This window comes from Oleiharenicola lentus (assembly GCF_004118375.1).
GTDB lineage: Bacteria > Verrucomicrobiota > Verrucomicrobiia > Opitutales > Opitutaceae > Lacunisphaera > Lacunisphaera lenta.
The window spans coordinates 1,662,743-1,893,428 of sequence record NZ_SDHX01000001.1 but is presented as its reverse complement, the minus strand read 5'-3'; the positions used below and the strand labels follow the sequence as shown (position 1 = coordinate 1,893,428).

Here is a 230,686-nt window from a genome sequence, read left to right as displayed (position 1 = left end):
CAACACGACCAGCACCGAAGACTGCCGCGCTGGCAGCGCCAGGTTGAGATTGGTCTGGAGCACCCGGTAAGGCTCGCCCTCCGGGGCCGTGGCATCATGCAACGCCGGCGGTTCCGGCAGATGCGGAATGACTCCGAGCACCGGCAGCCCGAGTTTGCCTTCGACATCGGCCACGTTGCGGAAGCTGGTGTCAAAATACTCGAGCAGCACCGCCGCGCCCACTCCGAGGATGGAGCCGAACACAAAGGCGAAGAGAATGTTAAGCGGCCAGTTGGGCTTGCTGGCGTAGCTGGCGGGCTCGGCCGTGTTGAGGATCTCGATGGTTTTTTTCGGCACCTGAAAATCGATTTCCCGCTGGCGCAAAGTCAGCTTGAGCGTGGTGAGCAAGCGCTGCTCATCTTCCAGCTTCGTGGTGGCTTCCTCAAACGGTCGCATGCGCTCACGCGCCGAGAGGATCTGGTCCACCTTGGCTTGGGCCAGCTGGCGTTCGAGCTCGGTCACCCGCGCCTCGGCCTCCTTGTAGGCCATCTCCAGCGAGCTTTCATACCCGCGGAGCTGGCTGTCGAGCTGCTGCTGGATCTTGGCGCCATTCTCGACCGCGGCAATGAGGTCGGGATGGGCGGAACCGAGGCGCCCCATCAGCCGCGTGACGTTCTGCTCGGCGACGAGGTAGGCCTGCAGCAGGCTTTGGATGTTGGTGTCCTGGATCAGCTCGGAATTGACGAGGTTGCGACGGTCAGCGGTGGGAATCCCCCGGAATCTCTCCCAGCGGGTCTTGCGGCCGATGGCATCCACGCGCAGGGCGATGAGCGAGTTCTGCATCTGGCGCAGCGTCTCGATGTCCATGTCAGTGTAACGCTGGCTGAGATCGACGCCGGCGATATCGAGTTCCTTGCGAAGCTTCTCCACATGATCGCGCTGGTCGGTCACGGCCTGCTCCTGCTTCACCAGTTCCTTGCGGAGCTGGGCGAGACCCTCGCGCTGGTCGGCGGTGGCAAGCGCGATGCGGTCCTCGGCATAAACCCGGGCAATGGCGTTGGCGATCTCGGCGGCCAGACGGTTGTCGCGAGCGAAGACGTTGATCTCGATGATGGACGAAGCGCGAGGCGCATCGGGCCGCACCATCTTGTCGAGCATGTATTTGTAGGTGATGGCCGAGGGCAGCGGCGCGCCGTTGTTCAGCTGTTTTCCCAGGATCGCGTTGAGCCCCAGGGCGTCGATCACCGGGTAGATGATTTTCTCCGACTGGATGATCTTGAACTGATCCTGGATGAAATACGGATCGTAGTAGCTGTTGTTCTGGGCCTGGAAGAGCTTCACCTCGCTCTCAGGTTTCTGGACGCTGATCTTGGTCGTGGAGAGATACCACTTGGGCAGCAAGGCGGTGACACCGAGCGTGGTCAGGACCACGAGCGCGAGCACGAGAAAGACGAGACCCTTGCGCAGGCGCAGCAGGCCGACGAAATCACCGAGCGTCGCGCTGTCCTTGCTGACCGGGGAAAAAGCCATGAGTGCCTGTGGTCAGGCCGGATCAGAAGGTGAAGCGGGCGGAAACCCCGAGACGGTCGCGATTCTGGCCGCGGTTCACATCGTCGGAGTTCACGTCGTCGTAATCGTAGCTGCCAATGACGGTCCAGTTCTTGGTGGGGCGCCAGGACAGGGCGAGACCGAGGCGGGTGGTTTTTTCTTCCACGTCCACGTTGACACCGGGGCGTCCCTGGAGCTCGGAGGGCTCATACGTGATCGAACCGGAAAAGGTGAAGGCGCCGCTCAGCTGATGCTGGAGGTTGACGAAGAGTCGATTGACCTGCGTGTCAGTGAAGCGATCCACATCGGAGGGCTCCTCGATGGTGTGCACGTAGCCGGCGGCGAAGAAAGAGCCTTCGGCGTAGGCGTAACGTGAGCTCAGCTCGATATACGGGGCGGTCGTGTCGGAACCGTTGTCGCGGTCACGTTTTTCGAAACCGGCGCGGCCCGAGAACATGATGTCCTTGCCCGGGTTGTAGTCGCCGCCGACCATGAAATAATTCGAGGTCTTGTCCTTCAGCGCATTGGCCGTGTCGTAACCGATGGTCTGGTGCCGGTATTCTGCCACCAGCTTGGTCTCGGGCAAGTAGGCGTAGCTGAGCTCAAGGCCGGCGAGATTTTCATCACGGTCGAGGTCGGTGGCCAGGGCCGCGTTGTCGTAGGAGAAATTGATGTAACGGTATTTCACCACGACCCCGGTCTTGGCGCCGGCGGCCGTCGTGTAGCGGCCGTCGAATTGACCGCGTTTGAATGACTGATCGGTGTTCAGCGGCACGCCGGCCAGCAGTGACTGCGGATTCTTTGCGATGTTGTAGGCCGCGCTCAGATCAATGTTCGTATCTTGGGCAAAGGAGTGCGCGATGCGGCCGCTCAGGCTGTGGCTGGTGAGATTCTGTTTCCCGGGTCGGTCGGCGACGTGGTCGTTGCTGATTTCGTAAGAACCAGAAGCGAAGGTCTGGTCACTCACGGAACCGTTGTAGGAGATCGCCGCGTTGACGTTGTAAACCATGCTGTCGATCTCGTTGGTCGCGCCGCCAAAAATATTGCTGTCGTGGTAGGTGGAGGCACCAAGTCGGTAGCTGAGGGCTTTGCCTTGTTCCTGTTCGGGGATGGGAGCGTAAACTGCCAGTGCGATCGAGGGGAGCGCGGCGGCGGCCAAGAACGTGCGTAGAGTCGTTTTCATAGGTTGGGCCAAGGCGTTAGGCGTTGCAGACTTAAGGCCGATATTTTCGGCCCATGCAATTCAATTTGCCTAGCGAACCACCGTGTGGGAATTGACCAACAGGACCATGTTCTCGGTGAGCTTCTGCGGGGGCATGTTCAGCGGGAAACTGGCGGGCATGCGCCGTGTGACCAAACCGGCATAGACCCCACCCCACCCGCCCGAGTCCGTGAGGCTGATCGTGTCGTCCTTGCGCGCGGCCAGCTCGGTGAAAAACGGCCGGTCCAGCGTGACAGGTGTGAGCAGCATGGCGCCGATGTTCTGCTCGACGATGATCTGCGAAAAATCCCTCAGCCGTTCCGGCTTGGCCCAGACCCTGAGCTGTCCATACCAAGCCGTGCCAGCGGGGACATCGGTCGCAACCCCGGTCCCAGGCAGAAACCGCCGCTGCATGTCGCTGCGCAATTCCATGAAGAGGTTCGGGAAATAAGGCGGGTAATGGAAATGGATCCGCCGCGGTTCCAGGCAATCCCGGCTCAGCGGCAGGCCTTGCAGGAGCAGCAGCCCCGCAGCCACCCATTTCCAGTGCTGGCTGAGTCCGGCCTGACTGTCGACGAGCACGAGGAAAAAACCGACCCCGAAAACAATGACCAGCGGCGCCAGATAATGCGCCGGCAACCGCGGACTTTCGCCGGAATTGAAAAAGGCCTGTCCCGCCAGCAGCACGAGCAGCACGGTCGCAAAGCACCAACGCACGCGGTTGACCGGCCCGTGGCGGAAGCGGTAGGCGAGTCCAGCGACGAAAAAAGCCGTGAGCACGAGTCCGCCCCCCGACCAGAGGCGTTCCGTGAGGTTGAGTTCCAACCCGGTGAGCCCCTTGTTGCCGAGTTTGTTCAAGTCGAGGCCGGGCGCCTCGGTTGAGGCCAGGTTGCGCTGCGCCGACGGCTCGGCCGTGGGATCGTCGGCCTTGAGCGCGAGATTCTGCCAGGCCAACCCCAGGGGGTGGCCCGCAACCAGCGTGTTGCGCACGAGCCAGGGAACGACCAGCAGCAGGAACGTTGCGGCCAGAATCCCGCCAGCCGGCAACCGGGTGGATCCGGGCAATCGCACCAGCAGATAGCCCAAAATCACGAGGGAAACGAGACCCGCGGAGTATTCGGTCAGAAACAACAAACCGCCCAGCGCTCCCAGGACCGCCGCCCGCCACCCGACCGACCAAGACCATGCCGGATTCTCGGCCAGTTTTTCCTCCAACCCGGCCAACACATTGAACAATGCGACGATGAGTACCAGAAACACGGGCAGCCCCGTGACCGTGACGGTCTGCTCCCAGAGCGGCACGGAAAGCGCAGTAGCCAATGTCGCCAACCACGCCGCCCGCGTGTCGAAAAGCCGGCGCGCGAGGCGCCACACCAACCAGACGGCCAACCAGAACAACAAGACGTTCACTCCCAGCACGACGTAGTCCGGCCCCCACCCGTCCGGTGGCAGTGGTTGTTTCTGCCAGAACGTTTCCGGCAGGACGGCAAAAGCACCGGCCAACACCAAAGCGTAAAGCGGCGCATGGTGCAGTTCGGGGTAGGCCTTGCGCTCGTCAAAAGCCACGCCCCGGGCGTCAAGGACCGCGTAGGTCTGCGGATAATTGGCCAGCGTGGTGAATCCCTCGCCCCGCGCCAGCTGACGGGCCAGCACGGCCTGTTGCATAGAAAATTCCGTCGGGATACCATGAAATTGCTTCCAGGAATAGATGGTCGAGAGCAACAGGGCTCCCACGAGTACCACCGCCAGCAGCATCCAGCGCGCTCCGCGCCCATGCTCCATCCAGTGGATGAGTTGTTGCGGTGAACTCATCGCGCGCTCAGCCGCGATCCACCACGTCCAGTTCCGGCCACTGCGCGATCTTGCGGTGCAGGGTGCGCCGGCTGATGCCGAGCAGCGTCGCGGCGCGCGTGCGGTTGCCGCGCGCCTTCATCAGGGCCTCACGGAGCAGGCGCTTTTCGTTTTCCTCCACCGAGAGCGGATTGGCCGGCGTGGGCGTGACCATCGAGGGCGGCGGCGCGGCCTCGCCCCGGAACTTCGGCTCGAGATCAAACTCCGTCATCTTGCCTCCGCGCCGCAGCACTACGGCGTTCTCGGCAAAATTGCGCAGCTCGCGGATGTTGCCCGGCCAGGGATAGGCCTGTAGGTGGCGCATGGCACCGGTCTCGACCTGCACGGGCTCATACGCGTTTTCCTTGGCGTAAACCTTGATGAAGTGCTCCAGCAGCACCGGGATGTCCTCCGCTCGTTCCCGCAGCGCCGGTGTGGTGATGCGCACAACGTTCAGGCGGAAATAGAGATCTTCGCGAAATTTCCCTTCCTTGACCATCTGCTCAAGGTTGCGGTTGGTCGCGGCTACGAGGCGCACGTCCACGTTGAGCGTCTTGGTCCCGCCAACCCTTTCAAAGCTCTTGGTCTCGAGGAAGCGCAGGAGTTTCACCTGAATCTCGGGACCGATCTCGCCGATCTCATCCAGAAACACCGTGCCGCCATCGGCGAGTTCGAAGCGCCCCTCCCGACGCTCGGTCGCACCGGTAAAGGCGCCGCGCTCATGGCCGAACAGCTCGCTCTCCAGCAGCGTGGCCGGCAACGCCGCGCAGTGCACCGGCACGAAGGCCGCACGGGCGCGCGGGCTGGCCTGGTGAATCGCCTGGGCGATCAGCTCCTTGCCGGTGCCGGTTTCGCCCTCGATCAGGATGGTGGCCTTGGACGGCGCCACGAGCTTCACCCGCTCGATAACCTCGGCGAGTCGGGGCGAGTGTCCCACAATGGCGCCGACGTTGAACTTCTCGTCGAGCCGTTCGTGCAGTTGCTTGACCTCGACCTCGAGGGTCTTGGTCTTGAGCGCCCGCTGGATGAGGATCTCCAGCCGCTCGATTTGCACGGGTTTGGTGAGAAAGTCCACGGCACCGCGCTTCATCGCCTCGACGGCAGAATCGATGCTGCCGTAGGCCGTCATCATGATCACCGCCGGCCGGTTGGGCAGCGCCAGAGCCTTATCGATCACCTTGAGGCCGCTTTTGCCCGGCATGCGCAAGTCGGTCAAAATCACCTCGAATTCCTGCGCATCCATCAGGTTGAAGGCCTCATCGGCATTCGCGGCCACCGTCACATCGTAGTTCTCCTGCAACGCCTGTTGCAGGCCCTCCCGGGTGTGCTTTTCGTCATCAACGATCAGAACGCTGGGCACCATGTCGCGATGAAGCCCGCGCTTTTACGATCGGTCAACGGGTAAATGAGACGAGATGACGCAGGACCAACTTCACTATTGAAGCCGGCCGGGAAGGAGACTCCCCTCACGCACAAAAATACCTATACCCCGACCATGAAGCGTTTTCTGCTCACCTTGCTTGCCCTCGCCATCCTTGCCCCGCTCAGCCGCGCCGCCGACAAGCTCAAGGATGTGGTCGTGAAACCCGGGGAGACGGTTTATATCCGGTTTGACGTCCAGCCCAAGAAACTGCGCCTTGCCGCCATCAGCCGGGAAGCCGATCCCGCCGCCCAGGTCATCTTCACCCTGGTCAAGGACGAGTCGAAACCGCTGCTAAAATTGAGGATAGAAAACAAGCTGTCGGCCGATCTGAAATTCAGAGCCGAAATCCGCTCCAAGACCCTTCGTCTGCGCACGCCGCTACAAATTGTTCCCGTGGTAGCGGGCAAGGTCGGCTACGAAACCATGCCTGCCGCCGTGGAAGAGCTGGCGGCCTTCGACTTTGCCTACGCCCGCTATACCCCAGCGCCCGAGACACCGAAAGGTTGAGACCGCTAAACCTGACTGACTGCACAGCGATGAAAACCATCCGATTGGTCCTAATTAGCCTCGGCTTGGCGGGCACGCTCGTGGGCGCAGATGCAGAGCCAATCACCGCGGTCCCAACGCCCACAAACGTCGTGGTGCAGACCACGGTCAGCGAGCTCGCCTCCGGTTATGCAGCCGCGGTATCGCAGATGTCGCTCAAGAGTCTCGTCATCTACTTTCAGGGCGACGGCAAAATCGTGTCCGTCAGGGGCATCCGTTCGACCAAAGCCTTGGGCGGCGTGCTGCTCGTGACCTTTTCCTCGGGCGACATGCTCGCGATCAACGCGGAGCGCATCGTGCTCATCACGGACGGAACGCGCTCGCCTCAGGGGTAAAAAAAGACCGCTTCCCCGGGCAGGAGAAGCGGTTGAAAGTGGTGGCAAGTCTCGGAATCGAACCGAGGACACAAGGATTTTCAGTCCTCTGCTCTACCAACTGAGCTAACTTGCCCCAAACGAAAGAGCGCGAGATAAAAGGACGGCTTTCGGACGCGTCAACGGGTAATTTGAGAATTTCCCGAAACGTGCCGCAGGGCCGGCTCAGACCTTGCGGAAGACCAGCGCCGCGTTCTGCCCACCGAACCCAAGGTTGTTGGTCAGCACCGTATTCACCTTGGCCGTGCGCTTGACGTTGGGCACGTAATCCAGGTCGCAGTCCGGATCAGGCGTCTCGTAGTTGATCGTCGGCGGCACTTCGCCGCTTTGGATGGTCTTCACACTGATGACCGCTTCGATGCCGCCGGCGGCACCGAGGAGGTGACCGGTCATCGACTTGGTGGAACTGACCATGACTTTCTTCGCCGCCTCACCAAAGACCTTCTTGATCGCGAGCGTTTCGAACTTGTCGTTGTAAGGCGTGGAGGTTCCGTGCGCGTTGATGTAGTCGATCTGCTCCGGCAGCACCTTCGCATCCTTGAGCGCGCGGGACATCGCCTGGGAGAGCCCCTTGCCCTCGGGATCCGGCTGCGTGATGTGAAAGGCGTCGCAGGTCGCGGCATACCCCGCGAGTTCGCAATAGATATGGGCGCCGCGCGCCTGCGCGTGCTCCAGGCTCTCGATGACGAGCACCCCCGAGCCTTCACCCATGATGAAACCGTCGCGGTTGAGATCGAACGGGCGGCTCGCCTTCTGCGGGTTGTCGTTGTTGGTGCTCATGGCTTTCATCGAGCAGAAACCCGCGTAGGCCAGAGTCGTGATCGAGGCCTCGGCCCCGCCGCACACCATGACATCCGCATCGCCGCTGCGCACCATGCGGAACGACTCTCCGATGGCGTGCGTGGCGGTGGCGCAGGCGCTCACCACCGAGAAATTCGGTCCACGTGCGCCCAGCTCGATGGCCACCAGGCCGGAGCACATGTTGCTGATCAGCGCGGGGATCATGAAGGGCGAGACCTTGCGCGGACCCTTTTCGAGGAGAACCTTATGCTGGGTCTCAATCGTCCACATGCCGCCGATACCGGAACCGATGATCACGCCGACGCGATCAAGGTCCTCCTTCGCCATGTCGAGCTTGGCGTCGGCCACGGCCTGCTTGGCGGCGCAGAAACCAAAATGGGTGTAGCGGTCGTTGCGCCGAACCTCCTTGGGATCCATCATGGTGGCGGGATCGAAACCGCGCACTTCGGCGCCGATCTGGCAGCTGAAGTCCTTCGCATCAAAGAGCGAAATCCGGTCCACGCCGCACTTGCCGGCCAGAATGTTGTTCCAGAAGTCAGGAACGTTGTGGCCGAGCGACGTGATGACGCCCATGCCGGTAACTACGACGCGACGAGAGGTGGGTGCAGCGGATTCCATCGAGAGATACAGGTGGAAAAATAAAATCGCCCTACCGGGCCAGCGAGGGGCCAGACGGTAGAGCGATCAGTTCAAAAGCCAATGGATATTACTTGCCGGCCTTCTGCTGGATGTAGCCGATTACATCGCCGACAGTCTGGAGTTTCTCGGCATCGGACTCGGGAATCTCACCCTTGATCTCGTCCTTGAACTCTTCTTCGAACGCCATGATCAGCTCGACGGTGTCGAGCGAATCGGCGCCAAGATCATCCAGGAACGAAGCCTGCGGAGTGATCTGCTCCTCGTTAACGTTCAATTGGTTAACGATGATTTCCTTGACGCGCTGTTCTATGGTTTTCTGGTCAGCCATGTGAGTAAAATTTAATGAAATTGGACTTGGGAAGAGGCATCACATCACCATGCCGCCGTCAACGGTAAAAACTTGCCCGGTGATATAGCCGGCCTCTTCGGCGCATAGGAACGCCGTCATGTGGGCGATATCCGCCGCTTCACCGAGCCGCTTCAGCGGAATGACCGAGGTGATTTTCTCGGCGGCCTCGGGCGGAAGCGCCGCGGTCATGTCGGTTTTGATAAACCCCGGGGCCACGGCGTTGGAGGTGACACCGCGTGCGGCAAATTCCTTGGCAATGGACTTGGTGAAGCCGATCAGGCCGGCTTTGGCGGCGCAGTAATTGGCCTGGCCCGCGTTCCCCATGATGCCCACCACGGAGGTGATGTTCACGATGCGACCCCAGCGCTTCGTCGTCATCGAGCGCCCGACATGCTTCGTCCAGTGGTAGCAGCTCGTGAGATTGGTGGTGATGACGCTGTTCCAGTCGGCCTCCGACATGCGGAACAGCAGGCCGTCCTTGGTGATGCCGGCATTGTTGATGAGAATGTCGATCTGGCCAAATTCGGCGAGGAGGTCGGCGCTGGCCTTGGCGACGGCAGCGCCGTCAGCCACGTCCACGGCGAGCGCCTTGGCCTTGCCGCCCGCGGCGGTGATGGCGGCGGCAACCGCGCCGCAGCTGTCGGCGGATTTGCTCACGCAGATGACGTTGACGCCGTTCTTGGCGAGCAACTCGGCGATGGCTTTGCCGATGCCCCGGCCGGCGCCGGTGACAAGGGCCACACGATTGTTATAGGTGAGGCTCATGAGGAGGGGTGAGGAGCGCCATGGCAGGCGCTCCCCTTCCCTGTCGCAAGCGCGAAGTTTCGCGCCGGCTCAGTAAACATCGCGCTGGTAGCGCTTGTCCTTCTTCATCTGCTTCACGTAGTCGGCCGAGGCCGCGGCATCCATGCCGCTGTGGCGCGAGATCACTTCATGCAGTGCGACATCGACATCCTTGGCCATGCGCTTGGCGTCGCCGCATACATAGAAATGCGCCCCCTTCTGCAGCCACGCCCAGAGCTCGGCTCCGTTTTCACGCATGCGGTCCTGCACATAGACCTTGAGGATCTGGTCGCGCGAGAACGCCAGGTCGAGACGCGCCAGCCGGCCCTCGCCCTGCCATTTGAGCCATTCCTCCTCGTAAAGAAAATCCGTGGCGCGGTGCTGGTCGCCGAAGAACACCCAGTTGCGGCCGGTCGCACCCGTGGCGACCCGCTCTTGCATGAAGGCCCGGAACGGCGCGATGCCCGTGCCCGGCCCCACCATGATGATGTCCTTCGTGAGGTCTTCCGGGGGGCCGAAATGTGAATCCGACACGAACACGGGCACGGGCGTGGTGTTCAGCGCAGCGCGGTCCGCGAGGAAGGTGCTGCACACGCCGACGCGCGAGCGGTGGTTCGTCTCGTACCGCACGATCGCCACGGTGAGATGAACCTCGGTGGGATAAGGTTTGGCCGACGACGCGATCGAATAGAGGCGCGGCATAAGCTTGCGCAACTGGTCCACCAACTCCTGCGGCGCGAGCCGTGCGCTGGGAAACTCCGTGAGCAGGTCGATGTATTCCCGATCCTCGAGATAGCCGGCCAGCTGGTCCTTGCCCTCGGGCGCGAGCAGCACGGCGAGCTTGGCCTTGTCGCCCTCGTCGGTCGCCTTGGCCGCGAGCAGCTCGACAAACTTGCGCGTGGGCTTCGCCAACGCGAGCCGGCCGAGCAACGCCTCGCGCAGCGGAATCGGGGCGGCCAGCTTGAGCATGAGCGGCGACACCATCTCGTTGCCGCTCACGCCGAGCCGGTGCAGGATCTCTTCCACTTCCGACGGACGGTTGGTCGCAAAAACGCCCAGCGAATCACCGACCTTGTAGGTCAGGCCGCTGCCCGCGATGTCCACCACGAGGTGCCGCGTCTCCTTGTGCGAGCCCGGCTTGTTGAGCAGGCGGTTCTCGGTCAGGCGGGCCGGGAAGGGATTGTCCTTGTGGAAGGCGGAGGTCGGAGCGGGCGTGGAACTCATGGAGGGGGCCGGATTTGCCTTCCGGCGCCGAGGCGTGGCAAGCACGATTCTTGCCATACGCCGGCGCCCAAGACGGGCTTTCCTTGTTGCTCCGGCCCGGCGGGCCTGCCATCGCCCTGACATGGAGCCCGTTCGTATCCAGAAATTCATCGCCGACAGCGGGCTTTGCTCGCGTCGCGCCGCCGAGATGCTCATCGCCGGGGGCGAAGTTTACGTCAACGGCCAGCCCGCCACCGTCGGCCAAAAAGTCGAGCCGGGCATCGACAAGGTCACCGTGCGTGGCAAACCCGTGCGCACCACCGCCCAGCCGCGCATCACCCTCGTCATGCACAAGCCCCGAGGCGTGGTCTGCAGCAACAGCGATCCGCACGCCGATCAGACCGTGTTCGACCTGCTGCCCCGGGAGTGGGCCAAGCTCCGCCTGTTCTGCGCCGGTCGCCTCGACAAGGACAGCGAGGGCCTCGTCATCCTGACCTCCGACGGCGATCTCGCCAACCGCCTGATGCACCCGTCGAACGTCGTGGTGAAGCGCTACTACGTCTCTCTTGAGGAACCGTTCCCCGTGAAACGCATCCGCTCGCTCCTGCACGGCATCCTGCACGAGGGCGAACGTCACAAGGTGGAGCGCGCGTTTCTCGTCAACCCGTCGCGCGACCAGACCTCCACCGAGCTCGACGTGCACATGCACCACGGCAAGAAACGCGAGATCCGCCTGCTCTTCACCGCCCTCGGCTTCGAGGTCCGCCGCCTGCGCCGCTACCAGATCGGCGCGCTGCGCCTGAAAGGAATTCCTTTGCGCGGCGTGAAACAACTTTCTACCAAGGAAATCGAATCCCTCTTCGCCGTGCCGCCCTCGCCCCGCCGCGACGGCCCGGCCGCTGACTCCGATGAAAATTAATATCGCCTGCCTCCTGCTCCTCTCGTTGGCCGTCCGCCTCGGCGCCGCCGACATCCTGCCCGCCGATGCCGCCGTCTTCGTGCAGCCCGACCCTAAGTCACCCGTCCTCGTCCGCCTCAAGGCCGGCAACACCATCGTCTACACCGGCGACGCGCCGGCCGGTTGGCGCCGCGTTGAGATCTCCGGCACTTTCGAGGGCTACGCCCACAACCGCGACATCACCAAGGATCTCTCGGTCCGGACCGGTGGCGGCATCCTCGCTGCGCCGAAAAAGGACGCTCCTGCGCTCACGGTCGCCCAGGAGGGTGACAAGACCGAGGTCGTCGGCCTGGCCGGCGGCGACTGGGTGCAGGTCAAATTCGCCAAGAAACTCCAGGGCTTCGTCGCCACCGCCGCCGCGGCCAACCTCGCACCCGATCCGGTGGCTTCGCTCACCCCGCTGGCCCCCACGGTCAATCCCGCCCCGGCCGCCCCCAGTTCCAACTTGGGCCGGGCCGTCCCGCTCACCGGTAACACCGCCGATCTGCCTCGCCTCTTCGCCGGCCGGTTTGTCCTGGCACGCCGCGCCATCATCAATCCCAACCCGCCCTACGATTACCAGCTCACCGACAGCAACGGCCGCCGCTTCGCCTACATCGACACGAAGCGCCTGCTGCTCACCGATCAAATCCAATCCTACCTTGAGCGCGAGGTTTCCATCACGGGGACCATCCGCAACACCGTTGACGGCAAGGATCTCGTGATTGCCGCCGAGTCGATGCTGTTGAAGAAGTAGTTCTCCCCTCCTTCCCGGCCGGCCGCTCCGCGTGCCGGCCTTTTCATTCCCGCCACCATGGAACTCATCGACGGCAACCAAATCGCCGCCACCATCATCGCCGAACTCAAAACCGAGGTCGCCGCCCTCACCGGCCGCAAACCCTGCATCGCACTTGTGCGCGTGGGCGACGACCCGGCGTCCGTCTCCTACGTCAAGAAGAAGGAAAAGACCTCCGCCGAGATCGGTATCGAGAGCCGCCTGATTTTCCCGCCGGTCACCATCACGCAGGACGAGCTCTTCGCGCTCATAGATCGGCTGAACGCCGACCCATCCGTGGACGGGATTCTCGTCCAGTCCCCGCTGCCCAAGGGCATCAACGAGGTCGCCGTGTTCCGCCGCATCGCCGCGCACAAGGATGTGGACGGTTTCCACACCATGAATCTCGGCAAACTCGCGCAGGAGGACGAAACTGGCTTCGTCGCCTGCACACCCGCGGGCATCATGGAACTGCTCCGTCGCGCAAATGTTTCCCTCTCCGGCAAACACGTTGTCGTTCTCGGCCGCAGTCTCATCGTCGGCAAACCCGCGGCCCTGCTCGCCGTCCAGCGCAAGGCCTGGGCCAACGCCACCGTCACGATCTGCCATTCGCAAACGGCCAACCTGCCCGCCCTCACGCGCCAGGCCGACATCCTGATCGCCGCCATCGGCAAGGCCGAATTCGTGACCGCCGACATGGTCAAACCCGGCGCAGTGGTCATCGACGTCGGCGTGAACCGTGTGCCCGACTCCACCAAGAAAACCGGTTACCGACTCACGGGTGACGTCCATTTCCCGAGCGTTTCACCCCTTTGCGCCAAGATCACGCCGGTCCCGGGTGGCGTGGGCCCCATGACCGTGGCCATGCTCATGGCCAACACCGTCAAGGCCCACCGCCAGAACACCGCCCACGCGTCATAACCGTCGGTCGCAACGGCTCTTGCCAGCGAGCGCCAAAACCGCTTGCCTGTCCCGAACTCCCCTATGGCGACGCCCAAGATTCTCGTGGTTGATGACCAACCCATCAACGTCCAGCTGCTGAAACGTAAACTGGAACGCGAAGGGATGACGGTGGTGGCCGCCTATTCGGGCCAGGAGGCCCTGAACCTCATCAGCGCCGACAAACCCGACCTCATCCTCCTCGATGTGATGATGCCGGACATGGACGGTCTTGAGGTCTGCCAGCGTCTGCAGGCCGAGCCGGAGACCAAGTCCATACCGATCATTTTCATCACCGCCCGCACCACCAAGGAGGGCAAGATCGAGGGCCTCGGTGTCGGGGCCGTGGATTACATTACCAAACCGATCGACCTCGACGAGACCCTGGCCCGCGTGCAGACGCAGCTACGTTTCGTGCAGATCAACCGCGAGCTTGTGGACCTGCAGCGCCGCCTCGGCGATTCCCGCCGTGCCGCCACCATTGGCGCCGTCACCCAGGGCATCGCGCACAACCTCAACAATCTCCTCGGCGTCGTCATTGGCTACGTTGATCTCATCAAGGCCTACCACGACAAGCCCGAGCTGGTTAAGAAAAACTCCCAGCACCTCGAGGACGCCGTCAACCGCATCGTCGGCATCATCAAGCAGCTCACCACCCTCGTCGTGCGCAATCGCCCGCCGCTCATCCGCGCCAGCCTGGCCCGCATGATCGACAGCGGCATCCGCCGCTACCAGATCGAATACAAGATCGACCAGCCCGTGTCGGTGCAGCACGGCGCCGGTGAAGTCCTCATCGAGACCAACGTCGAGCTGCTCGAGGAAGTCATCGCGAAGCTCGTGATGAACGCCTGGGAAAGTTACGGTGAAGGCGCACCTCCCGACCAGCGCTCCGTCTCCATTCGCACGGAGGTGGTGGAGAAACCGCAGGAAGGCCGCTTCGCCCTCATCCACATTGAGGACCGCGGCCGCGGAATCGATCCCGAGATCCGTGACCACGCGTTTGAACCTTTCACCAGCACCAAGCACACCGTCGGAGTCGGCATGGGTCTCACCATTGCCCGCCACTCGATGCGCAACTTGGGCGGAGAAGTGACCCTCTCCGACCGTCAGGGCGGCGGTGCGATCTGCACCATCCGCCACCCGTTGGAGCGTCGTAACCGCCAGCCGGCCTGACCTGCCCATGGCGAAGCTGGCATTTCTCGGCGCCGGCAATCTTGCCTCCGCCATCATCCGCGGCCTGCTCGCCCACCAGGTCTGCGTGCCCGAGGATATCGCCTGCACCAGCAAGGGCGGCGAAACCGCTGCCCGCCTTGCCGCCTCCACCGGCATCGCCCACCAGCCCGACCTGGCCCAACTGCTCGGGCCGGCCGATGTCGTCATCGTTGCCTTCAAGCCGCAGTCGCTCGCAGCCGCCGATCCGCGCCTCGCCGAACTCACGCGCGGCAAACTCGTGCTTTCCGTGCTCGCCGGCAAAAAACTGTCTACCCTCTCCCGCACCTTCCCCCTCGCCCGCAACCTGGTGCGCACGATGCCCAACACCCCAGCCGCCATCGGCGCCGGCATCACGCCTTTCTGTTCGCTGCATCCGCTCAGCCCTGACGACAGCGCCCTGGTCATCCGGATTCTCGAAGCCCTCGGCGTTTGCCTCCCGCTTGACGAACAGTATTTCGACGCGCTCACCGCCGTCGGGGGCAGCGGTCCGGCCTTCCTCTTTGAATTTGTCGCCGGCCTCCGCGACGCCGCCCTCGCCGCCGGGCTCCCGTCCGACGTTGCCCCGCGGATGGCGCTCGAAACCGTCCTCGGTGCCGCCCGCCTGCTGGCCCGCACCGGCGAGACGCCCGAGGCCTTGCGCGACAAGGTCACCTCGCCCAATGGCACCACTTACGCCGGCCTGCAGGTTCTGGCCCGGCGGGAGTTTCGCGAAACTTTGAAGGAAACCGTCGCTGCCGCCACCCGCCGGGCTGGCGAACTCTCCCAAGACTGATCCCGCCCGGCGTCCGCGTGTTCGCACAAAAATGAAAAAGCCGGGCGCGGGGCCCGGCTCGTTGGATCGGAAAGAGGGAATGGCGATTATTTGACCACCATCACGCCCTTCATGCCCGCGAGAAAATGTGCAGGGAAGGAGCAAATGAACGGATACTCGCCAGCCTCGGCGGGCGCGGTGAAGTCGATTTCCTCACTCTGCTTCGGCCCGAGCAGCTTGGTGTGGGCGATGGCCAGATCGGCCTTGGCGGCGGGGAAATAATCCGTCGCAGCGGCCATTACGGCGGCATCGGCGAAGGCCTTCACGTCAGCATCCTTCTTCAGGATGACGAGATTGTGCCCCATCGCCGCCTTCGGCATGGTGCCGATGTTGCGCAGGGTGAGCTTCACCTGCTGGCCGGGACTGACCTCAAAGCGGGTGACACTGAATTTCATGGCATCATTGGCCGTGATCTCGATGACGGCGGCGGCCGGAGCGGCCGGAGCCGCGGCCGCGGCAGGAGCAGCCGCCGGCGTGGATGCGGCCGGCGTAGCCGACGTGGAGGGCGCAGCCTCCTCTTTTTTGCCGCAACCGGTTAACACGAGCCCGCAAGCGAGCAGAGAAAGGGCGATGGAGGGTTTCATGGGGCGCGCAACCTGCCACACTCGCGCGGCCCGCGCAACCGCGGAACGCAAAAATCCCCGCCGCACTAATGCCCGGTGCAGTCGGATTAATATCCTCGCGCAAAATCATTCGTGAGTCGTTGGCTACGCAAAAATTGCTCTTTTTTTGCGGTTGAAATGCCCGATAAATTCCGAAGCCTCCCCCGATACTCTCGGCCCGGCGCACACCGCTGATGCCGCCTTCGTTACACATGACCCGCACACAGTCCGTCACCCGCCTCATTTCGCGTCTGGCCACCGCCGTGGCCGCCGGCCTCGCCCTCCTGACCCTCTCCGGCTGCAAGCTGGCCGAGGTCTTCAACATGAGCGGCCCGCAGTCCACCATGGTCACCGCCGGTCCGGTCGCCAAATCTCAGTGGGATCTCTTCATGGTCACCGTTTACGTGACCACTTTCATTTTTGTGGTGACCGGCGCCGTTCTGGCCTACGCCCAGATCAAGTTCCGCGCCAAGAGCGAGGCCGACGAGCATGCCGAACCGCCCGCCGAGGCCGGCCATGGCAATCCGCTGGTGGAGATCGGCCTCATCGCCGGCTCCGTCGCACTCCTGGTCATCATCGCCATCCCGACGCTGCAGGGTATCTGGTATACCTACGACGTGCCCGAGGCCGAGAAGGGCAACGCGATCGAAATCAATGCCACCGGTTACCAGTGGTGGTTCAAATTCGAGTATCCGAACGAAATGGTGCCGCAACCGCTCGGCGGTGAAGCCCCGCTGGTCACCGGCAACGAACTCGTCGTGCCCGCGGGCGTTGCCGTGCGGGTGAATCTCCGCACCATCGACGTCATCCACAGCTTTTGGATTCCCAAGCTGGCCGGCAAGGTGGACATGATGCCCAACCGCGCCAACCACCTCTGGTTCAAGGCCGACAAGCCCGGTTATTTCTACGGCCAGTGTGCCGAGTATTGCGGCGAATCCCATGCGATCATGAAGTTCCGCGTCATCGCGCTTGGTCAGGAGGACTACGCGAAATGGCTCGCCAACCAGAAGCTGCCGGCCCGCACGGTCACGGCCCAGTCGCTGCAGGCCGAGGCCGCCGCTCCCCGCGTGCAATTCGCCAGCCTGAAGGAAACCGCCCCGGGCAGCACGCTCGGCAGCTCGCCGGATTTTGATGCCAACCCCTTCGCCGGCTGGCAGGCCAAGCAAAAGCACGAGGCTGGCGAGAATGCCTCGCTGATCGACACGGGCCGCAAGCTCTTTGCCGAGAAAACCTGCATCACCTGCCATACCGTCCGCGGCCACGAAGGCATCGGCATCACCGGGCCGGACCTCACCCACCTCGGCGCCCGCACCTCGATCGCGGCCGGGGTTCTCGACAACTCCGCCGAGCGCCTGCACCAGTGGATCAAGGACCCCAACTATTTCAAACCTGGCAACAAAATGTATCACGGCGGCTACATCGACGTGAACACCAAGCAAGCGAAGTTCACCCTCACCGACGCCGAGATCGACGCCCTGGTCGCCTACCTGCACAGCCTGAAGTAAGCGCCCTCGACCCTAGAACCCAGACCCTGGACCCTTTACTATGGCCCAAGCCATCGCCAAATCCGACTACACCGGCTCCGCCCCCGCGCACGCCGACACCCAGACATTCCAATTGTTTGCCCGCCCGACGGCCAAGACTGGTCTGGTCAGCTGGCTGACCACCGTGGACCACAAGAAGATCGGCCTCATGTATGCCGGCTTCGCGATCCTCTTCTTCCTGATCGGCGGCCTAGAGGCGCTGCTGATCCGCACGCAGCTCATGCTGCCGAACAACCGTTTCATCAGTGCCCAGCTCTACAACGAGCTGTTCACGATGCACGGCACCACCATGATCTTCCTCGCGGTGATGCCCCTCAACGCGGCGTTCTTCAACCTGCTCATCCCGCTCCAGATCGGTGCCCGCGACGTTGCTTTCCCGCGTCTCAACACGTTCTCCCTCTGGACCTGGGTGGTCGGCGCCATTCTGCTGAACCTCGGCTGGCTCTCCCACGTGCATGACGCCTTCAAGGGCTTCGGCGGCGCCCCGGACATCGGCTGGTTCGGCTACGCCCCGCTCACCTCCAAGGTGTTCACGCCGGACATCTCCACCGACATGTGGGTCCTCGGCCTGCAAATCCTCGGCCTCTCCTCGATCGTGGCCTCCCTCAACTTCATCGTCACGATCATCAACATGCGCGCGCCCGGCCTCACCATGATGCGCCTGCCGGTGTTCGTGTGGATGGCCCTCGTGACGAGCTTCCTCCTCATTCTCGCCCTGCCCGCCATCGCCATCGCGCTGGTCGAGGTCATGATGGACCGCAACTTCGGCACCAGTTTCTTCGAGGTTTCCGGCGGCGGCCAGCCCATCCTCTGGCAACACCTGTTCTGGGTGTTCGGCCACCCGGAAGTTTACATCCTGATTCTGCCCCCGATGGGTTACGTTTCGGAGATTCTCCCGACCTTCTCGCGCAAGCCGCTCTTCGGCTACCCGATCGTGGTTTTCTCCGGCGCGGCCATCGGCTTCATCGGCTTCGGCGTGTGGAGCCACCACATGTTCACCACCGGCATGGGCACGATCGCCACGGCGGCCTTCTCGCTCGCCACCATGGCCATCGCGGTGCCGACCGGCGTCAAGATCTTCAACTGGATCGGCACCCTCTGGGGCGGCCGCATCGTGACCCGCACCCCCATGATGTTCGCGCTCGGCTTCATCTGGATGTTCATGCTCGGCGGTTTCTCGGGCATCATGCACTCCGCCGCCCCGGCCGACGCCCAGCAGCAGGACAGCTACTTCGTCATTGCCCACTTCCACTACGTGCTCATCGGCGGCGCCACCTTTGCCTTGCTGGCCGCGATACATTTCTGGTTCCCGAAATTTTTCGGCCGCCTCGTGCCGGAGTTCTGGGGCAAGCTCTCCTTCTGGATCATCTTCGTGGGCTTCAATGCCACGTTCTTCCCGATGCACTTCCTCGGCCTGAACGGCATGCCCCGCCGCACCTGGACTTACGACGGCAACATGGGGTGGAACGAGGGCAACTTCTTCGCCACCATGGGAGCCTACCTGCTGGGCGTCGGCATCTTCACCTACTTCGCGGTGCTCGTCTGGACCTTCTTCAAGGGCGAAAAGTGCGGCAACGATCCTTGGGACGCCCGCACGCTTGAGTGGTCCATCCCCTCCCCCCCGCCGGAGCACAATTTCGACGCCATCCCCAAGGTCCACGCTCGCGACGGCTGGTGGTATGAGAAGACCCACCGGGAGGAGATCGCCAAGGAGCGCGCCGAAAACATCAAGGCGGAGGAGGCCCACGGCGGCATCCACATGCCCGACCAGTCCTGGTATCCGCTGGTGGCCGCCATCGGCCTCCTCATCGGAGCCTACAACTTCGGCCAGCTTTGGCACCCGGTCACCTTCTTTGGCAACCAGGTTCTGGCCAATCACCTCCCCCTCGCCATCTTCGGCGGCGTCATCATGGTCCTCGGGCTTTACCTCTGGTCCCTCGAGGGTCCCGGCGGCTACCACCTTCATCTGGGCAAGGATGGCAAGATGACCGAATCGCGCGGCGGCCACCATTGATCCGCCGCTCCGATCACCGATTCTCAGATCACCTGACCCTATTCCTTTCATGAGCAGTCACGCGGCCACTGGCGCCATCGACCATCACCACGACCACACGACGTCGACCGGCATTCCGAACAAGAAGCTCCTTTGGTGGGCCTTCCTTGCCTCGGACTGCATGTTCTTCGGCGCCCTCATCTCGACGCATCTCGTCTACCGCCTCAACCCGCCCCCGGGCAACGCGGAGCCGACCAAGGTCTTCAACATCGAGCTGACCTCGTTCTCGACGTTCATCCTCCTGATGTCGTCCCTGCTCATGGCCCTCGCCGTGAATGCGATCCAGCGTGGCAACGTGAAGAGCACCCGCTCGATGCTGCTCGGCACGATGTTCTTTGGCTGCATCTTCCTCGGCGGCCAGGTCTATGAGTTCGAGCACTTCGTGAAGTCCTTCGACATGAAGCTCACGAACAGCATCTTCGGCTCGACCTTCTACACCCTGACCGGCACCCACGGCACCCACGTGGCCATCGGTGTGCTCCTGCTGGGCATGATGTATGTGCGCACTTTCAAGCCGCTCCATGGCAACGGACTCCTGAAGAACTTCCTTCACCTCGGTGCGATCTGCACGGTGATGGCAGTTTCCTTCATCTGGTTCGTCCCCGGACTGATCGAGATGGTCTATGGCCTGAGCTTCGGCGATTTCCTCAAGCACGCGGGCGTGCCGCTGGCCGTCGGTGCCGCGGCCCTCGCCCTGAGCTTCTGGCTCGGCCGCGACCACGGTCAGGTTGAGTTCGGCGAGAAAAACGCCGGCGACGTCGAGGCCATCGGTCTCTACTGGCACTTCGTCGATATCGTCTGGATCATCATTTTCACCGCCGTCTATCTCCTGGAGTATCTCTAACATGTCCGCTCCCGCCACCGCTCACGCCGACGCCGGCCACCACGAGCCGAGCAAGTTTCACGTTTATATCCAGATCGCCATGATCCTGTCGGTGATCACCGGCATCGAGGTCGTGCTGATCTACATGCCGCTGGCCACGTGGCTGATCGTCACCTCGCTGTGCGTGCTTTCCGCCGTGAAGTTCCTCTTCGTTATTTTCTACTTCATGCACCTGCGCTGGGACAAGGCGTTCTGCACCGTGCTCTTCTTCATCGGGCTGATCCTTGCCGGCGGCACGATGTGGGCCCTGCTCCACCTCTTCGGGGCCGAGGCCAGCGTGCCGCTCTCGGCCACGCCGGCGCTGCTGCTCTTCTGAGTTTAGTCCCCCCGTTTTCACCGCCGCGGCTTCGGCCGCGGCTTTTTTGTGCCCGCACACTTCCTTGCGTTCAGGGCAAATCGTGCAATTCGTGTCTGTTCCCATGATCGACTGGACCCACTGGCACAATGAACCCGTCCTGATCGGCGGACTCATTTTCCTGGGCTGGCTCTACGCCATCCTGACGGGGCCGTTGCGCGAGAAACTTGCCCCGGGCACGCCCTACCCGCGGGGCCACGCCTGCCGGTTCTATGCGGCGCTGCTGATCTTCTATCTCGCGGTCGGATCGCCCTTGGACCAACTCGGCGAACGCTTCCTGCTCAGCGCCCACATGCTGCAGCACCAGCTGATCATCTATCCTGCCGCGGTGCTCTTTTTGCTCGGCCTTCCGGCCTGGCTCGTCAGCCCCATCACCGGCCGCCCCGGTCTCCGGCCGCTCCTGCGCTTCCTCACCAATCCGGTGGTCTGCGGGGTGGTTTACACGGTGGTGTTGTCCGGCTGGCACATGCCGCTGCTCTACGATCTGGCCCTGCAAAACCGTCCTATCCACATCCTGGAGCACTTCACCATGTTCGGCGCGGCGCTGTTTTATTGGTGGCCGATCATCAGCCCGTCGAAGGAATTTCCCCCGCTCGCCTATGGCTGGCACCTGCTTTACCTGCCCGCCGTCGTCATCGGCATGACGCCGGTCTTCGCCTACATCACTTTCTCGCCGGACGTGCTTTACCCGACGTACGAGTACGCCCCGCGGATCACCAGCCTGGATGCCGCCGGCGATCAATTGCTGGCCGGATCAATGATGAAACTCATCGGCATGGGCGTCTCCGGCCTGACCTTTGCCGTGAGCTTCTACCGCTGGTATCAGCAGTCGGAAAACCGCCGCTAACGGGCCAGCAGTTCCCGGGTGATGCTTTCCCACTCCGCCTGGAGGCTGCCACCGGCCGCGGGGCGACCGGCCCGGGCATACCAGTAACCGGCGTTCATCTCGTCCCCTTCCTTGCGATGCAGGTAGGCATGCACCCAGGCCCCGTCCCGACCGGCCGCTTCCTGCGCCCGCGCATGGGCGGTGGCCCAATCTCCGCGGGCATCATGCCACAAGGCCTCCAAGGCTGCGCCGAGCCTGGCCGGCGGGTTCGCCTGCGCCCGAAAGTCGTCAAATGACATTTGCCCGGCCATGGTTAATCGCTTTGTTGCTACTTTCCTCACTGCGTCGCGACGCAATTTTTCATGGCTCCCACCGAAGTATCCATCCTGCGCGAACTGCTGGTCAGCGACACCGGCTACGTCTCGGGCAACAAGCTTGCCAAACAGCTCGGTCTGTCCCGCGTGGCCGTCTGGATGCAGCTCCAGAAGCTCACCAAGCAGGGCTTCGAATTCGAGGCCGCCCGGAGCCGCGGCTACCGGCTTCTTAAATCCCCCCCGCAGCTGCACCACGCCCTCATCCAGGCGCATCTCGCCAGCCGGGCCAAGCCGCCCACGATCATCACGCTCGAGCAGGTGGACAGCACCAACAGCGAAGCCAGCCGCCAGCTCGCCTCCGGCAGCCGCACCCCGCTCGTCATCCTGGCCCGCGAGCAGACCCAGGGCCGCGGCCGCCGTGGCCGCGTCTGGCACAGCCCGCCGGCCGGCAATCTTTACAGCACCTTCGTCTTCCGCCCCAAGCTCGAGCCCGCCCGTCTCCAGGATTTCACGCTCTGGATGGGCCTGAACGTCTGCGAGCTCATCGCTAACTTCTGCGCCGTCGAGCCCGGCATGAAGTGGCCCAACGACGTTTACTTCAACGGCCGCAAGGCCGGGGGCATGCTCACCGAGGCGCGCATCGACGCCGACGAGGTGCACGACCTTGTGTTTGGCCTCGGCCTGAACCTCAACGCTCGCTCCACCGACCTCCCGAAGGATCTCCAGAAATCCGCCATCTCGCTGTCCGAGGCCGCCGGCTCCCCGCTGGATGTCAACCGCTTCGCCGCCGCCCTCATCGGCCGCGTGCTCACCGCCTGCAACCGCTTTTTCGAGGGTGATTATCGCGACAAGTTTGCCGAACTCTGGCAGCGCTTCGATGTTCTGCGCGGCCAGCCGGTCAGCGTGACCCAGGGCGACCGGTCCGTGGCCGGCACCGCCACCGGCATCGACGACGAGGGTTCGCTCATCGTGCGCACCACTGCCGGTCGCACGGAGCGTTTCCGCGCCGGTGAGGTCACACTTAGCCGGGACGCCGTTCCCGCCGCCTGATACGAGGCTTGCGGGGCGCACGGATTCCCCGTCTAACTCCCTTCGCATCCGCGGCATGGCCGACATCCCCGACATCACCATTGAGGTTTCGAATCTCGTCAAAACCTACGGTTCGCTGACCGCCGTCAACCATCTGAGCTTCACCGTGAAGCGCGGCGAAATCGTCGGTCTGCTCGGACCCAACGGCGCCGGCAAGAGCACGACGATGCGCATTCTCACCGGTTTTCTGCCGGCCACCTCCGGCTCGGTGCGCATCTGTGGACTGCCCGTCGCCAGCCACCCGGAGGCCACCAAACGCCACGTCGGCTACATGCCGGAGAACAATCCCCTGCCCGACGACATGCGGGTCTCCGAATATCTCTGGTTCCGCGGGCGTCTCAAGGAGATGCCCCGCGCCAAACTCCGCTCCCGTATCGACGAAGTGCTTGAGCTCTGCGACCTGAAACGCAACCGCCACCGCATCCTCGGCCGGCTGTCCAAGGGCAACAAGCAGCGCGTCGGCATCGCCGAGGCCATCCTCGCCGAACCCGCCGTCATCATCATGGACGAGCCGACCATCGGCCTCGATCCGCACCAGATCATTATTGTCCGCAACCTCATCGCCAGTCTCCGCGGCCGCATGAGCGTGATCATCTCCAGCCATATCCTGCCCGAGATCGAGGAGACCTGCGACCGGGTGCTCATCATCAACGGCGGCCGCATCGTCGCGCAGGGCTCCCCCGCCGATCTGCGGCAGGAGATTTTTGGCCATACGACCTACCGCATCGAGCTCGCCGGCGACACCTCCGGCTTGGGCGCCGACCTCACGGCCATCGATCCGACCCTCCGGGTTTCCAACCTGGCCGAACCGGGTCCCGACGGCTTCATCGCCGCCACCCTCATGACCGAGGCCACCTCCGACCTCGGCGAAAAGCTCCTGCACGGGCTGCCGGCCCGCGGTTACCGCCTCCGATCCCTCGGCCACATCCAGCCCTCGCTTGAGGATGTGTTCCTCGCGGCCACCCGCCGCAGCTGGGACGCGCGCCTGCCCGACAAGAAACCCGTGGTCCAGGGCGACAGCCGCGCCCCGCTGCCGAAAGTCTGAGTCCTCCGCATGCACCGCGAACCGTCACCCTCGCGCCCGGCGCCCCGCGCGCCGCACTCCGCGCCCCGCCTTTCCTGATGCGCCACTACTTCACCATCCTCGCGCACGAGGTCCGCACGCTGCTTTACCACCCCGGCACCTACATCGCCGCGGTGCTGTTCCTGCTGGTCATGGGTTTTGTCTTCACGGGCATCCTCGATGACTACAGCCGCGCGCCGCAGGAAACCGCCCCCGCCGTGCGCTTCTTCCAGGTCTTCTGGATTCCCGTGCTCTTCATGGTCCCGCTGCTGACCATGAAATCGTTTGCCGAGGAGCGTCGCTTGGGGACGCTGGAAACCCTGCTCACAACCCCGGTGAGCACCGCCGAGGTCGTGCTGGGCAAATTCTCCGCCGCCTACCTTTTCTACCTCACCCTGTGGGGCTCCACGCTCGGGTTCCACTACATCCTCCAGCTCTACGCCCGCGACACCCGCTACCTCGACTCGGGGCCCCTGATCGGCGGCTACCTGTTCATCGCGGTGAGCGGGCTGCTGTTTGTCGCGGTTGGCATCCTGGCCAGCGCGCTTACGCGCAGTCAGGCGGTGGCCGGCATCCTCTGCTTCACCTTCCTGCTCGGGCTCATCGGCGGTCTCAGCTACGTGAGCGAGCTCGGCACCCTGCGCCAGGAATTCTTTTCCCCGGTGCGCACGGCACTCGAGGGTCTCCGTATCCCGGGGCATGTGGATGATTTCACCCGTGGGATCGTCGATACGCGCCAGCTCTTCTTCTATCTCACCGGCTGCATTCTTGCCCTGATCTTCAGCATCCTCGGCGTTGAGGCGAAGATCCTCAACAGCTGATCCCCCATGGCCAGCTACGACAGCTTCCGCGCCGCCCGCCTGATCCGGTTCGTCAACCTGATCCTCCAGGCCGTGCTGTTCCTCGCGCTCTTCATCGGGCTCAACTACATCGCCCTCAACCATACGTGGCGGTTCGACCTGAGCGAAAGCCGCCGCTATTCGCTGTCGGCGGAGACCCGCGCCTATCTGGCCAACCTGGAGCGTGACGTGCGCATTTACGTGACCATCCCGGCCGATGGGGCCGACGCGGAGTTGGAACAGGCGCGGCGCGACATCATGGCCCTGCTCCGTGAATACACCTATCACGCCGGCAAGGTCACCCAGCACCGCATCGACGTGCGCAGCCTCGACATTTACCAGAGCCGGCGCGACGCCGAGGAACTCGGCCTGGATCAACCCAATCAAGTCGTCCTGGTGACCGACCGGCACCGCCATGTGCTCGCCCTCGGCGATTTCTACACCACGCGTGACCTGCAGATTGAGGGATTCCACGGCGAGGCCGCCCTCACCGCCGCCATCCTCGACGTCACCAAGGCCGAAAAACAGAAGATTTATTTCCTGACCGGACACGACGAGATGCGCCCGGACGACGTGGACCGCCGCCGCGGACTATCCGGGCTGCGGGAGGAGCTCCGCCAGCGCAATTACGATGTCGCCAGTCTCGACCTCACGCTCAGCCGGCAGATCCCCGAAGACGCCGCCATGGTCGTCGTTGCCTCGCCCCAAAAACCCGTGCGCCCTTTCGAGGAAATGCTGCTCCGCGACTACCTCACCACCCGGGCGGGCCGGCTGGTGCTGATGATTGATCCCGGCGTGGCCCACGGACTGGAAAACCTCGCCTTGGACTGGGGCGTGCGAATTTACGACAATGTCATCTACGATCTCGATCCGCGCAGCCTGACCGAGACCAACGACACGCGCCTCTGGCGCTTCCTGCCGGATCCGGAGAGCGGGATCACCGACAATTTCGTCAACGGCAGCGGCTTGTCGCTCATCGTCGGCCCGGCGCGCGTCGTCAGCGACGACCTCGCCCGCTCAGTGGACGAGGGCCTGCGCGTCAAGAAGCTGATCGCGACCAGCAAGGAAGCCTGGGGTGAGTCCAGTTACCGGCTGCGCAACGTGCTACCCTCCTACACTCCCGAGCAGGATCTGAAGGGCGAGCTCGGCGTGATGGTCATCTCGGAACGGCTCAAGCCCGCCAACCTTCCTCTCAGTGTCCGCGGCGGACGCCTCGCTGTCCTCGGCACCGCGGATCTCGTGACCAACGACCGCATCAACACGGTCGGCAATTTGAACCTGTTCCTCGCCACCGTCCGCTGGGCGATCGATCAGGACAACCGCCTGAATATTCCGGTCCGGCCGATCGAGCGGTTCCAACTCGCCCTGAGCGCCGACGAACTGATGCGCCTGCGCGTCGGTCTCCTCCTGGGCGTCCCCGGCCTCGTCGCCGCGATGGGGCTCTTCGTTTACTGGACCCGCCGGAACTAAACACGACCCCATGACCACAAGAACACAGACAACCGACCGTAAACAAACCCGCCGCCCTGGCCGTCGGTCCGCGGTCAGTGGTCCGTAGTCGGTGGTCCCTCGTCCTCCCCGCCATGCGCTCCAAAGTCACCGTTGTCCTGCTTTTTCTGAACGTCGTCGTTTTCGGCTACATTTACTATTTCATGGCGGTCCGGGATCCCACGCTGGAGTCCCGCCGCCGCGTGCTGCCACCGGAAATCGCCAGTCTCAAGGCCTTCACCCGCACGACCCGCTCCGGCGAGACGGTGCGCTTGGAAAAGCGGGACAACACCTCCTGGTGGCTGACCGCGCCCTTCGAGTGGCCCGCGAATCCCAACGCGGTCAACCGCATCCACAACGAGCTTCAGTTCCTGGAGCACGAAACCAGCTTCACGGTCGCGGAGCTCGAGAAGGGCGGCCAATCCCTCGCGGACTACGGGCTCAACAATCCCATGCTCACGCTCGACCTCGGCACGGTCGGCAAGGAATTCCGCCTGTTGGTCGGCGATGACACCCGCACCGGCAACCGCCTCTACCTCTACGCCCCCGCCACCCAGCGCGTCCATGTGGTCAGTCGCAGCTTGGCGGAGAGCGTGGGGCTCCCGCTCAGCGACCTGCGCACGGATACCATCTTCACCATCCCGGTCTTCGAGGTCCGCTCGCTGAACATTCAGACGGGTGCGCCGGCCGAGGGGCAGACCACCACCCCGGCCAACCTGAAGGTCCGGCTTCGTCGTGACCAGTCCGGCCGCTGGGGGTTCGAGACTCCCATCATCGCCCGGGCCGACAAGGCCGGCGTCGAGACCACGATCAATGCGCTCAACAGTCTCACCGCTCTCTCGTTTCCCGACCAGGTCGAGGCCGACCGCACGGGACTCGATGCCCCCATCTTGCGCGTGACCTTCGAGGGCACTGCGCGCCGCGAAACGCTGCTGCTCGGTTCGGCCGCGGCCGATGGGGCCTATTACGCGCGCTTTGAGGACAAAAACGTGATCTTTACCGCCCAAGTGCCCGAGCCCCTGCTCAAGGTGCTGCGCTCCTCACAGGAGGAACTGCGCGACCGCCATGTGCTCGACCTCGATCCCGGCAGCGTGACCGCCCTCACCATCACCGCCCCCGGACTTCCGGAACTGTCCCTTCAGCGCCTGGAAGCGACCGGCAACGGCCAGGCCCAGTGGCAGGCGGTGACCCGCAGCGACGGCCAGGCCCCGGTGACCACGGCGGCCGACGCCGATGTGATCGGCGATCTGCTGGAAAAGCTGAAGCGTCTCAGCGCATCGAAGTTCCTTAGCGACGCCCCCTCCGATGCCGACAAGGAGAACTGGGGCTTCAACCGCCCCGAGCGCGAAATCAGCCTCAGCCTGAGCACGGGCGGCGGACTCACCGGCAACGACCCCACGACCGCCCTGCTGCAGATCGGCGTCTCGCCCGACCGCCCGGGCCTCGCCTTCGCCCGGCTCAACAACCCGCCGTTCGTTTACGAGATCGTCCCCGACATCCTCAACGACACGCCCGTCACCGCCCTGCACTACCGGCAACGGCTCCTGCGGAAGCTGCCCGAGGGAGCCGTCCTGACCAGCCTGAGCCTCGTTGATCTCGGCACCGGCACCTCGATCTACAGCCAGAAACTCGCCGCCGGGGACAAGTCCTGGGACGCGGCGCTTGCCGTTGAATCGGAGTCCGCCCGCAAGGCCCTTCGGGCAGTGATCGATGAACTCGCAACCCTGCGCGCCGCCCGGTTCACCGCGGAAAGCTTTTCGTCCGATCATGCCATCACGCCGGAGGGCAGCCATCCCTGGCGCTACCGCCTCGATTACACGGTCTCGTTTGCCAACGCGCCCGACACGCCTGCCAGCCTGTTTGTCACCGAAAGACTGGGCGGCAGCACACTGCTGGCCGGGACGGCGGAATTTGGCGGCGTAACTTTTGCCGTGAACCAGCCGCTGCTCGACGCTCTCTTCACGCTTACCTACCGCGAAAAAAATGATCCGGGCCCCGCACCCGCTCCGCCCGCCGACCCTGCACCCGCCCCGGCCGAAAACAAACCCGCCGGCACCCAGCCCTGAGTTAAGGCGGTCGCCGCGTCATGTCCCTCGCGCCCAAGCACAGCTGGTTCAAGTCGGGCCTGCGTTTCTGCGGCTCCTGCTTCGTCACCGTTTTGTGCTGGGCCCTTTGGATCATGCTCGGCGGGCTGCTGGCGATGATGCTCTACGTCGCAGTGGCGCGCGAGCTGCCGGTGCCCGGCTATGTGTTGCGCCGGATCGAATCGGAGCTGGCCCGCTCCGGCCTGATCCTGCACTTCGGCAAGGCGCGGCTCGACCCGACGGGCAAAATCCAGCTGGAAAACGTCAGCGTGCGGGCCGCCCGTTTCGAAGAACCCCTGCTCACCTGCCGCTTGCTCTACGTGCGTCACGATCTGTGGGCTTTTCTGTCCGGCTGGACCTTCCCCGAGGAAATCCAGATTGAAGGCGCGGCCCTGCAGTTGCCCGCCATGCTCTCCCCCAGCGGCACCGGCGAACCCGTGGTCAGTGACCTCGCGGCCACGCTGCGGCACCAGGATCACCTCTGGCGGGTGGAACAATTTTCCGGCCGGCTGGGCCGGCTCGCACTCTCCGTCCAAGGTGAGTTCACCCCGGTCCGCGGGCGCCATGTGCAGCCCGACCTCCAGCTGATCACCTCGCGCTACCTGCAGTTCGCCCGTCAGCTGGCCTCGGTCAAGGAACGCCTTGAGGCCTTCGCGGATCCCTCCCTCAACGTCCTGCTGACCGGCGAAGGCGGCGGCCCCAACCGCGCGACCCTGTTGCTCACCGCCTCCGGTGCGCGCCAGCCCTGGGGCCAACCGGTCACGCTCGGGCCTTTTGCCGCGGCCACCTCCCTTTCCCTCGACAACCGCCAGCCGCAAGCCCTGCAGTTTCAGCTCGCCCTCCGCCGGTTGGAGGGACCCGCGGGTCTTGTCGCCGAGTCCGTGCGGGCGCAACTCGGGGCGGAGGTTTCCCCGGCCGGTCTGAGCGGACGCTTTGGCACTTTGCGGGTGGCGGCCGCCGAACTCCGCAACGCCGATGACCGGCTCGACGCCCCGCTGCTGCGTGCCGAGCTCAGCCGCTGGCCGGTGGTGCAGGCGGAACTCGCCACCCGCCTCGCAGGCGAAACCTTGTCCGCCGAGGTCGAATCCTCGCTCGCGGAAAAGTCAGCCCGGATCCGCGCCACCGGGCGCGTCAACCACGACCTGATCACCCGGGTGCTCTCCCGCCACACTCCGCGCGCCGAACCCTATTTCCGCTTTGGCGACCCGGTGACCTTCGACGCCGCGGCCGAGTTGGCCGCCGGCTGGCGTTTTGAGCGTTTGGCCGCCTGGGTGTCCGCCGGCCGGCTGGACTCCCGCGGCGTACCCATCACCTCCGCCCGCGGACGCATCACGCTCGAGGGCCGCAGCTTTCATGCCTTTGATGCCCGCGTAACCCTCGGTGAACTGAATGTCGCGCGCGGATCCTACTGGATGGATTTCGGCACCACCGATTACCGCATGCTCCTGGAAGGCCGGCTGCATCCGGTCGCGATCAAGGGCTGGTTCCGTGGCGACTGGTGGTCGGATTTCTGGAACCGATGGTTCGCTTTTTCCGCCAGCGCGCCCCCCGCCGGCGAGGTCGATCTTCGGGGCCGTTGGAAAAATCCCGCCCTCGGTGACAACTTCGTGCGCGCCGAGGTGAAGAACGCCACCATCTGGGGCGGCGACTTCGACCAGGTGGCGGCCCGGGTTTTCATCCGTCCCTCCTTCGTGCACGGGCTCGAGCTGAGCGGCGTGCGGGCCGGGGGCCGGGAGCAACTCGGCGGCAGCTTCAAGCGGATCGGTGTGCCCGGCACCCGCGACACCGCCCGCTTTGAATTCGACTTCCAGACCAACGCCACGCCGGCGGTGCTCGGACGCATGCTGGAGGGCCGGGCCGACGAGGTGCTCGCCTCGCTGCGCTTCACCGCCCCGCCGCAGATCCACGCCTGGGGCGCCATGGTCGGAAACGGCCCGCGACTCGTCCCGGACTACCGTTTCACCGCCCGCGTGGATCATCCGCTGGAATATTATGGTTTCCCGCTTGAAAATGCCCGGGTGCAGGGCGCCGTGCAGGGTGACGAGGTTCGCCTCGAACAGATTGACTACGGCGTCGCGGGCGGAACGGGCGCGGGCAAGGCCACGCTCACGGGCGCCACCGGCCAGCGGCAGCTGGGATTTGATCTCTACCTCAACAAGGCCCGGCTCGGTGACACGGTCCACGCCGTCCAACAATACGACGCCGCCCGCCGGGGCGCGCCGCTGGAGCCCACGGCCGACAGCAAGTTTGTGCGCACGGCCGCCAGCAGCCTGCTCAATGTTTCGCTCACCGCCCAGGGCAACCCCGCCGACTTGGCGAGCTTCCACGGCTCCGGTCGCGCCTCCCTCACCGGCGGTCAACTGGGCGAGGTCCACCTCTTTGGCCTGCTGTCCCAGGTGCTCAGCGGTCTGACCCTGAGCTTCTCCTCCCTCAAGCTCGACACCGCCTACACCAGCGTCGAACTGGACAAGGGCGAGCTGAACTTTCCCGACCTGAAGGTCACCGGACCCAGCGCAGTCATAGATGCGCGCGGCCGCTACACCTTCGCCAGCAGCGCGCTTGATTTCACGGCCAAGTTCAAACCCTACGAACAGCCGGGCAGCCTGCTGGCGGCGGCCGTGAGCATCGTCATGAATCCGCTGACCAGCATGCTCGAATTGAAGCTCAGCGGCCCCTTGGCCGACCCCCGGTGGTCGTTTGCCGTCGGCTCCGGCACCAAGCCCACGATCCCGACCGCGCCGGAACCGCCGGCCGCCCCGAGCACCCCCTGACGCTGCGTCACCGGCCGGCGGGAACCGCTAATGCGTTGCCATGGAGACAACGCTCTCCTAGCAGTGGAGAGAGCCCCATGTCGTCCCTCGAGAATCGCAGTCCGCCGCTTTTTTTCCGGCTGCTAGGTCTCCTGCCCTTCTTCCTGCTGGCCGGCGGCGGTCTGCTGGTCCTGACCGGTTGGTGGACGGGCCGCGTGAGTTGGGTGCAACCGCGTTCCTACGACGCGCCATTGCCGGCCAATGCCGCCGCCTGCCTGACGCTCATCGGCACGGCCGCTCTTTGTCTTGCGCTGCACTGGCGTCGCACCGGGCTCACGCTGGCCTTCGGCGCCAGCCTGCTTTCGCTTGCGACCTTGCTGCAACATCCGCTGGGCATCGACTTTGGGTTGGACGACGCCCTGGCCGACCATGCCCGCCTGATCGCCGGCCCGGATGTTGATCGCATGCCGGCCGGTTTGGCCCTGTTTCTCACCCTCGCCGCGTTGACCTTGTCCTGGCTCACCGCCCGCCCGAGGGAACCCCGGCTCTCCATGCTCGCCGGTCTCGTGGGCTCGCTCGTGCTGGCCTACGCGCTGACGGGACTGCTCGCCTACCGCAACGGCCTTAACTTCCTGCCGGCGTGGCAAACCTACGCGCGCCTCGGTCCACACACCTCCGTCCTGCTGGGCCTGCTCGGCGTGGGTCTGATCTGGCACGGAGCCCGCCTGCAACCCGGCGAATCCGGCACGGGACCCCGCTGGCTCTGGCTGCCGGTCGCCATCAGCGGCCTCACCCTCACGCTGAGTTTCTGGGTGAGCCTGCGCGCCCGCGAGACCGCCTACTTGCACGAGGCCACCCAGCTGACCACGGACTCGGTGGCTGCGCTTTTTTCCGGAGAAACCGATAGTCAGATCGAAACGGTCCGGCGTTTTGCCCGTCGCACCACCACGGATCGCTCCGGCTGGGAAGTCGACGCCTCCAGCCTGGTTCACGATTTCCCTGTTTATCGCACGCTCCTGCTGACCGACAGCTTGCTGCGCACGGTGTGGTTCTGGCCCCGCGAGGGCAACGAGGACGCACCTTCCTTCGACCACGGCACTGATCCAGCGCGACGCGCTGCGATCATGACAGCGCATCGCCAGGGCACCTACGGCATCGCCGGCCTGCTCGGCAACGCCAGCCTGCGCCCGACTTTTGCCATCTATGTTCCGTCCGGACCCGTCGGTGCGACCGAGGGCTTCGTGGCCGCGGAATTTTTCTACGACCGGTTTTTTGATTCCATCGACCGCCGCCTGAATCTGGCTGATCGCTACCAGGTCACCGTGGAGATCGACAGCCCAAGCGGGGGACCGGGCACCCGGGTTTATCAGACCTCAACCGAACACGAACGCGTGGACCTCCGCCTGCGCCGGACCTCACGTTACCGTCTGCTGGACCAGTCCCTGTCCATCAGTCTCACGCCCCGCCCGACCCTGGTGGCGGCCACCCGCCGGTTCCTGCCGGAAATAACGCTGGGCTCCGGCCTCGGCGTCAGTCTTTTGCTGGGACTCGTCACCCATCTCGCCCAGACCGCCTGGCGCCGCCAGCGCGCCGCCGAACTCACCAGCAGCCAGTTGCGCGTGGAAAACGAGGAGCGTCGGCGCGTGGAGTCCCGCCTCAAAACCGCCGACGAGCGTCTCACTCTCGCCTTCGAGTCCACCCAAACCGGCGTCTTTGAATGGGACGTGGAGAACGACACGGTTTACTGCACACCCAGCGTTTGGAAACTGACCGGTAGCGACCCGGCCGGCATGCCCACCACCGGGGCCGGTTGGTTTGGGCTGTTGCATGCCGACGACCGGCCCGTGGTGCGTGCCGTGATCGACGCCCACTTCCGCGGGGAGACGCCGCTCATTGAGATCGAGCACTGCGTCCACCTCGCTTCCGGCGAGTGGATCTGGCTCGCGTTCCGTGCCAAGTGCACGTCGTTCAGCGCGGCCCGCAAGCCCCGGCGCGTGCTCGGCACCATCCAGAACATCAACGCCCGCAAGCGCGCCGACGAGGCTCTCCGCGCCAGCCAGGCCGAGGCGCGCAAGCTCTCGCTTGTCGCCAGCCGCACCGACAATGCGGTCATCATTGCCGACGCTCAGGGCCTCATCGAGTGGACCAACGAAAGCTTTGCCCGCCTGACCGGCCGTCCCGCGGCCGCGGTGCTGCGGCAACCCTTCCTCGACCAGGTGGTGTCGGCCGCGGATGATCCTGCCGGTCACGCCCGCATCGCCGCTGCGCTGGAGGCAGGCGAACCTGTGGCCATTGACACCGTGCAAGTCGCCACCGACGGCCGCCGGCTCCATGTGCGCGTCGAGATCCAACCGGCCCTGGCGGAGGACGGCTTTGTCGAAAACCACATCGCCATCGTCTCCGACATCTCCGCCCGCGTGGAAACCGAGCAGCAGCTCCGCCGGGCCAAGGAAGACGCCGATGCCGCCTCGCGCGCCAAGTCCGACTTCCTCGCCTCGATGTCGCACGAAATCCGCACGCCGATGAACGGCGTGATCGGCATGACCAGTCTGCTCCTCGAGACCGAGCTGAGCCCCGAACAGCGCGACTACGTCAGCACCATCCGCACCAGCAGCGACTCGCTGCTGACGATCATCAGCGACATCCTCGACTTCTCCCGCATCGAGTCAGGCCGACTGGAGCTCGAGCAACAGCCCTTCGAACTCGCCCAGTGCATCGAGGAGGCCGTGGACATTTTCGCCGGCGCGGCCGCCGGCAAGGGCATCGAGCTCGCCGCCTACATCGACCCCGCGGTGCCGGCCTGCATCCTCGGCGACATCACGCGCCTGCGTCAGGTCCTCGTCAACCTGCTCAACAATGGCGTGAAATTCACCTCCCGCGGCCACGTGACCGTGGAAGTTTCCTCCACCCCGGCTGCGGCCGGCGAGCAATCCGATCAGGTTCGCATCGAATTCCGCATCACCGATACCGGCATCGGCATCGCCCCCGATCGCCAGCACCTGTTGTTCCGCCCTTTCAGTCAGGTGGACGCCTCCACCACCCGAAAATATGGCGGCACCGGCCTGGGCCTCGCCATCTGCCGCCGCCTGGTCGAGCTCATGGGTGGAGAGATCGGCCTGACCAGCAACCCTGGCCAGGGCTCTTGCTTCCGTTTCTCAATCAAGAGCACCGCAGTGGCGATCACCGACAGCCACACGCCCCCGCTGTTCTCCACCCTGCCCAATCCCGGTCCGGTCCTCGTGGTGGACGACCTTAAGGTGAACCGCCTGATGCTGGATCGCGCCCTCCGCGAGTGGTTGCTGGAGCCCGTGGTCGCGGGCTCCGCCGAGGAAGCGCTGGCCCTGGCCGAAGTCCGCCCCATCGGGGCCGCGATCGTGGATCAGGACCTCGGCGGAAGCGCCGGAGCCGACCTGGTCATCCGGCTGCGCGAAATCCACCCCGGCTTGCCCGTGGTGCTGCTCGCGCCCCCCGGCTCCAACCTCAAGCGCGCCGACGGCGCGGATCCCTTGCTCCAGCGTTTGGCGAAGCCCCTCAAACCCTACGCAATCCACGACGCGCTTCGCCGGGTTCTGGCCGTGCCCGCCGCTCGGCCCGATTCGCGCAATCCCCTCGCCAGCAGCCCCCGCCTGGCCGAAGCCGTGCCGCTCGACATCCTGCTCGCCGAGGACAACCCCGTGAACCGCAAGGTCGCCCTCGGCTACCTCGAACGCCTCGGCTACAAGGCCGCCACCGCCAACAATGGCCGCGAGGCTGTCTCCGCCGTGAAGGAGCGCCGTTTCAACCTCGTGCTGATGGACCTCCAGATGCCGGAAATGGACGGCCTTGAAGCCACGCGCACCATTCGCGCCGAGTGCCTGCCCGACAACCAGCCGGTCATCATCGCCCTCACCGCCAACGCCATGACCGGCGACCGCGAGCGCTGCCTCGAATCCGGCATGAACGACTACCTGACCAAGCCGGTCAAACTCGACGACATCCAGACCGTCATTCACCGCCACTTCGGCAACAAGGCGGGTTGATTCATCAACGGCCCTACATCAGGCGAATCAGCTCTTTGATCTCATCCTGTCGGCCGGGATCTTCGGCCAGGTTTCGCATCTCCAGCGGATCGCGTTCGAGATCGTAATAGAGCCACGGGGTTGCCGCCTGCCCTGAGCCGGCCGATGGGTCGGCGTTGAGCACGAGCTTGTGCTTCGGCGAACGGAAGCCGCGCCAGGCCACGGGACATTGCAGCGGGATTTCCGTGGCCGCGGGCATGGAGATGAGCGCGTTGTCGCGTCGGCTGTGCCACTCGCGACCCTCGGCCCACGCGACGGCCATGTGCGGTAGATCGACCAGACTGACCGGACTCAGATCGGTTCGTCCTCTGTTCCCGGGCTTCAGTCCTCTGATCAGGAGCGGCACCCGCACTGATTCCTCGTGCGGCCAGGCCTTGCGAAACAATCCGTGGCTGCCGTGCATGTCGCCGTGCACCGAAGTGAACACCACGACGGTTCCGCTGAGATCCGCCTCCGCGATGAGTTTGCCGACGGCGCGATCCGTCGCCTCGATGTGCGCGTAGTAACCCGCGAGTTCCTCGCGGGCCTGTTTCTCGACCGGTCCTCCGGTCGGCACGTTCGCCCGCAGCCGCAGCGACGCCGGCTTCACTTCCGCCACCTGTGGGGCCGGGGCGTGATACGGCGGATGCGGCGCCTCAAGACTCACCATACAGAAGACCGGCTGGGAATGGGGCGCCTTCAGCCACTCCGCCGCCCGCTGGATTAGCACATCGGCCTGATAGCCCTTGAAATGCTTCGGCTGCGGCAGGCGCGTGCCATGCAGCCAGGGGTCGTTGAGCAGGAAGCCGCTCTCGAACCCCTCCCATAATCCGAACCCGCCGCGCCGCTCGGGCGGCACGATTATCTTCGCATGCGCCTCGCCGACGAACGGCGCCGACCGGTCGCGCGGCGCGAGATGCCATTTGCCGAAAAATGCCGTCGCGTAGCCCCGGTCCGCCAGCGCGTGCGCCACCGTGCGGCCTGGCTGGTGCGGCGGTCTATGACCGCCGGGCTTTTCCTGCTGATAAACCGGCAAAGCATCCCAGTAGCCGCTCACCCCGTTGTCCGGACACAGCCGCCCCGTCAGCAACGCCGCGCGCGCCTGCGGCCCCAGCGGATGCGGGGTGACCGCCTGCGTGAAATTAACCGCCTCGCTGGCCAGTCCGTCGAGCCATGGCGTGCGGGCGTTGGCGTCGCCTGCGTAGCCCGTGGCCTGCGCCCGCCACTGGGTGGTCACGATCCAAAGAATATTGGGCTGCGCAGCCATGGGAAGTTTCAGCCACAAAGAGGCACAAAGGGGCATAAAAATCGACCCTGCGGTTGGCTTGGCCGAAACAGATCTCTCGTCATGAACACGATTCTGTCACCTAGTCGTTCATATCTTCGCCCCATGTCTCGTCTGAGCGCCCTGCCCCTCGTCTGTTTTTTGGTGCTATTCGCCTACGGCTGCTATGGCACCGTGGTGGTCGGCCACTGGCCATACTACGCGCACCCGGACCCTAAGGAACTTCCCCTCCGACCACTGTCCTATGCGGTCGCATTGACCAGCTTGGCTGGCATCCTTGCAGTGTTGGCGCTGCCAATTGCTTATACCGTAGCCCGAGGGATCGCGGCGTGGCGCAAACAACCCCTGACTCTGCGCCATGGAACTCTCCCGCTCTATTTCATGGGAAGCGCCCTCTGGGTTGCTGATTTTGTGGTGATGAAGTCCGGCGGTCCATGGCATTCATTGCTCAGTTGGATCATGGACTGAGCGGATGCTACAGCAGTTTCACTAAAGGTGGAGCCGCGCTTGAGCCGCAGGCGAAAGCGTGGTCAGTGGACGACCACTTTGTCGCTGCGCTCCAAAGCGGCTACACTTCAAATTAAACTGCTCTGGGCGCGAAGCAGGGCAAACACTCCGCCGACCCGATCATTCGTAGCGCAGGGCCTCGATCGGGTCCAGCGAGGCGGCTTTCCATGCGGGATAGAAGCCGAACACGATGCCGATGCCGGAGCACACGGTCATGCCGCCAAAGGCCCAGCCCCAAGGGAAGACCGCCGTGGCATTGAGCATGCCGGCGACGATATTGCCGCCAATGACGCCCACGGCGATGCCGCCGAGTCCGCCGACCATCGACAGCACCACGGCCTCGATCAGAAACTGCGAGAGAATGCTGCGCTTTTTCGCGCCGATGGATTTGCGGATACCGATCTCCTTGGTGCGCTCGGTCACGCTCACGAGCATGATGTTCATCACGCCCACGCCGGAGGCCAGCAGGGCGATGGCGCTGATCACAAAGGCGCCGACCGCCACGGTGTTGGCGATGCTGTTAAAAGCCTCGATCAGCGAGTCGTTGGAAAACACCTCGAAGTCGTTGGGGTCCTCGGGGTCGAGACCGCGCACCAGGCGCATCGTGCCAACCGCGACTTCCTCGATCGCCTTAAGCTCCGCCTGGTTTTTGGCCTGGATATTTACGGCGATGGACCGGCCCGTGCGGCCGTAGGCCTCCAGGAACTGGCTGATGGGGGTGACGGCAAAGTTATCCTGACTCTGGCCGAAGGAAGAGCCCTTCTTGCTGAGCAGGCCGACCACGGTGTAATTCTGACCGTCGATCCGCACCATGCGGCCGAGGGGATTTTCGTTGGGGAAAAGCTTGTTGCTGAGTTCGTCGCCCAGCAGCACGACCGCCCGGCCGTATTCCACATCATCGGCTCCGAGGTTGCGGCCGGCCGCGATCTCGTAGTTACGGCTGCTGATGAAGTTCTCGTCGCCGCCGCCCAGCATGACGTTGGGGTTGGTACGCCGGTCCATGTAGGTGGCCACGCGGCCGCCCCGCCGGAGCATGAGGCTGATCTGGGCCTGGTCGCCCATCAGCTCCTTGAAGCGCTGGGCCTGATGGTAGTCGATGTCGCGGCGGTTGGCGAAGCGCTGGCGCGGATCGCTGAAGTTCAGCGCCGGATACTTCATGAACTGAAAGCTGTTCGCCCCGAGCACGTTCAGGCCGGATTCAATCGATCCCTTCAGACCCGAGATGACCGTCATCACGCCGATGACCGAAAAGACGCCGACCGCGATACCGAGCATCGTGAGGCTGGAGCGCAGCTTGTTGGCCTTCAGCGAATCGAGGGCGAGCTTGAGGATTTCGGTGAAAAGCATCAGATTTTCGATTTTGGATTCTCAATTCTGGATTTCTGACTCCGCTTCGCCAGCGTGCGTCGGGACGCGACCATGATAGCCGTCAATTCCCCTGCTTCTTGATGGAGCGCGGCAACTTTCTGCGGATCCAACAGCCGATGGTCGCCGATTAACTCGAGCCAAAACGCCGACTCATCCGCCTCCTCTTCAACGATCGATAGCTTGGAAATCATCTCCGCGGTGGAACGCGACCGACAGGCCGACCGGTAATTCGCACCTACCGAAGTGCCTGAGCGGCCCAGCTGGCCCGCCAACACCCGACCCGAACGGGTGTCCGGCAGCGAATCGATCAGCTTCAGCACTCTCAGCGCGAAAGCCTTGGTTCGTGTTTTGAGCTCAGTTTCGGTCATGGTTGAAATCGAAAATCGAGAATCCAAAATCAAAAATCAGCTCAGCTCTATTCGTAGCGCAGGGCCACCACGGGATCGAGTTTGCTGGCCGCCCACGCCGGGGCGAAGCCGCTGAAGATGCCGGTCAGCACCGAGACGGTCAGACCGGTGACCACGAGGCCGGTGGAGAACACGAGCGGGAAAGAAGGCGCCACCACGCTGACCACGCTGGTCAGGGCGGCGGCCAAGGACAGCCCGGCGACACCGCCGACAAAACAGATGGACACCGCTTCGATGAGAAACTGGAGCAGGATGGTGCGCCGGCGGGCTCCGAGGGCCTTGCGCGTGCCGATCTCCTTGGTGCGCTCCTTCACACTCACATAGGTGATGTTCATGATGCCGATCGCGCCGACGAAGAGCGCCAGACCGGTGATAAAGAGGCCGGCCATGGCGATACCATTCTTGATCGGGTCGAGCTGCTGGCGGATGGTGCCCTGCTCGTTGATGCTGAAATCGTCCCGTTGCTCGGGCCCAAGGCCGCGAATACGGCGCATCAGGCCTTGCAGCTCCTCCTTGGCCTCGGCCATGCGGGTGTTGTCCACCTGCACGCGGATCTCGCCGCCCTCGCCCACCCGGTAGTAGCGGCGGAAGGTCGTGAGGGGCATCGCCACCATGGAATCCCAGCTGAACAGGCCGAGAAAACTGCCCTGTCGGGCGACCACGCCAATCACCCGGAAATTCTGCTCGCGAATGCGGATGGTCTTGTCGAGCGGGGATTCGTTGGGGAAGAGCGCGTCGGCCACATCGAAACCGATCACGCAGACGTTGGACCCGGCTTGCCCCTCGAAGTCGGTGAAAAAGCGTCCTTCCTTCATGTCCGAGCGCGTGATGCGGGCGTAGTCGGACGTCGTGCCGAGCGTGTAGATACCATTCACCCGGTATTCGCCGCGAATGATGGAGGTGAAGCGCTCGCCGTTGGGCACGGCCAGTTTCAGCGGGCTGTTCGGGTTGGCGGCGATCCAGGCATTGATCTGCGGTGCATAGTCGTGCCGGATCGGCTTCCGGTTGCGGTAATTCCACCAGTCCTCGACGCCCGACCACGGCCACTTGGAAACATAGAGAATATCATCACCGAAGCCGGCCATGCTGCGGTCCACGCCGGCATCAATGCCCTTGATCGCCGTGCCCATGAGCGTGACCGCGACGATGCCGATGATCACCCCGAGCGCTGTGAGGGCCGAGCGCAGCTTGTTGGCCCGGATCTGGGCTGCCGCGATGCGGATAGACTCACTGAGTTCGTAGAACAGCCTTCTCATTTTTGGCTTTGGATTTTTGCCTTTTGATTTCTCCGGCCGAGCGTCTTGCGCGAACTCACCATCATGGCGGTGATAGCATTGGCCTCGTCCCAAAGCGGCTGAACCTTCTTCCCGGGCAACATCTCCTCCTCGATGATCAGCTCCATCCAGAACGCGCTCTCGTCTGCTTCCTCCTCAACGATGCCTAGCTTGGAAATGAAGTCAGCCGTCGAGCGGGCGCGGCACGCCGAACGATAATTGGCGCCGACCGACGTGCCGGAACGGCCCAGCTGATTCGCCACCACTGCAGCCGAACGGCTGCGCGGCAAGGCCTCGACCAGGTGCAACACCCGGCGGGCAAAAAGCTTCGTTCGGGCTTTGAGCTCGGTTTCGGTCATAGAATCAAAAACCAAAATTCAAAAATTAAAAAACTCAGGACGCCGGCGCGTCGGATTCGATCAAGCCGTCGCGCAGTCGCACGATACGGCGGGCGTGGCGGGCGATGTCCTCTTCGTGGGTGACGACGATGATCGTGTTGCCCTGCTCGTAGAGCTGCTCGAAGAGCGCCATGATTTCGACGCCGGTGCGGGAGTCGAGGTTGCCGGTGGGCTCGTCGGCGAGGATGATGGACGGGCGGGTGACGAGGGCGCGGGCGATGGCCACACGCTGGCGCTGGCCGCCGGAAAGTTCGTTGGGCCGGTGATGCATGCGGTCGCCCAGGCCGACGTGCTGCAGCGCCTGCTTCGCTCGCTCGATGCGCTCGTGACGGGAAACACCGGCGTAAATGAGGGGCAGCTCAACGTTGTGCAGGGCGTTGGAGCGCGGCAGCAGGTTGAAGGTCTGGAAGACGAACCCGATCTCGCGGTTGCGGATGTCGGCCAGCTCGTCGTCGGACATGTGCGCCACGTTCTTGCCGTTGAAGTCGTAGTGGCCGGCGGTGGGCGTATCGAGGCAGCCCAGCATGTTCATCAGGGTGGACTTGCCGGAGCCCGAGGGCCCCATGATGGCGAGATACTCGTTGCGCCGGATCTCGAGCGCGACGCCGCGCAGGGCGCGGATGGTCTCGTCGCCCATCTGGTAGAGCTTCGTCACGCCATCAATCTTGATGACGAGTTTGCCCGGAGGGCGCGTGACGCGCTCAAAGGCGGGTGCGGGGGAAGGTGTCATGGTGGGCGTAAGCGGCGGGGTTCGGCGATCCCGCCCTTCAGCATTTATTTTTTCTCAGCGGGCTTCTTGGGTGCCTCGAGGCGGACCTTGTCGCCGTCTTTGAGCGTGCGGGTGACGACGCTGAAGGGGCCCGTGACGATTTCGTCGTCCTTCTTCAGGCCCGACTTAATCTCCATGTGGGTGGTGTCGGCGATGCCGGTCTCGACGTTGACCATCTTGACCTTGTCACCGTCGCGCAGGAACACGACGCGCTGCAGGGCCTCGCGGTCGGCGCGCTCGGCATCTCTCTGCTGCTTCTGGTTGACCGCGGCCTGCGCACCTTCGCCCTGAGTCTCCTTGGCCTTCTTGTCACGCTCCTTGGCGAGGTCGTCGATGGTCTTGGCGCCCTCCTTGGAACGAACGGTAACCGACTGGATGGGCACGGCCACGACATCGGTCACGGACTTGGTCTCGATGTCAGCATTGGCGCTCATGCCGGGGCGGAGGGTGGCGTCGTTGTCGAGGATGCGGATCCGCACGATAAAGTTGGTCACCTCTTCCTGGGTGTTCTGGCCGAGGGTGCGGGCGGAGGAGGCGATTTCCCAAACCTGGCCGTTGAAGCGGCGGTTCGGGTAGGCGTCCACCGCGATGCGGGCCTTGTCGCCGATCTTGACGTTGATGACGTCGTTTTCGTTCACGTTCACGCGGACCTCCATGTTGGCGAGATTCGCGATGCGCATGATCTCGGCGCCGCCGTATTGGCCGGTGCCGGCGACACGCTCGCCGACCTCGCTGGTGCGGGCGGTGACGGTGCCGTCGATCGGCGAGTAGATGATCGCCTTGGCGAGCTGGTCGCGCATCTGGTTGAGGAGGCCCTCGGTGCGGGCGATGTTGGCCAGCGCGCTATCGTAGTTCGCCTTGGCGCTCTCGAAGGCGGTCTTGCTGGCGGTAAGGGCGGAGTCGGAAATAAGCTGCTTCTGGTAAAGGTCCTGGTCGCGCTTGAAGTCCTCCTCGGCCTTCAGGAGGTTGACCTTGGTGGAGAGGCTCGAGGCCTTGGCGGCGACAAGCCCGGCCTCCTGCTGTTCGACCTGGAAGCGGTAGTTGTCGGCGCGGATGCTGACGAGCAGGTCGCCCTTGCTGATCTTGGCGCCCTCGCGGAAGGGCATCTCGATGATCTCACCGGCGACCTCGGGGGCGATTTTCACCTCGGTCTCGGGCTGGACCTTGCCGGTGGCGTTGACCGTCTGGGTGATGCTCTTGACGACAGCCTTGTCCGTCGTGACGACGATGGACTTGTCCTTGCGCTTGTTCGCAACGGCGGCGGCGCCGGCCACGACTGCCACCACCACGATGGCGATGATCAGCCAGAGGGTGCGGCGTGATTTCTTCTTGGGCGCGGCGGAGGCCGGGGCGGTGAATTGGTTCGCAGGGGCGGACATGGGAATCAGTTGGGTCGGATAGATTGGGTGAAAAGGGACGGACTTGGCCAGCGATTACTCCCGGGCCGAAACACACAGGGGAGCCCCGAGGGGCTCCCCTGTCACACAACAGATAACTACGAACAGGCGCGAGAATGACCGGGCCGAAACGGCTGGGAACCGCTGAGCGGTGAAAGAGCTGTTTTTCGCGGTCGGCCGCAGCACCGGGTGGACAGGGCGCGCGGGACGGCGGTTGGTGTCGTGCATGGGCGTATCACACGCGAATCCCGGGAAAGTTGCACCCGGTTTTGATGAGCGGAGCCCCGGCCGGATGGATGGCGGCCAGCCGGCAATCGCCTTAGGGGCGCGCCCAGGCGAGCGCGGCCCCGACGATGCCGGCGTCGTTGTGCAGGCGGGCCGGCACCACCTTGGCCTGCGCCTTGATGTAGGGCAGGAACTTGTCCGCCTTCTTGCTCACGCCGCCACCGAGGATGAGCAGCTTGGGGGCGAACAGGCGCTCAACCACGGCCAGATAGACGTTCACGCGGGCGGCCCATTCGGGCCAATCGAGGCGGGCGCGCTTGCGCACCGAGGCGGCGGCGTAGCGTTCGAAGGGTTTGCCCCGCCACGGAATGTGGCCGAGCTCCGCATTGGGCAGCAGGCGACTGTCGCGGAAAAGCGCCGAGCCGATGCCGGTGCCAAACGTGAGCAGAATGACCGTGCCAGTCTTGCCCCGGCCCCGGCCGAATTGCATCTCGGCCAGACCGGCGGCATCGGCGTCGTTGAGCAGGCGCACGGGGCAACCGGTTGCCCGGCGAAAAAGCGCGGCGCCGTTCTGGCCGACCCATACGTCACCGAGGTTGCCGACCTCGCCGATGCGACCGGCTTCGATAATGCCGGGAAAACCAATGCCGACCGGTCCCTTCCATTTGAAATGCCGCGCGATCTCGCGCGCCGCGGCCACGCCCTCTTTGATCGAACACGGCGATTTTATTTCCACGCGATGACGCTCGGCCAACAGGCGGCCGGTCTTGAGGTCCACAGGCGCGCCTTTGAAGGCCGAGCCACCGATGTCGATGCCGAGAACTTTCATGGGTTAGGGGCCGGGAAACTACGCCGGCAGACCGACGGCTTGCAACTCCGCAGGCGTCGCCGCGCGCCGGGCGACCAACTCCACCTCAAAATGCAAATCCTGGCCGGCCAGCGGGTGATTCGCGTCGAGCAGCACCTGGTCGCCCTCGACGGCCACAATGGTTACCACCGGGTCTTGCCGGTCGGGCCCGGTCTGGAACTGGTCCCCCACTCTCACGTCGTCCACCGGCAGTCGCGCCCGCGGAACCTTCTGGATCATGGCCTCTTCGCGCAGGCCGTAACCCCGCTCCGGCGGCACAATCACGCTGCGTTTCTCGCCCGCCTGCATGGTCACCAGTTCAGCCTCCAGGCCCTCGATAATCTGTCCGGCCCCCTGCACGCAATTGAGCGGCTCGCCCCCGCGCGAGGTGTCCAGCACGCGCCCCTCGCGGTTGCGCAAAGTGTAGTGGAAGGTCAGGTGGAGAGCGGACATGGGCAGGCCAAGTGACGGCGGCCTCCGGCCAAGTATCAAGTAACAAGTTTCCAAGTAACAAGAGACCAACCCACGGGGTTCTGCAGATTCTTTCCTGATACTTGAGATCCTGATCCTTGTTACTTCCCGGCCGCCGGCCGGGTTACGTTTCCTCCCGCAGCACCGCCAGCGGCGGGTGGTCGCAGATGCCGCGGTTGGAGATCCAGCCGGTCAAGACGGTCAGCGCACTCACGACCGCCCAGCCACCGAGCAGCACCCCCGCCGACGGCGCGGTCCATTTGACTTGGAAAACCTGCCAGGCCAGCGCCCAGTTGGCGCCGACGGCCAGCACCGCGCCGACGGCGGCGGCGAGCGTGCCCAACGCGAGATACTCCGCGAACATGATGCGGTTCACCTGCGCCTTGGTGGCGCCCAGCGTGCGCAACAGCACGCTCTCGCGCACGCGTTGTGAGCGGCCGATGAGCACGGCCCCCGCCAGCACGATGCCGCCGGTGATCACCGTGAACAGGGCGAGGAACTCCACCACAAACGAGGCCTTCGTATAAACCCCGTCGATCGTCCGGATGATGAGCGCGAGATCGATGGCCGAGACGTTGGGATGATCGCGCACCACCGCCTGCTGCACGCGGGCGGACTGCGTCGCATCGGCCACGCGCAGCGCCATGATGTGAAACTTCGGTGCGGCCTCCAGCGCGCCCTCGGGGAACACGAGGAAAAAGTTCGCCTGCATCCGGCGCCAGTCCACCTGCCGCAGGCTGTCCACCTTTGCCTTCACCGGCACGCCCTGCACGTCGAACACGATTTCATCACCGAGCGCGACCTGCAGGTCGCGCGCGAGGTTCTCGTCCATCGAGACGGGCACGACTTCCGGCTCGTCTGTCACCCGGCCGGTGAAGGTGCCCGCCGTAACCTTTTCGCTGTCGGTGAGCGCACGGCGATAGGTCGAGCGATACTCGCGGCGCAGCGTCCACGCCGGCACGCGGGAATCCTTCTCCTTCAGAATATCGCCGGTGGCGCGGCCTTTGACCGAAGCAATGCGCATCGTGATGATCGGGGCATGCTGGCGCACGGGCGCGCCGTTGTCGGCGAGGAGCTTCTTCAACGGCTCGACCTGATCGTCCTGGATGTCGAACAGCATCAGGTTGGGCCGGTCGCCCCCGCCCACCACGCGCAGTTGACCAATCAGCGTGTCGCGCGACAGGTAGAGCGTCATCATGAGGAACGTCCCGAGGCCGAGTGACACCAGCAGGAGCAGCGTGCGGTTGTTGGGCCGGTGGAGATTGGCCACGCCCTGGCGCCACGCGTAGGGCAGGCCGCGGGGGGTGAACCGGCGGGCCAGCCACGACACGACCCGGGCCAGCCCGGCGAGGACGCCGAAACTCACGAGCAGCGCGCCCGAAAACCCCAGACCCCATTGCAGGCGTCCCGTCTGCCACCAGGCGAAACCGAACACCAGGCAGCCGATCACCACCAGCAGGCCCAGTTGCCACAGATCCCGGCCCGGTGCGGCCACATAGGCCGAACGGAGCGTCAGCAACGGGGACACGCGCCGCACTTCCAGCAAGGGCAGCAAGGCAAAGAGCACGCTCACGACCACACCGGCACCGAGCCCGCGGAACAGGGCGCCCCACGATACCGCCAGCTCAAAGGTGAACGGGAGAAACTCATTGACCAGCATCGGCAGCGCCATCTGCACGCCGAGTCCGAGCAGTGCGCCCAGGGTGGCGCCAATGAGGCCGAGGCTCAGGCCCTGCACAAGGTAGATGGCCAGGGCGGTGCGCGCCGTGGCCCCCAGGCAGCGCAGCATGGCCACGGTGGGAATCTTTTGCCGGATGTGGGCGTGGATCGCACTGGCCACGCCAATGGCGCCAAGGAACAGCGAGGCAAAGCCGACCAGGCTCAGGAAGGCGTTCACGTTCTGGATGGACTGCCCCAGTTCGCGCTTCCGCTCCTCGACGGTGTCGTAGCCGAAGCGGTGCTCCCGGAAGCGTTCACGCAGGTCCCGCTCCAGGGCCTGCACATCGAATTTCTCCGGAAATTTGAAATACAGGCGGTGCCGCGAAAGGCTGCCCTGCTTGAGCAGTCCGGTGCCCCCAACCGTGGCCAAGGGCACAAAAACCCGCGGGGCCATCTGCGTGACCGCCGCCGCCTCGCCCGGGATCGCCCGCAGGCCGCCGGCCACCGTGAAGATTGCGGTACCCAGACGCACGGAGTCGCCGGCCTTCAGGCCAAACTGGACCATCAGGCTTTCCTCAAGCACGGCGTTCATGCCGTCGCGCAGCGACGCACGGGCGCCGGCCGGTTCGGTGTCAAAGTCACCGTAGAAGGGAAACTCCCCCTCAATAGCGCGCACCTGCACGAGGCGCGTCGGCCCGCCCTCGCGCGGCACGATCAGCATGGAATTGAAGGAAATTTCCCGCGCCCGGTCCTCCCCCAGCGTGGCAAAATGCTTCGCCGCGTCCTCCGGAAACTCCGTGCGGGAATTGACGGTGAGGTCGGCGCCGAGCAGCGACTTGGTCTGCTGCTCAATCGCGAGCCGGAGATTGTCGCGCACCGAGCCGACCGCGACGAGCGCCGCCACCCCGAGCACGATCGCCAGCGAAAACAGCAGCAACCGCCGCCGCGAAGCGCGCGTGTCGCGCCAGGCCATCTTGAGGATGAAGTTCATGAGAGGGGATGGCCCACGGAACACACGGAATACACGGAAAAGTTAGAGCACATAGCGTTCATGTTCCACTTTGGGGTAGTGCCCGAAATTCACCAGCAACCCGACTCCGAGACCTGTGGCATGCAGATAATTTTGGAGCTGCGCACGGTGCTCGTCGGTCAGCTTTGAGACCGCCTTGATCTCCAGCAAGACCCGGTCGAAACAGATGAAATCTGCTTCGTAAGTCTTCTTTAATTTTCGCCCTTTGTAGGTCAGCGGCAGAGTCACCTGGCTCTTGGCCGGCAGTTGCTGAAGATCAAATTCATGTTCGAGGCATTCCTGATATACCGCCTCCAGGAAGCCGCATCCCTTCTCCTTATAGACTTCAAAGCAGGCTCCTAGAATCCTGTAGGTCTCCTTTTCGTTGATCAGCTTTTTCATGGTCAGGTCTTTCCGTGTATTCCGTGTGTTCCGTGGGCCCGCTGTGTCTTGTTGGTTTGGATAGTGACCTAAATTCCGGTGGCTTCGTCCGAGATCACCGCCCCGGAGCGGAGGCGGATCACGCGCTGGGTGCGGCGGGCGAGTTCGAGATCGTGGGTCACCAGCACCAGCGTCGTCCCGCGCTCGCGATTGAGGCCGAAGATCAGGTCGGCCATGGCGTGCGCCGTGTCGCCGTCGAGGTTGCCGGTCGGTTCGTCGCAAAAGAGTATACGCGGGCGATTGATGAAGGCCCGGGCCAGCGCCACGCGCTGCTGTTCGCCGCCGGACAGTTGCATGGGATAATGGTCGAGCCGGCCGCCGAGCCCGACGCGGGCGAGCAACTCGGCGGCATCCGATTCCTTCACGCCGTTGCCGCGCAGCTCGAGCGGCACGAGCACGTTCTCCAAGGCAGTAAGCGTGGGGATGAGCTGGAAGTTCTGGAACACGAACCCGACGCTCTCGTTGCGTACAAGGGCACGCTCGTCCTCGGTCAAGCCGCCGATCTCGCGACCGGCCAGCTCCACCGTCCCGGTCGAAGGCTGGTCCAGGCCCGCGCATAGCCCCAAGAGGGTCGTCTTGCCGCTGCCCGAGGGTCCCACGATGGCGCAGGTGCCGCCGGCCGGGATCTCGAACGCCACCTCCTGAAGCACGGTGAGCGGCCCGGCGGCGGTGGCATAGGTCTTGGTCAGGCGCTGGACTTTCAGGATGGATTGGACACTCATTGCGGGAATCAAATATGGCCCCGAACAAGAGTGAACTTCCCCCAAAGCGCAAAAGCCAATCGTGGCGAACGGCCTTTATGCTGCTCTGGCTGGCCGTCAACGCGGTCGCGGCGGAATTCAAAACCGTGATTTTTTTCGGCGACAGCCTGACCGCCGGCTATGGCGTGGACCCTGACGAGGCCTACCCGGCCCTCATCCAGAAAAAAATCGACGAGGCGGGCAAAACTTGGCGCGTGGTCAACGCCGGTCTCAGCGGCGAGACCAGCTCCGGCGGGTTGCGGCGTCTCGATTGGATCCTGAAACAAAAGGTGGACATCTTTGTGATCGAGCTCGGCGGCAACGACGGCTTGCGCGGCATCCCACCCGCCACCACGCGGGCCAATCTCGAGGCGATGATCCAACGCATCCGGCAGCGCCAACCAGACGTAAAAGTGGTGATCGCCGGCATGCAGATGCCGACCAACATGGGCCCCGAACACACTCGCGAATTCGCCGCCATTTTCCCGGAAGTTGCCCGGAAGACGGAAGCCGTGCTCATTCCCTTCCTCCTTGAAGGCGTGGGCGGCGTGGCTAGCCTCAACTTGCCCGACGGTATCCACCCAACCCCTCAAGGCCACCAAATCGTGGCCGAGACCGTCTGGACCGTCCTTCACCCCCTGCTTTGAAGTCCTGCCTCAGTCTTTTTTCCGCGTTCCTGCTGGCTCTGTCGTCCGGCTTCGCCCAACGCGAAACCGCCACCCCCTCCTGGCTGGAAAACCTGCACCTCAGCGCCAGCGGCACGTTCGGCCAGACGGGCAACATCAGCCGCACTTCAAATGAAGCCACGCGCAAAGATGCCGAGACCTACGAACTATCCCTGAACAGCACGCACAGCCGGCAGCTCTCCCGGAACCTCCTCCTTATTGCCTCGGCCGAGCTGTCGACCCTCGCCGTGCCCGACTACGAGCTGACCAACCACAACCGCCTCGGCGGCCGGCTGACCCTGCAACGCAAGTTCGGCCTCGGCCCGCAGGCCACCGTGCTGCAGCTCACCGCCTCGGCCGGCTACAAGGACGCTCGTCTCGCCGCTGACCGCGGCTGGACCACGGAGGCCGGGCTGCAGCTCTCCAAGCGCGTGCTCCCCAACCTCCGGCTCGTCGCCAATGCCAGCTGGCTCGAGCACTCGGCCCGGCGCGACACCTTCGACCTCGGCCAGGAGTCCTACTCGGCCGAGGTCCACTGGGACATCAGCGACCGCTGGAGCCTCTCCGGGAGCGCCGGCCGGCTTTCCGGCGACATCGTGGCCAACGCCTCCTGGCCGGTCTGGAGCACGATGCTCGCCGGGGGCTTCGGCCCGACCATCCTCAACTACTACACTTCTCGCCCTTGGACGACCACCCACCTCTACGGCGAAGGCTGGGTGTCCTACAACGTCGAGGCTGACGTGGACCTCTGGTCGGTTTCGCTCGGTTTCTCCGTCTCCGACCGCACGTCGCTCGAGTTGCGCCGCTCGGCCGCCTATGTCGTCAACCGCGTGGGCGTCACCTATCCGACCGATTCCTGGAGTGTGGGCCTGAGCCATCGCTTCTGAGCGCGATTCTTCGCTTCGCAGGGACCGACAAACCTGTATGCTCCGGCCGTTCCTCCCCCCGCCCGACCATGTTCGTCCTTCGCGCCATCCTGTTCCTGACCTTGGCGGTGTCCCTGCGGGCCGCTGAATTCAGCTGCACCGTCACCAACGCCAAGGGCGGAGAGCCCCTCGCCGAGGCCGCCGTCTCGCTCATCCCGCTCGACCAGCCCGCCCCGCCGGTCCCGGCCGACGCCAAAGTGGAGATTGTGCAGCAGGACCAGGAATTCTCCGTCTTTCTCACGGTCGTGCAAACCGGCACCCACGTGATGCTGCCCAATCGCGACAACGTGCAGCACCACGTCTATTCCCTCTCCCGTCCGCGTCGCTTCGAACTCCCGCTCTACAACCCCGGCCAGACCGAATCCATCGTCTTTGAGGTGGAAGGCCAGGTTACCATCGGCTGCAACATCCACGACTGGATGATCTCGCACGTCGTGGTGGTGCCGACACCCTGGTTCGCCAAGACCGACGACCAGGGCGCGGCCCGCATCAGCGCCCCGGCCGGCCGCTACCGCCTCGAAATCTGGCACCCGCGTCTGGGCAAGCCTGACACACGCGAGGTCACGCTCAGCGACGGTTCAGCCGCGCAGGCTTCCGCCCCCCTCACCCTCAAACCCGACCGGCGCGTGCGCCGCGCCACCGGCGGCAAGACCGGCGGCTACCGCTGACCCGTGGCCCGGCGGCTCTTCCGTTTCCGACGCTTCAGCACGCAGCTGCTCCTGCTGCTGGCCGGGTTGTTCGCCATCGTGCAGGCCTCGGTCTATCTGCTGGTGACCCGCGCCAACGAGGCGAACGCCCGCGAGCACATCGCCCAGAATCTGCGCGGAGGCGCGGAAAACTTCCGGCTGAACCTCACCAACCGGATCGAATACCTCACCGGCTTCGCCATGGTGCTCAGCAACGATTACGCCATGCGCTCGGTGATCATCAAGGAGCCGATCGACCGCGAAACGCTCCGCTCCACTCTTGTGAGTTACACGGAACGCATGCAGTTCAACGAAGACTCGGTGCTTCCGATCATCGCGCTGTTCGATCTCGACGGAGAAATCCTGGCCGACACTTCCGCCAATCGTGAACTGGCGGGGGCCAATGTCGCGCCCTTCCGTCATCTGATCGCGAAATCCACCGGGCAGGATCTGGAGCAGAGCAGCGGCTACTGTTACCTGGGCGGCAAACTGCATGTGGTCGTGCTGGCCCCGCTTTATGCCCCGCGGCCGAACATCGCCGGCTGGTTTGGCCTCGCCTACCCCATCGACTCCTTTGCGCAGGCGATCAAGCAGACCTCCAAGCTGGATGTCACCTTCCTTACGAATCCTGCGACCGGTGGCCTGCGCGTGCTTTCCACCACCCTCGATACCGGCATGGCGGAGGATTTGGTGCGCCACCTGAACGCGCACCCCGACCGGACCGAGGAGCTCTCTCTGGCCGGTGAACCGTATGTTACACTGCTTGAACCGCTGGAATTGATTGAGGAAGCCCCCGCCAGCATCGCCCTCCAGCGTTCCCTCGCCGCCGAACTGGCGCCCGCCCGGGAGCTGGAGCGGGTAGTCCTCTACATCTCCCTCGCCGCCCTGCTGGCCGCGACGGGTGTGGCCTTCGCCATCGCACGCGGGGTGAGCCGCCCGATGCAGCAGCTGGCCCGGCATACCAAGCTCGTGGCCGAGGGTGACTACACCCAACACATCGACTTGCCGCGGGCGGACGAACTCGGGCAGCTGGCCACCGCCTTCAACCAGATGACCGACGGCCTGGCCGAGCGCGACAAGGTGCGCAATCTTCTCGGCAAGGTCGTGTCGCCCGAGATCGCCACGCAGCTCCTTCAGTCCGACCTCAAGCTCGGCGGCGAGGAGCGCGAGGTCACCATCCTGTTCTGCGACCTGCGCAACTTCACCGGCATGAGCGAACGGATGCCGCCCACCGAGATGCTGGCCCTGCTCAACCGCTACCTCGACCGCATGAGCTCGATCATCGAGCGCCACGGCGGCGTGATCGACAAATACATCGGCGACGCGATCATGGCCCTCTTCGGCGCGCCCATCGCCATCCCCGAGGCCGCCAACCGCGCGGTCAGCGCCGCGCGCGAGATGGCCCGGGCGCTGGATCTCCTGAACCGCGAGCTCGTTGCCGAGGGCAAGCCCGCGCTCGCCTTCGGCATCGGCATCAACACCGCGCGGGTCGTGGCAGGCAACATGGGCTCCAAAAACCGCCTCAACTACACCGTGATCGGCGACGGTGTGAACCTCGCCTCCCGGTTGGAAGGCCTGACCAAGGACCCCGCCTACGCCTCGCCGGTCATCGTCAGCGAGGCGACGCTCAACGCCATGCAGCCGCCGCCGGCCGCGCGCGAGCTCGGCGAGGTGCTGGTCAAGGGCAAGGCCACCCCGGTGAAAATCTTCGCGCTCTCCGCCAAGGGAGAAACCCGGGCGCCCTACACGGTGTAGGCCGACGCCGGGGCCGGCTCCAATTTCGCGCGCACTGCGGCCGGGATCGGCTGGGCCACCATCTTGCCGGACGCGTCGGCCGTCACGCAGACCGCGGCGATTTCACCCTGTGCGACCACGGGCGGCAGCACCGTGCCGGCTGCGTCGAGCTTCCGAAACTGGAAGACGTAGATGACCGCCCGGGTGCGGAGCTCCTTGATGAGCAGGCGGACCTCGGCGGTTTCATTGAAGCGGAGCGGCTCCTTGTAGGTGCAGCTCGCGGTCACGCGCGGCCAGCCCACGACGTTGCCCGGCACGAAGGAAATGAGCGGCAGATCCAGGGAGCGGTAAAAGCCGGCCTCACAGGCCTCCATCCAGCGGAAGAAATTCGAGAAGTGCATGATCCCGGCCATGTCGGTCTCGCAGAACTCAACCGTGCGCTGCAGGCGGAACTCGGAGGGCATGCCCGAAGCCTGCGGCCGCGTGGCCCCTTGGCAACGCCCTTAATCCGCGGCTTGTGTCGCAACCGGGCGGGCGTAGGCTGCGCGCATGAATCCCTTACTTCGTCTGCTTGCGGTGGGCACGCTCTTCACCGCCACGCTCGCCCACGCGGCCTCGGCCTTCGAGGGCAAGCTCTCGCTCAACATCACCGCCGGCAAAGGCAAACCGCAGGTGATGGATTACTCCATCAAGGAAAATGCCATCCGGATCGACATGCAGGCCGACGGCCAGTCCTTCGCCAGCATCATGGACCTGAAGAAAATGGAGATGATGATGCTGATGCCCTCCGAAAAGATGTATATGGTCATGCAGCTCAAGGGCACCGTCGAAAAGGCCGCCAAGAAGATGGAAGGCAAGGAGCCTGACATCGAGAAGACCGGCCGCACGGAGACCATCCTCGGCTACAAGTGCGACGAATACGTCACCAAGGACAAAAACAGCACCACCGAGCTCTGGATCGCCGAGGGGTTGGGCGTGTTCATGGGCCTGGGTGAAAACGGCGGCGGTGGCGGCCCCATGGGCGGCATGTTCGGCGGCAAGAAAAAGGCCGGCGCCAGCTGGGAGGAAAAATTCAAGGGCAAGCCCGGCTTTCCTCTCCGCGTCGTGAGCCGTGACGGCAAAAGCAAGGAAACCTTCCGCATGGAGGCCACCAAGGTTGAACCCGGCAGCCTGCCCGCCTCGCTGTTCCAGCCCCCCGCCGGCTGGCAGAAGTTCCAAATGCCCAACATGGGGGACATGCTGAAGGGCATGGGCGGCGGCTGAATCATTTCCCTGAAGCCGGCCCGCCTTCGGGCCGGTTGATCGTAACCACCGGGGCGAGGAAGCCCCGGCTCCACGATCACCCCAGCAAAAAGGCCGGGCGAAATGCCCGGCCTTCGTATTGAAAAAATCCCTTCGTGCTCAGTTGCCGATCTTGAGCAGCTCTTCCGCGGTCCAGTAACCGGAGTGCGAGGCGGTTTCGGCCCGAATCCTCGCAACCGTCGCGGGCTCCACATCGGGGGCGTTGTTGCCCCAGGTCTGGCGAACATAGGAGAGCACGTTGGCAATCTGCTCGTCCTTCAGGACGGCGCCCAGTGGCGCCATGACGTTGTTATAGTCGTTGCCCGCGACCTTGATGGGGCCCTGCAGGCCGTGCAGCACGATGCGCACGAGACGCTCCTCGCTCCCCGCCACCCACTCGGATCCAGCGAGCGGAGGGAAGGCACCCGGCACGCCGCCACCGGTGGCCTGGTGGCAGGCAATGCAGTTGGCCGTGTAAATGGATTTGCCCAGCTGAGCGCGGGTGAGCGTAACGGCGGCTTTTTCACCCGGCTTGGCGCGGTTCGCGTGCGCGTTGACCACGAGCGGGTCGAAGCGAATCGAGTAATGCACCATGTAGATGGAGCCGAAGAAACCGACGCAGCACATGATGCCAAGCATCACGAGCGGGAGCGCCGGATAACCGTGGGGTTTGTCGGGCTTGTTGCTCTGCAGCTTGGCGTGGACCTCGCGGATGCTGTCATCACTCGCGGCGGAGGCCTCGAAGTTGAACTTGTTGTCGTGATTGGCGCTCATCTTAGTGGCCGCCCTCCTTCGCGGGGGCGGGCGCATTCAGGCCCTGTTCGTCGGGATAGTTGTAGGTGTCCTTGAGGCTCATCAGGTAGGCGACAAGGGCCTCGGCCCGGTAGGTCGGCACCACTTCGGAGCCTTCGGCGGGGGCGTGTGTGCCGGAGAGCTTGAGCGCCTTGTAGGAGGACTGGCTGCCATTCAGCGAACGCACCTCGTAAAGGAACTTGTGCGCCGGCATGTTGGTGCCGGGGGCGACCGACTCCGGGGCATAAAGCAGGCCGTGGAAAAACTCGGCGCTGGCGTAGGGCCGGGCGGCGACATTGCGCAGGTCCGGACCGAGGCGGCTGGAACCGATCAGCACGGACTGCTCGCGGATGTAGTCGCGGGCAAAGCTGCCGCGCTCACCCCACTTGCGCTCGATGTCGGCGCCGAAGCCGGCGTACCGCACCTGCTGCGTGTGGCAGGTGGCGCAGCCCAGATCCTGGTAAACGAGGCGGCCCTGGTCGGCGATGCCGCTGAGCGGCGCCGGGTTCAGGGTCTGTTCGATCGGGTCCTTGAACTGCGGGAGCGAGCCGATCTGTTTGTGTGCGCCGAGCAGCAATCCGGCCCAGGAGACCGCCAGCGTGGCGAAGACGCCAAGGAAAATGATGAGACCGTTTTTCATGCGTGGCCCTCCTTCCCCGCCAAGGCGAGCGCGGGCGGCACCGGGATGGAGACATTGGCGGTGCCCTGCGAGTTGATGGGGCAGGCAATCCAGACAAAGTTGATGAGGAAAGCGAGATGGCCGACGAGCAGAACGCCCAGGCCGACGGTGTTCAGCATGTGCCAGCCGGAGAGCGCGGCGGTGATGTCAGCGAAGCCGACCGAGGCACTGTTGAGCAAGCCGCCCTGCTGCCACCCGCCGGCACCGTAGCCGATGACCAGCAGGATGAGCCCCACGACCGTGGCGCCGAAGTGCGCCTTGATGAGGGCGGAAGAACGCCACTCCTTGCCGGTCAGGCGTGGCAGGAAAAAGTAAGCGGCACCGAAGATCGCCACGGTGAAGGTCGCGTAGAGCGCCGACCAGTCCCGCAGGGTGCCCAGCAGGGTAAACTGTGCGATCTCGGCAGACCGCGGCAGGGACAGCAAGAGGGTCAGGATCACGTTGACCAGAAAGCCACCCATCGCGAGCAGCACGAAGCGGAGTGAAAGACTGCCGCCGACATGGCCAAACCGGCCGGAAACGGTGCCCATGAAGTTCAGACCAAAGATGATCAGCGGCAGGAGCAGCGAGAAACTGGCCACCGTGCCGAGCGTCGGAATCCAGACCGGCACCGGCGCGCCGACGAGACGGGCGCCGCCGGCGAAGGCCGAACAGATCACGAACCACCAGAACGCGAGCGGCGCCAGATAGTATTGGCTGATGGGTTTGCCGAGCAGCTTGGGCAGAAGGTAGTAAATGGCGGCGAGGGCCATCGGCAGGAACCACAGGGCGTAGAGATTGTGGACATACCAGGCGTTGACGACCGGCTGGAGGACACCGCGCACCGGGGTGCGGATGAGCATCACCTGCGCGATGCTGTAAATCCACGGGAACCAGAAGGCGGCGCCGAATAGATACCACTGCGAGGCATAGATGTTCTCCGTGTTGCGGATGCTGAAGGTCGTGACGGCCCAGACACCGATCAAGGCGTAGGCGCCGAGCAAGAGCAGCGCGACGTGCTTGGGCATTTCCAGCAGCTCAAAGGAGGTGGAATACCCGCCCAGAATGCCGGCGAGGCCGAGGGTGACACCGACGTTCCAGAACTTTGCGGCGACAAAGAGCCAGCCACCGTGGCGCAACGTGGTGGCCGACAGGCGAGCCATCAGCCAGAGCCCAAAGGCGAAGGCGGCATTGAAGCCCCAGCCATAGACGAGCGCGTTCTGCGCGGCGGGGGCGAGGCGACCATGGGTGAACCAGGCGCAATCCGCTAGGAAGGACGGGGTGTGCAGCTGGATGTTGGCCGCGAGCTGGAGCGCTCCGCCGGCGATGAGCCAGAGCAGACCCGAGACGAGGAAGACGGTGACCGGCCACCGGGCGGAAGCATCGATCTCCGCCTGCTCGGCGCGGCTGTGGGAAACGTTGGGATTCATCAGCAAGGGTTACTTCTTGGCGAGGTCGCGGACCGTGAGCTCGATGGCCCGGTCAATGGGCAGGCGGACCACGCCCTTGGACTGGTCCACCCAGCCATAGCTGGTGGCGGCGGCCTGGTCCTTGGCGTGGTGTTCATCAAGCCGCGCCTTGCGCTCAGCCGGCGTAAGGACGCCCTCAACCGGCTGGACAGTGGCGGCGTGCGGCACATAAATGCGGCGCGCCAGCCAGCCAAACGCGGCAAAGCACAAGATTACGATGACCGCGGTGAAGACCGGGGTGCGGTGCGGGAAGGAAAAGTTGGAGGAGGAATCGCTCATATCCAGTGGGGACGGGCGGGCGCCGGCTCCGGAGCCGTGGCGTCATGATGGGTGAGAGACTCGACGATGCGGGGATCGCGAATCGGAATCAGCTTGGCCTGACCGCTGCCGTAGCTCTTCAGGTAGGACCAGACGCAGATGCCACCGACGCCGACCACGGAGCTCAGGACCCACAGCAGGTTGAGCGAGAGGAACGGCAGGGGCTGTTCATGCGAGTCGCGGAGCGCGGGCAGCACGTTGTAGCAGATGTCCACGAGGATCACGACGGCGATCCAGAGGCTGATCTTCAGTGCAGGCCCGAGGGTGGACTTGCGGCGATAAGAGAGCCAGAGCAGGAACGGCACGAAGAAATGGCCGAAGAGCAGCCCGAGTCCCACCCACTGCCAGTCGCCATGCTCACGGAGGTTATACCAGAAGGTTTCCTCCGGCACGTTGGCATTCCAGATCAGGAAATACTGCGAGAAGGTGACGTAGGCCCAGAACACCACGAAGGCGTAGGCGAGCGCCACGAGGCAGTGCAGCTGGTTGGTGTTGAAGATGCCCTTGTAGTCTCCGCGGGTGTAGAGCCACCAGGTGATGACCACACCCATGGCCAGGGCGGCACGCATGCAGTTGGCGAAGAACCACACGCCATACATCGTGGAGAACCAGTGATACTCGAGGCTCTTCATCCAGTAGATGGCGGCAAAAGTCAGGGCGAGGGCGTTGAACGGGATGCCCCAGGCCGCGGTCTGGCGGTTCTTGTAGGTCCAGTTCACGTCACCGTCCTTGTCCTGATTGAAGGAGTTGCGGCGCAGGAGCGCGGAGAGGCCCATCCAGCCGAGGAAGAACACCACCGTCATGCCGGTGAACATCTCCTTGCTGAGGAACGCGGCCTTCTTCAGGTAGAGCGGATCGTCACCGATGGTGCCGTGTCCGCCATGCAGGGGGTGGCTGAGATCCATCCAGTGCCAGATGAAGCCGGGCTTGGCCCAGGCCGAGATGACCAGCGGGATGAAGAGGATGAACAGCCACTTGAAGGCCGAGAGTCCGTGCTCGAACTGGCGGCGGATCACGGTGGACCAACCGGCATCGAAGATATGGTGGATCATCACCAGCATGAGCATGCCGATGGCAACGGCGGTCCAGTAGCTGATGCCGACCACGTAGGACAACGCCGCCCCGTGGGCGTCCACGAAGAGACCGATGGCGGTGAGCACGAGCCCGGCGATGCCGGCCAGGAGAAACTTGTTGGCCAGGGCGGCCGTCGAGGCGTGAGTGGAGGGAGCGGCGCTCATGTTACTTCAGGCCTCCGCGTTGTTCGAGAGGGACATCGTCAATCGTGGCGTGGGCGGCGCGTTGCAGGGCTCGCACATAGGCGATCACGGCCCAGCGGTCGTCGGGGCTGAGTTTGTCAGCATAACCGAGCATGGTGTTCTTGCCGTTGGTGATCGTGTTGAAGAACTCGCCTTCCGCCATCGAGCGGAAACGGTCCTCGTGATAATTCGGGGTGGCCACCATGCCGTAGGACTTGGTGATGCCGTTGCCGTCGCCGAGTGCGCCGTGGCAGGGAGCGCAGTAGATCTGGTAACGGTTCTGGCCGCGGCGCACGAAGTTCTCGTTGAGCTCCAGGCCGGCGGGGAAGCCGCGGACGAACGAGCCGTCGGCGTGCTTGCCGGCGTAACGGGCGTCGTCGGCGCGCAGGTAGGCGTCGTCGGACTCCTGGCTGTTGCGGCCGAAGGGCACGGTGCCGGCGGGGATCGGACGGTCGGCGCGGCCGTCGGCGAAGAACTTGGATTCCGCCTGCGGCTTGTATTTGGCCTGGTGGTCCATGTCGGGCCAGATTTCGACCGGGGGACGGGTGGAGAGCGAGCCACGGTAGCCCATGACCGAGAGGGTCAGGATGACGAGGAACGCGAGGGTGTAGTAGGCGTAACGCATCTTATTCCTCGATTTCGACGATGTCCTTGCCGCCGGCGCGCTGCAGCAGGGCGCGCGTCTCGGTGGCGTTGAATTTCGGGTCGGCGGACTCGATCACAATGTAGAAGCGGTCATCCAGCGCGCGGACGAACTGCGGGGCCTTCAGCACGGGGTGGTAGTGCATGGGCAGTTTGTTCAGGAAGAACATGCCGAAGATAGTGGCGAAGGCGGTGAACAGGATGGTGAGCTCGTAGGACACCGGGAAGGCGAACATCGGGCTGAAGTAGGGCTTGCCGCCCACGATCAGCGGATATTCGTAGGCGCCGGCCCACCAGATGAACGACATGCCGGTGCAGAAACCGGTGATGCCGCCCGCGAGCGAGAACCGCGGCACCCGGGAGCGGCGCATGCCCATGGCGGCATCGAGGCCGTGGATGGGGAACGAGGTGATCGTGTCCCACTGCGAGTAGCCGGCATCCCGCACCTGTTCACAGGCGTGGAAGACATCCGGCACGGTGTCAAAAGCGGCGATGATTCCGTAATTTTTGCTCATGGCAGGGTCCTCAGTGCTTGTGCTCGCCGTGCGGGTCGGCCTGCGGGATGACCGCCTTCACCTCGGACATCGGCATGATGGGCACGAAGCGGATGAAGAGCAGGAAGAGGACGGAGAAGACACCGAAGGTGCCGAAGAACGTGAAGATTTCCACGATCGAGGGCGAGTAGTAGCCCCAGCTCGACGGCAGGAAGTCGCGGGCGAGCGAGGTCACGATGATCACGAAGCGCTCGAACCACATGCCGACGTTGACGAAGATCGAGAGGATCCAGACCAGCGCGGTGTTCTCGCGGACGGCCTTGAACCAGAAGAACTGCGGCGTGATGACGTTGCAGCCGATCATGATCCAGTAGGCCCAGGCGTAGTGGCCGAACGCACGGTTGATGAACGCGAAGCCTTCATACGGATTCGCGCCATACCACGCGATGAAGAACTCCATCGAGTAGGCGTAGCCCACCATGGTGCCGGTCGCGAGGGTGATCTTGCACATGCAGTCGATGTGATACTGCGTGATCAGGTCCTCCAGGCGGTAAACGGCGCGCAGCGGGAGCATGAGCGTCATGACCATGCCGAAGCCGGAGAAGATGGCGCCCGCCACGAAGTAAGGCGGGAAGATCGTCGTGTGCCAGCCGGGGATCAGCGAGACGGCGAAGTCGAACGACACGATCGTGTGCACGGAGAGCACGAGCGGGGTCGAGATGCCGGCCAGGATCAGGTAGGCCATCTCGTAGTTGCTCCACGCGCGGTTGGAGCCGCGCCAGCCCATGGCGAAGAAGCCGTAGATGCGAGCCCGCATCATCTTGCCGGCGGCCGTGAAACGGTCGCGCATCGTGCCGAGGTCGGGGATCAGGCCGATATACCAAAAGAGGCAGGACACCGTGCCGTAGGTCGAGACCGCGAACACGTCCCACTCCAGCGGCGAGCGGAAGTTCTGCCAGATGCCGTTCGAGTTGGGGAACGGAAACAGGTAGCCGGGCATCACCGCGAACCAGATGCGGCCGACGTGGAACACCGGGAAGATCGCGGCGCAGACCACGGCGAAGATCGTCATCGCCTCGGCCGCACGGTTGATCGAGGTGCGCCACTTCTGGCGGAGGAGGCAGAGAATGGCCGAGATCAGGGTGCCGGCGTGGCCGATACCGATCCAGAACACGAAGTTGACGATGTCCCAGGCCCAGTTGACCGGATTCGCATGACCCCACACGCCGACGCCCGTGGCGACGAGGTGGATGAGGCCGGCGATCGTGAAGCAGGCCACGAAGCTGGCGACCACGAAGCACACCCACCACCAGGTCGGCGTGGTGCCTTCGACGATGCCGCAGATCTTGTCGGTGATCCACTTGAAGTCCCGGTGATGATGCACCAGCACCGGGCGCGCGAGCACCGCGGGTTTGACCTCGGAGAGGATGGCGGGAGCCGGATGATCAGAAGCGTGTGAGGCCATTAATGGGTCCCTCCGTTCTGCTGACCATGGTCGGCATGACCATGGCCGGCGCCGTGCTCGGCGTGACCGTTCTTGCGGTTATACTCCACGCGGCTGAGCGGGAGCTGGGAATAATCCGGCATGTGCGGGTTCGGGTTGCGGAGCTTGCCGAGGTAGGTGGTGCGCGGGCGGACGTTCAGGTAGCCGAGGACCGCGTAGTCGCGCTCCTGGGCCTTCAGCTTGGAGACCGCGCTGTTCACGTCCTTGACGTTGCCGAACTCGATGGCCTCGACCGGGCAAACCTGCTGGCAGGCCACCTTGATCGTGCCGTCGGGAATCTCGGGCACGCCGTTGAGGCCGGTCTTCCGCTTCTGCGCGATCTTGGCCTGCTGGATGCGCTGGACGCAGTAGGTGCACTTTTCCATGACGCCGCGCATGCGCACGGTGACGTCCGGATTTTTCACCATCTTGACCAGTTCCGGCATCTCCTTCTGGTGACCGAGCGGGCCCATGTAGAGCGAGTCGGTGGCGCGCTTGTTGAAGTCGAAGAAATTGAAGCGACGAACCTTGTAGGGACAGTTGTTCGCGCAATAGCGGGTGCCGATGCAGCGGTTGTAGGCCATCGTGTTGAGGCCCTCCTCGTCGTGCACCGTCGCATTGACCGGGCACACGGTCTCGCAGGGCGCGAGCTCGCAATGCTGGCAGGTCATGGGCTGCATCGAAACCTGCGGGTCTTCGGGCAGCACGGAGTTGCCCCCCTCGACGCCAAACGCCGTCGGATCGGCCTGGCCGTCGGAGTAGTAGCGGTCGAGACGGATCCAGTGCATCTCACGGCCGCGCTGTACCTGGTCGCGGCCGACGATCGGGATGTTGTTCTCCGCCTGGCAGGCGATCACGCAGGCGTTGCAGCCGATGCAGGTGTTGAGGTCGATGGACATGCCCCACTGGTGGAGGCCGTCGAACTTGGCGTTCTCGCCGGCGAAGTCGGGCGTCTCGTAAAGCGACTGACCGCGGGGCGTGGTGCCGGCGCGCTCGGCCGTGATCTTGGCGCGCTCCTCACGGGACAGCTTGGCGAAAGCCTCGGGCGTGAGGTCGCCGTAGATCGCGGGCGAATGCGACTCCATGCCGATGCCGGTCACGAAAGCGGGGTTCTCCTTGAACTCGTCGAGGTTGGCCTCGCGCACGATATCGCGGCCTTCCATGGACCAGTGCTCCTGCGTGTTGGCGAGGAGCTTGCGCTCGCCGGTCACGCGGATCGTGGCACCGGTGACAAAACCCATGCTGTCGCCGGTGCGGATCGCATAGGCATCGAAGCCGGCGCCGGTGCCGACATGACCGGTCTTGGTGCGGCCGTAGCCGAGCGGGAGGACGATGGTGTAATTCGAGAGACCGGGCTGGATGTGCAGCGGACCGGTGATCTTGCGGCCGTTGACGGTGACTTCGCCGAGGAAGGCGTTCTCCTTGCCGACCGTGAACTCCGCCTCTTCCTTGCGGGCAACCTGCAGGAGACTGCCACCGGGCACGATGCCAAGGTCCTTGGCCAGGCGCGGGCTGATGAGGATCGCGTTGTCCCAGGCGATCTTGGTCATCGGGTCCGGGCACTCCTGGAGCCAGCCGTTGTTGGCGAAGCGGCCGTCATCCATCTTGTGATCGGTCACGAAGCGGACTTCGAGGCTGTCCTTGGAGAGCGCGGCAAAGGCCGGAACCTTGGAGAGTACGGCACCGGCACGCTGCGGATCGAAGGCGACATCCACGGACTTGTAGGCCGAACCTTCGGCCAGACCGTCATGGAGGAATTTCTCGAAGGCCTTCCGGTCGCCGCCGCGGGTCGTGAAGACCTGCTCGTAGGCGTCGGGTTTGGCTTCGCCGGCGAGGCGGGCCAGCAGCTCGACCTCGTTCAGGCCGTTGAAGAGCGGCATGATCATCGGCTGCACCGGCACGATGGTGCCGTCCACGGTGCGGGCGTCGCCCCACGACTCGAGGTAATGGGTGGCCGCCAGGTGCGTGCCGGCCAGCGCGGAGGTCTCGTCCTGATAGTAACCGTAGCGGATGACCTGCGGCACGGACTTCAGCTTCGCCCCGAAATCGAGATCGGCAGGCGCGTTATAGGCCGGGTTGCCGTTGAGGATGAAGAGGGTCTTGACCGACTTGGCGTCGATGGCGGTCGTCAGGGCCTGGATCGTGGAGGCGGACGATGGCTCGACGGCGACGAAGTCCACGGACTTGCCCGGGGCGCCGAGGAACGCGTTCATCGCATAAGCGAGCACATGGACGGCGGCGGGCTGATGGGCGCCGGCGACCACGAGGCTCTCGCCCTTGTGTGCCAGCAGGTCCTTGGCGCACTGCTCGACCCACTCGGCCTTGATGTCGAGCCCCTTGGTGAGCGACTCGAAAACGGAGGTACCCAGCACCTTGCCCGCGAGGGCGGCGGCGAAGGCCAGCATGTGGTTGCTGGCGAGACGCAGGCGGTGGTCGGCCATGCTGCCGGTGAGCGAGAAACCGCTCTCCGCCACATAAAGGCGGTTCATCTTGTCGGCGTCTTCCTTGGAGGAGACGCGACGGCCCTTGGCGAAATCGCGGGCGTAATAGAGCGAACCGGCCTCGGCGTGGAAGAAATCGGCGTCGATGCTGACGATGCGCTTGGCCTTGGCGAAGCGATAGACCGGCTTGACGTTCTTGCCGAAGGCAGCTTGCGCGGCGGCAATCGGAGCCTCGTCCTGCACGGGCTCGTATTCGGCCCATATGGCGCGGGGAAATTCCTTCTTCAGCTTGGCCACCAAGCGGGCACGGGTCGGCGAGGCGGATTCGTCGGCCAGGAAGGCGAGCCCTTCACCGTTGCCGGCGTAGGTCGAGCGGATCTTCGCGAGGAGGTCGTTGACATCGGCCACGTTGAGCGTGCGGGTGCCGGCCGTGTGGGCGGAGGCGCGCTCCGGGTCGTAGAGATCGAGGACGGAAGCCTGGGCGAGGAGCGAGCTGGCGCCGCCGTGCGGCAGGTAGCTGGGATTGCCTTCCAGCTTGGTCGGGCGGCCCTGATGGGTCTCGGCGACGAGCGGGATGGCCGTCTTGCGCAGGGGCATCGCGGTCGCGAAATAAAGCGGGAGGCCGGGGACGGTGTATTCGACCGACTTGCCGTAAGGCAGGATGTGCTTTTCGGGACGGCGGCAGCCGGCGAGACCAAGACCGCCCAGGGCGAACGAGGCCGCCATGAGGCGCATGAACTGGCGGCGATCGACGCCGTTCAGCTCGGACGCGCCCTCGGGAAACTCGCGGGCCATGTGCTCGCGGAAGCCGGGCGTGTCGGCCAGTTCGTCGAGGCTGCGCCAGTATTTCGGGCCGGTGGGGGCGCCGTTCGACAGGCTCGCGGCAGGGGAATGGTCAAATTTGCGTTTCATCAGCGATGGCAGCCGGAGCAGCTCTGCGGGGGCATGATCTTGGCGTGTTCGACAAATTGCTGGGCCTTCTTGAGCCCCTCGGGGCCTTGGTCAATGAGGCGGGCGGAGTTCAGGTTGAAAACATCCTGCGGGTCGCGGATGCGGGCGGCCGGATCGCGGTGGCAGTCGAGGCACCAGCTCATGCTGTGCGGCTGGTCCTGCTTCACGACTTTCATCTCGTTCACCTTGCCGTGGCACTCGACGCAGCTGACGCCGCGGGCGACGTGGACGGAGTGGTTGAAATAAACGTAGTCCGGCACGGCGTGGATCTTCACCCATGGCACCGGATCACCGCTCTGGTAGCTCTGGCGCACGGGCTCGAGCAGCGGGCTCTGGGCCTTGATCGTGCCGTGGCAGTTCATGCAGGTCTGCGCCGCGGGAACGCTCGAGGTCGCGGACTTCTCCACCGAGGTGTGGCAGTAACGGCAGTCGAGACCAAGCTGGCCGGCGTGCAGGCTGTGGTCGAAGGGCACCGGCTGGACCGGAGCATAACCAACGCGGAGGTAAGCCGGGGTGGCGTAGTAAGTGATGCCTGCCGCCGCGACACCACCCAGGATACCGAGGAAAATCAGGATCTGCAGGGGCAGGGCGTTGGCGGATTTCGGGAAGATCTTTGACATGTGCGTCAGACTGGAACCCGGCGAAAAAAACGAAGGATCGGCAACCGTTCCCCCTGATTAAGCGCAGAATTCAGGCTAGCGATTGTGTGTGCGGTAAAAAGAGAGCCAGAGCAAAGAGAGAGGCCATGGGGGATGTAAAACAAAATTTCCGGCCAAATCACCCTCCCCCTGAATATTAGCAAAGTCCGGGGACCCGGATGCGCTGCTAATTGTGAAAACAAATAACGCGCCGTGCCCTCACCGCACAAACTCACCGTCGCGCATCGGCTTGATCTCGTCGCAACGGTTCGCGATGTCGGGGTTGTGGGTCACCAGCACGACCGCCTGGCCGTTTTCCTTGGCGAGGCGGGTGAGCAAATCGAAAATCAGGCCGGAGTTCTTGACGTCCAGGTTGCCGGTCGGCTCGTCGGCCAGGATGATGGCGGGCTGGTTCGCCAAGGCGCGGGCGATGGCCACGCGCTGCTGCTCGCCGCCGGAGAGCTGGGTCGCGAGGCGGTGGGTTTTCTCGCCGAGGCCGACATCGGTGAGCAGACTGCGGGCGCGGGCGGCCATCTCCGGCTCGGACAGGCGTCCGAGCTTGCGCATGGGCATCATGACATTGTCCAGCGCCGAGAACTCCTGCATCAGGAAGTGAAACTGGAACACGAACCCGATATGTTCGCCGCGGGCGGCCGTGCGGTCGAGATCGCTGCTGTTCGACATCAGCTGGTCCCGGATCCAGATCGACCCGCCGTCCGGCTGGTCGAGCAGCCCGAGCAGGTACAGCAGCGTGCTCTTGCCACAGCCCGAAGGCCCGACGATCGCGGTGACATTCCCGGCCCGCGCCTCGAAGGAGACCCCGCGCAGGACATGCACCCGCCCCTCCCCTTGCCCGAGGTAGCGGTGCAGGCCTTCGCAACGGAGGGCGATGCGCCCCGATGGATTGCCGGAGAGAGGAGGCCGGAGGCCGGAAGAATCTGGATGGGATGCCGACATCAGAAGTCCTTTTGACGAACCTGCACATATTTGTGCAGCATGGCCGATACTTTGCGGCTCTTTTCCAACAGCTGACCCGCCACCGGTTGCTTCAGCTGACCGAGCTTGGCTGCCAAATAAATCTGGGTGCGCAATTCGCCGCTCGATCCCTTCGAATAATTGAGAAACTGCACAAATTCACGGTTGGAACTGCGTTCGTAACCTTCCGCCACATTGGAGGGAACAGACACTGCCGCCCGCTGCATCTGATCTTTCAGGCCAAAATCCCGCGAATGCTCCATGGCTTTATAGACTTGCACCGCGAGTTGCATGCTTTCCTTCCATACTTCCAGGTCTTCAAAACGTTTGATGGGCTGCTTCATGACACGATCTCCTTGGGTTTGTTTGTTATAGCCCGTTGAAATTCCCGATTCCGGTCTCCGGTCTCCAGCCTCCAGCCTACAGTCTCCAGCCTCCAGTCTCCGGCCTCCGGTCGCAAAAAAGCTCCCTCCTCCCTTCTCCCTGCTCCTGACATGACGGCGGGAGCCGTCATGTGGACGTCCCCCGGATGATGTCGCCCGGCTCGAGGCGCGCGGCGCGGCGGGCGGGGATGAGCGAGGCGACCATGACCATGGCCACGGCGGTGAGCACCGCCGCCACATAATGCCACGCGGACCAGCTCACGATGAAGGTGTTGGTCCGGAAAATGCCGGTGATGTTGAGCGGAATCCGCGACACCGCAAACGTGCCGCCCGCCCCCAGGATGCAGCCGACCATGGAGCCGATCGCCAGGACGATGGTGGCCTGCCAGAGGAAAATCTGCGAGATATCCTCCCGCGTGTAACCCATCGAGCGGAGGATCGCGATTTCCTTGGTCTTCTCCATGACAATCATCGCGAGCGTATTGAACATGGCCAGACCCGCGATGAGCGAAAACATGGAGACGGTGATGGCCGACGACAGACGCAAGGCGCGGAAGGTCTCCAGCCAGGTTTTTTCGCGGCGCTGCCATTCCCGCACCCCGTGTTTCAGCACCTCTTCCATCTGGAGGGCGTCCTCGTCCGCCCGGTCGCGATCATAGACGCTGACCTGGATGAAGGTAGCCCCGGTCGGTTTCTTCAGCTGCGAGCGCGCCTCGGGCAGGTGCAGATAGATCCGCGTCTTGTCGATGTCGCTGACGCCGGTCTGGAAAACCGCCGAGACGCTGTAGCGGCGGAGCTGGCCGGCGGATTCGAGGAGAAAGGAGTCCCCCACCCCGAGTTGCAGCCGGTCGGCGACTTCCTTGCCGATGAGGGCCCCCGCGGCCTTGGTGCGAAAATTGTTCAACTCGCCCTGCACGATCTGTTTTCCGAGTTCCGAGACCGTGATGTGGTTGTCGATGTCGATGCCGAAGAGCTTCACCGTTTCGCTCTTGAACGAGCTCGCCAGCACGGCCGAGCCGGTGATCACCTCGGAAACGCCCCGGACATTCTGGAATTCCCGCAGCGCCTTGATGATCTGCTTCGGCTCCTCAATGCCCTCGATGTATTTCCGCCCCTCTTTCTGCTGGATCTGGAAGGTGCTGCCGCCGTCGGGGCCCCCTGCCTCGCGGGAGCGGATGGTGTCCTGCATGCGGTCCTCCACCCGGATGGCACCGTCGTTGCCCAGGATCGTCTTGATGAAAAACTCCTCGAAGCCGCTCGTGGTCGCCTGCGTGACAACGAACAGGCCGACGCCCAGCACGATGCACGAAAGACTCATCAGCATGGCCCGTTTCTTGGCCGTGAGGAATCGGAAGGCGATGCGCAGGGTCGGGGACAAGGGATGAGGCGGGAGAAAGGAGGAGAGAGAAGGTGAAGGAAGCGGGGAGAAGGGACGGACTGCGAGGAAGGTCTTGGAGCTGGGTGGCGGGGAGCTGCGACTGGCTGGCCGGGGCAGCTGGGGTCAGTGGTTATGGCCCGAGGATTTCCTTGCTCCCTCCTCCTTTCACCCTACGCCCTGCACCGGGGCTAGCCCGCATGATTCACACCCAGAGGTGAGAAATAGGCACCCGGCCGGGCCGACCTTGTCGGGGCTAACCGCGACGAAGTCGCTTTTGCCGAAGGCAAAACGGATACTTCTGATTCAACGTCTTTCATGGGGGTGAAATATCCGGGCTAGTTTGCGGTGCGCGTGCGCACGCGTTGCCCGGGACGGAAAGTGTCCAGCTCCTCGACGATCACGAGGTCACCCGCGGAGACGCCCTTCAGGATTTCGACTTCGTTGAGGGCGGTGTAGCCGACCTCCACCGAGCGAACGACCACCTGGCCGGACTCGACCAGCATCACCTGCTTGCTGCGGAGGGCGCGGCGAGGGATGATCATCTGGTTGTCTCGCTGGCCGATCACGATGACCACCTCGCCCGTCAGGCCGGGCACGAGCTTGTCCTCGGGGATCTCGACGTTGAGATGGATGGTGTAGCGCTGGGTCTCGGCGTTGGCCGTGGGCAGCTTCTTGGTGAGCGTGGCACGATACTGCTGCGGACCGTAGCTGAGGAAGCTCACCCCGGCGGCCTGCCCCACGATGAGTCCGGCGTAGTTTTCCTCGCTGATCTTGGCCTCCACCACGCGGCTCTTGGAAATGAGCGTCGCCAGGGTGAAGTCGCGCCCGATGAGCTCGCCCGGCTTGCCGGCGATGTTGAGTTCGGCAATCACCCCGTCAAACGGCGCCACGATGGTCATCTTGGCCTTCTCGCGCTGCTTGGCCCGCAGGGCGTTCTCCAGGTTTTCCACGCCCAGCTTCAGATTGACCTCCTCCAGATCGACGCGTTGCACGAGCTGCTGGTAAAGGCGTTTCTCCCGTTCGAACTCCGCCACGGAAAAGGCGCCGGCCTTTACGCGGCGCTCGAGTTCGTTCAGGGAATCGAGCTTGTTGTCCCGCTCGGCGCGCAGGGTGGAACCGACCTGGGCGCGGCGCCGCGCGGCCTCGAGGTCGTTGGCGATGCGCTCGATCTCGATGTCCACGTCACCGGTGTCCAGTTGCAGCAGCACTTCGTCCTTGGTGACCACGCGCCCCGGATTGAGCGAGGAGGTGACGATGCGGCCGCCGGCCTCGCTTTTGACGGGGAGCACGGATTCGGCCTTCACTTCGACGCTGCCGGGCACGGAATTGACGGCCCGGCCGCGCACCACCGGCACCACCACGGCCACCGGCCGCAGAGCGATGAAGTAAACATAGGCGGCAACCGCCAGAATTCCGCCGGCCACGAGCCAGCGCCAGGGAAAGGAGGAGGTGGAAACCGCAGGCTTGGTCATTTGCCGGCCGGGAGGTTGGCGAGCACGGGGTCCTCACGCACGGTGCCGAGCAGTTCGCTGACGTGCGTGAAATACTCGATGCGGGAAAGATAGGCGGTGAGCTGCATGTCGTAGAGATTCAGTTGCGCAAGGTTGACCTGCTCCTGAGCGACCGCACCGCGGGAGAATTGTTCGGTCTTTTCCGACAAGTTGCCTTCGGCGGAATCGAGCAGCTTGTTGTTGATGGCGGCCGAACGCGCGGCAAAACCCGCCAGTCGGGCCTGGCTCTGCACGTGTTGGGCGAGCCGGTCGGTCAACACCCGGTAGTCACTTTCCATGCTGCGGAGGCGGGCCAGGGAGGAACGCACCGCCGAACGGGCGCTGAAGCCGTCGAAAATGGTCCAGCCGACGCTCACGCCGGCATAGTAGGAATCCACCTTGTATTTCGAACCCAGCGCGGTGTAGCGCTGTTCGTCCTGATTGGCGCCGGCGACGAGGGAGAACTTGGGTTTGAGCCGGGTTTTGTGATTGGCCAGATTGAGCCGCTCCAGATCGAGCGTGTTGCGCAGGCTGACGGCCTCATGGCTCGGGAGCTCGGACTGGGCCAGATAGCCCTGCACCAGCGAATTGAGCGCGGTGCCCTGGTCTTTCACCGGCGGAATTACGTCCGGCACCGCCTCGGCGCGGAGCGGCGCACCGGTCAGGCGGGCAAAGGAGGCGAGGCCGCTTTCAAATTCAAAGGCCGCCCGCTCGGCCGTGACTTGGGCGCGCTCGGCGTCGATGCGGATGACAAACATCTGACCTTCGGAAATGACCTTCTGGGCCAGCCGTTCCTCGCCCTGCTTCAGCTGGTTGTTGGCGTAGTCGAGGGCATAAGCCGAGCGCTTGGCGCGGAGCTTGTCCACGATGAGCTTCAGATAGGCGTTGCGCACCTCCTGCGCGAAGAGCCGGTAGCCCTCGCGGTAGTTGCCTTGGGCAATGAACTCACGGATTTCGCCCATGCGGGCCGTGTTGGTGCGTTCGCCCCAGTGGTAGAGGGGCTGGGAGATGCTGAAATCGTAATAAGTCTTCGGCACGCTCATGCGCACACCGAGATCGGCGCGACGCTCGCGGGCTTCATAGTAGCGGAAGGCGCCACCGACCGTCGGCAGGAGGCCGGCCCGGGCTGCGATGCGGTCGTTCTCCGCAATTTCCAGATCAATGGCCCGGCTGAGCATGCGCGGGGACTGCGCGACGGCCTGCTTGAGGATGTTATCGAGCTCGGGATAGAGCTTTTCCACCGTCACAACGTCCTGCGCGAAAGCCTGGACGAACAAACCACCGGTCAACACCACACCCGCCACCAACAATCGAGAGAATTTCATGGGATAATTGACAGACAAGGCGCCGCAAAGCCGGTGCCTTGGCAACAGTAAACGCACCGCGCTGGGCGCGCCGCGCCCAGCGCGGCGCGAGTTGAAGTCTGAAGTTTAAGTTGAAGCCCCACTAGCTCCTAGCAGCTACTCCCTAGTCGTTGGTCCCTTCTGCCTCCACCCTTCAACCTAAAGTATTTTTAAAAAGTGTGGCCGCGCTTAAGCCGCAGGCGAAAGCGTGGTCAGTGGACCACCACGCGGCGCCGACGCCGCGCGAGTTGAAGTCTGAAGTTTAAGTTGAAGCCCCACTAGCTCTTAGCAGCTAGTCCCTAGCCACTAGTCCCAAGTCCTTGGTCCCTTCTCCCTCCTCCCTTCTGCTTTCTCCCGGCGCACCGCGCCCACCGTCTACCGGCCCCCAGTACCCGATCAACTTAAACTTCAGACTTCAACTGGCGCATCGCACCCACCGTCCACCGTCCCACCGTCTACCGTCCCACCGTCTACCGTCCCACCGACTCCTGCCTCCCGTCTCCATCCCTTCCCCCCTCCACCTTTGCCTACGTTTTGGACGAATGTCCAAGAACGTCGGACAAACACCGGGCGGTGAACACACCGCAACGGTGTCACTGCCTACGTTTTGAGCTGCGCTCAAGAACGTCGGACAAACACATGTGCCCACTGCAGTGGGCAACAGTGTTTCTCCCGGCGCACCGCGCACCGCGCCCACCGTCTACCGGCCACCAGTACCCGATCAACTTAAACTTAAACTTCAGACTTCAACTGGCGCTGCGTGCCCACCGCCCACCGTCCCACCGCCCACCGACTCCTGCCTCCCGTCTCCATCCCTGCTCCCTCCTCCCGCACTGGCGCGCAGCGCGCCACGAAAGCCCTTGCCCTGCAAATCGCCCGACGGATACAACGCCCCATGCCTCCCCGCCCCAACGCGATCCTCGTCACCCTCTGGCGCAATCGCAGTCTCGTGGGTCAGTTCACCAAGCGGCAGGTCGAGCTGAGGCACAAGGGCAGTCATCTCGGGCTGGTGTGGTCGCTGCTGAATCCGCTCTTGATGTTGGCGCTCTACGTCGTGGTCTTCGGCTACATTTTCGGCGGACGCTTCAAGCCGGAGGAACTGCCCGAAACCCGCGTCGAATATGCCCTCGTCGTTTTCCTCGGTCTGGCCATCCACCATTTTCTGGCGGAGGTCATGGCCACCTCCCCCTCACTGGTCACGAGTAACCCGAACTTCGTCAAGAAAGTCGTCTTCCCCTTGGAAATCCTGCCCGCCGCCAACCTCGGTGCCGCGAGCGTGCATTTCCTGATCACCCTCGGACTGGTGCTGGGCGGGGCCTTGGTGTGCGGCGTGCCGTTGCAAGCCGGGGTGTTGTGGCTCCCCGTGCTGATCCTGCCGCTGGCCCTGATGGCCCTTGGCCTTTCGCTGGGGCTTTCCGCGCTCGGCGTATTCTGGCGGGACGTGGCCCAGATCACCCAGTTTCTTTCCCTGGCCCTGCTCTTCGCCAGCGCGGTCTTTTACCCCGTCGCCAAGATACCGCCCGAGATCTACACGATCCTCCGCTTCAATCCCCTGCTCCTGACCATCCAGGAAGCCCGCAGCGTGGTCTTCTGGGATCACCCGCTCAACTTCACCCACCTCGCCTACCTCGGCGGCTGCGGCCTGATCAGCTATCTGCTCGGCGCCTGGATCTACCAGCGCCTGCGCCCGAGCTTTGCGGATGTGTTGTGATTCGCGCCGACCCGGCGCGAGTTGAAGTCGAAAGTTTAAGTTGAAGCCCCACTAGCTCCTAGCAGCTAGTCCCTAGTCCTTGGTCCTTGGTCCCTTGCCCCTGCTCCCGCTCAGCGCACCTCCCTCCTCCTTTGCCTACGTTTTGAGCATAGCTCAAGAACGTCGGACAAACACATGTGCCCACAGCAGTGGGCAACAGTGCTCCTCCCGCGCTTCGCGCACACCGTCCGACCGTCTACCGGTCTCCGGTCTCTCGCCTCCGTCCACTGTCCGACCGTCCTCCGGTCACCGGCGCGCAGCGCGTCCCGCGCCTCGCCCTGCCTTGACCTTGTAGCCAGAATAACTAGCTTGCAGCCATGAAATCCCATTCGACCACTGTCGGAGTTTTCGAGGCCAAGAACAGCTTGTCCGAATTGATCGAACGGGTGGGACGCGGCGGCGAGGTCACGATCACCAAGCACGACACTCCGGTGGCCAAGCTCGTCCCCGCCATCGATTCGCTCGCCGCGGCGCGCCTCAAAGCCACCAAGGAACTCCGCGTGATGAGCCGGAAATACCGGCTCAAGGGCCTTTCGGCTCGTGAACTCATCGCGAAGGGACGACGGTGAGCGATGTGGTCGTCGATTGTTCGGCAACCCTTCCGTGGGTGTTTGCCGACGAATCCACCGCCGCCACGACCGCCCTGCAGGACGAAATCGCCCGCGGCCGGAAGGTGTGGGTGCCATCCCTCTGGCATCTGGAGATCGCGAATGTCCTGCTCGGAACCAAAAAGCGCGGTCGCATTGACGAAGCCGGCATCAGGAAGTTTTTCTCCACGCTTCAGCTTTACGATATCGAGGTGGACATGGAGACCCCTTCGGTCGCGTGGAGCCAAACCCTGGCCTTGGCCGAACAATACGGGTTGACCGCCTACGATGCCGCCTACCTTGAGCTGGCCCTGAGAAAGGGACTGCCCCTGGCCTCGCTCGACGGCGATTTGCGCGGTGCCGCGCTAAAAGCGGGGATCGATCTGGCGCTCAACTAGCGCCGCGCGAATTGAAGTCTGAAGTTTAAGTTGAAGCCCCACTAGCTCCTAGCAGCTAGTCCCTAGTCCTTGGTCCTTGGTCCCTTGCCCCTGCTCCCGCTCAGCGCACCTCCCTCCTCCCGCGCTTCGCGCACACCGTCCGACCGTCTACCGGTCTCCGGTCTCCCGCCGCCGTCCACTGTCCGACCGTCCGACCGTCCTCCGGTCACCGGCGCACCCCGCACCCCGCCTTCTCCTTAAACTTAAACTTCCCACTTAAACTGGATTGAGCGCGCGTACGCGCTCAATCCAGATACGGCGTATATTCCGGAATGATGCCCTTGATCTGTTCCTTGATGGGATTGGGACTGACCGTGTAGAGGATCGGTTCAAGTTGGTCGATGGCCTGCGCGCTGGCCGCTGAGGCGTCGCCTGAGGGCACAAAGCGCATCACCCGGGGGTGCTCCGTCGGCAGATGCTGTTCATCGTGGTGTTGCAGCTCCTCGTAGAGTTTTTCGCCAGGCTTGAGGCCGGTGAACTTGATTTCGATGTCTTCCCCCACCTTCAGGCCGCTGAGTTCGATCATCTGGCGGGCGAGATCCGCGATCTTGACCGGCTGCCCCATGTCCAAGACGAAAATCTCGCCGCCTTTGCCCATCACGGCCGCCTGCATGACCAGGCCGACCGCCTCGGGAATCGTCATGAAGTAACGCGTGACATCGGGATGGGTGACCGTGACCGGGCCGCCTGCAGCGATTTGCTTTTTGAAAATCGGCACCACACTGCCCGAGGAGCCCAGCACATTGCCAAAGCGCACGGCGATGAATTTGGTAGCCGGCTGCGCGGCTACGGGAGAATGGAGAATGGAGGAGGGAGAAGGGATGCCTGTGCCGACAACCCGATCCCCGATTTTCGTTGGAGGCTCGCCAGCCTCCTGTCTCCGGCCTCCGTTCTCTGCCAACCCGGCCTCCGCTCCAAGGACCGTCTGCACCACTACCATGCGCTCAGGCATGCTCCCGGCCATCCGTGCTCCCTGCTCCTTTCTCCTTTCTCCCGCCTGCAGGCGAGCCTGCAGGGCCTGCAGATGAATCTCCGCGAGTCGCTTGCTCGCACCCATGACGTTAGTGGGGTTGATGGCCTTGTCGGTCGATATCAGCACGAAGGACTCGACCTTGAACGCCGCCGCCATTTCGCCCAAGAGCCGAGTCCCGATGCTGTTGTTGCGAATGGCCTCGGAAGGCTGGCGCTCCATCATGAAGACGTGCTTGTGCGCCGCGGCATGGAAAACGACCTGCGGGTGGTGCTTGGAAAAGACATCCTGCATGCGAACCTGGTCAGTGATGTTCGCGACCAACGGCACGGCGATGGCTCCCATGCCCAGTTCGTTCATTTCCTGCTCAATCTGGAACAGACTCACTTCCGATTGCTCCACCATGAGTAGGCGCTGCGGGTTCAACCGGGCGATCTGGCGGCAAAGTTCGTTGCCGATGCTCCCACCCGCTCCGGTCACCATCACGACCTTGGATTCGACAAATTTCCGGATCGCCGAGGTATCGAGCGCCACCTGCTCGCGCCCGAGCAGATCCTCGACCTCAACCGCCCGCAGATGACTGGCCTTGGCGCGGCCCGAGGCGAGATCCTCAATCGCGGGGACGATCTCCACCTTGTATCCCTGTTGTGCCAGCAAAAGCACGATTTCGCGCACCCGCCGCTGCGGGGCCGATGGCATGGCCACAACCACCGTGCGCACGTCAGGCAACTTGCCCTGGGAAATAGCATCAGGGCCGCCGAGCACCGGTACGCCGTGCAGCAGGCGTCCCCGTTTCTTCGGGTCGTCATCAAAAAAAGCCACCGGCTTCAACCCGCGAGCCGGCTTGGCCAGCAATTCCCTGGCCAGAGAAGCGCCGGTGTCCCCCGCCCCGACGATTACAATATCCTCAGACTTGGTCCCGCGATCCGACAGATTACGCTCTTGGTAAACGCGCAAGGCGATGCGGAAAGCACAAAGACCGACGATGCTCAGCAGGAGATCGATTAGCAGCACACCACGTGGGAAAATATAGCTGGCTTGGCCGAGCAAACGGGGCGTGATCAACAACGCACTGCTCGCCGCCATCGCCACCGCCACCCGGATCAGATCAGGAATGCTGAAGTAGCGTAACATGCTCCCCATCTGCCGCAATAGGACCAGGCCCAGAAACTTGACCACGAGCGCATATTTCAGGAGGCGCAAGCGCTCTTCTTGCATCTCGGGCGGCGGCGCGAAATCGAACCGCAGTTCGTAAGCCAAATAGAACGAGGTCGCCAGAATGGCCAGATAGCATCCGACGGTAAGCAGGAAGCGCAGGCCAAACTGATGCTGAAAAGATTTCATGAAGGAAAACCAGGGATTCAACCACATGGCCCGGCTCTGGCCCAAGCCGGACTCATGTCTTAATCCCTGAGGCAAACAGTGACATCCGGTCCCACTCGAGCAGGCAAGAGCAAAGCGCGCTCCTCGCCGGGCGCAGAACGCGCCGTTTAACCCGCATATTTCACACCCAGAGGTGAGAAATAGGCGCCCTGTCGGGCCGACTTTGTCGGGGCTAACCGGAGCAACGGATGACAGTGAGAAAACCGCCAACAGTGCGACCTCGTTGCAACCGGACACCGTCTACCGTGCGGCTTCGCCGCAACCGCCCACCGCTCACCGCGCCTAAGCCAGGCGAAGACGGTTCTACCCCGCCTGAGGCGCTGCCTCGGGACGAGTCTCGCCGAAGCTCGGCGTAGGCGGGCCCTCTGTCCCTCCTTCTGCCCTCACGACCGAACAAGCTTGCCTTTCTTCGCAAAGTGTAACTTTGAGTTACACCTTAAATGAAGACCATCACCCTCAAGCAGCTCCATGCCAAAACGGGCTCCTTGGTGCGACGGGCGGCGCGTGCGCCGGTGCAGGTGACCGACCGCGGGCAACCCATCGCCATTATCACCAGTCCTGACTCGCCTGGCGTGGATGTCTTTGGCCAGATCCGCCGGCTCCGCGCGCGACTGAGCCTTGACCGCGGCGAAACAGCCCGGGATCTGGTCAATGCGGGACGCCGCTTGTGAAGTTTCTCGTCATCGACGCCTCGACCGCCCTCGGTTTCCTGATGCAGGATGAGCAGGCGCCGCATGCCCTGAAGGCCATGAGTGCGATGGAGGATGGGACGCCGGTGCTCGTGCCGGCCCACTGGTGGGTGGAAGTGGCCAACGGCCTGATCATGGCTGAGCGGCGCAAGCGGGCCACACAGGCCGACATCACGGAAGCACTGCACCTCGTCCAGGCTCTGCCCGTGACCACCGACGACGAAACGGGCCGGCGCTCGGGCAGCGATACCGCCGCGCTCGCCCGACAGTATGGGCTCACCATCTACGATGCCGCTTATTTGGAATTGGCCATGCGCCGCGGCGCCACTTTGGCGACGGATGATCGCACGCTCAGGCAGGCCGCCACCGCCGCCGGCGTGCCCTTGCTCTCCACCACCTGAAAGTTGCCCATTTAAAGTTGAGGGTTGAGCTCTGCGCGCGGGCACTTGACTGAAGTTGAAGCGAGAAGACGTTGCGCCTCCCTGTCCTTCGCCTTCAACATAAACTTCAAACTTAAACGTGACCACCGCAGGTGCGAACCATGTCGAGCGACTCCGCCAGCCAACCAGCCTCCTCGCCTGCAACACAAGGGCAGGACGAGCCGCGCCACAGCCCTCAAGGCGGCGGCGGGCCTCCTTCCTCCCTTCTCCCGCCTCCCTCCTCCTCCGGAAGTAGGCTGGGAGCGTTGCTCCCGTCCTATTTCCGGTCCGGCTGGGCCTTCCTTATCCCCTACCTTGTCGCGTATTTGCTCTATGCGTGGCTGAAATGGCCGGTTAATGCTGGTGCGGGAGAAAGAGGCATTGAGAATGAAACAGGAACGTGGGTGCCCTGCTTGCTGCATGTTTACTGGACCCTCCACGCCATCCACCTGATTCTTGGCGGAATCGCCCTCCGTTTTTGGTGGAAGCGCACAGCGCAGGAGAAAGGTGAAGGTTACAGGGGAAAAGGTGGTCCCCTTGTCTCCGGTATCCAGCCTTCAGTCTCCGGCCTCCGGCCTCCGCCAACCGTCTACCGACTACTGTCCACCGGTTACCGCCTCCTGCCTTGGGCCTGCCTCGCCCTCCTCTTCTGGATCCCTGGCCTCTACCTCGAGTGGCCCTCCGACCCGTGGGAACACCTCCGGCGGATCAATGAATGGCACATCCTTGAGCAGGTCACCGCCCACTCCTCTTGGACCAAATCCAGCTACTTCCTGCCCTATAGCCTGACCGGACACACGACCGGTCTCGCGCAGCTCAGCCTCCTGAATTTCTATTATACGAGTGTCTGTCTGCTGCTCAGCTGGCAGTATTACCGTTTAGCTCGCGCCGTTGGCTTAAGCGAGCGCGCTTCATTTGTCTTCTTGCTCCTGAACGCCCTCACCTTCGGCAACAACATCTTCTCGTTCTACCGCTACTACGGCCTTTCGAGCAGCATCCTCGCCCAGATCGGCGCCATCGCACTTACGCGCATTACGATTGAGGCACTCGGAGCTCAAGGGAAGCAGGTGACTCCACCGTCTACAGGCTACCGTTCACTGGTTAGATCACTACTCCCTACTCCCGCTTCCCTTCTCAAATTGTGTGCGTGTACCTGCGCGCTAAGCGCCCTGACCGCACTCAACCACATCCAAGGCCTCGGCATCGCGGGACTGGGCATTCTAGCAGTCGTCTTCTGGAGCCTGATCAAATGGAAGCGCGCCGCCTTTGGCTGGTTAGCAGTTGTCATTCTGCTGCTCAGCGTTGCCACAGTATTATTTATCCCTAGGCAATATCTCCCTAATTCCGAATTACTCAACCTTGGCTGGCTCACACCTTGGTATGGGTTCAACCACTGCACCCCCGGATCGGTTGCATTTGTCAATATGCTCGGAACTGTTGGCCTCTACGGGGTCTTGGGCCTGACTGTAAGTCTGTTCCTGATCAGCCATAACAATGTAGCTGGCTGGATGACGATCACCCCATTTCTAGTTCTTCTTTGTCCATTTTTTTCTATTCCGTTTGCCAACTCCATTGCCGGAGGGATTACGGTCTATAGCCGCATGTTTTTGGCCATGCCAGCCGGTTTAGCCCTTGTTATTACTTGGCATGCTGCGCTCCAGAGTTTTCGTCCAACGGCTGGCAGAACGGTCAATTCCATGGCCCCATCCAGCCTTTCTCCACAGTACATAACAGTGTGCGGAGCATTAGCTGCAATGGTCACAATACCCTCCTCATCAGCTTGGGGTCCAACCAGAGCCCAGCATTTACTCGCCATCACACCTGACGATCTTCAGCTGAAGGCGATTCATTCTATCGCATCCGCTGTGTTGGAACGCTCCACAGAAGAAACCTGTAGATTTATTTCACCGGCCCCCACTGCTAGTATCATTCACACCCTCCACCCCAATCTGCTCGGTTTGAGTGAGCGCCGAAACTGTATAGCTCGCCCAATTTCGAATTCAATTTTCTCGGTCGTGGCCATCACCGCATCCAACCGCCCAATGTATTCCGAAGAGGTCGCCTCAATAAATCGCGATCCCTCAGTTAGGCACCGAGATCAATGGGTTTCTTTGGATCCAGATGTGGCTGAATTTGTAGCAATAGAGGGGTTTCCGCCCAGTGGAACTGGTCTACAAAATCCAGCTGGACGGAGATGCACAGTATTCACTGCAGAGTTAATTCCAATCAACCCGCGAAGCGCCTATTTTGCAGAACTCAGCATTCGGCAACTAACGGATACGAAAGCAACCGCCTACCTCTGCATCGCATGGTATGATGCTAACGGAAGATTTCTTGAAAGTAGTTTGCCCAGCCCTCGCGGTGCCGGGTCCCCGGCAGGCTGGGGTAATGGCACTTTCAGCTACTTTGGGCTCATTCAGGATGTCGCGCCCGCCTCATGGACCACCTATCGAATTTCGATGGGACCAAGTGAACCAGTCTCGATACCTGAATCCGCTTCATTTCTCAGGATCGGAGCGATACTGAATGATGCGTCGACCCCTGGAGCTCGGATCCAGTTTACAGGAGCGCATATCTGGCAGAAACATCGTGATATACCCATCATCGCCAGCGGCACTTTCTTGAGTGACGAGCAAATATATGTGCTTCTAGCCTCGCCTATGTTGCTCAGTAGCACGCAATCCTATACTGCATTTCTTTCCCGCCATTGGCCCGTAAATCAGGTGGCTAGTGATCTAGCCGGTGGCGCCGAATTGTCCGCCTTGGCTCATGCTTTAGCGCGAGGGCCCACACCAATCATAATACGCATCGAGAACACTCATAAAGTTACTGACCTGCGTTCTGCCAAGCCACCAATAGCTAAAGCCACTACCAAGGGCGACTAGACCTTTAGATCACGAACCAATTCTCGGTTAGATAGATGCCACTCAACTGTCCGCCGCAAACCTTCGGCTAAAGGCACCTCGGGACGCCAATTCAACAGTCTCTGGGCTTTCGAAATATCAGCCCAAGTTTCCTTCACGTCAGCAATATGGAAAGGCTTGCTGGATATCAGTGCCTTTTTACCGAGTGCCCGTTCTATCGAGGCAATAAGCACCTGCAAAGTGATCGGGGTTGCCCCACCACCTAAATTGATGATCTCAAATCCACCACAATCCAGCGCCAAGATTGTGCCACGAGCGATATCGTCGACGTAGGTAAAATCACGTGCTTGAGTTCCATCACCGTAAAGCTCCAAGCGGGTCCCTTCATCTATCCACTTGATAAATCTGAGAGGACTCATGTCAGGCCTACCCGCAGGTCCATATACGGTAAAATAGCGAACGACAGAGGTTTTGATTCCATACAGCTTGTAATAACTAAACGACATTAATTCGGCTGCCTTTTTTGAAACGGCGTATGGTGAAAGTGGCGCATTTACTGGCAGCTCCTCTGTGAACGGCATGGGGCAGCCCGCGTACAGCGATGAAGTTGATGCAAGTACATGATTTTGGACGCCATACTTTCGCATACATTCCAAAATATTGAGCGCCCCCACCGTGTTAGTGGACAAGTATAGATGTGGATGCTCCATCGAATACCTAACACCCGCTCTGGCGGCCAAATTAAAGACACCGTCAAATTTATATTCGACGAATAGAGCATCGAGTCCCGCCAGATTCTCAACATCGAGAGCCCTGAAGTGGAAGTTCCCATGGCTGACGCATACACCGTCAAAACACGAGGCCTTGGGATTGCCGAGGACATGCGCATATGACCGCTCAAGCAATCGGGAAAGCCGCCAATCCTTCAGCCGAAGATCGTAATAATCATTGAGGTTGTCGATGCCGACGACCAAATGCCCGTCGCGAAGCAGAAATTCCACTACTTTGGAGGCGATGAAACCGGCAGCTCCAGTCACAAGATAACTAGCCATTGATATCGTTGGTTACAAGGGGAAGCTATGCGGACTTATTCTTTCGCGTCGTAAGCGGTGAAAATCCGGTCGACGACGGAGCTGATCGTGAAACGACTTTGCGCCTCCTCCAGAGCTCGGCGACCCATCCTTTGGCGCAAGGCTTCATCGCTGAGTAGGGTGGCAAGCTTCTCGGCAAGCGCATCAACATCTCCAATCGGAACGACGATGCCGGCTTCCCCGTTGGCGGTCAGTTCCTTCAATCCGGCGATGTCACTACCGATCCAAGGAACGCCGAGGGCCATGGCCTCTACAATCGAATTGGGGAAAATCTCACCCTCGATTGAAGGAAGACTGTAGATGTCGAAACAGGCAAAGAAGTCCGGCGTGTCAAAGCGCCGGCCGGCGAGGGTGACATGGGCTTGAAGCCCCGATTGTTTCACCGCCTCTTCAACATCCGCCCGGCCTTCGCCGTCACCAACCAGCAGGAGGTGCACATCGGGGAACCGCGCAACAAGTTGTTTGATGGCGTGCACCAGAAGATGCTGCCCCTTTGACGGCGGACGTCGCACCATGGCTCCCACACATCCGATGACACGTTTGCCTTGGAGGCCGAACTCCTGGCGAACCCGGTCGGGATTCGTCGCCGCTCGATCGAAGCGCAACGGATCATAACCATTGTAAGTCACCTTGATCTTCTGGGCGGGGACACCAATCTGCACCAGTTCGCGCTGGGTGATGGTGGCGACCGTAAGAATCTGTCCCGGCAGGATACGATAAATGTAATTTCGCCACAGGTAATTGGGCCTCTGCTCAAGGCCCCGCACACTGTTCACCGCTCGCACCCGTCGACCGCGCAGCCTCGCACCCCAATAGGCCAGAAAAGTCGCCGCCGCATTGTGACCGTGAACGATATCGATTTTTTCATCCAGGGCTATCTGCCCGACTCTCCTCAAGGTCCGCCATGTGCTCAGCGGATCACGGCGGTCATAGGCCATTGTAGGCACGATGTGGACCTTGAACCCGGCCTTGACAACCTCTTGCGCATAGGCGCCTCCACTGGTAGCAAATGAGACTTCGTGCCCGCGCCGGCGCAGCTCCTTGGCAATCGACAACGGCTGTGTGCCTGGACCCATGTCGCTGAGTACAGAACGAACTTGAAGAATTCTCATGATGTTAAACGGAATGATGACGGGATTCGAATGGATCCAAAAAGAAAATTTAACGAAGGAGACTGTCGATAAGTGAAACTACGTTTTCACAGGCATGCCCCGGCGGATCGAGTTTGATCGGTAAATGTCGCCCATGCTCCACCACCTCGGCAATGGCCATTTCCAACCCATCAATAGAGTTAACCGCGCGCGCCAAGCCCATCTCCGCGAATGGACCTGCTGAGGTGATGATCGATTCCGTCAGTTGTATGACAGGCCTCCCGAGCAAGGCTGCCTGCATGCCCACGGTGGACGCAAGAACGAGCACACAGTCAACCGCGCTCAAGAGCGATTCCAAATCCTCGTCTTTGTTGCTTATCACTACATTCGCTGGCCAATCCCGCGGCGACACGGTTTCGGATGGATGGGGGCGGATCACCACCAGCCACTCCGGGTGCCCGGCCGCCGCCGCGATAAGCGCTTGGTCCACGCGACGCGGCAATGACGCGTCGCCGAGGGTTCCATTGGTGGGATGAATCGTCGGCTCCGGGGATGAGGCCCAAAGGATGACCTTTTTGCCAGTCCAACCCTTGGCTAGCCTGAAGGTATCCCGCGCTTCGCCCTTGAGGTGCCTCTCCAGGCGGTCGAAGGCCGGGTTGCCAGTTACCACCACCTCAGCGGGTGACTTTCCGGATCGAATGTAGAATTGCCGAACACTCTCTGTCAGGACTGCTATGCGAGTTGCATAGTGAGCTTCCCCGATCCAAGCGTATTCATCAATCCCGAACAAATCCACGATGCAAAGCGATCGGACGCCTCTTTCCCGCGCCACCAAAAACGCCGCCTGCTCGGCCCTCGGTGAATTGGTTGAGACGAGGAGATCAGGATTACAGCGATCAAACAGCCTGCGCAAGGGACCCTGGGGTAAAAAACACATGCGGCCTTTCTCTTGGTATAGCTTCGCGGCCTTCGCCTCTCCCTCCCGCTGCACCAAGTCGGTATAGCACAAACCTAGGTAAGCGGCGGTCTCATCGCTGTCGATCATGGCCCCGCCTAATCCCGCCGCCAGTTTGCGACCCGCGACGAGAGCCTCGGCGTCCCCGGGTCCCGTCAGGTCCTTGAACCGCAGATGTGGGATCTGGTGCCGGGTGAGCACGGCTGAAGCGGTGGTCAATCCCAACACTTCAACGTCCACCATGTCCGCTTTCCGGAGCGCCTGGATCACGGGCAGCACGACGTTAACGTGGCCGCCGCCATACGTCACAAACAAAACTTTAGGTCTTTTTGCAGTCATTCTCAGTAACTGCGCTTGATGATCAGATTGCGCGCGGTGCGGGCAAGGATCGCGATGTCGGTTACGAGTGAAGCCGACCGGACATATTCAAGATCCAAGGCCACCCGTTCCTCGTGAGTGGCCGTATTTCTTGCGACCACCTGGGCCAGTCCGGTGACACCAGGGCGCACACAATGGCGTAGCCGCCACTCCTCCGCATTGTATAGCAGCTTTTGCGCGGGCACATCCGGTCTCGGTCCGACCAGGCTCATGTCACCGCGTAGCACATTGAACAATTGGGGCAATTCATCGAGACTAGTCGCCCGGAGCAACTTTCCCAAGGGCGTGATGCGGGCGTCGTTGACGCTCGTGTGATAGGGGCCGGACCGGTCCGCGCCCTTCACCATGCTGCGAAACTTGTACATCGGGAACGGGCGCCCGCCCCGGCCAATCCGCTCCTGAACGAAAAGCGCGCCGCCCGGGGAACCCACCGCCACGAGCAACGCGATCAACAGCAACAACGGGAGCAGGATCGCCAGCAGGAGCGCGGATACGACAAGGTCTAAGGCTCGTTTGAGGGCCTGGCTGGCTTGGGGAGCGGGCGATGGATCGGACGTCATATGGCAGCGCCCAGCCAATCTCCTTGCCTAGTTGATTGGCAAGTCGAGTTTGGTCCGGGCGCCTGCCGCCTGGTAGGCCGCCTGGAGCCAGCCGCTTGAGCCGGCTTCCGGCGGCACGCCGCGCAACACCAAGGATCGGGGGGCGATCAGCGCCGCGATTTGCAGCACATCCCCGTGCTGCAGGATAAAGGGCATGGGCGGCAGGTTTCGGAGCTGGAAACAGGCCCCCCTCAGATCGAGATCGGCTTTGGCCACCCTCTGGTCCATGGCTGCGGCCAGCAGGCCGACGAGGGCGGCTTCACCCGATTTTCTTGCCACGATGGAAACCTGACCGCGCATTATGCCACGGTTCTCCAGGAGGTGATCGATGACTGAACTGATATCGGTCGCCGCCATAGCGGCAATCGGCCGGCCCCAAACAATGCCGTTACGTTCCCACATTTTCCCCTGATAATCGGAACGACCCAGCCATGTTTGCTCCAACTCGCCCTTCCCCCTGAAGTCGGGAATCAGCACCAAGGTGTCCCCCGCCAGCAGTTCCTCGATTTCCTGGGTGATGACCGGTGAAACGAGTTCGTTCTTATCGTCGGGTGAAAGATACAGCACAGCCCGGCGGGGGGCACCGGTGGTCCGGCGCTTTAATTCCAGGGCCGGGATCACCAATCCCCCCTCTCCTGGGATCAGGACCCGGTTCACCAAGCACCCGCCGGCCTCAGCCGGGGGGAATTCTACCGGTCTCGCTCCAGGCGCCACAGGCAGGACGGCATCATTTCCCGCCAAGCGCATTAGCACCTTAGCCAGGCGATTTTGAAAGTCGGCCAGCTGCTTGGAATTGCCGATCGTGGCGGGCAGGTATCGCCATCGGGCCTCGAAGTGCCGCGAGACGCCCCCGAAGCCCATGCCCGTTTCCACTTCCGCTCGAAGCGCTAGAAGTCGCTCGAGGGAGAATGTGGATGTTTCCGGTTCGACCACCGACGCCGTTCCTCCCGGTGGTTGCAGCCACCGGGCCAGCCATTGATAGACCGCCTCTCTTTTGGGTCGTTCGAAGGCATGACTGCTCGGGAAATACTCGACCGCGACCCTGTCGCCCGTTCCCGCGGATTCGTATAGCGCCTTTATACTCGGAAAGTTTTTTGTGCGGAAATCGACCGTCCAGTCATTCATCGTCACGAACTGCATGGGGATCGGGAACCGCAATGCGCTGATCTGGGGATGATCGGTATCACGCAGGACTCCGGGGAAGTGGTTGCAGTCGCAATGTGGCGGGTCCGGATACAGAAGCGTGCGAAACTCACAAGTGAACCCGACGATCGAGGCGGCCCGCGGCCTGGAATCGAGCGCCACAAGCATCTCCGTCTGAAGTCCGCCTCCAGATGCTCCGGCAATGCCAATCCTCTCCCGATCTACATTTGGCATAGCATCCAACAAATCCAACGCTCGCATATTCGTCCAAACCATGACGGTCTGGTGCGAAATTCCCATGGACAGATCCTCGTAGTGATTCTGCGCTGTTGAGAGCACCAGATAGCCCTGCCTTGCCAGGTTCAGGCAGAATTCCTGAACCTCGACATAGGCGTTGTCGAACTGACCATAATGTCCCGTCGGGGTCAGGATCGCTGGCAAACGTCCCGAGAAATTCTTCGGCTCGTAGAGTAGTGCCGTCGAGTACACCCCAGGCCACAATTGATAGGCCACCTGCCGTATTTTTGCCCAGGGATGATCCAGCACCGCGGAGAACCTTGCATCCAGGACCACGCGTTCCGGAAGTGGATCCAAAGCGATGGATCGGAGCAGCCTTTCCCGGATTTCCTCGCGTCGACCTGAGAAGTCCTTCGCCCATGCTGGACGCGCCGGCCTTGGCGCGGACAACTTCTCGAAATAGGCTGTTGCTCCCTGGATGACGCCACCACCCGGGTCATCCGACGCCGCTATTCCAGCCGCGGTGCAGAAAATCAAGCCGGCCACGCGCCATCCGGGGGCCGTATGCCGAAGAAATCCAAATATGAAGAAAACAGAACCCATACGGCTGCAGGATTACATGCTGTGGAATATGGGACCTACAGGCGGAATATTGTGATCTCGGTCTCGAAGTGCTACCGGACAATCTTCTGGCTCAGGATAAAGTTGGCGTAATTCTCAGCCAATCGGTCGATGCCGGCGCTCGAGTAGTGCACCATATCTATAAAATATTTTCGGTCCCCTCCGAATTCTGAGTTATTGTCCAGAAACCACCCCCCCGTCTCACGGGCAACTTTTTCGATCGTGCGGTTGTAGGACAGGTGATGTTTGAGAAACTCTTCGTGCAGTGGATACAATGTGATATTCGCATACGGCTTGTACGCCATCTGCTGATCAAAAAAATCCCGTCCCGGCTCGAGCGGCTGACTGGCCAGAACCACCCCGATGCCGTTCGTCCGCGCCAAAGCTACGAATGATCGCAGGTTTCTTTCGAAGACCTGCTGAGCCTCGGGCAAGGGTTGGTCGCCAAGTGAAGCGCGCCGGATATCAATCCTGGATGGTGGAAACAGGCGACTCTCAACAAACGCTCGAGTGATCCAGTATAGTTGAACGTCCTGAAAGAGGACATTCGCGCGCGTAAATCGGGACCGATAGTCAGGCACACTGTAGAACGGATGCCGGTACTTGTTGGAGTAATCTGGTGTGAAGTTCTCGAAGTATGAGGCCGTAAGATCGTTGATGTTTTCGCTGAGGATCAGCAGATCGGGTTCCCACGACAGCACGTCCAATTCCAACTGGATGAGGAAATGAGGAGTCGCGTAGGCCGAAAAACCAAGGTTGATCACCTCGATATTGTCCCGTCCAAGCCGTTCACGAAGCAGCTGCTGCAACCTGAGCGGATATTGTACTCCTTCGTCCGACCGCTGTTCCGTGGTTGATCCGCCGAAGCAAACAATCCGGAAGACGCCGGGCGGTTTCTTAAATGAATATAGCTCACCTCGCCGCCCAGATATGTATCGCTGGCCTCCGACCTCCTGGTATTGGTCGAACCCGAAGGTCCGGAACGGCAGGAGCGGCGTCGCTTCAAGCAAGAGGTTGCGATGGCTGGAGAAAAAACCCCGCCCGGCCTTGGCGTCCACCACCCGAATGCCAATCTCAAGCGACAGGCAGGTCAAGGCGATCGCCCCACCGGACAGCAGTAGTCGTGGCAACAATTTTAGGCGGGGAGATTCAGGCATTTTCGAGAGGTGAATGGGGTGGAGGAAAAATCGGCCCGTGCGGATCGCGCGCGGGATTGCCGAATCAGGCTCTTTCTAGGCGCAGTTTAAACACATAGCCAAGAACCAAGGAAAAACACAATCCCACCCCCGTGACGATGGCTGCCCGCACGAATCCCGGCCATGGGGCCATGCTCGCCGCAGCCGCCACCAAGGAGGTTCCGACCACAAAGATTGCGAGCTTGGCAAGCGCCATGGGCCGGAAAAATGCTAACCCCAACCCGGCGGTGACCAGCACGCGGCCGTAACCGACAGCTTGGATGAACATCAGGATCGCATAAGCTAGCCCGATTCCGGGAAGTCCAAGCCAAGCGGCGCAAACCAGATTGACCGGAATCGCCGCAGCCAAAACGGCCACATTCGGCAGCAATATCTTATTTGTATAACCGGAAATGATGATGACCCGAGAAAAGGCATGGGAGACCGCCAGAGCCAGCATGCCAATGGCACAATGAGCGGCGATGCGGGCAACCAGAATCAGTCCGCTTCCTTCCTCCCCCTTCATCCCGCTGTAGACCACTCCGGCGACATCCTTTCCTGCATATATGACAACCCAGACAAAGGGAAGGACGGCCAGCAGCATCAGCAAGGTGTCATTCTCAATCCGCCTCAGTGCCTCGCGCCGGTCCATGACGGCCAGCACGCGGGCCCAAGCTGGCTCGATCACGACGAAAATTCCGCCGACAATGACGCTGTATATGATCATGGACAACCTGTCGGCGTAACCGTAGGCAGCAATCCCCCCCGCCCCCATCCGCGACGCCATGGATGAAGTGATCAGCGCGGTGAGACTCTGAAGCACCGTCACGACGATCAGAGGGCTGGCCACCGCCGTGGATCGAATCGAGCGGATCGTCGAGGCGGCAACATGCCGCAGGGTTCCCGTCGCCTTGGACCAGAACCCCGCCGCATTCAACCGGATCTGAACCGGCAAAAGGGCGAAGTTGATTCCCGCCATCAGCAGCGTTGCGGCCGTGATGGCCAGAAGGTAGCCCACGACCAGCTGCTCCTGGCTGCTGCCCTGGTGCTTGCCGATCCATAGGGCGATGAGCGCCGAAAGATTGATCACTATCGGATTGACCGCATATAGCACATACCGGCCCAGCGACCGTTGCATCGTCGCGAATAGGTTCATCGCGGTGATCGCGAGCGGATAAAGCGAGAAAACGAGCACGCTGGTGCCGAACAAATTCCGGGTTTCCCCATCAAAGCCCGGGGCGATCATCCTGCCCGCCCCCAGGCAGGCAAGGACGATCACCAGGGCAAAGGCGACGGAGAGGATTTCGGTCGCAATGACAAATCGCGAGGACACGATCGAGAACTTCAGCATGCTCCCCGCTGCATTGCGCCGGACAAGTTCCGGCAACAGGACCGTGGCAATGCCACCGCTGACAAAGGCCACGTCCCAGACGCTGAACAGCTGTAGGCAGAGCAGGAGCGCGTCCGCCGCGCCCGTCGCGCCCATGACCACGGCAATCTGCTGCACCCTCAGGAAACCGAGGAACTTCCCAAAGATGTTGACCAGCAAAACCAGCAGGATGCTCAGCGACCTGCCCGACAGGAGGGTGCGCAAGCTGTCCGTGATTCGCATGGTTATCTCGCTGGGGTTCAAGGCTTCAGCACGGGATAAGTCCGATCCCTCCATCTCAGGATGGGTTGTTCCAATAACTTGGCGCCCAACCAGCCGAGAAGAATCGACAGCCCGATGAATAACAAGAAGTCACTCCACGTGCCGATATCGGCCATGCGGTAGAACCATCCTCGAAATTCACTCATATTTGGCAACTTGAAGACGATGGCATGCGCCAGATAGATGGTGTAGGAATAGACTCCCACCCATGCAAACACCCGAGTCAGCCGGTGAAACCAAGTCCATTGGGGGCCTTCCGACCGATCATGCGGCAGCGCGGCCACGGCCACCATCCCGAAAAAACAAATGCTAAGAAGGGTGAATCCCGCCGCCCAGAACATCGAGGAGGTCTCGATCGGATTGAGGTAGACCACCGCCACCAGGGGCACCACCGAAAAGCCTGCCGCCCCCTTGAGCTTGGCCAGCTGCGCAACGCACCATGCGGTGCGGTAGTGAACAAAATAACCCAGAAGTACGCCCCACGCCAAGGCGTCAATTCTCAGGTGCGTTGGATAGTAGATCGCCTCCCAATCCCCGCCACTTGAAATAACGACCGCTCGCGCCACGGGCGCCAGAAAGCAAAGCGTCAACAAACCAGGCAAGAAAAGATTGCTCGCCTCCCCCAAGCGCCTTGCCCGTGACATCAGGCACAGCATCAGAAGCAGTGGCAGTATGATGTAGAACTGTTCCTCCACCGCAAGGCTCCAACTATGCCGCCACCGCATGTCATCCGGAAAGTAGTTCTGAATAAATAGGAGATTGGGCCAGTATTTGCCTTGGGAATGAACCGGAGCGCTAGGGTCGCCCAAGACAACTGAGGCCATGCCGATGCTATAAAAGACAAAATACGACGGCCATATTTTGCATCCCCGCCGGAACCAAAACCGGCCGGGATTGATCCGGCCAGTTTGGTCAATTTCACGGAAAAGTATGCGCGAGATAAGAAAGCCCGACACCACAAAGAACAGATCGACCCCAATCCACCCCACCGCCGAGACAAACCTTACCGTATCAGCCAACCATCCAACCTCTTCCGGCCGAGGGACGTGACGAAACAGTATTAGCAAAGCGGCAACTCCCCTCAAAACATCGATCCCGTAATAACGCACGGCCGGGGCACTCATAATTTCAGGTAGGGTGATCCCGACTTGGGCGGGAGGTCAGTCTCAATTGCTTCAGTGGCACGAGACGCCATGCCGCCTGAACCAAGATTCTAGCGCAAAGGCCGCCCATAGAAAGTAGCTTTCATCCCTGGTTTCACCAAGGTGTGCATCCAATATTTCCGTGAGGTGGTTTACCGGCAGGAGTTGCACCGGGAAATGGCGGCCATCGCGCAGCCGGCCCTCCAATTCCGATCGGAGCTCATGGCGAAACCACCCGGCCAGCGGGACCCTGAACCCGTGCTTCTCTCGCATGGCTAGGCGCGCCGGCAGGTGCCGGCTTAGAATGTCGCGCAATGGCATCTTGCCGCGGGTTAGGGTTGCCATCCCGGCCGGAGGCAGCCGCCGCGCATAATCGATCATCCGGTCGTCCAGGAATGGCACCCGGACCTCCAGTCCCGTCCACATGGTTATCCGATCCGTCTTAGGGAGCAACTGCCCAGCCAGCTGTCCTTCGATCTCTTCCTCGATGGTCGAACGCGCAACATCCGCCACGTGCTTCGAGCGAAACCCGGCGGGCAGAGGTTGCTCCAGGTAGCGCACATGCTTCGGGTCGATCGGACCCGAGAAAAAACGCGGATCACTCAGATGGCCCAGCAAGGACCGCATCCGCCCGCAAACGGCCGAGCGTCCCATCATCCCGAGGCCCATCACCCGGCGCATGGCCAGCAACGGGGCCCCGGCATGCAAGGCCTGCACCCACTGCCGGGCGCGCAGGGTTCGGAAGCGAAGATAGCCGCCGAACAATTCGTCCCCACCATCCCCCGAAAGGCACACCTTGACCTTGGCCCGCGCAAAGGTGGACATCCGCAAGAGCGGCAGAATCGCGGGATCCGCGATGGGTTCGTCCATGGCATCCAGCCCGGCATCGAGCAGCTGGAGGAGATCCTGCGCCGCCATGTACTCGGTGTGATGCTGGGTGCCGAAGTGCGCGGCCACATCCCGGGCATAATCCGCTTCGTTGCTCCGCCGCACCTCGGCCGTGTTCCCGGCGAAGCCGATGGTGAAAGTCGAAAGCTCCTTCCGGCGCGCCGCCGGCGTCAACGCGAGCAACAGGCTGGAATCGATGCCTCCGCTCAGGAAGAGACCTACCGGCACGTCGGCCACTAGTTGGTCTTCGATCACCGCGGTCAGTTGGGCCTCCAGGCTGGAAACCGCCGCCGCATTTCCTAGGACCGCGACCGGAGTCTTCGCCCGGTGAACGCCTGATTCGACCCGGCCATCGCGCACGCGGAGGAATCCGCCGGGCGGCAGCTTTCGCACCCCCTTGAGCAGGGAATACGGCGGCGGAATCCAGCCGTTTAGCAGGTAAGAGCGCGCCGCTTCCAGATCGGCCTCACATTCCATGCGCCCCGCCCGCAACGCCTCGACGATGGCCCGAATCTCGGAGGCGAACAGCAGGATCCCGTTCCTGACCGCGTAATAGAGGGGCTTGATTCCCGCCCCATCATTCGCCGCATAGAACTCGCCGGATTGCCGGTTGTAGAGGGCGAACGCATACATGCCATTTAACCGCTCGTGCATCCGGAAACCCAGATCCTCGTACAGATGCAACAGCACTTCGGAGTCACTTTGTGTCCGGAGGACATGGGTTTTCGCCAGTTCGGCTTGCAGCTGCTTGTACCCGTAGATCTCGCCATTGAAGACAAGGGCCAGGTTTCCCTCCTCGTTGAAAAGCGGCTGCGCCCCGCCCTCGAGATCTATGATGCTCAGCCTGGCATGCGCCAGGCAGGCGCGCTCATCGGCGAAATCCCCGATCCCATCGGGCCCGCGATGGGCCAGGCGCCGGATCATGATCCGGGCCAGGTCCACGGCGAGATCTTGCCGTGATTCTTCGTTCAACCGGAAGGTGCCAGCAATGCCACACATGATGGGTTCAGGCTTGCGACAAGGGACGCACGGATTCGCAAGGTGTCGCGAACACCGTTGCCGCCGCTAGGAAATAGATCGCGGTCAGGCCCCCATTGAAAAACACCGCATCGTAAATGCTCACCATCAGCAGGATCAGCGGTAGGATGATGAACAGCCGCCGGTGCCCCACCGGCTGTCGGTAGCGACGCAGCAATGTCGCGAGCGCACGACCGAGCAGGTACAAGGCTAGGAGTACATAGCTGACGAGGCCCAGCACGCCCATCTCCGTGGCCAGCAGCGCGGCCGTGTTGTGGGGAGTCGGGCTTTCCATCTCGATGAAGACGTTGTGCGTAAAGTAGGCGCTGGCGGTACCGATGCCCTGCCCAAAAGGGAAGTTCACCAGGGAATATCCGGCGGCGCGCAGGTACTGTAGTCGCTGGACATTCGAGAAATTGGAGTCGAAGTTCACAAGGCTCGCCACTGAATCAGGGTTGTAAAGATCCTCGCCACGAAACAGGTAGACGGCCCCGGCCAGTCCAGCCGCGAGCAGCATCAGGATCCGGATGGCGGTCACCAGGCGGGTGCGCCCGATGGCCACGCCCATTGCCAAGCAAGCCAGAGCCGCCACCATCGCGGCGCGGCTGGAGTGATAGTTTATCGCAGCCACGCCCAACATGATCGAGACGGTGTAGAGAATCCGCCCCCGTTTCCCCGAGAACATCTGGCTGGCCGGCAACGCCACGCCAAAAAGCAGGATGTAAATGGAGGCATAGTTGTTTTCCGTCGGGGCCACGAAGGAAGACCAATCTAGCTCCCACCCCAGCACGACACGCCCAATGCCATAAATCGAGAGCGGGATCGTGATCCAGGCTGCCCGGTACGCAAACCGGCTGAAGCCGTCCGGGCGGCCAAAGGCATAGACTCCGGTCATGAAGACAATTGCGACAAAGAAATATTGAAAGAGCTCGGAGAACAAGCGGACGCCGAAGCCATGGGGAGAGAGGAACAATGTCGTGGTCGGTATCAGGCACATCCCGGTTAGCACCAGCATGGCGGCCGTGCCCAGTCTCACCCCGCCGCCCTTCTCCGGTGAACTCCGGGCGATCAGCAGCATGACCACGGACATGAGAAACGCGAAGATCACCGCCCATAAATACGGATAGGGCAGCTGTATCGACAGCAGGTAGCACGTCACCAGGTTGAGCGGCAGACCCGTCAGATCCATGCCCTGGGCCTTCATGCCGCAACACGGTGCCGGGTGACCCGATCGGCGGCCAAGGCGCGGCCTGCCTCGTGAACCGGTGACAACGCCAAGGCGCCCCGGAACCACCGTGGGCGCAGCCCCATCAATCGCAGCAAGGTGCTCATACCGGCGGACCTAGCCGAGGGACAGGGCCGGTTTGCGGGGAGCGCTTTGATACCATATCTCGATCGCCGCGAGCGCCCGGAGCTGCCGGGTGTAGTTCTTATGTCCGCCACAGTGGGCCTGAACCATGTCTTCGACGACCTTGCCGTCGAACAGTTGCGAGGCCAGCGAGTCCGGTGCAAAGAGCACCCGGCGGCAGTACGCGCCGCCATCGGACTTGAACCATTCGCCGATCGGCACGGTGAACATTTGCTTCGGCCGGTTGAGCAATTCCCTGCCGATCAGCGGCTCGATGGCCTTTCGCATCATGTGCTTCGTCCGCCCGCCGTGTAGCTTGAACCGGCTGGGCAGGTTGAAGGCGAATTCGATCATGCGATAATCCAGAAAGGGCGTCCGAGCCTCGATCGAATGCGCCATGCCCATGCGATCCGGCTTGACGAGATTGTTGCCGGGAAGGAGCAGCAGGAAGTCGATGGCCAGTGCCTGATTGACCGCATCCAGGTGCTCGTACTGCCTCGCAATCCCGAGCACTTGGTCCATTGGTTCCTGCCCTGCCGTCGCCCGCAGGAGCCCCGGGGCATAGAGTCCCTTTTTCATCTCCCGGGTGAAGAGGCTGGTGCGCTCGAGATAGGGTAGCAGCGGATTTTGCCCGCCCGGAGCGCCGGCCGCGCCGGTCTCCAGTTCCAGATACTTGTCATAGCCGGCGAACAATTCGTCCCCACCGTCCCCGGTGAGCACGACCTTGACCTGCTCGGCCGCCAGTTCGGAAACGTGATAGGTGGGTAGGAAGGAAACGTCCCCGTGGGGTTGATCGTTGTGATAGGATATCTTGGGCCAGATGCTCAGGTCCTGGGACTTGAACAGGCGAAGATGATGCTGGGTGTTGAATCGCGTGGCCGCCAACTGGGCGAAGGGCGACTCATCAAACCGCGCGTCATCAAACCCGATGCAGAAGGTCTTAATTGGCGTCGGGGAATACCGCCCCATGAGGCTGACGATCGTGCTGGAATCAAGCCCCCCGGATAGGAAGGCCCCGAACGGGACGTCGCAACGCATACGGATGCGCACCGCGTCGGCCAGGATTTCGGTGAATTCCGCCACGGCCTCCTCCTCCGAGACGTCCTCCCGGATGCGCGGCTGCAGCTGCCACCACGCCACTTCGGAACGGCGGCCGTCGGCATGAATCTTCATGTGCCCACCCGGCGAAAGGTGGCGGACGTTTCGGTAGATCGTACGCGGCGGAGGTACGTAATTGCAGGTCAGCAGGGCATCCAGGCTGATGACATCGACTTCGGCCGGGATGTCGCAATCGAGCAAAGCCTTGATCTCCGAGCCGAAGACGAGCCGTCGCTCATCCGCGTAATAATACAGCGGCTTGACCCCCGCCCGATCGCGAAAGAGATGCAGCAGATCCTTGCGCCGATCGATTATGGCGATCGCAAACATGCCGTTCAACCGCTTCACAAAATCGTCCCCCCAGCATTCGTAGGCCCGCAGGATCACCTCGGTGTCGCTGTGCGTTGCGCAAGGATAGCCCAGGTCGGCCAGTTCCGCGGCCAGCTCGATGTAGTTGAAGATTTCCCCGTTCTGGACCACAATCACCTGCCGGTCCGCGGAGTAGAACGGCTGCTTCCCGGCATCGATATCGATGATCGCGAGGCGACGGTTACCCACCGCGAACACACCGGCGGCATGCCAGCCCTCGCCGTCCGGGCCGCGATGCCGCAATGTCCGCGCCATCCGTGGCATGGCATCCTGTGGAAGGGATTTCCCGTCGAACGCTACGTAGCCGAAAATTCCGCACATTTGATTGAAGGGTGTTTGATGCTTGAGGATCAGGCGGGCGGAACGGCGCGACCGGAGTCCAAACGGGCGATCCGGTCCTTCAGTTCGCCGTTCATGCGCACGAGTTGTTGCGGAGCGGAGGATTGCAGCTGCAGCCACGCCCGGCGGATGGCCGCGACTTCCTCGGCAGCATTCACCGCGGCAGTGAATTCGGCCAGAGTCTTGCTGCGCATATGGAAGGCCCGCGAAAGAATGACGCTGGTTGAGCCAAGCCGCACATGCTCAGCGAGCAGGAGTCCCGCGGGAACCGGCTGCGGAGCCGAGAGCCGGCCGAGCCCCCCGAAGCCAAATGGAATCTCCCGGGCGGAGATTTGGCGTACGAAATCCTCCAGCAACCCGTTCAGCAGCACGCTGAAGATCGAAGGCAGGCCCAGCGACAGGCGCAGATCATTGAGGCCGACGTAGATTTCCGTCAGCCCTGGAGCATCGGCCCATTCCGCGAAGCAGGCGACCGCCTCCTTCGTTTCCACCAGCGGAATGAATGCGGCACGGCCGTTGACCAGCGCAGCAATCTGGCGGACCTCGGCGGCGCGCCGGAACATGGGCAGCATGATCGCGTTGGCCCCCGCGGCCAGCACGGCGTCGATCTCCGCCTGACTCCCCGCGTGCAGCGGGTTGATCCGGCCCAGAATATAAGCCTGGGGAAGACGCGCCCGGATGGCGGCGATATCGCCGGTCGTATGAGCGTTGATCGGAGTATCCAGTCCCGCCTGACGCTCGCGTTTGCCATGAATCTCCAAGTCCACGAAGATCCGGTCTACCCCGGCACCGACCGCATGCTCCGCGATCGCGGGGTCATTGGTGATGAGGTAGAGACTCAGGTGCCTAGCGACGGTATGGTTAGTCTTCAATCGACCGGTAATCCTGGGGGTTGCTTGCGACCATCTCCGCGATCCTGAAATCCCACTCGGTGTCTATGTCCAAGGCCTCGTGTGGCGGCTCGATCACCACCGGAACGGCCTGGGCGCCAACGAAGGTACGCCCCGTGCGGAGCACCTCCGGGGCGATGACATACAGACTTCCGGTTGGGAAAAAAACCTGCGGTAGATCCTGGGAGCGGGTCTCAAGACCGTTGCCCGGAGTGTAACGCACGAGGCGCCCGCCTTCAAGCCGCAGCGCCCACTCTGGATGCACATGAAGCCGGGCCACCCCTAGGACCGGGAATTGCGGGTTGTCCGAAAACAACCCGATGCCTTGCCGGATCGTCCGCGGCGTCCGGAAGGGAGAGGTCGGCTGCAGCAGCAAAAGGCCGTCGACCTTCCCATGGGCGTTTTCATACCAATCCAAGGCATGGAGCGCGACATCCACGGAAGTGGCGGTGTCAGTGGCAAGTTCCGCCGGCCGCAGCCAGGGGACCTGGCCGCCTGCCGCCTTCGCCACCGCCGCAATCTGCGGATCATCCGTGGAAATCAGCACCGCGCAGATCTCTCCTATGCCCTTGGCGGCTTCGATGGACCAGGCAATCATGGGTTTGCCGCCCAACAGCCGGGTATTTTTCCCTGGCAATCTTTTCGACCCCCCGCGCGCCGGAATCAAGGCCAGGATCTTCATTGCGACACGAAACTCCGCAGGATGCGCAATCCGACCTGCCCGCTCTTTTCGGGATGGAACTGGCAGCCGACGATCCGATCCCGGCGGATGACCGCCGGAAGGAAATGCCCGCCATAGACGCAATCGGCCAGCCGGTGCGTGTCGTCGGAGGGGACCGCCATGAACGAATGCACAAAATAAGCCGCTTCGCCCTCGCGTACATCGCCGAGCAGGGAGTCCCCCCAACCAGAGCCGCCTCGGGACGGAACCAGCGCATTCCACCCGATGTGAGGGATCTTGTGTGGTTCCCCATTCAAGGCCTTGTGCGGCACAGGAATCACCCGCCCGGAAATCAAACCCAGGCCCCGGCTGAGCCCGAACTCTTCGCTTTCGTCCAGCAGCATCTGCATGCCAAGGCAGATACCAAGCAACGGAATCCGGCGACGGGCGACTTCCTTGACCACGGTCACCAAGCCGAGCCGGTCCAAAGCCAACATAGCATCGCCAAAGGCTCCCACGCCGGGCAAAACCACCCGGTCGGAGCGAAGTATCTGCTCCGGATCGGAGGTGATGATGGTTTTAGCCCTACAGTGCTCAAAGCCCCGCTGCACGCTGAGCAGGTTGCCGACTCCATAGTCGATGATAGTGACTTCAGAAACACTCATAGGATCTGACGCTGAGTCCAGCCGCCTGGGCCGTGGCCCGTATTTTCAAAAGATCAGAACGGTTATAATGTAGAATATCGGCCATCGCAACCGCATCGGCGCCCCCCTCAAGAACGACTTTCACCAAGTCGGCATCCTTGCCCATGCCACCACTGGCGATCACCGGTACATTAACCTCGGTGGTTACCGCCTTGACGAGTGCAGAGTCAAATCCCTTGCGTGTGCCTTCCCGATCTATCGACGTCAGCAGAATTTCTCCAGCCCCCATCTGTACACCCCGCTTGACCCATTCGATAACGTCCAGTCCGGTCTTTTCCCGGCCGTTGTCGGTGTATACCTCCCATCTGTCCGCACCGATCTGTTTAGCTTCTATTGAGAGGACCATACATTGGCTGCCAAATCGGCGGGCAATGTCACTGATGAGCTGGGGATTGGCAACGGCCGCTGTGTTGATCGCCACCTTGTCCGCTCCGCAGCGCAGGATCTCCGTCGCATCCGCGACAGACCGAATACCCCCACCCACCGTCATCGGCACAAAGATATCCTTGGCCGCGGCTCGCACGATCTCGCCTAGGTGATTGCGGCCATACAAGCTGGCGACACAATCCATGTATATCAGCTCATCGACTCCCTGGGCATAATATTTCAAGGCGTACTCATTCGGAACCCCGATCACACGCAGGCCTTCCAAATGGATGCCTTTGATAAGGTTGGGGCCCTTGATGTCGAGACGGGCGATTAAACGAATGCTTCTCACGGCCGGCGGATCACTTTGTTTCGTGCCAGACCGCGTGCTTCAGTTTCCATTTTCCGTCGGCCTTGACCCACAGGTGAGGCGAACGAAACCGGTCCACTGTCTCCCAGAATTGCTCCTCCGTGATGTCAATGTACTCAAGGAACTCCTTGTAGTACTTGTTGGGGAACTCCTGGTCGTACTTCCTGACGAGATTAACGCCCTCCTCCCGGGTAATCTTGTGGTTACGAATCTCTTGGGCGGCATCATACGTGGCCCGGCCGATGCCGAATTTCACCAAGGTGGTGAAATAGTGGAACATGTCGATCTGGTCATCGATGCTGCTGTACTTCGAATAGGTGCCTTCGGTGCGTTCGGAATTCGCCTGGAATCCGGTGTTCTCTACGGCGTAGTAATAGCATTCCTGTGGATCCCATTTCAAATAGTATCCCAGATAGTGCACCTCCACTCCACGCTCCTCAAGATACGCCGCATCCGGTGCTATATAGGGCGCAAAATCGTTTAACGTGAAGCGTTTCTCTGCCACTATGTCCTTCACCTTTCTCCCCCCCAAGATCATTTCCTCGGGATTTCCGACCGAGAAGAACTTGCGATCCATCGTCGGTTTGTAGTTTTCCTCGGAGGCATTGCCGTACTCGGCTTGGTTTTCGCCGTACATCACCAATTTCACGCCGAACTTGGCGGCCATGAGGGGGCCGATGATCCTCTGCCCCACGATGAACGGCTGGAACGGATGCAGCAGGTTGAGGAATGCCTGTTGCGTCAGGTAGCGATGAAGCCGGCCATTCGGGGTGAACAGGATGTTGTCGAGGCCTCCGACGTGGGTCCAGCTCTCGAAGTTCTTCCAGCCAATCTGGGTGTATTTGTGCGGCGCCCACGTGACCGTGAGTGGATTCATCCCGTACTTGTATTTGAGGATATGAGAAGTGTAGGCGCTGTCCTTACCGCCACTCCCGGGCACGATCACGTCGTAGCCGCCATCGTTGCGCCGGTGCTGATCCAGGAGCGCCTTGAGCGCATGATCGCGCTTGCCCCAGTCGATCTGGGCTTCCTTCACATCATGATAACGGCAGGCATCGCATACACCATCCGCCCCAATTCCGATAGTGGCCTTCTTGTCTTCATGCCGGTGCTTGAACTCGACCGACGAACTCGGACGCTGATTTGAAATCACGCAGCGTTTGCAGAAAACAACATCCTCAGGCAGGCCAAAAAACGCTTTAGTCATTGGTGTTCAGGAATTAATTATAAATTTAAGGGTGGTGTGAAAATCGCGCCTAAATCAATTGCGGGAGATAGCCCGGCATGCACACCCAAATCCGATATCGAATCAATAGCGGATATACGGCGAGGGGGCTTATTTGATGATTTCAAGTTTCGCGAAGTGCGCCCGCGCCTTCTGCAGGTCGGATACCGTGCCGATATCATTCCAATATTCATGCACCGGAAACACAGCGACCGGCATCCCCTCCCGGAGGCAGGCGTCGATCAAATCGGTCATGTTGACAAACTTGTCCGCCGGCAGCCGGCGCAGGGCTTCGGGAGAAACGGCGTAGATCCCGGCATTGCAGAGGAAGCGCTCCGACGGCTTTTCCACCAACTCCCTTACAAGGTGTCCCTCGGATTTGATGACGCCGTAAGGGATGTCAACTTTGTGGTCGATGGCGGCGATGGTGATGGTCGCATCGTGACTGGCGTGGAAGGAGTGCAGGCTCGCGAAGTCGGACGTGGTGAGGATGTCCCCGTTCATCACGATGATCGGGCCGCTCGGCACTTCCGGCAGCAGGGTAAGCGCCCCGGCCGTGCCCAGCTTCACGGTTTCGCGAAGGTACCGGATCTCAATGCCAAAGCCCTGGCCGTCCTTGAAGTAGTCTTCGATGACATGGCTCAGATAATTGACCGAAAGATACGCCCGCTCGATCCCGGCTTGAGCCAGCCGGCGGATCTGCCGTTCCAGCAACGGGACTCCCCCGATCTCAACCATAGGCTTGGGAATCGATGCCGTCAGCGGCCGCAACCGCGTCCCCTCGCCGCCCGCCATGATCACCGCGAAGGCGAAACTGGAACCGGTGGCGGACTGTTCTTCCTCCTCGAGATCCAGCAGGTGCACCATGCGCACGAACTTCCCCTCCTTATCGAGCAGCGGGATGGCCAGGACATTCCCACGGCGCATCATGTCTTTGAGATAACCGGCACCGAACCCGTCCTCCGCCACCACTGGATTCTGATTCATCGCCTTCGACACAGGGGATTCCAGGCTTCCGCCGGCCAGCAAATGCCTGCGGATGTCGCCATCGGTGAGCGTGCCGCGCAAGCGACCATCCTCAGTGACGACCACCGCCATCCGGCGACGATTCACCTCGATGGCGCGTACGGCTTCAATCAACAAGGCCTCGGGACGTAAGGGTGCTTCGCTCATCGGAACCATCCATCACGCGATTCACCTCGCAACGTCATACGCTTGCGAAGCAAATTCTTATCCAAGGCCACCTTCGCCAGCACCTCGGCGATTTTCGGACCGGCATCCCCCAGCCAATAGGGATTGGGCGCCGTACGGCAGACTTCCCGGAATGGCTCGTCAAACAGGCACTTCCGTACACCTTGCCTGATTTCCTCCGCTTGGTACGCGACGTCCACGACATTCTGCCCGCGCAACCGCCCTTCCTGCCTTGAGCCGATATTGACCGTGGGGCAGCCAAAGGCCGGGGTTTCCTTGAGGCCGGAGGAGGAATTGCCGACGCACGCTACCCGCATCCCAGGAACCTTCGCAAGGGAGAGGACCCCGTGATAGAGGTACCGGCCGAGGGACCGGTGCACGCTGGTACCCTCGATCCTGCGGGCGCCAAAGGCGTCGAGTTCCTGTATGATCGCCCGCCCGCCCGCATCGTTGTTCGGATATGTCAGGACAACCTGCACCCCCTCGCCTGCCAGTTGCTCAATCGCCCGCAGCGAAGGCATCAACTGCGACGATGCCTGGTCAAACTCGGTCGTGACCGAGTGCTGCGTGAAAAGCACGATTGGCCGGGCCAGGTCGAGACCCAAGCGTGCCTGAATTTCGGAGGGCTTCGCGTACCTGCCTTCGGAAATAAGATCGATCGCCGGGAAGCCCACGGTATGAACCCGCCAAGACTCCTCACCCATGGCCAGAATCCGGTTGGTCGCCTGTTGGTTCGTCGTGAAATGCAGATGGGCAAGCTTGGTCATGGCATGCCTGACCGAATCGTCCAAAGCCCCTCCTTCGGTGAGATCCCCGCCTTCCACGTGGGCGGTCGGGATATTCATCTGGCTCGCGGCAATCACCGCGGCCAAGCCCTCGAACCTGTCCGCATAGACGACCGTCAGGTCGGGCTTTATCTTCGCAAAGGCCTGGCTGATAGCCAGCACTCCCGAACCGATGGCCTGGGCCGTGGCAAACAGGGAAGCCGCATCCATGTCGATTTTAACTTCGGCATCCACCCGGAATCCATCGGTTTGGATTTCCTGCAAAGTGCTTCCGAAGTTCGGATCCAAATGGGCGCCAGACACCAACAGCCTGTACTCCAGCTCCGGATGCCGATCCACCGCCCGGATAATGGGATACTGCAGGCCATATTCAGCTCGGTTGCCCGTGAAAATAGCAATGACTCGTTTTTTCATTCAGGTGATAAGCGGTCTTTAATGAGTCTTTCCAAACCTGTCTTCAAGTGTGTAGTCGGACACCATCCCAGTGCCCGCGTTGTTTCCCGTATATCAAGGGCGAGACAGGACGACCGACCGCTTGACTTGGTGCACTGGACGGGGCGATCGGCTTCGCCGCCGGCGGCCAGGGCCATGCGCGCCACCTCCCCGATCGAGTAAGCCGCGCCACTCCCAAGGTTTAGTGTGCCGTCAAAATCACTGGTAATCGCCGCACTCATGGCGGAGACCACATCGTCAATCCAGAGAAAATCCCTGATCGGCCCGGCATCCCAAACGCATAGTGCGCCCGTCCCCGGTATCTGCCGGAGAATGGTGCTTATGACATTATTGGCGCTCATGCCCGGGCCGTAGATATTCGACAGGCGTAGGACCAGGTTCCCCTGGCGCTGCAACACGAGGCGTTCGCATTGCCACTTGGTCCTGGAGTACTCATCCACCAGTTGCACATGGTCCGCCGGGTCATGCGCCTTGGATTCCGCATCTCCGTACAAGACTGAAGAAGAGGCATAGATCACGCGCTGGAAGGGCTTATGGAGCAATGCCTCCATGGTTTGAAGCGCTCGCGCGCTTACCGCCGATCCCGCTGCATTGACCCGGCCACGATCACTGTCTTCCGCAAGGTGTATCAATACGTCAGCCGAGGGTGCGTCCCGGTAATCAGACACCTGGCGCCACCCACCACCGGGCCGGCGGGCGACCGGCACGACTTCCATTCCGGCCGATCTCAAGGCCGCCGACAAGGCTTGCCCGATAAATCCGGAAGCCCCGGTTACGACAACGCTCCGATTCATTCGTGCAATCGCGCCCTCCAATCAGGTCACGTCTTCCCGTCGCAGTTGTAAGCCTTTGCGAATGGGTCGCCTGGCTGTCCGGCCGAGAAGATTAGGATAATCGGGTACGGAAAAGTCCCCGCCGCCCGGGCGCTTAAGCCAGATATTCTCATCCGATAATTTCTCGCCCGCCGGGATGTCGCGAATCGCCACCACGGACGCGAATGCAAAGGCGATGGTCGGGGCCTCGGCGTCCACCGGCCCCTTGTCCCCACCGCGGGCTTCGAACAAGATGCGCGACCCTTCGATCAGGCTGCGCAGCGCCGCTGGATCCATCGAGCAAACGATATCCGGCCCCGGGCGGTCCATTCGGTCGGTGAAATGACGTTCGAGGATGCACCCCCCAAGGGCCACCGCCCCAAGGCAGGGATAGTTGGAGGTAGTGTGGTCCGACAACCCGACGACGGCATCGGGAAACGACGCTTGCAGCGCCTGCATTGCGGCTAGACGGACCAACCGGGGCGGCGTCGGGTAGACATTGGTGCAATGCAGTAGGGCGAACGGCACCCTAGCCTTGCGCAGAATGTCGACGGATGGACGCACAGTCTCGATCGAATTCATACCAGTGCTCAGGATGACCGGCTTCCCCATGCGGGCGATCAGCTGGATGAGGGGATAATTGTTGCATTCCCCCGATCCGACCTTGATTGCCGGCACGTCGAACTTGGCCAGCCTGAGCGCCGCCGCCCGGGAAAATGGCGTGCTGATGAAAATGGCCTTTCGAGACTGCACATGCTGCATCAGCTGGAATTCCTCCGCCTCCGACAGCGCGCAGCCCTGCATGATGTCATAGATTGAAATGCTGGCGTTGCCCGGAATCACCGACTTGGCCTCCTCCGACATCTCGTCCTCGATGATGTGGGTTTGGTGCTTGATTATCTCCGCCCCGGCATCGATCGCCGCATCCGCCATCGTGATGGCTAGGTCGATCGACCCTTCGTGGTTGATGCCGATTTCGGCGATCACCACCGGGGGATGATGGTAGCCAATGGATCGGCCGGCGATCTTGAACTCGGCGCAGCTGGGAGTGTTCATGGGATAAACGGCTGGTTCAGATGTTGTAGATATCGGCCTTGTATTCCCGCAGGTTGTCTTCCTGGGTGAACCATGCGACGGTTTCCGCCAGCCCGCGCTTGAATCCCTCTCGCCCGCCGTAACCAGGGGTCCAGCCAAACAGTCTCGCCGCCTTGGCGTTGTCGGCCCAGAGACGGTTGACCTCGGAGTTCTCCGGCCGCAAACGCACCTCGTCGGTCACGATGTCGATCTTCGTGTTCATAGTCTCGGCGATGAGCTTGGCGGTCTCGCCGATTGAAACCTCGAAATTGCTGCCGATGTTCACCACCTCGCCCACTCCCTGGGTGGAATCCAGCGCAGCGATGAACCCGCGCACCGTGTCCTGCACATAATTGAAATCGCGCGTCGGAGTCACTGCCCCGAGCTTGATGACCCGTTGCCCCTTGGCGATCTGCGTGATGATGGTGGGAATCACCGCGCGCGCCGATTGGCGCGGACCGTAGGTGTTGAAGGGGCGCACGGTCACCACCGGCAGCCCAAAGGATGTGTAATAGGAATAGGCCAGCTGATCTGCTCCGATCTTGGAAGCGGAGTAAGGGGACTGGCCTTGCAGAGGGTGCTCCTCCGTGATGGGCACGAATTTCGCCGTGCCATATACTTCACTGGTGGAGGTATGGACGACACGCTTGACTCCCAGGTCCCGGGCCGCCTGCAGCACGTTCAAGGTGCCGTTCACATTGGTGTCCACGTAGGTGTGCGGCGAGTGGTACGAATACGGGATGGCGATCAGGGCGGCGAGATGGAGCACCGCATCACATCCCGCCATGGCCGCCTTGACCCCGTTGGGATCACGCACGTCACCGGCAAAAACCTCGATATTCTGCCTAATATCCGCCCCGCAATGATCCAACCATCCCCAAGAGTTGAAGGAGTTGTAGAGCACGAAGGCTTTGACCTTACGCCCTTGGCGCACGAGAGCTTCAGTGAGGTGCGACCCGATAAAGCCGTCGGCCCCAGTGACGAGAATTTTTGCGTTGGCGGTTGTTTGATTCATAACTCGCTAGGTTTGATGTATGTAATGGCAATAAACCTTGCACCGTAGCAAGCACGCCATGCAGGACGGAAGGAGGCTGCCTGCATCCAACTGAAGCCAGCTCGATAACTCCGCCGCTGCGATGCAGGCACAACTTCGTCCCGTCGCTTCCCAGCGGGAAGAAACCGCATGACGATACTCTTTCCGTGGAATCACTGACGTGGAATATTGAGCATAGTTCGGACCACTGGAAGCACCCGGCCAAGTTGCTTGTGCCAGATCTCCAATTGCTTGATCCGATCCATCTGAAAATCACTCCGACCGCCGCGGCTGTTCTGGGCATGCTGCTTGAGACGGGCGACGGCTCCCTTGGTCTCTTTTGCGAGCGGCTGGATCTTTTCCTTAATAAGCCCGCTCGCGAGACGGCGCAGCCCTAACTCGGGCTCGAAATATTCCCTACGACCACCGTCCATCGGCCCACGGTTCACCGTTTTCACCGCCCCGCTCTGACGCAAGAAGGCCAACCCCTGACTAACGGAGCCTTTGCTCATACCTAGCTTCGCGACAATCTCGGCAAAACATAGCGGCTCGGGCGAGGCAAAGAGCAGCCCGTAGATCGCTCCGACCGAATTAGGCGCCCCCAGGACGTGCAGGAAACTCGCAAAGAGCGCGACGCACTCCTGCTCAAAGGCCGGATCTGACTCCGCCTTGGCTTCCGCAACTGTCGGGCTGGTCTTCAACCCAGCGAGCTGAACCTCGCGGCGCTTCTTGTTCAAGAAAATTTGAACCATAGGCCAAGGCGCGCTACGCGCGCCAGTTGAAGTGGGACACTGTTCCATCATGCTCGCTCGACATGTGTTTGTCCGACGTTCTTGGACATTCGTCCAAAACGTAGGCAAAAGTTTAAGTTGAAGTCCCCGCCTTCCGCATTCGGCGTTCTGACGTAAAAAGTTCGGCGTTCGACATTCTTCCCACTGTGTTCTCCGCAACCTCCTTGCCCGATAATCCCGGTTTGATCCGTTTGATCTGTGGTTCAACCGTCCGGGGGCGATGCCCTGACTGATGATCTGCATCCCTTCTGGATCCCTTCTACATCCTTGCTGGATCCTTTCTAGATCCTTTCTAGTCCCCAGTCGCTAGGGCGAGTTTTTAAACCCTTCAAACTCTCGAAACCCGTCATCCTGAGCGAAGTGAAGGATCCAAGATGATGTCCGCTGGCGATAATGCTGCTGGATCCTTCGCCAGGCTCAGGATGACGGTAGGGACGTTGGATGACGATCGAATCCAGATAGGTTCTGGTCAGGTCCTCAGTTTCTGAGAGACGTCCAAGGGTTGAAGACGCCCCTAGTCAGCCTTCAAACTTACACTTCCACTTAAAACTTAAACGGGTGCGCCTTGGCGCCTCCTGCGCCGCGACCCCTCCAAGTCACATCCGACAATCCGGGATTGAACCGCCTCCATTCCCGCTTCATGGATGCTGGACGCTAGTTCCTAGTTCCTAGTTCCTAGTTTCTAGTCCCTAGTCCCTAGTCCCTAGTTCCTAGTTTCTAGTCCCTAGTCGCTAGTCGCTAGTCGCTAGTTCCTAGTCCCTAGCCAGCCTGCAACATAAACTTCAGAATTAATCTGGCGCGCGCCGCGCGCCCTTCCCATGACGAATCCCCCCGACTCCCGCCCCTACCCCGATGACGATGCGATTGATATCGCCGAATTGATTGCCCGTGTGCGCAAGGGTCTGGCCGTTACCGTGGGGCTGGGGGCACTTGGACTGGGACTGGCAGCCGCGATTTTCGCCGCCGCGGGCGGATTCCTCAGTGTGACGACCTCCACTCGGGTCGTGTTCAGTTTCACGGGCTTCGAGAAAGGCGAATACCCCGACAAGTCCAAGTTCTCTGCCGACGACCTCCGCTCGCCTGAGATCATTGCCGAGGCCCTGAAACGCAAAGGGCTCGAAGCCACCGACGAGACCCAGGCCAAGGTGCGGGCCGCCCTGAGCATCGAGGGCATCATTCCCGACAGCGTCATCAAGGAGCGCGACAAGCAGCGCGCGGCGGGCCAGACGCCCCGCGTCTATGTCCCCGATGAGTATTCCCTCAGCCTCACCCTGCCCCGCCGCTTCCCGCTCAGCCCGGACCAGCGCGAGAGCCTGTTGGGCGAAATCGTCAGCATCTACCAGGAAAAGTTCACCCGCACTTACGTCGCCCTGCCCCTCGGGATGGGCAAGGCCTTCGAGTCCCTCGCGGGAGCCGATTTCTACGACTACGATCTGGTCCTCAACCGCGAGAGTCAGAACATCAACGCGTTCCTGGGCCAGATGTCCGAGACGGCGCGGGCTTTCCGCTCCCCGCGGACCAACCTGACTTTCAGCGACCTCCACAAGCAGAGCCAGCTCTTCACCCAGATCCGCCTGAACGAGGTGCTCGGCCTGATCCGCCGCGACGGCCTCTCCCGCGACCGCCAGCTCGCCCTGGTCAAGATGGACTATTATCTCAAAACCCTGAGCGACGAGCAGCTGCGGGCCGTGGAAGAGGAGAAAGTCGTGCACGACCTCCTCAAGCAGGCGCAGGAGCGCGAACAGAAACTGGCCATCGGGGTAAAATCCCAGTCCGCCCAGCAGCGCAATGACGGCCTGGTCGTGGACCAGGGCCTGGTGGACTCGCTGCTCGCCAACGATGCCTACAACTTCCTCGTCCGGCAGGCCCTCGACGCGAGCCTCAAGACCCGCCGCATCCAGTCGGAAAAGGCCATCCTGCAGGAGCGCCGTGACACCATGGAGTCCTTCATCAAGAGCAACGCCTCGGCCCAACAGAACGCCCTGGCGCAATTCGAGAAGTCCCTCGCGGACCTCCGCAAGGTGTATGACGACCTGATGCAGAATCTTCGTCTCACCTACGAAGATTACCAGAAGCAACAGTATGCCGACGCCATCCGCGTGAGCATGCAGGCCAGGACCGGCAGCTTCTACCGCAGCCTCGCCATGGCCGGCATCGCCGGCCTCGGCATCGGCGGCGCCCTCGGCCTCGGCCTGAGCCTGTTGGGTATTACCGGCGCGAAGCGGCGGTAGAGGAATACGAAACCTGAGAGCTGAATACTGAGACCTGAAGTTGGAACCGGTGGCGGCGAGTCACCACCTCAGGTTTCAGGTCTCACGTTTCAGATTTCAGATTTCGCTTCTCCGAGCGCCGATCTGAGGCAGGGGGAACCTTAAAAGTGGCCATTTCCTGGATCAGCCACCGCAGGGATCCTGTTAACGTCGATCATGACCATTAACGAAGAAAGAAAAGCCGCGATGCGCAGACGAACAAAGGCATTCGCGAGTGCTGTGGTGAGATTTTATATCTCCATCGACAAACAGCGGGAGGAGCTAAGGGTGCTGGGCAAACAATTGCTGAGGTCCGGGACTTCCGTAGCCGCCAATTATCGGGAAGACTCCAGGGCCCGGAGTCGCGATGAGTTCATCGCGAAGATCGAATTATGCACCCAGGAGGCTGATGAATCCCAGCTTTGGCTGGAACTATTGCGCGATGACTGCGGCATATCTGCAGACATCGTGAACCCTCTTTGGAAAGAAGCCGACGAATTGATCTCGATCTTTGTCGCCATGGCCAAAACGGCAAAAGAACACACCTAGCCCGGATATTTCACCCCAATGAAAAACGTTGAATCAGAAATATCCGTTTTGCCTCCGACAAATGCGACTTCGTCGCGGTTAGCCCCGACAAGGTCGGCCCGACAGGGCGCCTATTCCTCACCTCTGGGTGTGAAATAGGCGGGCTATCCTGATATCTTGGCTTCAGCTCTCAGGTTTCACCCCTCAGGTCTCAGCTTTCAGATTTCAGATCTCAGGTCTCAGATCTCAGATCTCAAGTCTCAGCTCTCAGGTCTCAGATCTCAGGTCTCCGCCACAGGCTTCCTCTACAGGTTCTCCTTCCTTGCCCCCTTCTCCCTTCTGCTTTCTCCTCGGCAAAACCCATGCCCGAGCCCATCCCGCCCACTCCACCACCCGAGCCCAGCTGGCTCGCGCCATCGTGGGGGCGTTTGGCTTTGGCGGCGGTCGTGGCGGTCATCGGCTTCTTGCTCCCGCAGGAGGTCCCGCTCGAGTGGTATCCGCTCAACAATCCGGGCACGGACATCAATTACCTGGAAATTTCCTGCGCCAGCAACGTCAACGGCGAGGTGATCATCCGCTATGATGTGAACCGGTTCGGCAACCGGCCGTTCGACAACATCACGATCCCGATCTCGCCGACGACCCAGACCTTCACCTACACCTTCCCCCTGCCCGATCTGCCGATCGTGGAACTGCGGATCCAGCCGCCCAAGGACGGCGAACTGACCATCCGCCAGATGCGCATCATCAACCGCCGCAACGAGGAGATCCGCCGCTTCACCCGCGACCTGTTCCGGGCCGAGCGCGACATCGCCGGCATCGAGCCGTTGCCCGAGGGCTGGAAAATAATCTCCGCTCCGGGCGCCAGCGCGCCCTCCACCCGGATCGAGCTGTTCTCCCACCTCGTCCCGGTGGGCATGAACCACCGCAACCTGCTGCGCTGCCTGCTCTCCACCGGCTACCTCGCGGGCATGCTCTTCATCCTGCTCATGGCCGTGCTGACCGCGACTTGGCGGCCCCGCGGGTGGCGAGACTTCTTCCTGCATGCGGGCTTCATGGCGGGTCTGGCCGTACTCTTTGCCCCGGTCGGCAACCGCGGCCTCATCCGCAACTCCTATCACTTCTCCCGCTACGTCGCCCCGGTGCTCCCGCCCGGTCTCAAGCTGGAAATGGATCTCACCACCGAACACTCCGCCCTGCAGGCCCAGATTTTCTGGGATCTCGGCGCCGGTCTGAGCGAGGCGGACAGCACGCGCGCCCAACCTGAACCCCATGCCAACCAGCAAACCCTGCGCTTCGTCCTGCCTGATCGCCCGATCCAGGGCCTGCGCTTCGATCCCCTGAACGGCGCCACCAAGATGGTGGTCCGTGGCGTCCGGCTGGTGGATGTCGGCCAACGCACCCGTCTGGTGCTGCCCCTCGATCTCTTCACGTCCGTTCGCGAAATCTCCCGGCTGGAAGTGAAGGACGACCAGCTCTTCATCGAAACCACCCCCGACGCCACCGATCCCATCCTCGGCCTGAAACCGGAAGCTCTCGCGCAGATCAATGCGGCGCTCGGCGCGACCGCGACGGAGTCGCGTCGCCAGGCACCGCGCTAGCCGGTGGACAGAAGAGGGTGGACGAGTGCAGAATCCTGATGGCTGAAACCTGAGAGCTGAGCTCAAGCCGTTGAAACGACGCCCCAAAGGAGAACCGTATCGACCATACGGTGGCGCGCGTTGCCCGTTCGACGAGCTCAGGGCCTTGAGCCTGCCGAAACGGCTCCCCAACGCGCTGAGGATGTCCGCTGCGCAGAAAGCGCCCTGAGGAGCAGGTCGCTCCACCTCGGCTGCCTGAACCCGGCTGAGAACTGAAGTGCTTTGGCAGCACGGGCCGGCACCTCAGGTTTCAGGTCTCAAGTTTCAGGTCTCCCCCTCCGGCTTCCTGCCTCCCTCCACCGTCCGACCGGCTACTGTCCGACGGTCCACCTTCCCTCCTCCCTTTTCCCTCCTCCCTCCTCCCGCCTCCGCCTTCACTCTCCCACAACCGGCCACCGTCTCACTGTCCACTGCTCTCCGGTCTCCCTTCTCCCTCCTCCCTCCTCCCTTCTCCCGCGCTTCGCGCGCCCCTCTCCATCCTTGCCCCCTTCTCCCTCCTCCCTTCTCCTGACGCCGTCATGCCTTCTGCCGAGGAATCCCCCTCCGAGACCGTCATCTCCCTGCACGGCGTCACCAAGACCTACACCATCTGGGACGACCCGGCCGCGCGCCTGATGGCGCCGCTGCGCCGGCTCTGGTCGGGCGGCAAACCGGCGGCGGCGACCCGCCAGTTCACCGCCGTGAAGGCAATCTCCCTCGCCATCACCCGCGGCGAGTGCCTCGGCATCATCGGCCGCAACGGCGCGGGCAAGAGCACCCTCCTCCAGATGATCGCCGGCACGGTCCAGCCCTCGACCGGCACCATCGCCGTCCACGGCCGCGTGGCCGCCCTGCTGGAGCTGGGCAGCGGTTTCAATCCTGACTTCACCGGCCGTGAAAACATCCACCTCAACGCCGCAATCCTCGGCCTGACCAAGCCGGAGATTGCCCAGAAATTCGACGCCATCGTCGCCTACTCGGGCATCGGCGAATTCATCGACCAGCCGGTCCGCACCTACTCCAGCGGCATGACGCTGCGGCTGGCGTTCGCCGTGTGTGTGCACGTGGACGCCGACATCCTCATTATCGACGAGGCCCTCGCGGTCGGCGATGCCCGGTTCCAATTCAAGTGCCACGCCACGCTCGAGCAAATGCTCAAGGAAGGCCGCACGATCATCTTCGTCTCCCACGACACCAACGCGGTGAAACGCATGTGCCGCACCGCCGTCCTGCTCGAGCGCGGCGAGGTGCTGCTCAAGGGCTCGCCCAACGACGTCACCAACATCTACACGAAGCTCATCACCAGCCCGCACGGCGTGGAAGCGATTCGCGACGACCTCGCCGCGCTGCGGCAGCGAACGGAGACCGGAGAAGGGAGACCGCACTCCGGAGAAGCAATCGACGGGACTAATTCTTCCGAATCAGCCGGTGCCCAGCCTCCCGCCTCCAGCCTCCCCGCTCCGGCTTCCCTCCTCGCCTCCGACCTCGCGGCGTCGGCCTCGGAAAACCTCCTCACCGAGGAACGCTCCCACCAACAAATCTCCGACAAGGAATACGCCTATGGCGGCGAAATGGGCCGGATCGAGACCGTCACGCTGACCGATGCCGACGACCAGCCCCGCCTCGCCTTCCCTGCGGGCAGTCGGATCCGCGTGCGCCTGTCATGCTTGGCCGCCCAAACCATCCCCGATCCCATCTACGCCCTCACGATCAAGGATGTCCGCGGCCAGGAAATCTACGGCACCAACACCTATTTCCAAAACCAGTCCCCGCCCTCCGTCCCACCCGGGGGCCGGGTCGAGGTCCGCTTCGAGGTGCAGCTCAACGTGCAGGCCGGCGTCTATTTCATCTCCCTCGGCTGGGTGCGGCTGGTGAATGGTGAGGTCCAGGTGATCCACCGCCGCTACGACAGCATTCGGTTCGACGTGATGCCGCGCGACAAATCCTTCGGCCTCGCGCACTGCCCGACGACGATCGAGGTCAAGATGCCGGCGAGCGCCCAACGTCCGGCATGATCGCCTTCGTTCATCGCGACCGCCGTGTCACGCTGGAGGGCGGCCAAACATTCAACGCTCCCCGGGAGGACGGTTTCCGGGACACACCCTCGGCCGACCTGCTCGACTTGATCCGCGAAATCGAAATCGGTCGTCCCTGGCGCGAAGCCGTGCAGGTGCGTTACGCTGCGGCCAAACTTTGGTTGCATCAGATCATCACGTCGCCCCGGCGCACGGCCTTCTTCGCCGACGTGCTCCCGTCGGGGGCCGGGCCGGTGCTCGAGATCGGTGCCGGCTGGGGCCAGATCGCCCGGGTCCTCGCCGCAGAACGCCCGGTCGTTGCCCTCGAGCCCGTGGCCGAGCGCCTCGCTTTCATCCACGCCGCGGCCGGACAGGACGGCGTGCGGTCCCGGCTCGCCAGCATTGGCGCCGACTACTTCGACATTCGCTTCGAAACGCCTTTCGCGATCATCTGCGCCATCGGCGTGCTGGAATGGGTCGGCGCATTCCAACAGCAAACCGACCCACAGGAGCGGCAACGGGAGTTTCTCGTCAAGATCCGGCGGGAACTGGCCCCGGGCGGCTCGCTTGTTCTCGGGATCGAAAACCGGCTCGGCCTGAAATATCTCCTCGGGTGTCCCGACGACCACCTCGGTGTGCCTTACGTCGGCTGCCTGCCCGCTGCCCTCGCCCGCCGGCGGTGGGACGAAGCCGGACACGGCCGGCTGCAGGCCTTCACTTATTCGCAATCGGAACTTCGGGACCTGCTGCAAGCGGCCGGTTTCACCCGGATCGAGTTTTTCGGCGCCTTCCCCGACTACAAACTGCCGGAGCAGATCATCGCCTTCGGTGAGAACGGCGCAAATTTGAATGCCTGGCTCGCCGCCCACGACGTTCCGCCGGAGCACAACGGCTACGACGGCTCTCCTTTGGACACGATGTTTCAGCGCGCTTTGCAGACCCGCTATCGGGCCATGGCGACCGCCGGCGCCGCGCATCCGTTCGCGCCGAGCTTCTTCGTTCGCGCCTCCTGACCGCCCTCCCCATGAGCGCGCCCTCCATCGACGTGATTTTCCCCGAGTTGGTTGCCCGCGGCCTGCTCGCCTCCACGCCGCCGCCGCAAGCCCTGGCTTCCGGCAATGCCGACCGCCGGCCCGATCAAGTACGCACCGGCTGGCGGGCCACCCGGCCCGATGGGACGTCGGTCAAGCTCACGCTCGCCGCTTCCCTGGGCCGTTTGCCGCAGAATCACGCCGCGCTGGCCGCCGCCTGTCCCGCCATCATCCCCCGCCCGTGCTTCCACGAACGGGTGAGCGGCGGCGAAGTGCTCGCGGAGGAATATTTTGCCGGGACGCCGCTGGATGAGGCCGTCAGAACCAGGCTATATACCGACGAGACCATCCTCGTGGCCCTCGCCACTGTTTCGCGTGCGCTCGCCGCAACCGAGCAGCCTTCCAGCGAAGGGGCCCGTCAAGCGGAGTGGCAGCAATGGACCGCAGAACTGCTCGCCCTGCCCAACTGGCAACCGAATGAACGCGCACTGCTGACCGATACGTTGTTGCCCGCGCTCTACTCCGCCCTCACCGCCGCGCCCGCCGCCACCCGGTGGACGAACGGCGATTTTCTTCCGTCCAATCTGCTGGTCGGAGGCGACGGCACCGTCCGGCTGATCGATGCGGAATTTGCGCGCCGCACCCATTTTTTTGCGGAAGACGCGGTGCGTTTCCGCGTGCTGTCCAGTCTCCTGCGCGAGCGTCCCGACCTGGACCTGCCCCACGCCCTGCCCGCCTCCCCAGGCCTCGTTTGGCACCTGTATTTCTGGCTGCGGCAATGGCAGCTGGAGTCCACCCACAACACCGCCGCTTACCTCCAGCGCGTGTCGCCCGCCCGCCTCGGCCTCATCCGCACGCTCGCAGAAAGGCTGCTGAAAATCGAAATGACGGGCTGGTCGGTTTCCCTGACGAAAGTGGAGACCCGCCTGGAGGAAGTCCGCTGGTCCACGGAAAGACCCGGCGTCTTGAGCCTTTCCGGCTGGTGTTTCCCCTTCACCTACCCCGGTCCCCAAGGCGTCGCCGCCATCCAGCGCGACGACGCCCTGTGGACCTGCTCCGGGCTGATCGCCCGCCCCGACGTCCAGCAGCACCACCAGGGCGATGCCCGCGCCCTCTATACCGGGTTCAGCCTCGAACTCGACCGCTCGTGCTTCGCCCAACCGGTCGAACTCTGTGCGGTGGTCGAACAAGGCACGCTGATCCCCTTCCTGACGCTGACCGAGGCGGATCTCCCGCGCGGGGCGCTCGACTGGCGCGACTACCCGGCCTGGGCCGCCCGGCACGATCCCGATCCTCCGGCGCCGGTGCAAGCCGCGGCCCCGGGTCCTCTTTTCTCCGTGCTGTTACCGGTCTACCGACCGCAGGCCACCGACCTCGAAGCCTGTCTTGCGTCGGTCGCTCAGCAGCACCACGGCCACTGGGAACTCTGCGTGGTCGATGACGCCTCGGCTTCCGCCGAGATCACCCGAATCCTGGAAACGGCGGCGGCGCGCGACCCGCGCATCCGGCTCAAGGTCCGAACGGAGAACGGCGGCATCAGTCGCGCCACCAATGATGCCCTCGCGCTGGCCCGCGGTGAATTCATCCTGCTGCTCGATCACGACGACCGGTTGCGACCCCACGCCCTGAGCGAGTTCGCCGCCCGGCTCCGACGTGAACCGGAATGGGATGCGCTTTACTCGGACGAAGACAAAATCACCGCGGACGGCCAGCGCGTGCTGCCCCTGCTCAAGCCGGACTTCTCGCCGGAATTTTTCCGCGGCGTGATGTATGTTGGTCACGCCCTCTGCGTGCGCACGACCGTGGCGCGCGACGTAGGCGGCTTTGATCCGGTCTTCGATGGCGTGCAGGACTTCGAGTTCATGCTGCGCGTGAGCGAGCGCACCCGCCGCATCGGCCACATTCCCCGCATGCTCTACCACTGGCGGCAGGCCGCCGGGTCCAGTGCCTTGTCCGGCAACATCAAGGGCAACATGGACGAGAAGCAGGCGCGCGCCGTGCAAGCCCACCTCCGGCGCATCGGCGATCCGCGGCAGGCCGAACCCGCCGGAGGACACCGGGTGCGGCTGCGCGTCCCGCAGCCTCCGACCCACGAGGTGTTCAGCCAGGATTCCTCCGACAACTTGCCCGCGCGCCTGCGAGCGCTCGCCGAGCGGAGCCAGGCCGAGGTGATCGTCTGCCACACGCCCGACGTGGGGTGGCGCGCGCCGATCGCTCTGGCCGAGCTGGTGGCTCTCGCCGCGTTGCCCGACTCCGGCTGCGTCGCGCCCGTCCTCCTCGCGAAGGAAGGCCTGGTCTATGAGGCCGGGGCCGTGGGCCCCTGCTCCCTGCTGCGCGGTTTCCACGCGGCCAGTGACGGCTACCATGGTTCGCTGCGCTGCAACCGGGAGGTGGATGCCGTTTCCCCGCGTTGCATCGCGATCAAGCGCTCCCTGTTGCTTTCGCTCCAAACCGATGCGACCGCTCCGTGGCTCCCGTTTTTGCGTCAGCTGCGATCTCGCGGACTCTTTCACCGCGTTTGCGCCTCGGCCCAGGTTGAGGTGAATCAATCGTGGCGCGATCCGCAGGCCCCCACACCCGTGCCGGCCCCGGCCGCGCGCGAATTCCACCACCCGCAGTTTTCCCTCGAGGGAGACGGCTATCAACTCGCCGTTCCGCCGGCCGAGACCCCGGTGGGACGAGCTCAGTTGCGCTTCAACCTCGAGCAACCGTCCGACTGGAGCCGTTTGCCGCGCTGCCTCATTGCCCGGGGGTGGTGCTTTTCCGGCGACGGCACGGCCATCCGAAGCGTCCGCCTGCGGGCCGGCGATCGCGTGCTAGTGGGCGTCACCGGACTGCCCCGTCCGGATGTCAAAGCCACGCTGCCCGAGGCTCCCGATGCGAACACCGGCTTCGAAATCCGGGGCGTGCTGCCTGCCGGCAGTTATGCAGTGCAGGTGGAAGCCCAGCTCGGCGACGGGACCTGGCACCCGTTTTTCAATCAGCCCACCACGATCAGCCGGGCCTTGCTGCCGCTTTGGCTGCGGGGCGGGGACTGGCGCGAGCTGATGTTTTTCCAGATGCCGGGACACCCGGTGCATGCCCCTCGGCCGCTGATGGGAGAAAACTTCCCCTCTTCACCGGCCGGCGTTCCGACACCGAAACTCTCCCTGGTCACGCCCTCCTTCAATCACGCGCGATTCCTGTCCGAGACCATGCGCAGCGTGCTCGAGCAATCCGGCGTCGCCTGTGACTACGTCGTGCAGGATGGCGGGTCTTCGGATGGCAGCGCGGCGCTCATCGAGCGCGTAGCTACGGAGGCTGGAGGCCGGAGACCGGAGACCGGAGAGTATATAACAAGTGAATCCGATTCCCTTCTCCAGCCTCCGGCCTCCCGTCTCCCGCCTCCGGCCCGAGCCCGCCTCGTGGCCTGGAGCAGCGAGCCTGACTCCGGCCAGGCCGACGCCATCGCCAAAGCTTTCGCAAAAACAAGCGGCGAGCCCGACGATCTCATGGCGTGGATCAACTCCGACGATTTCTATGTTCCCGGCGCCCTTCGTTATGTGGTGGATTACTTCGCGAAGCATCCCGACGTGGACGTGATCTACGGGCACCGGATCCTGGTGGATGAAAACTCGCAGGAGATCGGCCGCTGGTTTCTGCCCAAACATGATCCCGAGGTGCTCCGGCTGAACGACTTCGTCCCGCAGGAAACGATGTTTTGGCGCCGGCGCATCTGGGACAAGGTCGGGGGCATCAACCCGTCGTTCAAGTTCGCGATGGATTGGGACCTGTTGCTGCGTTTCCAGGCCGCCGGGGCGAAGATCGTGCGCGTGCCCTACTTCCTCGCCTGTTTCCGCATCCACTCGGCCCAGAAAACCAGCGCCCAGATGCACTCCGTCGGCCAGGCCGAGATCACCCGCCTCCGCGAGCGCACCTTCGGCCGGCCATTCCCACCTGAGGTACTGGAAACGAACCCCACCCTGCTCCGCTACCTCCGCCGCAGCGCCTTCATCGAATTCCTCTGGAAGCTCGGTGTCCGCGCCCGGTAATAGCCTGTCCGGAAAGCGGCTTTGCTGTAGCGGCGGTCTGTGACCGCCGTGCAAGTGCCATCCTCCCTGCTCCCTCCTCCCTTCTCCCGCGGCCCGGCGGCCTGCCGGCCGCCGGGCCGCGGTGCGTCAACCCGTCTCAAAGTACGCGTCGGCGTGCTGAAATAATCGGCAAACAGGCGTTTTCATCCTTCGGTCATCCTTCGGGGATCCTTCGCTCATCCTTCGGTGACCTCCTTGTCCGAAAATCCCGGATCCATCCGTGTTGGAGCGCCTTGGTCTGAGGCATGGTCGACTCTTGCCGCCCGGCTCGCCGCCCCATCGGCCAAGCCCTGCTCCACCCTCCTCTGGTCGACCGCCCCACCGAAAGGCTGAGCATCTTGACAGGTCATTATTGGCGACATCATGATGCACTCCATGAGAACCACCTTGACGATCGATCCCGATGTGGCGCGGCTGCTGCAGCAGGCCATGCACGGCGAGAAACGGGGCCTGAAAGAAACCCTGAACGCCGCCCTGCGCCGCGGGCTGGCCCACCACGCGGCGACCGCGCCGGTGAAGCCCTTTGTCGTCGAAGCCAAGCGGATGGGTTTGCGGGCGGGGCTCGATCCGGCCCGGTTGCATGACCTTGCCGACGAAATGGAGCTTGAGGCCTTTGCCGCCACCACCCGCCGCCTGAGGCGGAGCCGCAAATGATCCTGCCCGACGCCAACCTGCTGCTCTACGCCTACGACAGCGACAGCCCGTTTCACAAGGCCGCCGCCAAATGGTGGACCGGTCTGCTCTCGGGCCACGCACCCGTTGGCCTTTGCCCCGTGGTCATTTTCAGTTTTCTGCGGCTCGCAACCCACGCCAGGGTTTACGAGCGCCCCCTGACCGTGGCCGAGGCCACGGCCCGCATCAGCTCCTGGATCGAGCGGCCCAATGTGCGCGTGCTCTACCCCGGACCGAAGCACCTCGACGTCGTCTGCAGCTTGCTCACCGCCGCCGGCACGGCGGGCAACCTGGTGAGCGATGCCCAGATCGCCGCCCTCGCCCTCGAATACGGCGCCGAGGTCCACAGCGCCGACACCGATTTCGCCCGGTTCAAAGGGCTGAAATGGACCAACCCGCTCTCCCACGAAGAGTAGTGCGGCGCTTTGGAGCACATTCATAAGCGTTGCAGCCGCGCATCAACCGCAGGTGAAAGCGTGGTCAGGGGACGACCACTTTGCCGCCGTTTCGACAAGCCCTTCCACTGGCTCAGGGAGGTGAGCCAAGTCGAACCACTCAAGGTCCCGAGCCGGTCGAGGGACTGGATCGCCACGGCCCTCCTTGCGGGCCTCGCGATGACAAAAGTCCAAAAACTACGGGCATTTGGTATAAGGAGAAGGGATGTAGCAGAAGGGGATCAACCCCTGTAGCGGCGGTCTGTGACCGCCGTGCAAGTGCCATCCTCCCTGCTCCCTCCTCCTTTCTCCCTTCTCCTTTCTCCTTTCTCCCGCGGCCCGGCGGCCGGCCGCCCGCCGGGCCATAGTCTTTCGTTGCCAACTCCCTGTCCCGTCCGCATTTCTAGCGGTGATGAAAGTCGTCATACTCTGCGGTGGCAAAGGCGCCCGGTTGCGCGAAGAAACCGAATACCGGCCCAAGCCGATGGTGCCCGTCGGCGAACGTCCGATCCTCTGGCACATCATGAAGACCTACGCCCATTACGGGCACAAGGACTTCATCCTCTGCCTCGGCTACAAGGGCGACATGATCCGCGACTATTTCCACAACTACCTCTGGAACACCTGCGACGCCACCCTCAGCCTCGGCGCCAACCCGGCGGTGCAGTTCCACACCAGCCACAATGAGGACGACTGGCGCGTCACCCTCGCCAACACCGGCCAGGAATCCATGACCGCCTACCGGGTGAAGCTCATCCAGAAATACATCCCCGCCGGCGAACCCTTTCTGCTCACCTACGGCGACGGTCTCGCCACCATCGACATCAACGCCTCGATCCGCTCCCACCAGGCCTCGGGCAAGGTCTGCACCCTTTCCGCCGTCCACCCCGCCGGCCGCTTCGGCAGCCTGCGCATCGAGGACTCCGGCCAGATCCACACCTTCAACGAAAAACCCCAGTTCGAGGACGCCTACGTCAACGGCGGCTACATGGTCTGCGACCACCGGATGTTCAACTACCTGACCGACGACCCCAACATGCTGCTCGAGCGCAAACCGATGGACGACCTCGTCCGCGACGGCCAGCTCAACGCCTACAAGCACGAGGGCTTCTGGCAGCCGATGGACACCTATCAGGAGGCCCAGTATCTGAACAAACTCTGGTCGGAAGGTCGCGCCCCCTGGAAGGTATGGTGAACTCCTTCGCCCAAGCCTACCGCGGCAAACGTGTCCTGCTCACCGGCCACACCGGTTTCAAGGGCGCGTGGCTGGCGGAGTGGTTGCTCGCCCTCGGGGCGGAGGTCACCGGCTACTCGCTGCCGCCGCCAACCAACCCTTCGCTTTTCGGACAACTCGGCCTGGCTTCGCGCCTGCACCACCTCGACGGCGACATCCGCGAGCTGCCCAAGCTCCGCCAGACGGTGGAGTCCGTGCGACCCGACTTCGTGTTCCACCTCGCGGCGCAGCCGCTCGTGCGGCTCTCCTACCGCGAACCGGTCGAGACCTACTCGACCAACGTCATGGGCACCGTGAACGTGCTCGAGGCCGTACGTCTCGCGGGCCGGCCTTGCACCGTGGTGGCCATCACGACCGACAAGTGCTACGAAAACCGCGAGCAGCTGCACGGTTACCGCGAGGAGGATGCCATGGGTGGACACGACCCTTACAGCTCGTCCAAGGGCGCGGCCGAACTGGTGATCAGCGCGTATCGCCGGTCCTACTTTTCCGGCCCCGCCTCCGTCATCCGCCTCGCCTCCGCCCGCTCGGGCAACGTGCTCGGCGGCGGCGACTGGGCCGAGGATCGCATCGTGCCCGACTGCATCCGTGCGCTGCAGCGCGGCGAAGCCATCCCCGTGCGCAACAAGATTTCCACCCGCCCCTGGCAGCACGTGCTGGAGCCGCTCAGCGGTTATCTCACCCTCGGCGCGCGGCTCTCCGCCGCGGCCCCCGCCTCCGCGCTCGCCGCGGCCTTCAACTTCGGCCCCGACCCTACCGCCGACCGCACGGTGGCCGACCTCGTGCAGGAAGTCCTCAAAACCTGGCCCGGACGCTGGGAAGACAAGAGCGACCCGGCCGCCGTGCACGAAGCCGGCCGGTTGAGCCTCAACACCGACAAAGCCCACCAGCTCCTCGGCTGGCAGCCGGTCTGGGCCTTCGCGGAAACCATCGCGCAAACCGTGCGCTGGTATCGCGAGGCCGCTGACCAACCGGCGTCCATTCACGCACTCACCACCGCACAGATCGCCGCCTACACCGCCGCCGCCAAGACCCGCGGCCTTTCCTGGGCAAGCTGAGGCCGTGCTATCACTCTCACTCATGCCCCCCCCACACACACCGTCGCTTCGCGCCACCCCTCTTTCTGGAGGGGACCTGAACCCTTGTGGCCCGAATTCCCCTCTTGAGAGGGGTGTCCGCAGGGCGGGGTGTGGAGCCCGCTTCCGCCAGCCCGTGCCTTTTCCGCGCTGAGGTCACACCACCATGCCCCGCACGCCCGCCGAACTGAAAGCCGAGATCCTGCGTCTCACCCGCGAATACTCCGCGCTGACCCATCGCGCCAATCTCCCGGCCGACGCGGACCAGCCGGCCTTCGTCGCCGGCCAGACCACGGTGCCCTACGCCGGCCGCGTGTTCACGGCCGACGAAGTCGAGGCCGCCGTGTCCAGCACGCTCGATTTCTGGCTGACGCTCGGTCCCGAGGGCGAGGCCTTCGAGCGCGAACTCGCCACCCTGCTCGGCGTGAAGCACTCGCTGCTCGTCAACTCCGGCTCCTCCGCGAACCTCGTCGCCTTCTCCACGCTCACGTCGCCGAAGATCGCCGCACCGCGCCGCATCCTGCCCGGCGATGAGGTCATCACGGTTGCGGCGGGGTTTCCGACCACGGTCACCCCGATTGTCCAATCCGGCGCCGTGCCCGTCTTCGTGGACAATGATCCCGCCACCGGCAACCTGCGCGCCGACCGCCTCGAAGCGGCGTTTGTCCCCGGCAAGACCAAGGCCGTGATGCTCGCCCACGCGTTGGGCAACCCCTTCGACCTCGGGGCTGTGCTCGCCTTCTGCCGCGCGCACGATCTCTGGCTCATCGAGGACAATTGCGACGCGCTCGGTTGCACCTACTCCATGCCCGTCGAGCGCGCGAAGTCGCTCGGCCTCGCCGACAACTCACCCGGCCTGTCCGCGACCGCCGGACTCGTCACCCGTTACACCGGCACCTGGGGCGACCTCTCCACCCAGTCGTTCTACCCTCCGCACCACCTGACCATGGGCGAAGGCGGCGCGGTGAACATCATCCATCGTCCGCCGCTGAAAACCTACGCCGAGAGCTTTCGCGACTGGGGCCGCGACTGCTGGTGCGCCTCGGGCAAGGACAACACCTGCCACAAGCGCTTCGGCTGGCAGCTCGGCGAACTCCCCGCCGGCTACGACCACAAATACATCTACAGCCACCTCGGCTACAACCTGAAGCCCCTCGACCCGCAGGCCGCCATCGGCCGGCAGCAGCTGAAAAAGCTGCCCGCTTTCATCGCGGCCCGAAAACAGAATTGGGATTATCTCCGCGCCGGGCTCGACGACCTCGGCGATCTCTTCGATTTTTCGCTCCCGACCCATGCGACCGCGTGGATTCCTCCGGGCAAGCGCTCATCCGCCGGCGATGCCTTCGTCTGGGACCAGACCGGGTGCCGCACCGACTGCTCGTGGTTCGGCTTCATGTTGCGGGTCAAGCCCGGCGCACCCTTCTCGCACACCGCGCTGGCCCGTCACCTCGACGAGCAGAAGATCGGCAACCGGATGTTCTTCGGCGGAAATCTCCTGCGCCAGCCGGTCTTCGTTCAGCTCAAGAAGGACCGCCCCGAGGCCTTCCGCGTCGTGGGCGACCTCGCCGGCGCCGACGAGATCATGCACCGCGCCCTTTTCCTCGGCACTTATCCGGGCTTGAGCCGGGCGATGCTGGATTACGTAATCGAGACCATCCATGGCTTCGTGAAAACGAAGCGATGACCGCCCGGCGGAACGGCCCTGCCTCCGTCGCGCAGCCCCCATGAGCACCATCTCCGACCTCAAAGCCTCCTACCAAGCCGGCCGCCTCGACAAGGCGGGCTACATCCATGCGATGTATGAACGGCACTCGGTGCTGCTCGACCATGCCCAACACCTCGCCCCGACCAATCTCGCCGAGATTCGGATCAAGGCCGGCGAAGTGACCGCCACGTTCAAGGACCCGCCCATCACGATGGTCTGTCCGCCGGCCGACACACGCATCGCGCCGATCGAGGCCTTCAACTTCGGCGACTACGAGCACGCCGAGATCCAGCTCGTGCGCCGGCTGGTCGGCCTGCTGGGCGGCGCCAAGGTGCGCTTCCTCGACATCGGCGCCAACGCCGGGTTCTACAGCCTCGCGCTTTCCCAATGGTTCCCCGGCCTCCGCGGCACCGCCTTCGAGCCCATCCCGTCCACTTTCGGCCACCTGTGCCGAAACCTCGCGCTCAACGCCGTCACCGGCATCGCCCCCCGCAACCTCGGTCTCTCGGACCAGGCGGGCGAACTGGTCTTCTACACCTATCCCAGCCAGTCCGGGTCCTCCTCGATGACCCGCAACGTGGACGCCGCCGATGTGCAGGAGGTCCGTTGCCCCGTGACCACCCTCGACGCCTACAGTGCGCAACACCAGCAGGGCGCGGACTTCATCAAGTGCGACGTCGAGGGCGCCGAGTTGTTCGTCTTCAAGGGTGGCAGCCAAATTATCCGGCGCGACCGCCCCGCGATCTTCACCGAGATGCTGCGCAAGTGGTGCGCGAAATACCAGTATCACCCCAACGACATCATTTCCCACCTCGGCGGACTCGGTTACGGTTGCCATGTCGTGAGCGACGGCCGGCTGGCCCCCTGCCCGATTATCACCGAGGAGACCAAGGAGACCAATTTCATCTTCCTGCACCGCGACCAGCACGCCGCCATCGCGGCCGCCCTTTCCTGAGTCCGCCATGGCGTCCCCTCATCGCATCATCACCGAGGACGTCGCCGCGATTGCCGCGTCGGCGCTGCCGTGGGAGAAGCTGACGGGCAAGACCGTGCTGATCACCGGCGCGGCCGGCTTCCTGCCCGCCTATCTGGTCGAGACGTTGCTGCACCTCAACGACACACGGGCGTTGAAATGCCGCGTCGTGGGCCTGGTGCGCAACCTCGAGAAAGCCCGCACCCGCTTCGCGCACCACACCTCCCGCGTGGACCTTCAGCTCCTCCAGGGCGATGTCGCGGTCGCTCAGGCCTGGCCGGAACCGGCGCACTTCATCATCCATGCCGCAAGCCAGGCCAGTCCCAAGTTTTACGGCCCCGATCCGGTGGGCACGATGAACGCGAACGTGCTGGGCACGCATCACCTGCTGGAGCAGGCCCGTGCGTGGAAAAGCGAAGGATTCTTGTTTGTCAGCAGCGGAGAAGTTTACGGCCGCGTGGCGCCAGAGCACGTTCCGACCAAGGAGTCCGACTACGGCTGGATCGAAACCACCGATCCTCGCTCCTGCTACGCCGAGGGCAAACGCGCCGCCGAGACTCTCGGCGTGAGCCACTGTAAACAATTCGGCACACCCTTCGTCATTGCGCGTCCTTTCCACACCTATGGTCCGGGCATGTCGCTGGAGGACGGCCGCGTTTACGCGGACCTCGTGCGCGATGTCGTGCATAATCGCGACCTCGTCCTCCACAGCGACGGCAAGGCCGTGCGCGCGTTCTGCTATCTGGCCGACGCCGTGGCGGGACTCTTCACCGTCCTGTTGAAAGGCGTAACCGGCACCGCCTACAACGTCGGCAATCCCGCCGGTGCCCTCAGCATCCGCGAACTCGCCGATCTCCTGGCCGGCCTCGCCTCCGGCGGACCGCTCAAGGTCAGCCACGCCGGCCAACCGGCCGCCGGCTACCTGCCCAGTCCCATCCCGGTGAACGTCCCCGACGTGTCCCGTCTGTGCGCCCTCGGCTGGCAGCCGCAGTGGCTCCCCCGCGAAGGCTTCGCGCGCACCCTTGCCTGCTTCCGTTCGCCATGAGCCAGCCACGCAAGCTTCCCGTCGCGATCCTCGGCACCGGCAACATCGGCACCGATCTGCTGGTGAAAGTGCTGCGCTCTCCCGTGCTCGAGTGCCGCCTGTTTGCCGGTCGCAATCTCTCCTCGCCGGGCATGACCAAGGCCAGTCTGCTCAACGTACCCGTCTCCGCCAAGGGCATCGACAGCATCCGCGAACTCCGGGGGCAGGTGGAGCTGGTCTTCGACGCCACCAGCGCGGAAAGCCATCACAAGCACGCCCCCCTCCTCGCCGAGATGGGCGTGACGGTCGTCGATCTGACGCCGGCGCAGGTCGGCCGCATGTGCGTGCCGGCCGTCAACCTGGCCGACTGCCTCGACCAGCCCAATGTCAACATGGTCACCTGCGGCGGACAGGCCTCCGTGCCGCTCGCTTGGGCCATCGCCCAGGCCAACACCGGCGTCGAATACATCGAAACGGTCTCCAGCATCGCCTCCCGCAGCGCCGGGCCGGCCACGCGCATCAATCTCGACGAATACCTGCAGACCACCGAGACCGGCCTGCGGACCTTCGCTGGCTGCCCGCACACCAAGGCGATCCTCAACCTGAATCCGGCCCAGCCCTGCATTCACATGCAGACGACCGTCATGGCCAAGATCCGCCAGCCCGACCTCGCGCGCACCCGCCAGCAGGTCGAGGCCATGGTCGCCGTGATCCGGAAATACGTGCCCGGCTACCAGCTGATCCTGCCGCCGATGATCGAGGGCGGACGACTCGTCACGATGGTCCGGGTGGACGGACTCGGCGACTACCTGCCGCGCTACGCGGGCAACCTCGACATTATCAATTGCGCCGCGATTGCCTTCGCCGAGGCGCGCGCCCATCGTCGCTCCTCCTAGCCATGCCGGACAAGCCCAGCATCACGGTCTGCGACGCCACCCTGCGCGATGGCTCCCACGCCTACAGCCACCAGATCACGCTGGAACAGGTCCGCACCTACGCCGCGGCCTCCGAGGCGGCCGGTTTCTCCTTCCTCGAAGTGGGCCATGGCAACGGCCTCGGCGCGTCTTCCCTCCAGGTCGGCGAAAGTCTCGTGCCCGAGGGCGACATGCTCCGCGCGGCCAAGGCCTGCCTCCGCCGCACCAAGCTCAGCGTCCACGTCATCCCCGGCTTCGCCACCATCCAGCGCGATATTGCCGGCGCGCTCGAAGCCGGCGTGGAGCTTTTCCGCGTCGGCTGCCACTGCACCGAGGCCGACATCACCCAGCGCCACATCGGCCACGTCCGCTCGGTCGGACGCGAAGCGTGGGGCGTGCTCATGATGAGTCACATGGCCTCGAAGGACGTGCTCCTCGAGGAGGCCAAGAAGATGCAGTCCTACGGCGCCCAGGGCATCGTGCTCATGGATTCGGCCGGCGCGTATTTTCCCGCGGACGTCACCGAGAAGATCGGCCTGCTCGCCGGCCGCCTCGACGTGCCGGTTGGTTTCCACGCCCACGACAACCTTGGCCTGAGCATCGCCAATTCCCTGGCCGCGCTGGAGGCCGGCGCGCGCATTATCGACGGCACCGCCAAGGGCTTCGGCGCCGGCGCCGGCAACGCCCCGCTGGAACTCCTCGCCGCCGTGCTGCGCCAGCGCGGCTACCCCACCTCCCTCGATTTCTACAAGGCCCTCGATGTGGCCGAGGTCGCGGCCAAGCTCTTCGCCGGCTCCCTGCCCAGCGCCTCCGGCATCACCATCGTGAGCGGACTGGCGGGCGTGTTCTCCGGCTTTGCCAAACCCGTGCAGCGCGCCGCCACCCAGCTCGGCGTGGACCCGCGCGATGTCTTCTTCGAACTGGGCCGCCGCAAGGTCGTGGGCGGTCAGGAGGACATCATCCTCGAGGTCGCCAATGAACTCGCCCGCCGCAAGAACGGCGCCAACCCCGGAGCCCCCGCCCCATGAAAGCCGCCCTCGATCTCGTCCGCGCCGATGCCGAAGCCGTGCTCCAAGGCCGCACCAACCGGCTGGAACCTCTCCGCGGCCAGCACCTGTTCATCAGCGGCGGCACCGGTTTCCTCGGGGCCTGGCTGCTGGAACTGGCCGCGGTGCTCAACCAGCGGCATGGATTCGGACTGAAGGTCACGGTCTTTTCCCGCAACGCGCGTGAATTCGCCCGCCGCTGGCCCCACCTCGGCAGCCTGGACTGGGCTCATTTTCAGGAGGGCGACATCCGTTACCTCGCCGAGCTGCCGCGCGACACGCGCTACATCATTCACGCCGCCGCACTGACCGACCGCCGGCTTTTCGCCTCGCAGCCCGGAGCCGTCGCCGAGACCAACGGCCTCGGCACGCTGCGCATCCTCCGCGCCGCCAACCTGCTCGAGGACCTGCAGAAATTCGTGCTCCTCAGCTCCGGCCTCGTCTATGGCCGGCAGCCGTGGGAAATGTCCGCCATCGCGGAGGATTTCTCCGGCCCGCTGCGCTGCGACGAGGTCACCTCCGTTTACGCCGAGTCCAAGCGCTACGCCGAAACGGTCGCCCAATGCGCCATCAGCGAGAGCAAGCTTCCGGTCGTGACCCTGCGCCCCTTCGCCTTTGTCGGTCCCTACCAGTCTCTGCAACTGCCGTGGGCCGTCACCGACTTCATCCGCGACAGCCTGAACGGCGGTCCCATCCGGATCATGGGCGACGGCGCCACGGTGCGCAGCATCATGTATGGCAGCGACTTTGCCTACGGCGTGCTCGCCGCCCTCGCGGCCGGCCGGCCGCGCGAGACCTACAACCTCGGCAGCGCCGAGGCCATCGACCTCATTTCCCTCGCGCGCCTCATCACCCGCCACTTCACCCCGGCGCCGGAGATCCGCACCGGCGTGGGCCAGGCGGGCCATGACCGCAACCGTCTCGTCCCCGTCATCGACAAGGCGGCGCGCGACCTCGGCCTGAGCGTCAGCGTGCCCCTCGCCACCGCCATCGAGCGGACCATCGCCTGGAACCGCCTGCTTCAGTCTTCATGAAATCCAAGGTCAGCGACATCGTCGCCCGCTTTTTCGCCCGCAAGGGCATCACCCACGGTTTCGGCATCATCGGCTCGGCCAACTCGCACCTCTTCGACTCGTTCTTCAACACCACGCCGGAGATCGAGCTGGTGTGCAACCATCACGAGCAGGCCTGCACGATGGCGGTGCAGACCTACTGGAAAATCACCGGCACGCCCACCTTCGCCCTCGTGACCGCCGGCGCCGGTTCGAGCAACGCCATCACCGGCGTGCTCTCTGCCTGGGCCGACTCGATTCCCTGCCTCATTTTGTCCGGTCAGGAAAACGCCCGCTACATCACGCCCGACCACGCGCTGCGCATGTATGGCATCCAGGGCTACGACAGCCCATTTGCCGTCAGCAAGATGACCAAATACGGCGCCCGCGTGATGGACCCGCGGCAGGTGCTCTTCGAGCTGGAGAAAGCCTGGCACTTCGCCACCACCGGACGTCCCGGCCCCTGCTGGCTGGATTTTCCGATGAACGTGCAGGGCGCGTTCGTTGAGGAGGACGACCTGCCGCGCTTCTCGCCCCCCGCGCCGACGCCGGAGGCGGCTCCGCTCACTGGCAATGCTCTCGTCGCAGAGGTGAAGAAAGCCCTGACCCACCTCGCCGCCGCCGAGCGCCCGCTGCTCTGGCTCGGCGTGGGCATCACGATGGCCGGAGCCCGCGAGAAAATCCTCCCGCTCCTCGAACAACTCGGTGTCCCCGCGCTGGTGACCTGGTCGGCGGTGGACCTGCTGCCGTCGGAGCACCCGCTCGTCGTCGGCCGCGCCGGCACCTACGGCCAACGAGCCGCCAATCTAATTCTCCAGAACTGCGACTACCTGCTCGCGATCGGCACGCGCCTTGCCATCCCGCAGGTCGGCTACGAGGTCGCCGAGCTGGCGCGGGCGGCCAAGCACATCACGGTCGTGGACATTGATCCGACCGAGCTGCGCAAATACCCGCAGCGGTTCAATCACCCGGTCCACGCCGATGCCGGTGAATTCATCCGCACATTGCAGGCCGCGGCGCCGGCGCGTCCGACCCCCGCGCACGCGAGCTGGGTTGCCCGCTGCCAGGCCACGCGCGCCCGCTTTCCGTGGATCGGTTCCGAGCACGCCGATCAGCGCGGTTTCATGAACACCTACCGCTTCATGGAGAAGCTCGGGCCGCATATGAAGCCCGACCAGGTCATCGTGACCGACATGGGCACCGCCCTGCTCTGCGGCCATCAGGCGCTCGCGATCAAGCCGCCGCAACGCCTGCTCACCTCCCAGGGTCTCGGCGAAATGGGCTTTGGTCTGCCCGGCGCGATCGGCGCCTCGTTTGCCCGCAACCGCGGCGAGGTCATGTGCCTCAACTGCGACGGCGGCATGATGATGAACCTCCAGGAACTGCAGACCGTCGTCCACCACCGGCTGCCCATCAAACTTTTCATCTTCAACAACGACGGCTACCTCATGATCAAGCACACCCAGAAGGCGATCATGGACGGACGCTACTCCGGCACTGATCGCAAATCCGGCGTGAGCTGCCCGGACTTCACGAAGCTCGCTGCCGCCTTCGACCTGCCCGCCTGGCAGATCCGCACCTGGGAGGATTTCGACCGCGTGCTCCCGCTGGCCCAGGCCGCCACCGACCCCTGCATCGTCGAGGTCTTCATGGACCCGGAGCAGTATTTCCATCCCAAGCTCTCGCTCGCCAAACAAGCCGACGGCACGCTCGTGTCGCCCCCGCTCGAGGACCTTTCGCCGCTCCTCCCCCGCACCGTGCTGCGCGAAGAGATGGGCGGCACGCTGCACCCGAAATCGGAGCATCTCGCCTGAACCCGCGTCCTGACCGTTCCATGAAAACCATCACGCTCGTCAGCGGCTGTTACAACGAGGAGGACAACCTGCCCGACCTCGTGTCGCGCGTTTTCGCCGCCGCCGCGCAGTTTCCGCAGTATGCCTGGGAATACATCATCGTGGACAACTGCTCCACCGACGGTTCCCGCGCCCTGCTCCGCCGGATGGCCGCCGAGGACAAACGGATCAAGGTCATCTTCAACACGCGCAACTTCGGCTACATCCGCTCGCCTTACTACGGCATCCTCCAGGCCCGCGGCGACGCCGTGATCTACCTCGCCTCCGACCTACAGGACCCGCCGGAGCTGATCACCCAATTCATCCCCAAGTGGGAGGAAGGCTTCAAGGTGGTCGCCGCGATCAAGAACGAGAGCGAGGAATCAGCGCTGTTTTTCATGGCCCGCAAGGCCTACTACGCGGTGGTGGCCAGCTTCAGCAACGTGGACCTGCTGAAAAACTTCACGGGCTTCGGCCTCTACGACCAGACCGTGGTCGAGCAGATGCGAAAGCTCGACGATCCTTACCCCTACTTCCGCGGCATCATCGTCGAGCTGGGCTACCCGATCGCGCGCGTCAGTTTCGTGCAGCCCCGGCGCAAGCGCGGCTTCTCCAAGAGCAACTTCTACAGCCTCTACGACGTCGCGATGCTGGGTTTCACCAACCACAGTAAAGTGCCGCTGCGCCTCGCCACGATGTTCGGCTTCGCGCTGTCCGCGCTCTCGTTCCTGATCGGCCTGATCTACCTTGTGCTGAAGCTGATCCTGTGGCGTGAGTTCACCATCGGCCTCGCGCCGGTCGTCGTGGGCCTGTTCTTCCTCGGCTCGGTGCAATTGCTCTTCATCGGCATCTTGGGCGAATACATCGGCGCCATCCACACGCACGTCACCAAACGCCCGCTCGTCGTCGAGCAGGAACGGATCAACTTCTGAGGCGGCGGCGGCGGACAATTGGCTTCACATCCCGCGTCCGCGGAAGTTGAGTGTTGGCCACGATGAAGCCCGACCCCGCCGCGCCGGCCGACCCGCTGAACCTGCTCCGCCAGCAGCTCATCCTGGCCCAGGTGCGCATCATGGAGCTCGAGGACGTGCGCGACGAACTGGCCCCGCAGGTCGCCCGGCTGGAGAAACTGCTCGCCGAGGCCCAGACGCTGGCCGACGCGAAGACCGACGAAGCCGCCCACCTCGAACGGGTCCGGGCCGCGTTGCAGGCCGAGTTCGACCACCTGCGCCACGTCCAGCATGTGACCAACGAGGCGCTCAACGCCGCGCGGGCCGAGGCCGGCAATCTGGCCACCCGGGAGCGGTCCTTGCTCTCTGAAATCGAGCACCTCCACCTGCTCACGCGTCAACTGGCCGAGACCGAGCGCCAGCAACTCACGCGCCTGGATGAGCTGCAGCAGTCGCTGGCCTCCGCCCAGTCTGAAATTTCCGCGCGCCAGGCCCGCATCAGCGAACTGGACGCCGAACAACGCGCGATGAAAGCCGCCCGCAGCTGGCGCTGGACCGCGTGGCTGCGTTCGCTCGAACGCACCTTTGGCGGCAAGCCATGAGCGCCACGCCCGCCATCCGTCTGCTCGGCGAGGTGGAGAGCCCCCGTCCGCTCCGGGCCCAGCATGGCTTGGTTTCCGTGCGAGGCTGGTGCTTCCTGGCCGGTGTGGCCGAACCGCCGGCCGTGCGGCTCACCACCGACGCCGGCCAGCTCGCCCAAACCGCCCGGCACCCGCGCCCCGATCTGCACCCGCTGCATGCCAGCGAGCCCGCGGCCGCTCACGCGGGCTTTGTCATCGAAGGCCATCTCCCCGCCGGCGTGCATCTCGCCCGCTTTGAGGCCCGGTTGTCCGATGGCAGCTGGCAGACTTTCAGAACGCTGTCCCTCGCGGTTGAGTCCATTCCCTTGGCCGCCGGGATCGATGCGCCCGCCGCCACCGGCACCGTGACTAAACGCGTACATGTCGAGGGCTGGGCTTTCCAGCCGGACCAACCCGTGAGTGAACTCTCGCTGCGCTACGGCCATCAGGAAATTCCCTGCGACCTGGGACGTCCGCGTCCGGACCTCGCCCGGAGCCATCCGGCGTCGCCGCATGCCGCCAAGGCCGGTTTCAAGAGCCGCGTGATCCTCTCTGCCGGACGCGGCCCCGTGCGGCTCAAGGCCCGGCTCGCCGACGGTTCAACCGCCATTGCCCGCACCCTGCTGCAGGTGGACGTCCGCACCGATGAAAATCATCCGGTCGACCTCGATTTTTCGGCGCCCCGCGTGCCCCTGACCACGGATCGGCGGATGGTCGCCACCCCGGCCCCGGCACGATCACCCCAGTCGCTCAACGTGCTGTTCGTGCTCCCCGGCAGCTTCGCGTCCAACAGCGCCCTCCACGCCGCCGCCCTGGCCAATGAGCTGGTGGCCAGCGGACACGAGGGCGTGATCGCCGTCCCGCACGATGTCGAGACCCTCGCTCATCACCCGGCGCCGGCCTTTCGTGGCCTGCTGCATGCCCAAGTCGCCGAGTCTTCCAGCGTATTTTCCGACGACCGTGCCCCCGACATTATCCACGCCTGGACCACGCGCGAAAACGTCCGCCGCCTCACGGAAACGCTCCGCGCGCGCCACGGCGCCCGCGTCGTCGTCCATCTCGAGGACAACGAGCAGGAACTCCTCGCCCTGTCGCTCGGCCGTCCGGCCGCGGAGCTGGCCCGGTTGGCCACGGCTGAACTCGACCGCATCGTGCCCGCCGACCTGTCGCATCCGCACCGCGCGCGCGAATTTCTCGCGCAGGCCGACGGCGTCACCCACATCACCGGGCGTCTGGCCGAGTTTATTCCCTCCGACCGGCCCCGCCACCTGCTCTGGCCGGCCGCGGATGCGCGGTGGTTCGGGCCACGGCCGCGCCCGGACGCTTTCCGCCACCTGCTCGACCGCCGGCCCGGCGAGACCGTGCTCTTCTACCACGGCAACGTGCACGCGGCCAACGCGGCCGAGGTGCGCGAACTCTACCTCGCCGTGTTGCGGCTGAACCAGGCCGGCGAGCCGGTGACGCTGATCCGCACCGGCCGCGACTCCGTTGATTTTCTCGGCCCGCTCGCCCCGGAGGTCGCCCCGCACGTGCTCTGCCTCGGGCAGCTTCTGCACCACCATCACCTGCCGCCGCTCATGGCCCTGGCCGACATCTTCGTGCAACCCGGCCGCGCCGATGCGTTCAACGACTACCGTTTCCCGTCGAAGCTCCCCGAGTTCTTCGCCCTTGGTCGGCCAGTGATCCTGCCGCGCACCAACCTCGGCACGCATGTCCGACATGACATTGACGCCTATGTGCTCGATCAAGCGAACGCCGCCGGCATCGCCACGGCGGTCAGCGAACTGCGCAGCGATCCGGACCTCCACCAGCGGCTGTCGCAGGGAGCACGGGCGTTTGCCGAGCGCCACTTCAGCTGGCGGCGCAGCGCGGAGGCTCTGATGGGATTTTACCGGCTCCTGACAACCCGCTGAGCGCAATCCGCCACCCGGGCGGAAAGTTTTATGAGCTTGTCAGCCCTGCCGGCCCTTGGACCCTATGGGAGCTGGCCAACGCCGTATGACCACCACCGCCGCGCTCCCTTTGGAGCAACACAACATCGAGATTCAGCGCAACCGCGCGGCGTGGGAGCGCAAACCGATGTTGCGGGAAATCTACCTTGGCTTCTACCGGCAGATCGCGGCCCGGCTGAATCCGCGGCTGACCGGTCCGGTGGTTGAGCTGGGTTCGGGCATGGGGCGCATCAAGGAAGTGATCCCGCACTGCCTCACGACCGACCTCTTCCCGAACCCCTGGCTGGATCGCCGGGAAAACTGCTACGCGCTGAGCTTCGCCGACGGCGAAGTTTCGCATCTCATCCTCTTCGACGTGTGGCACCATCTGCGCTACCCCGGCACGGCGCTGCAGGAATTTCACCGTGTGCTCACGACCGGCGGCCGCCTGATCCTCTTCGAACCTGCGGCCAGTTGGGTCGGCCGGCTGATCTATCACTTTTTCCACCACGAGCCCGTGGCAGTGCGCGACCCCATCACCTGGGAAGCCCCCGCGGGCTTCCGCGCCGCTGATGCCGACTATTACGCGGCCCAGGGTTCGGCCACGCGCCTTTTCTGGTGGGGCGAGGGCCATGCGCGGCTTAAGGGCTGGAAACTCTCTGAAGTCAGGCCCCTGACCTCATTCGACTATTTCGCTTCCGGCGGATTTTCCGGTCCGCAGCTCGGCGGACGATTCCTGCACGGTCTTATGCGCACCCTGGATTTTCTCGTGACGCCATTCCCCCGAGTCTTTGCGGCCCGGCTGCTCGTCGTGCTGGAGAAGGAGCCCGCCTGACATGTCCGGTCCTTCCGCCATCGCCCGCCAGCACCTCGACAAGGTTCGCGCCTTTTTCGACACCGCCACGCCGCCCAACGCCCCGGCGCGCCACTATCGCGCGCTGCTGGCTCGCTACTACAACCTGCTGATTCCGCCCACCGCCTCCGTCCTGGAGATCGGCTGCGGCGGCGGGGAACTGCTGGCGCGCATCCAGGCCCGGCGCAAAGTCGGCGTGGACCTGTCACCCCATCAGGTCGAACTCGCGCGGGCCCGCGTGCCGGGAGCCGAGTTCCACGTGCAGGCGGGCGAAACGCTGGAACTTAGCGAGCGCTTTGACTGCATCCTCATCTCGGACACCCTGAATTTCTCGGCCGATGTGCAGATGCTCTTCGAGCGGCTGCAGACCGTCGCCCACGCCGACACGCGGCTCTTCGTGAATTTCCACAACTCGCTGTGGCGTCCGCTGCTCTCACTCGCCACCCTGTTCGGGGTCAAGAACCGGCAGCCCCAAAGCAGCTGGCTCGCGACCTCCGATGTGGTGAACCTGATGCAACTCGGCGGCTGGAGCCCGATCACCTGCCAGGGCCGCGTGCTGGTGCCCGTGTGGTTGTTCGGCGTGGACTACCTGGCCAACCGTTGGCTGGCGCCCCTGCTGCAGTGGTTCTGCCTCACGATCTTCATCGCCGCCCGCCCCCACCGCCAACCCGCGGCCGCCCAGCCGACCGTCTCCGTCATCATCCCGGCCCGCAACGAGGCCGGCAACATCGCCGCCGCCGTGCTGCGCACGCCCGAGATGGGCGCCGGCACCGAGCTCATCTTCGTCGAGGGCCACTCCAAGGACGACACCTGGGCCAGGATCCAGCAGGTCGCGCGCGAACATCCCGACCGCAAGATCAAGATCATGCAGCAAACCGGCCGCGGCAAGGGCGACGCCGTGCGCCTGGGCTTTGCCGCCGCCACCGGCGACATCCTCATGATCCTCGACGCCGACCTCACGATGCCGCCCGAGGAGCTGCCCAAGTTCTACGCCGTGCTCGCCCACGAGCAGGCGGAGTTCGCCAATGGCGTGCGCCTCGTCTATCCGATGGACGAAAAGGCCATGCAGTTCCTGAACCTCTGCGCGAACAAGGCTTTCGGCCTCATCTTCACGTGGCTGCTCGGCCAGCCGGTGAAGGACACCCTCTGCGGTACCAAGGTGCTGCGCCGCGCCCACTACGAGCGGATCGACGCCAATCGCGCCTACTTCGGCGACTTTGATCCCTTCGGCGACTTCGACCTGCTGTTCGGCGCCGCGAAACTGAACCTCAAGATCGCCGACGTGCCCATCCGCTACAAGGAGCGCACCTACGGCGAAACCAACATCCAGCGCTGGAAACACGGCTGGCTCCTCCTGCGCATGGTCCTCTTCGCGGCGCGCAAGCTGAAGTTCACCTGAGCCCGCCCACCGGTGAGCCAACACCCCCACCCCATGCCTGCCAGCCGGCCGCAGCGTCTCCTCGTTTCCGGCGGACGCGGACGCCTCGCCGCCCTGATCGCCGACAGTTTCCAGGCTCCCGATTACGACGTCGCGCTCTACTCCCGGGAGGCGGCGGGTGCGTTCCGCGATTTACAGCGCCTGCTCGATCCCGCGGAGTTGGTCGGGGCCGGCGCGCTGTTGCACCTCGCGTGGAGCACCCTGCCCGCCACGTCGGAGCAATCCCCCGGCCAGGAGGAACGGGAGGATTTGCCGCGTCTCGAGAAACTGCTGGCGATGCTGGCCTCGCTACCCACGCGCCCCCACTTCGTGTTCTTCTCCTCTGGCGGCACCGTTTACGGCAACGCCCCGGGGCGCCCAAACACCGAGAACGACCCTTGCCACCCCATCGGGCGCTATGGACGCGCCAAGGTCGCGGCCGAGGAAATGATCCGCGCCGCCGCCGCGAAACATGACCTGCCCTGCGCCATCCTGCGCATCTCCAATCCTTACGGCTACCCCGTACCCAGCGGACGCGTGCAAGGCATCATCCCCCACGCCATCCGCGCCGCCACGGAAGGCCGCACCTTGACGCTCTGGGGCGACGGACACGCGCGGAAGGACTTCATTCACTACACGGATTTTCTCGCCGCCCTGCGCAGGGTGCTCGCCAGTCGGCTCACTGGCACCTTCAACCTCGGCGCGGGCGAATCGCACAGCGTGACGGAGATCCTCGATCTCGTCGCCCGACACACCGGCCGCAAAATCGCCACGACGACGACACCGGCCCCATCTTGGGACGTGCAGGACAGCCGGCTCGACATCAGCCGCTTCAAGGCCGCCACCGGCTGGAGCCCGCGCACCTCGCTCGACGAAGGTATCCGACGCTCGACCGTTGGCAGCCGGCCGCCCTGCCCGTGAGCTTCGGGCGTTCGCGCCCTACTCGATTTTCAGCGGCCCAAGCTGAATCCAATCACGGTTGTCCTTGCCCGACGGACCGGGCCCAAAGAACAGCTCGACCTCGCCCGCTTGTTCCAAGGTAAACCCGACCTCATAGGGCCGCATCGAGCCGCGATCATCGCGATTCGCGCGTGGATTAAATAGCCGCGTCGCCAGTTGACGCCGGGCCCCGTCCGACCCGAGCGCAAACAGACTCACCTCCACACCATCTGTGGTATCCACATCGGCCAAATCCACCCGGTAGGCCTCCAGTGGCAGTTGCAAGGAACTGCGCAGCGTGTGCCGGCCCGCCGGCAGGGCGAAAACCAGCCGCGTCACCGGATGCGCGCCATACATGGCATGACCGCTCGACCCGTCCATGCCGGGACCGAAACTCGCCCAGACCCGCACCGGCTGCGGGGTCATGCCGGAGAAATACCGCTGCTGCCAGCGCCGCAGCTTGGCCACGTCCAGCCAACGGGCCGACAGGTCTTCCGGCGGCACCACGACCCCGGGGGCCAGGGCCACTTCATGAAACGGGTTGTCGAGAATCGCATACAGCAGCTCCGTTCGCCGGGCCTCCGGCACGTAGATGCGTGCATCGCGCCAGACGTAGAGCGGTTCTCGCCCGAGTCCACGGGCCGCAGCCCGGTCGATCAGCCATCGCGCGCCGTCGGGTTCGCCCACGATGACGAGGGCCCCAATCTTCTCACCGTCGAGCATCGCGAGCGTCCGTTCCACCCGGTCGGCGTCGGTGGCGATGTCGTTGCGGATCATCACGCCGCGCCGCTGGGCGTAATAGGGCGTCATCGAGTTCCAATCCTGCCCGAGCACCACAATCACATCGCCGGGATTGGTCAGCGCGCGCAGTGACGTGGTCAGGCCATCCCCGCCCGGACTGATCGCCCGCTGCGCCGGATAGTAGTGCTGGACGTAGCGCCAAGCCTGACCCGCCGGCACCAGCAGGACCGCCGCCCACACCGCCCAGCGCGGCAGTGCCGACTCAGCCAGCGCCACCAGCGCGAGACCCATGGCCACGAGCAACAGCACGGTGTTGGCCACGTAGTAGTAGTCGTGGTGGGCATAAAGGATCGGGAAAACCACGAGCACGGAACCGAAGGCCAGCAGGTTGCCCCCCATCTCGCGCCAGCGCCGGCGAACGAGCACCCCGGCCAGCAAACAAAACAGCAAGGCCGGCAGCCAGGTCAGTTGTTCCGCCACGATGCGCGCCTTCGTCGCCCACAAATCCGCGGAGAAATACGTGCCCTCCCAACCGAAATTGAAGGACCGCAGGTTCGCGGAGGTAAAGGCCACGCCCAGCGGATTCAGCTCCTTCGTGGCGTCGGCGAAGCGCAGCCACCAAAGGGTCGCGGCAAACGGCAACGCCACCGCAGCGGACATCCACAGGAAATCGGTTTTCCAAGCCGTGCGGCGCGCACTCCACAGTCGCATCGCCGCCCAGACCCAGGCGGGTAGCAGGTAGAGCAAAAAGGTCGTGACCTTCACCAGCCCCGCTCCGGTGCCGGCCACGATGGCCACCGCCAGCCAGAGCTTGCTCCGCTCCGCCACCGCGCGCTCGAAAGCCACCCAGAACCACAGGCTGAACATCAGTGCCATGGTCTCGATCAGGAAGGCGCGCCCATAGAAAATGTAGAGCGGACACGTCAGCAGCAGCGCCAGCACGATCCAGCGATGCGCCGGCGCCACGTTCCACCGCCGCAACAGCAGGAACACCGCCGGCAGCGCGAGGTAGAAACACGCGATGCTCACCGCCCGCCCGGCCTTGGTCAGGCTCCAGTTGGTCACCTTGCTCGTGACCACCACCGTCCACTGGTAGAACGGAAACTCCATCGGCACCGACCACGGTTTGCCGACGACCGGCGTCGGATAGGCCAGCGAGAAATTGTTCTCCTGCTTGATCCAGTAGGCCGACAGCGCCGTCTGCGCCTGACGGAATTCCCCGCCCGGCAGATTCCGGCTCTGCCACCCCACCTGCACGCCCCAAAAGTGGAACGCGAGGCACGCGAGAAATAGCCCGATGGCAAACCGGGTTTCCCCACGGGACGGGGCGCGGGCAACGGCAGGTGACTCCATCGCCGCAGGCAATGAAATCAACCGCCCGATGCCAACCTGAATGTTCGGACGCAAGTCGCTGAGGCATCCCGCCGCGACGCCAATGTTCGTATTACGAACATTCTGATCGGACCTACCTCTGGCGGTGGCGGCGATTCGTGCCCAAAGTTCGTAATACGAACATTGGTTTGGCCAGTTGGGCCGAGAAAGTGCCTAAGCGTCGGACAGTGCTTTCCCCTTTACCGCCTGCTACTCAGGCGGACAACGGCTGGCTGGCGGAGCCCAGCGCCGACAGCGCGTAGAGCGTCACCATCACCACCGCGCACGCGAGTTTGGCGAAGCCGGAGAGGAGGAAGCCGAGCGCGGCGCCGGCGCCGGCTTTGAGGGCCTGCTCGTCGGTCTTCTTGCCCAGCCATTTCTCAGCGATGACGGCGCCAAGCATCGTGCCGAGCAGCAGCGCGGGCAGCGAAAAGAACATCCCGGCCAGGGCCCCGCCCGTGGCGCCGGCCATGCCCCACTTGCCGCCGCCGAGCAATTTCGTGCCGAGGATCGTGCAGCCGAGATCGGCCAGCACCGACAGCAGCCAGAAGCCCGCGATCCAGCCGACCGCCAGCCAGGTGAGGGTGTCGGGCAGGAGCCATTTCTGCAGCAGCGCCGCCAGCAGGATCAGCGTAGTCCCGGGCAACAGCGGCACGACGCAGCCCACCAGCCCCACCAGCATGAGCAGGATGACCGTGGTCCAGATGACGTATTCCATGCGGCCATGACACGGCGGCAGGGCTCAGGGTTGCAACTCATCGCTCCGCGTGACCTCGGACAAAATTTAGGGATTGGCCGCCGTGTCATAATACCCATGGTCGAAACCCACACCCAGTTCCTTCCTCATGTCCGAACCCACCGGTCTGAAACGTTACCTCCCCCCGCTCGGCTCACCCGCCTACCACGTGATGCTCTCCGTGGTGGCCATCACGATCCTCGGTCCGCTCGGCGGCATCTCCGCGGCGTTCATGAACTTCTCCATCGGCTTCTTCGTCGGTGGCCAAGTGCTCGCCGGCATCCTCGGCAGCGTGGTCACCCTGCCCTACGGCCCGGAGGGCAAGCACGGCGCGAACTACATGCAGACGATGGCCGCCTCGGTGGCCGGCATGTGCGCGATGGCGGTGCTGATCCAGGCGATGGTCTGGCTCAATCTGCCGCCGGTGCCCGACTGGAAGATGGTCCTTTTCCTCACCTGCATCGGCATGTTCGGCGTCGGCGTGGGCATGCTCTACACCCCGGTGCTGGTGGACCGGATGCAGCTCAACTTCCCCTCCGGCTACGCGGTGGCCAACATCCTGCGCGCGCTCACCGACCCGGTGCTGTTGCGCCAATCCATCGCCAAGCTCGGCGGCGGCCTCGCCGCCGGCTACGCCGTGGGCTTCGCCTCCTTCAAGGTCGCGGCCATCGGCGCGGTCGGCGTCTCGGCCTCGACCGTGGGCGCAGGCTTCATCGTCGGCGCCCGCATCGCCATTCCGGCGCTCGTCGTGGCAGTCATCGGCCGAGAGGCCATGCCCTATTTGATCGAGATCGGCTGGCTGCATGAGGGCGAACCCTACCGCAAGATCGGCTTCATCATCTCGCTCGGCACCATCCTCGGCGCCGCCGGACTCGACATCACCCTGATCCTGATCGAGGCGTTCAAACGCTTTCGCCAACAGGTGCCGGTCGCGCCCGATCCCGATTGGAAGCGCGTCAACATGTTCCGCCTGATCCTGTGGATCATCGCCTGGGGCGCGGGCATCGTGATCATCGGCAGCCAGCTCCTGCAGCAGCCGGTCTTCTTCCTCATCGTGGCGCTTGGGCTCTGCCTGCTCTTCGTGCTGGTGAACGGCATCTCGCTCGGCATCTCCGACTGGAACCCGATCTCCAGCGCCTTCGTGATGGCGGTCTTCATCATGGCCGCGCTCGGTCTCAAGGACCCCGGCGTCGGCCTCATGTGCGCCGCCATCCTGCTCATCTCCTGCAGCGTCGGCGGCGACATGCAGCAGGATCGCTCGACCGGCTGGCGCCTCGGCACCAACCGCGTGAACCAGTTCCGCTACCAGGTCATCGGCATTGCCTGCGGCGCCGTCCTAACCGTGGTGCTCGCCAAGGTCTTCATGAGCGCCTACCCGATCCTCAAGGCCGACCAGTTCAGCAACCCGAACCTCGAGGGCGCACAACAGTGGCAGTCGGCCATGACTTACAAGTTCGTCGGCGCGATCAAGGGCATCACGCTCGAACAACCGCACGTCATGAAGGCCCTCTGGCTGGGCATCGCCATCGGTCTCGTGACGATGGTCATCCGCAAGCTCATCAAGCGCACCGCCGGCTACAAGGCCTTCGTCGCCAGCTCGACCGCCGGCAAGGTAACCGACTTCACGGTGGACGCCGTGCTCCTGCCCAGCCCCTACGCTTCCTCCTTCGGCGGTTTCGTCGAGATCAAGACTGTGCTCTGGTGGGCCGGCGGCGGCATCTTCGGTTCGCTCTACACGATGTGGGCCGAGAAACGGAAAGCCGCCTCGGCCCCCGACGCCAACGCGCTGCCCTCCGACATGAGCACCATGTCGCTCGTCGGCGGCGGCCTCATCGCCGGCGATTCACTCGCCGCGCTGAGCGTGGGCGTGGCGGGGTTGCTGCGGACGGTGCTTTGAGGGGATACCGCAATTGCTCCGGAAGCTATTCTGACCTCAGGATTCTCCGAGTTGTAGGGCGGGGTCTCCGACGGAGGCTTGGCGGAGATGGCGAAGCAACCCCGCCTCGAACGCGGCATCGTTTTTGCAGCAAGGCGGGGTTCGGAGACCCCGCCCTACATCCCCAAAGCATGGGGCGGTTGGTATGAACACGGTATTGGGATTGAGGTTTTGACCGTGCTTCAATCAGCCCGCGCGGAGCGCGGGTTCCATCCTGGCACCTCTTTCCTTCAGACGCCTTCCTTTGTCGCCGCGCCTGAATCCCGGCTTGGCGGGATGAAAGCGTGGTCGTGCGCTTTACCACGCTGTCGCTTCGCTCCAGCGCGGCTACGGGATCATCTACCGATACAACGCCGTCACCGGAGTCGCCGTGAGCACGTTGTATTGGCGCATCGCGAGTCGCCACCACGGGGAGAGCTGGTCCGCGGGGAGTTTCCACAATTGCTCGTGGAGCCAGTTCATGGACTCGGGATCGAGCAGCAGCGCCATCTTCTCGCGCGTGGTGAGCTTGTCGGGGCCGTCAGCCAGCAAACGCCGGCGCAATTCCACGAAGTAACGGCGCACCGAGTAGCTGCCGGGCCGGCGCTGACGCAAAAGAGATACGTGCACGGCGTTCACGTAGGGATCGAGGATGGCCTGCATGAGGCCGAAATCCCGGCGGAGTTCGCGAATCGGCAGCATGTGCTTGTAGCACTCCTCCAGATTCTGCTCGAGCTGCGTGAGCACGGGCGCGGGCTCCGTCTCGTCGGGCGTCAGGAAAAGACCGAGTTCACGGGCGCGCCGGCCGAGGCCCGCGCGACTCAGGAGGATCGAAAGCGGCGCGGAGAGCACGAGCCCGAGCAACACGGGCGACAGCCACCAGAAAAACGCCGGCGCCAGGATGTAGGCTGAGGCGCCCCAGACGAGGCCGAACAATGTCTGGCCCGAATGCGTGATGATCGCCTCGCGCCAGTCGGGGTCATCGCTGGCCGTGCGCTGCTGCGTGACCCAGTTAACGCCCTGCCCGAGCAGGATGTAGGTCACGAACTTCGAGTGGAACATCATGTTGATCGGCGCCAGCAGCGTGGAGGCGATCGTTTCGAGCAGGGCGCTCAGGACCAGCCGAACGCGTCCGCCGTAGGCTGCAGCCCGGCCGTGTTTCAGCACGAGGCCCACGCTCAGCACCTTGGGCAGGAAGATGAGGGTCATGGTGAGGCCGAACAACGCGAGCGCCTGCGGCACCGGCACGACATGGTCGAAAATCATGATGTAGCGCGCCGGATCCACGGTGCCGTCCTCGACGCGGGCAAACAACCGCAGCGTGCTCACGAGCATGAAGAGCAGCCAGATCGGCGAGCTCACGTAGCCCATGATGCCTTGGAAGAGGTGAAAGCGGTTGACCGGGTGAAGGTTCTTGGCCGTGAGCAGCCAGCTGTGCTGGAGGTTGCCCTGGCACCAACGGCGGTCGCGCTTGGCGGCGTCAATCAGCGTGGGCGGCCCCTCCTCGAAGCTGCCCTCCAGGTCATGGGCCAACCACACCTTCCAGCCGGCCCGGCGCAGCAGCGCGGCCTCGACGAAGTCGTGACTGAGGATGCGTCCGCCGAACGGCTCGCGCCCCGGCAGCTCGGGCAGTGCGGCGTGTTCCATGAACGGCGCGACACGGATCACGGCGTTGTGGCCCCAAAAGTTGCTTTCGCCTTGGTGCCAGTAGTTGAGGCCGGCGAGGAAGAGCGGGCCGTAGAGCCGGCTGGCGAACTGCTGCAGCCGCGAGTAAAGCGTCACGCCGTTCACCACGCGCGGCGCGGTCTGCAGGATGCCGACGGTCGGGTTGCGCTCCATCATCGCGACCAGCTTCACGATGGACTCGCCGGTCATGATGCTGTCAGCGTCGAGCACCACCATGTAGCGGTAGCTGCTGCCCCAGCGGCGCAGGAAGTCGGCGACGTTGCCGCTCTTCTTGTTCAGCGAAATGCGGCGCTTGCGGTAGAAGATGCGGCCGAAACCGTTGAGCTGCTTGCAGAGCTCGGCCCACGCGACCTCCTCCTGGATCCAGCGGTTCGGGTCGTTGGAGTCGCTGAGGATGAAGAAGTCGAACTCGTCGAGCCGGCCGGTCTGCTCGAGCGACTGATAGATCGCGCGCAGGCCCTCGAAGATGCGGCTGGGGTCCTCATTGAACACCGGCATCACGATGGCGGTGCTGCCGAGCGGCAGTTTCTCCAGCGACTCGTCGTCGCGCAGCGTGCGGCTGATGCGCGCCGTGTCGCCACGATTGATCACGTAGAGGCCAAGCAGAGCGGTGCAGAAACCCGTGGCCACATGGGCAAACAGAATCGTGAACAGGATCAACAGCGGCAGATCGGCCACCCGTGCGAGCGTGAACGGCCCCTGCCAGAGCAAATCGGCCATGAACCATGCCGCCAACGCGGTGAGCAAAAAGATGAGCGAGAAGAATGTCGCCCGCCGCCGGCTGACGCGCGTCTTGTCCACCTGCTCGACTGTGAAGGCCGTGGGCATGGGTCAGGAGATGGGCCGCTGAAACCTGATCGCAGATGCCTTACACACCCCGCCCTGGCGGGCACCCCTCTCCAGAGGGGATCCGTGCCCAAGCAGTGCGAGTCCCCGCTGGAGAGGGGAGGCGCGAAGCGACGGGGTGTGGTGACTTGTCATGCTCATCGGGTTGCGTAGAAAACCAGGCCCAGTGCCGAGATGAACAGTGCCCAGAGCAGGATCACGCGCAGGATTGGCCATTTCTCGATCTGCTCGAAGGTCTGGCCCGCCACCTCGGTGAGCGCGCCCAACTCGATCGGACGCGGCACCATGCTCGTCACCGTCATGTCCGGACCGGCCTGGATGGAGCGCCGGCGCATCTCCTCGGCAAACTCCGGCGGCACCTGCTTCTCGTCGAGGAAGGCATAGGGCCAGCGTTCCACGCCCTCGGTCAGGAGCAGCGCGACGCGGCCTTCGACGGCGATGCGTTCGTGCGGCAGATTCTTGTCGCCAAGCAGTTCGCCGAACCACTCGTCCATCATGCGGTCGATCTCCTCGGCCGCGAGCGTCGTGGGATCAAGCGTGGGGTTCTGCGCGTGGCGGGCGGCGGCGCGGGCGATCACCTTCTCGATGATCGTGATCTGTTGCAGCCGGTTGTGCACGCGGTGCGCGCGCAGGTAGTCCTCGACGCGGATGAAGGCCGCGTTCCACTGGTCCGGCGTGCCGGTGCGCGGCCGGAAGGCGTTCAGGGTGTCCAGAGGTTGCTCCATGTTTCGGAGAGGGCCTTCTCGGCGCCGCGCAGATAACAACGCAGTTCCACCGGCCGGCCGCTGCCGTCGGCCGACAGTTCAAAGACGGCGCGCCAGCGGCCGGTCGGGCCGATGCGCTGCACGGAGCCGACGCCAATGAGTTTGGCGCCGTCGCCCACGGTCACGACCGCTTCGGGGTCCGTGACGCCTTTCGGCAAGGACAGGCCGTCAAAATCTACCACAAACCGGCGGCGGTCCGGATGATCGAGCACAGCCCCGTGCCTCGTGGATGCGACGAAACCGGCCGGCGGGCGGCCCTTCGCGTCGCCGAACCAGGTGAGGCGATACTCGAAAACCAGCGGTTCGCCCGGCGCGGGCAATTTTTCCGGCGTCCAAAAGGCGACGATGTTGTCGTTGGTTTCATCCGGAGAAGGCAGTTCGACGAGGCGCACGGAACCGCGGCCCCAGTCCCCGACGGGCTCGACCCAGGCGCTGGGCCGCTCGTGATAATGAGCCTCGAGGTCGTCGTAGTGCAGAAAATCGCGATCGCGTTGCAACAGGCCGAAACCGCGTGGCGAAGCGTCGGCAAACGCGCTCACGCGCACCAAAGCCGGGTTGTTGAGCGGACGCCAGAGCCACTCCCCCGCTCCGGTGTGCATGAGCAGGCCGTCGGAATCATGGACCTCGGGCCGGAAATCATTCTTCGACCAGCCGGTGTTCTCGCCGTGCAGGAACATGCTGGTGAGCGGCGCGAGCCCCACGACCGCCGGCGGCGCACGGAAGTAAAGCGCGGCCTTCACCTGCATCATCGTTTCCTTGCCCGGGGTGATGACGAAGCGATACGCACCGGCCACGCTCGGCCCCTCGAGCAGCGCATGGATCGTGATGGAAGCCGCACCGGCCTTCGGGCGCTCGACCCAGAACTCGGAGAAGCGCGGGAATTCCTCGGGATCGGGACCGCCGCTGTTCAGCGCGAGGCCGCGCGCCGAGAGTCCCCAGTGCAGGCCGCGCGCAAGGCTGCGAAAATAACTCGCGCCGAGAAACACGGCCAGCTCGCTCATCGCGCCCGAACGCTCGAGCGCGTAATGGATGCGCATGCCGGCAAAGCCCATGTCGGCCGGCACCGCCTCGGGCAGGCGGTTGGAGCCGTAGTGGAAGAGCGCCGGATCGAAATCGATGAGTTTCTCCTGCCCGCCGCTCACCTCGTGGACCTGCACGGACTCCTTGAAGAGCCAGCCCGGGTGGAAGAACTGGAGCTGAAACGGCAGCTTCTCCTTCTTCCACCAGGCGTGATCATGGTCGAACTTGATGTTCTGGTGCTGGAGGTAGTTGTAGCCGGCCAGCCACGCGGGCACGCGGGAGACGGGCGGCGCGTAGGGGCGCGCGGCGGTTTCCCTGGCCCGCTGCTGGAGAAGGTCGAAGTTGAATTCGGCGGCGTGGGATACGCCCGCCAAGACGCCAAGCATTGCCAGCAGGTGGAGGGTCGGTCTCCGCACCGACCGTGGTCGGTGCGGAGACCGACCCTCCATGGGGGAAAAACCGAACCGGCGCGCAGAGACGCGCGCCCTCCACCAAGCCACCCCTAAGAAAAATCGATTCATCACAGGAAATAATTTCGCTGCTTTTCCGATATCGGCACACCCGCGCGCTCCATCACCGCGAGCAGGTCCTCCCAGGCGTCGCGTTTGATCTTCTTCGCGGCGGCGGACACGAGGCCCTCCTGGCGGAGCAGATACGACGGGTGGTAGGTCGCCCGCAGGGGCGTGCCGGCGTATTCGTGCCAAGCACCGCGGGCGGCGCCCATGGATTTGAAGCGGTCGGGGCCGAGCAGGCCGTCTACGGCCGTCTTGCCGAGGGCGACAATCACCTTGGGCTGGATGATGGCGATCTGCGCGCGGATGAACGGCAGGCAGCAGGCCATCTCTTCCTGCGTCGGCGGACGGTTACCCGTCTGCGAACCGTCGCTGTTGCGCACGCCCATCGCCGGACGCCAGTTGAGGATGTTGCCGATGTAAACCTGGCTGCGGTCGAGGCCCATGGCCTTGATCATGCGGTTGAGCAACTGGCCGGCGCGGCCGACGAACGGTTCGCCCTGGTCCTCCTCGTCGGCGCCGGGAGCCTCGCCCACGAACATGATCGCGGTGTCGAGATTGCCGACGCCGAAGACGACCTGCTTGCCGGGATGGACGTTCTGCTTGCAAGTCGGATCGTTGAGCACGATCTCGCGCAGGGCGTTCCACCGCGTCTGCTTGTCGCCGTCGGGGAGCACGATGTCGGGGCGCGGTGGGAGTGAGGGTTTGGCCGCGACGACGGGTGCAGGCGTCGGCAGCACAAAAGTGCGCACGGGTGGTGATTGGTCGGATGTTGCGCGAGATGGTTCGGCTTCGAACTCGCGGGATGTGGGCACCCCGCCTGAAAGATTCTCCTCCGCCGGCGCATCGGCCAGCGCGTCGCGCAGCGCCTGCATCGCCTCCTCGCTGACTGCGATCGTGCGGTTGCCTTCGGCTTTGAGGCGCCGGAGCTCGTCGTTGAGAGCCAGCAGTTGTTCGCGGGTGTTCAAAGGGGTGGTCAGACCGGGCGGGCGACCATCAGCTTTTCGACGTATTTCGCCAGCAAGTCGAACTCGAGATTCACGCCGCTGCCGGCCTGTTTTTCACGGAGATTGGTCGCCGCCAGCGTGTGCGGGATGAGCCACACGGCGAAGGAGTCACCCGCGACCTCCGCAACCGTCAGTGAAATGCCGTCCACGGCGATTGAGCCCTTGCTCACAAGGTAGCGACCGAAACCCGCCGGAGCGGCGACGCGCAGGTAATGGTCCTTGCCGCGCGGCTCGAAGACCTCCACGCGCCCCACCGCATCCACGTGGCCCGACACGAAATGTCCGCCGAGCCGGCTCTCGGGCTTGAGGCTGCGCTCGAGGTTCACGAGCGAACCGGGCTTGAGCTCCTTGAAGTTGGTCAGGCGACGCGACTCCTCGAGCAGCTCGAACCAGAGGTGCCCGACGTCGAAGCGCACCACGGTCAGGCAGCAGCCGTTGACGGCCACGCTATCGCCCACGGCCACGTCGGCCGGCACGACCTGTGCGGCAAGTTGCAAGCTCCACGCGTTTTGCGCGGGGGCGAAGCTGACGACCTTGCCTGTTTCCTCAACCAGACCGGTGAACATGCCCCATGCCTAAGCGGCCGGTGCCGGGAGCACCAGAAAAAGTCCGCCGGGATGGTCATTTCCGATGATTGACGCTCGGGGCCTACCTTCCACAAAGTGCCGGTTTACCCACATGGCCGCCACCTCCTGCAAAGAATACGAGTTCCTCACGATCGAGCCGCACTGGCAGGCGATCTGGGAGCAGACGAAGCCTTTCCGCGCCGAAAACGGCTCGACCAAGCCGAAGTTCTACGTGCTCGACATGTTCCCCTACCCGTCCGGAGCCGGCCTGCACATCGGCCACCCGGAGGGTTACACGGCCACCGACATCCTCGCCCGCTACAAGCGCGCCCGCGGCTTCAATGTGCTCCACCCCATCGGTTGGGACGCCTTCGGCCTGCCCGCCGAACAGCACGCCGTGAAGACCGGCACGCACCCGGCCACCAACACGCAGAACAACATCACGAACTTCCGCCGCCAGATCAAGGCGCTCGGCTTCAGCTACGACTGGGACCGCGAGGTGGACACGACCGACCCGAAATATTTCCGGTGGACGCAGTGGATTTTCCTCCAACTCTTCAAGAAAGGCCTGGCCTACGTGGACGAACGCCCCGTGTGGTGGTGCCCCGAGCTGCGCACCGTGCTGGCCAACGAGGAGGTCGTGGACGGCAAGTCCGAGGTCGGCGGCTTCCCCGTCGAGCGCCGCAACCTGCGTCAGTGGGTGTTGCGCATCACCGCCTACGCCGAGCAGCTGATTGACGGCCTGAAGGACGTGGACTGGCCCGACTCCACCAAGCGGATGCAGGAGGCCTGGATCGGCCGCAGCGAAGGCGCCGAGGTTTTGTTCAAGCTGGAGAACGCCGCGCTCGGCGACCTGAAGATTTTCACGACGCGCCCTGATACGCTCTTCGGCTGCACCTACATGGTGCTCGCGCCCGAGCACCCGCTCGTGCCCGGGCTCACGACCGACGCCCAGCGTGAGACCGTCGAGGCCTACCGCAAGAAGACGGCCGCCAAGAGCGACGTCGAACGCATGTCCGACGCCTCCAAGGAAAAGAGCGGCGTTTTCACCGGCAGCTACGCGATCAATCCCGTCAACGGCGCCAAGGTTCCCGTGTGGATCGCGGACTACGTGCTCATGGGTTACGGCACCGGCGCCATCATGGCCGTGCCCGCGCACGATGAGCGCGACTACGAGTTCGCCCAGCAATACCACCTGCCCATCCCGCGCGTCATCGCCGCGGCCGACGGCAGCGACCAGCTCCCCTACACCGGCGACGGCAAGCTCATCAACTCGCCCGGCTACGACGGCCTCGATTGGGCCGACGCCAAGAAGAAGATCTCCGCCGACCTCGCCGCCAAGGGCATCGGCAAGGCCACGATCAACTACAAGCTCCGCGACTGGCTGTTCTCCCGCCAGCGCTACTGGGGCGAGCCGTTCCCCATCGTCTGGGTGAGCGAAGCCGATTACCGCAAGGCCGCCATCGTGCGCAAGGACCTGCCCGCTTCGCCCGTGACCTTCCTTGAGAACGGCGTCACGCAATACGCGCTGCCGCTGCCCGAGACCTCGCTGCCGCTCACGTTGCCCGAGACGCAATCCTACCTGCCCAGCGGGACGGGCGAGAGTCCGCTGGCGAACGTCAGCGAATGGCTGGAGATCTGGTTCAACGTGCAGACCGGCGCCAGCGTGCCGGCATCGCAGGCGCAGCCCGCTGGCGACGAGTGGGTGCGCGGCCGCCGCGAAACCAATACGATGCCGCAGTGGGCCGGTTCGTGCTGGTATTACCTGCGTTACCTCGACCCGCAGAACGCCGGCGCACTCGCTTCCCCGGAGGCGCTGAAATATTGGGGCGTGCCCGACCTCTATGTCGGCGGCGCCGAGCACGCGGTATTGCACCTGCTCTACGCGCGCTTCTGGCACAAGGTGCTCTTCGACCTCGGCGTCGTGCCGCAGGCCGAGCCGTTCAAGAAGCTGTTCCACCAGGGCATCATCCTTGGCGAGGACGGCGTGAAGATGTCCAAGAGCCGCGGCAACGTGGTGAATCCCGACGACATCATCCGCGAATACGGCGCCGACACCCTGCGCCTCTACCTGATGTTCCTCGGGCCGCTCGAGGCCATGAAGCCCTGGAACCCCAAGGGCATCGAGGGCGTGCATCGTTTCCTGAAGAAGGTCTGGCGCGAGTGCCTCGACGCCGTGGGCGCGGTCAACCCGCGTATTGCCGCCGGCGCCACGCTCACCGCCGAGACCGAGAAGCTCCTCCACGAGACCATCAAGAAGGTCGGCGAGGACTTCGATGGCCTGCGCTTCAACACCGCGATTTCGCAGCTGATGATCCTGGTGAACGCGTTCCAAAAGGAGCCCGCCCTGCCCCGTCAGTCCGTGCTCGACCTGCTGCGCCTCGTCGCCCCACTCGCCCCGCATCTGGCCGAGGAACTCTGGGCCCGTCTCGGCGAAACCGGCTCCGTCATGGCCTCCGGCTGGCCGGCGTTCGACGCGGCCAAGCTCGTCGCCTCGACCATCACCATCGTCATCCAGGTGAATGGCAAACATCGCGGCGACCTCAGTGTCGCACCCACTGCGACCGAGGCGGAGCTGACCGCCTTGGCCCTCCAGCACGACAAGGCCGGCCCTCACCTTACCGGTAAGGCCATCCGGCGCACGATTTACGTAAAAGGAAGGTTGATAAACATTATCGTTTAGGTAGTTAGGGACCTATCCGGGCCAGCTTATTGAATCCACTTGCCATAGGTAATATACCCTAGTTTCATCTGGGATACTCAAACGACGTTATATTTAACCGTATAACCCTCTGTTCACCCCACCGAGGATCCTAGCCATGAAAACATTTCCGACCCGATCTTCCTGTTCGTTGCTGCTGTGTGCGCTGCTCTGCGCGCCTTTCGCCCACGCCCAACGCCAGGCTCCCGCCCTCAAAGGGCCGACCAGCAAGCTCTACCTCGCGGAGACCAAGGGCCCGACCGAGATCATGAACGGGGACAAAATCTACCGCGCGCGCCAAGCCACCGCCTTTGACGCCCCCGGCACCGTGATCGTGACCAAGGAAGAAGCGCACAACGCGCTCGTCTACTCAAACGGCACGGGCCTGTTTGTGGACCAGCTCACCCGCGTCGAGATCAGCCGCTTCCAGCAGGAGCCATTCAAGCCCGACTACCTCCAGCAACTGGCCAGCCGCTATGAGCCGTCGGTCTCCCAGAGCAACGTCAACCTGCCCTATGGAGTGATCGGTATCTGCACCAGCCAGCTCATCTCCGGCAGCTCGATGCTCTACTCCACCCCGCATGCGACCGTGAACATCCGCGGGGGCAAGGTCGTGATCGAGTCCACTCCCGAGGGCACCACCGTGGACCTGCTCGAGGGCGACCTCACCGTGCGCTCCGGCGACAAGGATGTCGGCGGCCAGATTCTCCGCCCCGGTGAGCGCGCATTCATCCCGGCCTCCTCCGGTGGCCAGCCGGTCGTGATCACCGTGCAACCCATCCCGCGCGAGGCCATGCCGATCGACGACCGCCGCGTCGAGATGGCCTGCAATGCCCGCAAGTCGGTGACCTTCGACATCATTGCCCGTCGCGCGGAGGAAGGGCTCGACCGCCCCGGCGACGACCCGGCGGGCGGCGACAGCGGTGATGAGGCCGCCGGCGCCCAGGCCGACAATCAGGAAATTGTCGCCAACCCCACCGTGCCCGGCAATCCTCCCAACCAGATCGTGGTCAGCCCCGACCGCCTGCCCGGAACCTGATGATCCTCCCGTCACGCCACCTGCGCCCCGTCCGCACCAGCGTCCTGCTGGCCGTAGCGTGCGTCGCGGCGGCACCGTCCCCCGCCCTGCTCAACATCGACGGCACCAAGAACCAGATCTTCGTCTTCGGCGGGGTGGGCTTCGGTTACGACAGCAACATTTTCTCCCAACGCGATGGCGAGGGTGACTACAGCATCACCGCCCACGCGGGCACGGAGCTGAAACGCCGCGCGGGCATCATCTCGGTGGACGCGACCGCGCGCGTGGACTACGTGCGCTACGGCGAATTCACCGAGGAGAACGCCTGGAATCCTCGCTTCTCGGTGGAGTTCGGCAAGTCCTCCGGCCGCACCACCGGCTCGCTGAAGATCTCCGCCTACCGCGAAAGCCGGGCCGACAACGCCATCAACCTGCGCACCAATTCCTGGAGCCTGCCCGTCGAGTTCGGTCTGCGCTACCCGATCAACGAGAAGCTCTACCTGACCTCCACCACCGGCTACCTCCGTCGCACCTACCGCGACAACGCCGCCCTGCTGGACTACACCGACTGGTCCGAGGCGCTGGACCTCTACTACGTCTATACCTCCAAGCTGGACCTGTTCGCCGGCTACCGCATCCGCTCCTCCCGCACCTCCGACTCGCGCCGCAGCCTGGACCACTGGTTCAACCTGGGCGCCACGGGCGGCCTCTTCTCCAAGATGTCGGGCACGGTCCGCTTCGGTTATCAGTTGCGCGACGTGCGCGGCGAGGATCAATACGGCCAGTTCAGCGCCAGCGCCTCGGTCAACTGGCCCATCACCCGCAAACTGCTGCTCAGCCTGCAGGGCTCCCGCGACTTCAGCACCATTGCCACGGGCACCTCGGTGGACTCCACCTCCGCCGCCCTGACCGCCCTCTACACTTACAGCAGCAAGCTCGACTTCCACGCCATGCTTTCGGCCGGACGCAACAACTTCCTGAACGAGAGCGTCGCCCGCAAGGACACCTACTTCTCCTGGGAGACCGGCGCCCGCTACCGCATGAACGACCATCTCCAGATGGGCGTCACCTACAGCTATCTCAAGAACAGGTCCTCGCTTCTGCTGGCCGACTTCGATAACCACGGGTTCGCCTTCGACGTTTCCAGCCGCTACTGATCCACCGCCATGACTACCCTCCGCCTCCTTGCCCTGGCCACCTTGCTCTGCGCCGGCTTGGTCGCCGTCTGCGGCCAGGCCCCGGAGAAGAAGAATTACATCCACACGCTGACGCTGGCCGACCGGGTTCGCATTGTTGTTTATCAGGAGGAGGACCTCACCAGTCTCACCCGCATTGATGCCCGCGGCCGGGTCAACCTGCCGCTCATCGGCGAAATCGCGATCGGCGGCATGTCGGTCGTCGAAGCGCAGGGCGCCATTGAAAACGCCTACAAGGACGGCCGCTTCCTCCGCAACCCGCAGGTCACCGTCAGCGTCGAGGAATACGCGCCGCGTGAGGTCTCCATCCAGGGCGCGATCCGCACCCCCGGTCGTTACACCCTTCCGATCGAGTCCACCCTCACCGTCGTCGAACTCGTCACCAAGGCCGGCGGCCTCACCGACATCGGCAAAGGCTCGGCGGTTACCGTCACCCGCATCCTGCCCGACGGCACGAGGAAAGTCTTCACTGTGGACGTGGATAGTGTCATCAAGGGCCGGAAAGACAGCAAAACCGATGATTCCACCCTGCTGCTGCAACCAGGCGACATTGTTTACGTGCCGGAACGTCTGATCTGAGCCGACACCGATGTCTTCCCCGGATTTTTCCCCCCACTCCGCCTCGGTCAAGCACGGCGCCTCGCTCCACGGCAACGAGCCGCACGTCTCCGAGCGCCGTACGCTCCGGGATTACTACATCATGCTCCGTGAGCGCCTGTGGATCGCGCTGCCGGTGGCGGTGATCGTGGCCCTGGGTTTTGGTTACGTGAAGTCCACCGAGACCAAGATGTATGCAAGCACGGCCACGATGCAGTTCGAACGCCCCGAGCGTGTCGTGCTCAACGAGCAGGTCGTGGACACCTCCATCCGCCACGACGTCGATCTCAACACCTACCTGCAGATCCTCACCAGCGGCAAGCTGCGGCAGATGGTGGCCCAGTCGCTGACCGCCGAGGAGGTCCGCATTCTCCAGCGCCCCTACCTGGGTGAACTCGCCCCCGGCGAGAATCCCCCGCCGGTCGGCCAGCTCCTGGGCAGCATGTCGCCCCAGTCCATCCGCAACAGCTTCCTGATCCACATCTCCGTCACCAACCGCGACCCCCAGGGCGCCGCGCTGCTCGCCAACCGCTACGTCGAGCAGTTCATGCGCTACCTCTTCGAAAACGCCGGCGGCAAGAACGAGGACGCCGTCAATTTCCTCCGCAGCCGCGCCGATGAGCTGCGCAAGGACTCGGAAACCGCGGAGGGGCGGCTGCAGGACTATCGCCGCAAGCACAACCTCGTCTCCCTCGACAACAGCATCAACATCATCAGCGACCGGCTGCGCGGGTATAACACCAGCCTCACCGATGCCCGCAATGCCCGTATCGCCATCGAGAACCGCCTCGCCCAGATCGAGCGCATGCAGCAGGCCGGCGGCAACCTGCTCGATATCGATTACATCTCGGCCTACGGCAACGTCGCCGCCCTCAAGACCCAGCTGACCGACCTGCAGAACCAGCAGTCCATCCTCAGCGAACGCTACCTCGAGCGGCACCCCAAGATGATCAACGTCGCCAACTCGATCGACGTGCTCACCGCCCAGATCAAGACGGACATCGCACAGGCCATTGCCGCGCTGCGGGCGCAGCACGAAACCCTGAAGCAGACGGAGGCCTCCTACGTCCGGGAGTACAAGGAGGCGGAGAAAGAGCAGCTGCGGCTCGGCGAACTCTCCGTGGAGTTCAAGAGCCTCGAAAACCAGGCCGCCGTCGCGAAGAACAATTATCTCCAGATCCTCGACCGCCTCGCCCAGGCCACCACCTCCAAGAATCTGGAGAACATCCCGGTCAAGCCGCTCGACCAGGCCTTGCCCGCCGGCGCCCCCTACACCCCGAACCTCCGCAACATCATCAAAACCTCGCTCGGCCTCGGCCTGCTGGTGTTCGTCGGCGTGGCCGTCGGCCTCAGCTTCGTGGATGACCGGGTGAAGAGCGCGTGGGACATCGAGGGCTTCATCGGCGCCCACCTGCTCGGCATCATCCCCGAACTCGGCGATGTGCCCGACACGGAGAAGCACTCGCTCGTCAACAGCAACAAGGCCTCGCCCGGCTCGGAGGCCTTCCTGAGTGTATACAGCGCGGTGAAGATCCAGTCGAAGCTCGATTTCCCGAAGTCCATCCTCGTCACCAGCACGATCCCCGGCGAGGGCAAGACGATGATCAGCTGCAATCTCGCGGCCTCGTTCGCCCGCCACGGCAAGCGCGTGCTGATCATCGACTGCGACATGCGCCGCCCGATGCTGCACCGCCACTTCCAGCTGCCCAACGAGGCTGGCCTGCTGGCCTGGTTCGAGGCCGGCGCCAAGATCCCCGAGGATCCCTTCACCGACGCTTCGCTTGGCCTGACCAAGGCCGAGGAAAATCTCTTCCTGCTGCGCTCCGGCGGCCGCTCCAAGAGCCCCACGGAATTCCTCGAGAACCCCATTTTCGGCCAATTTATCGAGGCGATGAAGCAGCACTTCGACCTGATCGTCGTGGACTCGCCGCCGATGGGCGCGGTCACCGACTCGCTGCTCATCTCGGAGCGCACCGACGAGGTCATCTACGTCTGCCGCTTCAACCGGGCCTACCGGAAACACATCCGGCTCTACATCAAGCAGCTCAGGGAAAGCAAAAACGAGCTGCTCGGGGTCGTCCTCAACGGACTTTCACCCCGGCGGATCGAGTATTACTCGAACTACCGCTACTACCGCAGCTACAAGAAATACTACGGCTCGCAGTCCTGACGGGAAGAGACCAGGGCCTAAAGTCCGCCGAGCCTGGCCGTGGTGCGTCGGCGGCATTGGACCGGTTCGCTGTTGTCCAGCCACTCGCACCCACCGCACTCCGAGATTGTCGTCCCTTGGTCTCTGGTCCCTAGTCTCTGGTCCTTAGATGCCTTCCGCCTTCCTGCCCTCAGATTTCGACCCCAAGCGTCCCGTCGTCCTGATCGCTGGCCGCGGCCATTATCCGGTCATCACTGCCGCCGCCATCCGTGCCTCCGGCGTGCCGTTGCGGCTGATCGCGATGGACGACGAAACCGAGCTGCCGCTGATCAACTCCTTTCCCGCCGGCGAGCGCGTCACGCTCAACGTCGGCCAGATCGGCAAGATGCTCGATGCGTTGAAAAACTTCGGCGCCGGCTACGCGCTCATGGCTGGCCAGGTGAAGCCCAAGAAACTCTTCCACGGCCTCACACCCGACCTCAAGGCCGCCGCCATTCTCTTCTCCCTGAAGCGGCGCAACGCCGAAACCATCTTCGGCGCCATCGCCACTGAGATCGAGAAACTGGGCGTTAAGCTCCTCGACGCCCGAGCCTTCATCGACGACCAGATGGCCACCCCCGGCAACATGGCCGGGCCCAAGCTTCCGACCGACCCCGAATATCTCGAACACGGCATCCACATCGCCCGCGAAATCGCACGCCTCGACATCGGACAGGGCTGCGTCGTGCGCAAGGGCACCGTGCTCGCCGTCGAGGCCTTCGAGGGCACCGACGACATGCTCCGGCGCGCCGGCACCTTCAAGACCGATGAGACGCTCTTCGTTAAAACCGTGAAGACTCGCCAGGACTTCCGCTTTGACGTGCCCGTCTTCGGCCTCCGCACCCTCGCCACCATGAAGGAAGCCGGCATCACCGCCGCCGCCCTGGAAGCCGGCAAGGTTATCATCCTCGAGAAGCCGGCCGTGCTGAAACAAGCCAAGGACTGGGGCATCGCCCTCCACGGCTTCTGAGCCGCCTCCCGCATTTTAGCGGCGGACACAAACCGCCGCGATGGCCCCGTCGCCCACGCACTTGCACTTTTCCGCCTACACCCGCACCTTTTGTCCATGCCCGCCGATATCGTCGAAGTCTCCATCAAAGGCCTGATGCCCACAGCCAACGGCTGTGCTGTTTTTCTGGGCAACGATGACAAGACCTTCGTCATCTACGTGGACCCGAGCGTCGGCAGCGCGATCTCCATGACGATCAACGGGGTGAAGAAAGAACGCCCGCTCACCCATGACCTGATCGGCCACCTGCTGATGGGCTTCGAGATCAGTCTGGAGCGCATCGTCATCAACGACGTCAACGAGGGCACCTACTTCGCCCGGATCATCCTGCACATGCAGAATGAGCTGGGTCGCAAGTTTCTCGAGCTCGACGCCCGCCCCAGCGACTCGATCGTCCTTGCTCTACAGCAGAAGCGCCCGATTTTTGTCGCCAGCAAGGTCTTTGAAGTCGTCGAGGACATGAGCGAAATCCTCGAGCGCGTGCTCAAGCAGCAAAAAGAGGAAAACAAGGACGAGCCCGACGAGTAGGTCCGGTCTCCGACCGGCCTTCCTTGCCTTCCTGCTGGAGGGAGTGCCCACCCGCACCGCATGATCCACGACACTTCGGCGTCCGCCCGCACCCTCCCCCCGCCCATCCGGCCCGGCCAGCCGCTCACCGCGCTCGCCCCCATGCAGGATGTCACCGACCTGCCCTTCATGCGGGTGATGGCGCACTACGGCGCGCCGGATTACTACTTCACCGAGTTCTTCCGCGTCCACGCGCAATCGCGACCCGAGAAGCACATCGTCCGTTCGATCGTCGAGAACCAGACCGGCCGCCCGGTCTTCGCCCAGCTCATCGGCGAGGAAATCCCCCACATGGTTCGCACGGTGAAGGAACTGCTGAAGCTCCCGGTCGCGGGCATCGACCTCAACATGGGCTGCCCCGCCCCGAAGATCTACAAGAAGAACGTCGGCGGCGGCCTGCTCCGCGACCCGGCCAAGATTGACGAACTCATCGGCGCCCTCCGCGACGCCGTGCCCGGCCGCTTCACGGTCAAGATGCGCATCGGCTTCGATTCCACCGACAATTATCGCCCCATCCTCGATCTCATCAACAAGCACGGCGTGGATCTGCTGAGCGTCCACGGCCGCACGGTGAAGGAAGGCTACCGGAGCGACGTGCATTACGACTTCATCGCCACCGCCGCGCGCACCGTCCGCTGCCCCGTGCTGGCCAACGGCAATGTCACCTCCGCCCCCAAGGCCGCCGAGGTCGTGGACCAGACCGGGGCCGCCGGCATCATGATCGGCCGCCACGCCATCCGAAACCCATGGGTTTTCCGCCAGTGCCGGGAGCGCTTCGCCGGCACGCCGGTTTTTGCCCCCGCGCTCGCCGACGTCCGCGAATATGTGGACCGGCTTTATCGCGAGACCCGGACGCCCGAAATTCCCGAGGCCGCCCACGTCGCCAAGATGAAGAAATACCTGAACTTTGTCGGCCAGGGAGTGGATCCCGAGGGAAAATTCCTCTTCGACATGCGCCGCGCCATGACCGAGGCGGAGCTGTTTGCCGTTTGCGACCGTCACTTGCTGACCGAACCGGCCAGGCCGTTTGCCGACGAGCCCTATGCCGGAGTGATTGCCCGGCCCAACTGCGAAACTCCGGTGGAAAGCTGCTCGCTCGACACGGTGACAGCCTGATGCTGCGAGCCTCCCGGTGATCAGACCGGAACTGGCTTGGCTTACTTCTCCTTCATGGTGAAAACTCCGTCCCAGTTGGGCGCCGGAGGGTGTTCCTTCATCTTGTGGCAGCGCTCGATCATGATGAGTGACGGGTTGCTCTCGATGAAATGGGCCTTGCTCGGCTGGTAGGGCTCCAGGGCCGCGCTCTTGGTGAAGACCTGAATCGCTCCGTCCCAATCCTGCGCCAGATAGCGCTCGATCGCCTGGGCGTGGAGTCCCAGGCAGTCCGCGGCCGTCTGGGGCAGGTCGGCGCGAAAACCCATCACCTCGTAGACCGGCACCGGCAGGGTGCGGCCTTTCACCACGATCTTGTCGAGGAAGCGGAAAACGATCTTGTCGCCACCGTGCTTCTCCGCCTCCAGTTTGGTGGCCTCGGTGATCATGGTGTAAACGCCGAGCGACTTGGCGCCGGATTCCATGCGGGCGGCGAGGTTCACGTTGTCACCCATCATGGTGTAGCTGAAGCGCGAACGGCTGCCCATGTTGCCCACGATGGCCGAGCCGGTGTTGAGACCGAGCCGCGCGCGCAGGTAGTGGACGATCGGCGGCCACTTGTTGCCCTCGCTGCGCCACTTCTGGCGCAGCTCCTCGATGGCCTTCTGCACGCGGATGGTGGCGGTGCAGGCGCGGAACGCGTGATCGGGCACCGGCAGCGGCGCGCCGTAGATGGCCACGACGGCGTCGCCGATGTATTTGTCGAGCGTGCCGCGTTCCTCCTGCACGATGTCGGTGCAGGCCGTGAGATACTCGTTCATCAGATCGACCAACTGGGAAGCGGGCATGAGCTCCGAGAAGGTGGAGAACGACTGGATGTCCGAAAAATAGGCCGTGATGATCTCCTCGTGGCCGCCGAGCTGCGGGTCTTCCTTGGACTCAACCATGCGGTTGACCAGTTCCGGCGCGAGGTAGGTGCCGAACATGTTTTTGATGCGGCCCTTTTGCTTTTCCTCCTGCAGCAGCTGCCAGAGAATGGCAATGAAGCCGGTGCTGAATGCCGCCCCGAGCGGGGCCGCCATGGGCAGGATCAAATGGTTTTCCGAGAACTGATGGATGCCAATGATGGCGTAGGCCGCGATCACCAACAACGCGATCAGCTTGGCCAGAAGACTGCGGGCGCCACCTGACACTGCGAGGCTGGTGACCACGATGGACAGACCCAACACTCCCGCCCACATCACCCAGGGGGGCGTCCGTTGCAGGTATTGCTCGCTGATGATCGTTTTGATCAGGTTGCCGTGGCCGCCAACCTTGGGTACGGGATCACCGTCGAACGGCGTCGGCGCCAAATCCTGCAGGAGGGGATCGACCGGCCCGATCAAGACGGTCGCCCCGGCGAAGCGCGGGAAAAACTCCTCGGCCTGCTTGCGTTCGTCAGGATTTTCGGAGTTCAACCACTCCCCCGCAATCAAGACATCCGCAATGCTGCTGCGCGGGTTGTAGTTCTGATCGTCCCAGTCGGAAAACCAGTTGATCTCCAGCAATTGCTGATCGGTCACCGGAATGCGACGCAACACCTCTCCACTCTCCGGATTGAAGATTTCGATATGCGCCCCGGCTCGCCGCAGCGACCCGGGGGGCACACCCAGTTCAATACACGCCAACTGCAGGCCCATGTGCCAGAAATCAGTCAATGCCGCCTCGGCAAAGAGAGGCGCCCAACGGGGCACCTGATCGTCCTGGAAATCGTAATCAATGTCGATCAACCCGAGCGTGCCTGATCGCAGCGGACTGACAATGGGGTACGCCGGGAGCTCCGGAATGTCGTTCTTTTCGCGATTGGTGAAACCGAGCCGCAGCAGCGGGAACTTGCGCGTGCCATGTTGGGTGCGGGCCTCCCCGCCGGTATATTGCGCCGCAAACACGATCTGCGGATAGCGGCGTGAAATCTTCGCCAGCGCGGTATTGCCCGCCACCGCCTTTTCTCGATTCACCAATTCGGAATGCGCCAGTTCGGAAAACACGAAATCAAAGGCGACAGACTTGGCCCCGCCCTTTTCGATCAGCAGCTGGGCGGCTTCTGCAAACCGGGCCCGGTCCCACGGCCGCTCACCGATTCGCTGAATGCCACGGGTGTCCACATCCACGTAATAGACCTTCACCGGGGCCGCGAGGTTGCCGCGGATCCGGTAGCGCTGATCCAGCAGCAAATTTTCCGCTTTCTGCAGATGGCCTTCCTGCGCCAGCCAGCCCCAGAGGATTGGCACGGGCAGCAGCAACAGGATCCGCCAATCGAGTTTTCTTTTCTTCGGCTGCGCCACGGCTGCGGACACTAGGTGCGCGCTCGATGAGTTAAAGCAGATTCAAAAGCGCGTAAACAAAACACCCGGCGCCAAGGCCGGGTGGGAAAGTTGGTTTCAGGCTTTGCCGGAACCAGGAGTGAGATCAGGCGAGTCCTGCACGGGTGGCGGCGGTGGCGGCGGCGGCGGCGTCTCCTCCTTGTTTTCCGCCGGCGGAGGAGTTGGAGGCGTGGGATCGATGGTGGCGTTCTGCAGCGTCTGCACGAGCTCCTGCGAAGCGGACGTGATGACGGCGGCGTCGGCCGGGGAAATATCCTTGGTCTGGACCTTGGCCTCTTCCGGCTTTTCGGTGTCGATTTCGACGATCACTTCCTTGCCTTCGGCAACGGGCACCTCGGTGTTGGTCACGCCTTCCATCACGACCAGACCTTCGGCAGTCTGAATCTGGAAGAAAGCCTTACCGTCCGAGCTGGGGCGGTAAACGATACGATAGATGGTGCCGCGGATACCGGCCGCGCCGACCGGGGTCTTGATGGAGTAACTCGACGAGCTGTTCAGCTTCTTCACGTCACCGACCATTTCTCCGTAAGTGAGATTCAACGTGGTCTTGGACTTGCTCGGCTCCTCCTTGAGCGCGCCAGGATTGGTGATGGGCGCATCAAGCGGATCCATCAGGAATTGATCAATGCTGAGACGGGACTCGGAACCGAGGCGAACCGAAGAACCGTTGGCAAACACCAAGACCACGCTGGCACCCTTGCCGGTCACGATGGTGTCGGTTTGCACGACGTCGTCTCCGTCCTTGAGGGGCGATTCCGCGGAGGCATTGAGCTTTTTCACTTCGCCCTGCACGCGGGCGGCCTTGATTCTGCCGAGTTCGGTTTGGCCGAAGACGTTTACCGACAAGGCGGTCGCCACGAAGGCGCAGGAAAGAAAGCGAAGCAGGGTGGAAATTTTCATAAACCTCGGCTGGTGGCGGTTAGCGGCGGGCGTTTAACTGCTGGCGCAGGATGTTCGCCGGGCCGTGGGAGGGGTCAAGAGCTAAACAGGTTTCCAAGGCCACCCGCGCCTCGGTGCGGCGCTGGGGAAAAGCCTGCAAGTGATAGGCATAGTGATACCACCAGGAGGCGGAGTGCGGGGCCAGTTCCAGAGCGCGCCGGTAACACGACTCGGTCTCGGAGCGACCGCGCTGAATGTCCAACGCCACGGCCCGCCTCACCCAAAACTCGGCATCCACGGCACAGCGCCGCAGTGCCTCGTCAGCCGCCAGCTCGGCGAAGCGGCCCAGGGTCACGAGGTCGGTTTTGCCGGCCGGCCAGCTCTGCACGGTGGCGTAACTCAGGTCCGCCCAAGCTTGCCCGTTTTCCGGATCCACCCGAACCGCCCGCCGGAGTGCACTCCTGGCCGCGGTGGCTATTTCCCCGATGTCGCCTTCGCCGGTGCGGGCATGACGCTCAATCTGCCGCCGGGCCGCTTCCCGGATGCCCTCGGCCCGGTAAAGGGGAGCCGCCACACTTGCGGCGATCCATGCCACCCCGAGGACCAGCGCGCTGCCGGACAACCGGGCCACCCAGGGACGCACCGGCCGCCACCACGTCGGCTCATCCCGCACCAAGACCGCCGCGACGATCGCAGCCGCGAAGGCCAGCGCCGGGATCTTCGTGTGAAAATCCACCCCAAGGTGAATCACATAGGCCAGCAGACCGAGCAGCAGACCGAGTTTCCACTTCGCCAGGGCGAAGAGATTGTCGGTGGTAACCGTCTCCCGCCGGGCCCGGCACACCGCTCCCCACCCCACCCAGGCCAAGGCCAGCCCGAGAGCAACCCACAGGACAAACCCGGCGACGCCATAATCGATGAGTGTGTTGAGGTGGTCGTTGTGCGTCCAATCAGGTTCGTTGAGAAACCCGCGCGGCCGGTATTGGTCGAAGAGCACGTTGTAGGCGGCGGCGCCGCGCCCGAGCCAGGGATCATCGCGCCACATCTGCCAGCCCGCCTTCCAGATGATCGGGCGGCTGGACTCAAACTTGCCCTCCAAGAACGGATCGATGCGCGCCCGCGCGTAATCGCTGCCCTGGTAGAGCGCCCACAGGCCGGCTGCCGCACAGGCCAGCACCGCAACCGTCCCGAGGATTTTTTTCCGCCAGTCGCGCCCGGTCAGCAGCGGCCACACGAGCAACGCCAGGCCCAGCCCGATCCAGCCGCCGCGGCTGCCCGTCAACACAACCGCGAAGATGAACAGCGCCGCGAGCCAGCCGCACGCGATCTTCCCCGCCGGACGCACCGCCCGGGAAAACAGCAGCACGAGGCAGACGGGCACCATCAGCTCCAGCAGCCCGGCGAGGCTGTTGGGAATCCCGAACATGCCCGCCGAGCGGCCCACGAACTGGTCCGCCTGCTCGCGTCCCAGCATCATCCACGATGGGTCCACGAAGCGCTGCCACGCTGCCATCCCCGTGCCAGCCAGACCCAAAAGCCCAAAGGTGCCCACCAGCGTCCAGGTCTGGGCCCGGCTGCGTCCGAAATGCAGCGTGAGCGCGAAAACCAGCCACATCTGGAACCAGAGCAGCCACTCGCGCCAGGCCAGCCACTTGGCGGGCGCCAGCCACAGCACACTGCCCAGCGCGTAGATCAGGAAGGGCACGGGCAGCAGCACCGCGAGGTGCAGCTCCCGCCGGCCTGCCGCCCACAGCACCGCACCCCATGTCCCCAAGGCCAACACCGCACCCGAGGTGATCACCATCGTGTCGGCCAGGTAGCCGCCCAGACACAACGTGGTCCAAGCCAGGGTGAGCGCGAGCCCGATCACCAGGAGCCACTCACCGGCCGCCAGCCACCGTGGCTGATGCCGGGAATTGCGGTCGGATGAACTCATCGCGCGCTATGAAGCCGGTCCGCGCGCACAGGGCCACAAAAAAGCCGCCCGGCGATGAAGCCGGGCGGCAAAGACGAGCGATGCGGTGATCGCGCGGCGATTACTTGGTCGGGACCGTCTGAACGGTCTTGAGGATACGACCGGCCACGAGATACGGGTCGGCGGCCGAGTTCGGACGACGATCCTCGAGGTAGCCCTTGTAGCCGTTGTTGACGAAGCTGTGCGGAACGCGGATTGAGGCGCCGCGGTCGGCGACACCGTAGCTGAACTTGTCGATCGACTGCGTCTCGTGCAGGCCGGTGAGGCGGAGGTGGTTCTCCGGGCCATAGACGGCGATGTGCTCGTCGCGGTATTTGTTGAAGGCTTCCATGAGCTTCTCGAAGTATTCCTTGCCGCCGACTTCGCGCATATACTTGGTCGAGAAGTTGGCGTGCATGCCGGAGCCGTTCCAGTCGAGCGGCTGGTTGAAGGGAGCGAGGATGGGCTTGCAGCGCCACTCGATGTCGATGCCGTAGCCTTCGCAGAGGCGGGTCAGGATGTAGCGGGCGACCCACATCTGGTCGGCGGCGCTCTTGGAGCCCTTGCCGAAGATCTGGAATTCCCACTGGCCCTTGGCGACCTCGGCGTTGATGCCCTCGAGGTTGATGCCGGCGTCCAAGCAGATGTCGATGTGCTTCTCGACGATCTCGCGGGCGACGCAGCCGACGTTCTTGTAACCGACGCCGGTGTAATAGGGACCCTGCGGGGCGGGATAGCCACCCTCCGGGAAGCCGAGCGGACGGCCGTCCTTGTACATGAAATATTCCTGCTCGAAGCCGAACCAGGTGTCCGGATCATCCGGGATGGTGGCGCGGGAATTGGACGGGCTGGCCACGCCGGTGTGCTGGTAGCATTCGCACATCACGAGCACGCCGTTCTTGCGGGTGCTGTCCGGGAAAACGGCGACCGGCTTGAGCACGATGTCCGAGCTCTTGCCCTCGGCCTGCTGCGTGGAGCTGCCGTCAAAGCCCCAGTTGGGCAGTTCGGCGAGCGTCGGGAAGCTGGCGTATTCCTTGATTTGGGTCTTGCTGCGCAGGCTTGCCAGGGGCGTGTAGCCGTCGAGCCAGATGTATTCCAGTTTGTATTTGGCCATGGATCGGATGAGTTTGTTTGTGAGGTTTTGGACGTAAGGCGCAAAGACCCAGCGGGCGCCGGGGGGAGTCACGCGATACGCCGAAGAAAAAGCATCTAACATGCCAGTGGAAAGTGCAATTTGGCTTATGCCATGCACCCGGCGTCTGGCGGCCAATCGCCCCTTGCTTCGGCGGATAACGGGCTAAATCCTAGCCCAACATCATCATGCAAGAGGTTAAGGACACCCAACGGGCCCTCGTCCGCATCGGATACGACGGTCAGGTCCACAAAACATTTCGCGGCCATCAGGCTTATGCCCGTTTTGCCAACGAAGTGCGGGTCCTCCGCTATCTTGAAACCAGAGGCTGCGACTTCGTGCCCCGCCTCCTGGGATCCGACGAAGCCACGCTGAGCATCGTGACCAGCAACTGCGGCTCACGCGTGGACCAGATTAACCCCACCCGCCTGAAGGAACTCTTCACGGAGCTCGAGGGCTTCGGCGTCCGCCACGACGACCCCGAAATTCGCAACGTCACCTATCGGAAAAACGACGGGCGGTTTTGCATCATCGATTTCGAGTTCGCCGCGCTGCTCGACGAGATCGCCACCCCGCCTCCGCCCGACCTGCGCTGGTCTGGCCTCACCCACCGCGGCAAGGTGCGCCCGAACAATGAGGACACCTTCCTCGCGCTGCGTTTCGACGGCCACGAAGTCCACTACCTGGGCAAGACGGGCGAAGCCTCCTGGGCGAAGACGGACTTCGTGTTCGCCGTGAGCGACGGCATGGGCGGCGCGAACTCCGGCGAGTTCGCCAGCCGCTTCACCGTGGACCGCATCACCAAGCTCATGCCCCGCGGCTATCGTCCCGCCGCGCCGGGACCGGCCAGCAAATTCGATCTCACGCTCGCCGAACTTTTCAAGGCGATCCACTACGACCTCATGAAGCTCGGCCAGTCCTACGAGGAGTGCCGCGGCATGGGCACCACGCTCAGCCTCTGTTGGTTCACGCCCGGCTGGGCCTACTTCGGCCATATCGGCGACACGCGCATCTACCACCTGCCGGCCGCCGGCGGCATCGTGCAGCTGACCCAGGACCACAGTTACGTCGGGTGGCTGCGGCGCACCAACCAGATCACCGAACGCGAGGCCCGCACCCATCCGCGCAAAAACGTCCTCAACCAGTCCCTCGGCGCCGGCCACCAGTTCATCGATCCCCAACTCTCCGCCCTGCCCTGCGCGCCCGGCGACCGTTTTCTCATCTGCTCCGACGGCCTGACGGAGGGACTCTGGGACCGTCACCTGGAAGAGATTGTGCGGAGCCCCGGCACGGAACCGGTCGCCCAGCGGCTGATCAGCGCCGCCCTGGAAGCCAGCGGCCGGGACAATATCACCGCGCTTGTCGTTGAGGCCCTCGCGCCATGACCACGGTCTTCGTCTACGGCACGCTGAAGCGGGGCGGATCGAACCACCTGTTTCTCGAGGGTCAGAAATACCTCGGCGCGGTGCGCACCGAGCCGGGCTTCACCCTCTACTCGCTTGGCGACTATCCGGGCATGGTGCGGGCCCCGGGCGACACCAGCGGCGTAACCGGCGAACTCTGGTCCGTCGATGATGCCTGCCTCGCCGAACTCGACCGCCTCGAGGGACTCGACGAAGGCCTCTACGAACGCGTGGACGTGCTGCTTCTGCCCAATCCCCACGCCCCCTCCGCCCAAGCCTACCTCTACCTCCGTCCGCACCACGGGCTCCCGCCGGTGGGCGACACCTGGCCGGTCGGGCCGGCTACTTGAGCGCCGACTGCGGGACCCGTTTCACCGTCACGAACTTCGCGCGGAAGAGTTCCTCCATCAGGTCGCGCGTCGGCATCGGGATTCGTTTCACCAAGTCCTCCAACGGCGGCAGGCTGCCCTTGTCTTCGGGCGGTGATTCGGTGTGCATCAGGGCCGGCGTAACAATCCCCATCTCGCGTTCCTGCGCGAGAAACGCCGCTTCCTCCTCTGACGAAGGTCCGGTTGGGGCGTCCGCAACGACCGCGCTGGTCGGCGCCTCGTCCTCTTGCTCCCTGCTCCTTGCTCCTGGCTCCTGGCTGGCGGCGTCAGTTGCCAGCGTCAGTCGTTTTTTTTTGAGCCGTCGGCCGGTGCGCTCTCGGCGAGCGTCGCGATTTCCTTGATGAGGCTGTCGATCGCACGGGAGCGGCTGGCCTCGACGGCCTTGAGCAGCGCCACCTCGAAATTGATTTTCTCCGACAGGCCGTGCTTCACCCCGCTCTCGCCTTCGCGCAGGCCGTCGAGGAGCCGGGTGAGCTGCTCGGTGGTCATCGGCGAGCCCAGCGAGGCGCTGGTGCCGCCCTTGGCAATGGAATCGAGCAGCGAGCCGCGAATGTGCGCCTGCAGATCCACGAGCAACCGGTAAAGATCGCGGCCGTTTTCGTCGCAGTCGTCCACGATGGCGACGATCTTCTTGTGGTCACCGGCCGCAAGCGCGGCGGCGAGTTCGGCAATCTTGGCGGCCGACACGAGGCCATAGACATCAAGCACGTCGGCCTCGCCGATCTCGGCGCCGCAGAACGAGATCATCTGGTCGAAAATGGACTGCGCGTCGCGCATGCCGCCGTCGGCCATGCGGGCGATGCTGGCCAGGGCGGCGTCGCTCGCCTTGATCTTCTCGGCGGCGCCGATCTTCTTCAGACGCTGCACGATCAGCTCGGTCGGGATCGGCTTCAGGTCGAAGCGCTGGCAACGCGAGATGACCGTGGCGGGCATCTTTTGCGGGTCGGTCGTGGCGAAGATGAACTTCACGTGCGCCGGCGGCTCCTCGAGCGTCTTGAGCAGGGCGTTGAACGAGCCCGCCGAGAGCATGTGCACCTCGTCGATGATGTAGACCTTGAACTTCCCCTGCGCCGGCGCGTAGGCGACGGTGTCGATGATGAACTCGCGGATCTTGTCCACCTGCGTGTTCGAGGCCGCGTCGAACTCGATCACATCGAGGCAGCGGCCCTCGGCGATGGACTGCGCGATCGGGTCAGCGGGGTCAAAGTCGGCCTTGGGACCACCGGTGGTGTTGAGCGCCTTGGCGAAAATGCGCGCCGTGCTGGTCTTGCCGGTGCCGCGCGGGCCCACGAACAGGTAGGCATGGGCGATGCGGTTGCGCGCGATGGCGTTCTTCAGCGTCCGGACCACATGGTCCTGCCCGACGACGTCGTCGAAGGTCTGCGGGCGCCACTTGCGGGCGATGACTTGATAGGAGCCGGACATGCCAGAGGTCGGAAATCAGAGGTCAGAAAAACAGAAAGGCGAGCCCGATGTTCGGAATTTCCCGGACCACCCTCCCTTGCTCGGCGCGGCGGAGCTTCGGCGCGGTTTCTTTTTTCGCGTCGCGAAAAAAGAAAGTGGCCAGGCACTCCACGGCACTGGGAGAACGTCGTCACCGTTGCTGCCTTCCGGCCCTGGCGGGGTTCACGCGCCTGCCCATGCATGGCGCCTGGCCAAGGCGGACCGTAGGCCGCACCCCTCCCCCTGCAACCAAAATAAAAACGGGCTCAGGTGCCGGGTTCGCGCGGTGCCCCGCCCGGCGGGGGCGGAGGCGGACGCGCACCGTCGCGGGACTCTTCGCCGGAGCGCTTGTCCATCAGCTTCCGCAGGCGTTCGCGCTTCTGGCGGTTGAGTTCGTCGAACTTGTTTTTTTGCTCAGGCGTGAGCAAAGCGGCGATCTCCCGTTCCATGCGCTCGAAAACCGCGCGGGTTTCCTTCATGGAATCACTGCGCAGCCGGCCGATTTCCTCCATGTTGCGATGCACGATCGGCTTGAGCTTTTCCACCTGCGCGGGCGTCAGCTCGAGGCGTTCGGAAAGCTTGCGAAGGTGCTCGGGCGCCCACTTCTCCGTGGCCACGCGCTGATTGATCCAGTTGCGGCCGAAGCGCACCGTGAGGAACGAACCGGCCACGCCGCCGGCCAGGAAGATGCCGGTCAGCAGCAGAATGAGTTTCCAGGGTTTGTTCATCACGAGAGGGCGACAAATTCCGTCAGCGAGTCGTCGAGATCGCTCTCATCCGTGATGTCCGTGGAATGGCCGAAATAGCTGTAGGCGACGGCCGCGGCGCAGCAGGCGGTGGCGGCGACAAAGCCACGCAGGGCGAAACGCTCCAACCCGCCCCAGGGCGCGGGCGGCGTGGTGGCGGCGAGCGCGGCCACGCGCGTGGCGAAGCCGGGCGGCAGCGTCGGCTCGTCGGCGGCAGGCGGAGCCTGCCGGGCGAGCGCCGCGAGTTTTTGCCAGTCTTGGTCGAATCGGTTCATGACCTTTCCTCCTTTTTGAGCTCCTGAAAGAGTTTTTGCAATTTCCGACGTGCACGAAAGGCGCGCACCTTGATGAGCGTCTGGTTCCAGCCGGTCAGGGCGCTGATCTCGGCGAGGGTCTTCTGCTCGAGATCGAGCAGCCGGATGACCGTCTGGTCCTCCGGCTTGAGCTGACCGAGCAGACGGTTGACCAGTTCACGGGCCGCCAGGGCGTCGCCGGGGGCCGTGTCGCGACTGTCGGTCATCACATTGTCCAGCACCTCGGCCTGCTCCTCCGGCAGGTCGGCCCAGCGGAATTCCGGCCGGCGCTTCTGCGCGCGCAACTGGTCGATGCAGGTGGTGACCGCGATGCGTGACACCCAGTGGGGGAAAGGCACACTGCCCTGATACTGGTCGAGGCGGGTGAACATTTTCAAAAAGATGTCCTGGGCCAGGTCTTCCTCGGCAACGCGCCGCGGCAGGTGCGACCGCACGATGCGGATGACCTGCGGGTAGAGTTCAGCGACCAGCTGCCGGGCCGCGCCTTGGTCGCGCGCGCGCACCCGTTCGAGGCAACCGGCGAAATCGAACGCTTCTTCAACCATGAGATGTGACTGGGTCGGAACACATGGCAGAAGACGGCGGCAAGACGGTGGCAGTTACGGGGAAACGCGGGCCTTCAAGCGCGATCAACTTTGTAAAAAAGCCAGAGCCCCATGCCTTGAAAGGCGATATTGGGCAGCCAAATCAGGAGGTCGGGCCGCCATGCCGGACTGTTGTCGAGCAGCCCGGCCATCACGGTGGCGAAGTAGTAGCCGAGCGCCAGCAACAGGCCGAGGCCGAGGTTGGCGGAGGTTTCCTTGCGCGACACCTTGATGCCAAGCGGGATAGCCACGAGGGCAAAGGACAGGACCGAAAAGGCGGTCGCAAACTTTTCGTGGATCGTGATCTGCACCCGCATGAGCTGTTTGTCCTGCTCGTCCTTGGCCAGATCCGGTGCAGGTGTCTGGAAACGGGCCCATTCCGCCATCAACTGGGGGAAGGTCAGATCCTTCAACTTGCGCTTCATGGAACGCTCCCCGGTAAGTTGGCTCAGGGGCAGGTCGAAGGTCGCGCGCTCCCAGGCCGCCGAGCCATGCACCATCCTGAAGTTCTCCGGATCCTTGTCATCGCGGGCCTCGGCCTGCGCCTGCTCGAGCGTCAGCACGAGCTTGTTGCCGGCCTCGTCGTAATCGAGGCGGCCCGTGTCGGCGCGCGCAAAGCGCCGCACCCGTTTCTGGTCATCCAGCTCCCACAGCCAGAAGTCCTTCAGCTCGTTGCCGTCCTTTTCGCCCACATAGAGCACCACGCCGGGAAAATCCCGGATGAAGGTCCGCTCCACGATAAAGCTCAGCGGATTCTGGCGCACGGCCTCGGCGAACTCGCGTTTGTAGGCCATCCGCGCGACCGGCATGAAATGAAAATTGATGAACAGCGCCGCCACCACGCCGAGCAGCGCGAGAAACAGGATCGGCGCCGACAGCCAGGCCACACTCAGACCCGAAGCGCGCATCGCCGTGATCTCCCGGTCCGACGACATGCGCCCGAGCACGAGCAGGATGCCCGTCAGCATCCCCATCGGCAGCGCGTAGTAGATCACGAACGGCACCAGCAGGCCCACCAGCCGCACAAAAGTGTCAACCTCCAGCTGCCCGGCCAGCATCGGCCCCAGCAGGTCCTTCATCGCGTTGCCGATCATCAGCACAAACCCGAACAGCGCCACCGAAGCCGCGCACGTGAGGAACACGCTCGCGAAGATATGCCGGTGGAGAAGATTCATCTGTTGGGTTGAAAGGCGATGGTTGAGAGTTGAGAGTCCGACCGCAACGCCGACTTTTCGGCCCATTCTTTTTCGCACCGCACCCGACCGCATGGCCTTCACGCCCGCCAAGCCCTCCATCCACGGCGAGACCCTCGACTCGCTCTCCGCACTCCTGAAGGAGCACGGCCACCCGGCGTTTCGCGCCCGCCAGCTCCTCGAGTGGCTCTACAAGAAGCGAGTGAACACATGGGATGAGATGACCAACCTCCCCCGCCCTTTCCGCACCTGGCTGGCCGACACCTTCGAGCTGCAGCCCACGTCGTTTGTGCTCACCAAGCAGTCCGAGGATGTCACCGACAAGCTCCTGCTCGAACTCGGCGATAAATCCCTGATCGAAACCGTCATCATCCGCGCGCCGCAGCTCGGCGTCGGTCAGGACAAATCGCGCAAAACCATCTGCATCTCCACGCAGGTCGGCTGCGCCATGGGCTGCAAGTTTTGCGCCTCGGGCCTCGAAGGCCTCAAGCGCAACCTCAGCGCCGGCGAGATCGTCCACCAGCTCATCCAGGTCTGCCGGCAGGAGGACAGCCGCACGCCGCGCGCCCGCGCCGAGCTGGTGTCCTTCGACAACCTCGTCGTCATGGGCATGGGCGAGCCGTTGCACAACTACGACGCCATCATGCGCGCGCTCACCATCCTCAACGCCGAGTGGGGCCTCGGCTTCGGCGCCCGCCGCATCACGCTCTCCACCTCCGGCCTCGTGCCGCGAATCCGCCAGCTCGCCGAGGAGCCGCTGGGCATCCGCCTCGCCATCTCGCTCCACGGTGCCACCGATCCGGTCCGCGAGCAGATCATGCCGGTGAACAAGAAGTGGCCGCTCGCCGAGTTGCTGCCGGCCGTGAAGGAATTTTCCGAGAAGCAAGGCCGCATGGTCACGCTCGAGTTCATCCTCATCGAGGAGATCAACGACTCGCTCGACCAGGCCGAAAAACTCCGCGACATCGCCCTCGACCTGCACGCCCACGTGAACCTCATCCCCTACAACACCGTCGAAGGTCTGCCCTGGAAGCGCCCCAGCCTCACCCGGCAGGAGCGCTTTGCCCGCGTGCTCGACGATGCCGGGGTCTCGGTGACTCTCCGCCGCGAGAAGGGTCATGCCATCGACGCGGCCTGCGGCCAGCTCCGGCTGAAGACTGAAAAAGCCCGGGAGGCGACGCTGGCATAAGCCACTTTGTCAAAGAGATAGGACTAATAGACCAATTGGGGGCTTTACATACATCAACAAATGCCGATATGTTGATTATTAATGCCTCCCGACTCTGCCATCTCCTCGCTGTTCTCGCTCAAGCCGCATCCGTTGCGTTCGCTGGAGTTTTTCCCGCCCAAGGATGACGCCGGGGTCGAAGCCCTCCGCCAGACCGCGCTGACGCTGAAGCGCATCGCACCGGACTTCGTGTCGGTCACCTACGGCGCGGGCGGCAGCACCCGGGAACGCACGGCGCAGGTCAGCCGACTGTTGCGCGAGGAAATTGGCTTCACCGTCATGCCCCACCTCACCTGCGTGGGCCATTCGCGCTTCGAACTGAATGACGTCGCCGACCAGCTCCATACCGCCGGCTACCGCAACATCATGACCCTCCGCGGCGATCCGCCGAAGGGCGACACGGCCTTCAAGCCCACGGCCGACGGCCTGCGCTACGCCAGCGAACTCGTCGCCCTGCTCAAGGCACGGCATCCGGACTTCTGCCTCGGCGTCGGCGGCTACCCGGAGAAGCACCCCGAGGCCCCGTCGCTGGACGTCGATCTCGACAACCTGAAGCGCAAGATCGACGCCGGCGCGGACTTCATCACCACGCAGCTCTTTTTCGACAACGCCGTCTATTACCGCTTCGTCGATCAGTGCCGCGCGCGCGGCATTCACGTGCCCATCGTGCCCGGCATCATGCCCGTGCTCTCGCTCAAGTAGATCAAGCGCTTCACCGAGATGTGTGGCGCCTCCCTGCCCGCCAAGCTCATCAAACGCCTCGAAGCCGCCGGTGACCATCCCGAGGTCGTCGAAGCCCTCGGCATCGAATGGGCCCTGGGCCAGATCCGCGAACTCCTCGCCCGCGGCGCCCCCGGCTACCACCTCTACATCCTCAACCGCGCCAAGAGCGGCCTCGCCCTCGCCGCCGGTTTGGCTGCCTGAGTAATCCGAGTTGAACGGAATCGCGTGCTGACATCCAAGCCGCACTGCCCTAGCCTGCCCTCATGCGAAGTCTTTGGGGCGTCCTGACCCGCTGCGTGCTGCTTGGGCTGCTGGCCGGAGGCTTCGCCGGATGCACCCGCTTCGAGGATCAAGTCACCCTCTCCCGGAGCCCCACCGGCGAATGGACCCTGAACTGGCACACGATCGCCCGACGCGGCATCAACCTGGTGGACAGCAGCGGGAACGTCGGCGGCGCCTCGGCGTCCTTCATCTGCCAGCCCGACCCCACCCGCCCGCTGACCTGGACCGTCGAAGGCCCCGCCCATTCCTGGCGAGGCCGCGGCGCCGCCGAGAAAAAGCTCGGCCAGGCGGCGGCCAAGGGCTGGCGCGGCACCGTCGTCATTGAACCGAACGGTTCAACCCACGCGCTCACCATCGATCTCCGCGACATCGCCACCGGTCGCCCCTTTGCGGGCAACCGCCGCTTCGAAAACGCCCGCGGCAACGACGAAGCGTGGTTTGCTGACTGAAACGTTCAGAAACATCGTCGGCTCAAGGAGTTTGCTTTTGACAATTTCTCTTCGAGGGCGCTTTGATTCGGAAACCCCGTCACCGCCACATGTTCAACCAACTTCTGGGACTTTTTTCCAACGACATCGGCATCGATCTGGGCACCGCCAACACCCTCGTCTATGTGAAGGACAAGGGCATCGTGCTCCGCGAACCGAGCGTGGTGGCGGTCTATACCAATTCGCGCCGCGTCCGCGCGGTCGGTGACGAGGCCAAGGTCATGCTCGGCCGCACCCCGGGCAGCATCACCGCCATCCGCCCGATGAAGGACGGCGTGATCGCCGACTTCGACATCACCGAGGCCATGCTGCGCTACTTCATCCGCAAGGCCAACGGCGGAAAAACCTTCCCCCAGCCCAGCGTCTGCATCGCCATCCCCTCCGGCATCACCGAGGTCGAGAAGCGCGCCGTGATGGAATCCGCCACCCATGCCGGCGCCCGCGAAGTGCACACCATTCCCGAGCCGTTCGCCGCCGCGCTCGGCGTCGGCCTCCCCGTGGATGAGCCCGCCGCCAACATGATCGTGGACATCGGCGGCGGCACCACCGAGATCGCCATCATTTCGCTCAACGGCATCGTGTTCTCCAAGTCCATCCGCGTCGCCGGCGATGAGATTGATCTCGCAATCATCAACTACATGAAGCGGGCCTACAACCTCCTCATCGGTGAGCGCACGGCGGAAGAGATCAAGATGACCATCGGCTCCGCCTACCCGCTCGACCAGGAGCTCTCGATGGAGGTCAAGGGTCGCGACTCCGTCGCCGGTCTGCCCAAGACCATCCACATCACCTCCCAGGAAATCCGCGAGGCCATGGCCGACACCATCGGCGCCATCGTCGAGGCCGTGCGCATCACGCTGGAGCGCTGCCCGCCCGAACTCTCCGCCGACCTTGTGGACCGCGGCTTCGTGATGGCCGGCGGCGGCTCCCTCATCCGCGGCGTGGACAAACTCCTCTCGGAGAAGACCGGCCTCGCGGTCACCGTCTCCGACGACCCGCTCTCCGCCGTCGCCAACGGCACCGGCGTCTTCATCAACAACATCGAGGACTACCGCCGGATCGCCGCGGACCTCTGAGCGGGACCCGGCTCCACCCGACGGCCAGTCCGCCGCCCGCGCCGTGTTCCCCAAACGCTTCGACCACGCCCGCCCGTTCGTCACGCTTGGCGTGATCCTGCTCGCGTGGATCTTCCTGCCGCTCGGCGCCAAGGTTTTCTCGCGCGCCACGTTCTTCGAGATCCAGGCGCCGCTGGTCGTGGCCGACTCCTTCGTGCGCGATCTGCAGGATTTCTGGTCCAACAAGACCCGTTCCAAGGAGGAACTGCTCAAGGCCGGACGCGAGGTCGCCGGCCTCGTCGCCCAATACGAATACGCCACCTCGCAGAATGCGCAGCTCCAGGCCGAGATCCTGCGCCTGGAGAACCTGCTCAACCTGCCGCCGATGCCGGCGTTCCGGCTCGAGCCCGCCCGCGTGGCCCGGCGCGACTTCTCCGCGTGGTGGCAGCGGCTGATCATCCGCAAGGGCGAAAACTACAACCTCACCGTGGGCGCGCCGGTCGTCTTCGCCGGCGGCGTCGTCGGCCGCATCACCGAGGTGCACCGCTACACCGCCGTGGTGGATCTCGTCACGAGCCCGACCCTCCGGCTCGCGGCCACGGTCGAGGGCGACACGCGGCCGGTGAGTTACCAGGGCGGACTCAACAGCTCTTTCAGCGCGCCGCGCGGCACCGTGGACTTCGTGCCGCTCGACATCGCGGCCACGGCCTCCGCCCCGAAGCGCCTGGTGACCTCCGGCATGGGTGTGTTTCCGCCCGGCCTCACCATCGGCGAGATCACCTCACTCGAACTCAGCCCCGACGGCCTGTTTCGCAACGGCGAGGTGCGGCTCGACCAACGCCTCGGCACGCTCACCGAGGTGACCGTGCTCATCCCCCTCAACCCCGACGAGTGATGCGCCCCGCCGCACCCGGCACTCCGCGTTCCGTGCTCCGTCCCTGACCATGCGCCGCTACGATCCCCGCTGGCTGATTGTCACGCTCGCCAACCTCCTGCTCTGGTGGCTCACGGGGCTGTTCAACCACCATGTGGCCGGTCTCGGCATGCACGTTTACCTCGGCGGTTTGCTCGTGGCCTACGGCGCGCTGCGGCTCGATGCCGGCAACGGTTTCACGGCCACGGTCCTGACGGCGCTGCTGGTGGACTCGCTCGAGCCCGTGCCCTTCGGGACCAGCCTCTTTCTTTTCTCCCTCGTGCACGGCGTCGTGCTTTACGGCCGGCACCGGTTTCCGCGCGAGGGCACGATCTTCGCCCTCGTGGTTGCCCTGCTGGCCAACCTGTTTCTGGTGATCGCGCTGTCGTTCCTGCTCGTGGGTGCCGGGCCGCGGCCCTCGGCCGCCTGGCTGCGCATTTTTGCCGACCTGCTGTTCTCCCAGCTGGCCGTGGTGATCGTGGGCCCCTGGTTCATCGCGCTGCAGGACCGCACCATGGAACTGGCCGAAATCCACCCCGAAACCGGCAGACCCGTGGCGCGGTAGGGACCGGAAGAATCAAGCGTCAGGTTTCCAAGTATCAGGAATCAACCCGCATGAACCCGGCCTCGCCCCATCTTGGCTCTTGTTACTTCACCCTTGTTACTTTGCCTTAGCCCCGCGTGAGCAAGCTCATCGAACGTCGCACCCACCGCAACCCGCGCCTGCTGGTTTTCTACGGCGGGATCATCCTCATGGCGGCCGTGCTCACCGGCGGACTCATCTACCGCCAGCTGCTGAACAGCGGCAAATACGCCGAGCGCGAGCGCATCCAGAGCCTCCGGCGCGTGGTGGCCCCGGGCCCGCGCGGGAACATCTACGACCGCGAGGGCCGCGTGCTCGTGGGCAACCGCCCGCGCTTCTCCGTCACCCTCGACCTGGCCGAGCTGCGCGCCGAACTCAGCGCCGAACTGCGCATCATCACCCGCAACTACGCCGCGCTGCCCGCCGAAGACCGGCTCAACTACGACCAGCGCCTGCGCCTCGCGCGGGTCAGTGTCGCCCAGCGTTACCTCGATCAGGTAAACCTCATCCTCAAGCGCGACGAAAAGGTCCGCTCCGCCAGCCTCAACAACCACTTCAACCACTCGCTCCTGCTGCCCTACGTGCTGCTCGACGAGCTCGCGCCCGAGGAATACGCCCGCCTCATCGAGCGCCTGCCCGTCAACTCCCCGCTGCAGGTCTATACCTCCAGCACCCGGCACTACCCGCACGGCTCCCTCGCCGCCCACGCGCTCGGCTACATCGGCGTCAACACCAACCCCGAGGTGGAGGATTTTCCCGGCGACGATCTCCGCCAGTTCAAGATGAAGGGCGCCTTCGGCCGCGACGGCCTGGAACTCGTGTTCGACGACCTGCTGCAGGGCGAAGCCGGCGGCGCCATCTACCTCGTGGACCCTGCCGGCTACAAGGTGCCCGGCGCGGAGGGCACCGTGGACAAGCGCATGCCCGTCCAAGGCCGCAACATCACCACCAGCATCGACCTCGACCTGCAGCTGGCGACCGAGGCCGCCATGAAGGACGGCGAGGGCCGCGACCGCATCGGCGCCGCCGTCGCCCTCGACATCCGCACCGGCGAGGTGCTCACGCTGGTTTCCAAGCCGGACTACGACCCGCTGCTGCGCGTGCCCAATCTTGAGCCCGAGGCCGATGTCGCCAAGTCCGGCGTCTGGCTCAACCGCGTCACGCAGGGCCAGTATCCGCCCGGCTCCACCTTCAAGATCATCACCGCCCTGGCCGCCCTGCGCGCCGGAGCGATCGAAGCCGCCACCACCAAGTTCACCTGCCCCGGCTTCTACCGCGTCGGCAACCGCAACTTCCCCTGCCACAACCGCAACGGCCATGGCGAACGCGATGTGCGCGGCGCGCTGCGCGACTCCTGCAACGTGTTTTTCTACAAATACGGCGTCGAGATCGGCCCCAACCTCATCTCCGCCGAGGCCCGGCGTTTCGGCTTCAACCACCCGACCGGCATCGAGCTGCCCCATGAGTTTCTCAATCCCCGCGTCGCCGACCCCGACTGGCGCAAGGCCAACTGGCAGCGCTTCCGCCTCGCCGACGGCATCTGGCGCGACGGCGACACCGCCAACATCGCCATCGGTCAGGGCGACACCCTGATCACGCCCCTCCAGGCCGCCTGCATGGTGGCGTCATTCGCCCGCGGCGAGACTGAGACGAAGCCCACCATCATCCACGATCCCAAGCGGCCGGTCCAGCGGACCACGTCCATCGGCCTGCCGCCCTCCGACTACAACGCCGTGCTCGAGGGCATGGAGCAGTGCTACCTTATTGGCAGTGGCAGGCTCTCGAAGGTGGAAGGCCTGCGCGGCGCAGCCAAGACCGGCACTGCACAGCTCGGTCGCAAGGAAATGGCCTGGGTCGTCGCCTTCGCCCCCGTGGACAACCCCCGCATCGCTGTCGTCGTGGTGCTGGAAGGTGAGGAGGACGCCAACTTTGGTGGCGGCAGCAATGCCGGCCCCGTCGTCGCCGCCATTCTCCGGGCGTGGAAGGAAAAACAGGACCGCTCCGCCGGCCAGCCGGTCAACCTGAGCATGCGGTGAGAAAAGGTGGGGCGCGGACTCCGTTCCGCGCCGTTGCGATGAGTCTTCCCAAGCGCAAATTTCTTCCTCACGCAGTTCCGGGCTGGGTGGAGGGCTGCCCGATCTTCTTCATTACAATCTGCGCGCTTCAGCGGGGTGAGAATCAATTCTGTCACCCTGTGGCCGCCAAAGCCATTTTCGAAGCCACCGCCTTTTATCACCAGCAAGCACGATGGCATGTGCATTTGATGCTGATCATGCCCGACCACGTTCATGCGCTGATTTCATTCCCGAAAGTCGAGTCCATCGAGCAAGTGGTCCGTTCTTGGAAGCACTACCTCGCGAAACAGCACAAGCTCAAGTGGCAGCGGGACTACTTCGACCATCGGTTGCGAAATCATGAAAGCCACCGCGAAAAGGCAGACTATATTCGGCTCAATCCCGTCCGGGCAGGTCTTGTTTCCGATCCTGCGCTATGGCCCTTGATTTGGGAGCCATGATGTCATCGCGGCGCGGAACGGAGTCCGCGCCGCGCCGTCCGCCGCACCGCCCGCGCCCGCTTGAACACCTCCCGCGGCTCCGGCCAGGTCTCGCGGCGGCCGTAACGCAGCCGCTGCAGTTCGCGCACCACTTCCCCGGTCTCCGGCCTCCGGTCTCCGGCCTCCGTTGGCTGGCGCAGCCGGCCCAACCAGCGTCCCGCAGTGCGCCGCACCGGATCGTAGCCGGCCCCATCGCCGCGGTGCCGCCAGCGGCGCCAGGCCCAGAGCGAAAAGCGCGCCGCGAACCAGCTGAGCGCCGCAACCGCCAGCAGCAGCAGGCCGAGTCGCGCCAGCCGGCCCAAATCCCACGGCCGCGCCAGCCAGGCCTTCACGGTGCGCGCCAGCTCATCGACCCACGCGCGCAGCGCCACGCCCGATCCGGTCGTGAGGTTCTTCACCTGCTCGATCATCTGCACCTGCTGGCGCGAGTCGAAGTTGACGATCCGCCGATACCAGAGCACGCGCAGGCTGTCCATGCGGGCCGACCAGCTGCCGTCGAGCGCCTCCTGCGCCCCGACCTGCGCCTGCAACGCCGCCGCGGCCCCGCCCCCGGGTGTGGCGTCCACCCGCAGCCAGAAATTGTGTCCGTCGTGAATCTCCGCCCAGGCATGGGCGTTGGAGTTCTTCACCATGTAATAGTTCTCAAACGCGTTGAGCGCTCCGCCTTGGAAACCGGCCACCACGCGCGCGGGATGCCCGGCCGCGCGGGCCAGCACGGTGATGCCCGCGGCGAAATACTCGCAGAACCCGGGCTCGTTGGAATCCATCCAGCGCACAATGTCGTCGCCGGACCCGGGCGGGATGCGCACCGACAACGAATAGGCGTGCCGCGCCCGCAGCCAGGCGGTCGCCCGCCGGGCGAACTCCGCGGCCGGGAGTTCGGCCCCGCCGGTGATTTCTCCCACAATCCGCCGCAGCACGGCCTCGTTCTGCGCGCCTTCCGGACCGCGGAGCAGCAAATGCGGGTCGGCTCTCGTCCGCCCCGCCTGGCCCTCGGTCCGTTCCGTATGCCGGAGCAGGGTCGGCAGCTGCGCGTCGTTCACCTGGTCGCCCAGTTCCACCCGCTCGAGCTGGAACGCCGTCATCTTCATCGGCTCCGTGCGGAGGGCGACGATGCGATGCGCCGCGTTTTGCTGCAGCGGCGTGAAGTCGCGCAGGCGCAGGAACCCGAAGCTGCCGGGCAGCGGCAGGTAGCGGCTGACTCCGGGCTCCAGGTAAACCGTCCAGATCCCGCCCACCTCGTTCACGCGCCGGCCGAACCCGCGGCCCGTCAGGTTTTGCACCATGCGCTCGCTGTTCAGCAGCTCGTTCTTGAGCCCGGGCGAAACCTTGAAGCCCTCGGGCGTGTATTCATCCAGCACCACCAGCCGCCAGTAGGGCTCCTCGCGGATGCTGCTCGCGTCCGTCAGGTCCACGCGCATCGCGATGCTGTCGTCCTTCACCAGCTCGGTCACGTCACCGAACCGCACCGTGTCGGTGAAACCCGAGCGGGTCTTGCGCGTGATGTAGCGGTCGAGGAAAAATCCGCTCGCCAGCTCGAAGCGCGGGATAACGAGGAAGATCAGCCCCGACATCGCCACCACCGCGATGAACAGCGCCGAGGCAAAGGCCAGCATCCGCCAGTCCGCCACCTCCCGCAACCGGCCGAAAAAGCGCCGCGTCCCGAGGCGCGTCCACGCCGTTTCCGCCTCCGCCGTGCGCACCGCGCCGGTGCCGGAGGCGTCCACCAGGTTGATCACAAAAAGGAAGCCGAGCGCGCAGGCGGTGAACACCAGCAGCAGGAACGCGAATTCCACGGCCACCGTGAGCACGCCCGCGACGATGATGAGAAACAGGCCCAGCACGAGGAGCTGGAGGTCCTCGCGCTTGCGCCGGTGCGCCACCGCCCGGTAGAGCACCAGCAGGATGCCCAGCCGGATGAGCGCCGGCAGCGTGTCGGGGCTGAAATACAGGTCCACCACGAAGCTGACGATGATCGCCGGCACCGCCAGCCGCCACGCCAGCGCCGGGATCCTCGCCGGCCAACCGGGACGGACCAGCACCGCCGCGATCGCCGCACTCACGACCGCGACGAGCCCCAGCGCCTCGATGTCGAGGAAGAACACCGTCCACACCGACACCAGGGCCGTGACTCCGCCGAGGAGCCACTTCAGGCGCAGGAGTTCGTCCAGGTTAAGCTGACGCGGTTTTGCGGCCATTGATGAAGGCAGCCACCCCGCGCGCGCCATCGGGCGCGAAGGTGATGAGGTTGTGGGTGTTGTTTGGCGGCGGGTTGCCCCCACCCCGCAACGTGTCCTTTCCACGGAGGGCGGGCCCACCGCCTCCCCGGGCGCCGAACTCCAGCCGGGCCAGATCGTCGAGCCAGGCCTCGACGTCGCGCAGCCGGCGCGTCTCGTGCCAGGGCGCGCCGGCGAGACCCACGGCTTTCAGCCGGCCGGCGGCGAACAAATCCTCCGCCAGGGTGCCGGCCAGGCTGCACAGCAGTTCGAACTGCTCCGGCCGTGGCCAGAGGTCGGCCGAGGCATCCACGCTCAGCACAAAGCCGTCGTGGCTCTCCGCGGCAAACTGCCGCACCATCATCTGCCCGAGCCGCGCGCTCGCCTTCCAGTGGATGAGCCGGTGTGAGTCGCCCAGCTGGTATTTGCGCAACGCCAGCAGGTCGTCGCCCGGGCCCGCGCGGGCGGTGCGCTGCCCCTGGGTGCCGGTCTGCGCGGCCGTGCTGCCGCTCCACTCGTATTCCACCTGCGCCGGCCAGACCAGCACCGGCTGGGCCGCCTCGGTGCCGAGGTTTTTGCGCAGAAATCCAAAGGGGAAAAGCGATCCGACCGAGGCCAGTTCCACCACCGCCTCGCCGCGCCGGGCGGGCTTGACCACCCACTCCAGCACCGCCTCCCCGCCCGCCTCGATGCGCTCGCGCAGGTGGACGCGCCCGCGCGTGATGTGCTTTTCCGCCGCCGCCAGGATCTCGCTCATCTTCAGTTCCCGCCCGGCCGGCTCCGGTTCGGGGATGCGGCGGGGTTGCGTGGCGAGTTCGAACCAGAGGCTGTAGGTGGGCAGCCAGCGCTTGGTGTTGCGCACCTCAACCGTCACGATCGTCTCGTGCCCGGCCCGCCAGGGTCCCTGCGGACGCAGCCGCCAGCTCAGGTCCATGAAGTTGAACCACGAGAGCAGGCCGCTCAACAGGAGGCAGGCGAGCAGCAGTGAGAGCGTGATGAAGAGAATGTTGCTGGCGGTGTTGTAGGCCGCGGTGCCGATGCCCATGGCCAGGGCCATCAGGAAAAGCCCGGGCACCGTCAGCGCGATGCGATGCCGCTTCTTCGGGAACACGAGGGTCCACAACACCCGGTGCCACGTCAGCGCCCGGCGCGGGCCACCCGTCGCGCCGGGGCCGTGCCAGTCAGCGCTCGTCGGCGGGTTGATACTCGCAGTCGAGTTCATCATGTCATCAGCGTGTCATTCTGAGCAGAGCGAAGAATCCAGGCTTCTTTCCGTTTCGCTGATTTCCGGGATCCTTCACTTCGTTCAGGATGACGGTGGTGAGGGTTTGCCAGGGATTCTTTGGCGTTTGGCCCTTTCCCCGTCACTCGGGAACCGGGATGGAGGAAATGATGCGTCGCAACGAGGCCAGCACCGTGCGCCGCTCCTCCATCGCATCCGAAGTCTGCCGCGCCAGCGAAAGGCGGTGCGCCAGCACGGGGCCGGCCGACTCCTGGATGTCCTCGGGGATCACGAAGTCGCGGCCCAGCAGCAGCGCCCGGGCCTGCGCCGCGATGCGCAACGCCAGACCGCCGCGCACGCTCACGCCGGCCTTGAACTCCGCCTCCGTGCGCGTCGCGGTGATGATTTTGAGGATGTAGTCGAGCACGCTGTCCTCGACGAAGACCTTGCCGGCCAGCGCCTGCATCTTGAGCACGTCGGAGCGGGTGACGACCGGGTTGAGCGCGATGGCGTCGTAGCCGAGCTTGGGCGTGCGCAGGATCTGCAGCTCATCGCCGGGCTGCGGGTAACCCATCTGCAGGCGCATGAGAAAGCGGTCCATCTGGCTCTCCGGCAGCGGGAACGTGCCCTCGTAGTCCACCGGGTTCTGCGTGGCCACCACCATGAAGGGGCTGCCCACCGCGTGCGCCTCGCCGTCCACCGTGACCTTGCTGCGGTCCATCACCTCGAGCAGCGCCGACTGGGTCTTGGGCGTGGCGCGGTTGATCTCGTCGGCCAGCACGACATTGGCGAAGACCGGGCCCTGCTTGAACACGAACTCCTTCATGTTCTCGTCGTAGATGGAGACGCCGGTCACGTCCGTCGGCAGCAGGTCGCTGGTGAACTGGATGCGCGAGAACGCGCAGTCCATGGAGCGCGCGAGCGAGTAGGCGAGCGTGGTCTTGCCCACGCCCGGCAGGTCCTCGATCAGCAGGTGCCCGCCGGCCAGCAGGCAGACCAGGGCCTGGTCGATGACCTCGTCCTTGCCCTTGATGGTGTGGCGCATGTTGGCCTTGAGGCGGGCCAGGGCGTCGCGAACGGCCGCGACTTCGGCGGCGGGAGCAAAATCACTCATGCGGGCACGCTACTTGCGGACCCGTCCCGCGCAAACGGAATTGCGGCAGCGCCTTGACCGTCCCCTGTAGCGGCGGTCTGTGACCGCCGTGTCCCGGGCGACGGCGAGCATAGACCGCCGCTACAACAACACGCCCACTCCGCGCTTCCCCTTGGCCGCAAAGCCGGCCAGCTTCGCGCGCGTGACCGGATTTGAAAACGCCCTGCTGCTGCTTCTCCTGCTCGCCGCATTGAGCGTCCTCGGCCGCCACCTGCCCTGGCCGCTGCCGATCACCTACGTGGTGGGGGCCGGTCTCGTTGACTTCTGGACGCCCTTTCCGCGGATCGAACTCGATCCCGGCTTCTTCTTCCTCTGCTTCGTGCCGCCGTTGCTTTTTTCCGACGGGTGGCTGATGCCGCTGCGGGATTTCTGGGCGGCCAAGCGGCCCATCTTCACCCTGGCCACGGGATTGGTCGTATTCACCACGCTGGCGGTCGGATGGGTCGCACACTGGCTCGTGCCCGGTCTGCCCCTCGCCATGGCCTTCGCGCTCGGCGCCGTGGTCTCGCCCACCGATGCCGTCGCCGTCGGCGCGATCACGCAACGGCTGAAAGTTCCACCCCGGCTCACCGCCGTCCTCAACGGCGAAAGCCTGATGAACGACGCGACGGGCCTCGTAGCCTTCAAGTTCGCGCTCGGGGCCGTGGCCGTGGGTTCCTTTTCCCTGCGCACCGCAACGATGGACTTTCTCGTGCTGGCCGTCGGCGGCCTGGCCCTCGGCCTCGCGGTCAGCTGGCTGGTCGGCAAACTCCGCGACCTGCTGCTGCGCATCCACGGCGCCGATGCCCTGCTCGAGACCACCATCTCGCTGCTCACGCCCTACGCCGCCTACCTCGCGGCGACAGCCCTGGACCTCTCCAGCATCCTCGCGGTCGTGGCCGCCGGCCTCTACGCCGGCTGGCGCGATCCCCTGCGCATGGACCCGCTCACCCGCCAGACGACGTGGAACGTCTGGAGCACCGTCCTGTTCTGGCTCAACGGCCTGGCCTTTGTGCTGCTCGGTCTGCAGCTGCCGTCGATCCTGCAGTCCATCAGCGCCACCTACTCGCCGGGCCAGCTCGCGTTGTTCACCGCGGCCATCTCCGGCACCGCCATCCTCACCCGCCTCGTCTGGATGTGCCCGGGCGGCTACGCGCCGTTCCTGATTTTCCGCCGGGCCCTGCGGAACGAACCACGCCCGCCTCTGACTTGGCTCGTCGTGGCCGGCTGGGCCGGCATGCGCGGCACCATCACCCTCGCCGCCGCCCTCTCGATTCCCGAGGTCTTGGCCGACGGCTCGCCGTTTCCCGGGCGCGACCTCGTGATCTTCCTTTCGGCCGGTGTGATCGTCGTCACCCTGCTGCTCCAAGGCACGACGCTGGAAGCGCTCATCTGCCGTTTGCGGGTGCGGCCCGACGACACGCAGGTGAACGAGGACCGGAGCGCGCGTATCACCGCGGTGGAAGCCGGCCTGAAACAGTTGCGCGCCGCCGCGCATGCCGCGCACCAGCCCGAGGAGATGGCCAGCCTCCGCGAGATCATCAGCGAATACGAGCACCGGATGGCGGAGCTGACCACCTTTGGCGAGACCCAGGCCAGCGCCCAACGCCGCCGGACATCCGCCCGCCACCATCGTCTGTCCGCCCTCCGGGCTGAGCGCACGGCCCTCGACGACCTGTGGAGGCGCAACGTCATCACCGACGAGACGCACCGGCCGCTGCAGCACCTGCTGGACCACGAGGAATCCTTGCTGAGCGCGCAGGACAGCAAGCCTGCGGAGTAGCGGGGTCAGTCGCCTGGCTTCTGCGGTTTGGCGGTCATCTCCGGATGCACGCGCAGGGCGTCGCCCACGCGGCCTTCGACCGGCAGCTTCGCGAGGCGGGGCAAGGCGCGGCGCACGATGGCCAGCGCGGCGGGATTGAGCTTCTGATAGACGCCCGTGAGCGAATCCCAGCCCCACGGCGCGATGCCTTCCGCCGGGTTGGAGACGATGACGAGACAGGCGTAATTGATGCCCGCCTGCCGGGCGTAGGAAATCTCGGTGCCGACGTTCATCGTGACCACATCGCCGCCGATCTGCTTGAAATAGGCGATCTCCGCCGCGGTCTCAAAGCGGCCGCCCGCCGCCTGCACGACGACGGCCTTTTCGTGAATGTTGATGTCGTCAAAGCTCCGGTCGGGCCGCAGCACCGCCCGCGACTCCTCAACGAGGATCCGGTGGATGAGCGGATCCACCGCCGGCGTCAGGCGCGCCAGCACGAAACCCTCATCCTTGAGCGTGCCGGGCGGAATCATCTTCGGCCGGTCCGTGTTGAAATCGATCAGGTCGTGCGGAACGACAAAGTCGCGCGTCTTCATCGCGAGATTGATGCCGCCGGCCGTGGCTCCGCCAATCGCCTCCTTGACGCCCAGGTCATAGAGCGCCGCCCACGTTTCGAGCCACTTGCCGCCGCCGTGGCCGTCCACGTAGTAGAAGGGCACGCCGTCCACCTCGCCGTAATGGATCACGGGGGAGCGCCCGACCTTGGTCTCGACGGTGAACTGAGACTTGAGCCAGCCCGAGTCCATCAGGATGTCATTGAGGTAGGTGCCGCCGACGACGGCGATCCGGGCTTTCGGCAGATCGGCCGCACCGGCCAGCAACGCGCTGCCGAGCAGCAAGGCAAACGGGAGAAGTTTCATGCCGGTACCCGAGCACGAACGGTGCCATGCGCGGGGCGCCGGAATTTACAGCACCGGCGTCAGCGGCGTGCCGATGGCCTTGTAGAGGCGGGTGAGGATTTCCTTGTTCGACAGCGCGCCGTCGGCGCCGGGGAACGAGCCGACGTCGCGGTGGTGCTCGTAGAAGCGCGGATGGCCGGGCGGCACTTCCTCCATCCCGGGCTTCAGCTCGAAGCTGGACGTGTTCTGGATCGGCCACAGGTCCACCGGGCTGAGCGACATCACGCCGTCGATGAGTCCGTTGACCGTCTCCAGGCCGAGCGGCAGGCGACGCCGCGCGATGACCCAGCTGTTTTCCGGCCGCAGATCGCGGTCGATCTCGGCGCGCAGGGCCTGGGCGAAGGCGGCATCCTCCACAAGCAAACCCGCCTCGCAGTTCAGGTTCTCCGAGCGGGGATCGAGGTTGTAGGAGCCGACGAAGGCCACGCGATCGTCCACGACGAGCGACTTGGCATGGAGCGAGAGAAACGGCGCAGGGGCCGCGGGACCGCCCAGCTGCCGCGCCCGGGCGGCCATGCGGTCGTAACCGGGAAACAGCCGCGCCCGCGCCGCCGGCTGCGGCTTGAACTCGTGCACTTCGAGGCCAAGCTTCTCAATGTAGTCGCCGCGCAGACGGTAATTGGCCGAGTAGGCCGGCAGGTTGTCGGTGGAGGCAAAGCTGTTGGTCGAAAGCCGGATCACCAGGCCCGGGTTTTTCTCGTGCAATTCCTCGATGAGGCTCTGCGCCGGACCGCTCAGCACGAGATAGGGCGTCTGGATGGTGATGCGCTGGCGCGCCTGCTCCAGTATGCCGCGGAGTTCGCGCGTGATGCGGGCGTTGGTCGAGAAGAAGCCTTTCCCCTTGCCCGGCAGGTCGGCGATGAAGACCGCCCGCTCGACGGGTCGCAGGCTCGCGCCGAACCGCGCGGTGATCAGCGCGGGGTCGTTGGCCTCGCGGTCGAGTTCGTCGAACAGCCCGCCGAAATCCCAGTCCTCGCGCCGCGGGTACCGCCGGTAGTCGCCGCGCGCGATCACTTCCGCCACGTCGCGCAGCTCGCCGCTCGGCACGACATGCCGGTAGCCCCAGTAATCGTCGAACGATTCCGCCGCCGCCCGCGCCACGGGACCGATGGCCAGCACGTCGCGGTCGCGGTAGTTGAGACCGGTGGCGTGGTCGAAATAGCTGTTCTCGATGTTGCGCCCGCCCGTCACGAGCACCGTCTCGTCAAAGAGCATGATTTTGTTGTGCATGCGCTGGTTCACGGCGTGGAACGACTTCAGCCCGGCGAGCAGCAGCTGCAGTCGCGTGGGTTTGATGCGCGAGGCGGCCGGCCGGTAGTGCCGCACCGCGAAGTTGGGGTGGGCCGTCGCCAGGAAAGCCACCGTGTCCGGGTCCTGGTCGGAGAACAGGTGGTCGGCGATGAGACGCACCTTCACGCCGCGCTTCGCCGCCTCGATGAGCTCGTAGGTGATGAGCCGGCCGCACTCGTCGTCGCTCCAGATGAAGGTCTGCACCGCGATGGACTTCTGCGCATGGCGGATGAGATGCACGCGCAGGAGCAGCGCATCGTAGCCGCCCTCCACCAGGGCCACGCGGTTGTGGTGGGTGGTGCCACGCTTCGCCGCCTCGGCCAAGGCGGCAGTGACCACCGGCCCGAGCGGCGATTCTCCCAAGGGAACTTGCAGGTCGGCGGCCGCGAGACGCTGCCCGGTAAACAGCGCAAGCACCGCAGCTGTCATTCTGAGCGCAGCGAAGAATCCAGATTTACGCACGCGGGCGGGCATCACGCTGGATTCTTCGCTGCGCTCAGAATGACAGGCAAGTGGTATCGCTGGCATGGCAGAGAATGCCGCCTCCCCCGGGCTTGTGTGGCCCGCACTTTCCGCCAAGCTCCGCGTCATGCCCGACGCCCAGACCCACGCCGAAAACGTTCGCCTCTCCGCCGCCAAGATCACCGCCGCGCTGGGCGGGTTGCGCCCGAAGCTCGCCCTCATCCTCGGTTCCGGCCTCGGCGGGCTGGCGCGGCTGGTCGAGCGCCCGGTGATCCTCCCCTACCGCGACCTGCCCGGCTTCCCCGAGCTCACGGTCGCCGGCCATGTTGGCCAGCTCATCCTCGGCACCCTCAGCGGCGTGCCCGTCATCGTGCTCAGCGGCCGCAAGCATTTCTACGAAACCCACGACGCCTACCCGCTGAAGACCATGATCCGCGCGGTGCGCGCCGTCGGCGTCGAGACGCTCTTTCTCTCCAACGCTGCCGGCAGCCTGCGCGCCCACATCGGCGTCAGCGAGCTGATGCTCATCACCGACCACATCAATTTCCTCGGCCTCAACCCGCTCGTCGGACCCAACGACGACGCCTTCGGCCCGCGCTTCTTCTCGGTGACCGACGCCTGGGACCCGGGCCATCGCGCGAAGCTCAAGCACGTCGCCAAGGACAACGCCATCACCCTGCACGAGGGCGTCTATGTCGCCTTCCGCGGTCCGTCCTTCGAAACGCCCGCGGAGATTCGCATGGCGCAGGGTTGGGGCGGCGACGCCGTGGGCATGTCGAGCGTGCCCGAGTGCCTGCTCGCCCGGCACTGCGGCATGAAAGTTGCCGGCGTTTCCTGCATCACCAACATGGGCGCCGGCCTCTCCGCCGAAAGCCTCACCCACGCCCACACCCTCGAAAACGCCGGCAAAGGCGCCGCCGCGTTCGAGAAACTGGTGCTGGCCGCGGTGAAGGTGCTGTAGGTGGAGCGCGTTGCTCCTCAACGCGCTTGCCTTGTGCCGGGAAAAACGCGTCGGGATCAACGCGTTCCACCGGCGCCTAGCCCGCCACCTTCTCGATCGCTTTCGCCAGCTCCACGTCCTTGCCCGTGACCTTGCCGCCGGCCGAATGCGTTTTCAGGCGGATCGCCACGCGGTTATAGACGTTGGTCCACTCCGGATGATGGTCGGCCGCCTCGGCCTCGAAACCGACCCGAACCATGAAGGCCATCGCCGCGCGGAAGGAACCAAACTTAAAGTCCTTCGCCAGTGCATCGTTTTCAAACCGCCAGCCGGGCAGCGCGGTCAGCGCGAATGAGATCTCTTCGGGGCTGAGCGGCTTGGCCATGAGCGGATAGAGCGCCCTCAATCGCACCTTGTCAAACTTGCCTCCGGCTTCCTAAATCGCGGCCTCTCATGTCGTCACCCTCGCCCGGCCAGATTCCGCAGCACGTCGCCATCATCATGGATGGCAACGGCCGGTGGGCGAAGCAGCGTGGGTTGCCCCGGTTGGAAGGTCACCGCCGGGGGGTCGAGACCGTCCGCACCGTGGTGGACGCCGCCCGCGAAATCGGCATCCGCTACATCACCCTTTACGCCTTTTCCGTCGAAAACTGGAAACGCCCGCCGGAGGAGGTCTCCGGTCTCATGGGCCTGCTCGACTACTTCCTGAAGCGCGAGCTTAACAACCTCATCAAGAACCGCGTGCGCCTGCTCACCATCGGCCGCACGCATGAACTGCCCGAAAACGTCCAGCGTGAACTCAACCGCGTGAAGGAGGCCACCAAGGACTTCACCGAGTGGACCCTCGTGCTGGCGCTCAACTACGGTTCCCGCACCGAGGTCGCCGACGCCGCGCGCGACTACGCCGCCGCCGTGCAAGCCGGACGCGAAAAGTCCGGTGAATCCTCGTGGGAGTCGTTCAGCCGCTACCTCTACACCGGCGTCGCGGACATTCCCGAACCCGACCTGCTCATCCGCACCTCGGGCGAGCAGCGCATCAGCAATTTTCTCATGCTGCAGCTGGCCTACGCGGAGATGATCTTCACGCCCATCGCCTGGCCGGACTTCGGCAAGGCCGACCTTGAGGCCGCGGTGGTCGAGTTCAACCGCCGCGAGCGCCGCTACGGCCTCACCACCGAACAGCTTCGCACCGGTCCCCAGTAATTTACCCCCTTCCCGTGGCCAAACGCATCTTCAGCACCCTCGTCCTCTGGACCATCCTGATCGGCAGCCTGTGGTTCTTCGGCGCCCACGCGGGCGTCGCGCTCGTCACCGTGCTCTCCGCGCTCACGCTGCACGAGTTCTACACGATGACGACCAAGCTCGGCAGCCGGCCGTTCCGCGTCATGGGCCAGGTGTTCAACCTGCTGATCGTCCCCGCGCCCTACGTGCTGGCCTACTTCAGCGAGGAGCCGGACGTGATCGCCAGCCTGCCCGCGGGCTTTCTCGTGCTGGCGTTGGTCGTCTGCTGCGTGCGCGTGCTCGGCGAGCGCGACGCCACCAGCCGCATCGAGGCCATCGCCGCCACCATGATGGGCCTGTTGTTTGTGTCGTTCATGCTGCACTACCTCGTGGCGATCCTCATGCGCTCCGGCTACGAGGGCGACAACCTCATCCTCTGCGTGTGGACGGTGGCGGTTTCCAAGTTCTGCGACGTCGGCGCGCTGCTCACCGGCCTCGCCGTCGGCAAACACAAGATGGCGCCCCACATCAGCCCCAAAAAAACCTGGGAAGGCGCCGTCGGTGGCGTGCTCATCTCCGCGGGCATCGGCGCGGGCATCGCGTGGTTTGCCTCGGAACACCTCTCGCCCACCCTCACCCCGCTCGTCGCCGCGCTGATGGCGCTGCCGATCGCCCTGATCACGATTGTCTCCGATCTCATCGAGTCCGCCCTGAAACGCCGCGCCGACATCAAGGACACCGGCGTGCTCATCCCCGGCATCGGCGGCGCCTTCGACCTGACCGACAGCCTCATCCTGACGGCGCCGGTGGCGTATTTCATGTTCCTGTTTCTGGAGTGAACCGGACTGGCGCCACGGACTACACGGATGCACACGGATAAAGACGCTCAGTCCTCCCTGCCTGTCATCCTGAGCGCAGCGAAGGATCCAGCGACTACGGACATAGTATCCGGTGCCTGCTGGATTCTTCGCAGCGCTGAGAATGACACGAAACGAATGACATGTCTCAACCGGGCACAGCCGTGAAACCCGTGGCTAAAAAACGCATCGTCCTCCTCGGCGCCACCGGCTCCATCGGCGAGAGCACGCTCCGCGTCATCGCCGCGCACCGCGACCGGCTGGAGCTCGTGGGCATTGCCGCCCAACGCAATCACGCGCGTCTCGCCGAAATCGCCAGACAGTTTGGCGTGCGCCATGTTGGTTTGCACGACGCGGATGCGCTCAAAGCCGCCCGCAGCGATCCCTCCTTTCCACCCGGCACCCAATTTCATGGAGGGATCGAAGGCCTCAGCGCCCTCGCCGCCCTGCCCGAGGCCGATACCGTGCTCATTGCCGTCGTCGGCACCGCCGGCCTGCAGCCCGCGCTCGCCGCCATCGCCGCGAAGAAAACCATCGCCCTCGCCTCCAAGGAAATCCTCGTGATGGCCGGCAAGTTCGTGATGTCCGCCGCCCAGGCCAACGGCGTGCGCCTGCTCCCCGTGGACAGCGAACACAACGCCGTTTTCCAGTGCCTGGAAGGCCACCGTTCCAGCGACGTCCGCCGGCTCGTGCTCACCGCCTCAGGCGGCGCCTTCCGCGACTGGCCGCTGGAGAAACTCGCCACCGCCACGGTCGCCGACGCCCTCAAGCACCCCAACTGGGCCATGGGCCCCAAGATCACCGTGGACTCCGCCACCCTGGCCAACAAAGGCCTCGAACTCATCGAGGCACAGTGGCTGTTCGGCCTCCGCGCCGAGCAGTGCCAGGCCGTGCTCCACGCGCAGAGCATCGTCCACTGTCTCGTCGAGTTCACCGACGGCTCGATGCTGGCGCAGATGTGCCCGCCCTCGATGACTTTCCCCATCCAGCACGCCCTGCTCTGGCCCGACCGCGCGCCCGCGGGCACGGACAGCGCCCTGCCGCTGGAGAAGGTGTTCTCGCTCGATTTCCGGCCGGCCGACGAGACCCGCTACCCCTGCCTGCGCCTGGCCCGCGAGGCCATGCGCGCCGGCGGCACCGCCCCGGCGGTCTTCAACGCCGCCAACGAGGTCGCCGTGGCGGCCTTCCTCGCCGGGCGCATCCCCTTTCTTGCGATTCCCCGCGTGACGGAGCATACTCTGTCCCGCATGCCGACCGTTGAACCAAAGTCCCTCGCCGAGGTCATTGCCGTGGACCAGCAAGCTCGTGCGTCCGCCACCGCGCACCTCCCGACGGTCGCCTGATCCCCATGCTGCAACTGCTCCTCGCCATCGGTCTCGTCACCCTCTCGATCTTCATCCATGAGCTGGGGCACTTCCTCGCGGCCCGCTGGCGCGGGATGGTCGTGCCGCGTTTCTCGATCTTCGGCATCGGCAAGCCCATCGTCAGCTGGAAGTGGCGCGGCGTGGAATACTGCATCTGCTGGCTGCCTATCGGCGCCTACGTGATGGTGCCGCAGCTCTCGGACCTCGGCGATTTCGAGGGCGACGTGCCCGAGGCCGCCAAGAACCTGCCGCCTGCGAGCTACCTCTCCAAGGTCATCGTCGCGGTCGCCGGCCCGGCCGCGAACATCCTCTTCGCCCTCGCCCTCGGCTGTATCGTCTGGGCCGTCGGCGTGAACGTGCCCGCTGAGTTCAACCGCACCGAGATCGGAGAGGTGGCCAAGGAAGTCGTGACGACCGACGGCAAGACCGTCCCCGGCCCGGCCTTCGCCGCCGGGCTCCAGCCGGGCGACATCATCCGCTCGGTCGACGGCAAGCCGGTCGCGAATTTTCAGGACCTCATCACGGCCATCATCCTCGGCTCCCAGATCGCCCCGGACGGACGCCGCGTCATGGAAATAACCCTCGAGCGCGCCGGCGCCACGCTCACCAAACAGGTTTATCCCGAGCTGACCGGCACCGAGGGCCTGCGCACCGTCGGCCTCGCGCCGCGCTCCGACCTCGTCATCGACAAGGTGAACGCCGACTCCCCGGCCGCGCTCGCCGGCCTCCGCGCCGGCGACCGCATCATCGCCGTGGACGGCAAACCGCTGGCCCGTCGCGACGAGTTGCGCGAACACTTCCAGAAAAAGTCCAACGAACCGAGCACCCTGCTCATCCAACGCGACGGCAAAGAGCTGACTGCCTCGCTCCAGCCGCGCCTTCAGACGATTGAAGGCCAGACCCTCTTCCTGATCGGCGTCACTTGGCGCATCGAGACGGTGCTCATGCACCCGACGCCCTTCGCGCAGATTGGCGACGCCCTCACCCAGGTTTACCAGACGCTCTCCAGCCTGCTCAACCGCCAGTCCGACATCGGCGTGCGGCACATGAGCGGCATCGTCGGCATCGTGGACAACCTCCAGCAGGTCGCGACCATCGGCATCATCCCCGCCCTCGCCTTCCTGATCGCGATCAATGTCTCGCTGGCGATCTTCAACCTGCTGCCCATCCCCGTGCTCGACGGCGGCCACGTCGTCTTCGCCACGCTGGCCAAGCTCCGCGGCAAACCCCTCAACCCGGTCTGGATGCAAAACGCTGTCGCCGCCTGCTTCGTCCTGCTCATCGGCCTGATCGTTTACGTGAGCTACAACGACATCCGCCGCGCCATCCAGGGCCGCAGCGAGGCCCCGCCCGCCAAGAGCGCCCCCGCCAAACCGGTGGAGCCGGTGCCGGCCGGCAAGTAACAAGGATCAAGTCACCAATGTATCAAGAGTGGGCGGAAACTGGCCGTTCCGAATCTTGATCCTTGTTACCTGCTACTTGTAACTTCTCACCTCTCCCATGTCCTACTGCTCCTCCCGTTTTCAGACCGTCCGCCGCCGCACCGTCGAGGTGAAGGTCGGCGGCGTGGGCGTCGGCGCCGACCACCCGGTCCGCGTCCAGTCCATGACGACCAGCGACACGCAGGACGTCGCCGCCACGGTGAAACAGTCCATCGCCCTCGCCGAGGTCGGCTGCGAGATCGTCCGCATCACCGCGCCCAACGTGCAGGCCGCGAAATGCCTCAAGGACATCCGCGCGCAGTTCAGTGCCGCGGGCTTCGGCCACATCCCGCTCGTGGCCGACATCCATTTCCTGCCCTCCGCCGCCATGGAGGCCGTCGAGCACGTCGAGAAGATCCGCGTCAACCCCGGCAATTACGCCGACAAGAAGAAGTTCGCGGTCAAGGAATACACCGACGCCGACTACGACGAGGAACTGCAGCGCATCCACGACGCCTTCTCGCCCCTCGTGAAACGTGCCAAGGAGCTGGGCCGGGCCATGCGCATCGGCACCAATCACGGCTCGTTGTCCGACCGCATCATGAACCGCTACGGCGACACGCCGCTCGGCATGGTCGAGAGCGCCCTCGAGTTTCTGCGCATCGCCCGGTCGCACTCCTACCACGACATCATCCTCTCGATGAAGTCGAGCAACCCGAAGGTCATGATCCAGGCCTACCGCCTGCTCGTTTCGCGCATGGCGCAGGAGGACATGCACTACCCGCTCCACCTCGGCGTGACCGAGGCCGGCGACGGCGAGGACGGCCGCATCAAGAGCGCCATTGGCATCGGTTCACTGCTGCTCGACGGCCTCGGCGACACCATCCGCGTGTCGCTCACCGAGGATTCGGTTTACGAAATCCCCGTGGCGCAGGCAATCGCGGCCAAGGCGATGAGCCTGTGGCGGGAATCAGATCCTCAGGTTTCAGGTTTCAGGTCTCAGGTTTCGGACTCGATAGATCCCTATCACTTCACCCGCCGCGAGCCGGCGGTGCTGAAGCTCTCCGAGCGCTGCCTGGTCGGCCCCGAGCAGCCGCCACGGGTCATCGTGCGCGTTGCATCGTTGGACCAGCTGCCCGAAGCCGCGCAGGCGCTCGCCGCGCCCAAACTCAAGGACACGCCCGCCGAGGGCCTGCTCGTGCCCGTCGCCACGCCCGGTGATCTTGCCACGCTCTGCGAAACCGCGGCCAAGACCGCGCTACCGGTGGATTTCCTCGCCTTGGAAATCGCCCCCAGCCTCTCCCCCGAGGTGCTCCAGCCGCTGCTGGCCCTGGTGAAGGGACGCATGATGCTCGTGCGGAAATTCGCTGCCACCGACACCGAGGCTTTCGCCGCCTTCACCGATCTCGTGCGTCGCCACGGCCAGTTCCTCGCCGCCGAGATTGCTCCGGTTGATTTGCCTGCTTTCGAACCGCTGCTGCGCGCGTCCGGCGACGCCGGCCTCGTCTTTACGCTCAGTTCTTCCGCCGCCGCTGGTCACGCCATCGGCGACTACCGCCAGCTGGTCGAGGCCCTAAAAACCGCCGGCTCCCGCGCCCCCCTCTGGATCCGCAACACCGCAGCCACCGCCGTGCGCGGCGACAACAGCTTCCTGTCCAAGCTCCTCGAGGCCAGTTTCCTCACCGGCAGCCTGCTCTGCGACGGCGTGGGTGACCTCGTCAGCATCGAGACCGAGACCGACGTGGCCCGCGCGACCAAGCTCACCTACAACGTGCTCCAGGGCGCCGGCGCGCGCATCTCCAAGACGGAGTTCGTCGCCTGCCCGAGCTGCGGCCGCACGCTTTTCGACCTGCAGACGACCACGCAGCGCATCCGGGCGCAGACCGGCCACCTCAAGGGGGTGAAGATCGCCATCATGGGTTGCATCGTGAACGGCCCGGGCGAGATGGCCGACGCCGATTTCGGCTACGTCGGCGGCGCCCCGGGCAAGATCAACCTCTACGTCGGTAAGAATTGCGTCCAATACAACATCCCCCAGGCCGAGGCCGACGCCCGCCTCATCGCCCTCATCCGCGAGCACGGCAAGTGGGTGGATCCCGAGCCGCACCAGCTGGCGAATGCCTGACAAACCGGGCGGACGCCCTGGGTTAGGACCGAGTATTGCCCCCCTGCGCGCCATTGGGCAGCCACCTCATCTTGGCTGCATCCTTTTCGTGGGAATCGTGTCTTTGCTGGTGACCTCATCCAACCCTGTCTTGGCTTCCGTGTTCTCTGTGTATTCCGTGGCTAATCCCGCTTGAGCGACCCGACTCCAGAACTTGATCCCGACCTCCTGCACCGCGCGCAAGGGGGCGACCAGGCCGCCTTCGGCGTCATCATGCGCACCTACCACGAGCGCACCTTCCGGCTCGCCTACGCCATCGTCCACCGCGAGGCCGATGCCCGCGACATCGCCCAGGAAGTCTGGCTCACCGTTTGGAAGAACCTCGGCACCTTCCGCGGCGACGCCCGTTTCACCACCTGGCTGCACCCGATCGTCACCCGCAAGGCCCTGGACCACCTCCGCAAGCGCCGCCGCTGGTTCGACCGCTTCCTGCCCTTCAACACGGGCGACGACAACGCCGTCGAGGTCCCCGAGCCCGCCACGACCGACGACGCCCGCTCACTCCACGAGGGCAACGAGACCGTGGAGCGCGTCCGCGCCGCCATCGCCGCCCTGCCACCGAAGCAGCGCGTCGTCCTCGCCCTGCGTGAACTGGAGGGCCTCAGCTACGAGGAAATCGCCACCGCCACCGGCGTCCCCACCGGCACCGTCATGTCCCGCCTCTTCCACGCCCGCAAACTCCTCGCCGAGAAACTCGGTCCGCCCGCCAATCACGAATAACCGCGAACTTGGTCACCACGAAACACACCAAACACACGAAATGACCTGTCTGTCCTGTGCCCCAATCAAGTAGCCGCGCTTGAGTCCCGCGAACGCGGGATGAAAGCGTGGTCCGAACGACTTCCCCTGCTACCTCCTTCCAAACTCTTTTCGTGTATTTCTTGTGTTTCGTGGTTAACATCTCCTCAGCAGCCCTCCCCATGAAAACCATCCTCCGCCTCGCCCTGCTGCTCGCCGCTTGCACCGTCCTCCTCGGCACCGCCCGGGCTGAGCGCGCCACGATCGAGGGCATCCTCATCACCGCCTCCAACGAGGCAGGCTCGACCGACCGCCGCCTCGCGCCCTACGAGGCCACGCTCCGCCGCATCCTCCGCTTCGAGACCTTCCGCCACGTCGGCTCCGACCGCACCAGCCTCGAAGTTCCCGCCAGCGGCAGCCTCAACGTCGGCGACGGCCACCAGCTCGCCCTCGAGACCGAGCAGAGCGACGGCAAATCCGTCCACGTGAAGGTCCGTTGGACCGCCGGTGGCCGGACGCTGATGAACACCGGCCTCGTCCTCCGCCCCGGCGTCCCCGCCGTCCTTGGCGGCCCCGCCACCGGCAACAAGGGCGAGGTGTATGCGGTGATTTTGGTCGGACGCTGACCAGGGAGTCCCGTCGCCAAACTTACGCTTTTGCCCGAGATTCAGATCAGCGCGGAAAGCGTAAGTTCAGAAACCGAGTCTTGAGGCCAAGGGACTTAGGTCGCAATCATCCCCACATGAAACCCCGGCAACTTACGCTTTTCACTGAAGCCGAATAACACTGTTAGCCACCGAAAGTGATCGAGACGTTCTACATCTACGCCGACGGTTCCGATCTCGATGATATCGCGGCGGTATTGCGGGCTCGCATTGAAGCGTTCATCGCCCCCTATGGCGGTCGAGTGCGCGTTGTGGATCAGCGCGAAGAAAGAAAGGAAGAATCGGCCGATTGGCCCGATTGGGATTTGGGAGTGAATTTCGAGTTTGAGACGCTGTCGGACACAGAGAAGAAGGACCTCCTCTTGTTTTTCCAGAGTCTCTCGGCCGAGTTTGGCCGAGACTTCATCGTCGGTGGCGTGTTGCCTAGCGGCCAAACAGAAGATCTTCTATCGGTGGCTGCGGGCGAGACTCTCGACCAAGCATTCGACCTTTTACTCACTCATGAAAAGAAGGGCTAACCATCAGCCAGAGCCAATGCGGACCAGCGCTCCGCGCCGGCCCGCATGGCTCATCTGAGACGTTGGGCAAAGAACCGATGCTATTGCTGACCGCATATCTTCTTACTGGCGTGCTGACATTTTTCGGCTTTCGCGTCGCCTTCAAGAAGGCGCATCTCGATTCGAAGGATCACGATAGGATTTGGATGTCTTGGCTCAGGACGCCCGAGGGTTGGCTTTTCGCAATCCCTTTTTGGCCATATCTGGCGGCCGCTTCCGTCCTCTGGTTTTTCGCCGAATTGCTACACTCGTCCGGAAAGAAAGAAATGAAGCGACGCGAGGAAACCGAGGCTGCAAGGGACAAGCGTTACGACCATCTGACGCTCGACCAGAAGATCGATTTGCTAAAAGCCGGGGCACAAAAGAAAGCGCCCAACCAACCGCCACAAACAATGATCGGGAGCGAGGCTCCCGATCATGTCTGAGCTGAAACGTTCGGCGGAAAAGACATCGATGTTCTCGCTCTTCCAAAAGAAGTTCCCACCCGTTGCTGACTTCGATTCAAAGAAAAAAGAAGTGGTGGCAGCGCACTACAAGAAGGTCCTCGACGTGATCGACCTAATCGAAGCCGAGATGAAGCGGATCGGATATTGGACCGTTGGCGAATGCCCACCCCTCGATCCGAAGCAGATCTATTCCGGCATCTCCTATCCAGCTTGGTTGCAGTTCGTCTTTCTCCCCGGAGTCCGTCGGGGAGTTGAGGCGGGCGACCTCAGGGCCATTCCCCAGTATCGCGTCGGTCTGGCCGCATTGCGGCAGTATGATTATCATTCCGAGATTCCCGAAGCTCACCCGTTGATGAATCTCTGTTTCGAGTTGGAGAAGGCTTTGCCGCCTCTCGAAGAATTAAGAGGGCCGAACCAGCCGCCCGAGCCAATGGCCGGGCTAGCGCCCGGCCATGGCTCATCTTGATCGATCGGCAATGATGGACCGCCTCTCATCAGCACGTATAGCGACATCAGCATCAGCTTTTCTCGATGCCGGTGTAGTGCTGGCTGCCGCAAAGAAACAGCACTCGCTCCCGGTATACTTCCTCTTTGGACAGTCTATTGAGCTTTCGCTAAAGTCATTCCTCCGGGGAAAGGGTTATTCCAAGAAGAGGCTTCGTGACATATCCCATGATCTCGCCCTAGCGCTCACAAAAGCTAGCCAGGAAGGGATCGACGAGTTCCTGAAGATATCCGCGGACGACTCTGAACTGATTGCCAGCCTTGGATTTCATTATAGGAGCAAAGATCTGCAGTATACCGAGGTTGGTTTGAAGGCCCCTTACCCTGACATCAAAGACGTCGAGAGCTTCGCGAAGAAGCTTCTCGCTGCCGTTAGGCCGTTCGCAGATCAAAACCTCAAAGCTCACTATGGCAAATCTACCGCAGTGCTTTAAGGCCGATCTCTGCCATTCGAGCCAACGAGCCACAGCGCTCGCGCTGTGACTCGCGGCTCACTTGAAACGATCGGCAAAATACCATGAGCATCTTCAGCAAGCTATTCGGTAGATCATCACAGAAAACTCCGGGGCTGCGCCCCTTCGTGTCTGACTGATGACGTTGACAGCAGATATGGAGGACGAACTCAAAGTCGCGATGCTCCACCACGTGCGCTACGAGATCACGCATTGCCTGATCATTCCTGCGTGGCGCGAGGATGCGCCGATGCTTAAAGAAGCCATCTTTCTGTCATTCTTTGTTCACGCCAGGAACCTGATTCACTTCTTTGAGCGTGAGCGGAAAGATCCTACTCAGGACGACGTTTACGCCAGCGACTATGGGTTTCCACGCCGCGACATCAGCTTAGCAGCCGATGATCGAATGAGATTCGGGAAGGACATGATGCACATTACCTCCAGGCGCGAGCGCCACACCACGATCACGAAGCCCTGGCCTATTCTGCAGACCTATTCGGCACTAAAGCCTGTCGGCTATGATTTCAGCCAGCACATCGTCAGGAACTTTGCCCCACGCCTCTCAGTGGCGGAGCGCGGCGCGTGGATGGAACTTTCATCACTCCTCTCGAGTCCGAGCGCACAGCTGATCTGTACCAAAGAAGAGCCCAAGTTGCCAGAGACAACGCGCGGGAAGTGACCATCATTCGCATGACCCAGCCCCGCTCCACTCCTCCCCTAATTTCAGGTTCAGAGCTCGCTCTTCCGTGCGTGTCTCATCCTAAATGATCAGCAGATGAGCCACGATGCTTTCACACGCCTCCGATACTCCCTGATCGGCGGCGCATTTGGACTCATGCTGAGCCTGCTGCTCATCTCCGTTCTCTCATCTCAACCGCTGATCGGGCTGAAGAAGGTTCTGACAGGCATTTTCTGCGCTGCGATGGCTGGTTTCTTTTTCGCGAACGCTTCATGCGGGGTTCAGCATAAGAGGATGTGGGCGAGAGGCAGCCCAGTGACGGTCGAGAATAGCGGTCGCGGGTTCTATTGGTTTCATCTGCCCATGAATTTTGTCTTCGGCATCGCCTTGAGCACCTTTGCCATCTTGGCATGGACCGGCTTTATAAAGATAGGCTTCTGAAGAGCCGATCCAGGCACTACGGTTCTGAAATGGGTTCACGCGGCGGAAATTGATCTCGCCAGTTGACCATTGCCAAATCCCGAGGCCGGCCTGACTTCTTGCGCGCTCCCCATGAAAACCGCTTCCTGTCATGCTTGGATCTGTGCTCTGCTTTTGCTCGCGGTCGTCGCCGCCCGGGCCGAGATCAAGCTCGGCGCCGGCACCACGGTGCACTTCGCCTCGGTGGAACAGGCCGCTGACGTCCTGGGCACCAGCGATGATTTCGTCCAGCGCCTCAGTCCCTTCGACCGGGCGGCGCGGTTGAAGACCAGCCGGGCCGTCAGCGAGAAGGAGTTCCTCCAGTTCGTCACGGGCAAGGTGCTGCCGTGGAGCAACGCGGAGCGGGAGAAAATGTCCGCCGCCCTGGACGCCGTGCAGGCAAAGCTGGCGGCGCGCGCCCTGCCGCTGCCCAAGGACATCCTGCTGATCCGCACCACGGGCGACGAGGAGGGCCAGGCCGCCTACACCCGCGCCCATGCCATCATCTTCCCCACCGACGACCTCGCCCAGCCCCAGGCCGGCCTGGAGAAGCTGATCTGCCACGAGCTGTTTCACATCCTTTCCCGGACCAACCCCGCCCTGCGCGAGGCGCTCTACCGGGCGATCGGCTTCGAGGCCTGCGACGAGGTGGCCTTCCCGGCCGAACTGCAGGCCCGCAAGATCACCAACCCGGATGCCCCGCGCAACGACCACTGCCTCCGCGTGCAGGTGGCCGGCGAACCGCACTGGGTGATCCCGATCCTCTTCGCCGGAGCCGAGACCTACGACGAGGCCAAGGGCGGCGAATTCTTCAACTACCTCCAGTTCCGCTTTCTGCTGGTCGAGCGCACCCCGGGCTCGTCCGCCGTCACCCCGCTCCGCGCCGGCGGGGAAGCCCGGCACGTCGGGCTGAATGAAGTGTCCGGCTTCTTTGAACAAGTGGGCCGCAACACGCGCTACATCATCCACCCGGAAGAGATCCTGGCCGACAACTTCAGTCTGCTGGTGCTCGGCGGCGCGCCCGTGGCCTCGCCGGAAATTCTGCAGAAACTGGAAGCGGTCCTGAACGCACACGCCACCAATCTGCCGTAAAGCCTGCGATTACCCCACGAGGAAACGCTTGTCTTTAGGTAGGGGCCGATCTCCGAGCGGCCCGGCAACATTCGCGAAAGCCCCCGGCCTGCCCAGAGGTCAGGCCCTACCTTACTCATCGCATTTATGGCAAAGTCCGGCGCGGGCAGACCCATTTACTGCCAAGTTTACTCGCGGATCATTCCGCCCCGAATCTGCTCAACCAATATACCATCTCGGCATTTGACGCGGGAGGGTGAGTGGACAGGCTCACTGCCAGCTTTCCATGCCCTCCTACACTCTGAAAGTTAACGGGCAGGCGCACACGGTCACCGTGGCTGCCGACACCCCGCTCCTCTGGGCGCTCCGCGACAACCTCGGCCTCGTCGGCACCAAATATGGCTGCGGCATGGGCCTCTGCGGCGCCTGCACCGTCCACCTCAACGGCGTGCCGGTGCGCTCCTGCCAGACGCCCGTCTCCGCCGTCGGCAACACGCCCGTCACCACCATCGAGGGCCTCGACCCCGCCGGCGCGCACCCGCTGCAAAAAGCCTGGTGCGACCACGACGTCCCGCAGTGCGGCTACTGCCAGGCCGGCCAGATCATGACCGCCGCCGCTCTCCTCAAGCAGACCCCCTCGCCCACCGATGCCGACATCGACGCCGCGATGGCCGGCAACCTCTGCCGCTGCGGCACCTACGTCCGCATCCGCGCCGCGATCAAGGATGCGGCGACAAAGAAGGTTTCCCTGGAGGGCCCGTCTCCCGACGGGCCGCGGTCGGTGCGGAGACCGACCCTCCACGAAAGCACGGAGGCCGTGTCATGAAACCCTCCGACTCACCCTCACTTTCACCTTCACCCTCCCCTAAGGCCCTCCCCCGTCGCGAATTCCTGCGCATTTCCGCCCTCACCGGCGGCGGCTTCGCCATCGGCTTCCTGCTGCCGGGCCAGACCTTTGCCCAGGCCGCGGCCAACCTGCTCGACGACACCGCGAAGCAGTTCACGCCGAATCCCTTCATCCGCATCACGCCGGAGAACATCATCACCATCCTCGCGAAAAACCCCGAGACCGGCCAGGGCGTGAAGACCCACCTGCCCATGATCGTGGCCGAGGAGCTCGACGTGGACTTCAACACCATCGTCGTGGAACAGGCCGGTCTGCGCGGCGACGTCGGCGCCCAGTTCGCCGGCGGCAGCCGCTCCACGCCGGACAATTACCAGCGCCTCCGCGTGGCCGGCGCCACCGCGCGCGTGATGCTCATCGAGGTGGCGGCCCAGACCTGGGGCGTGCCCGCCGACCAGCTCACGACCGAGAAGGGCCGCGTCATCCACTCCGCCACCGGCCGCAGCGCCACCTACGGCCAGCTCGCCACCAAGGCCGCCACCCTGCCCATCCCCGACGAGAAAACCGTGCGCCTGAAGAAGGAAGGCGAGTTCCGCGTCATGGGCTCGCGCGTCGGCGGCGTGGACAATCCCGCCATTGTCACCGGCCGGCCGCTCTTCGGCATCGACCAAGTGCTCCCCGGCCTGGTCTACGCCGCCTACGAAAAGTGCCCCGTCTTTGGCGGCAAGGTCATCTCCGCCAATGTTGAGCGCATCAAGAAGCTCCCCGGCGTGCTCGACTGTTTCGTGCTCGAAGGCACCGACAACCCCAACGGCCTCAAGCCCGGCGTGGCCATTGTCGCCACCTCCACCTGGGCGGCGTTTTCCGCCAAGAAACAGCTCAACGTCGAGTGGGACGAGAGCGCGGGCGCGGGCCACTCGAGCGAAGCCTTTGCCGCCAAGGCGGCCGCAGCGGCCAGGGCCGGCGGCAAGAACGTGCGCACCGACGGCGACGTTGCCGCTGCGCTTGCCTCCGCCGCCAAGGTCGTCGAGGCCGAATACACCTACCCCTACCTCAACCACGCCACGCTCGAGCCGCAGGGCTGCACCGCGTGGGCCAAGGACGACGGCATCGAATTCTGGACCACGTCGCAGACGCCCGGCTCCGGCCAGGATCTCGTCGCCAACACCTTCAAGATCCCGAAGGAGAAGCTGAAGCTCAACTTCGTGCGCGGCGGCGGCGGCTTTGGCCGGCGCCTCGCCAACGACTACATGGCGGAGGCCGCAGCCATCGCGCTGCGCACGGGCGGCAAGCCCGTGAAACTCACGTGGACCCGCGAGGACGACATGCGCCACGACTGCTACCACCGCCCCGGCGGGTTCCACTTCCTCAAGGGCGCGGTGGACGCCGCGGGCAAGCTCAGCGCCTGGCAGAATCATTTCGTGACCTACGGGTTCAAGAACACCGAGCGACCCGCCTCCGGCGCGGACCTGAGCCCCGACGAACTGCCCGCGCGCTTCGTGCCGAACTTCCACCTCGATCAGACCATCCTCTCCACGATGATCCCGAGCGGCCCGATGCGCGCCCCGCGCAGCAACGCACTGGCCTGGGTGTTCCAGAGTTTCATAGACGAACTGGCTCATGCCGCCGGCCGCGATCCGGTCGAGTTCCGGCTCGAACTGCTGGGCGACGACCGGGTCGTGCCGCCGAGCACCGGGCAGCGGGGCGCGCCCTACGACACCGGCCGCATGAAGGCTGTGGTCCGTCTCGCCGCCGGGAAATCCGGCTGGGGCCAACCGCTGCCCAAGGGCGAAGGCCGCGGCGTCGCGTTTCATTTCTCCCACTCCGGCTACGTCGCGATGGTCGCGCACGTCGCGGTGGCCCAGGATGGCACGCTGACGGTGAAGGAGTTCACCACCGTCGCCGACGTCGGCCCGATCATCAACCTGAGCGGCGCCGAGAACCAGATGGAGGGCTCCGTCATGGACGGACTCGGCGCGATCTGGCTGCAGGAAATGACGTTCGACGAAGGCCGCGCCGTGCAGAGCAACTTCCACGACTTCCCGTTGCTGCGCATCAACGCCGCGCCGAAGGTCACGGTCCACTTCATCCAGAGCGCCAACCCGCCCACCGGCCTGGGCGAACCGCCCTACCCGGTCGTGATGCCCGCGGTCTGCAACGCGATCTTCGCCGCCTGCGGCAAGCGCATCCGCACCTGGCCGATCCTCAAGAGCGACCTGAGCTGGAGCTGAACATGGAGGGCGGGTCTCCGCACCCGCCGTTCCGGACCACTGGAGCCGGCCCGCCCTCGGGCCGGTTTTTTTTGGCCCTGCGGGGAGGCCTCGCAGGACTGATCGTCACCCCATTTGGAGGGCACAGCTCCAGCTGTGCCGGGCTTGTTGCCCCGGGGCCGGTCACGCCAGGCTCACTGGCGCAGCTCGGCGAGCTTGCGCATGTCCACGACGAGATCGTAGGTGCCGGCGGCCGGCTCGGCGGGGCCCGCCTCGACGGTGTAGGCGGAACCACGCGGCAGCTTGTCCGGAAAACGGGCCCGCACCGCGGCCTTGAACATCTCCTGCGCCGCGCGCTCGGAAGCGCTGGTCACGACGCCAAACTCGTCGCGATAAATCCGGGTGGTCGAGCGCTGGTCGGCGGTCGGGGTGATGACATAGGCGCGGACCACCTTGTTGAAGCCAGCACGGAGGACGGCGCCGCGCATGAGGCTCCACTCGTGGCCCTGGGGCTCGGCCACCAGCAGGTAGGGCTGGCGTTCGGCCACGAAGCCCACCAGCGCAAACACCCCCGCGTAACCGCTGTAAAGCAGGTGGGTCTTGACCTTGCGCCCCTCCAGCAGGGTGCGGACGGCGAAGAAGCCGAGCATGAGCACCAAGCCGGCCAGGGCAAAGAGCGTGCGATAGCCCGCGGAGCGCTCCGCCGCGACAAGACTGATGGCCGAGGCGAGGAAAGGCAGCGCGAAGAGCACGATCTTCCACTTGCGCAGCGCCACCGCGTTGCCCGAGGCCTGCACGCGGCGGAAGGCAAAGTAGAACAGCGCGATCATGCCGAGCGCCAGCAGCGCATAGAATATCACCCCGCTGAAATGATCGTCGGCGATCGCGTAAAGCGCCAGCGAGTTGGGCAGCGGGTGCAGCACGAACCAGAGCAGCTTGGTGAACGGGTTGGTCTCAAGCGCCATCCGCCCGGACTGCTCGAACACGCCGTTGCTGAAGAGCCCCTGCACGAGCAGCCAGCCGAGCAGCATGCCGGTGAGCATCACGGCGAGATGGGTCCCACCCCACTTGAGGTCGTTGAGCGGCTCGCGACCGCTGCGGACGAGGAAGATGGCCGTGATCGGCACCAGCGCGAAGAGCACGTTGGACTGGTAGATCAGGGAGGCGGCGGCGTAGATCATGCAGCCGCCGAGGAGGGCCACCACGCGCTTGAGGCCGCCCCGCTCGATCTCGGTCTCGACGGCGGAGAAACCCGCCAGCGCGAGGACCAGCGTGAGCACCTGCGGCCAGCAGGCCGCCGCGCCGACCACAAATTGCGACGAAGGCAGGAAGACGATGCCGAGGCTGAGGGCGGCGGACTCCACTTCGCCCCAGTTCGAGTGATAAAGCTGACGCCAAAGCACGATGGCCAGAACCACCAGCAGCCCCACACTCAGCAACCGCATCCACATGAGGTTCTCCACCTGACCGGCCAGCGCATAGCTGGTCTCCAGCAGCGCACCGTAAAGCGGACGCCCGTGGGAAGCGGTCACCTTGACCAGTTCGCCCTGCTCTTCGCGGGCGATGCGCAGGAATTGGTAATCCTCCCGGATGCCATACTCATGCGACAGGGTCTGCCAGTAAACCAGCAGAGGAAGCAGCAGTAGGAGATAGAAACAGATACGCGTGCGCATGGTCAGAGGAGCATTTCCTGCTGGTCGCTGTGTGGCTTAATCCCGATGAAACGTCCATACCGTTCGAGCCAGTCGTCGATTTTTTCCAGGTAATAGACAGGATCGTAAGGGGCCTTGGCCGGATCATGGCTGGCGAGGGGCCGGGCGCGCTGCCAGTCGGAGGTCTGGCCCTTGGCCTTGGCGACGATGTAGTAGCTGACCCGCTCGCCCATGCGCGGGCGCGGGTTCATCTGGAGCGCGACTTCGGCGGCGGCGCGCCGGGGCTTTCCGCCGCCCGCCACCCACTGTTCGTAGGCTTCCGGGTTTTGACTGAGGGTCTCGGACTTCGCGAGGTCGGCGACCGGATGCGAACGATCTGCGATACTGTGGCGAAGGCGATTCACCTCAGCTTCCGGCGAGTCGGGCGATACGCCCAGCACATGCGCGATGAGGTGGTCGCCGAGCCGTTTCAGGAAGGGCTCGATGCCGCGCGAGCGCAGCGCCGACCCGCGCAGCGTGATCTCGCCGCCCGCGGCGAGAGCGTAGTTCTTGGCCTTGTAGCAGAACATGGCGTCGTAACGTCCGTCGAACTCCAGCTCGATGCCCGGCGGCATGATCTTCGCCACCGAAGCGAGCAGTTCCTCGGGTTTTTCGAAGTGCGCCTTTGCCGAGAGGTAGATGCCGTCGGTGTCGGCTTCGAGAATGGTGCAGCCGAGTCGTTCGAACTCGGCGATCAGCGCCTGCAGCAGCTCGCGGCCGCGCCGCGTCACCTCGGCCGCGAGTTCCCCGTCGCCGAAGCGCGCGGCGGAGAAACCGAGGTAGCCGTAGAACGAGTTGATGAGAATCTTGAACGCCGTTTGCCGCGCCTGGGCTTCGTCGCGCTCGGCGGCCGTCGGGGCGGTCTTGGCCAGCTGCTTGTATTTCAGGCGGTATTCGCGCAGCCGGCGCAGCATCGGGATGAACACGCCCAGCGTGTCGGTCTTCGGGTTGCGGCCGATGGCCAGCAACAGGCTCGGGTAAAGCGAGGCCACGTCGAAATGCAGGACGTGCTTGAACACGCCCTCCTGGAAACTGCGGGTGAACCCGCCCTCGAAGGTCTCAATCTCACCCAACGGCGCCGGGCAAGCCGCCCGCGCGTGGTAGTATTCCTCGAGGAACAGGAGGTCCACCTTGCCGCCGGAACCGCGCAGCGCCGCCTCCTGCAGCAGGATCGGAAACGCCCGCGCCTGCTCGAAATAGGTCGGCAACAAAACGTCGGCGAGGCCCTTGGTCTCGCGCAGATCATCGGCGAGGTAGGCCAGGAACTGTTCCCGGTTTTCGCGGAAGGCGTGCTGGATCTGCGCGCCGTCAATGTAGGTGCGGCCCTCGCCCGACTCCGGCGTGATGCCGAAATAGACCGCGACCTCCTTGAGGCCGTAACCGGTCATCTCGCGGGCGGTGACGTCGTATTGTTGGACGAGCAGGTAGGTGTCGATGACGGCGCGGCCGGGCAGGTCGCAGCGCGGGAAATCGATCCAGCGCTCGGCCACCTTCATGCGGCTGTTGCGAAACTCGGCGTTGAGCCCGAAGCGGCCCCACGCGCAGGGCACCTTGTGGCGCTTCGACCGCTGGCGCAGGTAATCGAGGTCGAACTTGTGGATGTTGTGGCCCTCGACCACGTCGGGGTCCATCTCGCGGAGCAGTTCGTTGAAGGCGAGCAGCAGGCGCTTTTCGCCGGCGTCGGTTTCCTCGCCCAGTGTCAGCAGTTCGCGCCGGTCGCCGCATTGCAGGCCGATGGCCAGGATGCGGTCGCCCGGATTGCGGGCGTCGCTGAAGCCGCCCGCCTCGGCCGCGGCCGTCTCGATGTCGAGCTGGCAGCGACGCAAATCCGCAAAATGCAGATTTTCATACAACCGCGCGCGCCGCTGCAGGAGCCATTGGCTCTCGTAGGGCTTGAGCACGTCGCGCTGCGTGCCGTCGGGCGCGGCCTTCAGGCAGGCGTTGAACCGCTCCAGCGAGTCGGCGTGCAGCAGATGCCGGAACAGTCCGTCGCCCCGGAGCGTCTCGACCGCGATGCCTTCGCCGGCCACGACCTCCGACAGCCAGGCAAAGGGCCGGAGGCTGTCCTCTCTTTCCTGCCGGCCGCCGCCGGGCTGCGCGGTGCAGACCCAGGCGCGGCCGTCGTCGTCAATCCACAGACCGCAGATCGGCTTCTCGCTCACACCGCGGCGGGGAAGCGGAAGATGTAAACCGTGGCGAGCGCCACGAGGATCAGGCCGAGGGCGATGGCGGCCAGCGTGCCGCGCAGGTGCGGACGGCGGTAGGCGATGCCGGCGAGCGCCGACAGGCCGAGCCAGCACACGAGCTTCACGATCACCCAGGCGGAAAACTGGTTCGCATGGATCTTGGCCAGCAGGCCGAAACCGCTCACGAGCACCAGCAGGGTGGCAATGCCGGTGATGATCATCGTCTGCTTCCGGTTCGCCGGATCAGGATTGGCGAAGGCCATGAACGTGTGCGCCGTCAGCACAAACAGGGAGAAGATATGAAGCAGGTAGTAATACTGGGGGTTCATGGTGTGGGAAAAAGAGTGACACCCCGCCTGTGCCGTGCGCCCAAAGGCTCATGTCCTTTTTATGTTAAAGGTGGGCGCCGCCCGCCGCGCTTCAGCCTTCCGGTTTACGGCCTGGCATCCACACGGCTGTCGGTAGCTCCCAAATTATTACAAAGGCAAAGAGCGTGTATCAAGGCACCTCGAACACTGCAGGGTGTCGGGGCCGAAGGTAGGCCCGTCCCCTCCGCCGTCAAGTGCCGGAAACCTGAAACTTGCGACCTGAAACCTGAGACAACCCCCACGGCGGGTCGCCGTGGCTGCACGATCGAGCTTCTGGAGCGCGGGCGACCTCGCCCGCGGCGATGCCGCACCGACCCGGGCGCCACCGACCTATTTCAGGTCTCAGGTTTCAGCCCCCAGGTCTCTCCCCCTCGCCTACTCCGTCCCCGCCGGGCTCAGGTGCTCGAGGATGATCTTCTGGATTTGGTCGAGAAACGTGTAGGCGGCAAACGGCAGGCGCAGCTCCTGCGGAATCAGCTCCACGGGAGCATCCTCGTCCTCCAGGATCTCGGCCGAAACTTCGGCGAGCCAGCGCGTGAGGATGCGGATGCGCAGCGCCGAGCAGGCCCGCAGCAGCGAGTCGCAGTTCTCGGAATCAATCGAGATGGCGCCGTCGGTGAAGAAGTCCGAGTCAAACAGCCCGAGCAACTCGCGCACGTCGCTGTTCTGCCCCGCCATCAGGTCCTGCGTCCAGGTCTCGTTGAACTCGGCGTCATGCTCCGGAAAGGTCGCCTTCACCGCCAGCGTGTCGCGCAGGTCGTCGGCGGCGGCCTTGATGATGTCGAGCAGCGGCGCCACCGCGCTGATGTTCAGGCGGATTTCAACCTGCTTCATGCTCAGGACGGTTCCTCCGGCTGGATGATCGCCGTGAGGTGCCATTGCTGGAGCGCGAAGACATGCGCCTCGGCCTGCTCGCGCGTGCCGGCCCACACGATGGAGCGGCCGCTCTCGTGCACCTCCAGCATGTGGCGGCGGGCGCGCTCCTCGTTGAAACCGAAGACGCGCCGCAGGACCATGACGACGTAGGACATCCGGTTGACGGGGTCGTTGAGCACCACCACGCGCCACATCCCGGCCAGTTGCGCCTGCGGAGCCTCGACCGGCGCCGGCAGCCGGCGGGACGTGGATTCGACGGCGACGATCATGCTTCTGTCATCGCGAGCCTGCGACAGCGGGCGCGGCGATCCATCCGACTGGATTGCTTCGTCGCGGTGCGTCTCGCAATGACAACTCATGCTTGGGCGGCTTGGCGGACGGCCTCGGCGACAACGCGCTCGGCATCCGCGATCGGAACCTTGGTGATTTCCTTGGCCCGACGCCACTTCATTTCGAAGATGCCTTCCTTGAGTCCCTTGCCGCCCACGGTGAGGCGCAACGGCAGACCGATGAGGTCGGCGTCCTTGAACTTCACGCCCGGGCGCTCGGCGCGGTCGTCGATCAGCACCTCGGCGCCGGCCGACTCGGCGGCGGCGGCAAGCTTGGCGCAGAGATCCTTCGCGGCGGCGTCCTGCGGGTCGAGGTTCACGACCAGCACCTGCCAGGGCGCGACCTGCCAGGGCCAGACGATGCCGTCGGCGTCGTTGCTCTGTTCGATCACGGCCTGAAGCGTGCGGCTGATGCCGATGCCGTAGCAGCCCATGACCATCGGGTGCGACTGCTTCTGGTCGTCGGTATAGACGGCGCCGAACTTCTCGGAGTATTTCGTGCCGAGCTTGAAGATGTGACCGACCTCGATGGCGCGGTCGATCTTGAGGGGCGCGCCGCACTTCGGGCAGGGCTCGCCGGCGCGCACGGAGCGGAAGTCGCCGAACCGCGTGATCTCGAGGTCGCGCGTGACGTTGACGTTGCGCAGGTGGAAACCGTCCTTGTTGGCGCCGGTCGTGCCGTTGCCGATGAGGCGGATGGCGTGGTCGGCGAAGATGCCGGCGAGCGCGCCGGGGTTCTTGATCGTGCCCTTGACCGTGCCGAGGCTGCCGGGCTTCGCGCCCATGACCGGCTCGATCTCCTCGGGCGTGGCCGGACGCCACAGCTGGAAGCCCAGCGCGCCGAGCTTGGCCTCCTCGAGATCGTCGCAACCGCGCAGGATGACGAGGAAGGGCTTGCCGTCACCCATGTAGACGAGGGTCTTGAACTGCTGGTCCGCGGCGACGTTGTAGGGCGCCGCGGCCAGGGCGGCGATCGTGACGATGCCGGGCGTGGCGAATTCCTCGAGTGCACCCGCGGGGGCGGCGTCGGCGAGATCCTTGGGCACGATGCCGCTGGTGGCCTTCTCGCGGTTGGCGCTGTAGCCGCTCTGCTCGCAATAGACGATGTCGTCGTCGCCGACCGGGGCCGGGACCATGAACTCGTGGGAGAAGCTGCCACCCATCACGCCGGTGTCGGCCTCGACGGGGATCGTCTTGAGCCCGCAGCGGTTGAAGAACGCCGTGTAGGCCTCCTTCATCTTGCCGTAGCTGATGATCGCGCCCTCGTCGGTCGTGTCGAAGCTGTAGGCGTCCTTCATCACGAACTCGCGGGCACGCATCAGGCCGTAGCGCGGACGGATCTCGTTCCGAAACTTGGTGCCGATCTGGTAGAAGTTTTTCGGCAGGTCGCGGTAGCTCGTGATCTCGGTCTTCACGAGTGGCGTGATGATCTCCTCGTGGGTCGGGCCGAGGACGAACTCCGGTTCCTTGGCGCGGCCCTTGCCGGCACCGGCGTGGTCCACGCGATACATGATCTCGCGGGCGGCGGCCCAGCGCGGACCCTCGACCCAGTTCTCCGACGGGTGGATGAAAGGCATGGCCAGTTCGATGGCCCCGGCGCGGTCCATCTCCTCGCGGCAGATCTGGCTGATCTTCTGCATGACCTTCAGGCCGGCCGGCAGGAAGGTGTAGAGCCCGCCACCGAGCTTCCGGACGAGGCCGGCGCGGAGCAGGAGCTTGTGCGACGCGATCTCGGCGTCGGAAGGACTTTCCTTGAGGGTGGGAATATAAGTCTGCGACCAATACTTCATGAAGCGGGCACGAGAACATCCCCGCCGGGGCGGCGCAACGGAATTTCCTGAGAGTGGAAGGCATCTCATTTGACACCAAGACTGCCTTAAAATGCTAGAAGGCGAATGGCGGGCAGGGAAAACAGAAGGTCAATCCGGAGTTAACCACTGATGCTTCACCTAACGGCTACGCTTTAAAGTCACCTCCGCCTAATCGGCTCCGGAATTGGCTTCGGAGCGCGGCTAATCGCCGCGGGAGAATCGATCTCTCTGATCTGATATTGATCAGTCGGCGATTAGCCGACCCCCGAAGCTTCCTGGCGGAGCCGATTAGGCGTAGCCGCACCCCGTAGCAGAGCCGTTAGGCGATGCATCAGTGGTTAAACTCTCCGGAGGTCTGAAGGATTAACCTGCGTCTTAAAGTCGCTTGAGGTTCTCCGGCAGTCTGGCGATAAAACATGGATATGCCCGCCCACCACTCCAGCCGCAAACCCTGGCCCATGAAATGGATCGTCGTGTCCATCGTGGTCTTCGTCGTGGGCTACACGGTGGTGAACCTCTATTTCCGCAAGCCGGGCAAAGCCTACCGCCCCTATCAGGACGCCAACGACCGCGCCACCACCGCGCGCCTCCTCGCCGCCGGCTGGCACAAGCTGCCGCTGGACACGCGCCGCCCCATCGAGAAAGCCGCCCTCGACCACGCGCCCGCCCCCATCGCGCACGGCGCCGTCGGCCTCGGCCTGGATTTCGCGCCGAATTTCGCCGAAGCCCCCAAGCTCGTCGCATCCATTGACAAGGTCACCGCCCCGGCCGAGGTGGCGCACGGACAGGATTACAGCCTGCATTTCACCGCCAGCGTGACGGACCAGCACCTCCAGCTCGGCGAGCTGACGCTCTACCAGCGCGGCAACGAACTGGTCCTCGTGCCCGAGACCGAGAAGCTCCCCGGCCAGCAGCTCATGACCCGCTGGAACGACGCGACGCACGCCGTGACCTTCGCCACCACCGCCCTGCCCCCCGGCCGCTACAGCGCGCGCATCGTCGCCCGCGGCCCGGCGGCGACGTGGAGTTTCACGGTCAAATAGCGCCGGCGGGAGCCGGCGCTCAAGTAACAAGTATCAAGTGGCAAGTCTCAGGAAGGATGGCCGGATCAGATGCGTCCGCATTGCCTTCCACTTCGCTGTAAAGATCCATCCGGTTTCTGTTCGTTAGCTTTTCCTGATACTTGATCCTTGTCACTTGTTACTTCCCTGCGCCGCGGCCCGCACGCTCCGCATGAATCCCCATTGACGACCAACGCCGGATGCCCGATTAACTCTGCACCACAGATGAGCAGCAACGGCTCCGCCCTCAAACCCACCGACCTGCGCGGTATCCTGAAATACGTCCCGCGCTTCCAGGGCCAGATTTTCGTCATCGCGCTCGACGGCTCCATCGTGGCCGACGACAACTTCGAGAACGTCATCACCGACGTCGCCGTGCTCCGCTCCCTCGGCATCAAGGTCGTGCTCGTCCACGGCATCGGCCAGCAGATCGTCGAGCTCGCGAAGGTCCGCAGCATCGCCATCACCGACTCGGTCGGCACGGGCGTGACCGACGCCGCCACCCTCGACCTCGCCATCCGCGCCTCCTCGCGCGTCACCCACCTCGTGATCGAGGGCCTGACCGCCAACGGCCTCAAGGCCGCCCTCACCAACGCCGTGCGCGCCATCCCCCTCGGCATCCTCCGCGGCGTGGACCACCAGTTCACCGGCCGCGTGGACCGCATCGACCGCGACTTCATCCAGCAGCTCATCGGCTCCGGCGTCGTGCCCGTGGTCAACCCCATCGGCTTCGACCGCGACGGCAAGCCCCTGCGCGTCAACTCCGACCTCCTCGCCGCCGAGCTCGCCGAGGCCCTCCAGGCCACGAAGATCGTCTATTTCTCCCCCTGTCTCGGCCTCGAGATCAACGGCAAGCTCCAGCACGACATCTCCGTGGACAAGCTCCGCAAGGTCCTCGACGAGAAGCCGGAGTCCATCAACGAGCCCATGCGCAGCAAGGCCGCCCACGCCGTGAAGGCCATCGAGACCGGCACGCCCCGCATCCACCTCCTCGACGGCCGCGAGCTCGACGGCCTGCTCGCCGAGGTGTTCTCCAACGAGGGCGTCGGCACGCTCATCTACGGCAACGACTACCAGCAGATCCGCCGCGCCACGAAGCGCGACGTGCGCGCCATCCACAACCTCACCCGCTCCGGCATGAAGCGCGAGGAGCTGCTCCCGCGCTCGCAGCAGTCCATCGAGAAGGCCATCGACGACTTCTACGTGTTCGAGATCGACGAGAACATCACCGCCTGCATCTCGCTCAAGACCTACCCCGACAAGCCCGGCCTCGCCGAGATCGGCTCGCTCTACGTGATGCCCTTCTACCACAACCGCGGCATCGGCCTGAAGATGGTGGAGTTCGCCTGCCTGCAGGCCGCCGAGCGCGGCGCCAAGGCCGTGCTCGCCCTCTCCACCCAGGCCTACAGCTTCTTCACCTCCGTCTGCGGCTTCGACGACGCCGACAAGGACGTCCTCCCGCCCTCCCGCCTCAAGTCCTACGAGGAAAGCGGCCGGAATTCGAAGATCATGATCAAGCGACTGTGAGCCGGGCTGTCTGGCGCGATCGCGATGCCGCTGGCTTGACGGCGGGCCCGCTTCTCGGCGGGCCGGGTTGAATGGAGGGCCGGTCTCCGCACCGGCCGTTCATCGCACTCGCTGGATCCTTCACTCCGTTCAGGATGACAGGAAACGGGAACAGCACCGACAACGTGTGATTCTGATTCCGGGTTCGTGAGGGAGGAATCCATGGAGGGCACATCTCCCGATGTGCCCCGGCCCAGCGGGAGCTGGGCCCTCCACCAAACAGGATCAGGCCTTCAGCTCCACAATCACCTGAATCTCCACCGTGGAGCCCTTGGGCAGGCCGGCGGCGGCGACGGCGGCGCGGGCGTGTTTGCCGGCGTCACCTAACACTTTGCCAAAGAGGTCCGAGGCGCCGTTGATCACGGCCGGGCTGTCGGCGAAGCCGCTCACCGCATTCACGAAGCCGGTGACGAGCACGATCTGCTTGATGCTGTCGAGGCTGCCGGTGGCGGCCTTGATGACGGCGAGCGTGTTGAGCGCGCAGACCTTGGCGGACTCGTAGGCCGCTTCGACGGTCTGCTCCTTGCCCACCTGGCCGACGTGGGTCATCACGCCATTGAGGGCACTGATCTGCCCGGCGACGTAAAGGAGGTTGCCCGTGCGCACGTAGGGCACGTAGCTGCCGGCGACGGCGGGCGGATTGGGAAGTGTGAGGCCGAGTTCGGCGAGTTTGGCTTCGATGCTCATGGGGAAAATACAGTCACCACTAATGGACACTAATAAACACTAATGTTGGTGAGTCCGGACTGTTCGGGTCATTAGTGAGAATGAGTGTAGATTAGTGGTTCACGGATTGGCGGAGTGCGGGATAAATTCGAAGGTCGCGACGTCCTCGACGGTCACGGGTTTGTCGAGGAGGCCGAGCTCCTGCAGGAGGGTGATCTGCTTCTGGAGGCGCGCGGCGGTGAGCAGGCCGGCGAACTCGCCCTTGGCCGGGTCGCCGAGCACCAGCTTGTAGTCGTTCATCGCCTTGATGCTGTAAGCCATGAACTCGGGCGAGAGGTCGTTGCGGAGCTTGGCGATGGCCTGGTTGCCGGGGGTCGGGTCGCCGCTCAGGTAGTCCACCCAACCGCGCAGGCTGGCGCGCACGAACTTCTCCACCGCGACCGGGTTCTCGGCGAGGAAGAGCCGGCCGGCGAAAATCACGCGGTAGGGCTCGTAGGTGTCGTTGGCGATGAGCAGCGCGCCGACCTCGGCGCCGCGCTGGCGGGCGAAGAAGGGCTCGTTGGTCACGAAGCACTGCTGGAGCAGCGTCGGGTCGTTCATGAACCGCGCGAGGTCGCCGACCAGCGGCATCTGGTTGAACTCCACCCCGAGCTTCTTCCGCACGACATCGAGCCAGGTGGAGACCGAGCCGGCCATGAGCGTGCGGCCCTGCAGGCCCTCGAGGTTGCGGAGCGGGTGAGAATTGTGGAAGAGGATGCCCTGCGGATCGCGCTGCATCTCGGCGGCGACCATCTGGATCGGCAGGCCGCGCGCGATGGCCACGATCACGTCGTCGCCGTTGGTCATGCCGAGATCCGCCTCGCCCAGCGCGACGAGCTGCTTCATCTGCGCGTTGGGCCCGCCCGGCAGGATCTCCACGTCGAGGCCTTCCTCGGCGTAGTAGCCCTTGGCCAGCGCCTGGTAGTAGCCGCCGTGCTCCGGCTGCGGAAACCAGTCGGTCTGGAACCGGATCTTCACCAGTTCGTTTTCGGTGTGGAGCGGCGCGACCGGCTCCTGCTTGCCGCAACCGGCCAGGAAGATGACCACCGGTAGAACGAGCAAGAGGCGTGGAATGGAAGGCTTCATCTCGGGCAAATAGATAACCACGAAACACACGAAATACACAAAAGTTTTCCGCTAATTCCCAGAGGGCCAGGTTCCCGCGCGGCCTCGCATGGGTAAACGGGAGGGTCGGTCTCCGCACCGACCGGAATCGATCACGGCCGGTGCGGAGACCGGCCCTCCACCCATGCAGCGATACTCCCTTTCGAGTATTCCGTGTGTTTTGTGGTGCCCCACCGCGGTCATCAGTGGTCGTCGCGGTCGAAGGAGTCGTGCCACTTGTGGAGCACGGCCCAGTTGAGCAGCGAAATGGCGGCCACGAACAGGAATCCCAGCAGGCAGCTTGTCAGCGCGGTGGCGAAGAGCGCGGGGATCTTGATCTGGGAATTGTAGCTATAGACAAGATACCCCAGCCCGCCCGAGCCGCCCGACGTGTTGCCGACCATGTATTCGCCGAAGATCGCGCCAATGGGCGCAAGCGTGGCGGCGATGCGCAGGCCGGTGAGGTAATACGGCATCGCCCCCGGCACGCGCAGATGGATGAGGTCCTGCCAGCGGGTCGCATTGGCCATGCGGAACAGCGCCACATGGTTGAGGTCGGCGGAGATCAGCCCCTGCGTCGTGTTCACGACCACGGGAAAGAAACTGATCAGCCAAGTGATGGTGATGATGCCGGGCGTGCCCGGTCCGGCCCAGAGCACGATGATCGGCGTAAGGACGATGACCGGCGTCATCTGCAGCACCAGCAGCCACGGATACAGCCCGGCGCGCAAGGCCCGCGCTCCGCCCAACAGCAGCGCGATAGCGAAACTGGAGACCGCCGCCAGCAGGAAGCCCGCGAGCGCCCCGACCGAAGTCTTGCCCACGGCCGGCAGGAGCCGCCCGCGTTCATTCCACGCCGCCTCAAGAATCTCGCCGGGCGTGGGCAGGATCCAACTTTGCAGGCCGCTGAAGTGCCGGACCGCATACCAGACGGCGACGAAGACAGCGCCGCTGATCACGGGCAGGAGCCAGAGCCACAAGGTGGGGAGTTTTTTCATGGGCGTTCCTCCCCGACACCGCCGCAGCGTGTCATCCTGAATGAAGTGAAGGATCCAGCATGATGTCCGTCAGCGCTAGCGCCCTTGGATCCTTCGCACTGCTCAGGATGACGGTAACAAAGTTTATTCCTAATCGCACCGAAGCGGACCCCGGATTGGTCCGTGATTTCGGAATGACAGTTTCGAAGGTTTTGCCTCACGGCGCCTCCTCCACCTGGTGCAGCAGGCGCGACACTTCCGTCACCTTGGCCTGAAACTCCGGTTGCTCCCGCAGCGCCTGGTCGCGCGGATACGGGAAATCCACCGCCACCTCGGCGTGGATGCGACCGGGATGCGCGGCCATCACGACGATGCGGTTGGACAGGAACACCGCCTCACTCACGGAGTGCGTCACGAACAGCGCCGTGAATTTCTGCCGCTCGCGCAGCTGGAGCAGCTCTTCGTTGAGCCGGTTGCGGGTCATCTCGTCGAGCGCACCGAACGGTTCGTCGAGCAGCAGCAGCTCCGGCGAGAGCGTCATGGCCCGCGCGATGGACACGCGCATCTTCATGCCGCCGGAAAGCTGCCGCGGGTAGTAGTCGCGGTTCTTTTCCAGCCCCACCCGGGCGAGCGCCTCGGCCGCGCGGGTGTGCCGTTCCGCCGCTGCGACACCGCGCAACCGCAACGGCAGCTCCGCGTTGGCCTGTGCCGTGAGCCACGGCAGCAGCGTCGCGTCCTGGAAGATGAACGCCTGCCGGTCGCGCGCCTGTTTGGGGCGGGTGCCGAGCACCGCCAAGCCGCCCTCGCTCACCGGATTGAGACCGGAGACCAGCTTGAGCACGGTGGACTTGCCACACCCGCTGGGGCCGATCAGCGAGACAAAATCACCCGCGGCCACCGCGAGGTCGAGACCGTCCAACACCAGCGGTCCGGCGCCGTAGCGCTTCCGCACCGCTGTGAATTTGACGATGGGCGTGGCCTCCTCCATGAGTCTTTCCGAATGGATACAAACGCGTCCAAAACGCCAGACCCATTGCCGCTGGCGGCGTGGCAAAACCTGTCACCGGACGCCGCCGCCCGCGAAGTCCACGCCCGCGTCGCCGCCCTGCCCGATCATCTCCGCCGCGCCGCCGTCGCCTGGCTGAAACCGGAGCCTGACCTGGCGCACGAGTTTTCTACCGGAGGGTCGGTCTCCGCACCAACCGCGACCGACACGGCGGCCCGCCCTCGTCCCCTCCGCGGCATCCCCTATCTCCTGAAGGATCTCTTCGACCTCGCCGGTGTGCCCACGCGCGCGGGTTCCACGTTTCTCGACCAAGTGCGCCCCGCGCCAAAGACCGACAGTCGCATCGTCCAACGCCTCGGCGAACTCGGCGCGGTCTGCGCGGGCAAAACCCATCTCGTGGAATTCGCCTCCGGCCTGACCGGCGAAAATCCACACTACGGTGACTGCCCGCATCCGCGTTTCCCCAACCGGTTGTCCGGCGGCTCCAGCAGCGGCTCGGCCGCGCTCGTCGCCGCAGGCGTGGCGCCGCTCTCCATCGGCACCGACACCGGCGGCTCGGTCCGCGTGCCGGCGGCGTGGTGCGGTTTGCACGGTTTCCGCCTTTCGCCCGGCGACGAATTCATCCGCGACGCCTTCCCGCTCGCGCCCACGCTGGACACCGCCGGCTGGTTCACCGCCAGTGCGGGCGACATGCTGGCGGTATGGCAGGCTTGGACCGGTAGCCGCGTGGGCGCGAAAGCGACAACGGGGTCGTCCACGCTTTCATCCCGCCCAGCCGGGACTCAAGCGCGGCTACCGGATACCCCTCCGAGGGGCTGCTACCTCAACGCCCGCAAACTCGTGCCCGGCATGGACCCCGCCGTCGCCACCGCCTGCGATTACGCCGCCGCCAGCCTGAGCGCGCATGCCGACCCGGTCGCCGAGGCCGCGCTCAGCCTTTCGTGGAACCACGCGGTCGAGTCCTACATCACCATCGGCATGAGCGAGGCCCACGCCGTGCACCGCCACTGGCTCGCGCCCTACCGGGAACACTACGACCCCGTCATCTGGAAACGCTTCACCGACGCAGGCCATTTCCCCGCCGCCGACATCGCCCGTGCCCGTGAGCGGCTCGCGGAGGTGCGATCCGTCTTCCGCGATTTCTTCCGCGCCTACGACTACCTCGTGTTGCCCGCCGTGCCTTGCGTCGCACCCACCAAGACCGAGGCGAACCTCGAGCTGCGCCGCAACATCCTCACGCTCACCGCCCCCGCCAGCCTCGCCGGCCTGCCCGTGCTCACGATCCCCGTGCCGCTCAATTCCGGACTGACCGCCGGCCTGCAGATTATCCTACCGTCCGCCGACAGCCCGGCCGTGCCATGGCTGCTGAGCCGGTAGGGCCGGTCTCTGAACGGCCGCGAAGTCGATGGCTCGTTCGCTGGATTCTTCGCTGCGCTCAGAATGACACGCATAGAAAGTTGCTTCCGTTGCTGTCATGCTGAGCTCAGCGAAGCATCCAGCGCCTGTCGTTCCGCTGTTGCGGGAACTCGGCCTTCTGGGGGCCATCCGGCCGGTCGGAGACCGGCCCTACTCGATGCCGAGCAGCGTCGCCGCGTTGACGCGAAAGATGGAGTCGTCGGCGCCCGCGGCCTTCGCTTCGGCGAGCAGGTCGGCGAAGCCGTGCCCGGCGCCGGTCTTCGGGTAAAGCATCAGCGGATAATCCGAGCCGAACAGCACGCGGCCGATCGGACCCTTCTTCCAGACCTCCGGGCCGTAGAGCAGCGGCGAGGCGGCGGTGTCGAACCACACGTTGCGCAGGCCGGCGGCGGCCTCGGCCCACGCCAGTCCCCCGCCCCAGTGTGCGAGGATGAAATTCGTCTTCGGAAAATCCTTCGCCATCGCGATGAAGTCTGCGAGCGGCGTGTCCACGCGGCCGGGATAAGGCCGCGAGGCGGGATCGGTCACGTGCAGGTTCACGGGCATGTCCAGCTCGGCGGCCAGCTCAAGGATGCGGTGCCAGACGGGCTCGTCCAACGGCACGTGTTGTGAGTGCGGCGACAGTTCGCCGATGCCGCAGAACCCGGCGTCCTTCGCCCGACGGATTTCGTCGAGCGCCTTTTGTCCGGCATCGGGATGCACGGTCGCAAAGGCCGCGAAGCGCGTCGGATACGCCTGCAGGCAGGAGGCGTAGAACCGGTTGTGCTCCACGCAGGTCGCATGGCGTTCCCAATACCAGCCCATCAACACCGCCCGGCGGATGCCGGCGGCGTTCAGGTCGAAAAGGAGCTGCGCCATGGTGGGAAACGCCTGCACGGGCGCGCCGTCCTTGCGCTTGCGGGTGCAGAGCTGCGCCCAGTGCGCCTCGCCATGTTCGGTCGCCCAGCCCACCGGGTCGCGGTTCACCGCAATCGGGTAAAGGTGCACGTGCGCGTCGATCAGGTCCACGGCGCAACCTTCACCACGGAAGCACGGCCCCGCAAGCCGGGACTAGAGCGGGAGACTGCCCGCAAAGGTGGAGCGCCTTGCTCCCCAAGGCGCTTTCGCGCGACACACATCCTATGCGCGTTGAGGAGCAACACGCGCCACCTGCGACCGCTCAGCCCGCCACCAGCTTCGCCGACAGGCGGTTGGTGTGCTCGACGAGCACGGGCAAATCCACGGTCACGAGCCGGCCCTGGTCCACGACGCGGCGGCCGTGGATGAAGCTGTAGTCCACGGCGCCGCTGTCGCAGAAGACCAGAGCGGCCACCGGGTCGGTCTGCGCGCCCGCGAAGGCCGGGCGGTCGAGATTCACCGCGATGAAGTCGGCGGCCATGCCGGGCGCGAGGCAACCGATGTCATCGCGACCGAGGACCCGCGCGCCGCCCAGCGTGGCGAGTTCCAGTGCCTGCCGGGCGGTCATGACCGACGCGTCCTGCGCCCCCACGCGCGCCAGCAGGCAGGCGGCGCGGGTCTCGTGCAGGAGGTTGCCGGAATCGTTCGAGGCCGAGCCGTCCACGCCGAGGCCGACCGGCACGCCGGCGTTGAGCATCTTGCGCACGGGCGCGATGCCGCTCGCAAGCCGCATGTTGCTGCACGGACAATGCGCCACGCCCGTACCGGTGCGGCCGAACTTCGCGATGGCCGCGTCGTCGAGTTGCACGCAATGCGCGTGCCAGACGTCGTTCCCCACCCAGCCCACCGACTCGGCGTAGTCGCCGGGCGTGAGGCCGAACTTCTCGCGGCTGTAGGTCACATCGGAGGCATTCTCGGCCAGGTGCGTGTGCAGGCGCACGCACCGGTGCGACCGCGCCAGCGCGGCCGACTCGCGCATCAGGTCACGCGACACCGAGAACGGCGAGCACGGCGCCAGGGCCACGCGCAGCATGGCGTGCCTGGCCGGGTCGTGGTATTGGCGGATCAGCCGCTCGCTGTCGCGTAGGACGGCCGCCTCCTTCTCCACGAGCGCATCCGGCGGCAGGCCGCCCTCGCTCTCACCCACGCTCATGCTGCCGCGGCAGGCATGGAAGCGCATCCCGATGTCGCGCAGCGCGCGGATCTCGTCGTCGAGCCTGCAATCGTTGGGAAACAGATAGAGGTGATCGCTCGACGTGGTGCAGCCCGAGAGCATCAGCTCGGCCGCCGCCATCTGCGCGCTCACATAGACGCCCTCCGCGGTGAGCCGCGACCAGATCGGGTAAAGCGTCTTCAGCCACTGGAACAGATCGCCGTCCTGCGCCGCGGGCACGACGCGCGTCAGCACCTGGTAGAAATGGTGGTGCGTGTTGACCAGTCCCGGCAGCACGACGTGCCGCCCGCGCAGGTCCAGCACCTCGTCCGCCGTCAAAGGCAGGTCCGCCGTGCGCCCGACCTGCTCGATCACGTGGTCGCGCACGAACAGCGCGCCGTCACGGATTTCCGCCCGGTTGGCGTCCATTGTGACCAGCGTGTGGATGTTTTTGATCAGCAGCGTGGGCATGGACGGCAGAAATACACAAAGGAGCCAAGAAGCGAAGGCTCTCTTGGCTGCTTAGCTGCTTTCTGTTGGTTCATCCTTGCCGGGCCAGAGCAGCGTCAGGACCAGCGCGGTCAATCCGCCGGCCGAGATGCCCGATTCCAACAAGCCGTGCAACCAACCCGGCAGGCTGGCCAGCAGCGCCGGTTGCGTCGGCAGACCGAGGCCCATGCCGAGCGACAGCGCCACGATCACTCCCTCGCGCTGGCCGAGCCCGACGGTCAGCAGCAGTCGCACGCCGGCGACGGCGACGAGGCCGAACATCATCAGCGCCAACCCGCCGAGCACAGCCGGCGGCATGACCGTGATCCAGCGGCCGACCAGCGGCACCAGCCCGAGCACGGCGAGGATGACCGCCATCACGTAGCCCACGCGCCGGCTGGCCACGCCGGTGATCTGGATGACGCCGTTGTTCTGCGCGTAGGTCGCGCTGGGAAAGCCGCCGAAGAGCGCCGACACCGTGCTCGTGATGCCGTCGGCGAGGACACCGCCGGAAAGGCGCTTCCAGTGATCCGGCCCCTTCGCCGGCAGGCCCGAAAGCTGCGAGGTCGCGGTGATGTCGCCGATCGCCTCCAGCATTGAGACGAGGGTGATGAACAAAAACGGTGGCACGAACTTCCACTCGAAGGCGAAGCCGTGCGGGAAAAGCCTCGGCATCGTGAACCAGCCCGCACCCGGCTCCGGCGCCTTCAGTCCGCCGACGAGACCGACCACCAGACAACCTGCCACCACCCCCAGTGCAGCCCCGGCGATGCGCGCCCATGACCGGCCGGTCGCCTGCGCAACCACGATGACCGCGATGACCACCAGGCCCACGACCAATCCAAGCCACGGCGGCGCCCCGGGAGCCACCGGGGCCGCGAGGCCGTAGAACGCCGTCGGGATCAGCGAGGCTCCGATGAGCAACACCACCACGCCCGAGACCAGCGGCGTGAAGACCCGCTTGAGCCGGGCAATGAAGGGCGCGAGCACGATCAACATAGGCGCGGTCACGCACGAGATTCCCAGCATCAGCGCGAGCCCGCCGGCCTGTCCGGCAGCGCTCAGAGGCTGGAGAAAGGCAAAGCTCGTGCCCGTGACACTCAGCAAACCCGAGCCCACGGGGCCACGTCGCCGGCATTGCAGCCAAGTGCCGAACGCCGAGGCCAGCAGCGCGATGCTGACCAGATAGGCGGTGTCCGCCTGCGAAAACTTTAGTGCCCCGGCGAGGATCAGCGGCGGGGTGACCGTGCCGACCACCATGGCCGAGACGTGCTGGACCCCCACGAGCACCGAAGGCCCGAGCGGGATGCGGTCCTCCAAGCCGTAGATGATCGTGGCGCTTTTGTCCGGGGTGGTCGGCGGGGGCAGGACTTCCATGCTTCACTCCAAGCAAGCCTTGGGCCAATGGAGGGCCCAGCTCCCGCTGGGCCGCGGCTCAGCGGGAGCTGAGCCCTCCAACGAGCCGGCAATCACTTCACCCGCTCGATCCGCACCGTCCAGTCGCCGCCGGAGGCCAGGCCGTGTTTTTCGGAGAAGCTGCCCATGTTGAGGGCGAAGGCGACATTGAGCAGGCTGTTCAGGTAGAGCAGCGGCTCGCCTTCCTTGACGTCGCCAAAGGTGCGCACGTAGGGGATGACGCCGCGATACTTCTCCCGGCCGTCGTGGAAGATGATCACGGTGAACTTGTCGCCAAACTGGGGCGCGGGGCTGAGTCCCTCGAAGAGCGTGTCGGGAATGTTCGACCAGACGTTGCCGTAGTGAAAATCGATCAGCGGGATCGTGCCGACGAGCGCCGCGCCGTCGCGCGCAGGCTTTTGGTAGGGCAGACTGATCACCTTGGGCTCCAGGAGCGGGCCGACCTGCTCATAGGTGATGACGCCCGCGGCGAGGCGGGCACCGACGAAGGCGTAGATATCGCGGCCGTGGAAAGTGTAGCTTTTCTCCGAGCCGGCACGGCGATTGGTCTTCTCGTCGATGCGGCGGACGGCCGCGACGCCCAGTTCCTCGGCCACGAGCGTCCAGGTGCCGTTGTCGGGACCGACGAAGTAGTGGCCGCTCTTGGTTTTAAGCACAACCGACGCGCGCTCGGTGCCGACGCCGGGATCGATCACGGAAATGAAGACCGTGCCCTCCGGCCAGAACGCGGCGGTCTGCTTCAGGCGGTAGGCGCCCTCCCAGATGTCGTAGGGGGTGTTGTCTTGGCTGAGGTCGAAGATCGGCAGCTTCGGCGACACGCCGAAGGCGATGCCCTTCATGGCGGCAACGGCGCCGTCCTTGGTGCCGAAGTCGGTCTGGATGACGAGCGCGTGCTGGGCGGAGGCGAAGGTGGCGGTCGAACAAAGGAGTGACAGCGCAAACAGGAGACGTAGCGATTTCATGGTCGTGGGAAGAGCGTTATCCGTAACGTGTCATTCTGAGCGGAGCGAAGAATCCAGCCGCAAACGGACATGATGTCCGCGTTCCTCTGGATTCTTCGCTGCGCTCAGAATGACAAGCAAGGTGTTTTGTGGAGACCGGCCCGCCCTCGGGCCGGTGGGACGAACGCTCCGGGGCGGGGGCGACCCGGCTCCACTCGGACCGCAGGCAAAACAAAGGGCCGCCCGTTTGCACAGGCGGCCCTCGAATGGCTATGGCTTAGAAGCTATACTTGGCGGTGAACTGCACCTGGGTGCCGGGGAGGGCCAGGATCGAGCCGTTGCCGTAAACGGCGTTCGGCGGCGACCAGTTCTCCTCGTCGGTGGCGTTCAGCACCTGCACGCGGAAGTCCCAGTCCTCGTATTTGTAGGAGGCGGAGGCATCGAGCGTGTATTGGAAGGGGATGACGAGCGTGCCGGCGGTGTTGTTGTTCATCTTGCCCGTCATGACGGTGTTCGCGGTGAGCGTCAGGCCGTTGTCAAACGAGTAGGAGAACAGGGCGTTGAACAGGTGGCTCGGCAGGCCGGGGACCTTGGTCAGCGTGCCGATCGGCACGGTGGCGCCGACGGAGTTGCCCGGGGGCAGCTCGCTCGCACCTCCGAAGAGGCCGTATTGGAAGCCGGCCGAGGCCTCGGCGTCGATGTAGGAATACGAGAGCGTGGCGTAGATGTGCTTGTTCGGCTGGTAGTTCATCTCGGCCTCGAAGCCCTTGTATTTATACTGCTGCACGACGGTGGAGCTGGTGCTCTTGGCCGTGCGCTTCTGGTCATAGACCGCGAAGTTCAGGAAGAGCGTGTTGCCCTGGAGGGCATACTTGGTGCCGAGTTCGAACAGCTCGCTGGGCTGCTGGAAGAGCTCCTTGTCGAGGGCGGTGCCGGCCGCGTCCCAACCCGTGATGCCGCCGCCGTTGCCGACCGCGCCCGAGGTGTTCTTCGACTTGTTGTAGGTGAAATACACGCTCGAGGTGCTGGTGGGCTTGTAGATGATCGAGGTGTTGAAGTTGGGCAGCTTCACGTCGATCCCGGCCTCAGGATGCCACGGCGCCAAGGGCTCGCGCACCTCGGCCTTGAAGAAATCCACGCGACCGCCGGCCACGATGCTCCACTTGTCGTTCGGGTCCCAGGTGCCCTGGACAAAAGGCCCGATGGTCGTGCCCTTGGAGTCGTTGGTGTCGCCGTTCCAGATGCCGGGCTGGGCGAAGCGGCCGGGCCAGCCGGGCACGGGGAAGCCGGCGCCACCGTTCACGAACGCGGCGGAGTTGTAGACGTTGATGAAGTTGCGGTCCTTCGTGATGTCCCAGGCGTTGGCCGGCTCGAAGAAGTAGTCGTCATACGCCTTGGTGCGCTGGTAACGGAGGTCGAGGCCGGTGATGACCTGGGCCTTCGGCAGCTTGAAGATGAAGTCCGTGCGATTTTCCATGAAGTAGGACGGATCGATGATCTCGCTGTAGTAGTAGGTGGAGATCGTGTCGCGCTGCGTGTGGCTGAAGAACGAGGTGTTCTTGATCGTCAGCTCGGACGAGACCTTGGCGGTCTGGATGGCCTGGATGTTGAACTCCTCGCCGTAGGAGTCGTTGCTGGGCCGGAGCAGGCGGGTGTGGCGGTTGATCGGCACCTCCGGACCCCAGGCGATGGTGTTGCCGCCGCCGAGAATGTGATAGGAGTTCTGCGCGTCGGAGGGCGCACCGGCCGAATTGTTGTTGATGTTGATACCGGTGGTGTAGAGCCCGTTGTCGATCAGGTTCTGGGTGACGCGGTTGATGCCCCAGTTCTCGGTGTAGTTGGCGAAGAACATCTGGCTGTTGATGAACAGCTCGTAATTCGGGGTCGGGCGGAAGCTCAGCGCGCCGTAGAAGGCGTGGGTCTTCTTGAAGCCGTTCTCGTAGTAGCCCTCGGAGTCCTCGCCCGAGTAGCTGACGCGGTAGGCGACCGTCTTCGAGATCGGGCCGCCGATGTCGGCCGTCCAGCGGCGGGTGTTGTAGGAACCGATGGTGACGCTGACCGAGCCCTTGGTCTTGTCGAAGTAGGGCCGCTTGGAGATGAGGTCAACGAAGCCGCCGACATACATCGAGGCGCCCTGGACCGCGGTCGCGGGGCCCTTCACGATGTTGACCGACTCGACGGAGTTGAAGTCCACCGGCATGCCGTTGCCGTTCGAGGTGATGCGGGCGCGCACGCCGTTGAGGAAGAGGTCGGCGGACTGGCCGCGGATGCTGGCGTTGGCCGGGGCGCCGAAGTTCGTCGTGGTGAAGGCCGAGGAGGTGAGCTTGGAGAAGTCCAGCACGCTCTCGATGCTGATGTCGCTCAGCTGCTGGCGGGAAATGATGGTCACGTTGCGCGGCACATCGACGATGTTGTCGTCGGTGCCGAACACGGAGTTGAAGGGCCGGGCGATCGGCAGGACCATTTCTTCAATCTCGACGTCCGAGGTGACTTTGAAGCGCTCGAGTTCGAGGATTTCGCCGTCCTTCGGCGGGGAATCATCGACCGGCGGCGTGGTCTGGGCGGTCAGGCGCCCGGAGACACTGGCGAGAGTGAACACGGCCAGCAGTGTGCGTGGAAGCAGGTTGGGTTTCTTCATGGTAGGTGGTGAGGTGGCGGCAATGGACCGCGTGGCTGTCATAAGCATGGCATGTGCCAGCGGCTGAGCCGTATTCGTCCAGAAAAAGACTGCGCTGCGGTATGCCCCCTGCTAGTTGCGTCGCATGGTTTTATCTCCGCTGTTCGTCCGCCCAGCCGTGGTGCTGGCCCTCGGGTTCCTCGCCTGCGTTGCTCGCGCCGAAATCATCCGGCCCAAGGTCGTCGTCGTCGCCATGTTTGAAATCGGCGCCGACACCGGCGACCGGCCGGGCGAATTCCAGCTCTGGGTCGAACGCGAGAAACTCGACCGCACGCTCCCCTTCCCCGCCGGCTACCGCGACCTGCGGACCAACGCCGACGGCTCCGTCCTCGCCCTCGTCACCGGCGTGGGCAACACCAACGCCGCCGCCGGCATCATGGCCCTCGGCCTCGACCCGCGCTTCGACCTGACGAAAAGCTACTGGCTGGTCGCCGGCATTGCCGGCATCGACCCGGCCGACGGCCCGGTGGGCTCCGCCGTCTGGACCGACTTCGTCGTCGAGGGCGACCTCGGCCACGAGATCGACGCCCGCGAAATCCCCGCCGCCTGGAAGACCGGTTACATTCCCCTCCGCAAGAAAACGCCCTACGCCCAGCCCCTCCAGCCCGCCGCCGAGCGCGTGGACCACGCCTACGCGCTCAACCCGGGCCTCATGCGCTGGGCCTACGAGCTGACCAAGGACACCCCGCTCGCCGACACCGACGACATCCGCGGCTTCCGCGCCCGCTACCCCAACTTCCCCAAGGCCCAGCAGCCGCCGCAAATTCTCATCGGCTCCAACCTCGCCTCCAGCACCTACTGGCACGGCAAACTCCTCAACGAGTGGGCCAACGACTGGGTGGCCTACTACACCGAGGGCCGCGGCAACTACGTGACCACCGCCATGGAGGATACCGGCACGCTGCGTGCCCTGACCAACCTTACCCGCGCCGGCCGCGCCGACGTGAAGCGCGCGCTCGTCCTCCGCACCGCCAGCAACCACGACATGCAGCCGCCCGGCCTCACCGCCGCGCAGAGCCTCGCCGGCGAGGGCATCGGCCACTACTCGGCCTATATGCCTTCGCTCGAGGCCGCCCACGCCGTGGGCTCGCGCGTGGTCCACGCCCTTGTCACCGGCTGGGACCGTTTCGAAAAGGATATCCCCACCCACCCCTGACCGCCCCATGCTGAACAAGCTCTACCGTCTCTCCGAGAACGGCACCACCATCGGCCGCGAACTGCAGGCCGGCGCCACGACTTTCACCGCGATGGCCTACATCCTCGCGGTCAACCCGGCCATCCTCTCCGCCGCCGGCATGCCACAGCCCGCGCTCATCACGGTCACCGCGCTCACCGCCGCCGTGAGCACGCTGCTGATGGGTTTTCTCACGAACTACCCGCTGGCGCTCGCACCCGGCATGGGCATCAACGCCTACTTCGCGTTCACCATCTGCCTGGGGCTCGGCGTGTCGTGGCAGTCGGCCCTCGGCCTGGTGTTCGTCAACGGCGTCATCTTTCTCGCGTTGTCCGTCACCGGCGTGCGCGAGAAGATCATCGCCGCCATCCCGCACCAGCTGAAGCTCGCCATCACCTGCGGCATCGGCCTCTTCATCGCCTTCATCGGCCTGAAAAACGGCGGCATCGTCGTCTCCAGCCCGGCCACCTTCGTCACGCACGGCGACTTCGGCAGCCCGGCCGTGCTGCTCTGCTTCGGCGGCATTCTGCTCACCGCCGTGCTCGTGGCCCGCAAAATTCCCGGCGCGATCATCCTTTCGATCCTCGCGGTCACCGCGGTCGGTCTCTTCGTCTCCGACGGCAAGGGCGGCACCGTCACGAGGATGCCGGACGCGCTCTTCTCGCTGCCGGCCTCGCCGGCCCCGACGCTGTTCCAGCTCAACTTTGACCTCCTGCTGAGCGACTTTGGCAAGGCCCTGCCGATCATCCTCACGCTCCTGCTCGTGGACATGTTCGACAACATCGGCACGCTGATTGGCGTCACCCAGCGCGCCGGCCTGCTCGACAAGAACGGCAAGCTGCCCAAGGCCGGCCGCGCCCTCGTGGCCGACTCCATCGCCGCCATCCTCAGCTCGCTCTTCGGCACCTCGACGGTCGTCAGCTACATCGAGTCCGCCTCCGGCGTCGAGGCCGGCGGCCGCACCGGCCTGACCGGTGCCACCACGGCGGTGCTGTTCCTCCTCGCACTGTTTCTCACGCCGGTGATCCTCGCGATCCCCGCCGCCGCCACCGCGCCGGCCCTGGTGATCGTGGGCATCTTCATGTTCGAGTCGGTGGCCGAGATGAAGCTCAACGACTTCACGCTCACGGCGCCGACCTTCCTGATCATCGCCGGCATCCCGCTGAGCTTCAGCATCGCCGAGGGCATCGGCCTCGGCCTCATCGCCTACGCCGTGCTCTTCCTTGCCACCGGTCGCGCCCGGGAAGGCTCGCCCCTCACCTACGTGCTCGCCCTGATCTTCGGCCTCCACCTGATCAAGGCGCTGCTCGGCGGGTTGTTCTGAGCAAACCAATCCGGTTAACCACCAAGGCACAGAGGCACAAAGATTCGGACCACTTGAAAGGTCTCCCGGATTGTCATTCTGAGCCCTGCGAAGAATCCAGGCGCAGCGAGCGCGACGTTCGGAATCCTCTGGATTCTTCGCTGCGCTCAGAATGACAGTGCATATCTTTTCCGACCTTTGTGCCTTCGTGTCTTGGTGGTTAACTTTCCCGGGTTTTGCACGAGGCTCCCCGACTTTCTCCTGTTGCCTGATTCCCAAACCAAGTAGCTTCGTTCCATGAGAGTCCTGCTTTTGTCGTTCTGTCTTGTCGCATCAGCCTTGGCCGCGCCCTTCTCCGCCCGCTTCGACGAGATCAAGCGCACCGCCACACCGGCCCAGCTCTACACCTTTCTCTACGCGCTGCCCAAGGGCGGCGACCTGCACAACCACCTCGGCGGCTCCGCACTGCCCGAATGGTGGTTCGCCGTGGCGACCGATCCCGCGCGCAACGGCGGCGACACCTTCTACACGCGCACGCGATTCCACGCCACGCCCGCCACCGGCGTGACGCTTATCCTCTACCACACCGTCCGCCAGCATGGCTACGACGCGCTCAGCGCCGAACTCAAGGCCGACTACACGCGCCTTGACCGGCTCACCCCGGAGCAAAAGCAGGGCTGGCTCGACTCGCTGCGCCTTGACCGAACTGGCGAGGGTCGTGACGAATTCTTCGAATGGATCTGGCCGCGTCTCGGCCAGCTGGGTTCCAACCTACCCGTAATGGGCGAAATCCTCGTCGAGATCATCAAGGCCTACGGCGCCGAGGGCATGCGCTACCTCGAGACCCAGCAGGGCGCAATGGGCTTCGTGGACAACGCCGGCCGCGCCATCCCGCCCGAAGCCGTCGCCGCCTACTTCCGCCAGCGCCTCGCGCAACCCGACGCCGTCGCCAGCGGCGTGACCGTGCGCCTGCAGTCCACCGTGCTGCGGTTCGCGCCGCGGGCCGAGGAACGCCTGGAGGAACTCTACCGCTTCGTGGACGCCCACCGCGACCTCTGGGTCGGCCTCAACATGGCCGGCATCGAGGAGAACAACAAGGGCCACCCCGCCCGCTTCCTCGCCAAATACCGCGAGCTCCGCCGCACCATCCCGACGCTCCCGCTCTCCATCCACGGCGGCGAGATGGACTGGCACGACTCGCACGTGCGCGACACCCTGCTGCTCGGCGCCTCGCGCATCGGCCACGGTCTGAATCTCATCCGCGACGCCGACACCCTGCTCCTGCTGCAGCAGACCCGCCGCGTGCTGATCGAGATCAACCTCATCTCCAACCAGCTGCTCGAATACACGCCCGACCTCGCGTCGCACCCCTTCCCGGAATACCTCCGCACCGGCATCCCGGTCTGCCTCAACACCGACGACCGCGGCATGTGGGACTCCAACCTGACCGACGAATACTACACGGCCGTCACCGCGTTCAACCTGTCCTGGGACGAACTTGTGCAGCTCGGCCGCAACTCCCTCGCCTTTTCGTTCGCCCAGCCCGACGTGAAGGTGAAGCTCCTCGCTGACTACGAGGCCGCCGTCACTGCCTTCGAAAAGAAATTCGCCGCCGGCGACCTCGCTCCCGCCCTCGCCGGCATCAAGCCCGTCGCCTACGGCTACGCGAAGCGCAAGTGGGGGTTTGAGTTCTGAAGTGGAGCCCGCGCTCCGCGCGGGCTGGATCGCGGCGTTCAACAACTGGATTCTTCGCTGCGCTCAGAATGACAGTAACGGTTGTCTACTGTAGCAACGGCGTTGGAGCGCAGCGACAACGTGGTAACGCGTGCAGGCCTGCTCTGTCTTCGCCCCGGTCTTCCCCTCACGGCTTCAGCCGCAGCCGGTAGAGGAAACTCCAGTCGATGGTGGCGTTCTGGATCTTGATGAGCATCCGGTTCGGGCCCTTCTTCAGCTTCAACGGCACCACGTCGTCGTCCACCCGGCTCGGGCGGCGGATCCACTTGTCATGCACCAGTTCGCCGTTGAGCCAGATCTTCACGCCGTCGTCGCTGCCCAGGCCGAGCCAGGCCTCGGTCTCCCGCGGCGAGTCAAACTCCGCCCAAGCATAGCCGACCACGTAGTCTTTGCCGATGCCGGTCTGCATGTTCACGAACCCGTCCTCGCTGCGCACGCGCTCCCAGGTCAGCGCCGTCTCCTCGTCGATCTTCTGGCGGTCGCCTTCCCGGGGGCGCACGCTGTCCGCCCCTGCCTCGGTGAACCAGTCGGTGTTGAATGCGCTCATCTGCGCCCGACGGGAAATCCGGCCCGTGTTCACCTCGACCGAATTGAGGATGACGGTGCCGTCCGGGTTCTCGCCGATGACGGCTGACTCGAAATCCTGCTCGGAAACCTGGATTGGCCGCAGCACCAGCCACTCGGGAATGGTCAGGGTGGGATACGTCGTGCTGGCCAGCCAGAGGCGTTCCGCCTCGCGGACCGGATCGGCCGGCCGCGCCTCCATCAAGTAGTCCAACCGGCCCGCCACCGGCCGCCCGCGGTCGATCGCCGGCGCGACCACCGCCCGCGCGAGCGCGGCCCGGATGGGCTCGACGAGATCGGCCGGGACCTCGTCTGCACCGGAGAGAATCACGGGGGACACCTTGCCGTCGGCGGCCACGTCGAGGCGCGCCGTCACGCGGCGGATGCCGTAGCGCGCCAGGATGTCGGCGCGCAGCGGGTTTCCGACGAGGAGCGGGTCGGTTTGCGCCTGGGCGAACTCGCGCGGGCGGGTTGCCGCCAGAAAATGCAGCCGGTCGGGCCAACCCGCGGGATTCGCCGGGTCGATCTGCCAGAGGAGCTCAGAGGTCTGGTCCACAAACTTGCGCACCTCCGCGCTGTCGCCGCCTTTCGCCGCGACCAGGGGCACGCCCTCCCGCGTGACCAGCACGAGGTTGGCGCCCTCGACGTTCGGGACATAGGCGCGCAACGCGCCCATGCCAGGCTGCTGGTGCAATTCCGCCACGAGCCAAGGCATGGCGCCCGTCACCGCGATGTTGTGATGCTGGGTCGCATCATGCCGGGCGCCAAGAAACACTCCTTCCAGAACATCCGGATAAACGCGCTGCACCCGGCGGTAGAACTCATGCAGATTGCTGATCATGAACCAGCCCTCCCGGCTGTTGTTCGAGCCGGCGAGGACGAGCAGCAGGTCGGGCTCCGGGCGCGTCGCAAGATCGGCTTCAACCAGCGCGCGGTCCACCACCTGCTGCACCCGGCCGACCAGACCGCCCGTCGCGTAGGCCTTGGCGTCG

Annotated in this window: 195 protein-coding genes, 1 tRNA gene, 2 other RNA genes and 3 pseudogenes (2 of these 201 cut by a window edge); 97 read left to right on the top strand and 104 right to left on the bottom strand. The window is 64.2% G+C overall.

The window, feature by feature from the left end; all coding sequences use genetic code 11:
* From ESB00_RS07895 to ESB00_RS07880, 4 genes are all read right to left on the bottom strand, one after another.
* Positions 1–1,509: the 5' portion of a GumC family protein gene (locus ESB00_RS07895; RefSeq protein ID WP_129047162.1), read on the bottom strand. 645 nt of this gene lie to the left of the window's left edge; the window shows 1,509 of its 2,154 coding nt (coding positions 1–1,509); it begins with the start codon at positions 1,507–1,509; its stop codon lies off the left edge, out of view.
* A gap of 22 nt (positions 1,510–1,531) precedes the next feature.
* Positions 1,532–2,710: an outer membrane beta-barrel protein gene (locus tag ESB00_RS07890; protein ID WP_129047161.1), complete on the bottom strand. Its 1,179-nt coding sequence runs from the start codon at positions 2,708–2,710 to the stop codon at positions 1,532–1,534.
* A gap of 69 nt (positions 2,711–2,779) precedes the next feature.
* Positions 2,780–4,540, bottom strand: coding sequence for a glycosyltransferase family 39 protein (locus ESB00_RS07885; protein WP_129047160.1), 1,761 nt, complete (start codon positions 4,538–4,540; stop codon positions 2,780–2,782).
* Between the two features lie 7 nt (positions 4,541–4,547).
* Complete coding sequence (locus tag ESB00_RS07880) at positions 4,548–5,921, bottom strand: sigma-54-dependent transcriptional regulator (RefSeq protein WP_129047159.1); 1,374 nt, start codon at positions 5,919–5,921, stop codon at positions 4,548–4,550.
* A gap of 132 nt (positions 5,922–6,053) precedes the next feature.
* Here ESB00_RS07880 and ESB00_RS07875 point away from each other — a divergent pair, with 132 nt between their 5' ends.
* Positions 6,054–6,488, top strand: coding sequence for a hypothetical protein (locus ESB00_RS07875; protein ID WP_129047158.1), 435 nt, complete (start codon positions 6,054–6,056; stop codon positions 6,486–6,488).
* Positions 6,489–6,517: 29 nt separating this feature from the next.
* Positions 6,518–6,862, top strand: a complete 345-nt coding sequence (locus ESB00_RS07870; protein WP_129047157.1) for a hypothetical protein — start codon at positions 6,518–6,520, stop codon at positions 6,860–6,862.
* Between the two features lie 39 nt (positions 6,863–6,901).
* Here ESB00_RS07870 and ESB00_RS07865 read toward each other — a convergent pair.
* The 5 genes from ESB00_RS07865 to ESB00_RS07845 all read right to left on the bottom strand — a co-directional run bounded on the left by ESB00_RS07865 (position 6,902) and on the right by ESB00_RS07845 (position 10,754).
* A tRNA-Phe gene (locus tag ESB00_RS07865) sits at positions 6,902–6,977 on the bottom strand.
* Positions 6,978–7,066: 89 nt separating this feature from the next.
* Positions 7,067–8,320: a beta-ketoacyl-ACP synthase II gene (gene fabF / locus ESB00_RS07860; RefSeq protein ID WP_129047156.1), complete on the bottom strand. Its 1,254-nt coding sequence runs from the start codon at positions 8,318–8,320 to the stop codon at positions 7,067–7,069.
* 88 nt (positions 8,321–8,408) lie between these two features.
* The gene (locus ESB00_RS07855; protein ID WP_129047155.1) at positions 8,409–8,669 is read right to left on the bottom strand and encodes an acyl carrier protein; all 261 of its coding nucleotides are present in this window, start codon (positions 8,667–8,669) and stop codon (positions 8,409–8,411) included.
* A gap of 39 nt (positions 8,670–8,708) precedes the next feature.
* Positions 8,709–9,455 carry a 3-oxoacyl-[acyl-carrier-protein] reductase gene (gene fabG, locus ESB00_RS07850; protein ID WP_129047154.1) on the bottom strand — a complete coding sequence of 249 codons (747 nt, stop codon included), beginning with the start codon at positions 9,453–9,455 and terminating at the stop codon, positions 8,709–8,711.
* Between the two features lie 69 nt (positions 9,456–9,524).
* A complete protein-coding gene (locus ESB00_RS07845) occupies positions 9,525–10,754 on the bottom strand; it encodes a sulfite reductase subunit alpha (protein WP_129047153.1) in 1,230 nt (409 codons plus the stop codon).
* A 64-nt stretch (positions 10,755–10,818) separates the two neighbouring features.
* Between ESB00_RS07845 and ESB00_RS07840 the strand changes: the two genes are divergently transcribed.
* From ESB00_RS07840 to proC, 5 genes are all read left to right on the top strand, one after another.
* Complete coding sequence (locus ESB00_RS07840; RefSeq protein WP_129047152.1) at positions 10,819–11,595, top strand: pseudouridine synthase; 777 nt, start codon at positions 10,819–10,821, stop codon at positions 11,593–11,595.
* On the top strand, positions 11,585–12,370 hold the full coding sequence (locus ESB00_RS07835; RefSeq protein ID WP_129047151.1) for an SH3 domain-containing protein: 786 nt from the start codon (positions 11,585–11,587) through the stop codon (positions 12,368–12,370). The genes ESB00_RS07840 and ESB00_RS07835 overlap by 11 nt, the downstream gene beginning before the upstream one ends.
* Before the next feature lie 57 nt (positions 12,371–12,427).
* Positions 12,428–13,309 (top strand): bifunctional methylenetetrahydrofolate dehydrogenase/methenyltetrahydrofolate cyclohydrolase FolD, encoded by an 882-nt coding sequence (gene folD / locus ESB00_RS07830; RefSeq protein ID WP_129047150.1) that lies wholly within the window; start codon positions 12,428–12,430, stop codon positions 13,307–13,309.
* A gap of 63 nt (positions 13,310–13,372) precedes the next feature.
* Positions 13,373–14,500, top strand: coding sequence for a response regulator (locus ESB00_RS07825; protein ID WP_129047149.1), 1,128 nt, complete (start codon positions 13,373–13,375; stop codon positions 14,498–14,500).
* A gap of 7 nt (positions 14,501–14,507) precedes the next feature.
* On the top strand, positions 14,508–15,311 hold the full coding sequence (proC, locus tag ESB00_RS07820) for a pyrroline-5-carboxylate reductase (protein WP_129047148.1): 804 nt from the start codon (positions 14,508–14,510) through the stop codon (positions 15,309–15,311).
* An 86-nt stretch (positions 15,312–15,397) separates the two neighbouring features.
* Here proC and ESB00_RS07815 read toward each other — a convergent pair whose 3' ends face one another.
* On the bottom strand, positions 15,398–15,934 hold the full coding sequence (locus tag ESB00_RS07815; protein WP_129047147.1) for a plastocyanin/azurin family copper-binding protein: 537 nt from the start codon (positions 15,932–15,934) through the stop codon (positions 15,398–15,400).
* A 230-nt stretch (positions 15,935–16,164) separates the two neighbouring features.
* On the opposite strand from ESB00_RS07815, the gene coxB reads away from it, so the two are divergent.
* From coxB to ESB00_RS07790, 5 genes are all read left to right on the top strand, one after another.
* A complete protein-coding gene (gene coxB / locus ESB00_RS07810; RefSeq protein WP_179954376.1) occupies positions 16,165–17,457 on the top strand; it encodes a cytochrome c oxidase subunit II in 1,293 nt (430 codons plus the stop codon).
* Positions 17,458–17,497: 40 nt separating this feature from the next.
* On the top strand, positions 17,498–19,510 hold the full coding sequence (ctaD, locus tag ESB00_RS07805) for a cytochrome c oxidase subunit I (RefSeq protein ID WP_129047146.1): 2,013 nt from the start codon (positions 17,498–17,500) through the stop codon (positions 19,508–19,510).
* A 49-nt stretch (positions 19,511–19,559) separates the two neighbouring features.
* Positions 19,560–20,393 (top strand): cytochrome c oxidase subunit 3, encoded by an 834-nt coding sequence (locus tag ESB00_RS07800; RefSeq protein WP_129047145.1) that lies wholly within the window; start codon positions 19,560–19,562, stop codon positions 20,391–20,393.
* A 1-nt stretch (position 20,394) separates the two neighbouring features.
* Positions 20,395–20,748 carry a cytochrome C oxidase subunit IV family protein gene (locus ESB00_RS07795; RefSeq protein WP_129047144.1) on the top strand — a complete coding sequence of 118 codons (354 nt, stop codon included), beginning with the start codon at positions 20,395–20,397 and terminating at the stop codon, positions 20,746–20,748.
* 103 nt (positions 20,749–20,851) lie between these two features.
* The gene (locus tag ESB00_RS07790; protein ID WP_129047143.1) at positions 20,852–21,634 is read left to right on the top strand and encodes a cytochrome c oxidase assembly protein; all 783 of its coding nucleotides are present in this window, start codon (positions 20,852–20,854) and stop codon (positions 21,632–21,634) included.
* On the opposite strand, the gene ESB00_RS07785 is transcribed toward ESB00_RS07790, so the two are convergent.
* The gene (locus tag ESB00_RS07785) at positions 21,631–21,912 is read right to left on the bottom strand and encodes a hypothetical protein (RefSeq protein WP_129047142.1); all 282 of its coding nucleotides are present in this window, start codon (positions 21,910–21,912) and stop codon (positions 21,631–21,633) included. The two genes, ESB00_RS07790 and ESB00_RS07785, sit on opposite strands and share 4 nt — an antisense overlap.
* Before the next feature lie 63 nt (positions 21,913–21,975).
* Here ESB00_RS07785 and ESB00_RS07780 point away from each other — a divergent pair, with 63 nt between their 5' ends.
* The 7 genes from ESB00_RS07780 to ESB00_RS07750 all read left to right on the top strand — a co-directional run bounded on the left by ESB00_RS07780 (position 21,976) and on the right by ESB00_RS07750 (position 35,259).
* Positions 21,976–22,977 (top strand): biotin--[acetyl-CoA-carboxylase] ligase, encoded by a 1,002-nt coding sequence (locus ESB00_RS07780; protein ID WP_129047141.1) that lies wholly within the window; start codon positions 21,976–21,978, stop codon positions 22,975–22,977.
* A gap of 55 nt (positions 22,978–23,032) precedes the next feature.
* Positions 23,033–24,061 carry an ABC transporter ATP-binding protein gene (locus ESB00_RS07775; protein WP_129047140.1) on the top strand — a complete coding sequence of 343 codons (1,029 nt, stop codon included), beginning with the start codon at positions 23,033–23,035 and terminating at the stop codon, positions 24,059–24,061.
* A gap of 77 nt (positions 24,062–24,138) precedes the next feature.
* On the top strand, positions 24,139–24,900 hold the full coding sequence (locus ESB00_RS07770; protein WP_129047139.1) for an ABC transporter permease: 762 nt from the start codon (positions 24,139–24,141) through the stop codon (positions 24,898–24,900).
* A gap of 6 nt (positions 24,901–24,906) precedes the next feature.
* Positions 24,907–26,388 (top strand): GldG family protein, encoded by a 1,482-nt coding sequence (locus tag ESB00_RS07765; RefSeq protein ID WP_129047138.1) that lies wholly within the window; start codon positions 24,907–24,909, stop codon positions 26,386–26,388.
* A 113-nt stretch (positions 26,389–26,501) separates the two neighbouring features.
* Complete coding sequence (locus ESB00_RS07760) at positions 26,502–28,472, top strand: DUF4340 domain-containing protein (RefSeq protein WP_129047137.1); 1,971 nt, start codon at positions 26,502–26,504, stop codon at positions 28,470–28,472.
* Positions 28,473–28,492: 20 nt separating this feature from the next.
* Entirely contained in the window at positions 28,493–31,261 is a 2,769-nt protein-coding gene (locus tag ESB00_RS07755; RefSeq protein WP_129047136.1) for an AsmA-like C-terminal region-containing protein, read from the top strand.
* A gap of 77 nt (positions 31,262–31,338) precedes the next feature.
* Positions 31,339–35,259, top strand: a complete 3,921-nt coding sequence (locus tag ESB00_RS07750) for a response regulator (protein ID WP_129047135.1) — start codon at positions 31,339–31,341, stop codon at positions 35,257–35,259.
* Positions 35,260–35,272: 13 nt separating this feature from the next.
* Here the strand turns inward: ESB00_RS07750 and ESB00_RS07745 are convergent, their stop codons facing one another.
* Positions 35,273–36,544, bottom strand: coding sequence for a sulfatase-like hydrolase/transferase (locus ESB00_RS07745; protein WP_129047134.1), 1,272 nt, complete (start codon positions 36,542–36,544; stop codon positions 35,273–35,275).
* A gap of 123 nt (positions 36,545–36,667) precedes the next feature.
* On the opposite strand from ESB00_RS07745, the gene ESB00_RS07740 reads away from it, so the two are divergent.
* Complete coding sequence (locus ESB00_RS07740) at positions 36,668–37,030, top strand: hypothetical protein (RefSeq protein ID WP_129047133.1); 363 nt, start codon at positions 36,668–36,670, stop codon at positions 37,028–37,030.
* Positions 37,031–37,189: 159 nt separating this feature from the next.
* Here the strand turns inward: ESB00_RS07740 and ESB00_RS07735 are convergent, their stop codons facing one another.
* The 11 genes from ESB00_RS07735 to ESB00_RS07685 all read right to left on the bottom strand — a co-directional run bounded on the left by ESB00_RS07735 (position 37,190) and on the right by ESB00_RS07685 (position 48,056).
* Positions 37,190–38,416, bottom strand: coding sequence for an ABC transporter permease (locus tag ESB00_RS07735; RefSeq protein ID WP_129047132.1), 1,227 nt, complete (start codon positions 38,414–38,416; stop codon positions 37,190–37,192).
* Positions 38,416–38,805 (bottom strand): four helix bundle protein, encoded by a 390-nt coding sequence (locus ESB00_RS07730; protein ID WP_129047131.1) that lies wholly within the window; start codon positions 38,803–38,805, stop codon positions 38,416–38,418. The genes ESB00_RS07735 and ESB00_RS07730 overlap by 1 nt, the downstream gene beginning before the upstream one ends.
* 47 nt (positions 38,806–38,852) lie before the next feature.
* On the bottom strand, positions 38,853–40,100 hold the full coding sequence (locus tag ESB00_RS07725; RefSeq protein WP_129047130.1) for an ABC transporter permease: 1,248 nt from the start codon (positions 40,098–40,100) through the stop codon (positions 38,853–38,855).
* On the bottom strand, positions 40,097–40,477 hold the full coding sequence (locus tag ESB00_RS07720; protein ID WP_129047129.1) for a four helix bundle protein: 381 nt from the start codon (positions 40,475–40,477) through the stop codon (positions 40,097–40,099). Before ESB00_RS07720 ends, ESB00_RS07725 begins: the two co-directional genes overlap by 4 nt.
* Positions 40,478–40,511: 34 nt before the next feature.
* Positions 40,512–41,246 (bottom strand): ABC transporter ATP-binding protein, encoded by a 735-nt coding sequence (locus tag ESB00_RS07715; RefSeq protein ID WP_129047128.1) that lies wholly within the window; start codon positions 41,244–41,246, stop codon positions 40,512–40,514.
* A gap of 44 nt (positions 41,247–41,290) precedes the next feature.
* Positions 41,291–42,664 (bottom strand): efflux RND transporter periplasmic adaptor subunit, encoded by a 1,374-nt coding sequence (locus ESB00_RS07710; RefSeq protein WP_129047127.1) that lies wholly within the window; start codon positions 42,662–42,664, stop codon positions 41,291–41,293.
* A gap of 337 nt (positions 42,665–43,001) precedes the next feature.
* Complete coding sequence (gene ppgK / locus ESB00_RS07705; protein WP_129047126.1) at positions 43,002–43,736, bottom strand: polyphosphate--glucose phosphotransferase; 735 nt, start codon at positions 43,734–43,736, stop codon at positions 43,002–43,004.
* A gap of 18 nt (positions 43,737–43,754) precedes the next feature.
* Entirely contained in the window at positions 43,755–44,207 is a 453-nt protein-coding gene (locus tag ESB00_RS07700) for an FKBP-type peptidyl-prolyl cis-trans isomerase (protein WP_129047125.1), read from the bottom strand.
* Positions 44,208–44,349: 142 nt separating this feature from the next.
* Positions 44,350–46,875: an ABC transporter permease gene (locus ESB00_RS07695; RefSeq protein ID WP_129047124.1), complete on the bottom strand. Its 2,526-nt coding sequence runs from the start codon at positions 46,873–46,875 to the stop codon at positions 44,350–44,352.
* A gap of 42 nt (positions 46,876–46,917) precedes the next feature.
* Positions 46,918–47,295 carry a GxxExxY protein gene (locus tag ESB00_RS07690; RefSeq protein WP_129047123.1) on the bottom strand — a complete coding sequence of 126 codons (378 nt, stop codon included), beginning with the start codon at positions 47,293–47,295 and terminating at the stop codon, positions 46,918–46,920.
* 68 nt (positions 47,296–47,363) lie between these two features.
* Positions 47,364–48,056 (bottom strand): ABC transporter ATP-binding protein, encoded by a 693-nt coding sequence (locus ESB00_RS07685; RefSeq protein WP_129047122.1) that lies wholly within the window; start codon positions 48,054–48,056, stop codon positions 47,364–47,366.
* A gap of 77 nt (positions 48,057–48,133) precedes the next feature.
* Between ESB00_RS07685 and ESB00_RS07680 the strand changes: the two genes are divergently transcribed.
* The 4 genes from ESB00_RS07680 (at position 48,134) to ESB00_RS07665 (ending at position 52,106) form a co-directional block, all read left to right on the top strand.
* Positions 48,134–48,721, top strand: a complete 588-nt coding sequence (locus tag ESB00_RS07680; RefSeq protein ID WP_246026427.1) for an arylesterase — start codon at positions 48,134–48,136, stop codon at positions 48,719–48,721.
* Positions 48,718–49,626 (top strand): TonB-dependent receptor, encoded by a 909-nt coding sequence (locus tag ESB00_RS07675; RefSeq protein WP_129047120.1) that lies wholly within the window; start codon positions 48,718–48,720, stop codon positions 49,624–49,626. Before ESB00_RS07680 ends, ESB00_RS07675 begins: the two co-directional genes overlap by 4 nt.
* Positions 49,627–49,694: 68 nt before the next feature.
* A complete protein-coding gene (locus ESB00_RS07670; protein WP_129047119.1) occupies positions 49,695–50,333 on the top strand; it encodes a cupredoxin domain-containing protein in 639 nt (212 codons plus the stop codon).
* Between the two features lie 3 nt (positions 50,334–50,336).
* A complete protein-coding gene (locus ESB00_RS07665; RefSeq protein WP_129047118.1) occupies positions 50,337–52,106 on the top strand; it encodes an adenylate/guanylate cyclase domain-containing protein in 1,770 nt (589 codons plus the stop codon).
* Here the strand turns inward: ESB00_RS07665 and ESB00_RS07660 are convergent.
* On the bottom strand, positions 52,094–52,549 hold the full coding sequence (locus ESB00_RS07660; protein ID WP_129047117.1) for an acyl-CoA thioesterase: 456 nt from the start codon (positions 52,547–52,549) through the stop codon (positions 52,094–52,096). The genes ESB00_RS07665 and ESB00_RS07660 overlap by 13 nt on opposite strands.
* Positions 52,550–52,634: 85 nt before the next feature.
* Here ESB00_RS07660 and ESB00_RS07655 point away from each other — a divergent pair, with 85 nt between their 5' ends.
* Complete coding sequence (locus ESB00_RS07655; RefSeq protein WP_129047116.1) at positions 52,635–53,348, top strand: DUF4412 domain-containing protein; 714 nt, start codon at positions 52,635–52,637, stop codon at positions 53,346–53,348.
* A 138-nt stretch (positions 53,349–53,486) separates the two neighbouring features.
* Here ESB00_RS07655 and ESB00_RS07650 read toward each other — a convergent pair whose 3' ends face one another.
* The 15 genes from ESB00_RS07650 to ESB00_RS07580 all read right to left on the bottom strand — a co-directional run bounded on the left by ESB00_RS07650 (position 53,487) and on the right by ESB00_RS07580 (position 70,059).
* A complete protein-coding gene (locus ESB00_RS07650) occupies positions 53,487–54,140 on the bottom strand; it encodes a c-type cytochrome (protein ID WP_164976091.1) in 654 nt (217 codons plus the stop codon).
* A gap of 1 nt (position 54,141) precedes the next feature.
* Positions 54,142–54,798: a cbb3-type cytochrome c oxidase subunit II gene (locus tag ESB00_RS07645; RefSeq protein ID WP_129047114.1), complete on the bottom strand. Its 657-nt coding sequence runs from the start codon at positions 54,796–54,798 to the stop codon at positions 54,142–54,144.
* Complete coding sequence (locus tag ESB00_RS07640; RefSeq protein WP_129047113.1) at positions 54,795–56,246, bottom strand: cbb3-type cytochrome c oxidase subunit I; 1,452 nt, start codon at positions 56,244–56,246, stop codon at positions 54,795–54,797. Before ESB00_RS07640 ends, ESB00_RS07645 begins: the two co-directional genes overlap by 4 nt.
* 9 nt (positions 56,247–56,255) lie before the next feature.
* Entirely contained in the window at positions 56,256–56,564 is a 309-nt protein-coding gene (locus ESB00_RS07635; protein ID WP_129047112.1) for a hypothetical protein, read from the bottom strand.
* Positions 56,561–57,841, bottom strand: coding sequence for a hypothetical protein (locus ESB00_RS07630; RefSeq protein WP_129047111.1), 1,281 nt, complete (start codon positions 57,839–57,841; stop codon positions 56,561–56,563). The genes ESB00_RS07635 and ESB00_RS07630 overlap by 4 nt, the downstream gene beginning before the upstream one ends.
* 1 nt (position 57,842) lies before the next feature.
* Entirely contained in the window at positions 57,843–58,484 is a 642-nt protein-coding gene (locus ESB00_RS07625; protein ID WP_129047110.1) for a c-type cytochrome, read from the bottom strand.
* 1 nt (position 58,485) lies between these two features.
* On the bottom strand, positions 58,486–59,016 hold the full coding sequence (locus ESB00_RS07620) for a DUF3341 domain-containing protein (protein WP_129047109.1): 531 nt from the start codon (positions 59,014–59,016) through the stop codon (positions 58,486–58,488).
* 10 nt (positions 59,017–59,026) lie between these two features.
* Positions 59,027–60,460: an NrfD/PsrC family molybdoenzyme membrane anchor subunit gene (gene nrfD / locus ESB00_RS07615; RefSeq protein WP_129047108.1), complete on the bottom strand. Its 1,434-nt coding sequence runs from the start codon at positions 60,458–60,460 to the stop codon at positions 59,027–59,029.
* Positions 60,460–63,831, bottom strand: coding sequence for a TAT-variant-translocated molybdopterin oxidoreductase (locus ESB00_RS07610; RefSeq protein WP_129047107.1), 3,372 nt, complete (start codon positions 63,829–63,831; stop codon positions 60,460–60,462). The genes nrfD and ESB00_RS07610 overlap by 1 nt, the downstream gene beginning before the upstream one ends.
* Positions 63,831–64,490: a cytochrome c3 family protein gene (locus ESB00_RS07605; RefSeq protein WP_129047106.1), complete on the bottom strand. Its 660-nt coding sequence runs from the start codon at positions 64,488–64,490 to the stop codon at positions 63,831–63,833. The genes ESB00_RS07610 and ESB00_RS07605 overlap by 1 nt, the downstream gene beginning before the upstream one ends.
* A gap of 237 nt (positions 64,491–64,727) precedes the next feature.
* Positions 64,728–65,465, bottom strand: a complete 738-nt coding sequence (locus tag ESB00_RS07600) for an ABC transporter ATP-binding protein (protein WP_129047105.1) — start codon at positions 65,463–65,465, stop codon at positions 64,728–64,730.
* Entirely contained in the window at positions 65,465–65,827 is a 363-nt protein-coding gene (locus tag ESB00_RS07595) for a four helix bundle protein (RefSeq protein WP_129047104.1), read from the bottom strand. Before ESB00_RS07595 ends, ESB00_RS07600 begins: the two co-directional genes overlap by 1 nt.
* Positions 65,828–65,993: 166 nt before the next feature.
* On the bottom strand, positions 65,994–67,244 hold the full coding sequence (locus tag ESB00_RS07590; protein ID WP_129047103.1) for an ABC transporter permease: 1,251 nt from the start codon (positions 67,242–67,244) through the stop codon (positions 65,994–65,996).
* 335 nt (positions 67,245–67,579) lie between these two features.
* The gene (locus ESB00_RS07585) at positions 67,580–68,716 is read right to left on the bottom strand and encodes an efflux RND transporter periplasmic adaptor subunit (protein WP_129047102.1); all 1,137 of its coding nucleotides are present in this window, start codon (positions 68,714–68,716) and stop codon (positions 67,580–67,582) included.
* Positions 68,713–70,059, bottom strand: a complete 1,347-nt coding sequence (locus ESB00_RS07580; RefSeq protein WP_129047101.1) for a TolC family protein — start codon at positions 70,057–70,059, stop codon at positions 68,713–68,715. The genes ESB00_RS07585 and ESB00_RS07580 overlap by 4 nt, the downstream gene beginning before the upstream one ends.
* Positions 70,060–70,972: 913 nt before the next feature.
* On the opposite strand from ESB00_RS07580, the gene ESB00_RS07575 reads away from it, so the two are divergent.
* The 3 genes from ESB00_RS07575 (at position 70,973) to ESB00_RS07565 (ending at position 72,812) form a co-directional block, all read left to right on the top strand.
* The gene (locus ESB00_RS07575; protein WP_129047100.1) at positions 70,973–71,788 is read left to right on the top strand and encodes an ABC transporter permease; all 816 of its coding nucleotides are present in this window, start codon (positions 70,973–70,975) and stop codon (positions 71,786–71,788) included.
* A gap of 356 nt (positions 71,789–72,144) precedes the next feature.
* Positions 72,145–72,396: a type II toxin-antitoxin system Phd/YefM family antitoxin gene (locus tag ESB00_RS07570; RefSeq protein WP_129047099.1), complete on the top strand. Its 252-nt coding sequence runs from the start codon at positions 72,145–72,147 to the stop codon at positions 72,394–72,396.
* Positions 72,393–72,812 carry a type II toxin-antitoxin system VapC family toxin gene (locus tag ESB00_RS07565; RefSeq protein WP_129047098.1) on the top strand — a complete coding sequence of 140 codons (420 nt, stop codon included), beginning with the start codon at positions 72,393–72,395 and terminating at the stop codon, positions 72,810–72,812. Before ESB00_RS07570 ends, ESB00_RS07565 begins: the two co-directional genes overlap by 4 nt.
* Before the next feature lie 283 nt (positions 72,813–73,095).
* Here the strand turns inward: ESB00_RS07565 and ESB00_RS20175 are convergent.
* Positions 73,096–73,623 (bottom strand): annotated as a pseudogene (locus ESB00_RS20175) (polysaccharide biosynthesis protein); the annotation flags it as partial.
* Positions 73,624–73,863: 240 nt separating this feature from the next.
* Positions 73,864–74,955, bottom strand: a pseudogene (locus ESB00_RS20170) (polysaccharide biosynthesis protein); the annotation flags it as partial.
* Between the two features lie 689 nt (positions 74,956–75,644).
* On the opposite strand from ESB00_RS20170, the gene ESB00_RS07555 reads away from it, so the two are divergent.
* The 3 genes from ESB00_RS07555 to ESB00_RS07545 all read left to right on the top strand — a co-directional run bounded on the left by ESB00_RS07555 (position 75,645) and on the right by ESB00_RS07545 (position 79,197).
* Positions 75,645–75,875, top strand: coding sequence for a type II toxin-antitoxin system Phd/YefM family antitoxin (locus ESB00_RS07555; protein WP_129047096.1), 231 nt, complete (start codon positions 75,645–75,647; stop codon positions 75,873–75,875).
* On the top strand, positions 75,872–76,294 hold the full coding sequence (locus ESB00_RS07550; protein ID WP_129047095.1) for a type II toxin-antitoxin system VapC family toxin: 423 nt from the start codon (positions 75,872–75,874) through the stop codon (positions 76,292–76,294). The genes ESB00_RS07555 and ESB00_RS07550 overlap by 4 nt, the downstream gene beginning before the upstream one ends.
* A gap of 284 nt (positions 76,295–76,578) precedes the next feature.
* Positions 76,579–79,197: an Asp23/Gls24 family envelope stress response protein gene (locus tag ESB00_RS07545; protein ID WP_129047094.1), complete on the top strand. Its 2,619-nt coding sequence runs from the start codon at positions 76,579–76,581 to the stop codon at positions 79,195–79,197.
* Here ESB00_RS07545 and ESB00_RS07540 read toward each other — a convergent pair.
* The 22 genes from ESB00_RS07540 to ESB00_RS07435 form a co-directional block, all read right to left on the bottom strand.
* The gene (locus ESB00_RS07540) at positions 79,194–80,228 is read right to left on the bottom strand and encodes an NAD-dependent epimerase/dehydratase family protein (protein WP_129047093.1); all 1,035 of its coding nucleotides are present in this window, start codon (positions 80,226–80,228) and stop codon (positions 79,194–79,196) included. The two genes, ESB00_RS07545 and ESB00_RS07540, sit on opposite strands and share 4 nt — an antisense overlap.
* 35 nt (positions 80,229–80,263) lie before the next feature.
* On the bottom strand, positions 80,264–81,379 hold the full coding sequence (locus ESB00_RS07535) for a glycosyltransferase family 4 protein (RefSeq protein WP_129047092.1): 1,116 nt from the start codon (positions 81,377–81,379) through the stop codon (positions 80,264–80,266).
* Between the two features lie 49 nt (positions 81,380–81,428).
* The gene (locus tag ESB00_RS07530) at positions 81,429–82,652 is read right to left on the bottom strand and encodes a glycosyltransferase family protein (RefSeq protein WP_129047091.1); all 1,224 of its coding nucleotides are present in this window, start codon (positions 82,650–82,652) and stop codon (positions 81,429–81,431) included.
* Between the two features lie 2 nt (positions 82,653–82,654).
* Positions 82,655–83,251: a sugar transferase gene (locus ESB00_RS07525; RefSeq protein ID WP_129047090.1), complete on the bottom strand. Its 597-nt coding sequence runs from the start codon at positions 83,249–83,251 to the stop codon at positions 82,655–82,657.
* Positions 83,252–83,278: 27 nt separating this feature from the next.
* A complete protein-coding gene (locus ESB00_RS07520) occupies positions 83,279–85,273 on the bottom strand; it encodes an acetylxylan esterase (RefSeq protein WP_129047089.1) in 1,995 nt (664 codons plus the stop codon).
* 71 nt (positions 85,274–85,344) lie between these two features.
* Complete coding sequence (locus ESB00_RS07515) at positions 85,345–86,448, bottom strand: SGNH/GDSL hydrolase family protein (protein ID WP_129047088.1); 1,104 nt, start codon at positions 86,446–86,448, stop codon at positions 85,345–85,347.
* A 64-nt stretch (positions 86,449–86,512) separates the two neighbouring features.
* Positions 86,513–88,078, bottom strand: coding sequence for a lipid II flippase MurJ (locus tag ESB00_RS07510; RefSeq protein ID WP_164976089.1), 1,566 nt, complete (start codon positions 88,076–88,078; stop codon positions 86,513–86,515).
* A 17-nt stretch (positions 88,079–88,095) separates the two neighbouring features.
* Positions 88,096–89,241, bottom strand: a complete 1,146-nt coding sequence (locus ESB00_RS07505) for an acyltransferase family protein (protein WP_129047086.1) — start codon at positions 89,239–89,241, stop codon at positions 88,096–88,098.
* Between the two features lie 51 nt (positions 89,242–89,292).
* Positions 89,293–91,146 (bottom strand): asparagine synthase (glutamine-hydrolyzing), encoded by a 1,854-nt coding sequence (gene asnB / locus ESB00_RS07500; RefSeq protein ID WP_129047085.1) that lies wholly within the window; start codon positions 91,144–91,146, stop codon positions 89,293–89,295.
* Positions 91,147–91,153: 7 nt separating this feature from the next.
* A complete protein-coding gene (locus tag ESB00_RS07495; protein WP_129047084.1) occupies positions 91,154–92,368 on the bottom strand; it encodes an O-antigen ligase family protein in 1,215 nt (404 codons plus the stop codon).
* A 138-nt stretch (positions 92,369–92,506) separates the two neighbouring features.
* Positions 92,507–94,300 (bottom strand): asparagine synthase (glutamine-hydrolyzing), encoded by a 1,794-nt coding sequence (gene asnB / locus ESB00_RS07490; protein ID WP_129047083.1) that lies wholly within the window; start codon positions 94,298–94,300, stop codon positions 92,507–92,509.
* A gap of 29 nt (positions 94,301–94,329) precedes the next feature.
* A complete protein-coding gene (locus tag ESB00_RS07485; protein ID WP_164976088.1) occupies positions 94,330–95,190 on the bottom strand; it encodes an aldolase/citrate lyase family protein in 861 nt (286 codons plus the stop codon).
* Positions 95,180–95,890 (bottom strand): acylneuraminate cytidylyltransferase family protein, encoded by a 711-nt coding sequence (locus ESB00_RS07480; protein ID WP_129047081.1) that lies wholly within the window; start codon positions 95,888–95,890, stop codon positions 95,180–95,182. The genes ESB00_RS07485 and ESB00_RS07480 overlap by 11 nt, the downstream gene beginning before the upstream one ends.
* The gene (hisH, locus tag ESB00_RS07475) at positions 95,887–96,534 is read right to left on the bottom strand and encodes an imidazole glycerol phosphate synthase subunit HisH (RefSeq protein WP_129047080.1); all 648 of its coding nucleotides are present in this window, start codon (positions 96,532–96,534) and stop codon (positions 95,887–95,889) included. Before hisH ends, ESB00_RS07480 begins: the two co-directional genes overlap by 4 nt.
* Entirely contained in the window at positions 96,521–97,291 is a 771-nt protein-coding gene (gene hisF / locus ESB00_RS07470) for an imidazole glycerol phosphate synthase subunit HisF (RefSeq protein WP_129047079.1), read from the bottom strand. Before hisF ends, hisH begins: the two co-directional genes overlap by 14 nt.
* Before the next feature lie 10 nt (positions 97,292–97,301).
* Entirely contained in the window at positions 97,302–98,516 is a 1,215-nt protein-coding gene (locus ESB00_RS07465; protein WP_129047078.1) for an N-acetyl sugar amidotransferase, read from the bottom strand.
* 129 nt (positions 98,517–98,645) lie between these two features.
* A complete protein-coding gene (locus ESB00_RS07460; protein ID WP_129047077.1) occupies positions 98,646–99,707 on the bottom strand; it encodes a nucleotidyltransferase family protein in 1,062 nt (353 codons plus the stop codon).
* Entirely contained in the window at positions 99,704–100,924 is a 1,221-nt protein-coding gene (gene neuC, locus ESB00_RS07455; RefSeq protein ID WP_129047076.1) for a UDP-N-acetylglucosamine 2-epimerase, read from the bottom strand. Before neuC ends, ESB00_RS07460 begins: the two co-directional genes overlap by 4 nt.
* Positions 100,921–101,757 carry an NAD-dependent epimerase/dehydratase family protein gene (locus ESB00_RS07450; protein ID WP_129047075.1) on the bottom strand — a complete coding sequence of 279 codons (837 nt, stop codon included), beginning with the start codon at positions 101,755–101,757 and terminating at the stop codon, positions 100,921–100,923. The genes neuC and ESB00_RS07450 overlap by 4 nt, the downstream gene beginning before the upstream one ends.
* 21 nt (positions 101,758–101,778) lie before the next feature.
* The gene (locus tag ESB00_RS07445) at positions 101,779–102,831 is read right to left on the bottom strand and encodes an N-acetylneuraminate synthase family protein (RefSeq protein WP_129047074.1); all 1,053 of its coding nucleotides are present in this window, start codon (positions 102,829–102,831) and stop codon (positions 101,779–101,781) included.
* Positions 102,832–102,847: 16 nt separating this feature from the next.
* A complete protein-coding gene (locus ESB00_RS07440) occupies positions 102,848–103,864 on the bottom strand; it encodes an NAD-dependent 4,6-dehydratase LegB (protein WP_129047073.1) in 1,017 nt (338 codons plus the stop codon).
* 191 nt (positions 103,865–104,055) lie between these two features.
* Entirely contained in the window at positions 104,056–104,619 is a 564-nt protein-coding gene (locus ESB00_RS07435; RefSeq protein ID WP_164976087.1) for a GbsR/MarR family transcriptional regulator, read from the bottom strand.
* Positions 104,620–105,491: 872 nt separating this feature from the next.
* Here ESB00_RS07435 and ESB00_RS07430 point away from each other — a divergent pair.
* The 23 genes from ESB00_RS07430 (at position 105,492) to ESB00_RS07320 (ending at position 134,839) form a co-directional block, all read left to right on the top strand.
* A complete protein-coding gene (locus ESB00_RS07430) occupies positions 105,492–106,904 on the top strand; it encodes a hypothetical protein (protein ID WP_129047071.1) in 1,413 nt (470 codons plus the stop codon).
* Between the two features lie 195 nt (positions 106,905–107,099).
* Positions 107,100–107,471, top strand: a complete 372-nt coding sequence (locus tag ESB00_RS07425; protein WP_218938702.1) for a four helix bundle protein — start codon at positions 107,100–107,102, stop codon at positions 107,469–107,471.
* Positions 107,472–107,812: 341 nt separating this feature from the next.
* A complete protein-coding gene (locus tag ESB00_RS07420; RefSeq protein ID WP_129047070.1) occupies positions 107,813–109,051 on the top strand; it encodes a hypothetical protein in 1,239 nt (412 codons plus the stop codon).
* Between the two features lie 557 nt (positions 109,052–109,608).
* Positions 109,609–111,084 carry an ABC transporter ATP-binding protein gene (locus tag ESB00_RS07415; RefSeq protein ID WP_129047069.1) on the top strand — a complete coding sequence of 492 codons (1,476 nt, stop codon included), beginning with the start codon at positions 109,609–109,611 and terminating at the stop codon, positions 111,082–111,084.
* Positions 111,081–112,097 (top strand): SAM-dependent methyltransferase, encoded by a 1,017-nt coding sequence (locus ESB00_RS07410; protein WP_129047068.1) that lies wholly within the window; start codon positions 111,081–111,083, stop codon positions 112,095–112,097. Before ESB00_RS07415 ends, ESB00_RS07410 begins: the two co-directional genes overlap by 4 nt.
* An 11-nt stretch (positions 112,098–112,108) precedes the next feature.
* Positions 112,109–116,146 (top strand): glycosyltransferase, encoded by a 4,038-nt coding sequence (locus ESB00_RS07405; protein ID WP_129047067.1) that lies wholly within the window; start codon positions 112,109–112,111, stop codon positions 116,144–116,146.
* 414 nt (positions 116,147–116,560) lie between these two features.
* Positions 116,561–116,839 (top strand): antitoxin, encoded by a 279-nt coding sequence (locus ESB00_RS07400; protein WP_129047066.1) that lies wholly within the window; start codon positions 116,561–116,563, stop codon positions 116,837–116,839.
* The gene (locus tag ESB00_RS07395; RefSeq protein WP_129047065.1) at positions 116,836–117,273 is read left to right on the top strand and encodes a type II toxin-antitoxin system VapC family toxin; all 438 of its coding nucleotides are present in this window, start codon (positions 116,836–116,838) and stop codon (positions 117,271–117,273) included. Before ESB00_RS07400 ends, ESB00_RS07395 begins: the two co-directional genes overlap by 4 nt.
* A gap of 430 nt (positions 117,274–117,703) precedes the next feature.
* A complete protein-coding gene (rfbF, locus tag ESB00_RS07390; RefSeq protein WP_129047064.1) occupies positions 117,704–118,486 on the top strand; it encodes a glucose-1-phosphate cytidylyltransferase in 783 nt (260 codons plus the stop codon).
* Complete coding sequence (rfbG, locus tag ESB00_RS07385) at positions 118,480–119,583, top strand: CDP-glucose 4,6-dehydratase (protein WP_129047063.1); 1,104 nt, start codon at positions 118,480–118,482, stop codon at positions 119,581–119,583. Before rfbF ends, rfbG begins: the two co-directional genes overlap by 7 nt.
* A gap of 184 nt (positions 119,584–119,767) precedes the next feature.
* Positions 119,768–121,285 carry a lipopolysaccharide biosynthesis protein RfbH gene (gene rfbH, locus ESB00_RS07380; protein WP_129047062.1) on the top strand — a complete coding sequence of 506 codons (1,518 nt, stop codon included), beginning with the start codon at positions 119,768–119,770 and terminating at the stop codon, positions 121,283–121,285.
* A gap of 40 nt (positions 121,286–121,325) precedes the next feature.
* On the top strand, positions 121,326–122,261 hold the full coding sequence (locus ESB00_RS07375; protein ID WP_129047061.1) for an FkbM family methyltransferase: 936 nt from the start codon (positions 121,326–121,328) through the stop codon (positions 122,259–122,261).
* A gap of 7 nt (positions 122,262–122,268) precedes the next feature.
* Positions 122,269–123,324 carry an NAD-dependent epimerase/dehydratase family protein gene (locus tag ESB00_RS07370; RefSeq protein ID WP_129047060.1) on the top strand — a complete coding sequence of 352 codons (1,056 nt, stop codon included), beginning with the start codon at positions 122,269–122,271 and terminating at the stop codon, positions 123,322–123,324.
* Positions 123,321–124,199 (top strand): acetaldehyde dehydrogenase (acetylating), encoded by an 879-nt coding sequence (locus tag ESB00_RS07365; RefSeq protein WP_129047059.1) that lies wholly within the window; start codon positions 123,321–123,323, stop codon positions 124,197–124,199. Before ESB00_RS07370 ends, ESB00_RS07365 begins: the two co-directional genes overlap by 4 nt.
* 2 nt (positions 124,200–124,201) lie before the next feature.
* Entirely contained in the window at positions 124,202–125,245 is a 1,044-nt protein-coding gene (gene dmpG / locus ESB00_RS07360; RefSeq protein ID WP_129047058.1) for a 4-hydroxy-2-oxovalerate aldolase, read from the top strand.
* Complete coding sequence (locus ESB00_RS07355; protein ID WP_129047057.1) at positions 125,242–126,297, top strand: NAD-dependent epimerase/dehydratase family protein; 1,056 nt, start codon at positions 125,242–125,244, stop codon at positions 126,295–126,297. The genes dmpG and ESB00_RS07355 overlap by 4 nt, the downstream gene beginning before the upstream one ends.
* The gene (locus tag ESB00_RS07350; protein ID WP_129047056.1) at positions 126,294–128,129 is read left to right on the top strand and encodes a thiamine pyrophosphate-binding protein; all 1,836 of its coding nucleotides are present in this window, start codon (positions 126,294–126,296) and stop codon (positions 128,127–128,129) included. The genes ESB00_RS07355 and ESB00_RS07350 overlap by 4 nt, the downstream gene beginning before the upstream one ends.
* Before the next feature lie 20 nt (positions 128,130–128,149).
* The gene (locus ESB00_RS07345; protein ID WP_129047055.1) at positions 128,150–129,079 is read left to right on the top strand and encodes a glycosyltransferase family 2 protein; all 930 of its coding nucleotides are present in this window, start codon (positions 128,150–128,152) and stop codon (positions 129,077–129,079) included.
* 62 nt (positions 129,080–129,141) lie between these two features.
* Positions 129,142–129,699 carry a hypothetical protein gene (locus ESB00_RS07340; protein ID WP_129047054.1) on the top strand — a complete coding sequence of 186 codons (558 nt, stop codon included), beginning with the start codon at positions 129,142–129,144 and terminating at the stop codon, positions 129,697–129,699.
* Positions 129,696–131,630 carry a glycosyltransferase family 4 protein gene (locus tag ESB00_RS07335; RefSeq protein ID WP_129047053.1) on the top strand — a complete coding sequence of 645 codons (1,935 nt, stop codon included), beginning with the start codon at positions 129,696–129,698 and terminating at the stop codon, positions 131,628–131,630. The genes ESB00_RS07340 and ESB00_RS07335 overlap by 4 nt, the downstream gene beginning before the upstream one ends.
* Positions 131,631–131,715: 85 nt before the next feature.
* Complete coding sequence (locus tag ESB00_RS07330; protein WP_246026426.1) at positions 131,716–132,483, top strand: class I SAM-dependent methyltransferase; 768 nt, start codon at positions 131,716–131,718, stop codon at positions 132,481–132,483.
* A 1-nt stretch (position 132,484) separates the two neighbouring features.
* A complete protein-coding gene (locus tag ESB00_RS07325; RefSeq protein WP_129047051.1) occupies positions 132,485–133,900 on the top strand; it encodes a bifunctional class I SAM-dependent methyltransferase/glycosyltransferase family 2 protein in 1,416 nt (471 codons plus the stop codon).
* A 33-nt stretch (positions 133,901–133,933) separates the two neighbouring features.
* A complete protein-coding gene (locus ESB00_RS07320) occupies positions 133,934–134,839 on the top strand; it encodes an NAD-dependent epimerase/dehydratase family protein (RefSeq protein ID WP_129047050.1) in 906 nt (301 codons plus the stop codon).
* An 18-nt stretch (positions 134,840–134,857) separates the two neighbouring features.
* Here ESB00_RS07320 and ESB00_RS07315 read toward each other — a convergent pair whose 3' ends face one another.
* Together ESB00_RS07315 and ESB00_RS07310 are read right to left on the bottom strand one after the other, a co-directional pair.
* Positions 134,858–136,951 (bottom strand): hypothetical protein, encoded by a 2,094-nt coding sequence (locus ESB00_RS07315; protein ID WP_129047049.1) that lies wholly within the window; start codon positions 136,949–136,951, stop codon positions 134,858–134,860.
* Positions 136,952–137,183: 232 nt separating this feature from the next.
* Positions 137,184–137,687, bottom strand: a complete 504-nt coding sequence (locus tag ESB00_RS07310; RefSeq protein WP_129047048.1) for a DUF456 family protein — start codon at positions 137,685–137,687, stop codon at positions 137,184–137,186.
* Positions 137,688–137,814: 127 nt separating this feature from the next.
* Here ESB00_RS07310 and ESB00_RS07305 point away from each other — a divergent pair, with 127 nt between their 5' ends.
* A complete protein-coding gene (locus tag ESB00_RS07305) occupies positions 137,815–139,602 on the top strand; it encodes an OPT/YSL family transporter (RefSeq protein WP_129047047.1) in 1,788 nt (595 codons plus the stop codon).
* A 378-nt stretch (positions 139,603–139,980) separates the two neighbouring features.
* Here ESB00_RS07305 and mdoH read toward each other — a convergent pair whose 3' ends face one another.
* From mdoH to ESB00_RS07280, 5 genes are all read right to left on the bottom strand, one after another.
* On the bottom strand, positions 139,981–142,134 hold the full coding sequence (mdoH, locus tag ESB00_RS07300; protein WP_129047046.1) for a glucans biosynthesis glucosyltransferase MdoH: 2,154 nt from the start codon (positions 142,132–142,134) through the stop codon (positions 139,981–139,983).
* 155 nt (positions 142,135–142,289) lie between these two features.
* Positions 142,290–142,877 carry a hypothetical protein gene (locus ESB00_RS07295; RefSeq protein WP_129047045.1) on the bottom strand — a complete coding sequence of 196 codons (588 nt, stop codon included), beginning with the start codon at positions 142,875–142,877 and terminating at the stop codon, positions 142,290–142,292.
* The gene (locus ESB00_RS07290; RefSeq protein ID WP_164976086.1) at positions 142,853–144,322 is read right to left on the bottom strand and encodes an OpgD/OpgG family glucan biosynthesis protein; all 1,470 of its coding nucleotides are present in this window, start codon (positions 144,320–144,322) and stop codon (positions 142,853–142,855) included. The genes ESB00_RS07295 and ESB00_RS07290 overlap by 25 nt, the downstream gene beginning before the upstream one ends.
* A 134-nt stretch (positions 144,323–144,456) precedes the next feature.
* Entirely contained in the window at positions 144,457–145,416 is a 960-nt protein-coding gene (locus ESB00_RS07285; RefSeq protein ID WP_246026425.1) for a uracil-DNA glycosylase, read from the bottom strand.
* An 8-nt stretch (positions 145,417–145,424) separates the two neighbouring features.
* On the bottom strand, positions 145,425–146,021 hold the full coding sequence (locus ESB00_RS07280; protein ID WP_129047043.1) for a riboflavin synthase: 597 nt from the start codon (positions 146,019–146,021) through the stop codon (positions 145,425–145,427).
* Between the two features lie 112 nt (positions 146,022–146,133).
* Between ESB00_RS07280 and leuS the strand changes: the two genes are divergently transcribed.
* From leuS to ESB00_RS07240, 8 genes are all read left to right on the top strand, one after another.
* Complete coding sequence (leuS, locus tag ESB00_RS07275; protein WP_129047042.1) at positions 146,134–148,704, top strand: leucine--tRNA ligase; 2,571 nt, start codon at positions 146,134–146,136, stop codon at positions 148,702–148,704.
* Positions 148,705–148,840: 136 nt separating this feature from the next.
* Positions 148,841–149,761: a FecR family protein gene (locus ESB00_RS07270; RefSeq protein WP_129047041.1), complete on the top strand. Its 921-nt coding sequence runs from the start codon at positions 148,841–148,843 to the stop codon at positions 149,759–149,761.
* Positions 149,761–150,897 (top strand): outer membrane beta-barrel protein, encoded by a 1,137-nt coding sequence (locus tag ESB00_RS07265; protein ID WP_129047040.1) that lies wholly within the window; start codon positions 149,761–149,763, stop codon positions 150,895–150,897. The genes ESB00_RS07270 and ESB00_RS07265 overlap by 1 nt, the downstream gene beginning before the upstream one ends.
* 9 nt (positions 150,898–150,906) lie before the next feature.
* On the top strand, positions 150,907–151,515 hold the full coding sequence (locus tag ESB00_RS07260) for a polysaccharide biosynthesis/export family protein (RefSeq protein ID WP_129047039.1): 609 nt from the start codon (positions 150,907–150,909) through the stop codon (positions 151,513–151,515).
* A 10-nt stretch (positions 151,516–151,525) separates the two neighbouring features.
* On the top strand, positions 151,526–153,703 hold the full coding sequence (locus tag ESB00_RS07255; RefSeq protein WP_129047038.1) for a GumC family protein: 2,178 nt from the start codon (positions 151,526–151,528) through the stop codon (positions 153,701–153,703).
* Positions 153,704–153,851: 148 nt separating this feature from the next.
* Complete coding sequence (locus ESB00_RS07250; RefSeq protein WP_129047037.1) at positions 153,852–154,691, top strand: LpxI family protein; 840 nt, start codon at positions 153,852–153,854, stop codon at positions 154,689–154,691.
* 96 nt (positions 154,692–154,787) lie between these two features.
* Positions 154,788–155,258 carry a bifunctional nuclease family protein gene (locus ESB00_RS07245; RefSeq protein ID WP_129047036.1) on the top strand — a complete coding sequence of 157 codons (471 nt, stop codon included), beginning with the start codon at positions 154,788–154,790 and terminating at the stop codon, positions 155,256–155,258.
* Positions 155,259–155,318: 60 nt separating this feature from the next.
* Entirely contained in the window at positions 155,319–156,413 is a 1,095-nt protein-coding gene (locus ESB00_RS07240) for a tRNA dihydrouridine synthase (protein ID WP_218938701.1), read from the top strand.
* Between the two features lie 41 nt (positions 156,414–156,454).
* On the opposite strand, the gene ESB00_RS07235 is transcribed toward ESB00_RS07240, so the two are convergent.
* The 4 genes from ESB00_RS07235 to ESB00_RS07220 all read right to left on the bottom strand — a co-directional run bounded on the left by ESB00_RS07235 (position 156,455) and on the right by ESB00_RS07220 (position 162,699).
* Positions 156,455–158,725 (bottom strand): CHASE2 domain-containing protein, encoded by a 2,271-nt coding sequence (locus tag ESB00_RS07235; RefSeq protein WP_129047035.1) that lies wholly within the window; start codon positions 158,723–158,725, stop codon positions 156,455–156,457.
* An 84-nt stretch (positions 158,726–158,809) separates the two neighbouring features.
* Positions 158,810–159,652: a FecR family protein gene (locus ESB00_RS07230; RefSeq protein WP_129047034.1), complete on the bottom strand. Its 843-nt coding sequence runs from the start codon at positions 159,650–159,652 to the stop codon at positions 158,810–158,812.
* A gap of 19 nt (positions 159,653–159,671) precedes the next feature.
* Positions 159,672–161,567 carry an O-antigen ligase family protein gene (locus ESB00_RS07225; protein ID WP_129047033.1) on the bottom strand — a complete coding sequence of 632 codons (1,896 nt, stop codon included), beginning with the start codon at positions 161,565–161,567 and terminating at the stop codon, positions 159,672–159,674.
* A gap of 100 nt (positions 161,568–161,667) precedes the next feature.
* Positions 161,668–162,699, bottom strand: coding sequence for a glutamine synthetase beta-grasp domain-containing protein (locus ESB00_RS07220; RefSeq protein WP_129047032.1), 1,032 nt, complete (start codon positions 162,697–162,699; stop codon positions 161,668–161,670).
* Between the two features lie 206 nt (positions 162,700–162,905).
* Between ESB00_RS07220 and ESB00_RS07210 the strand changes: the two genes are divergently transcribed.
* Both ESB00_RS07210 and ESB00_RS07205 read left to right on the top strand, forming a co-directional pair.
* Positions 162,906–164,102: a protein phosphatase 2C domain-containing protein gene (locus tag ESB00_RS07210; protein WP_246026424.1), complete on the top strand. Its 1,197-nt coding sequence runs from the start codon at positions 162,906–162,908 to the stop codon at positions 164,100–164,102.
* A complete protein-coding gene (locus ESB00_RS07205) occupies positions 164,099–164,470 on the top strand; it encodes a gamma-glutamylcyclotransferase family protein (RefSeq protein WP_129047031.1) in 372 nt (123 codons plus the stop codon). The genes ESB00_RS07210 and ESB00_RS07205 overlap by 4 nt, the downstream gene beginning before the upstream one ends.
* Here the strand turns inward: ESB00_RS07205 and ESB00_RS19635 are convergent.
* From ESB00_RS19635 to ESB00_RS07175, 7 genes are all read right to left on the bottom strand, one after another.
* Complete coding sequence (locus ESB00_RS19635) at positions 164,463–164,618, bottom strand: hypothetical protein (RefSeq protein WP_164976085.1); 156 nt, start codon at positions 164,616–164,618, stop codon at positions 164,463–164,465. The genes ESB00_RS07205 and ESB00_RS19635 overlap by 8 nt on opposite strands.
* Positions 164,619–164,788: 170 nt before the next feature.
* Positions 164,789–165,934: a DNA polymerase III subunit gamma/tau gene (dnaX, locus tag ESB00_RS07200; protein ID WP_129047030.1), complete on the bottom strand. Its 1,146-nt coding sequence runs from the start codon at positions 165,932–165,934 to the stop codon at positions 164,789–164,791.
* Between the two features lie 133 nt (positions 165,935–166,067).
* An RNA gene (gene ffs, locus ESB00_RS07195) (signal recognition particle sRNA small type) lies at positions 166,068–166,166 on the bottom strand.
* Between the two features lie 52 nt (positions 166,167–166,218).
* A complete protein-coding gene (locus ESB00_RS07190) occupies positions 166,219–166,680 on the bottom strand; it encodes a hypothetical protein (RefSeq protein ID WP_129047029.1) in 462 nt (153 codons plus the stop codon).
* Positions 166,680–166,973: a hypothetical protein gene (locus tag ESB00_RS07185; RefSeq protein WP_129047028.1), complete on the bottom strand. Its 294-nt coding sequence runs from the start codon at positions 166,971–166,973 to the stop codon at positions 166,680–166,682. The genes ESB00_RS07190 and ESB00_RS07185 overlap by 1 nt, the downstream gene beginning before the upstream one ends.
* Positions 166,970–167,557: an RNA polymerase sigma factor gene (locus ESB00_RS07180; RefSeq protein WP_129047027.1), complete on the bottom strand. Its 588-nt coding sequence runs from the start codon at positions 167,555–167,557 to the stop codon at positions 166,970–166,972. Before ESB00_RS07180 ends, ESB00_RS07185 begins: the two co-directional genes overlap by 4 nt.
* A 74-nt stretch (positions 167,558–167,631) precedes the next feature.
* Entirely contained in the window at positions 167,632–168,864 is a 1,233-nt protein-coding gene (locus tag ESB00_RS07175) for an LptF/LptG family permease (RefSeq protein WP_246026489.1), read from the bottom strand.
* Here ESB00_RS07175 and rlmN point away from each other — a divergent pair.
* The 8 genes and pseudogenes from rlmN (at position 168,863) to ESB00_RS07135 (ending at position 176,576) form a co-directional block, all read left to right on the top strand.
* Entirely contained in the window at positions 168,863–169,978 is a 1,116-nt protein-coding gene (rlmN, locus tag ESB00_RS07170; protein ID WP_129047026.1) for a dual-specificity RNA methyltransferase RlmN, read from the top strand. The two genes, ESB00_RS07175 and rlmN, sit on opposite strands and share 2 nt — an antisense overlap.
* 81 nt (positions 169,979–170,059) lie before the next feature.
* Positions 170,060–170,941: pseudogene (metF, locus tag ESB00_RS07165) on the top strand (methylenetetrahydrofolate reductase [NAD(P)H]).
* Positions 170,942–171,003: 62 nt separating this feature from the next.
* Entirely contained in the window at positions 171,004–171,471 is a 468-nt protein-coding gene (locus ESB00_RS07160) for a hypothetical protein (RefSeq protein WP_129047025.1), read from the top strand.
* 89 nt (positions 171,472–171,560) lie between these two features.
* On the top strand, positions 171,561–172,586 hold the full coding sequence (locus ESB00_RS07155) for a rod shape-determining protein (protein WP_129047024.1): 1,026 nt from the start codon (positions 171,561–171,563) through the stop codon (positions 172,584–172,586).
* Positions 172,587–172,629: 43 nt separating this feature from the next.
* Positions 172,630–173,460, top strand: a complete 831-nt coding sequence (gene mreC, locus ESB00_RS07150; protein ID WP_129047023.1) for a rod shape-determining protein MreC — start codon at positions 172,630–172,632, stop codon at positions 173,458–173,460.
* Positions 173,461–173,509: 49 nt separating this feature from the next.
* The gene (locus tag ESB00_RS07145; RefSeq protein ID WP_129047022.1) at positions 173,510–174,043 is read left to right on the top strand and encodes a hypothetical protein; all 534 of its coding nucleotides are present in this window, start codon (positions 173,510–173,512) and stop codon (positions 174,041–174,043) included.
* Between the two features lie 116 nt (positions 174,044–174,159).
* On the top strand, positions 174,160–176,097 hold the full coding sequence (locus ESB00_RS07140; protein WP_246026423.1) for a peptidoglycan D,D-transpeptidase FtsI family protein: 1,938 nt from the start codon (positions 174,160–174,162) through the stop codon (positions 176,095–176,097).
* A 38-nt stretch (positions 176,098–176,135) separates the two neighbouring features.
* Complete coding sequence (locus tag ESB00_RS07135; RefSeq protein WP_129047021.1) at positions 176,136–176,576, top strand: REP-associated tyrosine transposase; 441 nt, start codon at positions 176,136–176,138, stop codon at positions 176,574–176,576.
* A gap of 2 nt (positions 176,577–176,578) precedes the next feature.
* Here ESB00_RS07135 and ESB00_RS07130 read toward each other — a convergent pair whose 3' ends face one another.
* The 3 genes from ESB00_RS07130 to ESB00_RS07120 form a co-directional block, all read right to left on the bottom strand.
* Positions 176,579–178,813 carry a transglutaminase TgpA family protein gene (locus tag ESB00_RS07130; RefSeq protein WP_164976084.1) on the bottom strand — a complete coding sequence of 745 codons (2,235 nt, stop codon included), beginning with the start codon at positions 178,811–178,813 and terminating at the stop codon, positions 176,579–176,581.
* Positions 178,788–180,056, bottom strand: coding sequence for a DUF58 domain-containing protein (locus ESB00_RS07125; RefSeq protein WP_129047019.1), 1,269 nt, complete (start codon positions 180,054–180,056; stop codon positions 178,788–178,790). The genes ESB00_RS07130 and ESB00_RS07125 overlap by 26 nt, the downstream gene beginning before the upstream one ends.
* Before the next feature lie 139 nt (positions 180,057–180,195).
* Entirely contained in the window at positions 180,196–181,167 is a 972-nt protein-coding gene (locus ESB00_RS07120; protein WP_129047018.1) for an AAA family ATPase, read from the bottom strand.
* 79 nt (positions 181,168–181,246) lie between these two features.
* On the opposite strand from ESB00_RS07120, the gene ESB00_RS07115 reads away from it, so the two are divergent.
* On the top strand, positions 181,247–182,968 hold the full coding sequence (locus ESB00_RS07115) for a Na+/H+ antiporter (RefSeq protein ID WP_129047017.1): 1,722 nt from the start codon (positions 181,247–181,249) through the stop codon (positions 182,966–182,968).
* Between the two features lie 5 nt (positions 182,969–182,973).
* Here the strand turns inward: ESB00_RS07115 and ESB00_RS07110 are convergent, their stop codons facing one another.
* Together ESB00_RS07110 and ESB00_RS07105 are read right to left on the bottom strand one after the other, a co-directional pair.
* The gene (locus tag ESB00_RS07110) at positions 182,974–183,867 is read right to left on the bottom strand and encodes a phosphorylase family protein (protein WP_129047016.1); all 894 of its coding nucleotides are present in this window, start codon (positions 183,865–183,867) and stop codon (positions 182,974–182,976) included.
* Between the two features lie 45 nt (positions 183,868–183,912).
* A complete protein-coding gene (locus ESB00_RS07105; protein ID WP_164976083.1) occupies positions 183,913–185,625 on the bottom strand; it encodes a phospholipase D family protein in 1,713 nt (570 codons plus the stop codon).
* A 160-nt stretch (positions 185,626–185,785) separates the two neighbouring features.
* On the opposite strand from ESB00_RS07105, the gene ESB00_RS07100 reads away from it, so the two are divergent.
* Positions 185,786–186,619: a purine-nucleoside phosphorylase gene (locus ESB00_RS07100; protein WP_129047014.1), complete on the top strand. Its 834-nt coding sequence runs from the start codon at positions 185,786–185,788 to the stop codon at positions 186,617–186,619.
* A 76-nt stretch (positions 186,620–186,695) separates the two neighbouring features.
* Here ESB00_RS07100 and ESB00_RS07095 read toward each other — a convergent pair whose 3' ends face one another.
* Positions 186,696–186,983 carry a 4a-hydroxytetrahydrobiopterin dehydratase gene (locus ESB00_RS07095; RefSeq protein ID WP_129047013.1) on the bottom strand — a complete coding sequence of 96 codons (288 nt, stop codon included), beginning with the start codon at positions 186,981–186,983 and terminating at the stop codon, positions 186,696–186,698.
* A gap of 68 nt (positions 186,984–187,051) precedes the next feature.
* Between ESB00_RS07095 and uppS the strand changes: the two genes are divergently transcribed.
* The 16 genes from uppS to ESB00_RS07015 all read left to right on the top strand — a co-directional run bounded on the left by uppS (position 187,052) and on the right by ESB00_RS07015 (position 202,271).
* Positions 187,052–187,801 carry a polyprenyl diphosphate synthase gene (gene uppS / locus ESB00_RS07090; protein WP_129047012.1) on the top strand — a complete coding sequence of 250 codons (750 nt, stop codon included), beginning with the start codon at positions 187,052–187,054 and terminating at the stop codon, positions 187,799–187,801.
* A 14-nt stretch (positions 187,802–187,815) separates the two neighbouring features.
* Entirely contained in the window at positions 187,816–188,658 is an 843-nt protein-coding gene (locus ESB00_RS07085) for a phosphatidate cytidylyltransferase (protein ID WP_129047011.1), read from the top strand.
* A 191-nt stretch (positions 188,659–188,849) separates the two neighbouring features.
* Positions 188,850–190,019 carry a 1-deoxy-D-xylulose-5-phosphate reductoisomerase gene (gene dxr / locus ESB00_RS07080; protein WP_246026422.1) on the top strand — a complete coding sequence of 390 codons (1,170 nt, stop codon included), beginning with the start codon at positions 188,850–188,852 and terminating at the stop codon, positions 190,017–190,019.
* A 5-nt stretch (positions 190,020–190,024) separates the two neighbouring features.
* Positions 190,025–191,443, top strand: a complete 1,419-nt coding sequence (rseP, locus tag ESB00_RS07075) for an RIP metalloprotease RseP (protein WP_129047009.1) — start codon at positions 190,025–190,027, stop codon at positions 191,441–191,443.
* Positions 191,444–191,540: 97 nt separating this feature from the next.
* On the top strand, positions 191,541–193,586 hold the full coding sequence (gene ispG / locus ESB00_RS07070) for a (E)-4-hydroxy-3-methylbut-2-enyl-diphosphate synthase (RefSeq protein ID WP_129047008.1): 2,046 nt from the start codon (positions 191,541–191,543) through the stop codon (positions 193,584–193,586).
* Positions 193,587–193,757: 171 nt separating this feature from the next.
* Positions 193,758–194,345, top strand: coding sequence for an RNA polymerase sigma factor (locus ESB00_RS07065; protein ID WP_129047007.1), 588 nt, complete (start codon positions 193,758–193,760; stop codon positions 194,343–194,345).
* Positions 194,346–194,545: 200 nt separating this feature from the next.
* Positions 194,546–194,989, top strand: coding sequence for a hypothetical protein (locus ESB00_RS07060; protein ID WP_129047006.1), 444 nt, complete (start codon positions 194,546–194,548; stop codon positions 194,987–194,989).
* 176 nt (positions 194,990–195,165) lie between these two features.
* Complete coding sequence (locus tag ESB00_RS07055; RefSeq protein ID WP_129047005.1) at positions 195,166–195,546, top strand: hypothetical protein; 381 nt, start codon at positions 195,166–195,168, stop codon at positions 195,544–195,546.
* A gap of 77 nt (positions 195,547–195,623) precedes the next feature.
* Positions 195,624–196,010 (top strand): hypothetical protein, encoded by a 387-nt coding sequence (locus ESB00_RS07050; protein WP_129047004.1) that lies wholly within the window; start codon positions 195,624–195,626, stop codon positions 196,008–196,010.
* Positions 196,003–196,497: a YqcC family protein gene (locus tag ESB00_RS07045; RefSeq protein ID WP_129047003.1), complete on the top strand. Its 495-nt coding sequence runs from the start codon at positions 196,003–196,005 to the stop codon at positions 196,495–196,497. The genes ESB00_RS07050 and ESB00_RS07045 overlap by 8 nt, the downstream gene beginning before the upstream one ends.
* Before the next feature lie 10 nt (positions 196,498–196,507).
* Positions 196,508–196,969 carry a hypothetical protein gene (locus ESB00_RS07040; RefSeq protein ID WP_129047002.1) on the top strand — a complete coding sequence of 154 codons (462 nt, stop codon included), beginning with the start codon at positions 196,508–196,510 and terminating at the stop codon, positions 196,967–196,969.
* Between the two features lie 157 nt (positions 196,970–197,126).
* A complete protein-coding gene (locus tag ESB00_RS07035) occupies positions 197,127–197,666 on the top strand; it encodes a hypothetical protein (RefSeq protein WP_129047001.1) in 540 nt (179 codons plus the stop codon).
* Positions 197,667–197,762: 96 nt separating this feature from the next.
* Positions 197,763–198,107 (top strand): hypothetical protein, encoded by a 345-nt coding sequence (locus tag ESB00_RS07030; protein WP_129047000.1) that lies wholly within the window; start codon positions 197,763–197,765, stop codon positions 198,105–198,107.
* A 111-nt stretch (positions 198,108–198,218) separates the two neighbouring features.
* Positions 198,219–199,217, top strand: a complete 999-nt coding sequence (locus ESB00_RS07025) for a hypothetical protein (RefSeq protein WP_129046999.1) — start codon at positions 198,219–198,221, stop codon at positions 199,215–199,217.
* A 265-nt stretch (positions 199,218–199,482) separates the two neighbouring features.
* Positions 199,483–200,022 (top strand): (2Fe-2S)-binding protein, encoded by a 540-nt coding sequence (locus ESB00_RS07020; protein WP_129046998.1) that lies wholly within the window; start codon positions 199,483–199,485, stop codon positions 200,020–200,022.
* Positions 200,019–202,271 (top strand): xanthine dehydrogenase family protein molybdopterin-binding subunit, encoded by a 2,253-nt coding sequence (locus ESB00_RS07015; protein ID WP_129046997.1) that lies wholly within the window; start codon positions 200,019–200,021, stop codon positions 202,269–202,271. Before ESB00_RS07020 ends, ESB00_RS07015 begins: the two co-directional genes overlap by 4 nt.
* Positions 202,272–202,444: 173 nt before the next feature.
* Here the strand turns inward: ESB00_RS07015 and ESB00_RS07010 are convergent, their stop codons facing one another.
* From ESB00_RS07010 to ESB00_RS06980, 7 genes are all read right to left on the bottom strand, one after another.
* On the bottom strand, positions 202,445–203,923 hold the full coding sequence (locus tag ESB00_RS07010; protein WP_129046996.1) for a hypothetical protein: 1,479 nt from the start codon (positions 203,921–203,923) through the stop codon (positions 202,445–202,447).
* Positions 203,924–203,925: 2 nt separating this feature from the next.
* Entirely contained in the window at positions 203,926–206,103 is a 2,178-nt protein-coding gene (locus tag ESB00_RS07005; protein ID WP_129046995.1) for a DNA polymerase domain-containing protein, read from the bottom strand.
* On the bottom strand, positions 206,100–206,456 hold the full coding sequence (locus ESB00_RS07000; RefSeq protein ID WP_129046994.1) for a SirB2 family protein: 357 nt from the start codon (positions 206,454–206,456) through the stop codon (positions 206,100–206,102). Before ESB00_RS07000 ends, ESB00_RS07005 begins: the two co-directional genes overlap by 4 nt.
* A 16-nt stretch (positions 206,457–206,472) precedes the next feature.
* Positions 206,473–206,654: non-coding RNA, 6S RNA (gene ssrS, locus ESB00_RS06995), on the bottom strand.
* Between the two features lie 216 nt (positions 206,655–206,870).
* A complete protein-coding gene (locus ESB00_RS06990; protein WP_129046993.1) occupies positions 206,871–207,329 on the bottom strand; it encodes a hypothetical protein in 459 nt (152 codons plus the stop codon).
* Between the two features lie 2 nt (positions 207,330–207,331).
* Positions 207,332–207,640: an ATP-dependent Clp protease adaptor ClpS gene (locus ESB00_RS06985; protein WP_129046992.1), complete on the bottom strand. Its 309-nt coding sequence runs from the start codon at positions 207,638–207,640 to the stop codon at positions 207,332–207,334.
* 86 nt (positions 207,641–207,726) lie between these two features.
* Positions 207,727–209,490, bottom strand: a complete 1,764-nt coding sequence (locus ESB00_RS06980; RefSeq protein ID WP_129046991.1) for a proline--tRNA ligase — start codon at positions 209,488–209,490, stop codon at positions 207,727–207,729.
* 443 nt (positions 209,491–209,933) lie between these two features.
* On the opposite strand from ESB00_RS06980, the gene ESB00_RS06975 reads away from it, so the two are divergent.
* Together ESB00_RS06975 and argA are read left to right on the top strand one after the other, a co-directional pair.
* Entirely contained in the window at positions 209,934–210,554 is a 621-nt protein-coding gene (locus tag ESB00_RS06975; RefSeq protein WP_218938698.1) for a hypothetical protein, read from the top strand.
* A gap of 243 nt (positions 210,555–210,797) precedes the next feature.
* Positions 210,798–212,099, top strand: a complete 1,302-nt coding sequence (argA, locus tag ESB00_RS06970) for an amino-acid N-acetyltransferase (protein ID WP_129046989.1) — start codon at positions 210,798–210,800, stop codon at positions 212,097–212,099.
* Between the two features lie 264 nt (positions 212,100–212,363).
* Here the strand turns inward: argA and ESB00_RS06965 are convergent, their stop codons facing one another.
* The 4 genes from ESB00_RS06965 to ESB00_RS06950 form a co-directional block, all read right to left on the bottom strand.
* Entirely contained in the window at positions 212,364–212,825 is a 462-nt protein-coding gene (locus ESB00_RS06965; RefSeq protein WP_129046988.1) for a RidA family protein, read from the bottom strand.
* A 99-nt stretch (positions 212,826–212,924) separates the two neighbouring features.
* Positions 212,925–213,929, bottom strand: a complete 1,005-nt coding sequence (locus tag ESB00_RS06960) for an ABC transporter substrate-binding protein (RefSeq protein WP_129046987.1) — start codon at positions 213,927–213,929, stop codon at positions 212,925–212,927.
* A 221-nt stretch (positions 213,930–214,150) separates the two neighbouring features.
* The gene (locus ESB00_RS06955; RefSeq protein ID WP_129046986.1) at positions 214,151–214,945 is read right to left on the bottom strand and encodes an ABC transporter permease; all 795 of its coding nucleotides are present in this window, start codon (positions 214,943–214,945) and stop codon (positions 214,151–214,153) included.
* 196 nt (positions 214,946–215,141) lie between these two features.
* Positions 215,142–215,912 carry an ABC transporter ATP-binding protein gene (locus tag ESB00_RS06950; RefSeq protein WP_129046985.1) on the bottom strand — a complete coding sequence of 257 codons (771 nt, stop codon included), beginning with the start codon at positions 215,910–215,912 and terminating at the stop codon, positions 215,142–215,144.
* A gap of 12 nt (positions 215,913–215,924) precedes the next feature.
* Between ESB00_RS06950 and ESB00_RS06945 the strand changes: the two genes are divergently transcribed.
* Positions 215,925–217,307, top strand: a complete 1,383-nt coding sequence (locus ESB00_RS06945; RefSeq protein WP_129046984.1) for an amidase — start codon at positions 215,925–215,927, stop codon at positions 217,305–217,307.
* Between the two features lie 189 nt (positions 217,308–217,496).
* Here ESB00_RS06945 and ESB00_RS06940 read toward each other — a convergent pair whose 3' ends face one another.
* The 5 genes from ESB00_RS06940 to ESB00_RS06920 all read right to left on the bottom strand — a co-directional run bounded on the left by ESB00_RS06940 (position 217,497) and on the right by ESB00_RS06920 (position 224,880).
* Entirely contained in the window at positions 217,497–218,354 is an 858-nt protein-coding gene (locus tag ESB00_RS06940; protein WP_129046983.1) for an amidohydrolase family protein, read from the bottom strand.
* A gap of 151 nt (positions 218,355–218,505) precedes the next feature.
* Positions 218,506–219,867, bottom strand: a complete 1,362-nt coding sequence (locus ESB00_RS06935) for an 8-oxoguanine deaminase (protein WP_129046982.1) — start codon at positions 219,865–219,867, stop codon at positions 218,506–218,508.
* A gap of 51 nt (positions 219,868–219,918) precedes the next feature.
* The gene (locus tag ESB00_RS06930) at positions 219,919–221,262 is read right to left on the bottom strand and encodes a uracil-xanthine permease family protein (RefSeq protein ID WP_129046981.1); all 1,344 of its coding nucleotides are present in this window, start codon (positions 221,260–221,262) and stop codon (positions 219,919–219,921) included.
* 92 nt (positions 221,263–221,354) lie between these two features.
* Complete coding sequence (locus ESB00_RS06925; RefSeq protein WP_129046980.1) at positions 221,355–222,263, bottom strand: SAM hydrolase/SAM-dependent halogenase family protein; 909 nt, start codon at positions 222,261–222,263, stop codon at positions 221,355–221,357.
* A gap of 256 nt (positions 222,264–222,519) precedes the next feature.
* Positions 222,520–224,880: a TonB-dependent receptor gene (locus ESB00_RS06920; RefSeq protein ID WP_164976082.1), complete on the bottom strand. Its 2,361-nt coding sequence runs from the start codon at positions 224,878–224,880 to the stop codon at positions 222,520–222,522.
* A 124-nt stretch (positions 224,881–225,004) separates the two neighbouring features.
* Here ESB00_RS06920 and ESB00_RS06915 point away from each other — a divergent pair, with 124 nt between their 5' ends.
* The 3 genes from ESB00_RS06915 (at position 225,005) to ESB00_RS06905 (ending at position 229,091) form a co-directional block, all read left to right on the top strand.
* Positions 225,005–226,075, top strand: a complete 1,071-nt coding sequence (locus ESB00_RS06915) for a purine nucleoside permease (protein ID WP_129046978.1) — start codon at positions 225,005–225,007, stop codon at positions 226,073–226,075.
* A gap of 7 nt (positions 226,076–226,082) precedes the next feature.
* Positions 226,083–227,417, top strand: a complete 1,335-nt coding sequence (locus ESB00_RS06910) for an NCS2 family permease (protein ID WP_129046977.1) — start codon at positions 226,083–226,085, stop codon at positions 227,415–227,417.
* 276 nt (positions 227,418–227,693) lie between these two features.
* Positions 227,694–229,091: an adenosine deaminase family protein gene (locus ESB00_RS06905; RefSeq protein WP_129046976.1), complete on the top strand. Its 1,398-nt coding sequence runs from the start codon at positions 227,694–227,696 to the stop codon at positions 229,089–229,091.
* A 166-nt stretch (positions 229,092–229,257) separates the two neighbouring features.
* On the opposite strand, the gene ESB00_RS06900 is transcribed toward ESB00_RS06905, so the two are convergent.
* A protein-coding gene (locus tag ESB00_RS06900) for a hypothetical protein (protein ID WP_129046975.1) crosses the window boundary here: on the bottom strand, positions 229,258–230,686 show its 3' portion. Its footprint extends 272 nt past the window's final position; the window shows 1,429 of its 1,701 coding nt (coding positions 273–1,701); its start codon lies beyond the right edge, outside the window — the gene reads right to left on this strand; the stop codon is at positions 229,258–229,260.

Bases quoted from the DNA above. Each gene is read 5' to 3' on its own strand.
- ESB00_RS07890 (WP_129047161.1), bottom strand. From the start codon at position 2,710: ATGAAAACGACTCTACGCACGTTCTTGGCCGCCGCCGCGCTCCCCTCG.
- ESB00_RS07885 (WP_129047160.1), bottom strand. From the start codon at position 4,540: ATGAGTTCACCGCAACAACTCATCCACTGGATGGAGCATGGGCGCGGA.
- ESB00_RS07880 (WP_129047159.1), bottom strand. From the start codon at position 5,921: ATGGTGCCCAGCGTTCTGATCGTTGATGACGAAAAGCACACCCGGGAG.
- ESB00_RS07875 (WP_129047158.1), top strand. From the start codon at position 6,054: ATGAAGCGTTTTCTGCTCACCTTGCTTGCCCTCGCCATCCTTGCCCCG.
- ESB00_RS07870 (WP_129047157.1), top strand. From the start codon at position 6,518: ATGAAAACCATCCGATTGGTCCTAATTAGCCTCGGCTTGGCGGGCACG.
- fabF (WP_129047156.1), bottom strand. From the start codon at position 8,320: ATGGAATCCGCTGCACCCACCTCTCGTCGCGTCGTAGTTACCGGCATG.
- ESB00_RS07855 (WP_129047155.1), bottom strand. From the start codon at position 8,669: ATGGCTGACCAGAAAACCATAGAACAGCGCGTCAAGGAAATCATCGTT.
- fabG (WP_129047154.1), bottom strand. From the start codon at position 9,455: ATGAGCCTCACCTATAACAATCGTGTGGCCCTTGTCACCGGCGCCGGC.
- ESB00_RS07845 (WP_129047153.1), bottom strand. From the start codon at position 10,754: ATGGCAAGAATCGTGCTTGCCACGCCTCGGCGCCGGAAGGCAAATCCG.
- ESB00_RS07840 (WP_129047152.1), top strand. From the start codon at position 10,819: ATGGAGCCCGTTCGTATCCAGAAATTCATCGCCGACAGCGGGCTTTGC.
- ESB00_RS07835 (WP_129047151.1), top strand. From the start codon at position 11,585: ATGAAAATTAATATCGCCTGCCTCCTGCTCCTCTCGTTGGCCGTCCGC.
- folD (WP_129047150.1), top strand. From the start codon at position 12,428: ATGGAACTCATCGACGGCAACCAAATCGCCGCCACCATCATCGCCGAA.
- ESB00_RS07825 (WP_129047149.1), top strand. From the start codon at position 13,373: ATGGCGACGCCCAAGATTCTCGTGGTTGATGACCAACCCATCAACGTC.
- proC (WP_129047148.1), top strand. From the start codon at position 14,508: ATGGCGAAGCTGGCATTTCTCGGCGCCGGCAATCTTGCCTCCGCCATC.
- ESB00_RS07815 (WP_129047147.1), bottom strand. From the start codon at position 15,934: ATGAAACCCTCCATCGCCCTTTCTCTGCTCGCTTGCGGGCTCGTGTTA.
- coxB (WP_179954376.1), top strand. From the start codon at position 16,165: ATGACCCGCACACAGTCCGTCACCCGCCTCATTTCGCGTCTGGCCACC.
- ctaD (WP_129047146.1), top strand. From the start codon at position 17,498: ATGGCCCAAGCCATCGCCAAATCCGACTACACCGGCTCCGCCCCCGCG.
- ESB00_RS07800 (WP_129047145.1), top strand. From the start codon at position 19,560: ATGAGCAGTCACGCGGCCACTGGCGCCATCGACCATCACCACGACCAC.
- ESB00_RS07795 (WP_129047144.1), top strand. From the start codon at position 20,395: ATGTCCGCTCCCGCCACCGCTCACGCCGACGCCGGCCACCACGAGCCG.
- ESB00_RS07790 (WP_129047143.1), top strand. From the start codon at position 20,852: ATGATCGACTGGACCCACTGGCACAATGAACCCGTCCTGATCGGCGGA.
- ESB00_RS07785 (WP_129047142.1), bottom strand. From the start codon at position 21,912: ATGTCATTTGACGACTTTCGGGCGCAGGCGAACCCGCCGGCCAGGCTC.
- ESB00_RS07780 (WP_129047141.1), top strand. From the start codon at position 21,976: ATGGCTCCCACCGAAGTATCCATCCTGCGCGAACTGCTGGTCAGCGAC.
- ESB00_RS07775 (WP_129047140.1), top strand. From the start codon at position 23,033: ATGGCCGACATCCCCGACATCACCATTGAGGTTTCGAATCTCGTCAAA.
- ESB00_RS07770 (WP_129047139.1), top strand. From the start codon at position 24,139: ATGCGCCACTACTTCACCATCCTCGCGCACGAGGTCCGCACGCTGCTT.
- ESB00_RS07765 (WP_129047138.1), top strand. From the start codon at position 24,907: ATGGCCAGCTACGACAGCTTCCGCGCCGCCCGCCTGATCCGGTTCGTC.
- ESB00_RS07760 (WP_129047137.1), top strand. From the start codon at position 26,502: ATGCGCTCCAAAGTCACCGTTGTCCTGCTTTTTCTGAACGTCGTCGTT.
- ESB00_RS07755 (WP_129047136.1), top strand. From the start codon at position 28,493: ATGTCCCTCGCGCCCAAGCACAGCTGGTTCAAGTCGGGCCTGCGTTTC.
- ESB00_RS07750 (WP_129047135.1), top strand. From the start codon at position 31,339: ATGTCGTCCCTCGAGAATCGCAGTCCGCCGCTTTTTTTCCGGCTGCTA.
- ESB00_RS07745 (WP_129047134.1), bottom strand. From the start codon at position 36,544: ATGGCTGCGCAGCCCAATATTCTTTGGATCGTGACCACCCAGTGGCGG.
- ESB00_RS07740 (WP_129047133.1), top strand. From the start codon at position 36,668: ATGTCTCGTCTGAGCGCCCTGCCCCTCGTCTGTTTTTTGGTGCTATTC.
- ESB00_RS07735 (WP_129047132.1), bottom strand. From the start codon at position 38,416: ATGCTTTTCACCGAAATCCTCAAGCTCGCCCTCGATTCGCTGAAGGCC.
- ESB00_RS07730 (WP_129047131.1), bottom strand. From the start codon at position 38,805: ATGACCGAAACTGAGCTCAAAACACGAACCAAGGCTTTCGCGCTGAGA.
- ESB00_RS07725 (WP_129047130.1), bottom strand. From the start codon at position 40,100: ATGAGAAGGCTGTTCTACGAACTCAGTGAGTCTATCCGCATCGCGGCA.
- ESB00_RS07720 (WP_129047129.1), bottom strand. From the start codon at position 40,477: ATGACCGAAACCGAGCTCAAAGCCCGAACGAAGCTTTTTGCCCGCCGG.
- ESB00_RS07715 (WP_129047128.1), bottom strand. From the start codon at position 41,246: ATGACACCTTCCCCCGCACCCGCCTTTGAGCGCGTCACGCGCCCTCCG.
- ESB00_RS07710 (WP_129047127.1), bottom strand. From the start codon at position 42,664: ATGTCCGCCCCTGCGAACCAATTCACCGCCCCGGCCTCCGCCGCGCCC.
- ppgK (WP_129047126.1), bottom strand. From the start codon at position 43,736: ATGAAAGTTCTCGGCATCGACATCGGTGGCTCGGCCTTCAAAGGCGCG.
- ESB00_RS07700 (WP_129047125.1), bottom strand. From the start codon at position 44,207: ATGTCCGCTCTCCACCTGACCTTCCACTACACTTTGCGCAACCGCGAG.
- ESB00_RS07695 (WP_129047124.1), bottom strand. From the start codon at position 46,875: ATGAACTTCATCCTCAAGATGGCCTGGCGCGACACGCGCGCTTCGCGG.
- ESB00_RS07690 (WP_129047123.1), bottom strand. From the start codon at position 47,295: ATGAAAAAGCTGATCAACGAAAAGGAGACCTACAGGATTCTAGGAGCC.
- ESB00_RS07685 (WP_129047122.1), bottom strand. From the start codon at position 48,056: ATGAGTGTCCAATCCATCCTGAAAGTCCAGCGCCTGACCAAGACCTAT.
- ESB00_RS07680 (WP_246026427.1), top strand. From the start codon at position 48,134: ATGCTGCTCTGGCTGGCCGTCAACGCGGTCGCGGCGGAATTCAAAACC.
- ESB00_RS07670 (WP_129047119.1), top strand. From the start codon at position 49,695: ATGTTCGTCCTTCGCGCCATCCTGTTCCTGACCTTGGCGGTGTCCCTG.
- ESB00_RS07660 (WP_129047117.1), bottom strand. From the start codon at position 52,549: ATGCCCTCCGAGTTCCGCCTGCAGCGCACGGTTGAGTTCTGCGAGACC.
- ESB00_RS07655 (WP_129047116.1), top strand. From the start codon at position 52,635: ATGAATCCCTTACTTCGTCTGCTTGCGGTGGGCACGCTCTTCACCGCC.
- ESB00_RS07650 (WP_164976091.1), bottom strand. From the start codon at position 54,140: ATGAGCGCCAATCACGACAACAAGTTCAACTTCGAGGCCTCCGCCGCG.
- ESB00_RS07645 (WP_129047114.1), bottom strand. From the start codon at position 54,798: ATGAAAAACGGTCTCATCATTTTCCTTGGCGTCTTCGCCACGCTGGCG.
- ESB00_RS07640 (WP_129047113.1), bottom strand. From the start codon at position 56,246: ATGAATCCCAACGTTTCCCACAGCCGCGCCGAGCAGGCGGAGATCGAT.
- ESB00_RS07635 (WP_129047112.1), bottom strand. From the start codon at position 56,564: ATGAGCGATTCCTCCTCCAACTTTTCCTTCCCGCACCGCACCCCGGTC.
- ESB00_RS07630 (WP_129047111.1), bottom strand. From the start codon at position 57,841: ATGAGCGCCGCTCCCTCCACTCACGCCTCGACGGCCGCCCTGGCCAAC.
- ESB00_RS07625 (WP_129047110.1), bottom strand. From the start codon at position 58,484: ATGCGTTACGCCTACTACACCCTCGCGTTCCTCGTCATCCTGACCCTC.
- ESB00_RS07620 (WP_129047109.1), bottom strand. From the start codon at position 59,016: ATGAGCAAAAATTACGGAATCATCGCCGCTTTTGACACCGTGCCGGAT.
- nrfD (WP_129047108.1), bottom strand. From the start codon at position 60,460: ATGGCCTCACACGCTTCTGATCATCCGGCTCCCGCCATCCTCTCCGAG.
- ESB00_RS07610 (WP_129047107.1), bottom strand. From the start codon at position 63,831: ATGAAACGCAAATTTGACCATTCCCCTGCCGCGAGCCTGTCGAACGGC.
- ESB00_RS07605 (WP_129047106.1), bottom strand. From the start codon at position 64,490: ATGTCAAAGATCTTCCCGAAATCCGCCAACGCCCTGCCCCTGCAGATC.
- ESB00_RS07600 (WP_129047105.1), bottom strand. From the start codon at position 65,465: ATGTCGGCATCCCATCCAGATTCTTCCGGCCTCCGGCCTCCTCTCTCC.
- ESB00_RS07595 (WP_129047104.1), bottom strand. From the start codon at position 65,827: ATGAAGCAGCCCATCAAACGTTTTGAAGACCTGGAAGTATGGAAGGAA.
- ESB00_RS07585 (WP_129047102.1), bottom strand. From the start codon at position 68,716: ATGACCAAGCCTGCGGTTTCCACCTCCTCCTTTCCCTGGCGCTGGCTC.
- ESB00_RS07580 (WP_129047101.1), bottom strand. From the start codon at position 70,059: ATGAAATTCTCTCGATTGTTGGTGGCGGGTGTGGTGTTGACCGGTGGT.
- ESB00_RS07575 (WP_129047100.1), top strand. From the start codon at position 70,973: ATGCCTCCCCGCCCCAACGCGATCCTCGTCACCCTCTGGCGCAATCGC.
- ESB00_RS07570 (WP_129047099.1), top strand. From the start codon at position 72,145: ATGAAATCCCATTCGACCACTGTCGGAGTTTTCGAGGCCAAGAACAGC.
- ESB00_RS07555 (WP_129047096.1), top strand. From the start codon at position 75,645: ATGAAGACCATCACCCTCAAGCAGCTCCATGCCAAAACGGGCTCCTTG.
- ESB00_RS07540 (WP_129047093.1), bottom strand. From the start codon at position 80,228: ATGGCTAGTTATCTTGTGACTGGAGCTGCCGGTTTCATCGCCTCCAAA.
- ESB00_RS07535 (WP_129047092.1), bottom strand. From the start codon at position 81,379: ATGAGAATTCTTCAAGTTCGTTCTGTACTCAGCGACATGGGTCCAGGC.
- ESB00_RS07530 (WP_129047091.1), bottom strand. From the start codon at position 82,652: ATGACTGCAAAAAGACCTAAAGTTTTGTTTGTGACGTATGGCGGCGGC.
- ESB00_RS07525 (WP_129047090.1), bottom strand. From the start codon at position 83,251: ATGACGTCCGATCCATCGCCCGCTCCCCAAGCCAGCCAGGCCCTCAAA.
- ESB00_RS07520 (WP_129047089.1), bottom strand. From the start codon at position 85,273: ATGGGTTCTGTTTTCTTCATATTTGGATTTCTTCGGCATACGGCCCCC.
- ESB00_RS07515 (WP_129047088.1), bottom strand. From the start codon at position 86,448: ATGCCTGAATCTCCCCGCCTAAAATTGTTGCCACGACTACTGCTGTCC.
- ESB00_RS07510 (WP_164976089.1), bottom strand. From the start codon at position 88,078: ATGCGAATCACGGACAGCTTGCGCACCCTCCTGTCGGGCAGGTCGCTG.
- ESB00_RS07505 (WP_129047086.1), bottom strand. From the start codon at position 89,241: ATGAGTGCCCCGGCCGTGCGTTATTACGGGATCGATGTTTTGAGGGGA.
- asnB (WP_129047085.1), bottom strand. From the start codon at position 91,146: ATGTGTGGCATTGCTGGCACCTTCCGGTTGAACGAAGAATCACGGCAA.
- ESB00_RS07495 (WP_129047084.1), bottom strand. From the start codon at position 92,368: ATGAAGGCCCAGGGCATGGATCTGACGGGTCTGCCGCTCAACCTGGTG.
- asnB (WP_129047083.1), bottom strand. From the start codon at position 94,300: ATGTGCGGAATTTTCGGCTACGTAGCGTTCGACGGGAAATCCCTTCCA.
- ESB00_RS07480 (WP_129047081.1), bottom strand. From the start codon at position 95,890: ATGAAGATCCTGGCCTTGATTCCGGCGCGCGGGGGGTCGAAAAGATTG.
- hisH (WP_129047080.1), bottom strand. From the start codon at position 96,534: ATGAGTGTTTCTGAAGTCACTATCATCGACTATGGAGTCGGCAACCTG.
- ESB00_RS07465 (WP_129047078.1), bottom strand. From the start codon at position 98,516: ATGACTAAAGCGTTTTTTGGCCTGCCTGAGGATGTTGTTTTCTGCAAA.
- ESB00_RS07460 (WP_129047077.1), bottom strand. From the start codon at position 99,707: ATGAGCGAAGCACCCTTACGTCCCGAGGCCTTGTTGATTGAAGCCGTA.
- neuC (WP_129047076.1), bottom strand. From the start codon at position 100,924: ATGAAAAAACGAGTCATTGCTATTTTCACGGGCAACCGAGCTGAATAT.
- ESB00_RS07450 (WP_129047075.1), bottom strand. From the start codon at position 101,757: ATGAATCGGAGCGTTGTCGTAACCGGGGCTTCCGGATTTATCGGGCAA.
- ESB00_RS07445 (WP_129047074.1), bottom strand. From the start codon at position 102,831: ATGAACACTCCCAGCTGCGCCGAGTTCAAGATCGCCGGCCGATCCATT.
- ESB00_RS07440 (WP_129047073.1), bottom strand. From the start codon at position 103,864: ATGAATCAAACAACCGCCAACGCAAAAATTCTCGTCACTGGGGCCGAC.
- ESB00_RS07430 (WP_129047071.1), top strand. From the start codon at position 105,492: ATGACGAATCCCCCCGACTCCCGCCCCTACCCCGATGACGATGCGATT.
- ESB00_RS07425 (WP_218938702.1), top strand. From the start codon at position 107,100: ATGACCATTAACGAAGAAAGAAAAGCCGCGATGCGCAGACGAACAAAG.
- ESB00_RS07420 (WP_129047070.1), top strand. From the start codon at position 107,813: ATGCCCGAGCCCATCCCGCCCACTCCACCACCCGAGCCCAGCTGGCTC.
- ESB00_RS07415 (WP_129047069.1), top strand. From the start codon at position 109,609: ATGCCTTCTGCCGAGGAATCCCCCTCCGAGACCGTCATCTCCCTGCAC.
- ESB00_RS07410 (WP_129047068.1), top strand. From the start codon at position 111,081: ATGATCGCCTTCGTTCATCGCGACCGCCGTGTCACGCTGGAGGGCGGC.
- ESB00_RS07405 (WP_129047067.1), top strand. From the start codon at position 112,109: ATGAGCGCGCCCTCCATCGACGTGATTTTCCCCGAGTTGGTTGCCCGC.
- ESB00_RS07400 (WP_129047066.1), top strand. From the start codon at position 116,561: ATGAGAACCACCTTGACGATCGATCCCGATGTGGCGCGGCTGCTGCAG.
- ESB00_RS07395 (WP_129047065.1), top strand. From the start codon at position 116,836: ATGATCCTGCCCGACGCCAACCTGCTGCTCTACGCCTACGACAGCGAC.
- rfbF (WP_129047064.1), top strand. From the start codon at position 117,704: ATGAAAGTCGTCATACTCTGCGGTGGCAAAGGCGCCCGGTTGCGCGAA.
- rfbG (WP_129047063.1), top strand. From the start codon at position 118,480: ATGGTGAACTCCTTCGCCCAAGCCTACCGCGGCAAACGTGTCCTGCTC.
- rfbH (WP_129047062.1), top strand. From the start codon at position 119,768: ATGCCCCGCACGCCCGCCGAACTGAAAGCCGAGATCCTGCGTCTCACC.
- ESB00_RS07375 (WP_129047061.1), top strand. From the start codon at position 121,326: ATGAGCACCATCTCCGACCTCAAAGCCTCCTACCAAGCCGGCCGCCTC.
- ESB00_RS07370 (WP_129047060.1), top strand. From the start codon at position 122,269: ATGGCGTCCCCTCATCGCATCATCACCGAGGACGTCGCCGCGATTGCC.
- ESB00_RS07365 (WP_129047059.1), top strand. From the start codon at position 123,321: ATGAGCCAGCCACGCAAGCTTCCCGTCGCGATCCTCGGCACCGGCAAC.
- dmpG (WP_129047058.1), top strand. From the start codon at position 124,202: ATGCCGGACAAGCCCAGCATCACGGTCTGCGACGCCACCCTGCGCGAT.
- ESB00_RS07355 (WP_129047057.1), top strand. From the start codon at position 125,242: ATGAAAGCCGCCCTCGATCTCGTCCGCGCCGATGCCGAAGCCGTGCTC.
- ESB00_RS07350 (WP_129047056.1), top strand. From the start codon at position 126,294: ATGAAATCCAAGGTCAGCGACATCGTCGCCCGCTTTTTCGCCCGCAAG.
- ESB00_RS07345 (WP_129047055.1), top strand. From the start codon at position 128,150: ATGAAAACCATCACGCTCGTCAGCGGCTGTTACAACGAGGAGGACAAC.
- ESB00_RS07340 (WP_129047054.1), top strand. From the start codon at position 129,142: ATGAAGCCCGACCCCGCCGCGCCGGCCGACCCGCTGAACCTGCTCCGC.
- ESB00_RS07335 (WP_129047053.1), top strand. From the start codon at position 129,696: ATGAGCGCCACGCCCGCCATCCGTCTGCTCGGCGAGGTGGAGAGCCCC.
- ESB00_RS07330 (WP_246026426.1), top strand. From the start codon at position 131,716: ATGACCACCACCGCCGCGCTCCCTTTGGAGCAACACAACATCGAGATT.
- ESB00_RS07325 (WP_129047051.1), top strand. From the start codon at position 132,485: ATGTCCGGTCCTTCCGCCATCGCCCGCCAGCACCTCGACAAGGTTCGC.
- ESB00_RS07320 (WP_129047050.1), top strand. From the start codon at position 133,934: ATGCCTGCCAGCCGGCCGCAGCGTCTCCTCGTTTCCGGCGGACGCGGA.
- ESB00_RS07315 (WP_129047049.1), bottom strand. From the start codon at position 136,951: ATGGAGTCACCTGCCGTTGCCCGCGCCCCGTCCCGTGGGGAAACCCGG.
- ESB00_RS07310 (WP_129047048.1), bottom strand. From the start codon at position 137,687: ATGGAATACGTCATCTGGACCACGGTCATCCTGCTCATGCTGGTGGGG.
- ESB00_RS07305 (WP_129047047.1), top strand. From the start codon at position 137,815: ATGTCCGAACCCACCGGTCTGAAACGTTACCTCCCCCCGCTCGGCTCA.
- mdoH (WP_129047046.1), bottom strand. From the start codon at position 142,134: ATGCCCACGGCCTTCACAGTCGAGCAGGTGGACAAGACGCGCGTCAGC.
- ESB00_RS07295 (WP_129047045.1), bottom strand. From the start codon at position 142,877: ATGGAGCAACCTCTGGACACCCTGAACGCCTTCCGGCCGCGCACCGGC.
- ESB00_RS07290 (WP_164976086.1), bottom strand. From the start codon at position 144,322: ATGCTTGGCGTCTTGGCGGGCGTATCCCACGCCGCCGAATTCAACTTC.
- ESB00_RS07280 (WP_129047043.1), bottom strand. From the start codon at position 146,021: ATGTTCACCGGTCTGGTTGAGGAAACAGGCAAGGTCGTCAGCTTCGCC.
- leuS (WP_129047042.1), top strand. From the start codon at position 146,134: ATGGCCGCCACCTCCTGCAAAGAATACGAGTTCCTCACGATCGAGCCG.
- ESB00_RS07270 (WP_129047041.1), top strand. From the start codon at position 148,841: ATGAAAACATTTCCGACCCGATCTTCCTGTTCGTTGCTGCTGTGTGCG.
- ESB00_RS07265 (WP_129047040.1), top strand. From the start codon at position 149,761: ATGATCCTCCCGTCACGCCACCTGCGCCCCGTCCGCACCAGCGTCCTG.
- ESB00_RS07260 (WP_129047039.1), top strand. From the start codon at position 150,907: ATGACTACCCTCCGCCTCCTTGCCCTGGCCACCTTGCTCTGCGCCGGC.
- ESB00_RS07255 (WP_129047038.1), top strand. From the start codon at position 151,526: ATGTCTTCCCCGGATTTTTCCCCCCACTCCGCCTCGGTCAAGCACGGC.
- ESB00_RS07250 (WP_129047037.1), top strand. From the start codon at position 153,852: ATGCCTTCCGCCTTCCTGCCCTCAGATTTCGACCCCAAGCGTCCCGTC.
- ESB00_RS07245 (WP_129047036.1), top strand. From the start codon at position 154,788: ATGCCCGCCGATATCGTCGAAGTCTCCATCAAAGGCCTGATGCCCACA.
- ESB00_RS07240 (WP_218938701.1), top strand. From the start codon at position 155,319: ATGATCCACGACACTTCGGCGTCCGCCCGCACCCTCCCCCCGCCCATC.
- ESB00_RS07230 (WP_129047034.1), bottom strand. From the start codon at position 159,652: ATGAAAATTTCCACCCTGCTTCGCTTTCTTTCCTGCGCCTTCGTGGCG.
- ESB00_RS07225 (WP_129047033.1), bottom strand. From the start codon at position 161,567: ATGAGTTCATCCGACCGCAATTCCCGGCATCAGCCACGGTGGCTGGCG.
- ESB00_RS07220 (WP_129047032.1), bottom strand. From the start codon at position 162,699: ATGGCCAAATACAAACTGGAATACATCTGGCTCGACGGCTACACGCCC.
- ESB00_RS07210 (WP_246026424.1), top strand. From the start codon at position 162,906: ATGCAAGAGGTTAAGGACACCCAACGGGCCCTCGTCCGCATCGGATAC.
- ESB00_RS07205 (WP_129047031.1), top strand. From the start codon at position 164,099: ATGACCACGGTCTTCGTCTACGGCACGCTGAAGCGGGGCGGATCGAAC.
- ESB00_RS19635 (WP_164976085.1), bottom strand. From the start codon at position 164,618: ATGCACACCGAATCACCGCCCGAAGACAAGGGCAGCCTGCCGCCGTTG.
- dnaX (WP_129047030.1), bottom strand. From the start codon at position 165,934: ATGTCCGGCTCCTATCAAGTCATCGCCCGCAAGTGGCGCCCGCAGACC.
- ESB00_RS07190 (WP_129047029.1), bottom strand. From the start codon at position 166,680: ATGAACAAACCCTGGAAACTCATTCTGCTGCTGACCGGCATCTTCCTG.
- ESB00_RS07185 (WP_129047028.1), bottom strand. From the start codon at position 166,973: ATGAACCGATTCGACCAAGACTGGCAAAAACTCGCGGCGCTCGCCCGG.
- ESB00_RS07180 (WP_129047027.1), bottom strand. From the start codon at position 167,557: ATGGTTGAAGAAGCGTTCGATTTCGCCGGTTGCCTCGAACGGGTGCGC.
- rlmN (WP_129047026.1), top strand. From the start codon at position 168,863: ATGGCCTTCACGCCCGCCAAGCCCTCCATCCACGGCGAGACCCTCGAC.
- ESB00_RS07175 (WP_246026489.1), bottom strand. From the start codon at position 168,864: ATGCGGTCGGGTGCGGTGCGAAAAAGAATGGGCCGAAAAGTCGGCGTT.
- ESB00_RS07160 (WP_129047025.1), top strand. From the start codon at position 171,004: ATGCGAAGTCTTTGGGGCGTCCTGACCCGCTGCGTGCTGCTTGGGCTG.
- ESB00_RS07155 (WP_129047024.1), top strand. From the start codon at position 171,561: ATGTTCAACCAACTTCTGGGACTTTTTTCCAACGACATCGGCATCGAT.
- ESB00_RS07145 (WP_129047022.1), top strand. From the start codon at position 173,510: ATGCGCCGCTACGATCCCCGCTGGCTGATTGTCACGCTCGCCAACCTC.
- ESB00_RS07135 (WP_129047021.1), top strand. From the start codon at position 176,136: ATGAGTCTTCCCAAGCGCAAATTTCTTCCTCACGCAGTTCCGGGCTGG.
- ESB00_RS07130 (WP_164976084.1), bottom strand. From the start codon at position 178,813: ATGGCCGCAAAACCGCGTCAGCTTAACCTGGACGAACTCCTGCGCCTG.
- ESB00_RS07125 (WP_129047019.1), bottom strand. From the start codon at position 180,056: ATGATGAACTCGACTGCGAGTATCAACCCGCCGACGAGCGCTGACTGG.
- ESB00_RS07120 (WP_129047018.1), bottom strand. From the start codon at position 181,167: ATGAGTGATTTTGCTCCCGCCGCCGAAGTCGCGGCCGTTCGCGACGCC.
- ESB00_RS07110 (WP_129047016.1), bottom strand. From the start codon at position 183,867: ATGAAACTTCTCCCGTTTGCCTTGCTGCTCGGCAGCGCGTTGCTGGCC.
- ESB00_RS07105 (WP_164976083.1), bottom strand. From the start codon at position 185,625: ATGACAGCTGCGGTGCTTGCGCTGTTTACCGGGCAGCGTCTCGCGGCC.
- ESB00_RS07100 (WP_129047014.1), top strand. From the start codon at position 185,786: ATGCCCGACGCCCAGACCCACGCCGAAAACGTTCGCCTCTCCGCCGCC.
- ESB00_RS07095 (WP_129047013.1), bottom strand. From the start codon at position 186,983: ATGGCCAAGCCGCTCAGCCCCGAAGAGATCTCATTCGCGCTGACCGCG.
- uppS (WP_129047012.1), top strand. From the start codon at position 187,052: ATGTCGTCACCCTCGCCCGGCCAGATTCCGCAGCACGTCGCCATCATC.
- rseP (WP_129047009.1), top strand. From the start codon at position 190,025: ATGCTGCAACTGCTCCTCGCCATCGGTCTCGTCACCCTCTCGATCTTC.
- ispG (WP_129047008.1), top strand. From the start codon at position 191,541: ATGTCCTACTGCTCCTCCCGTTTTCAGACCGTCCGCCGCCGCACCGTC.
- ESB00_RS07060 (WP_129047006.1), top strand. From the start codon at position 194,546: ATGAAAACCATCCTCCGCCTCGCCCTGCTGCTCGCCGCTTGCACCGTC.
- ESB00_RS07050 (WP_129047004.1), top strand. From the start codon at position 195,624: ATGCTATTGCTGACCGCATATCTTCTTACTGGCGTGCTGACATTTTTC.
- ESB00_RS07045 (WP_129047003.1), top strand. From the start codon at position 196,003: ATGTCTGAGCTGAAACGTTCGGCGGAAAAGACATCGATGTTCTCGCTC.
- ESB00_RS07040 (WP_129047002.1), top strand. From the start codon at position 196,508: ATGATGGACCGCCTCTCATCAGCACGTATAGCGACATCAGCATCAGCT.
- ESB00_RS07035 (WP_129047001.1), top strand. From the start codon at position 197,127: ATGACGTTGACAGCAGATATGGAGGACGAACTCAAAGTCGCGATGCTC.
- ESB00_RS07030 (WP_129047000.1), top strand. From the start codon at position 197,763: ATGAGCCACGATGCTTTCACACGCCTCCGATACTCCCTGATCGGCGGC.
- ESB00_RS07025 (WP_129046999.1), top strand. From the start codon at position 198,219: ATGAAAACCGCTTCCTGTCATGCTTGGATCTGTGCTCTGCTTTTGCTC.
- ESB00_RS07020 (WP_129046998.1), top strand. From the start codon at position 199,483: ATGCCCTCCTACACTCTGAAAGTTAACGGGCAGGCGCACACGGTCACC.
- ESB00_RS07015 (WP_129046997.1), top strand. From the start codon at position 200,019: ATGAAACCCTCCGACTCACCCTCACTTTCACCTTCACCCTCCCCTAAG.
- ESB00_RS07010 (WP_129046996.1), bottom strand. From the start codon at position 203,923: ATGCGCACGCGTATCTGTTTCTATCTCCTACTGCTGCTTCCTCTGCTG.
- ESB00_RS07000 (WP_129046994.1), bottom strand. From the start codon at position 206,456: ATGAACCCCCAGTATTACTACCTGCTTCATATCTTCTCCCTGTTTGTG.
- ESB00_RS06990 (WP_129046993.1), bottom strand. From the start codon at position 207,329: ATGAAGCAGGTTGAAATCCGCCTGAACATCAGCGCGGTGGCGCCGCTG.
- ESB00_RS06985 (WP_129046992.1), bottom strand. From the start codon at position 207,640: ATGATCGTCGCCGTCGAATCCACGTCCCGCCGGCTGCCGGCGCCGGTC.
- ESB00_RS06980 (WP_129046991.1), bottom strand. From the start codon at position 209,490: ATGAAGTATTGGTCGCAGACTTATATTCCCACCCTCAAGGAAAGTCCT.
- ESB00_RS06975 (WP_218938698.1), top strand. From the start codon at position 209,934: ATGCCCGCCCACCACTCCAGCCGCAAACCCTGGCCCATGAAATGGATC.
- argA (WP_129046989.1), top strand. From the start codon at position 210,798: ATGAGCAGCAACGGCTCCGCCCTCAAACCCACCGACCTGCGCGGTATC.
- ESB00_RS06965 (WP_129046988.1), bottom strand. From the start codon at position 212,825: ATGAGCATCGAAGCCAAACTCGCCGAACTCGGCCTCACACTTCCCAAT.
- ESB00_RS06960 (WP_129046987.1), bottom strand. From the start codon at position 213,929: ATGAAGCCTTCCATTCCACGCCTCTTGCTCGTTCTACCGGTGGTCATC.
- ESB00_RS06955 (WP_129046986.1), bottom strand. From the start codon at position 214,945: ATGAAAAAACTCCCCACCTTGTGGCTCTGGCTCCTGCCCGTGATCAGC.
- ESB00_RS06950 (WP_129046985.1), bottom strand. From the start codon at position 215,912: ATGGAGGAGGCCACGCCCATCGTCAAATTCACAGCGGTGCGGAAGCGC.
- ESB00_RS06945 (WP_129046984.1), top strand. From the start codon at position 215,925: ATGGATACAAACGCGTCCAAAACGCCAGACCCATTGCCGCTGGCGGCG.
- ESB00_RS06935 (WP_129046982.1), bottom strand. From the start codon at position 219,867: ATGCCCACGCTGCTGATCAAAAACATCCACACGCTGGTCACAATGGAC.
- ESB00_RS06930 (WP_129046981.1), bottom strand. From the start codon at position 221,262: ATGGAAGTCCTGCCCCCGCCGACCACCCCGGACAAAAGCGCCACGATC.
- ESB00_RS06925 (WP_129046980.1), bottom strand. From the start codon at position 222,263: ATGAAATCGCTACGTCTCCTGTTTGCGCTGTCACTCCTTTGTTCGACC.
- ESB00_RS06920 (WP_164976082.1), bottom strand. From the start codon at position 224,880: ATGAAGAAACCCAACCTGCTTCCACGCACACTGCTGGCCGTGTTCACT.
- ESB00_RS06915 (WP_129046978.1), top strand. From the start codon at position 225,005: ATGGTTTTATCTCCGCTGTTCGTCCGCCCAGCCGTGGTGCTGGCCCTC.
- ESB00_RS06910 (WP_129046977.1), top strand. From the start codon at position 226,083: ATGCTGAACAAGCTCTACCGTCTCTCCGAGAACGGCACCACCATCGGC.
- ESB00_RS06905 (WP_129046976.1), top strand. From the start codon at position 227,694: ATGAGAGTCCTGCTTTTGTCGTTCTGTCTTGTCGCATCAGCCTTGGCC.